Below are 216,795 nucleotides of genomic sequence, written 5' to 3' on the forward strand. Positions count from 1 at the left end.
GTTGATCGCGCATCGGGCTTCGCCCTCGTGAGCGTTTTGCGTACCCAGAGGTACGCAAAACGCGCACGACGAGACCCAGATCAGGCCTCGTAGGTACCCGTGATCACAGCACGTCCGATGGCGTGCGAGAACAGGTTGAACCCGAGGTACGCCGGAGTCGCCGTCTCGTCGACTTCGAGCCGATCGACGTCCACGGCGTGCACCGCGATGAAGTAGCGGTGGGGACCGTGGCCTGCGGGCGGGGCCGCACCGATGTACCGGAACAGGCCTGCGTCGTTCTTCAGCGTCACGGCCGTGCTGGGCACCCCGGTTCCACCGTCGTCGCCTGCTCCGGAGACGAGCGACGTCGTTTCCACCGGAATGTTCGCCACGGCCCAATGCCAGAACCCCGAGGCGGTCGGCGCGTCTGGGTCGTAGACCGTCACCGCGAAGCTCTTGGTGCCCTCGGGAAATCCGGACCAGGACAGCTGCGGGGAGTTGTCGTGTCCACCGCCTCCCATGATTCCGCTGACCTGCTGGGCCTTCAGGGGCTTGCCGTCCTCCACATCCTCGGACGTCAGCTCGAAGGACGGTAGGTCCGGAAGCGAGTCGTATGGGTTGTACGCCACGATGGTTCCTTTCGTATCAGCTGTGCATCAAGAAGTGCTCGAGCACCTGTGTGCCGAACTCCAACGATTCCACGGGTACTCGTTCGTCGATGCCGTGAAACAACGCCGCGAAATCGAGTTCGGGCGGAAGCTTGAGCGGAGCGAACCCGAAGCAGCGAATTCCGATGCGCGCGAACGCCTTTGCGTCGGTGCCGCCGGACAACATGTACGGCACGGTGCGGCCGTTGGGGTCGTGTGCGAGGACGGCGTCGTTCATCGCGTCGACGAGATCCCCGTCGAACGTGGTCTCGTACGGTTCGAGCTTCGTGATCCATTCCCGTTCGACATTCGGGCCGATCAGTTCGTCGACTTCCTTCTCGAAGGCGGCCTGGCGGCCGGGCAGCACGCGGCAATCCACCACGGCCGTCGCCGTCTGCGGAATCACGTTGGCCTTGTAGCCGGCCGAGAGCATCGTGGGGTTCGCCGTGTCGCGCAGGGTCGCGCCGACGATGCGGGCGATGCTGCCGAGCTTGAGCAGGGTGCCGTCGATGTCCGGTGACGTCGGATCGAAGTCGAGCCCCGATTCCTCCGAAACCGCCTGCAGAAATTGTGAAACCGATTCGGTGAGCACCAACGGAAACGTGTGATTGCCCAGTTTGGCCACAGCCTCGGCAAGATACGTCACGGCGTTGTCGTCGTGCAGGAACGATCCGTGCCCGGCCCGCGCCTTCGCCGTCAGCCGCATCCACGCCAGGCTTTTCTCCGCCGTCTCGACCATGTAGAGCCGCTTCTCGGTGCCGTCCGGGCGGGCAACCGTCAGTGAGAACCCACCGACCTCGCCGACCGCCTCGGTGACGCCCTCGAAAAGATCGGGTCGATTGTCGACCAACCAGTGCGATCCGTACTTGCCGCCTGCCTCCTCGTCGGCCAGGAACGCGAACAGGATGTCGCGGGGTGGGACGGTTCCGTTGGACTTGAACTGGCGGGCCAGCGCGAGGGCCATCCCGACCATGTCCTTCATGTCCACGGCACCTCGACCCCAGACGTAGCCGTCTTCGACGGCTCCGGAGAACGGGTGCACACTCCAGTCGGCCGGCTCGGCGGGCACGACGTCGAGGTGTCCGTGTACGAGCAGAGCTCCCCGTGACGAGTCGGCACCGCGCAGCCAGGCGAAGACGTTGCCGCGTCCGGGGGCACCGGATTCGACGTACTCGGTCTCGTATCCCACCTCTTCGAGCTTGCTCGCCACCCATTCGGCGCATTCCTTCTCGCCGACCGTGGTGTCGAGTTCGCCGGTGTTCGAGGTGTCGAACCTGATCAGAGAGCTGACCAACTCCACGACCTCCTCGAGAGCGACGGTGGGGGCGCGTTCTCCTCGGCTTCGGGCATTGCTCACTTCGGGGTCGTTCGAATCGTTTGCCACATCGTCGTTCCTACCATCACCGAGGGGTCGGGGCACCACCGAAAACCGCTCGACGCATGAACTGACGTGGGGATTTGGGTTATCGGGAACCCGTCGGATAATCTTACGCAGCGCACAGCGACCAGCTGTGAGAGCAACAAAAGAATATGCGGCAACGGTCGCACATGTCCGAGTGGCGGAATGGCAGACGCGCTAGCTTGAGGTGCTAGTGTCCTATTAACGGACGTGGGGGTTCAAGTCCCCCCTCGGACACCGTCTGAATGTTGTTCACAGACAAAGATTTTCAAAGATCTGAGTTGAGACAGACGAAACTGGCCCTGATTCTTCGGAATCGGGGTCTTTTTCGTTGTTCTCACGTCGACGGCTCGACCGGGCCGATGCTAGGAGACTGAAGATGGACTCGATCGACCCCACCGATCTCGACACGTGTCTGCGGGTGCTCGCACAAGCCGCCGAGCTGGACAAGAATCATCCTGATTCCATCGCCGTCCAGCGGGCGTCCGGTGCCATGTTCAAAGATCTCAAGCGTGCTCGACGCGTTGCCGCACGGAACGCCGTCAGCGCAGCCGACCGGGCCGTCGTGGCGGCCACGGCGACCGGATCCCCGGATCGTATCGACGACGAGACCGCAGGTCTGTCCCTCACCTCGCGCGCCGAGGGTGAGATCGCGGGCACCTTGATCAGGGCGCGCCCGTGCTACATCTGCAAGCAGCGCTACACCGATGTCGATTCGTTCTACCACCAGCTGTGTCCCGAGTGCGCGGCGCTCAACCGAGGCAAGCGCAACGCACGAACCGACCTGTCCGGCCGGCGAGCACTGCTGACCGGAGGACGGGCGAAGATCGGCATGTACATCGCACTTCGGCTGCTCCGCGACGGCGCACACACGACGATCACCACGCGTTTTCCCAACGATGCCGTGCGCCGGTTCGCTGCGATGGACGACAGTGATCAGTGGTTGCACCGCCTGCGCGTCGTCGGTATCGATCTACGAGACCCCGCTCAGGTCGTGGCACTTGCCGATTCGGTCGCCGCCGAGGGACCGCTCGACATCCTGATCAACAACGCTGCGCAGACGGTCAAGCGCTCCCCCGGCTCGTACAGCGCGCTGGCCGACGCCGAAGCGGAACCGTTGCCCGCGGCACTGACCGACGGTGCAGGGCCGGAACGGATCACGTTCGGCAAGACCAGCGACGCCCACCCTGCGTCGTTGGCCAGTTCGTTGCCGGCCACGGCCATCGGCGGTCAGCAGGTCTCGGCGACTCTGAGCGCAGACGACGTAGCATCCCTGGCGATGGTGGCGGGTTCGGTGACAGCAGAGCGCATCGAGAACGGACTGGCGATCGACGCGGGTGGTCTGGTACCCGACCTCGCCGAGACGAACAGCTGGATTCACACCGTCGAGCAGGTCGATCCGGTCGAGTTGCTCGAAGTGCAGCTGTGCAACTCCGTGGCACCGTTCATTCTGGTTTCACGTCTGCGCGCGTCGATGGAGGCGTCGCAGGCCCGACGCAAGTACGTGGTCAATGTTTCGGCCATGGAGGGTCAGTTCGGTCGGGCGTACAAGGGCCCGGGGCATCCGCACACCAACATGGCGAAGGCGGCACTGAACATGCTGACCCGCACCAGTGCCAAGGAGATGGTGGAGAGCGGCATCCTGATGACCGCCGTCGACACCGGATGGATCACCGACGAGCGCCCGCACCCCACCAAGATGCGGCTGGCCGACGAGGGCTTCCACGCGCCGCTGGATCTGGTCGACGGTGCTGCGCGGGTGTACGACCCCATCGTGCAGGGCGAACTCGGAGTCGATCTGTACGGCTCGTTCCTCAAGGACTACCAGCCCTCGCCCTGGTGACGATCGGCCCCGGGATCGTTTCTTCGGGTGATTCTGCACGTGGACGTCCCCGGAGCAGGCCGGGCTGCGATACTCGGAAACGACGACCGTCTCGCGTGAGCGAACGGCACCGAGACACACTGTTAGGCGGTCACCATGGGCGAGGATGTCGAACGCCGAAAGTTCACCAGACAGGACCGACACCAGTTTCGGCAGAAGGTCCAGGACTGTCTCGACGCGTTGGCGACCATGTTGGCCGACGAGACGTTCCACGTCGGCGAACCGCAGATCGGCATGGAGATCGAGCTCAACCTCGTCGACGAGGACATGGCACCGTCGATGGCCAACGCCGAGGTACTCGACGCCATCGCCGATCCTGATTATCAGACCGAGCTGGGCCAGTTCAACATCGAGATCAACGTCGATCCTCGACCGCTGCGGGGTTCGTCGATCGCCGAGTTGGAGACGGACCTACGGCGGTCGTTGAATGCTGCCGACGAGCGGGCCCGTGGCTCGGGTAGTCGACTTGCCATGATCGGCATGCTCCCGACTCTGACGAAGGAGCATTTCGAACACCGGTGGCTGTCGGCGAATCCGCGATACGACCTTCTGAACCAGCAGATCTTCGCCGCTCGCGGTGAGGACATCGAACTGAAGATCGCAGGCGTTCGTCTGCCCGGGTCTGCGGCTGCAGAGAATCTCGACATCGTGACCGACACGATTCTGCCGGAGGCGGCCTGCACGTCCGTCCAACTGCATCTGCAAGTCGCCCCCGACGAGTTCGCGTCGTACTGGAATGCCGCACAGGCGTTGTCGGGTGTTCAGGTTGCGCTCGCCGCGAACTCGCCGTTCCTCGCCGGGCGTGCACTGTGGCACGAGACCCGCATACCGCTGTTCGAGCAGGCCACCGATACGAGGCCGCAGGAGCTCAAGAACCAGGGGGTTCGCCCGCGAGTGTGGTTCGGGGAGCGTTGGATCACCTCGATCTTCGACCTGTTCGAGGAGAACTCGCGCTACTTCCCCGCCCTGCTCCCGGTGTGCAGTGAGGAGGACCCCAAAGCCGCTCTGGCGCGAGGTGATACGCCGTCACTGTCGGAATTGCGGATGCACAACGGAACCGTGTACCGGTGGAACCGGCCGATCTACGATCGGTCCGGCGACGGGCACCACATTCGGCTCGAGAACCGCGTTCTGCCTGCCGGACCGACAGTCGTCGACACCCTCGCCGATGCCGCGTTCTACTACGGCACCGTACGGGCTCTGGCCGATGCCGATCGACCGTTGTGGTCGCAGATGTCGTTCGATGCCGCCGAGGAGAACGTGCACTCCGCAGCCCGCGGCGGGTTCGATTCGATGCTCTACTGGCCCGAGGTCGGCTGGGTGAGTCCGCAGGAGCTGGTACTGCGCCGATTGCTTCCGATGGCCGAGGCCGGTCTCGCCGCGTACGGCGTCGACTCTGCCGTACGCGACCGCTATCTCGGCATCATCGAAGCGCGGTGCCTGGCCAAGCAGTCGGGATCGGGGTGGCAGAGAGACGCTGTCGTCGCTCGCGAGCGGGCCGGCGATACTCGGGAGCAGGCTCTCGCGGGGATGTTGGGAGATTACGTCGACAGGATGGATGCGGGAGACCCCGTGCACACCTGGACCCACTAGCCGACGCTGCCGGCAGCGTCCGCGTTAGTGTCGTAACCATGACTACGTCCGACTCGGATTCCACCTCAGGCCCCGACCGCACCCATGACATCGTCGTCTACGGCGTCACCGGATTCGTGGGAAAGCTGACGGCGAAGTACCTCGCCGAACACGCGCCTGCCGGCACGCGTATCGCGCTGGCAGGCAGGTCCACCGCACGCATCGAGGCGGCGCGAAAGGAACTGGGATCCACCGCCCAGAACTGGCCCGTCATCGAAGCCGACGCCGCCGACACCGCTGCGCTGCGATCCATGGCCGAATCGACCCGAGTCGTCATCACGACGGTCGGCCCGTATGCCAAGTACGGCTTGCCACTGGCAACTGCATGCGCCGAGTCCGGAACCGACTACGTCGACCTCACCGGTGAGGTGCTTTTCGCTCGCGAAAGCATCGACACCAACCACGAGATCGCACAACGTACCGGTGCCAGGATCGTCCACTCGTGCGGGTTCGACTCGGTCCCGTCCGACATCGGTGTCCACGCTCTGTACGAGGCCGTCACGGCCGACGATGCGGGCGAACTGACCGACACGACGCTCGTGGTCACCTCGATGTCGGGCGGGGTCAGCGGCGGCACCGTCGACTCGCTTCGTGGCCAGATCGAGGCCATGAAGAAGGACAAGCGGGCCAGGCGCATCGCAGCCCGTCCGTATTCGCTGAGCCCCGATCGAAGCCTCGAGCCCCAGCTCGGCCGCCAACTCGATACCGTGCTCATCGACGGCAAGAAGATCGATCCGAGCCTGCGCGGGTGGAAGGCCCCGTTCGTGATGGCCTCGTACAACACGCGAGTCGTGAGGCGTACCAACGCACTTCGAGACTGGGCCTACGGAAAGCAGTTCCGCTACAGCGAGGTGATGAGCGTCGGCTCGTCCGTCGTCAGCCCGGTGCTCGCCGGTGCACTGTCGGCAGGACTGTTCGTCGGAGTGTCCGCCATGACGGTACTTCCGGGCAAAGTGCTCGATCGCATCCTGCCCAAGCCCGGCAGCGGCCCCAGCGAAAAGGCCCGAGAGAAGGGGCATTTCACGGTCGATCTGTACACCCTGACCACGTCCGGGGCGCGGTACCGGGCCCGGGTCAAGGCGTCCGGTGACCCGGGCTACAAGGCCACGGCTGTCATGCTCGCCGAGTCCGCACTCGCGCTGGTTCTCGGCGGTGACGCACTTCCGAAGGCCAGCGGAGTTCTCACTCCCGCGACCGCGATGGGCGACGTTCTGGTGGACCGCCTGAATGCGGCCGGCATGGAGATCTGGGCCAAGCGGAACTGATTGCGGTGCAGGGAACGCCGGGCACAACTGGATATCTCGCATCGACGCTTCCGGTCGCGACGCTCGCCGCCGAGTCGGTCGGTGCCCTCGGCACCGCCGTCGCCCAGTTGCAAAGCGCGCTGGGACCGGTGTCGACGGATGGCGAGACGGTGACGCCGACAGCGTCCATGGCGCGTATCGCCGCGTCGTTCATGGGCGACACCCTGTTGCGGATCGACGGCGAGTCGGTGCAGGCTTTCGCCGATCTGTCCGGCTTCTTCCCGGTGTCCGACGGTTGGGTGAGAACCCACGCCAATTACCCACACCACCGCATGGCATTGCTCGATGTGGTGGGCCTCGGGGGTGCCGGCTCCGCGGAGTCGATCGACATCGACGTGTTCGGCGATCGACTCCGCGGAATGTCCGGGTTCGAGCTCGAAGAGCTGTGCGCGGCGTCGGGCGCTCTGGCCGTGCGGGTGCGCACGGAAGAACAATGGTCCGCTCACCCCGCTGGTATTGCCGCGAGCTCCGGTCCGGTCGTTACTCGAGGTGCGGCCGATCCGGTTGCCCGAGTGCACATTCCGTCGTTCCGGCCGCTTCGGTCGTGTGGGCCGCGGGGTGCCGATCACCCGTTGGCGGGTATCCGGGTGCTCGATCTGACGCGGGTGATTGCCGGTCCTGTCGCTACCCGCGCTCTCGCACTTCTCGGTGCCGATGTACTTCGTGTCGATTCGCCCCGGCATCCGGAACTGCCGTGGCAGCATCTGGAGAACGGTCAGGGCAAGCGGTCGGCCCTGCTGGACCTGGACACGGCGGAGGGACTCGATCGGGTGCTCGGGCTCCTCGACTCGGCCGACGTGCTCGTCACCGGGTATCGGCCGGGGGCCCTCGACCGTTTCGGCCTCGAACACCGGACGGACCTCGTCCACGGATGCATCAGCGCATGGGGCACAGAAGGTCCGTGGTCGCGACGGCGCGGCTTCGACAGCCTCGTTCAGGCTGCGAGCGGTATCTCGGTTCTGGAAGGCCGGGACGGTCGGCCCGGTCGGCTCCCGGCTCAGGCCCTCGATCATGCGAGCGGTTATCTACTGGCTGCCGGAATCATCTCGGAACTGGCGGCGCGCGCAGAAGGGTCGGGCACTGCGGCACCGGTCGACGTCGCGCTGGCCAGAACAGCAGCGTGGCTGACCGACCTTTCCGGGCGGGACCCCGAACACGGCCCTGCCGCGCCACCGCCACTCGAGTGCGTGGTCACGCACGGCTCGGTGACGGCAGCGAGACCGGTGTTCGACTGCTACTCCGACTACGCGTACCCGGCTCACGTCTGGGGTAGCGACGACGCCGGTTAATTACCGCGCTGACCGGTCTGCGGAGCTACTCCCGGTCAGCGCAGACGCCTCGGTGTACAGATCCTTGGCTTCCTCGGTCGAATCCACCTGGGGCGGAGAACCGTCGAGCGGCTGAGTAGCCGACTCGCGTAGGAAACCGACGGCGATCAGACCGATGACGCCGCTGATGATGAGGTAGTAGGCCGGGATCATGGTGCTGCCGGTGGAACTGACCAGGGCCGAAGTGACCAGCGGTGTGGTGCCGCCGAAGATCGACACCGACAGGTTGAATCCGATCGACAGCGCCGCGTAGCGCACGCGGGTCGGGAACAGTGCAGGCAAGGTCGATGCGCTGGGTGCGGCGAAGCATGCCAACACGACTCCCAGTAGCAGGCACGCAATCAGAGGCCCGATCCATCCGCTGCGTTGGATCAGCAGGAAACACGGGATGGCCAGAACGATCTGTCCGATGGCACCGAACACGAACACCGGCTTGCGGCCGATTCGGTCGGTCAATCGACCCACGGCCACGATGATGGATACGACCACGACCATCGCGGACAGGACCAACAGGTCGGCACTGAGCTGACTGCGCCCGACGACCTCGGTGAAGTACGTGGGCAGGTACGAGGTCACCATGTAATTGGTGACGTTGTACAGCAGCACGATTCCCATGCAGATGAGCAGTGCTTTCCAATGGACTGTGAAGATCTTTCCGATCGAGCTGCGTCCGGTCTCCTGCGCCTTGACCTTGGAGTCGTGCTCGTCGAGTTGCTTGCGGAACGCGGGGGTGTCCTCCAGCTTGAGGCGCAGGTACAAACCGATGATGCCCATCGGCCCGGCAATGAAGAACGGAATGCGCCAACCCCATTCGACCATGGTGGCGTCGCCCAGTACCGCGTTCAGAATCGTCACCAATCCGGACCCCATCGCGTATCCGACGAAGGTGCCGAAGTCGAGCCAACTGCCGAGAAAACCACGTCTTTTGTCGGGTGAATATTCGGCGATGAAGGTCGTGGCACCGCCGTATTCACCACCGGTGGAGAATCCCTGAACCAGGCGGGCGACGAGCAGCAGGATGGGAGCCCAGATTCCGATGGAGTCGTAGCTGGGAATCAGGCCGACGGCCAACGTGCCGATCGACATCATGATCATGGTGGCGGCCAGAACCTTCTGGCGTCCGATGCGGTCACCGAGAGGACCGAAGAAGAGTCCACCGAGTGGGCGAACGACGAACGCTGCCGCGAACGTCGCGAAGGTCGACAGCAACTGGACCGCGGGCGACGCGTCGGGGTAGAACACCTTGCCGAGCGTCGCGGCCAGATAGCCGTACACACCGAAGTCGAACCATTCCATCGTGTTGCCCAGTGCCGCTGCAGACACGGCGCGCTTGAGCATCGGTTGGTCGACGACCGTGATGCTCTCTTCCGACATCGCCGGCTTGCGACGCATACGTTTGAAGAATGCGTCACGCCGCAGACGCTGTACGTGGCGCTGGCCCCATTTCGGGATCTGGGGTGACGACTCGGGCGATTCTGGATCTTGCGCAACCGTCATTGCAGCAACGTTAGCGAGCACAATGACCAGCGAACAAACTTCGAAACGGACATGGACGCGCACAAGTGCGCATTCCCCCAGGTGAGGGTCGGTCGATCGAATCTTGGTCACTACCTTGACAATTGGTGCAATAATCGCAATACGGACAGGCACCTCGGCGTGCATGACGTCCGGTGCAACCAGGCCTGGCACGATGGACCCATGCCCACCCATGACTACGCCCTGGCCGTGAGCTGGACCGGCAATCGCGGACACGGGACGGCGAATGCAGCCGCATACGACCGCGATCATGTCGTCACGGCACCCGGAAAGCCCGATCTCTCGGCCAGTTCCGATCCGAGCTTTCGCGGCGATCCCGAGCGGTGGAATCCCGAGGAGCTACTCGTGGCGTCGCTGTCGAGCTGCCACATGCTGTGGTACCTCGGGTTGGCCGCCGCGTCGCACGTGACCGTCACCGGCTACGTCGACTCCCCCACCGGGGTCATGACCGAGCAATCCGACGGCTCGGGACAGTTCGTCGAGGTGACCCTGGCGCCGGTCGTGACGGTGGCCGAGTCCTCGATGGTGACCCGCGCGGAGGAACTGCACGCCGAGGCCGCAGCCAAGTGCTTCATCGCCCGCTCGGTCAACTTCCCGGTCCGCCACAATCCGACGACCCAGGTGAACGCATGACCGTACCGATGATCGTCGACGTCGACACCGGGATCGACGACTCGCTCGCACTGCTCTACCTGTTGGCCACCGACGAGGCCGAGATCCTCGGCATAGCGTCCACCGCCGGTAACGTGCCGGTGAACCAGGTCGCCGCGAACAACCTGGCCTGGCTCGACCTGTGCCGCTCGGCCGATATCGAAGTCGCGCTCGGTGCGCAGGTGCCGTTGGTGGCACCACTGATGACCACAGAGGACACTCACGGACCGCAGGGCATCGGATATGCGGAGCTGCCGGTGTCGAGTCGGGACCTGTCCGCACGCGATGCCACCACGATGTGGATCGAGTTGGTTCGCTCGCGACCGGGTGAGATCACCGGTCTCGTCACCGGTCCGCTGACCAATCTCGCGCTGGCGGTTCGCCGAGACCCCGAGTTGCCTCGGCTGTTGAAGCGATTGGTGTTGATGGGTGGTGCTTTTCAGCATCAGGGCAACACGACGCCGACGAGCGAGTGGAACGTCGCGGTGGACCCCGAGGCTGCAGCGGAGGTCTTCGCCGCTTTCTCCGGACTACCCGAGGACCGCCGTCCGATCGTGTGCGCACTCGACATCACCGAGACCATCGAGATGACACCCGAGCACATTCGCCTTCTGGGTGAGCGTGCTGGAAGCGTTCCGGCCGAGCTGATCTCGTCGACCGATGCGCCGGGTGCGCGATCGACGGCCTCGAACCCGATCGTGCGTCACTTCTCGGACGCGGTCCGCTTCTACTTCGAATTCCATCGCGATCACGATCAGGGCTTTCTGGCCCACATGCACGATCCGTTCGCCGCAGCAGTGGCGGTGCAACCGGATATCGCCACTTATCGGCACGCGACCGTGGACGTGGAACTGGTCGGAACCCTCACTCGCGGAACGACGGTGGCGGATTGGCGCGGAATGTGGGGCAAGCCGCCGAACGCAGCCATTGCCACCCACACCGATCCTCGGGCGTTCTTCGATCAGCTCGTCGAACGCGTCGGCGACCTGGCGGCGACTTTGTACCCCGCCCTGCAGTGACCGGCGGGCGTCAGGAATCGAACGCGTCGAGTAGTTCTCGAGCGGCCAACGCCGCCGTGAGCGACCCGTCGCGTACGCGAGATTCCACGTCGTCTCGAATTGCCTTCACCGACGGGCTCTGAGCCAACCGACGCAGTAGCTGATCGTTGACCATCGTCCACGTCCAGTCCACCTGCTGCTTGCGACGCTTCTCGGCGAACTCGCCCGCGTCACGGAGCACCTGCTGGTGGCGGAGCACCGTGTTCCAGAACTCGTCGAGGCCGGTGCCTTCGATGGCGCTCATCGTCAACACGGGCGGCTTCCAGATCGCGTCGTGCGGATAGATCAGTCGCAGCGCTCCGGCCAACTCCCGCGCCGCGTTCTTCGCATCGGTCGCATGCTTGCCGTCGGCCTTGTTGACGGCCACCAGATCTGCGAGTTCGAGAACGCCCTTCTTGATGCCCTGCAACTGATCCCCGGTACGCGCAAGCGTGAGGAACGTGAAGCAGTCGACCATGTTCGCGACGGTCACCTCGGACTGGCCCACGCCCACGGTCTCGACCAGGATCACGTCGAACCCCGCGGCTTCGAGCAACACGATGGTCTCCCGAGTCGCCCGGGCCACTCCGCCCAGCGTTCCCGAGGTCGGAGACGGCCTGATGTACGCGTTCTCCTGTACGGCCAAGCGGGACATGCGGGTCTTGTCACCCAGGATGGATCCGCCGGTCCGCGTCGACGAGGGATCTACGGCCAGAACCGCGACCCGGTGGCCCTGTTCGATCAGCCGCATTCCGAGCGCATCGATGAACGTCGACTTCCCGACCCCCGGCACCCCGGTGATGCCCACCCGGTGCGATCCGCCGGCGTCGGGCAGTACCCGAAGCAGCAACTGCTGCGCCAAGTCGCGATGATCCGCGCGGGTCGATTCGACCAACGTGATCGCCCGCGCCAGGCCGGATCGTTCGTTCGCTCGGACCGACTCGGCCACTGCATCGATGTCGATGACGCGGCCCTTGTTCGGAGTGTTCATGCTCAGGCGTTGGCCTCGCGTGGTGCGTGTCCGAGCGCGACAGACAGCTTCTCGACCAGTCCGATCGCGGCGTCGGCGATGACGGTGCCGGGAGGGAAGATCGCGGCAGCCCCCGCTGCATAGAGCTCGTCGAAATCGCCCGGGGGGATCACGCCACCGACGACGATCATGATGTCCTCGCGTCCGACGTCGGCCAAGGCCTGGCGCAAGGCGGGCACCAGCGTCAGGTGACCGGCAGCCAGCGAAGACACCCCGACGACGTGAACGTCGTTGTCGGCGGCCTGGCGTGCCACCTCTTCGGGAGTCTGGAACAGCGGGCCGACGTCGACGTCGAAGCCGATGTCGGCGAACGCCGTGGCGATGACCTTCTGCCCTCGGTCGTGCCCGTCCTGACCCATCTTGCACACCAGGACGCGAGGCCGACGGCCCTCGTCCTCGGCGAACTGTTCGACCAGCGCGGTGGCGCGGGTGATGTTCTCGGATTTGCCTGCCTCGTCGCGGTACACCCCACTGATTGTCCGGATTTCGGCCTGGTGGCGCCCGTAAACCTTCTCGAGCGCGTCGGAGATCTCGCCGACGGTGGCCATCTTGCGGGCGGCATCGATGGCGAGGGCGAGCAGATTGTTCTCCATGCCGGGCTGGTCCGACGCTGCGGCCCGAGTCAGGTTCGCCAATGCCGCTTCGACTTCGGCGCTGTCCCGCTCGGCACGAAGGCGCTCGAGCTTCTCGATCTGTTCTTTTCGCACCTTCGAGTTCTCGACTTTGAGTACTTCGATGGTGTCGGGCTCGTCGGGCACGTACTTGTTGACGCCCACCAGCGGTTGGCGCCCGGAGTCGATGCGCGCCTGGGTACGAGCCGCCGCCTCCTCGATGCGCAACTTCGGAATACCTTCGCCGATGGCCTGCGCCATGCCGCCCGCTTCCTCGACCTCAGCGATGTGTGCGCGAGCCCGATTCGCCAGCTGATGGGTGAGCCACTCGACGTAGTGCGACCCGCCCCACGGATCGATCGGCCGAACGGTGTTGGATTCCTGCGCGATCAGTAGCTGAGTGTTGCGCGCAATACGGGCCGAGAAGTCGGTCGGCAACGCCAGTGCCTCGTCGAGCGCGTTGGTGTGCAGGGACTGCGTGTGGCCCTGGGTCGCGGCCATGGCTTCGACACAGGTGCGCGCGACGTTGTTGAACACGTCCTGTGCCGTCAAAGACCAACCCGACGTCTGCGAATGAGTGCGCAAGGAACGCGATTTGGCGCTCTTGGGCTCGAATTGTTGGACGAGCTCGGCCCACAGCAGGCGCCCGGCGCGGAGCTTGGCGACCTCCATGAAGAAATTCATTCCGATGGCCCAGAAGAACGACAGTCGCGGTGCGAACGTGTCGATGTCCATGCCCGCATCCAGACCTGCCCGGATGTACTCGACACCGTCCGCAAGGGTGTAGGCGAGTTCGAGATCGGCTGTGGCACCGGCTTCTTGGATGTGGTAGCCGGAGATGGAGATCGAGTTGTACTTCGGCATCTTTTCGCTGGTGTACGCGAAGATGTCCGAGATGATGCGCATCGACGGCTTCGGCGGATAGATGTAGGTGTTGCGCACCATGAACTCTTTGAGGATGTCGTTCTGGATGGTGCCTGCGAGTTTCTCCGGCCCGACGCCCTGCTCTTCCGCGGCGGCGACGTACAGCGCCAGGATGGGCAGCACCGCTCCGTTCATCGTCATCGAGACCGAGACGCTGCCCAGGTCGATACCGTCGAACAACTGCCGCATGTCGTAGATGGAATCGATTGCCACACCGGCCATTCCGACGTCGCCCTGCACACGTGGGTGATCGGAGTCGTAGCCCCGGTGAGTGGCCAGATCGAACGCCACGGACAGCCCCTTCTGACCCGCCGCGAGGTTGCGGCGGTAGAAGGCATTCGACTCGGCGGCAGTCGAGAACCCGGCGTACTGACGAATGGTCCACGGCTGGTTGACGTACATCGTCGGATACGGTCCCCGCAGAAACGGTGGGGCACCCGGGTAGCTGTGCAACGGGTAGCCCTCGGCCTCGGCGGCGTCGCGGTCTGCCTCGGTGTACACCGGCTTGACGTCGATGCCCTCGGGAGTGGACCACACCACCTGCTCGGGGGTGTAGAAGTTCGCCTTGGCACCGTTCTTCACGTGCGTGGCCACGTCTTCCGCGGACGGCGGCGATGGCGTCGGCTCGTCCGGATCGACCAGCGGTACGTCGGCGAAACTGCCGATGATGTGCGAGATTCGGTTCTCGTCGGTACTCACTTCGAGGCTCCCAGCGTGTCGAGAAGTTCGGTCAGCACGGCGACGGCGTCGACCTTGGCGGTCAGGAATCCGTCGGGACGGGACGGGCCCTCGACGCCGGCGAAAATCTTCTCCGGGCCGGCGAGCAAGACCCGTGAGACCCCTGCTGCACGCAGAGCATCCACGGCAGTAACGGCCTCGTCGCCGTATCGCTTGTCGGTTCCGCACACCACGGCGATCGAGGCTCCCGACGCTTCGACCGCCCCGGCGACAGCGTCGACTCCGAGGGGACCGGGGTTGACCGCTTCGATTCCCCCCGACGCCAACAGATTGGACGCGAAGGTCGTACGGACGTTGTGTTCGGCAACGGTCCCCAACGGGACAAGTAGTACCTGAGGCCGCGAATCATGTTGGGCCAGATAAGAATCGGATCGGTCTCGAAGCGACTCGAATGCCCGGCCGTACCGATACACGGTTGCGGAGCCGGCAGGCTGCGTCTGCTCGGGAGTCAGGGGGGCCTCGGCCAGATTGGGAAACTCGTTGACACCGGTCAGCGGAGTGATCCGATGCGCGATATCGGAATCGCGCTCTGCACGGGTCTTCTCGATCTCGGCAACCAGCGAACCGTCCGCGGTTGCTGCAGCAAGTCCGCCCGAAGCCTCGACGCCCCTGAAGCACTCCCACGCCGTCGCGGCAACCGCAGCCGTGAGCTCCTCGATGTACCACGAGCCCGCACCCGGATCGAGAACTCGACCCAGGTGAGCTTCCTCCAGCAGGAGCAGCTGAGTGTTTCTCGCGATACGGGCAGCGAACGTCTTGGACACTCCGGCTGCGCCACCGTTCAGTGCCGCGTCGAACGGCAGCACCGTCACCGAATCCGCACCACCCACTCCGGCACCGAACGACGCAAGAGTGGTACGGAGCATGTTCACCCACGGATCGCGCTGCGACATCATCGCTTCCGACGTCACCGCATGCTGAGGAGCATCACCGGCGTCGGGCGCACCGCACACCTGCGCAATCCGTGCCCACAGAATGCGAGCGGCGCGAAACTTGGCTATGGTCTGGAACTGGTCGTCGGTTGCTGCGAATCGAAACTCGATCTGGCGCAGCGCATCCGAGACGGCCACACCGTTCTCGGTCATCGATCGGACGTACTCGAGCCCGGCCGCGATCGACGCACCCAGTTCCTGCGCATCCGACGCACCGAGATTGTGGAACACGGTGCCGTCGACGGTGATGGCACGCATCGACTCGGCGCGGTCGATGCACGCGCGGGCCAGTTCGAGCGCCTCGGCAATCTGTATGGATTCCGTGCCTGCCACTGCAGCAGTGAGAGTGTCCACTCCGAGCCTGACGTCGACGGCGGCGCGATCGTCGATATCTGCCGAATCGAGAACGTCGAACAGTGCCGTCGCTGCCGCGCGAACGTCCCCGCGAGCATCGATCGTCAATGGGGCGAGCTCGAGCAGCACACCACGCAGGGCATCCGACAGATCCGACGGATCCAACCCACGCGATCCGACCGTCAACCAGAGGGCACTGGTGCCGTTGGTGAGCGAATCGAGGATCTGACCGTTCAGCGCAGGCACACCGTCACGAACGTCGGAACCGTGACGCGTGCACACCTTCCAGCCTGCGTTGACGTCCCGATGCGGATCACGCCCACGCAGATACGGAAAGTGACCCGGCAGTGGACCCTCGGGACGCTCGTCGAACGCGGTGTACAGCGGAGACACCGTGATCCCGTCGTACGTCGTGGAATCGAGAAGATGTTCGGGGTCGGCAGGCAGTTCGGCCACATCGACCCGGCGCGACTTGGCCAGGACCCCGGCTACCGCCTGCTGCCAGGCCGCGTGGGCACTGCGTGCGGCATCTTCGTGCGACGCGATGGACACGTGTGCTGCTCCCTAGGTTCGGCGGGCAGTCCTACACCCGACTTGAAGTGATGCTAACCCCACCTACGAGCAGGTTATCGTGAGGATCACCTCACGTTCGGTGACCCACGCCGCAGGCTCCGCTCCCGAACCGTTCTGTCACTCCGCAGGCTCCGCTCCCGAACCCCTGGGTCACGCCGCAGGCACCGCTCCCGAACCCCTGGGTCACTCCGCAGGCTCCGCTCCCGAACCGTTCTGTCATCTCACGCCGGTACTCTTGCCTCTCGTGACCCGGCACCTGCGCGACCTTCGTCTGATCGCGCTACTGGCGGTGATCGTCGTCCTGGCTGTCGTTGCGGTGTTCGCTCCGCATCCGAGCGTCGAGCAGATGCGCCAGTGGGGCACCTCGGTCGGTCCTGCGTTTCCGCTCGTGTTCTTCGCCGTCCACGCATTGGTGACCATTGCACCCATTCCCAGAACCCTGTTCACGTTGAGTGCTGGAGTACTGTTCGGGCCTTTCACCGGTCTGGCGGTGACGATCGGTGCCTCTACGGTCAGCGCGGTCCTCGCCCTGTTGCTGGTTCGGGCGATCGGACGAGAGGCCGTGGCGGCGCGGATGTCGCATTCGGCTCTCGACTCGGTCGACGAGAGCCTGCGTCGACGAGGGTGGCTCGCGGTCGGCTCTCTGCGATTGATCGCCCCGGTGCCTTTCTCTCTGGTGAACTACGCCTGCGGTGTATCGGCGGTTCGGCTCGTCCCCTTCGCCCTGGCCACTGCCGCCGGCATGCTGCCCGGCACCCTTGGGATCGTGGTGATCGGTGGAGCAATCGGCGGGCAGACCCATCCGGCACTGCTGGTGCTGTCCGGGATATGCATCGCGATCGGCGTGAGCGGGTTGTTCATCGACTGGCGGTTGTCGCGAACTCGTGAGGCCGCGGCGGCACTCGAGAACGGGCGTCAGGGTGAGACCCTTGATTCGGAACAATCAAGCCTGGAGGCTTGACTTAATCAAATCAACGCTCTAGCCTTGTCCTATGTTCGTGATGACCGTCGATCAGCGTCGCAGCAGACGCGACATCGATCGTGTGCCCGATCTACTGGACCGCTATCGCGATTTCGATCTGATTCGCCCGTTCGATCGCACCGCGGGCGACGAAGTCCAGGCTGTCTGTGAGGACGCAGCAACCGTCGTTGCGATCGCCCTCGACCTGGTGGCGACGCCACATTGGAGCGTGGGAATCGGCGTCGGTTCGGTCGAGCTTCCGTTACCCGACACGACGCGTGCCGGCCGCGGTCAGGCATTCGAGGCTGCCCGAGACGCCGTCACCAGAGCAAAGAATGCCCCTGCTGCGCTCGCCGTCACCGGACCCGAGCCGGCAACGGCCGAGGACGCCGAAACCGCGTCGACTCTGGTGGCCTTGCTCGTCGCTCGGCGCTCGGACCAGGGCCGAGAAGCGGTTGCGCTCATGGCAGAGGGTATGTCGCAGACCGACGCGGCCGAAAGGCTCGACATCAGCAAACAGGCTATGTCGCAACGACTTTCCGTTGCCGGCTGGCACGTCGAAAATGCCGGCCGCACCCTTGCCGCGAGGTTGTTGACAGCGGCGAACACGACAGGAAGTCACACGTCATGATCGTCGTCGCCCTCGTTCTGCTGGCTCTGACGGCAGGTGTCGCCCTCGTTCCGTCCGGCGACCGCATCAGGCCGTGGGTCTCCCCCGCGGCCGCCTCGACTCTGCTCACCGCTGCTGCTGTGCTTGCATCCCTCGCCGGGCCGGCTCACGGCGTCGGTCACGCAGCCGGAGTCGTCCTGAGCGTTGCCGGGGCCGCCGTCGGCGGCACCGCCGTGGTGCCGACCGTCTTTCGCGTCGCCAGACGACAGAACGACTCGACCGACGACGAGCCGGTCGAGCCGCTGCGTGGAGGATTGACGATAGGCATTCTCGAACGTGTTGCCGTTGCGGTATCCATTCTCACCGGCTGGCCCGAGGGAATCGCCATCGTACTTGCGGTCAAAGGACTTGCGCGCTATCCCGAACTGCGCGAATCCCACGCCTCCGAACAGTTCATCATCGGCACCTTCGCCAGCGTTCTATGGGCACTGGCGGCAGCGGGCGTGGGATTCGCGATCAATTCGTGATCAGCGTGCTTCCGGTTCCGCCTCGGGAGATGCCGACAGGGCGCCGAGGTCGAGACCTTTGGACAGCTCCGGAGAAGCGGCCAACGATGTGTCCACCGGCTTACGGGCCACCGCCTCGGCGGCTTTGACCGCTTCGGCAACTGCCGGATCGGTTTTCGTCTCGAACCACTCCGCAACCTCGTCCGAGTCGTCCTCGGGCTTCGGCTCGTTGCCCGCGGACTCGTTGGGCTCGTATCGGAACACGCCGTCCTCGCCGGGGGCTCCGAGGGTCTTGGCGAACCCCTTGAGAGCGTCGCCGAAATCGCTCGGGATCATCCACACCTTGTTCGCGTCGCCCTGCGCCATCTGAGGCAACGTCTGCATGTACTGGTACGCCAACAGTTCAGGAGTGGGCTTTCCGGCCTTGATGGCACCGAAGACCTTCTCGATGGCCTTCGCCTGACCCTGCGCCTCGAGGTACTTCGCGGCGCGATCACCCTGAGCCCGCAGAATTCTGGACTGACGCTCACCCTCGGCAGTGAGGATGGCCGCTTGCTTACCGCCCTCGGCAGCGAGGATTCGACTCTGCTTGTCGCCCTCGGCCGTCTTGATCGCCGATTCGCGGTGGCCCTCGGCCGTCAGAATGGTCGCGCGCTTCTCGCGGTCGGCCTTCATCTGCTTCTCCATCGATTCCTGAATCGACGGAGGCGGGTCGATGCTCTTGAGCTCGACGCGGGCGACTCGAAGACCCCACCGACCGGTGGCCTCGTCCAGCACCACTCGGAGCTGACCGTTGATCGAATCACGGGACGTCAGAGTTTCCTCCAACGTCATTCCGCCGACGACGTTACGCAGCGTGGTGGTGGTCAACTGCTCGACACCGACGATGTAATTGTTGATCTCGTACACGGCCGACTGCGGGTTGGTCACCTGAAAATAGACGACGGTGTCGATCGACACCGTCAGGTTGTCCTTGGTGATGACCGGCTGCGGCGGGAACGAGACAACCCGTTCTCGCAGGTCGACTTTCGCACGGATGCGATCGACGAACGGGACGAGGAACGTGAGCTGACCGGACACGGTACGCGTGTACCGACCGAGTCTTTCGATCACTGCTGCCTCGGCTTGCGGGACGATCGAGATGGACTTGGCCATCAACACGGCGACGAACGCAACGATGACGGCCAGTGCTATGAGTGCTTCCACTGGCTTTACGGTCCCTTCCATACGACGGCGGTGGCACCGTCGATTTCCATCACGGTCACGGTGGTACCGGGGGCGTAGACCTCTGTCTCGTCCAGCGGACGCGCGGTCCACACCTCGCCACCGAGTTTGATCTGGCCTTCGTGCGCAGTGACCTGTTCGAGCACGACTGCACTCTTACCGGTGAGAGCCGCGACTCCCATCGGGGTGTCCGGCGGATGTGCGAAGCGCCGCAACAAGATCGGACGCAGACCCAGAACCAATGCCAACGACAACACGCCGAAAACGATTGCGTCGGCCCATACCGGGAAGTCGGTCAACGCCGACACCCCGGCGGTACCGAGCGCACCGCCGGCGATCATCAGTAGGAAGAAGTCCCCGGTCAGTGCTTCGGCACCGGCAAGCACAACCGCCGCTATGAGCCACAAGATCGCTGCCACAGGCTCCATCCTGGCACGAATCGGACATTCACCGGCGGATCAGCTGGTGGGAGCAGCTACTCGGTGACGAAATCGACCAATTGTTCGACGGCACCGATCAGCGGAGCCTCCAGATCTCGAAAGCTCGACACCGACGAGTACACCCGCCGCCATCCTTCCTGCGGAGTTCCCCACCCCAGCTCTCGACAGATTCCGGTCTTCCAGTCCTGACCGCGCGGGATCTTCGGCCACCCATCGATTCCGACGGCGGCGGGTTTGACCGCCTCCCAGACATCGATGAACGGATGGCCGGTGACGAGAACGTGTTCGCCCAACGATCTGGTCATCTTCGATTCCTTGGACCCGGTCACCAGGTGGTCGACCAGGACCCCGACGCGACGGCCCGGGCCGGGGCCGAAATCGGCCAACCGCTCCCCCAGGTTGTCCAGGCCCTCGAGATGTTCGACGACCACGCCCTCCACTCGAAGGTCGTGTCCCCACACGCTTTCCACCAGGGCCGCGTCGTGCACACCCTCGACCCAGATGCGGCTGGCCCGAGCCGTCCGGGCTCGTAGGCCTTCGACCTTGGTGGATCCGGAGGCCGATCTGGTCGGCTTCGCGGCGGCAGCGGGCTTCGGTCGGACCAGCGTCACCCGTCGGCCGTCGATCAGAAATGCGGCCTCGCGCAGGGCGAACAGCCGCGTCGTTCGGGCACCGTCCTCGAGTCGGACGAAATCTCCGTCGTACGTGCGCTCGAAGCCGACCACAGCACCGCAATAACCCGAACCCGCGTCCTCGACCACCATGCCGCGCTCGGCCGGCACCTCCGGTGCCGGAACCTTCCGCATGCGACTGTGCCCTTTGAGAATGTCTCCGCCGTACATGTCGTTCACGGCGACCAACGCTAGCGATACCGGCGTCCCGAGCACGGTTCGCCACGCCGACCTATGCTCGTGAGTCGTGTGTTCTCCGAGTGCAAGTCTTGCCCTGTGGGCCGGTTCCTGGCTGGCCGGTGTCGGTTCGCCGGACGACGTCATCGACGCGATGTCCGAGTGGGCACCGATGCATCTGGTCGGTGCCGGTGACGACGAAGCAGCAACGACGTACGGGCTGCGATTTCCGGGCTACGCAGAGGGCATCGCCGGGGCGCTCGCCGCGGTCCGAACCGCCGCGAACGCAGGACCCTCACCCGAAGCCGGGGAGGAACGGATACGTCTGGTGCTGCCCGCGGCGGGCGCAGTGGCCGAACTGCCGGCCCGGACCGATTTCTCTCGTGCAGCGATCGGTGCCGAGCAGGCGGTGATGATCGGTACCCCGGGCTCGAGCGGAATCGGGCTGGTTCCTGTTGTCGAAGGCCCCGACGTACTGCGCTGGACTGTGTATTCGATCGACGTTCCCGCTCACGCCCACCGAGATCGAGGTCTCGGTGAGGCCGAGTACGAGATGCGCGAGGCCGTGCGCGGTGCCGCGGATGCACTCGCGCAGATGCAATCGCTCCCCACCCGCACTCTCGAGGCCGACCCTCGCACCCGCATCGCCGAGCTGATCGCCGACGCTGCACGTCACCGCTATCCCCCAGAGATGTCCGAACGCGCCTTCCGAGTACTCGAATCTGCCGATCGGGTCGCGGCCATTCTCACCGTCGCGGCCGGATCGGCTCCCTCGGAGGCTCCGACTGCCGCCGCGGCGGCAGCCCGAGAAGAACTCGTCCGGCCGCTGTGGGCCGCGGTGCGCACGGCCCGGACCATCGCTGTGGCGACGAGCATCGGTGCCTCGATGCAGTCGGCCCGATGACCGACCGGACCGACACTTAGCGGTCCTGCCGGGGCTGGGCCGCCAGTCAGGCAGGAGCCACCCGTCAGGCAGGTGCCGCCGCAGGCCGCGACGGACGCGTCGGCTGCTCGCAACATCCGACGGCACATCGATTGCCGTCGAGAGTGGATCCGTAGCCGGGAACGCGACCGAGTCCTCGGCACGTCCCGCCCATGCGATACTCGTCCACCAGCTCCCTGATCATCTTCGGGAATCGAGCATCCGATCCAGGCGTGCCCGCGCGGGCGAACGCCATCCCGAGTTCACGGGCCTTCTCCTCGGCCTCGGTGTCGAGATCCCACACCACTTCGAGGTGGTCGGACACGAATCCGATCGGGCACACGATCACCGCGTCGACGGACTTCTCGGACAGCGCTTCGAGATGATCGCAGATGTCGGGGTCGAGCCACGGAACCTGCGGTGGTCCGGAACGAGACTGCCACACCAGGTCGTATTCGGTGCTGCCGGATGCGGCCGCGACCAGACGCGACGCCTCCGCAACCTGTCGGCTGTACAGGTGGCCACCATCCGCGGGTGGACCTGCATTGGCGTCGGCCGCCGACGGAATGGAATGCGCGGTGAACACCAATCGCGCTTCTGCCCGATGCTCCTCGGGCAGGGACCTGCGCGCGGCGTCGACGGCCTCGGCGAACGCCTCGACCATCAAGGGGTGGTCGTAGTACTGACGGATCTTGAGCAAGTGCGGGGCGTCGTCCCCCACCGATTCGCGGGCCCTGGCGATGTCCTCGTGGTACTGCCTGCAGCCGGAATACCCGCCCCATGCGGAAGTCGGGAAGACGAGTGCGGATCGGACGCCGTCCGCCTTCATCGTCGCAACGGTGTCCTCGACCATCGGATGCCAATTGCGATTGCCGAAGTAGATCGGCAATTCGATTCCGGCCGAATCGAACTCGGCCTGCAGTGCGGCGATGATGTCACGATTGAGTTCGTTGATCGGTGAGACGCCACCGAAGTGCATGTAGTGCTCGACAACGGCGTCGAGACGCTCGGGCGGCACACCGCGTCCGCGAGTGACGTTTTCGAGAAACGGGCGAACGTCGGCAGGCTTTTCCGGTCCGCCGAACGAGAGCACCAACAGTGCGTCGAAATCTCCAGGGGTGGTCATGAAACCATTGTGCCCCTGCCGCAGCAGGGCTGTGGCAGGGGCACAATCGGTCGACGAAACCTTCGGTGAGCGAGCCCACGTCGGACTCCGCTCACCGACGTGTCACATGTTTTCGGGCAGGTACGTGTTGTGGCTCGCTCCACCGTCGACGTACACGATCGATCCGGTGGTTCCGGGCAGCCAATCCGACAGCAATGCGACGATCGACTTGGCGACGACGGTCGGATCGTTGACGTCCCATCCGATGGGAGCGGCACCGTCCCAGTACACGTTCAGCTGGTCCATCTTGGCCGCATCGCCGGTCGCGGTACCCGCAATTGCCTTGGCGGCAAGAGTCCTGATCGGACCTGCTGCAACGAGATTGGAGCGGATGCGCTTGGCTGCGCCCACTTCCCGTGCCACGTAACGGTTCACCGACTCGAGGGCGGCCTTGGCTACGCCCATCCAGTTGTAGTACGGCATCGAGGTCCGCGGATCGAAGTCCATTCCGACGATCGAGCCACCCTCGTTCATGACCGGGAGCACGGCGCGCGCGAGCGATGCGTAACTCCACGCGGAGATCTCGAATGCCCTCGCGGCATCGGGGCCGGGGCCGTCGAGGAACGGCTTGGCATCCGGGCCCATCAGGGTGCGCGGCGCGAATGCGATGGAGTGCAGAACTCCGTCGATACCCTCCGGCGCTACCTCACGAACTTTGTCCGCCAGCGCGGCGAGGTGTTCCTCGTTGGTGGCGTCGAGCTCGATCGCCGGGGGCACCTCCTTGGGCAGCCGCTGCGCGATGCGGTCGATGAGCCGCAGCCGATCGAACCCGGTGATGATCACCTTGGCACCCTGCTCCTGCGCCATGGCCGCGGCGTGGAACGCGATCGACGCGTCGGTGATGATGCCGGTGATGAGAATGGTCTTGCCTTCGAGCAATCCGCCCATAGTGCTGCGTCCTTAATTCGGAGGTGAGTATCTATCGAAATCGTTGTGCGAGAGGGTTTCTCAGTGCCCCATGCCCATGCCGCCGTCGACGGGAATGACAGCACCCGAGACGTACGACGAGTCCGGTCCCGCAAGGAAACTCACGACTGCTGCGACGTCCTCGGGCTGACCGAGACGCTGAAGCGGGATGTATTCCTTCGCTTTGCCGCGCAAGTCGTCCGACAACTCCGCGGTCATGTCGGTTTCGATGAATCCCGGGGAGACGACGTTCGCAGTGATGGACCGCGAACCCAGCTCCCTCGTGATCGACCGGGCCATGCCGATGACTCCGGCCTTGGATGCCGCGTAATTGATCTGCCCCGGCCCGCCGGCCATCGCGACGACGGAACTGAGGAAGATCATCCGGCCCCAGCGCGCACGCAGCATGGCGCGGTTGGCACGCTTGGCGACTCGGAAGGCTCCGGTCAGGTTCGCATCGATGACCCGCTGGAACTGATCCTCGGTCATCCGCATCAGCAAAGTGTCATCGGTGATGCCCGCGTTGGCGACGAGTACCTCGACGGGTCCGTGCTTCTCCTCGACCTCCTTGAAGGCCGCGTCGACCGAATCGGAGTCGGTGACGTCGCAGACGACCCCGAGCAATCCGTCGGGAGCCCCGGATCCACGGTGGGTGACGGCCACCTTGTGTCCGTCGGCACTGAGCCGTTGGGCGATGGCCAGACCGATACCCCGGTTACCTCCGGTGACGAGTACCGATCGCGCGATGAAGTCAGGTGTGGACATGCCTAGCAACCTATCTGTTCGTCCTGAAATGACAAAGCGAAACTTACTGGTGAGTAATAACAGCGATCACGGCAATCGTTGCCGCATCACCAACGCCGAACCGAGCCCGGCGGAGATGCACAGGACGCCGAGGATCAACCAGGGTCGCGATGCGTCCCCGCGGGTGATCTCGAAGCCGATCTGCTCCTCCAAGGTGTCGTAGACGTCTCGGAGGCCCTCGAGCGAGGAGGCCGTGAAGAAACTCCCTCCGGACAGAGTCGCGATCTCACGCAACGACGGGTCGTCGACCGGGACGGGGACGCGCTCGACACCGCCCCCACCTTCGTCCTCGATCTCGACCGACCCGTAGCTGGTACCGAACGAGATCGTCGAGATCGGCACTCCCTTGTCCTTGGCTGCGCGCGCTGCGGTGTAGCCGCCCCGTGGATCGTCGAGGTTCTGGGGAACGGTTTGCTTACCGTCCGAGAGCAGCACGATGCGGGCCGGCGGTGCCGCGTCGCCACCCCCGAGGATCGCGCCGAGAGTATCGATCGACTGCAGCGAGGTGAAAATTGCTTCACCGGTGGCCGTACGCTCGCTGAGCTGCAGTTTGTCGATTGCCGACTTGGTGGCTTCGCGGTTGGCCGTGGGCGAGACCAGTACCGACGCAGTGCCGGCGAACGCAACGAGACCGAGGTTGATGCCGGGCGTGAGGCCATCGGCGAACGACTTCGCTGCTTCTTGAGCCGCAGCCAGCCGAGTGGGTTCGACGTCCGTCGCTTCCATGGACAGCGACACATCGATGACGAGCATGACCGTCGCGCGGTTACGTGGAACACGTTGATCGGCAGTGGGGCCGGCCAACGCGACGGTCAGGAACATCAGCCCGACCAGTACCAGTGCGGTCGGGAGATGACGCAGACGATTGGGCCGGTTCGGCGCGACCGACTCGAGCAACTCCATGTTGGAAAAACGCAGCACCTGCTTCTGCTTGCGGCGTTGAATCCAGACGTACCCCGCCGTCAGGGAGATGACGACGACCAGAAACGCGAGCCACCACGGCGCAGAGAAATCGGTGAGGCTCATCGCGAACCTGCCCTCGCGGTATTGGTGAAACCGGAGCCGATGGTGTGCCTGCGAGCAGTGACGAAGCGGACGACATCGGCGATCCAGTCACCGTCGGTGCGCAGAGTCAAACGCGGTGCCCCGCATCGGCGCAACGCTTTCTCCACGTCGTCGCGGTGTGCTGCGGCTGCTCGCGCGAAGTCGGCGCGGAGGCGGGGCGTCGCGGCGAACTCGCGAGTGCGGCCGGACTCCGGATCGTGCAGAACCACGTCTCCCACATCCGGAAGTTCGAGGTCTCGCGGATCGAGTACCTCGACGGCCAGTACGTCGTGTCTGGCAGAGATCGCCCGCAGCGATCGCTCCCAGTCGATCGGTCCGAGGAAGTCGCTGATCACCACGGCCAGACCGCGACGGCGTTCGGGACGCCGCAGCGCCTCGACGGCATCGCGAAGATCTCCTCGGACGCCGTCCGCGGCGGACGGTGTCGTAGCGATCGTCCGCAGCATCGACTGGCTGTGCACCCGCCCCCCGCGCGCCGGGATTCGCGTCGTCGTCGCGCCGGTGGCCACGACAGCTCCGATGCGATTACCACCGCCGCCGGTCAGATGGGTGATGGCGGCCGAGGCCGCGACCGCGAGATCGCGCTTCTCGCACCCCGCGGTTCCGAAGTCCAGGCTGGCCGACAGATCGACGACAAGCCACGTTTCCAGTTCGCGATCGGCCACCGACTGCCGCACGTGGGGGTGTGTCGTACGGGCAGTGACCGACCAGTCCATCTGCCGAACGTCGTCACCGGGCTGATATTCGCGCGCGTCCCCCGGTTCGGATCCCGGGCCGGGTATCAGGCCGAGGTGATCGCCGTGCAGAACGCCGTCGAGACGCCTCCGTACCGTTATCTCAAGCGTGCGCAGCGCAGCGGCCAACTTCGGATCACGCAGTTCGCCGGACCGAAACGACGGCGGCCGTGGGACCGCACCTCGGCCGGCACTGTCGGCTGCGCTCACTGACCCGGCGAACCGGTCGACGATGCATCACCCGACGGCTTGTGCAGCGACGGAGCGGGTTCGCCGGCCGGACCGCCCGGTGGGCGCTGCTCGGGTCCGGGCTGGGGTGCCGAGCCGGGCCCTTGCCCGGGGAACTGCGGCTGCCCCGGGTACTGCCCCTGGGCCGGGCTCTGTCCCTGCCCCGGATTCTGTCCCTGCCCCGGATTCTGTCCCTGCCCCGGGTACTGCCCCTGGGCCGGATGCGGTCCCTGAGCCGGATACTGCGGCCCCGCTCCCGGGAACTGCGGTGTGCCCTGTTGGCCACCGAAGGGCTGACCGGGTGCGGTGCCGTTGTCCTGCGACATCGGAACCGCCTGCGGCGACACCTGCGGTAGTCCAACGGTCTGCAGAATGCGGGAAATCACGGTTTCGGGCGTCACCTCGTCGGCGAGCGCGTCGTAAGAGAGCACCAGCCGATGCCGGAGCACGTCGGGGATGACCTCGAGCACGTCCTGAGGGACGACGTAGTCGCGGCCTCGCAGCAGGGCGAGGGCGCGGGACGCAGCGATGATGCCGAGGGTGGCACGCGGGGAGGCCCCGTACGCGATCCAGTTGCCGACATCGTCCAACCCGAACTGTTCGGGCGTGCGGGTGGCGGCGATGACCCGAACCACGTAGTCGACGAGCGCGTGGTGCACGAACACCGAACTGGCCAGGTTCTGCAGACGGACCAACTCGACAGGATCGAGTATCTGCTTGGGCTCGGGGGCCTTGATCCCCATGCGATAGACGATCTCGCGTTCTTCTTCCACCGTCGGATAGTCGACGACGATCTTGAACAGGAAGCGGTCGCGCTGGGCTTCCGGGAGCGGGTACACGCCTTCGTTCTCGATGGGGTTCTGCGTCGCCATCACCAGGAACGGATCGGGCATGGGGAACGTCTTGCCACCGATGGTCACGTGCCGCTCGGCCATGACTTCGAGCAGCGCCGACTGGACCTTCGCCGGTGCTCGGTTGATCTCGTCGGCAAGGACGAAGTTCGCGACGACCGGGCCGAGTTCGGTGTCGAACTCTTCGCGGCCCTGACGGTAGATGCGGGTTCCGACCAGGTCGGTGGGTACCAGGTCCGGGGTGAACTGGACGCGGGAGAACGAGCCACCGACAACGCGCGCGAACGTCTCCACTGCGAGGGTCTTCGCCACGCCGGGAACGCCTTCCAGCAGCACGTGCCCGCGGGCCAACAAGCCGACCAGAATGCGCTCGACCAGACGATCCTGACCGACGATCACCCTTTTGACCTCGTACACGGCCTTTTCGAGAAGCCGAACGTCCTCGGCGAGATCGGGACTGTCCACCCGCTCCGGCTCCCCACCCTGCGGATTCGGACTCGAAGACCCGATCTGTGTCGGCTCCTCGTCATTCGAAATCCGGCCGTCACGTGATGTCACCAAGAATTCACCGCTTTCAGTCGATCATCGTCGGGCACGTTCCATACCGCCGAGATCAACTATTCCAGGTGATGCTCGCGCGCGCCGAAACCCACCCCTGACCCGCGCGCCGGAGTGGAGCCTGCGGAACGACGCAGAAGTACCGAACAGCAACCTCGGGAGCGACAGCGAGCTCAGGACACCATGCGCACGGCGTACGGCGTCATACCGCTGTACCTGACGTCTGAGACCTTGACCACCGATCCGGATTGCGGGGCCTCGAGCATCTTCCCGTCGCCGAGGTAGAGCGCGACGTGCTGACTGGCGTTCGGTCCGTAGAAGATCATGTCGCCACGCTTCATCTGCGACGACGGAACCTGCTTGCCTGCCGTGTACTGGTAGCCGGTGTAGTGGGGCAGAGAGATACCCAGACCTGCGAATGCGTAGATCATGAGGCCGGAGCAGTCGAAGCCCACCTTGTTGTAGTCGCCGTAACTGTCTGCGACTCCGCCGTCTCGGATTCCCTTGGTCGGCCCGTTCTCGTCGCCGCCGCCCCAGGAATACGGAACACCGAGCTGGCTCATCCCGCGGTCGATCGCCAATTCCACGGCAGCACTGCCCGTCACCGACGGTGTGGTCGAGGGCTTGGGCTTGCTGGGAGTGGGCTTGCTGGGTGCGGGCTGGGTCGGAGTCGTGGTTCCGCTCGAACTGTCGGAGTCGGTGGACGAACTCGAGTCGTCGACGTCCACGTGCGAGCGCTGGCCCTCCGCGATCGCAGCGGCTCGTTGCTGCGCAGCCAGGTTGGCCGACACCCGGGCCGCCGCCTGAACCGCGGCCTCACGAGCGGCAGCCGCAGCCGCGGCTATTGCTGCATCCTCGGCCGCCTTCTGCGCTTCCCAGTCGCTGTACGCGGCTCGTTGACCCTGGAGGCCGGCCACGTTGCTCCGGGCTGCGTCGAGCTCGGTCTGAGCGGCGTCTCGCTGGGACTCGATAGCGGCTTTCTGATCGGCCTCGGCTTGCAACGCTGCCTGCGCTGCAGCGATGGCCTGCTCGGCCTCGGCTTTCTTCGATTCGGCTTCGGACGCTGCCGCATCCGCCTGCTGCTTGGATTCACGGGCGGCCGAGTCCCGGTTCGCCTGCTCGGTTCGGGCCCGCTGGAGGCCGTCGAGCACGGCATTCTGACTGTTGGACAGCACCTTGAGAACTTGGGCGCGGTCGAGAACGTCGTCCGGTCCGCTCGAACCGAGGAACGACGCCATCGAGGCGACGCCCGAGCCCTGGGTGTAGCTCGATTTGGCGAACTCGTCGAACTTGCGCTGGGCTGCCTGAATCTGTGTGCCTGCATCGGCGAGCGCCTGCTGCGCTGCTCCTACGACTGCTGCGGCCACGTCGGCGGCGTCCCGTGCGTTCTGCAGGTCGACCAGGGCTTTGTTGACGCCTTCTCGCTTCACGGCGACCTCGTCGTCGAGCTGTGCGAGTTGTTGATTGGCGGATGCGATCGCGTCGATCAGCTGTCCGACCTGGCCCAGGCGGGAGTCGACGGCGCTGCCGGCCGCGGCGATGTCGGTATCGGACGGGTTGGGCGGGGGCGGCGGTACCGCGGCGGCGACTCCGGGCATGGTCGCGGTCAGCGCGAGAACCAGACCGGCACCTGCCAGTACGAATCGGGTACGGACGAGCGCTCTGCGGCGCGTGCCGCGAACTGGACGTCGGCTCACAAATGTCTCCCTCGGGTCCGGCATTCACTCGGGTCCCGAGAGGACCGTCGTGCCGTCGAGGCGTTCCCCGTTCCCACCCCGATCGCAGGTGACGGTGAACATGTTCGCCGGGCGGGAAAGTGGCGCGCAGCGACACGACAGGTGCGAACCACGTCAGTCACACCCGAAGCAGTGGCCTCCCGAGTTCCCCACGGATGACACCTGCCTTCTGCGACACTCCTTCCCCAGCAGTGCCAATGGCACCGTACGACACTTCGCACACTAAAGAAACTCCAGTCACAAATGACACATTTGTAATTCCACCAGGCACAATGCCGTGAACTCGGTGTTTGCCCGAAACAATTTTTCGGACTTTTTCCGGACCGACGTCCGGTGGCGCGATCGCGCGTCGGTGTCGGTCGGTCGAATGACGAATGTGCGCGCGACGTCAGCGCTCGACGGGCTGCGCTTCGTGCGCATCGGCAGTGGCCGATCGTGCGCGATATCGACGCACCTTCACGGCGGCTGTCAGCGCGGCTACCGCGGCGACGATCACCACGAGTCCACCCGTCAGCAAGCCCCACGGAGTCTGGTCCTCGACGAGGGTGTCGACGAAGTTGTCGGCGGCGACGACGTGATTTCCGGTGTACGTGCGATCCTGCCCGGCTTCGAGTGTCACTCGGCTGATCGAGTCGCTGAACGTTCCGACCTGCCCCGGGCTCAGCACCAATACAGTTCCGCCCTCGCGGGCACCGACCGCAGTGGCGAGGTCGCGTAGCTGCGAATCGTGGCGCGGTTCGTCGGGGACGATCACGATGCTCAGATCGATTCCGTGGTCCTCGGCTCGGTTCACGGCGGCAGTCAGTCCGTCCTGCTCTGCCGCAGGAGCGCTGACTCCTGACTCGCGGACCGTGGCGACGATGCTGTCGACGTCCAGACCTGCCGGGATATCGGTGGCAAGTGGGGAAACAGCGTGGATCGGCTCAGGCATCTCTCGTCCAGTCGGTAGGAACTCCTCGCGTGGAACCCTACGTCACGGTGCCGTCGATTCTCGGGAGGCAGGCAGGCCCGACGCGGCAACTGAGGCCGCCCTTCATTGCGTCGCACGATGCACTACGTGAGGATTGTGACGTGGGTCGTTCTCTCGGTGTCCGCCGCGAAACGGACCCGCACGTTTTCACAGGACAAGCGTACTGTTAGACTTTCATCGAGACACTGCCCGAGGGTCCGCAAGCAGTCCGCACGCCGGATGCCATGCCGAGACACACGGTCAGCGCCTCGCTTCAACCGTCGACACAGCCCCGTCGGCGGTGTGCCTCATAGACGAGTGGAGCTGAAGTGACCGCAAGTAACAATTCATTCGGTGCAAAGGGCACCCTCGAAGTCGGAGAGAACTCGTACGAGATCTTTCGGCTGTCGGCCTTGCCCGGTGCCGAGAAACTGCCCTATGCACTGAAGGTCCTCGCGGAGAACCTCCTTCGCACCGAGGACGGTGCAAACATCACCGCCGACCATATTCGCTCGATCGCGTCGTGGGATCCCTCGGCCGACCCGAGTATCGAAATCCAGTTCACCCCTGCGCGAGTCATCATGCAGGACTTCACCGGCGTTCCGTGTGTCGTGGACCTTGCCACCATGCGTGAGGCCGTGACCACCCTCGGTGGCGACCCCAACAAGGTCAACCCCCTCTCCCCCGCCGACATGGTCATCGACCACTCGGTCATCCTCGACGTGTTCGGCCGCGCCGATGCACTCGAGCGCAACGTCGACCTCGAATACGAGCGCAACGGCGAGCGTTACCAGTTCCTGCGATGGGGCCAGGGCGCCTTCGACGACTTCAAGGTCGTCCCGCCCGGCATGGGCATCGTGCACCAGGTCAACATCGAGTACCTCGCACCGACCGTCATGACCCGCAAGGGCCAGGCGTACCCCGACACCTGCGTCGGAACCGACTCGCACACGACCATGGTCAACGGCCTCGGCGTGCTCGGCTGGGGCGTCGGCGGAATCGAAGCCGAGGCAGCCATGCTCGGCCAGCCCGTGTCGATGCTGATCCCGCGTGTCGTCGGCTTCAAGCTCTCGGGCGAGATTCAGCCGGGCGTCACGGCCACCGACGTCGTTCTGACCGCCACCGAGATGCTGCGCAAGCACGGCGTCGTCGGAAAGTTCGTGGAGTTCTACGGTGAAGGTGTGGCCGAGGTTCCCCTCGCCAACCGCGCCACCCTGGGCAACATGAGCCCCGAATTCGGCTCCACCGCAGCCATTTTCCCGATCGACGAAGAGACGATCAATTACCTGCGCCTCACCGGCCGCAGCGACGAGCAGCTCGCTCTCGTCGAGGCGTACGCCAAGGAACAGGGCATGTGGCACGACCCGAAGAACGAAGCCGTGTACTCCGAGTACATCGAGCTCGACCTCAACACGGTTGTCCCGTCCATCGCAGGCCCGAAGCGCCCGCAGGACCGAATCCTGTTGTCCGAGTCCAAGGTTGCGTTCCGCAAGGACATCCACAACTACGTCGAGGAGAACCACCCGGCGCACGAGGGTGACAGCAAGCTCGACGAGGCCCTCAACGAGTCGTTCCCGGCCAGCGATCCCGCTTCGCTGAGCTTCGCAGAAGACGATGCAGTCGACGTGCGGTCCGCCGCGTACGGCTCCGAAGGCCGCCCGAGCAAGCCGGTTCGCGTCATCACCGACGAAGCAGGTGAGTTCGTCCTCGACCATGGTGCCGTCGTGGTGGCAGGTATCACCTCCTGCACCAACACCTCCAACCCGTCGGTCATGCTCGGCGCAGCACTGCTCGCCCGCAACGCCGTCGAAAAGGGCCTGTCTACCAAGCCGTGGGTCAAGACCAACATGGCACCCGGTTCGCAGGTCGTGACCGACTACTACGAGAAGGCCGGCCTGTGGCCGTACCTCGAGAAGCTCGGCTACTTCCTGGGCGGCTACGGCTGCACCACGTGCATCGGTAACACCGGCCCGTTGCTCGAGCCGATCTCGAAGGCGATCAACGACAACGATCTTTCGGTGACCGCCGTGCTGTCGGGCAACCGCAACTTCGAGGGTCGCATCTCCCCCGACGTCAAGATGAACTACCTGGCGTCGCCGCCGCTGGTCATCGCTTACGGCCTCGCGGGCACGATGGACTTCGACTTCGAGACCGACCCGCTCGGTAACGACCACGAGGGCAACCCGGTCTACCTCAAGGACATCTGGCCGTCGTCGCAGGAGATCGAGGACACGATCAAGTCCTCGATCAGCCGGGACATGTTCAGCAAGTCCTACGAGACGATCTTCGCCGGTGACAGCCGCTGGCAGAACCTGTCGACCCCCGAGGGCGACACGTTCGAGTGGGATCCCAACTCGACGTACGTGCGGAAGCCTCCGTACTTCGACGGCATGACGATGGACCCGGCTCCGGTCGAGGACATCAAGGGTGCTCGCGTACTGGCACTGCTCGGCGATTCGGTCACCACCGACCACATCAGCCCGGCAGGTCCCATCAAGGCCGGTACGCCTGCCGCTCAGTACCTCGATTCGCACGGTGTCGAGCGCAAGGACTACAACTCGCTCGGATCGCGCCGCGGTAACCACGAGGTCATGATTCGCGGAACGTTCGCGAACATCCGTCTGAAGAACCAGCTGCTCGACGACGTCTCGGGTGGCTACACCCGCGACTTCACCCAGGACGGTGGCCCGCAGTCGTTCATCTACGATGCGTCGCAGAACTACCAGAAGGCCGGCATCCCGCTGGTCGTGCTGGGCGGCAAGGAGTACGGCTCCGGAAGCTCCCGTGACTGGGCAGCCAAGGGCACCTCGCTCCTGGGCGTCAAGGCGGTCATCACCGAGTCGTTCGAGCGCATCCACCGCTCCAACCTCATCGGCATGGGCGTCGTTCCGCTGCAGTTCCCGGCAGGCGAGAGCGCAGCGTCGCTCAAGCTCGACGGCACCGAGACGTTCGACATCATCGGCGTCGAGAAGCTGAACGAGGGCACCACCCCGAAGACGATGGCGGTGACCGCGACCAAGGAAGACGGAACCAAGGTCGAATTCGACGCCGTGGTCCGAATCGATACCCCCGGTGAAGCGGACTACTACCGCAACGGCGGAATCCTGCAGTACGTCCTGCGCAACATGATCAGAGGCTAGTCACACGGCACTGTAGACAGACGCCACGCACAGCGATGGGCCCGGAACTCGATACGTGTTTCGGGCCCATCGCCGTATCGGTACGGGCCCCTTCATCGGAAAGTAGGAGTTTCACACGTGCCCAAGGTCAGTGAAGACCACCTGGCGGCCCGCCGCAGCGAGATTCTCGACGGTGCGCGTAAATGCTTCGGAGAGTTCGGCTACGAGGGCGCAACGGTGCGACGCCTCGAGGAGGCGACAGGCCTCTCCCGCGGAGCCATCTTTCACCACTTCAAGGACAAGGACGGTCTCTTCCTCGCGTTGGCGCAGGAGGATGCCCGGCGCATGGCAGATGTCGCTGCGACGCAGGGTCTGGTTCAGGTGATGCGAGACATGCTGGCTCAGCCGGAGCAGTTCGAGTGGCTCGGAACGCGGCTCGAGATCACCCGACGACTACGAACCGACGCCGACTTCCGAACCAGCTGGGCGGAGCGTTCGGCCGAACTGACCGATGCGACGCTCGGCCGACTCGAGCGCCAGAAGACGGCAGGGAAACTTCGGGACGACGTGCCGAACGATGTTCTGGCCGACTACCTGGACCTCGTTCTCGACGGTCTGGTCGCCAGAATCGCGTCGGGCAACGGCGGGTCGAACCTGTCGGCCATTCTGGATCTGGTCGAAGAATCGGTGCGCAGGCGCGACCCGGGTCAGGCCAGCTGAATCAGTTCCAGGTAGTCCTGCGACCAGTGGTCCTCGGTGCCGTCGGGAAGGAGTATGACTCGTTCCGGTGAGAGCGCCTCGGCGGCACCCGGATCGTGAGTCACCAGAACGACAGCACCCTTGTAACTGCGCAGTGCGTCGAGAACCTGCTCGCGTGAGATCGGATCGAGGTTGTTGGTCGGTTCGTCGAGTAGCAGAACGTTCGCAGCCGAAGACACCAGCCCGGCCAGCGCCAGACGCGTCTTCTCGCCGCCGGACAGCGTTCCTGCCGGCTGTTCGAGCTGGGGTCCGGTGAACATGAAGGCGCCGAGTAGCGATCTGAGCTCCTGCTCGCCGGTGTCGGGTGCCGCATGCCGGATGTTCTCCCACACCGACGCCATGTCGTCGAGGGTGTCGTGCTCTTGGGCGAAGTAACCCACGCGCATGCCGTGGCCGGGTTCGATCTCTCCGGTGTCGGCCTTCTCGGTTCCGGCCAGAATGCGCAGCAGTGTCGTCTTACCGGCACCGTTGAGCCCGAGCACCACCACGCGGCTCCCCCGGTCGATCGCCAGATCGACGCCGGCAAAGATCTCCAGCGACCCGTACATCTTGGTCAGGTTCTTGGCCATCAACGGTGTCTTGCCGCAGGGGGCAGGCTCAGGAAAGCGAATGTGCGCAACCTTGTCGGATACGCGTTCCGCATCGAGGTTGGCCATCAACTTGTCTGCTCGCTTCGCCATGTTCTGTGCAGCAACGGCTTTGGTTGCCTTGGCACCCATCTTGGCGGCCTGGACGCGCAGCGCACCTGCCTTCTTCTCCGCGTTCGCTCGCTCGCGACGGCGCCGTTGCTCGTCCGTGGCGCGTGCGTCGAGGTACTTCTTCCAGTTCATGTTGTAGATGTCGGCCTCACCGCGCACTGCATCGAGGAACCACACCCTGTTCACGACATCACCGAGCAGTTCGACATCGTGACTGATCACGATGAGTCCACCCTCGTGGTTCTGCAGGAAACTGCGCAACCAGGTGATGGAATCGGCGTCGAGGTGGTTGGTGGGCTCGTCGAGCAGCAGTGTGGTGTTCGAGCGTCCGCCACTACCGTCGGACGCGGCGAACAGAATGCGAGCGAGTTCGACGCGTCGACGTTGACCACCGGACAGGGTCCGCAGAGGTTGACCGAGGATGCGATCGGCCAAGCCGAGGCTGTTGCAGATGCGGGCCGCTTCGCTCTCGGCTTCGTAGCCGCCGAGGGACGCGAACCGCTCTTCCAGCTCGCCGTATTTACGGACGGCTTTGTCGAGCAATGTGTCGTCGGCAACCTCGGCCATCAGCGCCTGCTGCTTCTCCATACTGTGCAGGAGGGTGTCCAGGCCGCGGGCCGAGAGCACTCGATCCTTGGCCAGCACATCGAGGTCGCCCTCTTTGGGATCCTGCGGGAGATAGCCGAGGTCTCCGGTGCGTACGACCTCACCGGCATAGGGCTCACCCTCACCTGCCAGGATGCGCAGCGTGGTGGTCTTTCCGGCACCGTTGCGGCCGACCAGCCCGATGCGGTCACCTGCCTGCACGCGGAGCGCGGGCCCCTCGGTGGACAGAAGGGTCCGCACACCGGCACGAACTTCGAGGTCGGTGGCGGTGATCACGCGTGAGCTCCTAGCGATTGCCGAACAAGATGAGTGCTCGTCGACCGACGAGCGAGCAATGAAAGCGCCGTAGGTCGGCACAGCAAACCCCCATTTTAGCTCAGCATTGACGTGCCTCCACCCAGGAACGCAGGTGACCCCGGTAACGTCTGAGCGATGACCGACGTCCCCGAAACGGCCACTGCCCGCCCAGCCCTGCCCCCCGACCTCACCGGACGGACCGCATTGGTCACCGGGGGCAGTCGAGGCATCGGCCGAGCGATCGCCGCAGAACTGCTCGCACGCGGCGCCAACGTGGCCATCACCGCGCGCAAGCGGGAACAGTTGCTGGCCGTCGCGGCGGAACTCGGCGACTCCGTACTCGCGCTGGACGGTAACGCGGGCGACCCGGAACACCGGCGCACTGCGGTGGACCGGACCGTCGAGACCTTCGGTTCGCTGGACATCCTGATCAACAACACCGGTATCAACCCCGTCTACGGCTCGCTGATGGATGCCGACCTCATCGGTGTGAGCAAGATCTTCGACACCAATGTCGTCGGCACGCTCGGCTTCGTGCAGAACGCGTTCCATGCGTGGATGGGCGAACACGGTGGTGCGGTCGTCAACATCGCCAGCGTCGCGGGCATCAGATCCACCGGAGTCATTGCCGCTTACGGCGCATCCAAAGCTGCGCTGATCCGGCTCACCGAGGAGCTGGCATGGCAGCTCGGGCCGAAGATCCGCGTCAACGCGGTGGCGCCGGGCGTGGTGAAGACCAAGTTCGCCGAGGCGTTGTTCGCCGGCGGCGAAGAGGCAGCAGCGGCCGGCTACCCGATGAAGCGACTCGGTACCCCCGAGGACGTGGCATCGCTCGTCGCCTTCCTGGTCTCGGACGCGTCCTCGTGGATCACCGGTGAGACGGTGCGCGTCGACGGTGGCCTGCTCGCCACCGGCGGAATGTGAGCGACCTGTCGGCCGACGTCGCCGTGGTCGGGCTGGGACCGGCGGGTCGCGCGATCGCCCACCGCTGCGCGGCCGCGGGAATGGACGTTCTCGCGCTCGATCCGCACCCGTCCCGAACCTGGACGCCGACCTACTCGGCATGGGCGGACGAATTGCCGTCGTGGCTGTCGGAGTCCGCGGTCGCCTCGACTGCATGCAGGCCCGCAGTGTGGACCGATCGGCACCGCGTCATCGACCGCACGTACTGCGTGCTCGACACGCGTGCCCTGCAAGCCTCGCTGACCCTCGACCTCGTGCGAGTGCATTCGGGCACCGCAGTCGACGTCACCGGCACCCGTGTCACCACCGTCGACGGGACGGTCGTCACGGCACGCCACGTCGTCGATGCGCGCGGGACGCTCGACTCGCGTGATCTGGCGCAGCAGACGGCATACGGAATTGTCGTCGAGCGGGAACGCGCCGAGCCCATTCTGGAAGGCTCCGACGCCTGGTTCATGGATTGGCGTGCCGACAACGGCGCACGACCCGGTGACGTTCCGAGTTTTCTCTATGCCGTCGCGCTCGACGACCGACGCGTTCTGCTCGAAGAAACGTGCCTGGTCGGCAGGCCTGCCCTCCACCTCGATGTGCTCCGGACTCGTCTGCATCATCGTCTCGCCCGACGCGATCTCGTGCCGACCGGGACCGAGGACGTCGAGCGGGTGCGTTTCTCGGTCGAACCTCCGCCGCGCTCGCGGCTGCGCACCCCACGAAGCGGGCCCGTCTTGTTCGGGTCGCGGTCGAATCTGATGCATCCAGCGACGGGATACAGCGTCGCGGCGTCGTTGGCGTCCGCGGATCACCTGGTCGACGGGCTTCGTACCGGCAAGCCGGGAAGCCGACGCGCACTCCACACCTGGACGGTGCAGAAGCTACGCAACCTGGGGCTGCGCACTGCGCTGAGCCTCGAGCCGGAGATGGTTCCGCAGTTCTTCGCCAGCTTCTTCTCGCTGCCGGTCGAACTGCAACGCTCGTACCTGTCCGGTCACGACGACGCCATCGGGACCATGACCGCAATGCTGAGAATGTTTCCCACACTTCCGGTCTCGGCCAGGGTGGCCATCGCACGCACCGTCGTCCACGCTCCGAGACGCGGCTGAGTTTCTCGTCAACGGTCGACACACAGGTGCCCGGTCGGCGATCATGAACACATGCGCAGCATTTGGAAAGGCTCGATCGCCTTCGGACTCGTCAACGTGCCGGTCAAGGTCTACTCGGCCACCGAGCAACACGACATCCGGTTCCATCAAGTGCACGCGAAGGACGGAGGACGAATCAAGTACGACCGCATCTGTCAGGAGTGCGGCAAGTCGGTTCAGTTCGCCGACATCGACAAGGCGTACGACTCCCCCGACGGCGAGCGCGTGATCCTCACCGACGACGACTTCGACAAACTCCCCGCTGCCGAGAAGCACGAGATCCCGGTGCTCGAATTCGTTCCGACCGAGCAGATCGATCCGATCCTTTACGACAAGAGTTACTTCCTGGAGCCCGACTCGTCGTCGCCCAAGGCATACGTACTGCTGCGTGAGACGCTGGAAGAAACCGAACGCACTGCGCTCGTGCATTTCACGCTGCGACAGAAGACGCGGCTGGCAGCACTCCGGGTCCGGGACAACGTGCTGGTCATCCAGACTCTGCTGTGGCCGGACGAGGTGCGGGCAGCAGAATTCCCGTCACTCGACGACGCACCGTCGGCGCGCCCGCAAGAAGTGAAGATGGCGACGTCGCTCGTCGAGAGCATGTCCTCGGAATTCGATCCGACTGAGTACACCGACGATTACCAGATCGAACTACGCAAACTGATCGACGAGACTCTGGCGAACGGTGGAGAGAAGGTCATCCACACCGAGGCCGAATCCCAGGACGACGGCGAAGACGCGGAGGTCGTGGATCTGGTCGCTGCCCTCCAGCGCAGCGTCGAGGCCGCGGGGAAGAACGCGAAGTCGGGGTCCGATTCGGCATCATCGTCGTCGAAGACACCGGCCAAGAAGACCGCTGCCAAGAAAACCACCGCGCGGAAGACCCCGGCGAAGAAGGCTCCGGCCAAGAAGGCCGCAGCGAAGAAGGCTGCCCCGTCCACCGACGAAGCGAAGGGTGCGTGACGGGGCAGCCGGACTCGACCGTCAGACGGTAAAGCCGAGAGCCCGCAGCTGCTCACGTCCGTCGTCGGTGATCTTGTCCGGTCCCCACGGTGGCATCCAGACCCAGTTGATCTTGAGGTCGGCGGCGAGCCCACTGCGCACCAACGCACCACGGGCCTGATCCTCGATGACGTCCGTCAACGGGCAGGCCGCCGACGTCAGAGTCATGTCGACGGTGACGATGTCCTCGGCGTCGATCTTGATGTCGTAGACCAAGCCGAGATCGACGACGTTGATTCCCAGCTCGGGGTCGACGACGTCGCGCATCGCTTCTTCGAGGTCCTCGAGCACCTTGATCTCGTCGGCGGTGAGTTCCACCGGCGTCGTCGTCACAGCCGGTGTGGTCTCTGTTGCGTCGGTCATGATTGCTGTCCTCCGGAAAGTGCCGACTGGGCGGTCCCGCCCGTCGTAGCTGTCGTATCTGCGTTTACTACTCGAACAACCGCATCCTTGAAAGCCATCCAACCCAGCAAGGCGCATTTCACGCGAGCCGGATACTTGGCCACCCCGGCGAACGCAACGCCGTCGCCGATGACGTCTTCGTCTCCTTCGACGGTACCTCTGCTGCCGACCATCTCGCTGAACGAATCCACGGTCTTCAAGGCGTCGTGGACCGACAATCCGACCACCTGATCGGTCAACACCGACGTGGCGGCTTGGCTGATCGAGCAACCCTGACCGTCGTACGAGACGTCCGCAACGGTGCCGTTGTCCACGTGAACCCGCAGAGTCACCTCGTCGCCGCAGGTGGGATTGACGTGGTGCACCTCTGCGCCGAACGGCTCACGCAGTCCGCGACCGTGCGGATGCTTGTAGTGATCGAGGATCACTTCCTGGTACATCTGTTCCATTCGCATCAGGCGTGTCCCTCCTCACCACTGCGGTCGGTGCCGAAGAACGATTGCGCGCGACGAATCGCGTTCGCGAGCACGTGCACTTCCTCGACGGTGTTGTACAACGCGAAGGACGCCCGCGCGGTGGCGGCCACTCCGAAGCGCCGATGCAATGGCCACGCGCAATGATGTCCGACGCGAATGGCGACACCCTCGTCGTCCAGGATCTGTCCGAGATCGTGTGCGTGAATACCGTCGACGACGAACGACACTGCCGAACCTCGGTCGACGTTCTCCGTCGGGCCGATGACGCGGACCCCGTCGATATTTGCGAACTCGGCGAGAGTCGCTGCGACCAACCTCTTTTCATGAGCTGCCACGGCGTCGATACCGATGTTGTCGAGGTACCGCACGGCGGCACCGAGCCCGATGACCTGCGATGTCATGGGCACACCGGCCTCGAAGCGTTGCGGCGGAGGCGCGAACGTCGTCTTCTCCATCGTGACCGTCTCGATCATCGAACCACCGGTGATGAACGGCGGCATCGCATCGAGCAGTGCGGCCTTGCCGTACAACACTCCTACACCCGAGGGTCCCAGCATCTTGTGGCCGGAGAACGCTGCGTAGTCGACATCGAGGTCGTGGAAATCGACCTTCATGTGCGGCACGGACTGGCACGCGTCGAGAACGACGAGCGCGCCGACAGCTCGGGCGCGACGCACCAACTCCTCGACGGGAGCGACGGCACCAGTCACGTTCGACTGGTGGGTGAACGCGACGACCTTCACCGCGGACGACAATTCCAGCGAGTCGAGGTCGATTCGACCGTCGTCGGTCACGCCGTACCACCGCAGAGTTGCGCCGGTGCGGGCCGCAAGCTCTTGCCACGGAACGAGATTGGCGTGGTGTTCGAGTTCGGTGACGACGATTTCGTCACCGGGTCCGAGATGACGATCGAAGCGTTGATCGGCCAAGACGTACGTCACGAGGTTGAGCGACTCGGTTGCGTTCTTGGTGAAGACGATCTCGTCGACGTCCGCACCGACGAACGCGGCGATATCCGCCCTGGCTCCCTCGTACGCGTCGGTGGCTTCCTCGGCCAGCTGATGCGCCCCGCGGTGCACCGCGGCGTTATAGGTGGTGAGGAACTCGCGTTCGGCGTCGAGTACCTGCACCGGCCGCTGCGACGTTGCGCCGGAATCCAGGTACACCAACGGCTTTCCGTCGCGGACGGTGCGCGAGAGGATAGGAAAATCGCGGCGAACGGTAGCGACATCGAACGATGTCGCCACCGCCACACCTGCCGGTGCAGCCATACTCATGCTCCGGTGGTCGCGGCCTGCGTGTAGCCGGCGTAGCCGTTGGCCTCGAGCTCGTCGGCCAGCTCGGCACCGCCGGACTTGACGATCTCACCGTTGACGAAGACGTGCACGAAGTCGGGCTTGATGTAGCGAAGAATGCGGGTGTAGTGCGTGATCAGCAGCACTCCCCCGTCTTCGCGCTCCTTGTACTTGTTGACGCCCTCGGACACCACGCGCAGAGCGTCGACGTCGAGGCCGGAATCGGTCTCGTCGAGAATGGCGATCTTGGGCTTGAGCAGTCCCAGCTGCAGGATCTCGTGACGCTTCTTCTCGCCGCCGGAGAAGCCCTCGTTGACGTTGCGCTCGAGGAAGTTGGCCTCGATCTCCAGTTCGCTCATGGCGGTCTTGGCTTCCTTGACCCAGTGCCGCAGCTTGGGGGCTTCGCCGCGCACGGCCGTCGCGGCGGTGCGCAGGAAGTTCGACATCGATACTCCGGGCACCTCGACCGGGTACTGCATCGCCAGGAACAGACCTGCGCGGGCGCGCTCGTCGACGCTCATTTCGAGAACGTCTTCACCGTCGAGGGTGATGGTGCCGGAGGTGACGGTGTACTTCGGGTGGCCCGCAATGGCGTACGACAAGGTGGACTTGCCGGAGCCGTTGGGTCCCATGATCGCGTGCGTCTCGCCGGACTTCACGGTCAGATCGACACCTTTGAGGATGTCGATCGGCTCGGCGGACGAGTCGGTGTTGGCGACGCTGACGTGCAGATCGCGGATTTCGAGTGTGGACATCACAGTTCCTTTGTGCAGTCGAGAAAGGTTCGGGTTGGCCTACGCGCCGACGACGGCGAGTTCGGTCTCGATGGCAGCATCGAGACGCTCGCGTACGGCGGGGACCGGAATCTTGTCGATGATTTCGTGGAAGAAGCCGCGGACGACCAGTCGGCGGGCCACCTCCTCCGAGATGCCGCGAGCACGGAGGTAGAACAGCTGCTCGTCGTCGAATCGGCCGGTAGCACTGGCGTGCCCCGCTCCGACGATCTCGCCGGTTTCGATTTCCAGGTTCGGTACCGAATCGGCGCGAGCGCCATCGGTGAGCACCAGATTTCGGTTCAGTTCGTACGTCTCGGTGCCCTCGGCCTCGGCGCGAATGAGAACGTCGCCGATCCATACGGTGTGTGCGTCGACGGTGCCGGGTCCGGTTTCGCCTTGGAGCGCACCCTTGTACATCACGTTCGACTTGCAATGCGGAGCCGAATGGTCGACGAGCAGTCGCTGCTCGAGGTGCTGACCTGCGTCGGCGAAATACACACCGAGCATGTTCGCGTCACCGCCGGGCGCGCTGTAGCGCACGGTCGGGCTGATGCGCACCAGATCGCCGCCGAGGCTGACGTTGTAGTGGCGCAACACAGAGTCACGTCCGAGCAGCGCGTGATGGGCGGCCACGTGCACCGCGTCCGACTGCCAGTCCTGAATCAGCACGACGTGCAACTGTGAGCTGTCACCCAGCACGAATTCGACGTTCTCGGCGTACGTGCCGCTGCCGCGCTGATCGATCACGACGGTGGCGCGAGCAAATGTGCCGAGGCGAATCTGCACGTGTCCGTAGGCGACGTGGTCGACGCCCGGTCCGTCGATCGTGATCTCGATCGGCTCCGCTACCTCGACCTCGTTCGGAACACTGACGATCGTGGCCTCGGCAAAGGCCGAATATGCCTGTGCGGCAATCCGATCGGCAGGCACGCCGGCCTTCCCGAGTCGATCGTCATCGCGTCCCACGGTCTCCACGACCACCTGGTCCGCAGCCTCGACGGTGACCTGCGCGGTCCCGTCGGCGACTGCCGATCCGTCGTGCAGGCCGCGAAGGCGACGCAGCGGCGTGAAGCGCCACAGCTCGTCGCGGCCCGAGGGCACCTCGAACGCGTTCACGTCGTACGACGTGAACTGCGCGCCCTTGTTGGCGACGAGCTTCGACTTGTCTTCCTTGGCGGAATCGGGGTTCTCGGATGCCACGGCACCCATGACTCCGGTGAGGGGGTTGTTCACTTATCCGACCGACCCTTCCATCTGCAACTCGATGAGCCGGTTGAGCTCGAGCGCGTACTCCATCGGCAGTTCGCGAGCGATGGGCTCGACGAATCCGCGGACGACCATTGCCATGGCCTCGTCCTCGGTCATGCCGCGGCTCATCAGGTAGAACAACTGATCGTCACTGACCTTCGAGACCGTGGCCTCGTGACCCATCGACACGTCGTCCTCGCGGATGTCCACGTACGGGTAGGTGTCGGAACGACTGATCGTGTCGACGAGCAGGGCGTCGCACTTGACCGTCGAACGCGAGCCGTGCGCGCCCTTGTTGATCTGGATCAGACCGCGGTAGGACGTCCGTCCACCGCCACGGGCGACGGACTTGCTGACGATGTTCGACGACGTGTGCGGTGCCAGGTGCAGCATCTTGGAACCGGTGTCCTGGTGCTGATCGGGCCCTGCGAACGCGACCGAGAGAACCTCGCCCTTGGCGTACTCGCCGGTCATCCACACAGCCGGGTACTTCATGGTGACCTTGGAGCCGATGTTGCCGTCGACCCACTCCATGGTTGCGCCTGCTTCTGCCTTGGCGCGCTTGGTGACCAGGTTGTAGACGTTGTTCGACCAGTTCTGAATGGTCGTGTACCGGCAGCGACCACCCTTCTTGACGATGATCTCGACCACAGCGGAGTGCAGCGAATCGGACTTGTAGATCGGCGCGGTGCAGCCCTCGACGTAGTGCACGTAGGCACCCTCGTCGACGATGATCAGCGTGCGCTCGAACTGGCCCATGTTCTCGGTGTTGATCCGGAAGTAGGCCTGCAGCGGGATGTCGACGTGCACGCCCGGCGGGATGTAGATGAACGATCCACCGGACCACACTGCGGTGTTCAACGCAGAGAACTTGTTGTCGCCTGCGGGAATGACGGTGCCGAAGTACTCGCGGAACAGCTCCGGCTGCTCCTTGAGTGCGGTGTCGGTGTCGAGGAACAACACGCCCTGCGCCTCGAGATCCTCACGGATCGAGTGGTAGACGACCTCGGACTCGTACTGCGCGGCGACACCGGACACGAGGCGCTGCTTCTCGGCCTCGGGGATGCCGAGCTTGTCGTACGTGTTCTTGATGTCCTCGGGCAGGTCGTCCCACGTGGCAGCCTGCTTCTCGCTGGACCGCACGAAGTACTTGATGTTGTCGAAGTCGATGCCGTCCAGGTCGGAACCCCAGTTGGGCATGGGCTTGCGGTCGAAGGTCTTGAGCGCCTTCAGGCGGGCTTCGAGCATCCACTCGGGCTCGCTCTTCTTGGCCGAGATGTCACGAACGACGGCCTCGGACAAGCCGCGCTTGGCGCTCGCGCCGGCCACGTCGGAATCGGCCCAGCCGTATCCGTAGGTGCCGAGCGATGCGATGGTCTCGTCCTGAGTCAGCGGCGCGGCGGGTGTCACCTGGTCTGGTGTGACGGTCATGCGGGCTCCTTCCGGAGGCGTGTGCGTTCTCCGACACGGGGCTGCGTGTCAGAGGTCATCTTGTGTGAACTATCTGTCGATACGTCGGTATCGGATCGACCGCTCCTCGATCGCGTCGAGGTGAGCGGTACGTGTGTGGTGCAGGCGCAGTTGCCGTTCGCGATGGTGGCAAGACGCTGCACGTGCGTGCCGAGGATCTCGGCGAACGCCGCTTGTTCCGCCTCGCACAGTTCGGGAAACTCAGCCGCGACGTGCGAAACCGGGCAATGGTGCTGGCAGATCTGCACCCCGTTGCCGACCTGCCGCGTGGTGGCCGAGAATCCCGCTGCACTGAACGCATCGGCAATTCTTCCCGCCGCCGTTTCCACGGCATGGGCGTCGGAACCGGTCGCAGGTTCGACGTCGGCAACGATGGTGTTGACGCGTTGCCGCGCGAACGTCTCGATGGCGTCGTTGCCACCGATCTTGCGCAGCTGCCGCATGGCGGCTCCGGCCAGATCGTCGTAGGTGTGGCCCAGCCGATTGCGGCCGGCTGCGGTGAGCTGGAAGTGCTTGGCCGGTCGACCGCGTCCACGCTGACGTGCTCCGGCCGGCGTGGTGATCCTGGCCTCGCCTGCATCGATGAGCGCATCGAGGTGGCGCCGGACACCGGCCGCGCTCAATCCCAGGCGAGTGCCGATATCGGACGCGGTGATGGGGCCTTCTTCGAGCAGTAGGGTGACCACCGCGCCCCGCGTCTGCCCCTCGGGGGCCGATGCCGGTCGCACCGACGACGCGCCTGCTCCGGCGGTCGATGGATCGACGCTTCCCGGACGCACGAGCGAGCTCTCGGTTGTTTTCACAACACCAGTGTGACGGAATTGTTTCACCTGGTCCAGCAAGGGTGCCCTATCCCTCAGGTGAATCCGAGCCGGGCGACGCAGGCCGCGGAGTCCGGAGGACCGGGTGAATCGCGCCATGGCACACAGCTACGCTCCCACTGTGCCATCGACCGAGAGTGAGCAGAGTTCCGAGAACTCGCCTTCCGCGACCGGTGCCAGCTCGTCCCCCGATCCCGAGAACCCCGAATCCACGCGCGGCACGCTGCTGCACAGGATGATTCTCACCCCTGCTCGGCGCGTGTTCGGCCTGGAACCGACCCCACCGGGTGCCGGTGTCGCCACGTTGCACGGCGACGAACCGGAGGCGCCCGGTCTCGATCCCGCCGAGACCGTTCAGCTACGCAACATTCGCCGTTTCGGAGCCGCGGGCGCGCTGCTGATGGCGATCGGCGCGCTCGGCGCGGGTGCGCAGCCGGTACTGCAGAACCCGATCGCGGGCGTCCGGTTACTGAGCCTGCCGTCGCGCATGGCCACGTCGGCTCTGACGGTGACCATGACGGGAACCGTCGTCGTGGTCCTCGCGTGGCTACTGCTCGGCAGGTTCGCGTTGGGGCGGACGCGATCGGGCGCGACTCCTCGCCGCCTGTCCCGATCGCAGATGGACCGAACTCTGCTGCTGTGGATCCTGCCGCTGAGCGTCGCACCGCCTATGTTCTCGCGCGACGTCTACTCCTACCTGGCCCAGAGCGAGATCACGGCCCGCGGTCTCGACCCCTACGAGATCGGCCCCGTGGATGCACTGGGGGCCGACAACGTGCTGACCCGGACGGTGCCCAACATCTGGCGAGAGACTCCGGCACCCTACGGTCCGCTGTTCCTGTGGATGGGGCGCGGGATCACGTACTTGACCGGCGAGAACATCGTCGCCGGCATCTTTCTGCACCGCCTCCTCGCGTTGGCGGGAGTGGCGCTGATCGTCTGGGCGCTGCCACGGCTCGCGCGCCGCTGCGGGGTCGCGTCGGTCACGGCGCTCTGGCTCGGAGCCGCCAACCCGCTGTTGCTGTTCCACCTGGTAGCCGGAATCCACAACGAGGCCCTGATGATCGGGCTCATGCTCGCGGGCACCGAACTGGCGCTGCGTGCGATCGAGCGCCCGGGTGCCTTGCGCAGCACCGATATTGCATTCCTCATCGGCGGAGCCGGCGTGATCGCTCTGTCGTCGACGGTGAAGATTCCCTCGCTGATAGCACTGGGGTTCGTCGGTATGGCGCTGTCGAGGCGGTGGGGCGGCACTCTCAGATCGGTTGCCTACGCTGCGCTGCTGCTCGGCACGATCGCCGTTGTGGTCCAGATAGCCGTGAGCCTCGGCAGCGGGCTCGGTTTCGGTTGGATCCACACGCTGGGAACCGCGGGGGTGGTGCGCAGCTGGATGTCGATTCCCACGATTCTCGGCCTGGCTACCGGATTCGTCGGCGTGCTACTCGGCCTCGGCGATCACACCACTGCTGTGTTGAGTCTCACTCGGCCGATCGCAGCCGTCGTCGCCGGCGTCATCGTCATCCGAATGCTGGTCGCTGTCCTGAGGGGCCGATTGCACTCGGTGGGAGCACTGGGGGTAGCGCTGGGAGCAGTGGTTCTCCTGTTCCCCGTAGTCCAGCCCTGGTACCTGCTGTGGGCGGTGATTCCGCTGGCCGCATGGGCCACCACTCCGTCATTCCGGCGTCCTGCCATCGCCTTCTCGTCCTTGGTGAGCGTGATCCTCATGCCGAACGGCAGCGAGTACCAGCCGTTCCAGATCGTGCAGGCCGCAGTGATGACCATCCTGACCATCGTCGTGTTGTATCTGCTGACACGGAACCGACTGCCGTGGCCCACGCGCAGCGGACCACCGGCACCCGAGCGGCGCACCGACGAATACGCTGGGTCCTCGTGATCTCCGGGACGTCGAATGCGGCGCAACCTGTCGTGCAGTTGACCGACGTGCGCAAGTCCTACGACGGCACCACCGCCGTCGACGGACTGAGTCTGAGCATCGGTGCGGGTGAAGTTCTCGCACTGCTCGGCCCGAACGGTGCCGGTAAGACCACGACCGTCGAGATGTGCGAGGGCTTCGTCGTACCCGACAGCGGCACGGTCAGAATCCTGGGCCTCGACCCCATCGCCGAGTCCGCCCAGCTCAGACCCCGCATCGGCGTCATGCTCCAGGGCGGCGGTGCCTACCCGGGGTCCAAGGCAGGCGAAATGCTCGAGCTCGTCGCCTCGTACTCGGCCGACCCTCTCGACACGACATGGCTGCTCGACTGCCTCGGCCTGACCTCGGCGGTCCGCACACCCTATCGGCGGTTGTCCGGTGGCCAGCAGCAGCGACTGGCGTTGGCCTGTGCCATTGTCGGCCGCCCCGAGTTGGTGTTTCTGGACGAACCGACAGCCGGACTCGACGCCCAGGCTCGACTGCTGGTGTGGGAATTGATCGACGCACTTCGACGCGACGGCGTCGGCGTTCTGCTGACCACACATCTGATGGACGAGGCCGAGCAGCTGGCGGATCGTCTGACGATCATCGACAACGGTCGCGTCGTCGCCTCCGGATCCCCGTCCGAGCTCACCAAGCAGGGTGCCGAGGGACAGTTGCGCTTCTCCGCTCCCCCCGGTCTCGAACTCTCTCTGCTCGACGCGGCGCTGCCCTCCGGTTACGTACCGTCGGAGACATCGCCGGGGTCGTACGTGGTCACCGGAGTGATCGAGCCGCAGATCCTGGTTGTCGTCACCTCGTGGTGCGCGCAACAGAACGTGCTGGCGACGGAATTGCAGGTCGATCAGCGGCGGCTCGAGGACGTGTTCCTCGAACTGACCGGTAGAGAATTGAGGATGTGACGGTGCGCAGAAAAGCCCGGCTCGCCGACAACCGTTTCGAGACAGGACTGTTCGCGCCGCGCCCACAGCCGGCGTCGGCGGCTCGGATGCTGTTCGCGCAGTCACGTCTCGAGTTGAAGTTGTTGCTGCGCAACGGTGAACAGCTGCTGCTGACGATGTTCATTCCGATCACGCTGTTGATCGGACTGACCCTGCTGCCGTTCGGCGAGCTCGGCGACGACCGCGTCGCGCGAGTCGTGCCGGCAGTGATGATGGTGGCCATCATGTCGACGGCATTCACCGGACAGGCGATCGCCGTCGGATTCGATCGTCGCTACGGCGCCCTCAAGAGACTCGGTGCCACGCCGCTCCCACGGTGGGGAATCATCGGCGGAAAGTCGGTAGCCGTCGTCATCGTGGTGATCATGCAGTCGGTTCTGCTCGGCTCGATCGGCGTCGCCCTGGGCTGGCGACCGAGTGTGTCGGGCCTGCTGCTCGGGGCGGTCGTCATCGCTTTGGGGACGGTCACGTTCGCGTCGATGGGTTTGTTGCTCGGCGGCACCCTGCGGGCGGAGATCGTGTTGGCCTTGGCCAACGTCGCCTGGTTCGTGATGCTCGGGATCGGCAGCGCTGTGTTCGTCGACGATCAGATCCCCCAGGGCCTGCAGAACGTCGCACGGATCGTCCCGTCCGGCGCACTCGGCGAAGCGCTCAACCGCGGTGTGGCCTCGTCCTTCGACCTCTTCGGGGTCGCTGTGCTGCTGGTCTGGGCTGCGGTCTGCGGCACTCTCGCGGTGCGAACGTTCAAATTCACATGAGCGAGGCTTTCCGCCGGCCGCTCTACCCAACGACGCTGTGTAGTTGATCGGCGTTTACCATCGTGGAGTGCCCTACCTCCTACGGAAGCTCTACGGCGTATTCCTGCGCCTCGTGGCCTATTTGCCCCTGCCCTCGCTGCGGGTACAGCGGGTGCTGGCATTCATCGCCATCCTCACCCAGGGCGGCATAGCCGTCACCGGTGCGGTCGTTCGAGTGACCGGCTCCGGGCTCGGGTGCCCCACCTGGCCGCAATGCTTCCCCGGAAGCTTCACCCCGGTCGGGGTATCCGAGGTCCCTGTGCTGCATCAGGCCGTCGAGTTCGGCAATCGACTGCTCACCTTCGTGGTGGTCATCGCCGCTGCGGCTGTCGTTCTCGCTGTCACTCGGGCGGCCCGGCGGCGAGAGGTGTTGCTGTTCGCGTGGTTCATGCCACTGGGAACCGTCGTCCAGGCCGTCATCGGCGGCATAACCGTGCTGACCGGCCTGCTGTGGTGGACGGTGGCCATTCACCTCGTGGTGTCGATGGCGATGGTGTGGCTGGCTACGCTGCTGTTCGTCAAGGTGGGTGAGAGTGATGCCGCGCCGAAGTCTGTGCCCACCGTCCCCACCGCGCTACGTGGGCTCACCGCCCTGTCCGGCGTCGCGCTGACCGGCGTACTGATCGCGGGAACGATGGTGACCGGTGCCGGCCCGCACGCCGGCGACAAGAGCATCGAAGAACCGGTACCGCGCCTGGGCATCGAGATCGTCACGCTGGTGCACGCACACTCACAATTCTTGGTCGGGTATCTCGCACTGCTCGTCGGGCTCGGCTTCGCCCTGTACGCAGTCGGAGCACCGACTGCGGTCAAGCAGCGGCTGCACGTTCTGGTGGCAATCGTGCTGGCCCAGTCCCTGATCGGTCTGGTGCAGTACTTCACGGGCGTTCCCGCAGTACTCGTCGCGTTTCACGTCGCCGGTGCCGGAGCCTGCACGGCTGCCACGGCAGCACTGTGGGCATCGTGCAGAACACGCGGTCCTGCGGTTGTCGGCCGGGAAGACGACGTCGACAGGGTCGCCGCAGCGTCCTGAGGCCCAGCACTCTCGGTGCCGACTCCGAACACCGGCTCGAGGCGTAGGTTTCGAACGACAGCGGAGGGGCAGCCGACCTCCCCCTCAGATGGCCGACTGCCCCTCCACTCACTTCGACGCATCGGAACGCGAAACGGTTCCCGTCGAGTCGAAACCAATGTGCGACTCTCGTCCTACCCGACGATGGCCTGGTTGCGAGCCTTGGGGAACTTCTTCTGCCGAGCGACCCAGCCGGCCATCTTCTCGTAATGGCCTGGTGCCGGATTGACCGAGCTGACCAGCTCACGGTCCCACTCCGCCTCGGTCAGTTCGTCGAACCTGGCCACGATCGCGTGTGCCACCGCTGTCGTCGGAACCACCTGATCTCCGAGCACTCCGTCGGCACCGACCAGAGTCAGCCTGGTTCCCGCCCGGCCGAGGGGTTGGATCACCACACTTGCCGAGTTTCCGTGATCGGCGAGGAAAGCCTTCACGGCCGCGAGAGTTCCTTTCGGAACCTCGTTGGACGTGTCCTTCTCGTTGCCCGCACTGTCGATTTCGGTAGCCATGCAGACACGATACCGAGGTTGTCCACCGTGGCGGCATCGGCCCGCCGAATCGCTACTGATCGGTAACTTGTTGCACCCGTTCGTTGGAGCGTGCGTCGGACCTCGAACGCACATCGCTCCCGTGTAGAACAGGAACATGCGTGCCATTCGAGTAGACAACACCGGCGGACCCGAGGTCATGGTCGTCGTGGACGTGCCCATTCCCGAGCCCGGACCGGGGCAGGTTCTCGTGCGAGTCGACGCCATCGGCATCAACTACATCGACACCTACTTCCGCCGCGGCCTGTATCCACGGTCCTTGCCCTACATCCCCGGCGACGAGGGTTCCGGAGTGGTCCACGAGGCCGGCCCGGACGTCACCGCGTTCGCTCCCGGGGACCGTATCGCCTGGGCGGCCGCGCCGGGTAGCTACGCCGAGTTCGTGGTCGTGGACGCCTCGTCCGCCATCTCCGTTCCCGACGGCGTTCCGGCCGACCAGGCGGCGTCGGCGCTGCTGCAGGGTATTACTGCTCACTATCTGATCGAGTCCACCTACCCGGCACGCAGCGGCGAGACGGTCCTCGTGCACGCGGGCGCGGGAGGAGTCGGACTGCTGCTGACCCAGATGGCGGTCGCAAAAGGCGTGCGGGTCATCACCACGGTGTCCACCGATGCCAAAGCAGAGCGATCGACCCAGGCCGGTGCAGCCCATGTACTGCGCTACGACGACGACATCGCGGCCCAGGTTCGCGAACTCACCGGCGGCGAGGGCGTCCATGCCGTCTACGACGGTGTCGGAGCCGACACGTTCGAGGCCAGTCTGGCGTCACTGCGTATCAGAGGCACGCTGGCCCTGTTCGGTGCTGCGAGCGGCCCGGTACCGCCGTTCGATCCACAACGGCTCAACGGAGCCGGATCGGTGTTCCTGACCAGGCCCACTCTGGCGCATCACATGCAGGACCGAGCCGAACTCGAATGGCGTGCGGGTGATGTGTTCGACGCATTGTCGAGCGGCGCTCTGACGGTCGAGGTCGGCGCTCGTTACGCGCTCGAAGATGCCGCGCAGGCGCACACCGACCTGGAGGGGCGTAAGACGACCGGTTCGATCGTTCTCGTCCCCTGAGCAGCTACGGAGTCAGGAGGCGCTCGTTCAGGAGACCAGCTGGGCGAGCGTCTGCCAGCCGAGGACAGAGTCGATGGCAAGGCCGCAGAACACCAGCGCCAGATATTCGTTGGACAGAATGAAGAGCTTGAGAGGCTTGACCGGTGTTCCGGCCCGCACGCCTGCGTACAGGCGATGCGCCACGACGAGGAACCAAATTCCCGATGCCACCGCGATCACCGCGTAGACGACGCCGGAGCCCGGGGCCAGTGCCAACGTCGCAGCAACCGTGGCCCACGCGTAGAGCACGATGTGCTTGGTCACCTTGGTCTCCGACGCGACGGCAGGGAGCATCGGGACGTTGGCCGCCTGGTAGTCCTCCTTGTAGCGAAGCATCAAGGCCCAGGTGTGCGGCGGTGTCCACAGGAAGATGACGAGGAACATCACCAGCGCCTGCCAGCCGATCGTGCCGGTGACGGCGGACCAGCCGATCATGACCGGCATACAGCCGGCGGCACCGCCCCACACCACGTTCTGCGAAGTTCGGCGCTTGAGCACCAGGGTGTAGACGAAGATGTAGAAGCAGATCGTGACGACGGCCAGCACGCCGCTGAGGAGGTTGGTCGTCGCCCAGAGCCAGAAGAACGAGAACACCCCGAGGACGAGACCGAACACCAGTGCGTGCGACACAGGCATCGCGCCGCGGGCCAACGGCCGCTTCTCGGTGCGCTTCATCACCTTGTCGATGTCTGCGTCGACCACCATGTTCAAGGTGTTCGCGCTCGCCGCGGCCAGCATTCCACCGAACAGTGTGGTGAGAATCAGCCACGGGTCCACGTGACCGCGATCTGCCAGCAGCATCGCGGGAATGGTCGTGACGAGAAGTAGCTCGATGACCCGAGGCTTCGTCAGCGCGACATAGGCCAGGAAGAGAGCCCACGCTCTGCGCGGCGCCGACGCCGGCGCGGCGTGTTCGGTGTCGCCCTGGTCGTCTGCTCCGAATCCGGGGCCGCCGGCGAAACCGTGTCCGCCCGGCTGCTGCCCAATTCGCACTGCGTCTCCTCGCACGACTGTCGTTCTCTGGCGCTCGGCCACTTGCCACGCGCCGTCGGGCACGCGGGTTCGTTCCTGGCGGCCGACCGATCCTGGGAGAACCGCCTCACGAGGACCTCGGCCACCGACGCGCACGCGGATGGTCCCGGTTCGGAAATTGCCCCCGGGAGCCGTCGAGCATGCGCCTACTACAGACGATGGTAGACGGCGGGGTTTGCACGTCCAATTCGCAGGGCACCCAAACCGAACAACGATGCGGCGACGCCACACACGTTCGTGCTCCGACGGGGGAAGGCACGACAGTAGCGACGGTCGGAACTAGGCTGGTGGGGGACGTCCTTCGGCATCGACTACGTTCGCGCCTCACGCAGGCGCTGTGCAGTTACCGCCGAGCGACGAATCCTCGGAGCCACAACTCGAACGAATGTCAGGAGATTTCTGCTCGTGTCGATCACAGACGATATTGACGTCCTCACCACGGCGCACCACCCCAGCGACTGGACGGACCTGGACACCCGAGCGGTCGACACCGTTCGTGTCCTGGCAGCGGACGCAGTGCAGAAGGTCGGCAACGGCCACCCCGGAACCGCGATGAGCTTGGCTCCCCTCGCGTACACCCTGTTCCAGCGCACCATGCGCCACGACCCGACCGACACGCACTGGATCGGCCGCGACCGTTTCGTGCTGTCGTGCGGTCACTCCAGCCTGACCCTGTACCTGCAGCTCTACTTGGGCGGATTCGGCCTCGAGCTCGCAGACATCGAAGCACTGCGGACCTACAAGTCCAAGACCCCGGGGCACCCCGAGTTCCGCCACACCGACGGCGTCGAGATCACCACCGGCCCTCTCGGCCAGGGACTGGCTTCCGCTGTGGGAATGGCAATGGCATCGCGCCGTGAACGCGGACTGTTCGATCCAGAACCTGCGCTCGGTGAGAGCCCGTTCGATCACTTCATCTACGTGATCGCCTCCGACGGCGACATCGAAGAAGGCGTCACGTCCGAGGCGTCGTCGCTCGCAGGCACCCAGCAGCTCGGCAACCTGATCCTGTTCTACGACGACAACAAGATCTCGATCGAGCACTCGACCGATATCGCCCTGTCCGAGAACACCGCGGCTCGGTACGAGGCCTACGGGTGGCACGTACAGGTCGTCGAGGGCGGCGAGAACGTCACCGCGATCGAGGACGCCATCGAGGCCGCCAAGGCCGTCACCGACAAGCCGTCGATCATCGTGCTGCGGACCATCATCGGGTTCCCGGCTCCGACGATGATGAACACCGGAGCCGTCCACGGTGCCGCGCTGGGCGACGACGAGGTCGCGAAGGTCAAGCAGGCCCTGGACTTCGACCCGGCCAAGACGTTCGAGGTCAGCGACGAGGTCATCGGCCACACTCGCAAGCTCCAGGAACGCGGCCGCGCCGCACACACCGAGTGGATGACGCAGTTCGAGGCCTGGGCAGCCCGTGAGCCCGAGCGCAAGCAGTTGCTCGACCGTCTTCAGCAGGGCACGCTGCCCGAGAACTGGACCGACGTGCTGCCCACGTGGGAGCCCGGTAGCAAGGCCGTCGCGACCCGTGCGGCCTCCGGCGAGGTCCTCAACGCGGTCGGGCCAGTACTGCCCGAACTGTGGGGCGGCTCGGCCGACCTCGCAGGCAGCAACAACACCACGATCAAGGGTGCGAAGTCCTTCGGCCCCACGTCGATCTCCACCGACGACTGGGATGCCGAGCCGTACGGCCGCACGCTGCACTTCGGTATTCGTGAGCACGCCATGGGTGCGATCCTGTCGGGCATCGTCATGCACGGTCCGACCCGTGCGTACGGCGGAACGTTCATGCAGTTCAGCGACTACATGCGCCCGTCGGTTCGCCTGGCGTCGCTGATGGACATCGATCCCATCTACGTGTGGACCCACGATTCCATCGGCCTCGGCGAAGACGGCCCGACCCACCAGCCGGTCGAGCACCTTGCGGCCCTGCGTGCGATTCCCAACCTGTCGGTCGTGCGCCCCGGTGACGCCAACGAGACGGCCTACGCCTGGCAGTCGGTGCTCGCCAGGTCGAGCAGCAGTGGCCCCGTCGGCCTGGCGCTGACGCGTCAGGGCATCCCGATCCTGGAAGGCACCAGCTTCGAGGGCGTCTCGAAGGGTGGCTACATCCTTTCCGAGTCGTCCAAGGCCGCTCCCGACGTCGTCCTGATCGGCACCGGTTCGGAGCTGCAGTACGCAGTGGAGGCCCAGAAGCTGCTCGAGGCGCAGGGCATCGCGGCACGTGTGGTGTCGATGCCGTGTGTCGAGTGGTTCGAGAGCCAGGACCAGAGCTACCGAGACCAGGTCATTCCGCCCACCGTCAAGGCGCGGGTGTCCATCGAGGCCGGCATCGCGATGCCGTGGTGGAAGATCGTCGGCGGTTTCGGCGAGATCATCTCGCTCGAGCACTACGGCGAATCTGCCGATGCGGCAACACTTTTCCGCGAGTTCGGCTTCACGGCCGACGCCGTCGTCGCGGCCGCGCAGCGCTCCATCACCAATGTGAAGGGATAACTCATGACCCAGAACAAGAACCTTGCCGAATTGTCCGCCGCCGGAATTTCGGTGTGGCTGGACGACCTGTCCCGCGACCGCATTCGGTCGGGCAACCTGAAGGACCTGATCGACACCAAGAGCGTCGTCGGCGTGACGACCAACCCGTCGATCTTCCAGGCCGCGTTGAGCAAGGGCGACGCCTACGACGAGCAGGTCACCAAGCTCGCCGGCGAGGGTGCCGATGTCGAAACCACGATTCGTACGGTCACCACCGACGACGTCCGTGAGGCGTGCGACATCCTCGTACCGCAGTACGAGGCCAGCGCGGGCGTCGACGGCCGCGTGTCGATCGAGGTCGACCCCCGCATGGCGCACGACGCGGACAAGACGTACGAGCAGGCCGTCGAACTCTGGAAGATCGTCGACCGTCCGAATCTCCTGATCAAGATTCCCGCCACCGAAGAAGGCATCCCCGCCATCGCCAAGGTGGTCGGTGAGGGAATCAGCGTCAACGTCACACTGATCTTCTCCGTCGAGCGCTACGAGCTGGTCATGAACGCGTACCTCGAAGGCCTCGAGGCCGCCCGCGCCGCCGGTCACGACCTCGACAAGATCCATTCCGTGGCGTCGTTCTTCGTGTCCCGAGTGGACAGCGAGATCGACTCGCGGCTGGACGCCATCGGCACCCCCGATGCCGAGGCCCTCAAGGGCAAGGCCGCCCTGGCCAATGCACGCCTCGCGTACGTGGCCTACCAGCAGGTCTTCGAGGTGGCTCCCCGGTTCCGCGAACTCGCGGGCAACGGTGCGCGTCCGCAGCGGCCGCTGTGGGCCTCGACGGGCGTCAAGTCCGACGCCTACCCGGACACCATGTACGTCACCGAGCTCGTCTCTCCGAACACCGTGAACACGATGCCGGAGAAGACCATGGACGCGGTCGCAGACCACGGTGAGATCGTCGGCGACACGGTCTCGGGTAAAGGACCGGAGTCGCAGGAGATCTTCGACCGCATCTCCGCCCTGGGCATCGACCTCACCGACGTTTTCCTGACCTTGGAGAACGAGGGCGTCCAGAAGTTCGAGGCTGCGTGGAACGAGTTGCTCGAAGCGACCGAGGAGCAGCTCCGCCAAGCAGGTCAGAAGAGCTGACCTGTGCCCACCGCAGACACAGAAAACCTGAATTCCGCGGACTGGCGCAATCCACTTCGCGACGCGCGAGACAAGCGGCTGCCCCGCATCGCCGGGCCGTGCAGCATGGTCATCTTCGGGGTAACCGGTGACCTCGCGCGTAAGAAGCTCATGCCTGCGGTTTACGACCTGGCGAACCGGGGGCTCCTGCCCCCCGGTTTCGCCTTGGTCGGCTTCGCCCGCCGTGAGTGGCAGAACCAGGATTTCGAGAAGATCGTGCACGACTCGGTGCGCGATCATGCTCGAACTCCGTTCAGCGAAGAGGTGTGGAACACCCTTGCCGAGGGCTTCCGGTTCGTTCAGGGTTCGTTCGACGACGATGCCGCGTTCGACGAGTTGTCGCGGACGCTCACCGAACTCGACACCACTCGCGGCACCGGCGGGAACCATGCCTTCTACCTCTCCATCCCACCCGGCGCTTTCCCCGTTGTGCTGCAACAACTTTCACGTTCCGGACTGGCCCAGGCCCAGGACGGCAACTGGCGACGTGTCGTCATCGAGAAGCCGTTCGGTCACGATCTGCAGAGCGCCAAGGAACTCAACGCGATCGTGAACCGAGTGTTCCCCGAGGACACCGTCTTTCGGATCGATCACTATTTGGGTAAGGAGACAGTGCAGAACATTCTTGCGCTGCGCTTCGCGAACCAGTTGTTCGATCCGATCTGGAACGCGCACTATGTGGACCACGTGCAGATCACGATGGCCGAGGACATCGGATTGGGCGGTCGCGCAGGCTATTACGACGGAATCGGGGCAGCCCGCGACGTTATTCAGAACCACCTCCTTCAGTTGCTCGCCATCACTGCGATGGAGGAGCCGGTGAGCTTCAATCCCACCGAGTTGCAGTCCGAGAAGATCAAGGTGCTCTCGGCAACCAAGCTCGCCGAGCCGCTCGATCGCACCTCCGCCCGCGGGCAGTACTCCGCCGGGTGGCAGGGCAGCCAGAAAGTGAAGGGGCTCAAAGAGGAAGAGGGGTTCGACTCCGAGTCGAACACCGAAACCTACGCCGCCATCACTCTCGAGGTCGACACTCGGCGCTGGGGTGGAGTTCCGTTCTATCTGCGTACCGGAAAAGCGTTGGGCCGCAGAGTCACCGAGATCGCAATGGTGTTCAAGCGCGCCCCACATCTGCCGTTCGACGCCACGATGACCGAGGAACTCGGTCAGAACGCACTGGTCATTCGAGTCCAGCCGGACGAGGGCGTCACGATGCGCTTCGGTTCCAAGGTTCCCGGGTCCAGCATGCAGGTGCGCGACGTCAGCATGGACTTCAGCTACGGACAGGCGTTCACCGAGTCCTCGCCCGAGGCGTACGAGCGACTGATACTCGACGTTCTCCTGGGCGAGCCCTCGCTGTTCCCGGTCAACGCCGAAGTGGAACTGTCGTGGAAAATTCTGGACCCGATTCTCGAGTACTGGGCCTCGGGCGGTACTGCCGAACCGTACGAGGCCGGCACCTGGGGTCCGTCCTCGGGTGACGAGATGATGCACCGCACCGGACGCGAATGGAGAAGGCCGTGATTGTCGACATTCCCGCCACCACGACGGCCGAGGTCGGCAAGAAGCTCGTCGAGGTTCGCGAAGCAGGTGGCGCGGTCACCATCGGCCGCGTGCTGACCTTGATCGTTGCGAGCCGTGATGCAAGCAAGGCCGAGCGGGCGATCGATGCCGCGAACGAGGCGAGCAGGGAACATCCGTGTCGCGTCATAGTCCTCATCCACGGTGATCGGTCCGCCGATTCGAGTCTCGATGCGCAGATCCGCGTCGGTGGGGATGCCGGCGCTTCCGAGGTCGTCGTCCTGCGGCTGAACGGCGAGCTCGCCGATCACGAACACAGCGTCGTCATTCCCTTCCTGCTGCCGGATACGCCGATCGTGGCCTGGTGGCCGGACGAGGCACCGACGGTTCCGGCGAAGGATCCACTGGGCCGGTTGGCGATCAGGCGGATCACCGATGCCACCAACTCGTCGGATACCACCGCAGCGATCAAGGGACGGCTGAGCAGCTACACCGAGGGTGATACGGATCTTTCCTGGAGCCGAATCACCTATTGGCGCGGTCTGCTGGCGACTGCCCTCGATCAGGCACCGTTCGAGGCAGTCACCTCGGCCACCGTGTCGGGGCTGGCCGAGGAGCCCGCACTCGACATTCTGGCCGGCTGGTTGGCAGCGAAGCTCGACGTACCGGTCTACCGTCGAGCAGGCGAGCTCAAAGTGGAGCTGACCAGGGAGAACAGCAGTATTTCGCTGACCCGTCCGCAGACCGGCAAGACCGCCACCCTGCGGCGCACGGGCCAGCCCGACGCACAAGTGGCTCTTGCGCGTCGCAACACGCGCGAGTGCCTGGCCGAGGAACTGCGGCGGCTCGACACGGACGAAATCTACGAACTCGCCCTCCACGGTCTGTCGAAAGTGAGCTATGAGTAATCAGTCGGTCCTTCGATACCTCGATGCACAGGGGCTGGTCGACGCCGCCCGCACTCGCTTCGTCGACGTCGTCGTTGCGGCACAGGCCGAGCGCGGTGTCGCGTCGGTGGTGCTGACCGGAGGCGGAACGGGGATCGCCCTCCTCGAGGCATTACGCGCGGATTCCGGGGCCATCGACTGGTCGCAAGTGGATATCTACTTCGGTGACGAGCGCTTTCTGCCCTCGGGCGATCCCGAGCGCAACGAAGTCCAGGCGTCGGACGCGTTGCTGAAGCACGTCGACGTGCACCCGGATCGGCTGTTCACGATGGCGACGTCGGACGGCGCGTACGGCTCCGACCCGGAAACGGCTGCAGCGGCCTACGCACAGACGCTGCACTCACGAGCCGCTGACGGTGAATGCCCCGACTTCGACATCCACCTGTTGGGTATGGGCGGCGAGGGCCACATCAACTCGCTCTTCCCGCACACCGACGCGGTTCGCGAGGAGCGTCGCTTCGTCGTGGCCGTCGAGGACTCCCCCAAGCCGCCACCGGTACGCATCACACTCACTCTGCCCGCCGTCCGGAGGGCCAAGCACGTGTGGTTGCTGGTGTCCGGTGCAGGCAAGGCCGAGGCCGTTGCCGCCGCCGTCGGCGGCGCAGCGTCCGACGACTGGCCGTCGGCCGGGGCTGTCGGCGCGGAATCGACGGTTTGGTTCGTCGACGAGGCCGCGGCCGCACAGCTGGACCGGTGATCGGCTCGATCCACAGCTGACAGCACACGTACTGCGGCGTCGATTCAGGAGATTCACTCCCCTGAATCGGCGCCGCTGTCGTTCGAACCAGTGCCGTTCGAACCGCTGGCGTCCCCGCCACCCGTGGACTCGCCGACGGCACCGAGCCCGTCTCGGATGTCTGCATACCGCGACCGAGCGACCACCCGATACGCCGTTCCGTCCCGCCACGCACCGAGAGTGTTTCTGCACGTCCTCATACCCGATTGGACGCGGACCGTCGGCCACCGGTTCCGTGGCGCGCCTCAGCGGTACGTACGGCTAGCCGCTGTTGCGTAGTGCCGTGGCCAGGCCGTTCATCGTCAGCAGGATTCCCCGTTTGACCCGTTCGTCGTCGTCACCGTTGCGGTATCGACGCAACATCTCGACCTGCATCTGGTTGAGAGGTTCCAGGTACGGGAACCGGTTGTGTACCGATCGCTCCAGTGCCGGGTTGTCCTCCAGCAGGCGGCTGTGGCCGGTGATCCTCAGATACATCCGAACGGTGGTGGCGTGTTCGGCCTCGATCATGCCGAAGATACGTGCGCGAAGGTCGGCGTCGGGCACGAGTTCTGCATAGCGAGCGGCGATGCCCAGATCGGACTTGGCCATGACCTGCGCCAGGTTGGACAGCACAGTGCGGAAGAACGGCCACTTCCGATACAGATCCGCGAGTACCTCCAGCTTGGATTCGTCGTCACCGACCCACTCCTCGAAGGCCGATCCGGTGCCGTACCAACCGGGCAGCATGACGCGGCACTGACTCCACGACATCACCCACGGGATGGCCCGGAGGTCGTACACGGAATTCGTCGGCTTGCGTGACGCCGGACGCGACCCGATGTTGAGCTCGCCGACCTCGGCGACCGGTGTGGACGTGCGGAAGTACTCGACGAAGCCGGGCTCCTCGTGCACCAGCCGGCCGTACGCTGCCCGAGCCTTGGCCGCGAGATCGTCCAGAACGTCGTAGGCGGCCTCCGCGCCGTCACCCAACCCTTCGAGGTCGAGCAGCGTCGATTCGAGTGTGCCCGCGACCAACGATTCGAGGTTGCGTCGCGCCATCGACGGTTCGGCGTACTTCGCTGCGATGATCTCGCCCTGCTCGGTGAGCCGTAGCGATCCCTGCACCACACCGGGCGGTTGCGCCAGGATTGCGTCGTAACTGGGGCCGCCGCCGCGCCCGACGGTTCCACCGCGACCATGAAAGAGCCGCAACCGAATTCCTGTCTTACGGGACGCTTCGAGAAGGTCGAGTTCGGCTCGGTAGAGCGCCCAGTTGGCCGCGAGATAGCCACCGTCCTTGTTCGAGTCCGAATACCCGAGCATGACCTCCTGGTTCATGCCTCGACCGGCCACGAGAGCGCGGTAGATCGGAACGTCGAGAGTGGCGAGCAGTGTCGCGGCACCCTGTTGCAGGTCCTCGATGGTCTCGAAGAGCGGCACGACACCCACCGTTGAGGTAGGCGCCGAACCATCGACGCCGGGATCGAAGATCCCCGCCTCCTTGAGCAGCAGGGCCGCCTCGAGCATGTCACTGACGGACTGACACATGCTGATGATGTAGTTCTGAACGGTGTCCGGGCCCAGGTGGTCGATGGCCTCCTTGGCCGCCTTGACGATGCCCAGTTCCTTCGCAGCCAGGTCGCTGAGTTGCGCAGTGGGCCCGATCAAGGGACGCCGAGTGGCGAGTTCGTGCGAGAGCACCGAGACGCGCTCGTCCTCACCGAGCGACCGATAGTCCTGATGAACCCCGGCCCAGGCCAACAGCTCCGCGACTACTTCCTCGTGGGTCTCGGAGTTCTGACGCATGTCCAACGCCTGGAGATGAAATCCGAACGTCTCGACCGATTGCCGGAGTCGAAGAAGTCGATCGTCGGCGATCAGACCGTCTCCGTCGGCCCGGAGCGCGCGGTCGAGAGTGTCGAGATCGTCGAGGACTTCCTGCGGGCTCGCATACTGGTTGGCACCGAGATCGATTCCGGACACCGGAACCGCATCGAGCACCGCCCGTGCCGTTGCTGTCAGACGGGCCCGAATACCGACAACGGCAACACGGTACGGTTCGTCGGCCCGGCGATCGTCCGGTTCCGCCGACGCCTCGGCCAGAGCTTCCAGTTCCTCGGTGACCGCGACCAGCCGCGCGGACATCGACAACTCTTTCTCCAGCGCAACCAGTTCGTCGAGGTAATGCTCGAACGCCACGTAACCGGCCTGATGGGTGGCCGTGTGAACCACCTCGCCGGTCACGTTGGGGTTACCGTCGCGGTCTCCACCGATCCAGGACCCCGGCCGAAGTATCGGCCGAGGCAGCAGGTCGTCCTCTGGCCATCGCGCTCGCAGCGCCGCTCGGACATCGGCATTGAGGGCAGGCATGACATCGAACAGCGAGGACTCGAAGTACCGCAGACCCACTTCGATCTCGTCTTGAATGCGCAACCGCGACAACCGAATCAGGGCGGTTTCCCACAGCGTCAGCACCTGCCTGCGAATCTGCACGTCGATCGCGGCCAGTTCCTTGGCGGCTCCGGCGGCCTTGCCCTCCGGGGCAGCCGACGCGACCTCGCGACGACGCATCAGTGCGGTGATCTTCGACTGGACGTCGAACACCGTTCGACGACGTGTTTCGGTGGGGTGCGCGGTGATGACCGGTGCCACCAACGCGTCGGTCAGCGCTGCAGCAACCTGCTCGCGCGACGGAGCGGCGGCGTCGATCTTCGACCACGTTGCGTCCAGGCTGCTGTCCTGCGGCGGGTCTCCGTTGTCCAGATGGATGGCTCTCCGACGCTCACGGTGGAGATCCTCGGCCAGGTTCGCCAGCAACGAGAAGTGGCTGAACGCGCGGATCAACGGAACAGCTCGAGCCACTTCGACATCGGTGTACCGGCCGACAGAGTCGTCGCGTTCGATCTCCGAACGGCGCACCGCGAAGGATTCCACTCGCGCGGACTCGATGAGCTCGAAGACCTCGTCGCCCTCGTGTTCGCGAATGATCTCACCGAGGATGCCGCCGAGATAGCGGATGTCCTCCCGCAGCGGCTCGGTCAACTCTCGCCCGCGAGCTGTCGGTGTGACGAATGCCGGGGAACCGACTGACTCGTAAGAGGATTCGCTCATCCCCCCAGTATCGTCGCTCGGCCGTCAACTCGCACTCGGAGCCGGGACGGATCAGGTGTACTTGATCTCGAGACCGATCCCGAGGATCGCGATGAGCCAGATGAGGCCGGTGAAAACGGTGAGGCGGTCGAGGTTCTTCTCGACGACCGTGGAGCCGGACAGACTGGACTGCACGCCGCCACCGAACAAGCTGGACAGACCGCCACCTTTGCCGCGATGCAGCAGGATCAGCAAGATCAGCGCCAGGCTGGTGATGACCAGCAGAATATCCAGAAACAGATCCATGTCCACCTCAAACTCGATTCGATGCCCTCAGCAGCCTACCTGGCCCCACGAACGACTTCGGACACCCCGCCGAAGCGAGGTGTCCGAACCCGTTCTGTGCAGCGGTGACAAATGACCGATCAGGGCAAGGGTCCGCCTGCGGCGATCGCCGACAGAGTCGCGAACTCGTCCGCCTTGAGCGACGCTCCACCGACCAGGGCACCGTCGACGTCCGGCTGGCCGACGATCTCGCCGACGTTCTTGGCGTTGACCGAACCGCCGTACAGCACGCGGACGCCCGCGGCGACCTCGGCCGACGCCAATTCCTTCAATTCCTCCCGGATGGCACCGCACACTTCCTGAGCGTCCGACGCCGAGGCCACGCGTCCCGTGCCGATGGCCCACACCGGCTCGTAGGCGATGACCACCTTGGCGATGTCGTCGGCCGAGAGGCCCTCGAGCGAACCGCGGAGCTGAGCCACGTTGTAGGCCACGTGCTCACCGGCCTCACGAATGTTCAGACCCTCGCCGATGCACACGATCGGAGTCAGCCCGTTCTTCAGGGCAGCCTTCGTCTTCGCCAGCACGAGGGCGTCGTCCTCGCTGTGCAACGTGCGTCGCTCGGAGTGCCCGACCACGACGAAGGTGCATCCCAGCTTGGCCAGCATCGATCCGCTGATCTCGCCCGTGAACGCACCGCTGTCCTCGGCGGAGACGTCTTGAGCGCCGTAGGTGAGCAGGAGTTTGTCGCCTTCGATCAGCGTCTGGACGCTGCGGATGTCGGTGAACGGCGGAATGACCGTCACGTCCACCTTGTCGAAGTACTTCTCGGGCAACGAGAAGGCGATCTTCTGTACCAGGGAGATGGCCTCGAGGTGGTTGAGGTTCATCTTCCAGTTGCCCGCGATGAGCGGCTTACGTGCCATGCGTTACGCCTCCAGGACGGATAGACCGGGCAGCTGCTTGCCCTCGAGGTATTCGAGGGATGCACCACCACCGGTGGAGATGTGCGAGAAGCCGTCGTCGGGCAGCCCGAGGGTGCGTACCGCAGCCGCGGAATCACCGCCGCCGACCACGCTGAACGCGCCCTTCTCGGTGGCTCCGACGATCGCTTCGGCGATGCCCTTGGTGCCGGCCGAGAACTTGTCGAACTCGAAGACGCCTGCAGGTCCGTTCCAGAAGATCGTCTTCGCATTGGACAGCACGACGGCGAAACGACTGACCGAGTCCGGTCCGATGTCCAGACCCATCCAGCCGTCCGGAATTTCGGAGGCCTTGACGGTCTTGGACTCGGCGTCGGCCGCGAACTTGTCTCCCACGACGATGTCGACAGGAAGGTGGATCACGTCGCCGAAGCGCTCGAGCAGGTCCTTGCAGACCCCGATCTGGTCCTCCTGAAGCAGCGAGTTACCGACCGAATAGCCCTGTGCGGCAAGGAAAGTGAATGCCATGCCGCCGCCGATGACGAGCGTGTCGACCTTGGGAGCCAACGCCTCGATGACGCCGAGCTTGTCCGAGACCTTGGAGCCGCCGAGCACCACCGCGTACGGACGCGCGGCATCCTCGGTCAGCTTGGCCAACACCTCGACCTCGGCCGCGACAAGAGTGCCCGCGTAGTGCGGCAGCAGCTGCGCCACGTCGTAGACCGACGCCTGCTTACGGTGCACGACGCCGAATCCGTCGGAGACGAACGCGGCATCGTCGCCGGCGAGAGCAACGAGCTCGCGAGCCAGAGCGGCTCGCTCGGACTCGTCCTTGCTGGTCTCCCGCGGATCGAAGCGGATGTTCTCGAGCAGCAGTACGTCGCCGTCGGTCAGGCCCTCGGCGCGTGCCTCGGCGTCCTGACCCACCACGTCTCCTGCGAGCTGGACGTGCCGACCGAGCAGGTCACCGAGCTTGGCAGCGACCGGAGCCAGACTGTACTTCGCATCGGGCTTGCCGTCGGGGCGACCGAGGTGAGCGGTGACGATGACCTTGGCACCGGCCTCGACCAGTGCACGAAGGGTCGGAATCGACGCCTGGATGCGGCCGGGGTCGGTGATCGTGCCGTCCTCGAGCGGGACGTTGAAGTCCGATCGCACGAGGACGCCACGTCCTTCGACACCGGCATCGAGCAGATCCTGCAGTGTCTTGACAGCCATCGGTGTCAGAGGGACTTGCCGACGAGACCGATGAGGTCGGCGAGGCGGTTGGAGTAGCCCCACTCGTTGTCGTACCAGGACACGATCTTCACCTGATCGTCGATGACCTTCGTCAGCGGTGCGTCGAAGATCGACGAGTGCGGATCGGTGACGATGTCCGAGGACACGATCGGATCGGTGTTGTACTTCAGGATGCCCTTCAGCGGGCCCTCGGCAGCAGCCTTCATCGCGGCGTTGATGTCCTCGGCGCTGGCCTTCTTCTTCAACAGTGCAGTGAGGTCGGTGACCGAGCCGGTGGGGATCGGGACCCGGAGCGCGTATCCGTCGAGCTTGCCGAGCAGCTGCGGGAGAACCAGGCCGATGGCCTTGGCTGCACCGGTACCGGTGGGCACGACGTTGAGAGCTGCAGCGCGGGCGCGACGCAGATCGCTGTGCGGGCCGTCCTGCAGGTTCTGATCCTGCGTGTACGCGTGAATCGTGGTCATCAGACCCGAGACGATGCCGAACTCGTCGTCGAGAACCTTGGCGATGGGGCCGAGGCAGTTGGTGGTGCACGACGCGTTGGAGATGATGTTCTGGCTGCCGTCGTACTTGTCGTCGTTGACGCCCATCACGATGGTGATGTCCTCGCCCTTGGCGGGCGCGGAGATGATGACCTTCTTGGCACCGGCGTCGATGTGACCCTGAGCCTTGGCAGCGTCGGTGAAGATGCCGGTGGACTCGACGACGACGTCGACACCCAGGTCACCCCACGGAAGTGCGGACGGGCCCTCGCGCAGCGACAGCGCCTTGATCTTCTGTCCGCCGACGACGATGGTGTCCTCGCCCTCGAGCGAGACATCGTGCGGCAAGCGGCCCAGGATCGAGTCGTACTTGAGCAGGTGTGCGAGCGATGCGTTGTCGGTCAGGTCGTTGACAGCAACGATTTCGATGTCGGTGGTACCGAGCGCCTTCTGCGCGTCGACAGCCCTGAAGAAGTTACGCCCGATGCGGCCGAAGCCGTTGACGCCTACCCGGATCGTCACTGTTCGCTCCTAAAAGTTGTGAAAACAAATGTCTGGTCGTGCCTGCATGCGGGGTGCCACACGCGGTTCCTACCCTAGTGTGCGCTCCGGCGGAGCGCGCGCATCACTCCATCGAGGCGCTCTACGCCTCGTCGAGCAGCTCCGCGGTCACTGCCGACTCGGTGTCGGGTATCCCGGTCTCCTTCGCTTTCCGATCGGCCATGGACAGCAGGCGCCGAATCCGCCCGGCCACCGCATCCTTGGTCATCGGCGGATCGGCCAACTGGCCGAGCTCCTCCAGTGAGGCCTGCCGGTGCTGGACCCGAAGCGAACCGGCAGCAGCAAGATGATCGGGTACGTCGTCGCCGAGAATGTGCAGGGCCCGCTCGACGCGTGCGGCGGCCGCAACCGCGGCCCGAGCGGACCGGCGCAGATTGGCGTCGTCGAAGTTGGCCAGTCGGTTGGCGGTGGCCCGCACCTCGCGACGCATCCGGCGTTCCTCCCACACCAGCCGGGTGTCCTGAGCGCCCATGCGCGTGAGCAACGCTCCGATTGCCTCGCCGTCTCGTACGACGACGCGATCGGTGCCGCGCACTTCACGTGCCTTGGCTGCCACTCCGAGGCGCCGAGCGGCACCGACGAGGGCGAGCGCCGCTTCGGGCCCGGGGCAGCTGATCTCGAGCGCGGACGACCGGCCCGGCTCGGTGAGTGAGCCATGAGCGAGAAAAGCGCCGCGCCACGCGGCCTCGGAGTCGCCGACCGTACCGCCCACGACCTGAGCGGGCAGGCCGCGGACAGGACGTCCGCGGAGGTCGAGCAACCCGGTCTGGCGGGCCAGAGCCTCACCGTCCTTGGCCACGCGAACCACGTAACGCGACGTCTTGCGCAGGCCGCCGGCACTGAGCATGTGGACGTCGGAGGAGTAGCCGTACAGCTCGAAGATCTCGCGTCGCAGCCGCCGTGCGATGGAGCCGAGATCCACCTCGGCCTCCACCACCACTCGACCCGCGACGATGTGCAACCCGCCGGCGAAACGCAGCAGCGCGGACACCTCGGCCTTGCGGCAGCTGACCTGACTGACGGTGAGCCTGCTCAGCTCGTCCTTGACCTCCGCTGTCATGGCCACGAAGTGATCCCCTCTCTGCGCGCCGCTGTCGGTACCGAGCCGTCGGTGGACGACACGATGGCTCCGAGAGCAGCAGCCAGCTTTCCGTAATGATGTGCGTGAGTGCCGGTTTCGGCAACGTCGACGTAGACGACCCCAGCGCCGAGCCGGGCAGCGGCGCGCGCAACGTGCTCGCGGTTGCTGCCCTCCGGGACCGAGGCGGAATCGACCAACACGTGGTCGATTCCCAAATCAGGTGCGTGTTGGGAGAGTACGTGGACATGTCGCTCGGCGGAGAATCCGGTGGTCTCCCCCAGCTCCGGTGCCAGGTTGAGGACCAGTACCTTGGGCGCGCTCGTGCGCGCCAGTGCAGCGAGCTGATCCGGCACCAGAACGTGAGGAATGACGCTCGAGAACCACGATCCTGGACCGAGCACGACCAGGTCCGCCGCGGCGATGGCGGCCAGCGCCGCCGGCGTCGCCGGCGGATCCGGTGGCAACAGCCGCACGCGTCGAACCTTGCCGGGCGTCGTGGCGACAGCGACCTGACCGCGAATGACGCGACTCACGCGTGGGTCGTCTTCGAGGCCGGACACATCGGCTTCGATATCGAGCGCAATCGGTGACATCGGGAGCACTCGTCCGTCGATACCGAGCATGTGCACCATCTCGTCGAGGGCAGCTATCGGGTCGCCGAGTACTTCGGTCAGCCCGGCGAGAACCAGATTTCCCACCGAGTGGCCGGCCAATGCACCGGTGCCCCCGAATCGGTGCTGAATGACGTCGGTCCACAGCTGGGTCCTGGCGTCCGAGCGTGCCAGGGCAGCCAGCGCCATCCGCAGATCGCCGGGCGGGATGACGCCGAGTTCCGCCCGCAGACGACCCGAGGACCCGCCGTCGTCGGCGACCGTCACCACGGCAGTGACATCGCTGCTGAGCAGTCGAGCAGCCGACAACGTCGCGTACAAGCCGTGGCCGCCGCCCAGCGCGACGATCTTGGGACCCGAACCCGATAGCGGAAGGTGCGGAGTATCGCTCATTCGCGGCCCAGATCACGGTGCAAGACGCGGACCGATACGTCCCCCTGCTCGGCGAGAATGCCGGCCAGGGCCTCCGTCATCGCGACGCTTCGGTGTTTTCCTCCGGTGCAGCCCACGGCCACCGTCATGTATCGCTTGCCTTCCCGCACGTATCCCTCGATGGTCAGATTCAACAGGTGCGTGTACGTCTGCAAGTAGTCGTGCGCCCCGTTCTGTTCGAGGACGTAGTCGCGTACGTCTGCGTCCTGACCGGTGTGCTCGCGCAGCACGGGCACCCAGTGCGGATTGGGCAGAAAACGCACGTCGCAGACCAGGTCGGCATCCATCGGTAGCCCGTACTTGAAGCCGAACGATTGGACCGTCACGCCGACGCCGACCGTGTCGGCGGATCCGAAGACTGTTTCGATCTTGCGGCGAAGTTGGTGCACCGACAGCGAGGTCGTGTCGACGGTCAGGTCGGCGGCGGCCTTGACCTGCGCGAGCCGGAGACGCTCGGCGGTGATCCCCTCGGTGAGAGTTCCGTCCTGGCCGTCGTTCTGCAACGGGTGACTGCGCCGATTCGATTCGAATCGCTGGACCAGCACGGCGTCGGACGCATCCAGGAACAGCACGCGATTGCGCACACCCTTGGAGTCGAGTTCCTTGACCACCCAGCCCAGGTCGCCGGTGAACAGACGGCTGCGCACGTCCATCACCAGTGCGAGACGCTCGATACGGGGCTGCGACTCCAGCCCGAGATCGACCATCTTGGAGATGAGCTCGGGCGGCAGGTTGTCGGCCACGTACCAACCCAGATCTTCGAGAATTTTGGCGGCCGTGCGCAACCCGGCACCGGATACGCCCGTGACCAACGCCACTTCAATGCCGTCGTGCGGCGAGTCGGCCCGCTCGTCGGGGTTTCCGGGGTGCGGCTCGGACGGAGGGTGTGCCTGTGTCTGGTGTTCGCTCACTACGAAGCCTGTCCCGCCGATTCCACACGCGGTTCGATCGCATGGTCGGCCGTGTTCTCGCCCGGTGTCGTTGCCGTTGCGCTGTCATCATCGCCTACATCGGCCCCGCTCGGGTCGGAACCCAATGCGGCCAGCACCGACTTGGCGGTGGTCGCGCCGATTCCGGGGACCTCGACGATCTCTTCGACGGTTGCCTTCTTGAGATTGGCCACCGATCCGAAATGCGCCACCAGCGCGGTTCTCCTCGACTCGCCGAGCCCGCGTACCGAGTCGAGGGCCGACGCAGTCATACGGCGTGATCGCTTGCTTCGATGGAAGGTGATGGCAAATCGGTGCGCCTCGTCGCGCACTCGCTGCAGGAGGTACAGGGATTCGCTCGTGCGCGGCAGGATCACCGGATCCTCCTCCCCCGGTACCCACACTTCTTCCAGTCGCTTCGCAAGCCCGACGACGGCGACGTCGGTGACACCGAGTTCGTCCAGCACTGCTGCCGCCGCTGCGACCTGAGGGGCACCGCCGTCGACGACGAAGAGGTTGGGCGGATAGGCGAACCTGCGTGGCCTACCGGTCTGGGGATCGAGCGCGGCTTCGGGAGCCAGATCGCCGCCGCCGCCAACAGCGTTGGCTCCGTCCGCAGAATGACGGAGGAAACGACGTCGGGTCACCTCGGCGATGCTGGCGACGTCGTCGGAATGCCCGTCGCCTGCCGCTTCCTTGATCGCGTAGTGGCGGTAGTCGCTCTTGCGAGGCAATCCGTCCTCGAACACGACCAGTGACGCGACCACATCGGTGCCCTGCACGTGCGAGATGTCGATGCATTCGATTCTCAGCGGTGCAGAATCCAGATCGAGTGCCTCCTGAATGCCTTGCAGCGCAGCAGATCTCGAAGTGAAATCACCCGCGCGCTTCAGCTTGTGCTGCTGCAGGGCCTCTTTGGCGTTACGTTCGACGGTCTCGGCCAGTGCCTTCTTGTCGCCGCGCTGCGGAACCCGCAACGTGACATTGGATCCACGCAACTCGCTGAGCCACACCTGTACTTCGTCGGCGTTGTCCGGCAACACCGGCACCAGAACCTCGCGAGGAACGGCGTTGGACCCGCCGTCGTCGGCGCCCGGGGTCTGCGCGGACAACGCTGCCTGTTCGCCGTAGAACTGAGTGAGGAACTGTTCGACGAGGGCGGGGAGGTCGGCCTCGTCCTGTCGTTCGATCACCTCACCCGCCTTCTCGACCACCCACCCGCGTTGTCCCCGGACGCGGCCGCCTCGGACGTGGAAGACCTGAACGGCGGCTTCGAGGGCGTCGGTGGCGAACGCGACCAGATCTGCGTCGGTACCGTCACCGAGCACCACGGCCTGCTTCTCCAACGCCCGACGCAGAGCGCCCACGTCGTCACGTAGCCGTGCGGCGGTCTCGAAATCGAGATCTTCCGAGGCCGCCTGCATCTTCTTCTCCAGCTGCCGCACGAGCTTGTCGGTCTTGCCGGCAAGGAAGTCGCAGAAGTCCTCGACGGTACTGCGGTGCTCTTCGGCACTGACGCGTCCCACACACGGTGCCGAGCACTTGTCGATGTACCCGAGCAGACAGGGTCTACCGATCTGGTTGTGCCGCTTGAACACTCCGGTCGAGCATGTTCGGGCCGGGAACACGCGCAGCAGAAGATCCAGGGTCTCGCGGATGGCCCAGGCATGAGCGTAGGGACCGAAGTACCGCACACCCTTACGGCGGGGTCCGCGGTACACGAACAGACGTGGGAATTCCTCGTTCATCGTCACCGCGAGCATCGGATAGCTCTTGTCGTCGCGGTAGCGGACGTTGAATCGTGGATCGAATTCCTTGATCCAGTTGTACTCGAGCTGCAGTGCCTCGACCTCGGTGGTGACCACCGTCCACTCCACGGACGCCGCGGTGGTGACCATCTGCCGGGTCCTCGGATGCAGCGAGGCCACGTCGGCGAAGTAGGAATTGAGCCGACTGCGCAGGCTCTTGGCCTTGCCTACGTAGACGACCCGACCATGCGGATCGCGAAATTTGTACACGCCCGGTTCCACCGGGATGGTTCCGGTTGCCGGACGATAGGTAGCGGGATCGGACACGCCTTCCACGTTAGCGGTCGGGTCCGACGTTCTCCGCATCTCCAGCTCAGCAGCGGTGCACGAGAGCGTGCAGCAACAAGTCAGTCCTGATCGACGTGAGCGGGCGCGTATTCGCGCTCTAGCGCACGGAACTTCCGAACGGCCGCGACGGCGTGCTCACGATCGTTGGACTGGATGGCCATCACATTGATGAACTCGTCGTCGGGGATGTCGACCCTGGCCCACATCGCCCCGTCGGGAAAAGACATGCCACGAACGAGATCCCACTCGATCATTCGCTCCGAGAACACGTTTCGGACCGCCACACCTGCCGGGCCGACGCGAATGCGCGGGCGGGTGAGCAGCAGGGCCAGGCCCGCCAGCAGCACGCCTATCCCAGCCATCGCCAGCTGATCGGCGGTCCTGAAGTAGACCCCGGTCGGCGATACCCGAAGCAGCACCGCGACTGTCGAGTGAGCGACGACGAGCAACACCGCGGCGGCGATCGCGTATCGGGCCGACTTACGGGACTTCACTTCCATGTCCCATTCGGACGGGGATTCGTCGCGCGTCATTGGAAGTCCTGATTCGTCCACGGTTGCCGGAGATGCTTGAGGGTCAAGGCCGTGTCGATGGCGGCCGCGGTGGCCTGCCCGCCCTTGTCCTCGAACGAGTCGGGCAGGCCGGCGCGATCGAGCGCCTGCTGCTCGTCGTTGGTGGTGAGCACCCCGTTGGTGACCGGAGTGCCCTCGTCGAGCGACACCCGTGTCAAGCCTGCCGTGACGGCATCGCAGACGTACTCGAAGTGCGGCGTGCCGCCGCGGATGACCACGCCGAGGGCGACGACGGCATCGTGGGTGCGAGCCAGGGCCTGGGCGACGACGGGTAGTTCGATGGCACCGGCAACGCGAATGACCGTGACGTCGCGTACCCCGGCGGATTCGGCCTTGCGGAGCGCACCGGCGAGCAGCGCCTCGGAGATCGTCCGATGCCACTGACCGGCCACGACAGCCAACTTCAGTTCACTTGCGCCTGCGAGCTGGAGGGTGGGTTCGCCGTCGCCGCTCATGGATTGACCCCGTTCTCGTGGACAGGAGTGGAGCTTGCGGAACGACCGTTGTCACCAGGAGTGGAGCCTGTGGGGCCTGTGGGGCCTGTGGGGCCATTTTGCTCGAAATCGTCGAGGCCGACCAGGTCGTGGCCCATACGGTCGCGTTTGGTGCGCAGGTAGGTGAGGTTTTCGGCGTTGGCGCGCAACGGCATCGGCACCCGTTCCGTGACGTGCAGGCCGTAGCCGTCGAGCCCGACTCGTTTGGCCGGATTGTTGGTGAGCAGGCGCATCGACGAGACCCCGAGGTCGACGAGGATCTGCGCACCGATTCCGTAGTCGCGCGAGTCCGCGGGCAGACCGAGTTGCAGGTTGGCGTCGACGGTGTCCGAGCCTGCGTCCTGGAGCTGGTAAGCCTGCAGTTTGTGCAGCAGGCCGATTCCGCGTCCTTCGTGTCCTCGCATGTACAGCACGATTCCCCGGTCCTCGGCGGCCACCATTTCGAGAGCGGCGTCCAGCTGTGGGCCGCAGTCGCAGCGCAACGATCCGAAGACGTCGCCGGTGAGGCATTCGGAGTGCACCCGGACCAGAACGTCGCTGCCGTCGGCGTCGGGGCCGGAGATGTCGCCGCGCACCAGCGCGACGTGCTCGACCTCGTCGTAGATGCTCTGGTAACCGACGGCTCGGAAGGTGCCGTGGCTGGTGGGGATTCGCGCGTCGGCGACACGGACGACGTGCTTCTCGTGCTTACGACGCCACGCGATCAGGTCGGCGATGGAGATCAGTGCGAGGTCGTGTTCGTCGGCGAACACCCGAAGCTCGTCGGTCTGCGCCATCGCGCCCTCGTCCTTCTGGCTGACGATCTCGCAGATGACTCCGGCGGGCCGGAGGTCGGCCATGCGGGCGAGGTCCACTGCCGCCTCGGTGTGCCCGGGGCGCCGCAGAACGCCGCCTTCCTTGGCGCGCAACGGGACGACATGACCGGGACGAGTGAAATCGTTCGCACCGGTGTCGGGGTCCGCGAGCAGGCGCATCGTGGCTGCTCGGTCGGAGGCGGAGATACCGGTTCCGATACCTTCTCGTGCGTCGACGGTGACGGTGTACGCCGTTCCGTGTTTGTCCTGGTTGGTGGCGAACATCGGTGGCAGCCCGAGTCGGTCGCAATCCTCACCGGACAACGGGACACAGAGGTAGCCCGAGGTGTAGCGGACCATGAAGGCAACCAGTTCCGGGGTGGCCTTCTCGGCGGCGAAGATGAGGTCGCCTTCGTTCTCGCGGTCCTCGTCGTCGACGACCACCACTGCTTTGCCCGCAGCGATGTCCGCAACTGCGCGCTCGATACTGTCGAACCTGGTCACGAAAGTGCGCTCCATAGGTCTCGGGCCTGGCTCAGCACCCTGGAAATGTCTCCGATGCACCGTTACCTGCGTGCACTTCAACAGTACTTACTGTGCGTCGATCGCCTGCAGCCGCTCCACGTACTTGGCGATGACGTCGACTTCGAGGTTGACCGGTGATCCCACCTCGGCTGTGCCGAGTGTGGTCAGGTCGAGGGTGGTGGGGATCAGCGAGATCTCGAACCAGTGCCCGCCGTCGTCGACTCCGAGCCCGGACACGGTGAGCGAGACACCGTCGACCGTGATGGATCCCTTCTCGACGACGTACCGCGCTACCGACGTGGGCATGGTGATGCGCACGACGGTCCAGTTCTCGGACGGGCTGCGTCCGGCTACCGTGCCGGTTCCGTCGACGTGTCCTTGGACGAGGTGCCCGCCGAGTCGGCTACCGAGTGCCGCTGCGCGTTCGAGGTTGACGCGACTGCCGACATCCAGAGCGCCGAGGCTCGATCGATTCAACGTCTCCTGCATGACGTCGGCGGTGAATCCGCCGTCGGGAAGTACTTCGACGACGGTCAGACACACTCCGTTGACCGCGATGGAATCCCCGTGGCCGGCATCGGAGGTCACCACCGGACCCCGGACGGTGAAGCGAGCGGCATCGGGCAGTTCGTCCTTGGCCACGATCTCGCCCAGCTCTTCGACGATTCCGGTGAACATCTACTTCGCTCCTTCGGGCACGACACTCAGAAGAACGTCGTTGCCGATCATGGTGACTGTCTCCGTGCGGAACCGAATTGCGTCGGCAATTGTTCCGATTCCCGCATTCTCCACCGCGGCGGGGCCGGTGCCCAACACCGCAGGTGCGAGGTAGGCGACGACGCGGTCCACGAGACCGGCGGCGAGGAACGCGCCGGCCAGAGTCGGGCCACCTTCTATCTGGATGTCGGTGTGGTCGCCGAGTGCCTCGATCACCGCAGCCGGGTCGTGTGTGTCGAGAAACACCGTCGTGGCCTCCGGACCGCGGATCGCGGCGGTGGCCGGTATCGGCCTCGAACCGACGACGACTCGAACCGGCTGATGCGGTGCCAGGGTGCCGTCGGCGCGACGGGCGGTCAGCCGTGGATCGTCGGCCAGCACGGTGCCGGTTCCGACGACGATGGCATCGAGCTTGGCCCGCTCGACGTGGACGTGCGCCCGTGCCTGCGGACCCGTGATCCACTGGCTCGTTCCGTCGGCAGCCGCGCTACGTCCGTCGAGTGTCGCGGCGTACTTCCAGGTGACGTGTGGCCGTCCGGTGCGTTGTTTGTGCAACCAGGCCCGCAGTGGCCCCTGCTGTACCTCGCGCGCACCGACGCCCTGTTCGACGCGAATCCCGGCGTTCCGCAGTGCGTCCGCCCCGCCGGACGCGAATGGGTTCGGATCCGCCACCGCGAAGACGACCGACGCGACTCCGGCTGCGACAAGGGCCTGCGAGCACGGTCCGGTGCGGCCCGTGTGGTTGCACGGCTCGAGTGTCACTACGGCGGTGCCGCCGCGTGCACGGTCGCCGGCTTCGGTGAGTGCGACGATCTCGGCGTGCGGGCCGCCGGGTGGACGGGTGGAGCCGGTGCCCACCACGACGCCGCGGGCGTCGAGGATCACGGCACCGACAGCGGGGTTGGGGCTGCTGATGCCCCGAGCGGCCTCGGACGCGTCGACGGCCAGAGCCATCGCCTCGACGACCGACACGGCCGGGCCCGGGGCGTCGGTCACGACAGGTGGTGCGATGCGCGGGCGGCCCGGCCGCGGAGATCACGCACTGCGGCGGCGGGATCGGCGGTGTTGTACACGGCCGAACCGGCCACGAAGCAATCGATGCCGGCTTCGGCGGCCTGTTCGATGGTGTCGGAGTTGATGCCGCCGTCGATCTCGACCACCAATCGTAGGTCCCCGGAATCGACAAGTGCCCGAACAGCTTTGGCCTTGGACAGCACTTCGGGCATGAACGACTGCCCGCCGAAACCGGGTTCCACACTCATCACCAGCAGAGTGTCGAAGTCGCGCAGAATCTCCAGGTAGGGCTCGATCGGGGTACCCGGCTTCACGGACAGGCCGGCTTTCGCACCGGCGGCCCGGATGTCGCGCGCCACGGCGGTGGGGTCATCCGTCGCCTCGGCGTGGAACGTGACGTTGTACGCCCCGGCCTCGGCATACGGCGGAGCCCAGCGCGCCGGATCCTCGATCATCAAGTGGCAATCGAGGGGAATGCTCGTTGCTTTCAGCAGACTCTCCACCACCGGAAGCCCGAGGGTGAGGTTGGGAACGAAATGTGCATCCATGACGTCGACGTGGAGCCAATCGGCCCCCGCGACGGCATCTGCTTCGGCGGCGAGGCGCGCGAAATCGGCGGACAGAATCGAGGGAGCGATCATCGGGGAAACCACGACTGGTGAGCCTAGTCGAGCCGGTATCGTGCCGACATGGCCACCATGGACTCCGCGAGCGCCATCCTCGCCGAACTGCCCGACATCACCGAAAGCGTTCGGTACGGGCATTCCGCCTGGGGCGTCGGTAAGAACGTGTTCGCGTGGGTACGGCCGTTCAGCAAGGCGGACCTGAAGCGATTCGGTGACGAGACCCCGCCCGGAGGACCCGTCCTCGCCGTCCGCACCGCCGACCTGCACGAGAAGGAAGCCATCCTCGCCGCACATCCGCGTTCGTGCTTCACGATCCCGCACTTCGACGGGTTCTCCGCCGTCCTGATCGACGTCGACAACGCCGAGAACGACGAACTGCGCGAACTCCTAGTCGACGGGTGGCTGGTGTACGCACCCGCTGACGTGGCCGAGGCGTTTCTGGCCGGAGGGTGATCAGACCGGCTTGCGCAGCGCCGCCATGAACATCGCGTCCGTGCCGTGCCGATGTGGCCACAGTTGCACCGACGTGCCGTCGCCCAGTTGCGGTACGCCCGGCACGAGCGCGCGGGTATCGAGTTGTTCGACGCCGTAACGGCGAACCGCGTCGGCGACGACGGCCGTCGTTTCGGACAGATGCGGCGAGCATGTCGAGTACAGCACCACTCCGCCCGGCCGGACCAGGTCGATCGCGGCCGCCAGCAGTTCCTTCTGCAGGGTGACCAATGCCGCCACGTCGGACGGTTGGCGACGCCACCGCGCTTCGGGGCGACGACGCAACGCTCCGAGACCGGTGCACGGCGCGTCGACGAGTACGCGGTCGTAACCCGCGTCGAGTCCGGAGTCGCGGCCGTCGACGGTGTGGACCGTCACCGGTAGGTCTTTGGTGGTCTTGGACACGAGTTCGGCGCGGTGCGGGGTCGGCTCGACGGCGTCGACCCGTGCGCCGTCGATCTCCGCCAGGGCACCGAGTAGGGCGGCCTTGCCGCCCGGACCGGCGCACAGGTCCAACCATCGGCCGCCGTCGTCGCCGAGCAACGGTGCCAACGTCAGCGCGCGCCCGACGAGCTGGCTGCCCTCGTCCTGAACTCCGGCCAGACCGTCGCGGACGGCATCGAGCTTGCCGGGGTCGCCGCCGTCGAGGTGCACCGCATACGGCGAGTACGGGCCTTCCTCTCCCCCGGTGATCAGCGCCAATTCTTCGGCGGAAATCTCTCCCGGTCGCGCGACGAGGTGGACCGAGGGACGCGCGTCGTCTGCCTCGAGCACCGCGGCGAGTTCGCCGGCATCTGCTCCGAGCGCATCGGCGAAGGCCTGCGCGATCCACTTGGGATGGGCGTATTCGAATGCCAGGTGACCGACCGGATCCGCCGTCGTCGCCGGTGCCAGCTCGTCTACCCACTGCGCTGCGGTTCGCTCGGACACCCGTCGCAGCACGGCGTTGACGAAACCTGCCTTGCCGGAACCGAATTCGGAGCGCGCGAGATCTACCGAGGTGGCGACGGCAGCGTGCGGGGCAACCCGGGTGCGCAGCAGCTGATAGGACCCGAGCCGAAGGATGTCGAGCAGTGGCCCGTCGATCTCTGCGGCAGGCCGTCCTGCGGCGTGCGCGATCACTGCGTCGAGCACACCCCGGGCGCGAGATGCGCCGTAGGCGAGTTCGGTGGCCAGAGCGGCGTCGCGCGAGTCCAACTTGCGCTCGCGCAGCAACCCGGGCAGTACCAGGTTCGCGTATGCATCGCGCTCGCGAACTGCTTTGAGCACGTCTCTGGCCGCGAGCCGCGCCGGATCGATCGCGTCGACCGCACGGGGTCCGGTGCCCTGCGGGGGCCGGTTCCCTTTGGGTCCACGCGCCCCCGGCGACTTCTTGACGTACTTGCGGGGCTGGCTCGACTCGCGCTTACGAGGCCTGTCGGGCTCTGTCATCGTGCCACCGCCGTATCGTCCAGCCGAGCGCCGCGCGCCCAGTCGAGTGCCCTCATGACCTTCTTGCCCTGAGGTTGAATGTCACCGAGAACGACTGCGCTGGTTCCGGTTCCGATGTGTACACCGGTCTTGCGTACGTCGATCCTTCCCGGCTCCAACGTGTCCGGCGACAGCTGTACCGGAGCGATCTTGACGCGGAGATCACCGATGGTCGTCCACGCTCCCGGGGCCGGGGTGACGGATCTGATGTGGCGGTCGACGAATGCCGCGGATCGCGTCCAGTCGATGCGGGCGGCATCTACCGTCACTTTGCTCGCGTAGGAAACACCGTCCTCGGATTGCGGTAGCGCTGCCGCCGTTCCGTCCTCGATCGCGTCCAACGTCGCGGAGAGCAAATCTGCTCCGCTCGATGCCAACCGCCCGAGCAGATCACCGGTGGTATCGGAATCCCGAATCCGTTCGGTGGTGACGCCGAGTACCGGACCGGTGTCCATCCCGACGTCGAGAAGGAACGTCGATGCTCCTGTGACGTCGTCACCTGCGGCGATAGCGGCCTGAACCGGTGCCGCGCCACGCCACGCGGGCAGCAGTGAGAAATGCAGATTGATCCAGCCGTATCGAGGTATGTCGAGTACCTGTTGCGGCAACAACGCGCCGTACGCAACGACCGGGCATACGTCGGGCGCGAGGTCGATCAGCTCTGCCACGAACTCCGGGTCCGACGGTCTCGCGGGAGTGAGTACCGGAATGCCGTGCTCGTCTGCCAACTGTCCGACGGGCGAGCGTACGGTCTTGCGTCCACGGCCGGCAGCGGCGTCGGGCCGGGTGACCACGGCGACCACCTCGTGCCGTTCGGACTCCACCAGTCGCGCGAGTGACGGGACCGCGGGTTCCGGTGTTCCGGCGAAGACGACGCGCACTGAAGGCAACTCCCTGGGATGGACGAAACGATGTCGGTTGTCCATCCTAGGGACTCACGGTGGCGTGCGACGATTCCGCACCGACGATCACGTCGCGTCGGTACTGTCGGGGCTCTCGGAAGCGTCCTCGGCAAGGATGCGGTACAGCGATCGGCGCGCCTCGACGAGGATTTCCGCCGCCTGATCGACCTGACGCGCGGTGCCGACTCCGGCCACCTGTCCGGCCGCTCCCATCAATTGTCCGATCAGCGCCCGAAGATCACGAGCATCGATGCCGACGGAATCGGCGACGTCGTCCCATGGACTGCCGAGATCTGCTCGGTGGTCGTCGACATGACGCCTACCTTCGGCGGTCAGTGCTGCAGTCTTGCGGCCGGCGACCTTGTCGATCAGCACTAGACCCTCGTCCTCCAGCTGCGACAGGGCCGGGTAGATCGATCCCGGACTCGGCTTCCAGGTGCCGCTGCTCTTCTCGGCGATCTGCTGGATGAGTTCGTAACCGTGCATCGGCCGGTCCTCGAGCAGCAGGAGGATCGCAGCGCGCACATCGCCACGTCGGCCCCGACCACCTCGGCCCCGACCTCGACCGAAGTCGGCGTTCGGCCCGAAACCGCCGGCCCCGATACCACCGGGCCACATACCGTCACGTCCCCGCCCGACAGGACCTCCCCCACGTCTGCCGCGTTCTCCGTGACCTCTCCTTCCTCGTCCCCTCTCGTGTCGTTCTCCGTCTTCTGCCGGGCCGTGCTCGTCGTCCTGAGCAACCCACATCTGGAACGGCGCGCCACGTCGGCGCGGGTCTCCGTGCCGATTGCTTGCGAAAGGTCCCATCCGGGGACCTCCGCGGCGTCCGAATTCGTGTGCAAAGCCTTCGAATGCGTAGTTCATCTCGTCCTCCTTCGTATCGATTGAACAAGTCGACGATATATCGACAATAGGACTTTGACAAGACCCCGAGGTTGCCTCTCTATCTGGACGACGGGAACGCGACAGGACAGTGAAAGCCCATCACCCGATCCGAATGGGATCGATCTGAATCCGTACGCCCGCGCCGAGCTTCTTGGCGCTTCGGGACGCCTGCGCAGTCGACAGGGCTCGAGCAAGCGCTGCTCCGGTGCTTCGAGGAACACGGATCAAGAGCCGCTGCACGTCTCCGGACAACCCGTCCTCGCTGCTCCCTGCCGGTGCTCGTTGACCGTCCGGGAGATCGACGGGACCCAGTACCTCCACCGTCTCGGGTAGATCTGCACTGTCGACCAACGCTGTGATCGCGTCGGTGGTCCCGTCGATCGCCGCCACGTGAACGGCAGGTGGAAACCGCACCTCGACTCGTTCGTCCAGCTGACTGCGCGCGTGCCACAGCGGATCCCAGCGCACCAGGGCCTGGACGGTGGGAATCTCGGACTCGGCCACCACGACCACACGTCCCCCGGCCGCCCCGGGCCGAACCATCGCCGCAGCCGTCATCCAGCGACGCAGTGTCTCTTCTGCCGCACGCAGATCCGCACGGCCCAGCAGCGCCCAACCGTCGAGCAGCAACGCAGCGCCGTATCCGCCGTCCACGGTCGGCTCGGCACCGACGGTCGACACCACGAGCGAGCCACCGGGGCGCACGGTATCGAGGACGGTCGCCCCGCCGGAATTGTGTATCGGCACGCCAGGGAAGGCGCGGCCGAGCTCCTCGGCCGTGCGTCCCGCTCCGATCACCACCGCGCGCAAGTTGCGAGACCCGCAGACCGTGCAACGGTGTGCGGCATCGGCGATTCCGCACCAGGAACACGTCGGGCTGCCCGCGCCGTCGCTGCCCGGAGCCGAGGGCAGGGCGAGCGGACCGTTGCAGCGTCGACACCGAGCCGGATGGCGGCACTTCGCACACGCCAGCGACGGAACGTAGCCGGCGCGTGGAACCTGAACCAGCACCGGGGTATCCGCTTTCAACGCCGCACGCGCGGCCTCGAACGCGATCGCCGGTAGACGCGCGACCCGGGCTGCCGGATCCCGAGCGAGGGCGTGGTCCGAGTCGGCCAGCGCGACCACATGAGGTTGCCGTTCACGCACCAGCTCACGTGGGGCAACCAGATCGTGGGCCCAGCCGGAATCGACGAGGGCCTCGGCCTCGGCCGTCCGGGAGTGTCCGCCGACGACGACCGCGGCTCCCGACACGTGCGCGCGGAGCAACGCCACCTCACGTGCATGCGGATACGGTGAGCGCGGTTCGGCGAAACTGTCGTCGCCGTCGTCCCAGATCGCGATCAAGCCGAGGTTCGACACGGGCGCAAAGACCGCACTGCGGGTCCCCACCACGACCACGGGGCCCGACCTCAGACCTCGCAACCACTGCCGGTACCGCTTGGCCGGTCCCAACCCGGCCGACAGCGCCACCACGCGGTCGGTCCCGACTGCCGCGGCGCATGCACCCTCCAGACGATCGAGATCCCGCTGATCGGGCACCACGACCACTGCGGACCGTCCGCTTCCCACGGTGACGGCAGCCAATTCGGCCAGTCGAGCGGGCCACACCTCGCCGGGTAGGGCCTGCCACACGGCACGCGGAACACGGTGCTCGGCAAGGGCATCGAGGAAGTTGGAGCCATGGGTATAGGCGGCCCAACCCGTCCGGTCGATGACGGGCTCTCCTGCCTCGTCGACCACTGGAGGCGGCTCCGCCTCGACCCGTGCATGGCGAGCCGGAACGGCCAGGCGCAGCACATCCGCTCGCGTTCCTGCGTAGCGATCGGCCACCGCCGACACCAACTCGGCGATCTCGGGAGTCAGAACGCGCTCGGCGGACACGACCCGGTCGAGCCAGCCGAGACGACCGGGATGGTCGGTCTCGGCCAACCTGGCCAGTACGAACCCGTCGACGAGCCGACCGGCAAAACGCACCCGCACCCGCACGCCGGGCTGGGCATCGTCGCTGGCTTCCTCGGGAACGAGGTAGTCGAACTCGCGGTCGAGGTGCGGCAGCGGGAGCATCGGAAGAATGCGCGCGATCGGCAGATCGGTTGCCGCTACCGGCGTCACACCAGCCACCGCACCTCCTTCTCGATCGTCACCCCACACTCGTCGTGGGAGCACCGAGCCGGTGCGAACAGGCTACGTGCGGCAGCACCGCTGCCGGAGTCGAGGGACCTACAGGCCGGCCGCATCCCGGAGCTTGTCGGCGCGATCGGTGGATTCCCACGGAAGGTCGATGTCGGTACGTCCGAAGTGACCGTACGCGGCCGTCTGCGCGTAGATCGGGCGCAACAGGTCGAGGTCGCGGATGATGGCACCGGGGCGGAGGTCGAAGACCTCGCTGATCGCCGCCTGAATACGCGCGGGATCGGTCTTCTCGGTGCCGAACGTCTCGACGAACAGACCGACCGGTGCCGCCTTGCCGATCGCGTAGGCCACCTGCACCTCGATGCGATCGGCCAAACCGGCTGCGACCGCATTCTTGGCGACCCACCTCATCGCGTATGCGGCGCTGCGGTCGACCTTCGACGGGTCCTTGCCCGAGAATGCTCCACCGCCGTGCCGAGCCATGCCGCCATACGTGTCGACGATGATCTTTCGACCGGTCAGACCGGCGTCTCCCATCGGACCACCGAGCACGAACTTCCCGGTGGGATTGACCAGCAACCGGACGTTCGAGGTGTCGAGAGTCGGTACGTCCAGCTCTGCGAGTACCGAGCCCAGAACCTTCTCGCGGATGTCGGGAGCGAGCAGGTTGTCGAGGTCGATGTCAGCTGCGTGCTGCGTCGAGATCACGACGGTATCGAGACGAACGGCGTCGTCGCCGTCGTACTCGATGGTGACCTGGGTCTTGCCGTCCGGGCGCAGATACGGCAGCACACCGCTCTTGCGGACCTCGGTCAGTCTCCGAGAAAGCCTGTGCGCCAACGCAATCGGCAGTGGCATGAACTCGGGTGTATCGGTGTTGGCGTAACCGAACATCAATCCTTGATCGCCGGCACCCTGACGGTCGATCTCGTCGTCGGACAATCCCTCGACGCGAGCCTCGTGCGAATGGTCGACGCCCTGCGCGATTTCGGGCGACTGCGCGCCGATGGCGACGTTCACACCACAGGAGTTTCCGTCGAATCCCTTGGCGGACGAGTCGTACCCGATCTCGAGCACCTTCTCGCGCACGATCTTCGGGATGTCCGCATAGGCGGTGGTGTTCACCTCACCTGCGACATGGACCTGGCCCGTGGTGACGAGCGTCTCCACCGCCACTCGGGCTCGCGGATCCTCGGTCAGCAGAGCGTCGAGGATGGAATCGCTGATGGCGTCACAGATCTTGTCTGGATGACCTTCTGTAACGGACTCGCTGGTGAAAAGCCGACTACCGGACTTGCTCACGGACTTCCTCTCGACGCATGTTCTTGCCCGACCCGACGGCTGATGCCGGCCGAGCACTCCACGAAAATTGATGTTCCCTCGGTGTTATCGCCCCTGTGGGAGCCCCGCAAACCTTGACGGCGCTGTCGCCCTGGTATCCAGAACGCTAGCTGCTACGACATCGATCGTGCACCCTTTGCATCATCGGGTATCCGAAGTCGGCCGCGTATCGCGGGAACGAAGCAATTGAGCGACCGAATCCAACACCCTGCTGGCCAGAAGAGCTTTCGAGCCCTCCCCCAGTGCGGACTCGGAGCCGTCGGACCCCAACAACCATCCGTCGTTGTGGTCGACCTCGAAGGCCTTGCCGTCACCCACCGCATTGACCACGAGCAGGTCGCAGCCTTTGCGTTCGAGCTTGGCTCGCGCGTACGTGAGTACGTCACCGTCGGCGTCGCCCGTCTCGGCGGCGAATCCGACGATCACGGTCGACGACCGAATATCTCCGCTGTGCCGGGCCGAAACCAGGCCGGCCAGGATGTCGTCGTTGCGGACGAGAGGAATCGACGACGGTTCGTTCGAGCCCTTCTTGATCTTGCTGCTCGCGATGGACTCGGGTCTGAAGTCGGCGACCGCAGCTGCCATCACCACCGCGTCGACGTCGGACGCATGCGAGTGCACTGCGTCCTGCATGTCCGACGCGGTCTTCACGTGGACCACATCGACCGCCGCGGGGGCCTCGAGGTCGCTGGTGTACCCGGCGATCAAGGTCACGTGCGCGCCGCGCTGAGCGGCGACTCGAGCCAACGCGTACCCCTGCTTCCCCGAGCTTCGATTCCCCAGAAAACGAACGGGGTCGAGGGGTTCACGCGTACCACCGGCCGAGATCAGTACCCGGCGCCCCTCGAGATCGCGCGGCATGGCGTCCACACGTTCGGTCAGCAGCATGGCCAGAGCGAAGATCTCCTCGGGCTCGGGCAGTCGGCCCGAACCGGTGTCGCGGCCGGTCAATCGGCCGGACGCAGGCTCGATCACCTGGGTACCGCGCGATCGGAGCGTGGTGACGTTCGCGACGGTGGCCGGGTGTTCCCACATTTCGGTGTGCATGGCCGGTGCCAATACGACAGGGCACCGAGCGGTCAGCAGCGTCGCCGTGAGCAGATCGTCCGCTCGCCCGCCCGCGATTCGAGCCATCAGGTCCGCAGTGGCCGGCGCGACGACGACCAGATCCGCCTCCTGCCCCAACCGGACGTGCGGAACCTCGGGCACATCGGCGAACACACCGGTGTGCACCGGTTGGCCGGACAATGCCTCGAATGTTGCGCGGCCGACGAATTCGAGTGCCGACGCAGTCGGAATCACTCGAACCTGATGGCCGTTCTCGGTGAATTTTCGGATCAGTGCGCAACTCTTGTAGGCGGCGATACCGCCGCCTACTCCGACGACCACATGCACGTCAGGTGTCCCCTGTCGGGTTCTTATTCGCCTTCGGTGTGCTCGAGGAGGTCTGCGTGGATCTCGCGAAGCGCGATGGACAGCGGCTTCTCCTGCAGACCGGGCTCGACCAGCGGGCCCACGTATTCGAGGATGCCGTCACCGAGCTGGTTGTAGTAGTCGTTGATCTGGCGTGCGCGCTTGGCTGCGTAGATGACGAGGGCGTACTTGGACGAGGTGCGCGCAAGCAATTCGTCGATGGGTGGATTGGTGATGCCGAGCGGCGTGTCGTAGGCCGGCAGAGCGCTGCGTCCGTCGAAGTCGGAAACGGCCGCTGAAGTGCTGCTCACTGATGATCTCCTGAAATTGCATCGTTGGTGCTACGAACTAGCTGGTCGGGGCCTCGTGCGCCGTGAAAATGGTCAGCTGTTACCGACCGACGACCTACCGACCAACAAGGATACCAACTGTTCGCACGAATGGTCGACATCGGTATTGACAACGACCGTGTCGAACTCGTCCTGTGCCGCCAATTCCACCCTCGCCGTTTCCAACCGACGCTGGGTCGCGGCGCTCTCCTCCGTCGCGCGACCGACCAGTCGAGACACCAGTTCTTCCCACGTCGGCGGTGCCATGAACACCAACAGAGCTTCCGGTTTGGACACCCGGACAGCACGAGCGCCGGCCAGATCGAGCTCGAGCAACACCGGGCTGCCGGCCTCCAGAGCCGCCTCCACTGCGGCCGCAGGAGTTCCGGACCGCTGCAGGCCGCCGTGGATACTCGCCCACTCCAACAGCTCACCGTCGGCAATCATCCGATCGAACTCCTCGGACGACACGAAGTGGTAGTCCTGACCGTCGACCTCGCCCGGCCGCGGCGATCGCGTCGTGACCGACACACTGAACACCAGCTCCGGTAGCGCCGCGCGCACGAGCCGAACGACACTGGACTTGCCGACGCCGGAGGGGCCGGACAGCACCACCAACCGGCCCCGCTTCTTCTCCGGCACGGACGTCGCCGCAGTGTCACTCACCGTCGTCAGGCCTCGAAATCGAACTTCGTCAACAGCGCTTTGCGCTGCCGATCCCCGAGTCCGCGCAGTCGACGGGTGGGCGCGATCTCCAACTCCGTCATCAGCTCCGCGGCCTTGACCTTGCCCACCTTCGGCAACGCCTCCAGCAATGCGGATACCTTCATCTTGCCGAGAATCTCGTCCGTCTCGGCGTCCTTGAGAACCTGCTTGAGGTCGGTGCCGCCGCGCTTGAGGCGCTCCTTGAGCTCTGCGCGGGCCTTGCGGGCGATAGCTGCCTTCTCGAGCGCAGCAGCGCGCTGCTCGGGGGTCAACTGGGGAAGGGCCACTGTCGGTTCCTCCGTCTTCTCGTTCGGGGCGAGCGACCGGTCCGATCAGGATCGGTACGCCGCTCATCGGTAGGTGCCTGCCGAGGACCATCCGTGCAGGGGTTCCCGGTCGACTCGCATTGTCGTCGGCAGCGTTAGCGACCGTACCGACGACGGGCGCTCACCGCTAACCCACCCCCACACGCTCGCCGACGCGACCATGGACTATGCGAGACCCGCTTCGATCTCGTCACGCAACTGCGTCGCCGCCGCACGCAACGCCGTCACCGACGGACCCGCCGCCAGCACACTCCGAGAGGAGTTCGGCAACAGCAGCTCTCGGCAATCACGGAAGATCTCTGCCAGATCGTTCACCGTGGCACCCTGGGCCCCCAAGCCGGGCGCGAGCACCGGCCCGCGGTAACCCGACAGATCGAGGCCGTGATCGCGGGTGGCCCCGACCACCAGGCCCACCGTGTCCGCATCGACACGGTTGCGCACAGCCGCCGCGTCGACGATCGACTGGGCAACGGACCCACCCGTCGACATCGACGCGCGCTGCAGCGCGGAGCCTTCCGGGTTCGACGTCCGGGCAAGGACGAACACACCGCGGTCGTGAGCGGCAGCTCGGTCGATCGCCGCTCCCAACGAATCGAACCCCAGATACGGCGACACCGTGACGGCATCGGACGACAACGGAGAACCCGGCTCGAGCCACGCCTGCGCGTACGCATCCATCGTCGTCCCGATGTCGCCGCGCTTGGCATCGGCGATCACCAACGTGCCTGCGTCCCGCAACACCCCGACGGTGCGCTCGAGAACCGCATAGCCGGCCGAACCGTACGACTCGAAGAACGCCACCTGAGGCTTGACGACAGCCACCTCACCGACGAACGCCTCCACACACAGCTCGGCGAACACCTCGAGACCGTCCGCCGAGCGCGGCAGGTCCCACGCCTCGAGCAGAGCCGGATGCGGATCGATGCCGACGCAGAGCCGACCGCGCGCGGCGACCGCTACCCGGAGCCGGTCCGACCAACTGTGGTGATGACTCACGGCAGAACCAGGCCTTCCTTCAGACCCGCATGCAGATCCTGCAGTGAACGAACACCGATTCCGCCGGCGATGGCAGCCTCGATGCCCTGCACTGCGGCCGACGCGCCCTGCACCGTGGTGATACACGGAATGTTCTGCGCCACAGCGGCACTACGAATCTCGTACCCGTCGACACGCGGTCCCGAGTTGCCGTACGGGGTATTGATGACCATGGCGATGTCGCCGGCCAGGATGCGGTCGACGATCGTCTGCTCGCCCTCCGGGACATCCTCGCCCGACTGCTTGTACACCTGCTCGCACTTGATTCCGTTGCGCCGCAATACATCTGCGGTTCCTTCGGTAGCCAGGATGTCGAACCCGAGATCGGCGAGTCGTTTCACCGGGAAGATCAACGACCGCTTGTCCTTGTTCGCCACCGACACGAATACTGCACCGCCGGCGGGCAGCGAACCGTATGCGGCGGTCTGACTCTTGGCGAAGGCAGTGCCGAAATCGAAGTCGATTCCCATCACCTCACCGGTGGACTTCATCTCCGGGCTGAGCAGTGTGTCGACGCCGGTTCCGTCTGCGCGGCGGAACCTGTTGAACGGCAACACCGCTTCCTTGACGGCGATAGGCGCACCCGCCGGGACGGTGCCACCGTCTCCGGTCTCGGGCAGGATTCCCGCAGTCCGAAGTTCGGCGATGCTCTCCCCCAACATCACTCGGGCGCAGGCCTTCGCCAGCTGCACGGCCGTCGCCTTGGACACGAACGGCACCGTCCGGCTGGCCCGAGGGTTGGCCTCGAGGACGTACAGGATGTCGTCCTTGAGGGCATACTGCACGTTCAGCAGGCCCTGAACACCGATTCCCTTCGCGAGGGCTTCGGTGGATCGCCGCACGTTCTCCAGGTCGGTCTTGCCGAGCGTGATCGGCGGCAGCGCACATGCGGAGTCGCCGGAGTGGATGCCGGCCTCTTCGATGTGTTCCATGATGCCGCCGATGTAGACCTCGGTGCCGTCGCACAGCGCGTCGACGTCGATCTCCACCGCATCTTCGAGGAAGCGGTCGACCAGCACCGGCCGGTCGTCGGAAATTTCCGTCGCATTGGAGATGTAGGTCGCCAAGGATGCCTCGTCGTACACGATCTCCATACCGCGTCCGCCCAGCACGTACGACGGGCGCACCAGCACCGGGTAACCGATTCCCGCCGCGATCTCGCGGGCCCCGTCGAACGTCGTTGCGGTGCCGTACTTGGCTGCCGGCAGTCCGGCTGCGTCCAGTACCTTGCCGAACTCACCGCGGTCCTCGGCGAGGTCGATGGCCTCGGGCGAGGTTCCGACGATGGGTACGCCTGCGGCTTTCAGTCGCTTCGCCAGACCGAGCGGGGTCTGTCCGCCCAGCTGCACGATGACTCCACGCACCGTGCCCGACGCCGCCTCTGCTCGATAGACCTCGAGCACGTCCTCGAACGTCAGCGGCTCGAAGTACAGGCGGTCGGCGGTGTCGTAGTCGGTGGAGACAGTCTCGGGGTTGCAGTTGACCATGACCGTCTCGTAGCCGGCCTCGGACAGCGTCAGCGCCGCGTGCACACAGCTGTAGTCGAATTCGATGCCCTGACCGATACGGTTGGGACCGGATCCGAGGATCAGGACCTTGGGCCGGTCCGGCTGCGGGGCCACCTCGGTCTCGGCTTCGGGGTCGAGCTCGTAGGTGCCGTAGTGGTACGGGGTCTTGGCCTCGAACTCCGCCGCACAGGTGTCGACGGTCTTGTAGACCGGGTGCACCCCGAGCTCGTCGCGCAGCGCCCGCACTCCGTCCTCACCGTCGAGTTCGGGGCGCAGAGCGGCGATCTGACGATCGGACAGACCGTGGTACTTGGCCTGTCGCAGCAGCGCCTCGTCGAATTCTGCGGCCTCGCGAACCTGGACGCCGAGTTCGTGGATCTGCTGGAACTGATCGAGGAACCACGGGTCGATCTTGGTCGCCTCGAAGAGCTGCTCGAGGGTGGCACCGAGAGCGAATGCCTTCTCGATCCCGTACATCCGACCGTCCTGCGGAACGGACAAGTCCTTCAGCAACGCGTCCAGACTTTCTGCCTCGACCTCGGGGCCGGTCCAGTAGCCCGCGCGCTTGGTTTCGAGCGAGCGCATCACCTTGCCGAAGGCCTCGGTGAAGTTGCGGCCGATGGACATCGCCTCGCCGACGGACTTCATCGTCGTGGTCAGCGTGCCGTCGGCACCGGGGAACTTCTCGAACGCGAATCGCGGTGCTTTGACAACAACGTAGTCCAGCGTCGGCTCGAAGCAGGCCGGCGTCTCCTTGGTGATGTCGTTGACGATCTCGTCGAGGGTGTACCCGATGGCCAGCTTGGCGGCCATCTTGGCGATCGGGTAGCCCGTGGCCTTGGACGCCAGAGCCGACGAGCGCGACACGCGGGGGTTCATCTCGATGACGACGAGGCGACCGTCCGCCGGATCCATCGCGAACTGGATGTTGCAGCCGCCGGTGTCGACGCCCACCTCACGCAGGATGTCGATGGAGAGGTCGCGCATCTTCTGGTACTCGCGGTCGGTCAGCGTCATGGCAGGCGCGACGGTCACCGAGTCACCGGTGTGCACGCCGACGGGGTCCACGTTCTCGATGGAACAGACGATGACCACGTTGTCGCGGCCGTCGCGCATGAGCTCGAGCTCGTATTCCTTCCATCCGAGGATCGACTCCTCGATGAGCACGTTCGCGGTCGGCGAGGCCGCCAGCCCGCCACCGGCGATCCGGGTGAGGTCCTCGTCGTTGTACGCCAGTCCCGATCCGAGACCACCCATCGTGAACGACGGCCGGACGACGACCGGGAAACCGAGCTCGGCGACGGTCTCGCGTACCTCGTCCATCGTGTAGCAGACGGCCGACTTGGCGGATTCTCCACCGACCTTGGCGACGATGTCCTTGAACTTCTGGCGATCCTCGCCGCGCTGGATCGCGTCGAAGTCGGCACCGATCAGTTCGACGCCGTACTTGGTGAGAATGCCCTGATCGTGCAGAGCGACAGCAGCATTGAGAGCCGTCTGTCCGCCCAGGGTCGCGAGCACGGCCTGGATGGGGTGGCCCTGCTCGGCCTCGCGAGCGAAGATCTTCTCGATGAACTCCGCGGTGATCGGCTCGACGTACGTCGCGTCGGCGAACTCCGGGTCGGTCATGATCGTGGCCGGGTTCGAGTTGACGAGGCTGACCCGCAGGCCTTCTTCGCGAAGCACTCGACACGCCTGGGTGCCGGAGTAGTCGAACTCGCAGGCCTGGCCGATGACGATCGGGCCGGATCCGATGACCAGGACGTGGTTCAGGTCTGTGCGGCGTGGCATTACTTCTTCTCCTGAAGGACGCTGGTGAAACGGTCGAAGAGGTAGGCGGCGTCGTGGGGACCGGCCGCGGCCTCGGGGTGGTACTGCACCGAGAAGGCGCTGCCGCCGATCAGCTCGACCCCTTCGACGGTGCCGTCGTTGGCGCAGGTGTGGCTGATGCGCGCCCGGCCGAAGTCGGTGTCGAACTCCTCGCCTGCTTCGCCTTCGAGTGCGAATCCGTGATTCTGCGCGGTGATCGCGATGCGACCGGTGGTGTGCTCGATCACCGGGATGTTCATGCCGCGGTGGCCGAACTTCATCTTGTAGGTGCCGCGGCCGAGTGCCCGCCCGAAGATCTGGTTGCCGAAGCAGATGCCGAACAGCGGCAGCTCACGTTCGAGCACCTGCCTGGTCAACGCGACACTGGTGTCTGCCGTGGCCGGGTCGCCCGGGCCGTTGGACAGGAAGACACCGTCCGGGTTCAGTTCGAGAACCTGCTCGATGCTGGTGTTCGACGGCACCACGTGCACGCGGATACCGCGCTCGGCGAACATCCGTGGAGTATTGGTCTTGATACCGAGATCGACTGCGACGACGGTGAATCGAGCATCGCCGGTCGGTTCGATGGTGTACCCAGCACCGGTGGTCACCTCGCCGGCGAGATCGGCACCGAGCATGGACTGCTGACCGACCACCTGCTCGAGCATCTCGTCCGAGGTGCCGAGTGCGTCGCCCGAGAACACTCCCGCTCGCATCGAGCCGCGGGTGCGCAGGTGGCGGACGAGAGCGCGCGTGTCGATTCCGGCGATGCCCACGACGTTCTGCGCCTCGAGCTGATCCTGCAGAGTTCCGGTCGAACGCCAACTCGAGGTGCGACGCGCTGGATCTCGGACGACGTAACCGGCGACCCAGATCTTGTTGGGATCCTGGGCACTGGCCGCCTCGCCGTCCTCCTGGTTCCAGCCGGTGTTGCCGATCTGCGGAGCCGTGGCCACCACGATCTGACGGTGGTAGCTCGGATCGGTGAGCGTCTCCTGGTATCCGGTCATACCGGTGCAGAAGACGGCTTCGCCGAGCGTGCGCCCCTGGGCCCCGAACGTGGTGCCGCGGAACGTCCGGCCGTCCTCCAGAACAAGAACTGCGCTGCTCACGCGGTTTCCTCCTTGGTTTCTCCGGTGAAACCCGCTGTCCACACCGGGTAGATCTGCTTGTCGTCGGCCCTGAAGCCGGTGTCTATCTCGGTCCCCGTCGGCAACTCCCACCGGATCACCAGGAGACCGTCCTTGGTCATGACCTTGCCTGCGAGTCCGCGCTCGGTACGGATCGCCCGGATCGATTCGTTCGGAATCCAGATGGGTGACTCGCCGTCCCGATCGAGGAGGATTCCCTTCTCGTGTCGTGACAGCTCGCCGGTGGCGCGGTGGCCGATGTCGCCCACGGCGATCCGGTCCTGCCAACTCGGCGCAATGGTGCTGCCGACGTAGAGCCCGGTGGCCGGCTGGATTCGGTTGCCACCCAGGTCGTCCGGCACGGCCGGGAACTCGCCGATGCGTCCTTCCTGACGCTTCTGACGCCCGCGCCAACCCCAGAAGATCAGCGCGATCATCAGCGCCCAGAACAGGATGAAGCCGATGACGATGAGAACTCTGTCCACGGCTCTACTCCCCTGCCCTGTTCGCCACGACTCCGTCGCGGACGGTGATACGTCCACGGAACACGGTCGTGGTCACCTTGGACGAGAAGCTCATGTCCTCGAACGGTGTGTTGTGTGCGACGCTGGCGAGCTTCTTGCCCGACACCGTCCAGTCGGCCTTCGGATCGACCAGCGTCAGGTTGGCGATCTCGCCCACCTCGATCGGACGGCCCTGATCGGCCAGGCCGACGATCTCGGCCGGACGTTCGCTCATGACCCTCGCCACACCGCGCCAGTCCAGCAGACCCGGGTTCACCATCGTGTCGACGACGATCGACAGCGCGGTCTCCAGTCCGAGCATCCCGGGCCGCGCGATGGAGAACTCACAGCATTTGTCCTGCTCGGCATGCGGTGCGTGATCGGTTGCCACACAATCGATCACGCCGTCGGCCAGACCCCTTCGCAACGCGTCCACGTCGGACTTCTCGCGCAACGGCGGGTTCACCTTGTTGACGGCGTCGTATGTCTCCAGACGCGAGTCGTCGAGGAGCAGGTGATGGGGCGTCACCTCGGCGGTGATCGAAATTCCCTGCCCCCGAGCCCATTTCAGCAGCTCGACGGTGCCGGCAGTGGAGGCATGGCAGATGTGCACCCGCGCATTCGCGTCCCGAGCGAGCAGGGCATCGCGCGCGACGATCGATTCCTCGGCGGCGCGGGGCCATCCGGTCAGACCGAGCCGAGCGGCGTTGGGACCCTCGTGAGCGACCGAACCGACGGTCAATCGCGGCTCTTCCGCATGCTGGGCGATCAACACTCCGAGCGAACTCGAGTACTCCAGTGCGCGACGCATGATGAGTGGGTCGTCGACGCAGTGGCCATCGTCGGAGAACATCTTGACCCGACCGACCCCGGCAGCCATCGTGGCCATCTCGGCGAGCTGCTTGCCGTCGAGCCCCACGGTGACGGCGCCGACGGGGTGCACGTCGACGAGCCCGACTTCCTGTCCGCGGCGCCACACATGGTCGGTCACGACGACCGAATCCGCGACCGGCGAGGTGTTGGCCATGGCGAACACGGCGGTGTACCCGCCCAGAGCGGCTGCGGCGGAGCCGGATTCGATGGTTTCGGTGTCTTCCCGCCCGGGCTCCCGCAGATGGGTGTGCATGTCGACGAAGCCGGGCAGCAGAACCTGGCCGCGCGCCTCGACCACGTCGGCGCCGTCGTCGTCGACGTCGGGCCCGATCTCGACGATCTCATCGCCAGTGATCAGGACGTTCGTTTCGGGGCCCTCGCCGTACAGCAGGACTCCACGCAGCAGTACCGACGGTGCCGGAGCGGTCATGATGCTCCCCCGTCCGAACCGACCAGCAATCGGAACAGGACCGCCATCCGCACGTGAACTCCATTCGTAACCTGTTGCAAGACTGCAGTTTTGGGTGAGTCGGCCACCGAGGACGCGATCTCCATACCGCGCAGCATCGGCCCCGGATGCAGCACCACGGCGTGCTCGGGCAGCAAGTCGAGTCGGCGCTGCGAAAGCCCGTACGTGATCGAGTACTCCCGCGCCGACGGAAAGAACCCGCCGTTCATTCGCTCGGCCTGCACCCGAAGCATCAACACCGCGTCCAACCCGGGTAGCTCGGCATCGATGTCGTGCGAGACCCGAACCGGCCAGCCCTCGACACCGACCGGCAGCAGAGTCGGCGGCGCTACCAGCACGACGTCGGCTCCGAGGGTGGACAGGAGAATCGCATTCGATCGCGCTACCCGGCTGTGCAGAACATCGCCGACGATCGCGATCCGGCGACCGGAGATATCGCCCAGGCGTTGCCGAACCGTCAGGGCATCGAGTAACGCCTGTGTGGGGTGCTCGTGGGTACCGTCGCCCGCATTGATGACCGCAGGACCGCCACCAGCCCCTTGGTCGGCGGTCCACCGGGCGATTTGGTGCGCGGCACCGGACGCAGGGTGCCGGACGATGAGTGCGTCGGCACCCGCCGCGCGCAGAGTCATCGCAGTGTCGCGGAGCGACTCCCCCTTGGATACCGACGAACTACTGGCGCTGACGTTGATCACATCAGCGCTCATCCATTTGCCCGCGACCTCGAACGACACCCGTGTTCGGGTGGAGTTCTCGAAGAAGACGGTCATGATCGTCCGGCCGCGCAACGTCGGCAGCTTCTTGACCTCGCGGCCGAGCAGCGCCTGCTCGAATCGCTCGGCTTCGTCGAGAAGTTCGGTGGCCGAGTCGACGGTGAGATCGGCGACCGAGAGAAGGTGTTTCATCGCGCCGATCCTCCCTCGGACAGGCTGACACCGTCGCGGCCGTCGTGTTCGGACAGCAGCACCGAGACGTCCTCGGTGCGCGCCGTGGGGACGTTCTTGCCCACGTAGTCGGCCCGGAGGGGAAGTTCGCGGTGGCCGCGATCGATCAGGACCGCGAGTTGGACGGCGCGAGGGCGTCCGAGATCGCGCAGCGCGTCGAGCGCCGAGCGGACGGTACGACCGGAGAACAGCACGTCGTCGACCAGAACGACCAGGGCATCGTCGACTCCGCCGGTCGGCACCGAGGTGCGTTCGAGTGGACGGTGCGGTTTGTTGCGCAGATCGTCGCGGTACAGGGTGATGTCGAGCGAGCCGAGCGGGGGCCGCACGCCAGAGAATGCCTCGATGCGTTCGGCGAGGCGCTCGGCCAGAGTGGTGCCGCGAGTGGGAATACCCAGCAGCACGACACGCGGCGAGTCGGAGGCGTCGAGCGCGGTCTTCTCGATGATCTGGTGAGCCATGCGAGAGATGGTCCGACCTACATCGGCCGCGGACAGCAGCTCACGGACGGCAGGATCGGCGGACGAACTTTCGGGCGCAGGCAAACTACGACCTCCTTCTCCGCCTCTCTGGACGGATCGTTAAAGGATGTCTGGAACTGGAACTCCGTAGAGCCTAGCAACGCTCTGCGAACGGGACTCACCAGGCTCGCAGAGCGTTCGGTCACACTGATGCAGACGAGCGTGTCACTGCTCTGAGTCGACCGTCGTATCCTCCGGGCCTGCGGCCTGGGGACGTGACGACACAGCAGCCGCCGCCGCGCGAACCTGCGGTGCCACGAGCACGATCTGGCCGAGTACACCGTTGACGAAGCCCGGCGAATCGTCGGTGGACAGCTGCTTGGCGAGCTCGACCGCCTCATCGACAGCAACGACCGGTGGGACGTCGGTGGCGTGGAAGAGCTCCCATACCGCGACCCGCAGGATTGCCCGATCGACTGCGGGCAGGCGGCCGATCGTCCAATCCTTGAGATGATCGGCGATCACGCCGTCGAGTCGGTCCAGGTTCTCCGCCACCCCCTCGACCAGCGTGGAGGTGTAGTCACTGACCGGTGCGATCGTGTCGTCGCCGCGGGCGAGCTCGATCCGTTCGCTGGTCAGATTCACCGGGTCGACGTTGCGCGCTTCTGCCTCGAACAGGAAATCCACGGCGCGCTTGCGGGCCTTGTGCCGCGCACCCAGCTTCTTCGCGCCGGGGACACCGTTCTGCGAACCGGAGGATGTCGACTTCTTCGATGACACGTTAGGAGTTCACACGCCCGAGGTAGTTGCCGTCCCGGGAGTCGACCTTGAGCTTGTCGCCGGTGTTGATGAACAACGGCACCGAGATCTCGGCTCCGGTCTCGAGCGTGGCCGGCTTGGTGCCACCGGTGGAGCGGTCTCCCTGCAGGCCGGGGTCGGTGTGCTTGACCTCGAGCTCGACGGTGACGGGAAGCTCGACGTACAGCGGGACGCCCTCGTGCATCGCGACCTGGACGCGAAGGTTCTCGAGCAGGAATCGCGCGCCGTCTCCGACGGTCGCCTCACCGATGGAGAGCTGGTCGTAGGTGTCTGCATCCATGAACACGTAGTCGCTACCGTCGTGGTAGAGGTACGTCATGTCGCGTCGGTCGACCGTTGCGGTCTCGACCTTCACACCGGCGTTGAACGTCTTGTCGACGACCTTGCCCGACAGCACGTTCTTGAGCTTGGTTCGCACGAACGCAGGCCCCTTACCGGGCTTGACGTGCTGGAATTCGATGATCGACCACAGCTGGTTCTCCAGGTTGAGAACCAGTCCGTTCTTGAAATCGCTGGTGGAAGCCACTTGCTTCGCGTCTCCTCAATCGTTTGTGCGCGTGACGCGCCGTCGGTCACGTGCGGGATTCGCTCCCGCCCGCGCGCTAGACGGACGTGAGTTCCTTGCTTGTCAGGGTGAGCAGTTCCGGACCCCCGTCGCGAACGACGAGTGTGTCCTCGATCCGAACGCCGCCGCGGCCGGAGAAGTAGACACCCGGTTCGACGGTGACCGCTGCACCGCTCAGCAGTGTACCGGTGCTCGACTTCGCGATTCCCGGCGCTTCGTGAATTTCGAGGCCGACTCCATGACCGAGCCCGTGCAGGAAGTACTCGCCGTACCCTGCCTCCTCGATCACCGACCGCGATGCTGCGTCGACCGAGGCGGTCTCGACACCGGGGGCCAACGCCTCTCGGCCTGCGGCCTGCGACCGCTGCACCAGTTCGTACAGCTCGCGCTGCCACTGTGCCGGCTCGCCGATGACGAACGTGCGCGTCATGTCCGAGTGGTACCCGGCCACCAGCGCGCCGAAGTCCAGCTTCACGAAATCCCCGTCGGCCAGGACGGCGTCGGTCGGCCGATGATGCGGCACCGCGGAGTTCGCCCCGGCGGCAACGATGGTCTCGAACGAGACGGCGTCGGCACCGTGATCGAGCATCAGCGATTCGAGCTGACGAGCCACCTCACGCTCGGTCCGGCCCGCGCGAATTCCACCGCCGCTCAGAAGCTCGGCGAGCGCATCGTCGGCGGCGCGGCACGCGTCTCGAAGCACCCCCACCTCGTACTCGTCCTTGACCATGCGCAGCGATTCCACGACTCCCGGCGCACGCACCAGCTCCAGGCCGCCGTCGAGCTCGGCCCACGCGCGATGGGCGTCGACCGTGACCACATGACTCTCGAAACCGACACGGGTGCCGCGGCCGGCCGTACCGGCACCGAGCAGATGCAGCGCCGACGCTCGGTCGATCTCTGCGCGCAAGTCGGGAACCTGCTCGGCGACCTGGGTGACGTAGCGGCCGTCGGTGCAGATCACTGTTCGCTCGTCACCGCCGGTCGAGACGAGCAGCGCGGCATTCGAGCCGGTGAACCCGGTCAGGTAGCGCACATTGAGCAGGTCGGTGATCAGAATCGAGTCGAGGCCGTCCTGGGTCAACAGCTCTCGCAGGGCACCGCGGCGGGCACCGAAATCAGCAGACATATTCCCGACATTACTGGTCGGCCGTCACCGGACCGGGAGCCTCGGCTGCGCCGCCCCCACAGCGAACCTGTGGGCCCCGACACACAATCGGCCACGTGCGGATATGCTGTGCCGCATGACTGGGTGGGCAGTGCGTGGCATAGGTATGGCTTTGATCAACGTCGTCGCTCGACTGCTGCTGGGGGCAGCGGTGTCGATGTGGCCCCTGAGCGGTTCGGCGCTGCGATGGGTGGCGTATGCCCTCGTCGTGCTCGTCATCGCCGTCTGGGCCGGCATCGACGGGATCCGCGACCGACGCAGGAACCCCGACCCGGACAAGGGCGAAGACCTGATGATGGTCTGGCTGAAGGCTGCTGTGGTCGGCGGACTGCTCGCCGGATTGCTCAGTTGGATCATCGATTTCTTCGTCGACTTCAGCCTGGGCCAGAACGGACTGATCTTCGAGCTGACCTCCGGCGCAGCGTTCACGATCCTGACGGTGTTCGTCGTCGCGAGCATCGCGATGTTCGTCGGCAGGCAGATCGTCAACCGCGAGGCGAAGAAGAAGTTGGCCACCTCCGACGCCGAGCGAGCACACGATCGCCAGCTGGTGAACGCGGGCTCGGCCGAGCGGGCGGACCAGGCGGGCATACGGTCGCAGGCCGAACCGCAATGGGCACCCGAGCACGGCGAGGCCGACACCGAGGTCTTCGCGGCTGTCGACGCCGAGGGCAAGCCCCGGATGGACAAGCGCGCCAATCGTCACGGGAGCGCCGACGGCTCCTGATCCACGCGGCACACGTCCAACGGGCGGTGGTCGATGCATCGGTGCATCGACCACCGCCCGTTGTGTGTTCAGAGTGTGTCGCAGGCGTACAACACCTGGTCTACAACATGATGGCGGAACCACCGGCCGCCGGAGCCTCGCGCCCCACAGCCGAGAAAGCCGCGACGAGCAGAGCCGGGTCCGGGCCCTCGAGTCGACCGGGCTTGGCCAATCCGTCCAGGACGACGAATCGAAGCAGGCCTGCGCGGTTCTTCTTGTCCGTCTGCATTCCCTTGAGCAGGTCCGCGAACGCGTGCTCGTCGTAGGTCACCGGCAGACCGACCGATTCGAGAATCGCCCGATGGCGGTCCGCGGTCGCGTCGTCGAGCCGGCCCGCCAGACGACCGAGCTCGGCGGCGAACACGAGCCCGACCGACACCGCAGCTCCGTGCCGCCAGCGATACTGCTCGCGTCGCTCGATGGCGTGGGCGAGGGTGTGCCCGTAGTTCAGGATCTCCCGTAGATTCGATTCCCGCAGATCGGCGGCCACGACCCTGGCCTTGACTTCCACGGACCGTCTGATGAGCTCCGGCAGTACGTCGCCGGTCGGATCGAGCGCCGCCGCGGGGTCTGCTTCGATGATGTCCAGAATCACCGGGTCGGCGATGAAGCCGGTCTTGATGACCTCTGCCAGGCCCGACACGATCTCGTTCTTCGGCACTGTCTCGAGTGTCGCGAGGTCGACCAGCACCGCGGCCGGTTCGTGGAACGAGCCGACCAGGTTCTTGCCGGCGTCGGTGTTGATTCCGGTCTTTCCACCGACCGCGGCGTCGACCATGGCCAGCAGGGTCGTCGGAACGTGGACGATTCGAACGCCGCGCATCCACGTCGCCGCAACGAAACCTGCGAGATCGGTGGCCGCGCCGCCGCCGAGCGAGACGATGGCGTCACTTCTGGTCAGGCCGATGCGTCCCAGCACCTCCCAGCAGAATCCGGCGACCGCGAGGTCCTTGCCGTCCTCGGCGTCCGGAATTTCGATGCGGTGTGCATCGATCCCCTTGTCCGCCAATGCTGCTCGCACTGCTTCGGCTGTCTCGGCCAGGGGTGGCTGATGGAAGATCGCGACCGTCGCGGTACCGGCGAGCTGGTCGACGAGGTCCGTCAACAGGCCTCGGCCGATGATCACCGGGTACGGGTTGGCACTCTCGACCTGGACGCGTACGGGCTCTGTCATCGAATCACCTTCATCTACTGGGGGTTTCGTCGTTCACTTCGCGAACGGGCACCGGTGCGAGAGCAGTGAGCTTGGCCACCAACTGATTCACGACTCGGGCCGGACTACGACTGTCCGTCCGCACTCGCACGGTGGCAACCGAGCGATAGAGGGGGCGGCGGTGACGCATCAATTCCTGGTACTTGGCGCGCGGGTCCGGGCCCGCGAGCAGCGGCCGAGACGTGTTGGCTCCCGTTCGCCGAAGCCCCTCCGACACACTGATTTCCAGATAGACCACAGTGTGCGCGGCGAGCAACTTTCGGGTTGCAGCCGACAACACGGCTCCGCCACCGAGGGAAAGAATGCCCTTGTGCGAGGCCAGAGCATCGGCGACGATCCGCTCTTCGATCTCGCGAAATGCAGGCTCACCGTCATGCGAGAAGATATCCGCAATGGTTCGCCCGGTTTTTCGTTCGATGGCCACGTCGGTATCGAACAGATCCAGATTCAACGCCTGGGCCAGTCGCCGTCCGATGGTCGATTTTCCTGCACCCGGCGGTCCGACGAGGACCGCGTACGGGCTCATCGCGGAGGTCGGGCGGCGGTGCCCTTCACGTAGTGGTCGACGTTGCTCGTCGTCTCCGCCAGCGAATCCCCACCGAACTTCTCCAACGCTGCCTGCGCGAGCACGAGGGCAACCATCGTCTCTGCCACGACTCCGGCGGCCGGAACAGCGCACACGTCCGAGCGCTGGTGGATGGCAACCGCCTCGTCACCGGTCGACATGTCCACCGTCGACAGGGCGCGGGGAACCGTGGAGATGGGCTTCATCGCGGCACGCACGCGCAGAGCCTCACCGTTGGTCATTCCACCTTCGATACCGCCCGCACGGTTCGTCGAGCGGAGAACTCCGTCGGGCCCCGGCTTGATCTCGTCGTGTGCGACACTGCCGCGTCGACGTGCGGTCTCGAAACCGTCGCCCACCTCGACACCCTTGATCGCCTGGATGCCCATCAGCGCGGCCGCCAGTCTGGCGTCGAGCTTGCGTTCACCCGAGACGAACGAGCCGAGGCCGACCGGCAGTCCGTGCACGACGACCTCCACGATGCCGCCGAGGGTGTCGCCGTCTTTTTTGGCGGCTTCGATCTCGGCGATCATGGACTCCTCGGCGGCCTTGTCGAAGGCCCGCACCGGAGACTCGTCGATGGCATCGATGTCCGCGCCGGCGGGCGGCGGGCCGACGTAGGGATCGGAGGCACCGATGGAGATGACGTGCGAGACGACGTCGATACCGAACGCCTGCTTCAAGAACAGCCGCGCGACCGTTCCGATCGCCACTCGCGCCGCGGTCTCACGCGCACTGGCACGCTCGAGCACCGGACGTGCGTCGTCGAAGCCGTACTTGAGCATCCCGGAGAAGTCGGCATGCCCGGGTCGTGGTCGAGTCAGTGGAGAGTTGCGGGCCAGATCGGCGAGGACGGCCTCGTCGACGGGGTCGGCCGACATCACCTGTTCCCACTTCGGCCATTCGGTATTACCGACCTCGATCGCCACCGGCCCGCCCATGGTCCGGCCGTGTCGAACGCCGCCCGTGAGGGTCACCTTGTCCGCCTCGAACTTCATGCGAGCACCGCGGCCGTAACCGAGACGGCGGCGAGCGAGTTGGCGAGCAATGTCGTCCGAGGTCACCTCGACTCCCGCGACCATTCCTTCGAGGATGGCGACGAGAGCAGGTCCGTGGGATTCTCCGGCAGTTATCCAGCGCAGCACTCGAACATCTTTTCACGCCGTGGCCGCCGCAACTGCCAGCAGGGTGGCCGCGCACATCGACGGCCCGTGCGCGATGCGCGCACGGGGGTATCCGCAGGCCGCCGCGATCGACCCCACCACGGCTGTGGCCACCGGCGCCGTCAACCCCGCGACGGTCCACCCGGCTGTACCGCCCAGGCACGCGATGGAACCCACAGACCAGGCGAGCTTGACGTCACCCGCGCCGAACGCCCTCGGCGCACCGAGATGAACCACGAGGTAGATGCCGAACAGCAGCGCGCCGCCCAGCAGAGCCCGAGCCGAACCCGTCGCCACCAGCACTGCCGGAACCACGATGGCGCCGGGGACGGTCAACACGTTCGGTAGCCGGCGACACCCCAGGTCGGCGGCGATCAACGCTGCGAACCACCACGTCAGCAAGCACCAGGTGATCAGCCCCCACGAAGCGACATGCGGGCTGTCCCCGGACCTCCACCACGCCCACGCGGATCCGAGGACACACAGAGCCGGTAGAAAACGCGGCTCCCACCGACGCAACGCGACGCGCAGCACCACTCCGGTGAGAGCACCGACCACGACGGCGACACACAGACTCCACATGGTCGAAGCGTCGCACCGAGACGAATCGAGTTGCGCGCACAATCGAGGTCACGAACAGACCTGTGGACAACCGTCGCCCTGTGCACAACCTGAACTCTGTGCACAGCCGATACCCGACGGGCGCAGATCGAGGCCCGCTCGCCGGTCGACCACAGACGCGACTACCGAACGACGCCGAGCGCCTCTCGCATGGCCGATCGGGGTGCCGGCATACCGGTGAATTGCTCCACCTGCCCGTAGGCCTGGTTGAGCAGCATCGACAGCCCACTGATGACGGTTCCGCCGGCGTCGTCGACCGAAGCGGCGAGTGCGGTCGGCCAGGGGTCGTAGATCGCATCGAGTACGACGGTTGCTCGGCCGAGTGACGCGGCGAAGGGGGCAATCCCGGCTGCGGGGACGGTGCTGACCAACACGGCCGACGCCGCTGCGACGTCGGCGAGTCCGGGATCTGTCAACTGTACGAAGCCGGCGCGCAACCCCGCGGCCACCGCGCAGTCGAGAGTCCCTGTTGCGCGATCGGCGGATCGTGCGACCACCGTGACCGACGCCGCACCCAACGAGGCAAGGGCCACGATCGCCGGTCTGGACGTACCGCCCGCACCCACCACCGTCACGGCGGCACCGGTCAGATCGTCGATTCCAGCATCTCGCAGTGCGCCGACGACGCCGTCCACGTCCGTGCAGTCCGCTCGCCATCCCGAGGCTGTCCGCACGAGAGTGTTGGCCGACCCGGCCAGGACGGCGCGTTCGGTACGTTCCGATGCGTACGACAGCGCGGCGACTTTGCCGGGCATCGTCACCGATACGCCGACCCAATCGGGCCCGAAACCGTCGACCAGTCCGGGAAGTTGCTCGGCAGTGCACTCGATGCGGTCGTAGGTCCACTCGTCGAGGCCGAGGACGCGGTAGGCCGCCCGATGGAGCACCGGTGACTTCGAGTGCTCGATCGGGCTGCCCAGTACGGCGGCACGCACGTCAGCGGCCGCTGTCGAGGAAGCCGGCTTCCACCTTGCCGATGTTGGCCAGGTGCTCGTCGTAGCTGCGGGTGAACAACGTCTCCCCGGCCTGGTTGATGGTCACGAAGTACAGCCAGTCTCCGTCGGCCGGCATCTCGACGGCCTGTACCGCACCGATGCTCGGGGACGAGATCGGAGTGGCGGGCAGCCCTTCGCTGGCATAGGTGTTCCAGGGCGTCACCGTGGCGCGATCGGCGTCGGTGGTGGCCACCTCGGTGGTGTCGAGCGAGTAGTTGACCGTCGAGTCGAATTCGAGCTTCTGCGGCACCGCGAGACGGTTGAGGATCACCCGCGCCACTTTGCTGAAGTCCTGCGGCAGGGATTCACGCTCCACCAGCGAGGCCGCGACGAGTGTGTCGTACGGGGTCAGTCCGGAGTTGCTGCCCGCGGTGAGGATTCCGGTGTCCTCGTACCGGGTTGCGCTCTCGGACACCAATTGCTTCAGGATGTCCGCGGGTGCGGCGCTGGGATCGAAGTCCCACGTTCCGGCGGCGATCAGACCTTCGAGCTGCCGGTCTCGGTCCGGCACTCCCTCGACGCGGTCGGTTGCCCACTGCGGCACTCCCAGGCCTGCCGGATCGTCGACCGCTCCTGCTGCATTGAGATCGTCGTAACTGATGCACGTCGGACTGCCGCTGCCGGTCCGATCCACACAGCTGGCCTCGGAGATCAGGGTGTAGATCCCCTTCTTGACCGAACCGGTGTTCACGTCTCTCGCATCGTGGAGTTGACGCCCCTCCGAGATGACCATGTTTCCCACCCGCGAGGCAGGATCCACCAGCTCCTCGACCGCACGGGAGGCCGGAACACCGCTGGTGAGCAGGTAGAAGCCCGGCTGGACCGACGTGATCGCATTGTTCTGCAGCGCAGCTTCGAGGAACGCTCCGGAACTCGCCACCACGCCCTTGTCCGCAGCCTCGGTACCGATCTGCTGAGCGGTGTCGTTGGGATGGACCTGAATCACGACTCCGTCACCGGACGACCCGGCCGTGAAATCCTCGTTCGGTGTCGTTCGATTCCCGAACTTGTTCATCGCGAAGTACCCCCCTCCTGCCACGGCGACGACCAACAGCAGCCCGAGAACCAGGGCGACGACTCGGCCACGACGCTTCCGGCTGGAGGCAGCGCGTTCCCTGCGACCGGCGGCGCGGCTGCGGCCCACGGCCTGCGGCATCGCACCTGCATCCGGATCGACTGCCGGGCCGCCGGCAGCCTCGCGGTCCGCGCGACGGGTGCCCTGTGTATGCGGTTCACTGCGTTGCGGCGGCCGGGACCGATTCATACTCCGGTGGAACTCGCTGCCCTCGTCCACGCGATACCCGATCGGATCGGTGTGGGCCTCGTCCGGGGCCACCCGCCGTCGACCCCGATCATCGGACCCATGGTTGCTCACTCGTCGACCTCCGTCGATCCTGAATTCGTCGTTGCCCGGTGCGCCACGGCCCGTCGTTCGTCGAGCCAACCCTGCAGTATTGCTACCGCGGCGGCCTGGTCGATCACCGATCGCTGATCCTTCGCGCGTACACCACTCTCCCGTAGCGCACGCGACGCGCTTACCGTAGTCAGTCGCTCGTCGGCCATACGAATCGGCACATCGCCCAACCGCCTGTGCAGGGAACGGCCGAATCTCTCCGCCGCGTCGACCGCACTTCCACGTTCACCGCGCAATGTCCGAGGCAGTCCGATGACGACCTCGACAGCCTCGTACTCGGCAATGATCTCCGCGACTCGGACGACGTCCGGCGCATCGGGTCCCTTGATCTTGGACCGCGGCACCGTTTCGACGGGCGTCGCGAGGACGCCGTCGGGGTCGGACGACGCGATGCCGATACGAACGCTTCCGACATCGATGCCGATGCGTCGGCCGCGGCCCGGATCGTCGACACCGGGTCGATCGGGGCCTCGCCCCTGAGTCGGCACGATCGTCAGTGGGTGGTGAGTTCGGTCAATCGCGCCCGAGCGGCGTCGATACCTGCGGCGATGCCCGCGACATCCGAACCCGATCCCTGGGCGAATTCGGGCTTGCCACCACCTCGGCCACCGATGCTCGGACCGAACGATGCGACCAGCTCGCCGGCCGCGATTCCGGTCTCCTGGGCGGCCTTGTTCACCGAGACCACGAACGGGACCTTGCCACCGACCGTGCCGAACAGCACGACCACGGCCGGATCCGTCCCGAGTCGGCCGCGGATGTCGGTGGCCAGCGTGCGCAGGTCGTTGCCGCCGACGCCGTCGGGTGCCTGCGCGACGACTGCTCGCACGTCACCGAACCGTTCGGCCTTACCGACGTACTCTCCCGCCGAGGCCAGTACGGCCGCGGCCTTGACCGACTCCAGTTCCTTCTCGGCAACCCGAAGCCGCTCGACCAGATTCTCGATGCGCGCCGGCACCTCCTCGGACGGGACCTTCAACGACGACGCGACGCCGGCCAGCAGCGCGCGTTCCTTCGCCAGGTAGCGGTACGAGTCGAGGCCGACGAATGCTTCGACGCGGCGTACTCCCGAGCCGACCGAGGATTCGCCGAGGATGGTGACCGGACCGATCTGCGACGAGTGTTGGACGTGAGTACCACCGCACAGTTCCATCGAGAACGGCCCGCCGATCTCGACCACGCGGACCTCGTCGCCGTAGTTCTCGCCGAACAGCGCCATGGCCCCCATCTTCTTGGCGCTGTCGAGGTCGGTGACCAGGGTGTTGACTTCGTAGTCCGAGCCGACCGCATCGTTGGCGACATTCTCGATGTCGTCGCGCTGAGCCTCGGACAACGCGCCCTGCCAGGAGAAGTCGAAGCGCAGGTACCCCGGCTTGTTCAGCGAGCCTGCCTGCGTCGCATTGGGTCCGAGCACCTGGCGCAGTGCGGCGTGCACCATGTGCGTGCCCGAGTGTCCTTGGGTGGCGCCCTTGCGCCAGGCGTGGTCGACGTCGACATGCACGGTGTCGCCCTCGGTGATCTGGCCGGCATCGACCACGGACTTGTGGGTCCACACCTTCTTGGCGATCTTCTGCACATCGTTGACCTTGACGGTCAGGCCGGGTGCGGTGATGGTGCCGATGTCGGCGATCTGACCACCGGATTCCGCGTACAGCGGGCTGCGGTCGAGAATGATCTCCACGCTCTCGCCGGCGACCGCGGTCGGAACCCGAACGCCGTTGGAGATCAACGCGAGAACCGTTGCCTCAGAACCGAGTTCGTCGAACCCGGTGAACTCGGTCGGCGAACCGTCGACGAAATCCTTGTAGACGGTGAGGTCGGCGTGCGCGTGCTTGCGCGCGCGGGCGTCCTCCTTGGCGCGAGTGCGTTGCTCGGCCATCAACGAGCGGAATCCGTCTTCGTCCACGGACAGTCCGGCCTCGGCGGCCATCTCGAGCGTCAGGTCGATCGGGAACCCGTACGTGTCGTGCAGAGCGAAGGCTTCGGCACCGCCGATCTTCTTCGCGCCCGACGCCTTGACGGCCTCCGCGGCACCCTCGAACAGCCGCGAGCCCGAGGTCAGGGTCTTGAGGAACGCGGTCTCCTCCCCCACTGCGACGGTGAGGATGCGATCGAAGTCGGTGACCAGGTTCGGGTACGACTCGGCCATGGTGTCGCGGACGACGGTGATGAACTGCGCCATCGTCTCGTCGGGTGCACCGAGGAGTCGCGCGGACCGAACGATGCGGCGCAGCAGACGCCGCAGCACGTAGCCGCGGCCGTCGTTGCCGGGATTGACTCCATCGGAGATCAGCATTGCAGCGGTGCGCGCGTGGTCGGCGATGACGCGGAAACGGACGTCGTCGTCGTGGTTACTGCCGTAGGTCCGACCCGACAGCTCCTCTGCCTTGGCGATGACCGGCCGCACGAGATCGGTCTCGTACACGTTGTCGACGCCTTGGAGCAGGAATGCCACGCGCTCGACGCCCATGCCGGTGTCGATGTTCTTCTTCGGCAGTGGGCCGAGGATCTCGAAATCGTCCTTGCTGATGCCTTGGCCGCGTTCGTTCTGCATGAAGACGAGGTTCCAGATTTCGATGTACCGGTCCTCGTCGGCTTCGGGGCCGCCTTCGGCACCGAACTCGGGGCCTCGGTCGTAGTAGATCTCCGAGCAGGGCCCACAGGGTCCGGGGATTCCCATGGACCAGTAGTTGTCGGCCATTCCACGACGCTGGATTCGTTCGTCGGGCAGACCGGCGATCTCCTTCCACAGCTCGATCGCCTCGTCGTCGTCGAGGTAGGCCGTGGCCCAGATCCGCTCGGGATCGAACCCGTACCCGCCGTCTTCGACGCTGTCGGTCAGCAGGGTCCAGGCATGCTTGATCGCGTCGCGCTTGAAGTAATCGCCGAACGAGAAGTTTCCGGCCATCTGGAAGAACGTGTTGTGCCGAGTGGTGATACCGACGTTCTCGATGTCGAGGGTGCGCACGCACTTCTGGACGCTCGTCGCCGTCTTGTACGGCGGTGTCTGCTGCCCGAGGAAGAACGGCACGAAGGGAACCATGCCGGCGTTGACGAACAGCAGGTTCGGATCGTCGAGGATCAACGACGCACTGGGTACTTCGGTGTGTCCCGCCTTCACGAAATGGTCGAGGAAACGCCTGCGGATCTCATGGGTCTGCACTGATACAGGTTAGCGTCCGAGACCCTGTGTCGATCCGAGGGCCTATCGGCCTCGGATGATGCGCCGCAGTTTCCCCACCCTGGTCGCGATTTCGCGCTCGGCACCGTGTTCGGTGGGCTCGTAGTAGTTCACGCCCACCAGTTCGTCGGGCGGATACTGCTGCCCCAGCACGCCACCCGGACTGCTGTGCGGGTATTTGTATCCGACGGCGTTACCCAACCCCTGGGCACCCTTGTAGTGGCCGTCGCGTAGATGCGGCGGCACCGATCCGGACTTGCCTGCGGCGACGTCGGCCATGGCCGCTCCGAGTGCGCCGATCACGGCACCGGACTTGGGCGCTGTCGCCAGGTGAATGGTTGCCTGCGCCAGCGCCAGTCGCGCCTCCGGCATCCCGATCATCTGCACGGCACTCGCCGCAGCGGTGGCCGTCTGCAGTGCGGTGGGATCGGCCATCCCGATGTCCTCGCTCGCATGGACGACGAGCCGCCGCGCGATGAAGCGGGCGTCCTCCCCCGCGGTGATCATGCGCGCGAGGTAATGAAGTGCGGCATCGACGTCGGATCCTCTGATGGACTTGATGAACGCACTGATGACGTCGTAGTGCTGGTCGCCGTCACGGTCGTAGCGCACCGCGGCCTTGTCGACACTGGCCTCGACCGTCGCGAGGTCCAGCGTTCCGTCGGTTGCGGCACCCGCTGCCGCCTCGAGGGCCGTCAACGCTCGGCGGGCGTCACCGGCCGCGAGCCGCACCAGGTGATCCATTGCGTCCTCGGCGATGATCACCGCACCGTCCAGGCCTCGGGGATCGTTGGCCGCACGGGTCAGCAACAGTTCGATGTCCTCGGAGCCGAGCGGCTGCAATTGCAGCACCAGCGATCTCGACAGCAGTGGTGACACCACCGAAAAGGACGGATTCTCCGTCGTGGCGGCCACGAGCAACACGATCCGGTTCTCGACGGCGGCGAGCAGCGCGTCCTGCTGCGTCTTGGAGAAACGGTGCACCTCGTCGATGAACAACACGGTCTGCTCACCGGACAACAGCCGGCGGCGCGCGAGTTCGATGACGTTGCGCACTTCCTTGACCCCGGCCGACAGGGCGGACAACGCCTCGAACTTGCGACCGGTCGCCCCCGAGATCAACGACGCCAGCGTGGTTTTTCCGGTTCCGGGCGGGCCGTACAGCATCACCGAGGACGCTCCGGATCCCTCGACGAGACGACGCAACGGTGCACCGGGTGCCAGCAGATGAGACTGTCCGACGACCTCGTCGAGCGTCGTCGGTCGCATGCGCACCGCGAGCGGTGCGTCGGGTCGCGTGTACGTGGAAGTCGGACGCGGCTCGTCGATCATCGGATCCGGTGCCGCAGGTGGATCGAACAATCCGTCGCCGTCCGACTCGTCGTCCGAGATGTCACTTCCGAAACCGCCGCTCACCGGTCGAACGCTACCGATTCGACGGCACGAAAGGCGAACGCGTTCGCGCTCAGCGGTCCCGCTTCGCGCGCAGAGCTGCCACGACCGACGCGGCGTAGTCGGCGATATCGGGTTCTCCCGAACGCATTGCGCTGTCCTGAAGCACCGACCAACGCGAAATCAACGCCTGCGACCGCGGTACCGACAGCTGGTGTGCGCGCGCCGCGGCAATTCGAGTGTGATCGTCGGGTAGGAACCAGTACGTGGTCAGCCACACCCAGATCAACCGCGCGTCGAGCAGCTTGGTCGCCAGCACGTGGTCGTCCGCCAATGCAGGCCAGATGCCGACGACCTCCGAACGCCACGCGTCGATCATGGCCTGCTCCCGATCGTGCGAGAGCTCGAAACTGCACAGACACCCCGGGAACGACGCCAATGCGTAGGTGATGTCGAGAGTGGCGTCTCGAAAACCGCCCCACTCGTAATCGAGGAATCGAACACCTTCGTCGTTGACGATGATGTTGTCGGGACACAGATCCGACGGGCTGAAGGCACGGAACGCTCCGTGTGCGAACAATCGTCCGCTGCGCGCGACCCGTTCGAGAATGACGCCGGGAGGTGCCCCCACTCCGAGCAGTCCGGTCAACATGCCGGGTACCGCGGCGAGGGCGTCGGGTATCTGCGCGGAAATTCCGTCTGCCGAATCGGGCTGCCCGACCCGCCGGAGCAATGCTGCGAAATCGTCCTCGCGGCCCACAGTTGCCGCATGCATGCGCCCGAGCGCCTGAGCCATGGCCATCAACGAGTTGGTGACCATCGATGCATCGGAACTGCGCAGCAGCGTGGGGATCGCACTGGCGTCACCGAGGTCGCTCAATATCAACAGTCGAGCGTCGAGATCGTAGGCGTGCAGCTCCGGCCCCGGCCTGCTGTCGGTGGCCAGGGCGTTCGCGAACTGGTACGAGGCGGCCTCGCGCAGAAATGCACTCGACCCGGCCATATCGGTGAGCTCGGAATGCAGCTCCGATTCTCCGGGAAGATCGCGCACCTGCTTGACGACAAGGGTTCGCGGAAGTTGAAAAGGATTCTCGGACACCTTCACTCGCAACACGATGGCTTGGCCACTGCCCCCGAGGTCGACGGGATCGATCAGCGTCACCGGCGCTCCGGTGCGCTTGGTCAGTAGTCGCTGGGCTGCTGCCACTACCTCGGATACAGGGTCTGCAAGTGTTGCGGTCATCGTTGTCCAAGCTACCTGTTCGCTACGTCGTACTGTGCCGTGTCGCCGGCTACGAAAGAGACACGATTGTCCGTTTTGCGGCTTTCGATACCCTGTTCGTAGACCCGACCAGCTGGCCGGTTACCCCGAAGCCACCAAAGTATGCAGCGCGAACTACATCGGTGCAACGTCGACCGAGACCGCGATCGTGCTCTTCTCGGCCTCGGTGTAGATGACCCCGCGCAGCGGCGGAACGTCGGCGTAGTCGCGGCCCCAGGCGACCGTCGCATACCGCTCGTCGACCAGCTGATCATTGGTCGGATCGAAGGCCAGCCAGCGGTCGTCGGGCATCCACACCGCGGCCCACGCGTGGGTCGCATCGACACCGATCATGCGTTCCTTGCCCGGTGGCGGTTCCGTGGCGAGATAGCCCGAGACGTACCGCGCCGCCAGTCCTTGCGACCGCAGACAGGCGATGGCCAACCGCGCGAAGTCCTGACAGACACCCGAGCGTGCGGCGAGAACGTCGACCACGGTGGTCGATACCGTCGTCGACCCGGACAGGTAGCGAAAGTCCGTGAAGATCCGGTGCGTCAGGTCGACGATGACGTCCGCGAGCGGACGACCCGGCGTGAAACTGGGCGCTGCGTACGCACGCACCTCGTCCGTGATTTCCGGCGTCGGCAGATCGAGGGCGAACTCCACCGCCGACGATCGTGCCGAATCCGCTGCCACGGTCGAGGCGGTACCGAACATGGCCATCCGGGCGGACTCCCACGGGGCCGTTGCAGGCCACGACGTGGTCTCGTCCACCGGTCTCGGATACACCTCGACGAGCGAATCCGCCGTGACGACCAGCTTCTCGTGATCGTTCGTCACGTGGAAGTAGACGTCTTCGTTGCCGTAGACATCCACTCCGAACGACTGGTCGGTGGGTGGCGGCTCCACCGTGACCGATTTCTCGACGCAGTGCTGCCCGTCCATGTCCCGCGGCGCAAGAAATCCGCGACCGTAGGACGACGTGACGCGATCGGAGTAGGTGTACGTGGTGATGTGTTTGATTCGGTATCGACGACTCGTCACCGTGCCCCGCCTCCGATCCGAGCACCGACGGTGCCCCACAGCGGCTGGGTACCGCCCGGCAGCGACATGTGCGTCGCGAGCACGACCCGCGACAATTCTTCGAGCGACTCGTGAATGCCGTCCACCAGCTCGATCAGTTCCACCCGCCGCCCGTTGGCGTCGACCGATTCCAGATCACCCGGGTCGATGCGCCGCAACCGAACCCGCATCTGCTCGACGAGCTGTTCGGGCCGCGAGCTGCCGGACGCATCCGGCAGCGCACCGAGGTCGTCACGAAGGCGGTCGAGTTGGTACACGAGCGCGCGAGGGTTGCCTGCGTCGAACAGCAACAGCTGCGCAACTGCAGCCGGCCGTGCACGACCACTGTTGCGTCGGCGGTAGATCACCGAGGACTCTGCGGCAGAGAGCACCGAATCGATGACCGCCTGTTCGGTGGACGGAGTGAGGGCGTGACTCAGAGTCGCAGACAGTAACGCCGTCAGTTGCAATCCCCGCTCGATTCGCTTGCCCGCGTCCATCAGGTACCAGCCGGCATCCCGAACCATCGACTCCGAGGCCAGCCCGGACAGCGCGAGCAGCCCACGCAACACACTCGATTGCGACGCAGCCAATTGGGCACCGTTGTTGGCGGCCGATTCACCCAATTCGTCGAGCGCGGTGTCGATGCGAGCGAGTACCGCCCAGGTGTCGTTCGACAGTTGATCGCGCACGGCACGCGCGGCCTGCTGCATCCGATCCACCGACTGCGCCAACGAACCCAGACGGTCCACCGAGAGCATCAGCGAGCGCATTTCGCGCATGGCATCGGCGCGGATCGACTCGTCGAGAAACCCTGGGCCCGTGCGCGATACCTTTGTGACCGCTTCCAGAAGAAGTGGCAGGCTCTCGCTGCCGTCGAGCCACGGCATCGAGCGATAGTCCTGATCCCGCTCCCGTGCGGCGATGAGCAGACGCGTCATGTCCTCCGCACGTTCGGCGTACCGACCGAACCAGAAAAGATCGCCCAGCACACGCGGGGAACTGACCACCTCGACGTTGGACGCGGCGTACTGCGGCAACTCCTCCACCGTGGCAGGCGGGGTGTGCGGAGCAGAATCGGCCGGAGTGACCCGCTCCACCGACTTGACCCACACGTCCTTGGACGCGACGGTGATCAGCGGTTCGGTGACCGGTGCCGTGATCATCACCTGACCGAGACCGCCTCGCATCGGGGTGTAACCGACCCGCTGCGCGACCGTGAACAAGCGCATTCCGACCTGGGCGGGAGCAACGGCCAACTGCTCCCCCGACCCGCTGCCCCACGACGAACCCACCGGAGCCAGCGAGAAGTCCGGCACCTCCTGAGCGGTCCATTTCCATGGAGCCGACTCGACCTCGTCCCACAAAGCCCGGGCCGCGTGATCGCTGAGATCGTGACCCACCACCGTGCGTCGCGACACAGTGGACCTCAATACCAGCGATCGGAAGCGAGTCCGCATGTGCGAGAGCGCAATCGGATCCCCGCCCCAATAGGTCGGAACCGAATCGAGAGCCAGATCCTCGTCCAGCAGCGCGCGGCTGAGCGCCGGGAGCAGCGGCACCAGTGCCGGATTCTCGAGCACCCCGCTTCCGAGAGTGTTGACCACGCTCACCGCACCGCGCCGAAGGACCTCGACCAGACCGACCACACCCAGATGCGAATCCGGACGCAGATCGAGCGGGTCGACGAACTCGGCGTCGACGCGTCGTAACACCACGTCCACCCGTCGCAGTGTGCCGAGCGAACGCATCCACAAACAGCCGTCCCGCACCACCAGATCGGCGTTCTCGACGAGCGGGAAGCCCAGAACCGTTGCCAGATAAGCCTGATCGAACGCCGTCTCGGAATGCGACCCTGGGGTCAACACCACCACGACAGGATCCTCGGCGGACGCGGGTGCAGCGTCACGCAGCGCCAAGCGCATCGCCCGAGCGAACGTCGACAGCGGCCTCGGATTGCTCGCCTGGAACAGCTCCGGCATCGCCCGCGACATCACTCGCCGATCGGCCAGCGCATACCCCACCCCGGACGGTGCCTGAGTGCGATCCGCAACGACCGAGAACCGGCCGTCGGACCCGCGCGCGATGTCGGCTGCGTGCATGAACAACTGATGCGGACCCGGGACGGTGATGGCGTGCGCCGGTCGAAGATAGCCGGGGTTGCCGAAGATCAGCTCGGGCGGAATCAGACCGCGCCGGACTGTCTCCTGCGCACCGTAGATGTCGGTCAGGATGGCGTCGAGCAGTTGCGAACGTTGAACCAGCCCCGCTTCGAGCCGATCCCATTCGTCCGCTGCAACGACGTACGGGACGCTGTCCAATCCCCACCGCATGGAACTGGGCCCGGGCTCGTTGCCGCCCGTCGGAATCGGGTTGTACGTGATTCCGTGATCGTCGACCAGACGGCTGACCCGGGACTGCAACGTCTGCATGGCACCCGGGCCGGCGTCGCGCATACCGTCGACCAACTCCGCCCAGTGCGGACGCACCGTGTCGTCGGCAGCGAGCATCTCGTCGAACAGGTCTCTGCGACCCGTCACGGCCTCACGTCGACCGTGATATTCGAGCCACGGTGACACGAGGTCGGGCGCACCGGCCGCCGTCTCGTTGCGGCCCGCCTCACTGTGAGCGGTATCCACGGGCACCATCGAGCCGTTGTTCCTTCCGTCGGTCGATCACACTCCGTCGCCGGATGAGGCGTGGTCGTTGCCGAATCCACCCGTTCCGCGTCGGACCGAAATCGCTACCGGTCGACTCGTTCTTTTCTTGCCCGCCTCAGGACGTGTGAACCCCGGTCCGGCGCAGGTCCAGCATGCCGGGCGCAGTCACGTCGATCGCTTGGCGAGCGTGCATCTCGAGCAATCTTGCTATGTCCACCTTGCCGGACGTGAACCCGCCCTCCTCGAAACGACCGTTGCGTCGCGCTTCCGCCTCCACCGAGTTGACCGGTGGACCGTCGTACGACCGTCCGCCGGGGTGCACCACGTGATACGAGCACCCGCCGACTGCGCGCCCGGTCTGCATCTCCACCAGATCGAATCGCAAGGGACTCTGTACCTCGATCGTGGGATGCAGCGCGCTCGGCGGTTGCCAGGCGCGATAGCGCACTCCGGCGACCTGAACATCCTGTCGCTCGGTACGCAACATCGGTACCGGCACCCCGTTGCACGTCAACAGGTAGCGGCCCACATCGGCACCGGCAACGCGAACCTGGATGCGCTCGACCGAGGAATCCACGTAACGCGCCGTGCCGGAGGACGTCGACTCCTCCCCGAGCGTGTTCCACGGCTCGATCGCACCGCGCAGTTCGATCTCGGCATCGCCGACGACGGTGGTACCGATGCGCGGAAAACGAAACTCGGTGAACGGGTCCAGCCAGCTGGTATCGAATTCGATGCCGTGCTCGCGGAGGTCCTCGGCGACCCGGCCGATATCACCGATCACGAAGTGCGGCAACATGTATCGACCGTGCAGGTTGGCACCGTGCCGAATCAGTGGTGCTTCGAGCGGGGTATCCCAGAATCGCGAGACCATCGAGCGCACGAGCAAGGACTGCACCATCGCCATCTGATGATGCGGCGGCATCTCGAATCCGCGAAGTTCGAGCAGACCGAGCCTGCCGCGGGTGGAGTCGGGGCTGTACAGCTTGTCGATGCAGAACTCGGCACGGTGCGTGTTCCCGGTGATGTCGGTGAGCAGGTGCCGCAGCGCCCGATCGACGACCCACGGCGATGCCGAACGGTCGGCACCGGTCAGACGCTTGATCTCGCTGAACGCAACCTCGAGCTCGTAGAGCGACTCCTCACGACCTTCGTCGGCTCGGGGGGCCTGCGAGGTGGTACCGATGAATCGACCCGAGAACAGGTACGACAGCGACGGGTGACGTTGCCAGTGTGTCAACAGAGACACCAGCAGGTCCGGTCGGCGCAGCACCGGCGAATCGGACGGTGTGACGCCACCCAGAGTGATGTGGTTGCCACCGCCGGTGCCGCGGGTGGTGCCGTCGTTGTCGAAACCCTCGGTACTCAACCGTGATTTACGCGCCTCGAGATACAAGCGCTCCATCAGCTCGTTCTGCTCCGCCCACGACGACGTCGGCTGAACGTTCACCTCGATGACCCCGGGATCCGGAGTGACCGTGAGGGTTTGGATACGGGGATCCGAAGGCGGGCCGTAACCCTCGAGGACGACCGGTGTCTCGATCGCGGATGCGGCGCGCTCCACCCGAGAGACCAGATCGACGAAGTCGTCCAATCGATCCATCGGCGGCATGAACACGTGCAGTACGCCGTCGCGTACCTCGGCGACCAGTGCGGTCACCGCAGTTCCACCCACTCCGGACGTCTCCCGCACCGCCTGCGCGTAGCGCGACTCGGCCGGGTCGACGGCCCGGGGTGGTTGCTGCGTCAGCTGCGGGGTCGGCAGATCGGGTTTCGGTGCGGTGGGATCGGCCGGGTTCTCGACCGGACCCCCGTCCCACGAGATCGCTCGTAGCGGCAGACGGAGCCCGGCGGGAGAATCCCCCTCCAACAACACGATTCGCCCACGTCGCAGCTTCCAGTCGGCGCTCTGCCAGCCAGTGCCGTCCTCGGTCCGCGAGATCGGCAGCACGAATGCCGCCGGTTCGTCGGTACTGGCGTCGAGCCGTTCGAGGAGAAGCCTTCTCGCAGCTGCGGAATCTGTCCCCGGTTCGAGATCGTCGGCGTCGGCCGGCGGATCCCCGTACGGCTGACGCACCAGATCCAACAGCTTCACGAGCGGGTCCTCGTAGGCCGGACGCGCTTGCGAGGCGGGCAGACCCAATCCGTCGACCAGCCGGTCGATCAGCTTCTGCGATACGGAATTGTCGACTGGATCAGGACGCAGATCGTCCGCCGACCACGGATCGGCTATGAGGTCCGAGTCGTGCCACAGTGCCTGGCCGTCGGTTCGCCAGAACAAACCCACCTGCCATCGCGGGAGAGGCTCACCGGGATACCATTTGCCCTGGCTGCGCTGGACCATGCCGTCGGGCGCGTAGATGGTTCGAAGTCGTTCTGCGAGAACGCTGGCCAGCTTGCGCTTGTGCGGACCGTCTGCGGTGGTGTTCCACTCGGGCGCTTCCTGGTTCTCGATGGCGACGAATGTCGGCTCGCCACCGACGGTCAATCGAATGTCCTGGTCGAGCATGCGCCGGTCGATCTTCTCGGCCGTGGCCTCGATCGCGTCCCACTGCTCGGCCGTGTACGGCAACGTTGTGCGCGGATCCTCGTGAACACGCACCACCGTGTTCGAGAAGTCCAGTTCGGCTGTGCATTTGCTCGTCGCGCCGGAAATCGCGGCCGCGGTCGACGGATGCGGCGTGGCCGACAGTGGAATGTGACCCTCGCCCGCGAACAGGCCCGAGGTGGGGTCCATTCCGACCCAACCGGCACCGGGGAGGTACACCTCGGTCCAGGCGTGCAGGTCGGTGAAGTCCTCGACCGGCCCGGACGGACCGTCCAGCGATTTCACGTCCGAGGACAATTGGACGAGGTAACCCGAGACGAAACGCGCGGCCAGGCCCATCTGACGAAGGACCGACACCAGCAACCACGCGGAGTCACGGCACGATCCCACGGCGGACGTCAACGTCAGGTCCGGGGTCTGCACTCCGGGCTCCATCCGCACTGAGTAGCCGACGTCCGCCATCACGGCCTGATTGGCCATGACGAGAAAGTCGATGGTGCGCAACGATTCTCCGCGCTCGACGACGGCGGCCTGCAGCTTCTCCACCCACGCGGACACGACCGGCCCGGGCCCGGAACCGGCCTTGTCCTCGTCCACCGGGCGAAGATAGGGCTCGAGATCGGGCAGATCGTGTTCCTCGTATGCGAAGCCGAAGTGCTCCGCCCATTCCTCGACGAAAAAATCCAACGGATTGATCGACGCCATGTCCGCAACGAGTCCGACCGTGATGGACAGATGGTCGGTTCGTTCGGGGAACACCACGCGGGCGAGAAAGTTGCCGAAGACGTCCTGCTGCCAGTTGACGAAATGCTCGGCCGGCTCGATCTTCAGCGAATACGCCTCGATCGGAGTGCGCGAATGCGGTGCCGGTCGCAGCCTGATCTCGTGCGGAAAGATCTTGACCGTGCGGTCGAATCGGTAACTGGTGCGATGTTCGAGTGCAACCTTGATGCCCACGGCGAGCCCCTCGTGATAGTCCCGGTATGGGTAGAAACAACAACCCTAGTGGGCCCCGGCCCGGTGCGCTCGGCAAGAATTCGAACCATCGACGATGCCCGACGGTATTCGGGCCCGCACGACCGTCCACGTGTCGAACGCCTTGACACAACTCAGCGGTCTACGGTTCGCTCAGCTTCGAAAATGCGGACGAATCGTCGACGTACCACGCCAGACATGAAGGGTGAATCGTGAGTGAAAACCCGCCCGACGGACCGCAATACGGTCGCGGACCCAACCCGGACCAGCCGGACCCGAACACGCCGCAGACACCGGGAAACGGGTACCCACCACCCGGCAACCACCCGCCTCAGGGCAGTTACCCTCCCCCGCCCGGCAACTACCCGCCTCAGGGTGGCTATCCTCCCCCTCCCGGCAATTACCCACCGCCGCCCGGAAACTACACACCTCAGGGCGGCTATCCGCCTCAGGGCGGCTACCCACCCCCTCCCGGCAATTACCCACCGCCGCCGGGAAACTACGGAAACTACGGGAACTACGGACAGACACCTCTCGGACCCAACCCCGGTCGACTCGACGTCGGTGCTGCACTGAGCTACGGCTTCGACAAGTTCAAGGCCAACGTCGGACCGTGGCTCGGTATCACGGCCATCGTGTGGGCGGTCAGCGTCGCCGTGTTCATCGTCACGTTCACGTCGACCCTGACGGCCGCGGTCGCTGCCGCCGACCGAGGTGAAAGTACGGCCGTCACGGCGACGTCGGGCGTATTCCTGGTGGTGACCACGATCGCGACATTCGTGTCCTACTTCGTGAATGCGGCATACGTACGGGGAGCGTTGGACGAAACGGGTGGGCCACAGAAGCCGACGTTCGGCAGGTTCTTCCAACTCACGAACGTTCCGCAGATTGCGGTACTGGCTTTGATCTGGACGGTGGCCAGCGTCGTGCTGAGCTTCGTTCCTTTCCTGGGCACTGTCCTGCTGATCGTGATCGGTTTCCTCGCGAACTTCGCACTGACCTTCCTGATCGATCGCAACCAGTCGGCGATCGAGTCGATCAAGTCGAGTATCGACCTGACGGTGAAGAACTTCGGCCCGGTCCTGCTGCTGTTGCTGGCCCTCGCCGCCATCAACTTCGTCGGCATTCTGCTGTGCGGCCTCGGTCTGCTCGTCACCCTCCCGGTCTCGGTGATCGCCACCAACTACGCCTACCGCGTGCTCACCGGCGGGCCCCTGACTCCCGCGCGCTGATCTCGCACCACAACAGACGCGAATGTCCCCGTAACGCACTGCGTTACGGGGACATTCCTTCTTGCGGACCTCGAGTGGGGCTAGGCCTCTGTCGGCGCTTCTTCCTTCTTCTCCGGCTTGAAGTCGACGCCCGATTCCTTGCGCTGCTGCGCGGTGATCGGTGCGGGCGCGTCGGTCAACGGGTCGATGCCGCCACCGGACTTGGGGAATGCGATGACCTCACGGATGGAATCGACTCCGGCGAGCAGCGCGGTGATGCGATCCCAACCGAATGCGATTCCGCCGTGCGGCGGCGCGCCGTAGCTGAACGCATCGAGAAGGAAGCCGAACTTCTCCTGGGCTTCTTCCTTGCCGATCCCCATGATCGCGAACACTCGTTCCTGAATGTCCTTGCGGTGGATACGAATACTGCCGCCGCCGATCTCGTTGCCGTTGCAGACGATGTCGTAGGCGTAGGCGAGAGCAGATCCGGGATCGGTGTCGAACGTGTCCATCGACTCCGGCTTCGGCGAGGTGAACGCGTGGTGCACGGCAGTCCACGCACCGGATCCGACCGCGACGTCACCACTGGCGGTGGCGTCGGAGGTGGGCTCGAACAGCGGCGCGTCGACGACCCATACGAACGCCCACGCCTTGGGGTCGATCAGGTCGAGCTTGCGGGCGATCTCGCCGCGCACGGCGCCGAGCAGTCCGCGGGAGGCCTTGACCGGACCGGCGGAGAAGAAGATCGCGTCGCCGTTGTTCGCACCGACGTGCGCAGCGAGGCCGTCACGTTCGGCGTCGGTCAGATTCTTCGCGACCGGACCGCCGAGGGTGCCGTCCTCACCGACCAGCACGTAGGCCAGGCCCTTGTGGCCACGCTGCTTGGCGAATTCCTGCCAACGGTCGAGCTGCTTACGGGGCTGCGACGCACCGCCGGGCATGACGACCGCACCGACGTACGGAGCCTGAAAGACTCGGAACGTGGTGTCGGAGAAGAAGTCCGTGCACTCGACCAGTTCGATGTCGAATCGAAGATCGGGCTTGTCGGAGCCGTACCGGCGCATGGCCTCGGCGTACGTGATCCGCGGGATGGGGGCCGTGAAGTGGTGCCCGACGAGCTTCCACAGCGACGCAAGAATCTCTTCGGCCAACAGGATGACGTCGTCCTGGGTGACGAAGCTCATCTCGACATCGAGCTGGGTGAACTCGGGCTGACGATCGGCACGGAAGTCTTCGTCTCGATAGCAGCGAGCGATCTGGTAGTACCGCTCGATACCGCCGACCATCAGCAGCTGCTTGAACAGCTGCGGGCTCTGCGGCAGTGCGTAGAAGCTACCCGGCTGCAGACGAGCGGGAACGAGGAAGTCCCGTGCGCCTTCGGGGGTGGAACGCGTCAGCGTCGGGGTCTCGACCTCGACGAACTCGTGGTGCGCCAGAACCGATCGGGCGGCAGCGTTGACGTGCGAACGCAGCCGAATCGCATGGCCGGGGCCCTCACGCCGAAGGTCGAGATAGCGGTACTTGAGCCGCGCCTCCTCACCGGGCTGATCGTCGAGCTGAAACGGCAACGGTGCGGCCTCGGACAGGACCTCGATCTCCGATGCCTCGACCTCGATAGCACCGGTGGGGATCTCGTAGTTCGCGTTGCCTTCGGGACGACCCTCGACCTTGCCGGTCACCTTCACCACGTACTCGGCACGCAGTCGGTGGGCCTGCTCGAGTGCTGCTCCCTCGCGGAAGACGACCTGAGACACACCGGAGGCGTCACGCAGATCAATGAAGATGACGCCACCGTGGTCGCGTCGACGGGCCACCCATCCCGTCAACGTCACAGTTCGGTCGACGTGCTCGGGGCGTAATGAGCCGGCGAGATGGGTGCGCAGCACGGGTGTCCTTTCGAGAAAAATCCGCTGATCGTGTTCTTCGCTCACCGATCCTACGGAGCACATCACCATAGAAGGAAACGAGATGCCGTCCCGGCATGCGAAGCTAAGGCCGACAGTGGCGGCATCGGTTCGCACCGCAGATGCGGGCTCGGCGGAGGGGAACTCCAACATGACGTTCAGAGAAGGCTCGCAAACGACACCGGGCCGAGTCTCCGTCGGCGGTGGCGGCGGAGGCGGCGGACGCGGCAAGTTGGCGATCGGCGGTGGTGCCGGTGGACTGGTCATCATCGTCCTCGCGCTGCTTTTCGGCGGCGACCCGGGAGCAATCCTGAACCAGATCAGCGGTGGCGACAGCTCTGCGGGTCAGAACGGCTCCGGGACGTCGGGAACTCTCGACTGTGACGTCGCAGACGCGAACAGCAATGTCGATTGCCGTATCGACTTCACCGTAGGAAGTCTGGACACCGTCTGGGAATCTCAGCTCCAAGCCCAGACCGGCGTCGCCTACGTTCAGCCCGGCGTGAATCTGTTCTCGGGAGCAACGAACACCGGCTGCGGTAACGCCACCAGTGCCGTCGGGCCGTTCTACTGCCCGGCCGATTCCACGGCGTATTTCGATACGAGCTTCTTTCAGGTCCTCGTCGATCAATTCGGCTCCAGCGGTGGGCCACTGGCACAGGAGTACGTCGTCGCGCACGAGATCGGCCACCACATCCAGAACCAGCTGGGCGACATCGGGCGCGCACAGCAAGACCCTCAGGGTCCCGAGTCCGGTGGCGTGCGGGTGGAATTGCAAGCCGATTGCTACGCCGGAATCTGGGCGCACTACGCGGCCGAGACCGTCGACCCGAAGAGCGGCGTCCCATTTCTGGAACCGCTGACCTCCGCCCAGATCGACGACGCACTGTCGGCAGCGTCGTCGGTGGGCGACGACCGGATTCAGCAGGCGTCCACCGGCCGGGTCAACCCCGAAGGCTGGACGCACGGCTCCTCCGCACAACGCCAGGCGTGGTTCTCCACCGGTTACGAGACCGGACAAGTGGCGGCCTGCGACACGTTCTCGGCTCGCGACCTCGACAATCCCTGAACCAGTACTACTCAGAACAGCGTGAGTGCCGGCCCCGAGGCCACCAACCCGCGGGGTTCGGCAGGCTCGTTCGCGGGCAACGCGCGGGTCTGGTCGGCGGCGAAACCGTAGGTGTCGAGCAGCGGATCGATTCTCGCCTTCAGCCACTGCTTGTACTCCGGAGTCACGTACGCCCCGTGTCCGTAGAGCTGGCGGTATCTGCGTACCAACGCCGGGTGCTCCTTCACCAGCCAGCTCATGTACCAGTCCTTGGTGCTCGATCGAAGATGCATCGGCAGCGCCGTGACGGTCGTCGCCCCGGCCTCGGCCAGTGCAGCGATCAGCCCGTCGAGTTGTCTGGCTCCGTCGGTGAGAAACGGAATGACCGGCGCCACCAGCACACCGCAGTCGAGTCCCGCATCCCGCACGGCGCGAATGAGGTCCAATCGTGCTCGCGGACTGGGTGTTCCGGGTTCGAGCTGCTTCTGCAGATCTGCATCGTGGATCGCCAGACTGATGCTCACGTGTACGTCGACCTTCTGGGCGGCCAGAGTCAGCAGCGGCAGATCCCGTCGCAACAGCGTTCCCTTGGTCAGGATCGAGAACGGCGTACCCGACTCGGTCAGCGCCCGAATGATGCCGGGCATCAACCGATATCGCCCCTCGGCGCGCTGGTAGGGATCGGTGTTGGTCCCGAGCGCCACCGGCTCCCGCTTCCAGGATCGACGTGCGAGCTCTTTGCGGAGGACTGCCGCAACGTTCGTCTTGACGACGATCTGCGAGTCGAAATCGTTGCCGGAATCGAGGTCCAGGTATTCGTGTGTCGGCCTCGCGAAGCAGTACCGGCACGCATGCGAGCATCCACGCATCGGATTGACGGTCCACGAGAACGGCACCTGCGATTCGCCCGGAACCTCGTTCAGGGCACTCTTGCACAGCACCTCGTGGAAGGTGATGCCCTCGAACTCCGGGGTTTGTACGCTGCGGACGAGCCCGGACCGTTCGAGCCCCGGTAGCGCGCCCTCGTCCGCGGCATCGAGAGTCTGACCGGCCCATCGCATGCACACAGTCGAACATTTGTTCTATGTCGTGTCAAGGTCGGCATCGCTCCCCCACATCCCCCGGTCGGGTCCGGCCGCCGACAAGCGATAGCGTAGGGCCCGAAGTCGATCCTAGGAGTGCACCGCACGTGACCGCCCCGAACACACCGACCCTGGAACCCATTCTGCGCCTGGGCCTCACCCTGGGACCGGCCATCGAGATCGGTTCGGTGCCCGAAGGCGACCGAATAGTCACCACCGTCCTCGGCGGGGCCGCACCCGGCCCCGACATCGAGGGCACTCTTGCTGCTCGATCGACCGTCGTCAGCGTCACCCGGCCCGACGGGTGCACCGAGTTCAGCAGCGATCTCGTCCTCGAATTGGCAACCGGCGGTTACCTTTCGCTCGACTATCGTGGAGTCCAGTTCGGACCGGCCGAGGTCATCGACGCTCTGAACGATCCCGACCGAGAGGTCGACCCGGCGACCTACTACTTCCGTGGCACGTTGCGAGTGTCGACCGCTGTTCCGAAGTTCACGTACCTCAACCGGGCCCTCGTCGTCACCTCCGGCTCACGATCGGCCGAGGCCGTGGTGCTCGACGCCTTCCTGGTGACCTGAGAGCCTTACGCTCTCATCCGAGCAGCTGCGCGACCTCGCGGTCGGTCAACGTTGCATGCGGAGTACGCCCCTTGCTGCGAACCAGTTCGATCGCTCGGTAGAGGGGCCGTTCGTCGAGCCCGGCGTCGCGAGCCTCGGCCCGCAGCTGATCCACCAGCACCGACGCGATGGCCGCCGCGGGAACGAGTTCGGTGGTCCACAGCGAATCGGCGAGCGTGCGCAACGCAAGAATCGGCAGTTCGCGGCCGCCGCCTCTGGTGTAGAGCGCCAGTGGCAGGACGATGCGAGTACGACCGTCGTAGAGCCGCAGCGAGATCTGGTCGATTCCGGCCGTGCGGATGGTCATCTCCGCCGTCACCACCTCCGGCATGTTCAGCCGTCGGGTGCGCAGTCCCCGCGCGCACAGCCGGGGCCCGTCGAGCCACACCCGGCGGCGCAACCCCAGCCAACCCGACAGCGCTGCCGGACCACCGACGATCACTCCGACGAGGACTGCCACCCACACCGGGACCAAGAGCGCCAGAACGACGCCCAGCACGACCCCGAGCAGCAGCGAACCGACCACGATCTTGCGTAACCGCGGCGCGAGGAACTCCGCCGAGACCAGATCGAGGGCTACCGGACCCGCCGGGGGCCGAGGGTCATCGGCCAAGGCGCACTCCGAGGACGTCGACCACGTCGGCCAACGTGACCGTCTCCTGCTCGCCGTTCGAAAGGTCTTTCACCACGATGGTTTCGGCCGACAGCTCTTGATCGCCCAGCACGAGTGCGTAGCGTGCTCCCGAACGATCGGCCGCTTTCATCGCTCCCTTCATGCCGCGATTTCCGTACGCCATGTCCACCGCGATTCCACGTTCACGCAACTGCGCTGCGATGTCGACGATCGCGAGTTTGGCCGCGGCACCCATCGGGATGCCGAACACCTGACACCGCGACGTCGTGCCTGCGGTCTTTCCTTCGGCGGCCAACGCGAGGACGGTGCGGTCGACACCGAGCCCGAATCCGATACCCGACAGTGCCTGCCCGCCCAACTGCTCCATGAGGCCGTCGTAGCGTCCGCCGCCGCCGATGCCCGATTGGGCCCCGAGGCCATCGTGCACGAACTCGAACGTCGTCTTCGTGTAGTAGTCGAGCCCACGAACCATGCGCGGGTTGACCAAGTACGGAACGTTCATCACATCGAGGTAGGCCAACACCTCGTCGAAATGCTGCTTCGCCGAATCGGAGAGATGGTCGAGCATCAACGGCGCGTCGGCGGTCATCTCGCGCACCTCCGGCCGCTTGTCGTCGAGAACCCGCAGCGGATTGATCTCGGCGCGTCGACGCGTGTCCTCGTCCAACGGAAGCGCAAAAAGGAACTGCTGCAGCAACTCTCGATACTGCGGGCGGCAGGTGTCGTCGCCGAGCGAGGTGATCTCGAGCCTGAAACCGGTGAGACCGAGGGCGCGGAACCCGGCATCGGCCACGGCGATGACCTCGGCGTCCAACGCCGGGTCGTCGACCCCGATCGCCTCGACTCCGACCTGCTGCAGTTGGCGGTAGCGGCCGGCCTGCGGGCGCTCGTACCGGAAGAACGGCCCGGCGTAGGCCAACTTGACCGGCAGCGCCCCGCGGTCCAAGCCGTGCTCGATCACCGCACGCATGACGCCTGCGGTCCCCTCGGGACGCAGAGTCACCGACCGATCGCCGCGGTCGGAGAAGGTGTACATCTCCTTGCTGACCACGTCGGTCGATTCGCCGACTCCCCGGGCGAACAACCCGGTGTCCTCGAAGATCGGGAGTTCGATGTGGCCGTACCCGGCTGCGCGCGCGGCACCGAGAAGGCCCTCACGGACAGCGACGAATTCGGCCGAATTCGGGGGGAAGTAATCGGGAATGCCCTTGGGCGCGGAAAAGGTGGTCGGCTTGCTCACGGTCACAGCTTTCCTTGCTCGGGGTCGCCGAGTCCAACGAGGAACGGATTGGACCCGCGCTCCTGGCCGATGGAACTCTGGCCGCCGTGTCCGGGGAGCACGACGGTGTCGTCGCTCAGCGGCAGCAACCGCGACGCGATGGACCGTAGAAGTTGGTCGTGGTCGCCGCCGGGCAGATCTGTCCGGCCGATCGACCCGGCGAACAGGGTGTCGCCGGTCAGCGCCAACGGAACATTCCCGTCGGGGCCGTCCGCCTCGGCGAGGAACACCACCGAGCCCTGCGTGTGCCCCGGAGTGTGCACGACAGTGAAGTCGATTCCCGCCAGGCTCAGACGTTGCTCGTGCTCCAACTCGATCACCTCGTCCGGCTCGTGGAACTCGAGGTCGCCGAGCACGGCAGCGAGCGTCGGACCGGTCCCTTTGATCGGGTCCGCCAACATGTATCGGTCCTCGGGCGCAATGTATGCGGGTATTCCGTACTTCGAGCAGACCGGCTCCACGGACCACGTATGGTCCAGATGACCGTGGGTCAGCAGCACCGCCGTCGGGGTCAGCGAGGATCGCGTCAGGAAGTCGACCAACGGATCGGCGGCATCCTGGCCTGGATCGACCACGACGCACTCGGAGGCGTCGTCCTGAGCGAGGATGTAGCAGTTCGTCTGAAACATTCCTGCGGGGAATCCGGTGACGAGCAAGACAATCGCTCCTAAGAGGCTGAGGCCGAAGTACCGAGCCAGCTTAGTGGGGAGGTTCTCTTCGGGTCCCCCCAGCATGCTCTCAGGCAATGATGGCAAACTCGCGTTGGCCGATTGTCGGCCGGCTACCACACGACCTGCCCGCTCAGCGAGCGGACGTGGTCGAACCAGGACAAGCGGGAGGACACGAATTGCCCAGCAACGAGCAACGGCGCGAGGCTGCCAAGCGAAAGCTCGAACGCCAACTCGTACGGCGCGCAGAGCGAGCACGACGTCGGAAGCAGTTGACGATCGCCGGCTCCATCCTCGGTGTGGTTGCGGTCGTGGCCGTTGTCTCCGTCGTCTTCGTGGTGACCCGCGGTGACGACGACGCGAGCACGGCGCAGGACTCGACCACGTCTGCACCGGCCGATTCGATCATCGCCGCCGGCCGTACGGAACCGCTTCCCGAAACGGTGAACTGTTCCTACCCAGCCGCCGCGCAGCCGGCCGCCAAGCCCAACACCCCTCCCCGCACCGAGAACATCCCCACCAGCGACGAGCCCTTGAGCTACAGCATGGCCACCACCGCCGGCAACATCGGCCTGACACTGAACAACCCCGAATCACCGTGCACGGTCAACAGCTTCGTCTCGCTCGCCAACCAGGGCTACTTCGACGGCACCACCTGCCACCGCCTGACGACGGGTGCCGGCCTGCAGGTGCTGCAGTGCGGTGATCCCACCGGATCCGGAAGTGGCGGACCGGGCTACCAGTTCGCCGACGAGTTCCCCACCGACACGTACGCCGAGGGTGATCCTGCCGCGCAGACTCCCGTCCTGTATCCCCGCGGAACCCTGGCGATGGCCAACGCCGGCCCGGGAACCAACGGCAGCCAGTTCTTCCTCGTCTACGGCGATTCTCAACTCCCGCCCGCATACACGGCCTTCGGCACGATCGACGAAACCGGTCTCGCCACACTGGATGCCATCGCGGCCAAGGGGGCGCAGGGCGGTGCCTCCGACGGCGCACCGGCCGAGCCGGTGGACATCACCTCGATGCAGAGCGACCTGTGAAAAGCGCACCAGCTCTGGTGATCGCCGCCTCCGCTGCAGCCCTCCTTCTCGCCGGCTGCTCCGGATCGACCGAGACCGCCGCCACGCCCGCCCCGGCCGGTTCGACGACAGCTGCCTCGACGTCGGCCACGACGACCACCCCGCGGCCGGCTCTGGATCTGTCGCGGTTCGGTGCGCTGCCGCCCGTTCCGCAGCCGAACACCGACACGGTCTCGTGCGCGTACCCCGCAGAGTCTCCCGCGGCCAAGGAGGTTGCTCCGCCTCCGACCGAGAACATCGACGTCTTCGGGACAGTCGACGTGACGCTGTCGACGACTCAGGGCGAGATCGGGATGACGCTCGACCGTACCGAGGCCCCGTGCACCGTCAACAGTGTGGTCAGCCTGGCTCAACAGGGCTACTTCGACGGCGCACCGTGTCATCGGTTGACCACGTCCCCCGGCCTCGAAGTGTTGCAGTGCGGCGACCCGTCGGGATCGGGTCGTGGCGGGCCCGGATACAGCTTCGCCAACGAATACCCCACAACGGCGTTCGCCGACGATCCCGCGCAGGCCCAGAACCCGGTCGTCTACCCCCGTGGCACCCTGGCGATGGCCAATGCGGGGCCCGACACGAACGGCAGCCAGTTCTTCCTGGTGTACGCCGACTCGGTGCTGCCGCCGCAGTACACGGTGTTCGGCACCATCTCCGATGCCGGCCTGCAGACCCTGGACGCCATTGCGGCCGGTGGAGTCAGCGGCGGTGCAGAGGACGGAGCGCCTGCGAATCCGGTGGTCATCACCTCGGCAACCTGACCTACCGCACGACGACGACGACAGGGTGAGCAGAAATTTCTGCTCACCCTGTTGTCGTATCGGGTCGGAATTCGGTCAGGCCGCCGAGGTGAGCCGGTACACGTCGTACACGCCCTCCACGTTGCGCACGACGTTCAGCACGTGCCCCAGATGCTTGGGGTCACCCATCTCGAACGTGAACTTGCTGATCGCCACCCGATCGCCCGACGTCGCGACGGATGCCGAGAGGATGTTGACCTTCTCGTCGGCCAGAGCCTTTGTGACGTCCGAGAGCAACCGATGCCGGTCCAGGGCCTCGATCTGAATGGCCACGAGGAACACCGAGGAGGCCGATGGTGCCCATTGGACCTCGATGAAGCGCTCGGACTGCTCCTCGAGTGACCGCGCATTGGTGCAGTCGGTGCGGTGGACACTGACGGACCCGCCGCGGGTGACGAACCCGAGTATCTCGTCCCCGGGTACGGGGGTGCAGCACTTGGCGAGTTTTGCCACAACACCCTCGGCACCGGTGACCAGCACCCCGGCGTCTCCGACCTGACGCGGTCTGGTCGGAATGGTCGACGGCGTAGAGCGCTCCGCGAGCTCTTCCTCGACGTCACCGACACCACCGAGGTGAGCGACCAGCCTCTGCACGACGTGGCGAGCAGAAACGTGGTTCTCACCGACCGCGGTGTACAACGCCGACACGTCCACGTACCGCAGTTCGTGGGAGATGGCCGACATGGACTCGGCATTCATCAAGCGCTGCAACGGAAGTCCGCCGCGACGGACCTCTTTCGCGATGGCGTCCTTACCTGCTTCGAGGGCCTCTTCGCGACGTTCCTTGGCGAACCACTGACGGATCTTGGTCTTCGCACGCGGTGACGCGACGAAGCCCTGCCAATCTCGACTCGGCCCGGCCGTGACGGCCTTCGACGTGAAGACCTCGACCACCTCGCCGTTGTCGAGGGTTCGTTCGAGTGCCACGAGGCGACCGTTGACCCGGGCTCCGATACAGCGGTGACCCACTTCGGTGTGCACCGCATAGGCGAAGTCGACCGGACACGATCCGGCGGGAAGCGTGACTACATCGCCCTTCGGGGTGAAGACGAAGATTTCCTTGACCGCCAGGTCGTAGCGCAGCGATTCGAGGAACTCGCCCGGGTCGGCCGCTTCACGCTGCCAGTCGAGCAACTGGCGCATCCACGCCATGTCGTCGACCTCGGCGTTGTCCTGCGAGTGCTTGCCCTTGGTCTCCTTGTACCGCCAGTGAGCAGCGATACCGAACTCCGCGGTGCGGTGCATGTCCCTGGTGCGAATCTGCACTTCGAGTGGCTTGCCCTCGGGCCCGATCACCGTCGTGTGCAGCGACTGGTAAACGCCGTACCGTGGCTGCGCGATGTAGTCCTTGAAGCGGCCCGCCATCGGCTGCCACAGCGAGTGCACGACGCCCACCGCGGCGTAGCAGTCGCGAATCTCGTCGCACAGAATGCGCACTCCCACGAGGTCGTGGATGTCGTCGAAGTCGCGGCCCTTGACGATCATCTTCTGGTAGATCGACCAGTAGTGCTTGGGACGTCCCTCGACGACGGCGCTGATTCTCGACGCCGCCAGTGTGGCGTTGATCTCGGCCCGTACCTTCTCGAGGTACGTGTCGCGGGACGGTGCACGGTCGGCGACCAACCGCACGATCTCGTCGTACTTCTTCGGATGGAGAATGGCGAACGACAGGTCTTCGAGCTCCCATTTGACGGTGGCCATACCCAGCCGATGAGCAAGCGGCGCAATGACTTCCAGTGTTTCCTTGGCCTTGCGCGCCTGCTTCTCCGGGGGCAGGAATCGCATCGTGCGCATGTTGTGCAGTCGATCGGCGACCTTGATGACCAACACTCGCGGGTCCCGCGCCATCGCGATGATCATCTTGCGGATGGTCTCGCCTTCGGCAGCCGTCCCGAGTACGACCTTGTCCAGCTTGGTGACCCCGTCGACCAGATGGGACACCTCGTCACCGAACTCCTCGGTCAACTTGGCCAGGGAGTACCCGGTGTCCTCCACCGTGTCGTGCAGCAACGCCGCGACCAGCGTTGTGGTGTCCATGCCCAGTTCGGCGAGGATGTTCGCCACGGCAAGGGGATGGGTGATGTACGGATCGCCGGACTTGCGCATCTGTGTGGAATGCAGCTCGTCCGCGACGTCGTAGGCCCGCTGCAGCAGGGTCAGATCGGCCTTGGGATACAGCTCGCGATGGAGACTGACCAGGGGTTCGAGGACGGGCTTGACCGCCGCGCTACGACCGGCCGTGATGCGACGTGCGAGCCGCGCCCGAACTCGACGGGAGGCCGAGGTGGGCACGGGTGCCGAATTGCGTGCACCCGACGGTGCCTGGTCATCGGCCTGCGCCGAATCACTCGACACCGGCTCACGGACGCCCGGTCCGTCCATCACCGGATCGTTGACCACTGCAGTATCGACGACCGCGCTCGGGTCGCCGGCCGCATTGGAATCGGCACCGGTTCCCGGCCGATCGGCGACTGCGGGCCGCTCTGGCAAGGGCTGATCGATGTAACGGGTCACTCTCATCACCTCCTGCCACACATTCGCGCCGACGCCAGGACAGATCCGGTCGACGCTGTATCAGTCGACTTTAGTCCTCAGACTCGAACCAGGCAGGCGAGCGGGTAGTCACTGCACTTGCCGCGGCCGTCGAGCGCCTCGATTTCCAGCACCACGGTCGCCCCGACCACCACCGCGCCCTGCTCGGCCAACAACCGAGCTGTCGCATCGACGGTACCGCCGGTGGCAAGGACATCGTCGACCACGAGCACCCGTCGACCGGCCAGCTCGATGGAGGTCGGAATCTGCAGTTCTGCGGTTCCGTACTCGAGATCGTAGGTTCGCGAGTGCACGGGCGGCGGCAGTTTGCCCGCCTTGCGTACAGCGAGCACCCCGCAACCGAGCTCGAGTCCCACGCCCGCTCCCAGCAGAAACCCTCGGGCATCGATGCCGGCCACCAGATCGACGTTCTCGAAACCCTCCGCCAGTGCCGTGACGACACTGCGCAACGCGGGCCCCTCCGCGAACACCGGGGTCAGGTCGCCGAACCGCACCCCGTCCACGGGAAAATCGTCCACCCACCGCGTCAGCCGATGCACGGCCGACACGGCATCACCGCGCACCCCGCCGTCCTGAGTCACTGTCGCATCGCTCATTTCAGAAGTACCCACCGATCCATGTTCCAGCCGGCACCGGCCGCCGTGGGGTTGGCCACGACGTCCTGCATACCGTCGCTGACGACGGTGGTGCGCGGCTCGCTGTACAGCGGAAGCGACGGCATGTCGTTCCACAGAATGTTCTCGCCCTCGGTCGCCAACGCCAGCACGCGCTCGGGATCGTCGGTCACCGCCAGCTGGTCGACGATCGAGTCGATCCGCCCGTTGCTGTACCCGCCCACGTTGAGGCCGATACCGGTTCGCAACGAGTACCGTGCGACGACGGACGACGCCGAGCCGGTCGGCCCTGGCAGCGACCCCGCGCCGCCGAGAACGGCGTCCACTGTTCCGGCACGAAGCGCGGACGGCGTGAACTCCGGTGAGCTCGCGTCCTCGACGGTTATCCCCGCCGCCGCACAATCGGTCGCCATTCGGCTGACCAGCTGAGAGCGGCGCGCGTCCGGTGCCAGGTAGCCGACGCGCACGATCAGCGCACTGTTACCCGACGCGGCCAGTTCCTTGCCGGCGCGGTCCAGGTCCGACCGCTGGTACCGGTCGCCGACCGTCGCGGCCACCGAGGGGTACACCAGAGTGTCCGGTTGCATCAGCCGAGAATCGACGACGCTGGAGCCGGGCCCGGCCGGCGGTGCCTCGAAGCCAGGGTGCCCGAGTGTGTCGAACAGGTCCGTTCGCGGGATGCATGCGGCCACGGCCCGGCGAGCACTCGCCTCCGCCAGCGCGCCCTGGGTCGCGAACGTCAGCTGCTCGACGCCTCGCGACGGTTCCGTGACGGTCTCGAACCCCTCGGTCGAACCCAGATCGATCGCGCCCGCACCCTGGTCGATCACGTCCAGAGATCCGTCGGCAATCTTGGCCGGGACGTCGGTGCCCTTGGGCCAGATGACGACTCTTTGCGTCTCGGGCGGAATGCCCCACCAGGCGTCGTTCGCGACCAGAACCAACCCGTCCTCGGGGGTGTACGAGTCGACGCGGTACGGACCGGCCGACGGCAAAAGAGACGTGTCGACAGAACCGGGCGTCAACGTCCACCCGGTGTTCCAGAAATCGGCGATCCGAGAGACGACACCGTCATCGCCGGCCACTATGGGATCGACGACGTTCGGTACCCCGGCCGCGCGCGCAGCCACGTGTGCGGGCAACAGATCGGTGGCACCGAAGAGAGCTCGCCAGTTCTGGTAGCTGCGGCCCGGGGCGAAGACGACGGTGGCGTCCTTGGACCCGGGGACGCAGTCGATGCTCGCGATGTCGGAGTATCCCGCCGTCGACGCCGCGTCGAACAGGGGACGGTCGGTGGCGAACCGGCCGCTGTTGGCGGCCCACGCCAGCACCAGGTCATCGCACGCCATCGGTGCGCCGTCGGAGTATTTCGCCGCAGGCGCGATCGTGTACTGCAGCGTCAGAACGTCCCCAGGCACCACGGCGACGGTACCGATGTCGTTGTCCGACAGCGCATCACCGTCCGGTCCCAGATAGCTGAACCCGACCTGGACTCGTGTGAACGCCTGACGCGCTCCCGACGCGGCCCCGTCGACGGTCCTGGCGTTGTAGTTGTTCACCACGTTGTCGAACGAATACCCGATGGAAGGCACCTTGTCCTCCGAGGCCGAACATGCGGTGAGCGACGCTGCGGCCAGACCCGCTGCCAGCAGTGCCGCGCTCCACCTACGTTCCACGTGCACTCTCCATCTCTACGATCTCGCTATCGGCGCTTCTTGTTCCGCTTCCCAGTGGGGCGATTGCCGGGCTGCGGTGCCGACGCCTTGCTGACATCCACGCCGACGGCCACCGGTTCGGGTGCGAGACCGGCGGCGCGCGCCGCCGCGTCGGCACGCTTGGAGTGGACCTTGCGAGTGTGGACCGCGACCGGGCCCCACTTCTCCTTCAGGGTCACCAACAGCGGCGTGGCGAAGAAGATGGACGAGTAGGCACCGACGATCATGCCGACGAGCTGCACGAGAGCGAGATCCTTGAGCGTTCCCACGCCCAGCAGCCAGACCGCGACGATCATCAATGCGATGACCGGCAGAACACCGATCACGGTCGTGTTGATCGATCGCATCAGAGTCTGATTCACGGCGAGGTTGGCCTGCTCCGCGTACGTCTTGCGGTGCAGGTTCAAGATGCCTCGGGTGTTCTCCTCCACCTTGTCGAACACCACGACGGAGTCGTACAGCGAGAAGCCCAGAATGGTCAGCAGACCGATCACCGTGGCCGGGGTCACCTCGAAGCCGACGAGTGAATAGACGCCCGCGGTGACGACGAGGTCGAAGCCCAATGCGGCCAGGGCCGCCAGCGCCATGTCTCGTTCGTATCGGATGGCGATGTAGATGCTGACGATCACCAGGAACACCGCGAGGGCTATCAGAGCCTTCTGGGTGATCTGACTCCCCCATGTCTCACTCACGTCGGAGACGCTGATGGCATTGGGCGTTGCGGTGCCCGAGTTGTCCTGCGGCTGGAAGGACTGGAACAGCGCCTGTCGAAGAGTGTCGACTTCGGCTGGATCGAGCGCCTCGGAACGGATCTGCACCGTGGCCGCGGCACCCGAGCCGACCGTCTGGACCGACACCGGGGGCATGCCCAGCGAGTCGTTGTAGACGGTTTCGACCTGCTCGGTGGAGATGTTGTCCGCGGCGGGCAATGCGATGCGGGTGCCGCCCTCGAAGTCGATACCGAGCGTGAACCCACGCACGAGGAAGCTGAGCAGGCAGATCAGCACGATGACGCCGGTCAGCACGTAGTAGAACCTGCGGCGTCCGACGATCTCGAATGCACCGGTGCCGGTGTAGAGACGAGAGAACCAACTGTGCCTGGGCTGCGTGGACTGGTCGACGCTCGAATCGTCGAGAGGCGATGGGGTCGAGGTGGCCGTATCGGACATGTCATGCCTCCTTCGACGGCGACGCGGCGCCGGTCTTGACGGCGACTGCCTTGTTGGCGGCGCGCTTTCGTTCGAGCGCTATCTGCTGAACCGCGCCGAGACCGTTGACGGACGGCTTGGACCAGAATTTCGACTTCGACGCCAGATTCACCAGCGGCCACGTCACCAGCACCACGACGATGACGTCGAGGATGGTCGTCAGTCCCAGGGTGAACGCGAAGCCGCGCACCTGACCGACTGCCAGTACGTACAGAACGGCAGCGGCGATGAAGCTGACCGCGTTGCCGGACAGGATGGTCTTGCGTGCGCGGGCCCAACCGCGGGGCACTGCTGATCGGAAGCTGCGGCCCTCGCGAATCTCGTCCTTGATGCGTTCGAAGAACACCACGAAAGAGTCCGCGGTCATGCCGATACCGATGATCAGGCCGGCGATGCCGGCGAGGTCGAGGGTGAAGCTGATCCACCTGCCGAGCAGGATCAGGATGCCGTAGACGACGAGCCCGGCCAGCGCCAACGACAGAGCCGTGAGCAGGCCGAGGGCTCGGTAGTACAGCAGGCAGTAGACCAGCACGAGGGCCAAGCCGATGGCACCGGCGATCAGGCCTGCTTCGAGTGACGCCAATCCCAGTGTGGCCGAGACTGTTTCGGCCTCGGAGGACACGAACGACAGCGGCAGCGAACCGTACTTGAGCGTGTTGGCCAGTTCGGAAGCGCTCTGCGCGTTGAAGTTGCCGGTGATCGACGTGGCACTACCGGCGGGAGTGGCACCCTGAATGACCGGCGCGCTGATCACTTTCGAGTCCAGTACGAATGCGGCCTGCTTCTGCAGGTTCGCAGCCGTGAACTGCGCCCAGGTGTTCGACCCCTCGGAATCGAACGTCAGGCTCACCTGGAACTGAGCCTGCTGGTTGTCGAATCCGGACGTCGCGTCGGCGATCTGCTGACCGTCGATGATCGTGGGACCGAGAAGGTAGACAGCTGTTCCGTCGGTGGAGCAGGCCACGAGCGGGAGTGCAGGATCGTCGTTGCCGGCGAGCGGGTCCGCGGCGTTGCAATCGAGCGACTGCATGGCGAGCTGCTGTATCTGCTGATCCTCGCTCTGACGAAGCGCCTTCGCGTCGGCGATCTCCTGGGCTGCGCGATCGGCGTCGGACAGCGACGCGTTTTCGGCGGGATCACTCGAGGTCGGGGCGTCCGTCGCGGGTGCGTCCGAGGCCGGAGCACCGGTTGTCGGAGCGGGGGTCGGGTCTACCGTCGTCGGATCCTGCGCCGGAAACACCCGACTCTGCGGAGCAGCTGGAGCAGCAGGATCGACGGCTGTCGCCGGATCTGCCGGCGCAGCCGGGTCCGTCGGAGTCTGCGGAGAACCCGGCGTCGCCTGGCCCGCGGATGGTGCAACCGACCCCACCACCGGACGAATGAACAGTCGAGCGGTCTGCCCCAGAGTTCTCGCCTGAGAGCTGTCGTCACCGGGCACCGTGATGACCAGATTGTCGCCGTCGATGACCACCTCGGAACCGGACACGCCGAGACCGTTGACACGGGTCTCGATGATCTGCTGCGCCTGCTTGAGGCTGTCCTGCGACGGCGCATTCCCGTCGGGCGTGCGTGCAGTCAGCGTCACTCGCGTGCCGCCCTGCAGGTCGATTCCCAACTTCGGCGAGGGGTCTCTGTCTCCGGTGAAGAAGACCAGGGCATACACCGCCGCCATCAGCACCGCGAAGACGGCGAGATAGCGGGCGGGATGCACCGATCCGCTGGAAGGTGCCACGGTGTGTGATTCTCCTCTGGGCGGTGGAAAAGTGTCTGTTCCTGTTGGCTCGTGCCTCGTTGTGTCAGCGGCGGGCGGTGCGATTGTGCACCACGACGCTCACCGCAGACGAAACCGCTGCCGGATTCTGTCTCCGACAGCGGTTCGGATGTTCGCTACGTCACTCTTTTTCGAGGCGCTTCGTCGTCTGCTCGACGGTTTCGTCGGCGGGGTTCCCGACGTCCTTGTGCAGCGACGGAGCTGCCGGCTCGGTGGGGCCGACCGCGGCGGTGCCGGTGCCGGGCACCGAATCGAACGTGTTCTCGTCCGACTCGCCGTCGTCGAACTCGGTGTCGTCGGGCAGAACCTCACGCACGACGGCGCGTGACCACGTCGTGATGACGCCGTCGGCGATCTCGAGGTCGATCGTGTCGTCCTCGACCAGGACCACTCGTGCATACAGGCCTGCGGTGGTGACGACCTCGTCGCCGACCTTCAGCGAGTCCTGCATTTCCGTGGTCTTGGCCAGCACCTTCTTCTGTCGGCGCGCGTTGAGAAACAGCGGTACCAGAAGGGCCACGATCAGCAGCGGAAACAGCAAATCCATCGGAAGGTCAGTCCTCGAAGTTCGGTTCGATAATCGTCATTGTCTCGTGCGAGAACGTCGCTGGTGCGGGCCTCGCAGCTACCCAGTGTGCCATCACCTGTGGCCCGCTCGGTCCGTTCGTCTCGTGTTGCGGCCGTTTCACTCGAATAATCCCTGCTGGACCTCGGCCGATCGCACCGAAATTCCCCCGACTGCGAGATCCGGTGGCGGGGTGAGACCGAGGTGGTGCCAGGCGGCCGCAGTGGCGACGCGACCGCGCGGCGTACGGGCGATCATCCCGGCTCGCACCAGGAACGGCTCGCACACTTCCTCGACCGTCGAGGGCTCCTCGCCGACGGCGACAGCGAGAGTGGACACTCCCACCGGTCCCCCGCCGAAACTTCGGATCAGCGCGCTGAGGACGGCACGGTCGAGGCGATCCAGTCCGAGCTTGTCCACGTCGTAGACCACGAGCGCGGCCTTGGCGGTGTCCTGGGTGACGGTGCCGTCCCCGCGCACGTCCGCGTAGTCGCGAACTCGGCGCAGCAGTCGGTTCGCGATTCGGGGTGTGCCACGCGAGCGTCCTGCGATCTCGGCGCAGCCGTCACGGTCGATGGGGACACCCAGAATCCCGGCGGATCGCATCAGAATTCGTTCGAGTTCACTCGGCTCGTAGAAATCCATGTGCGCCACGAACCCGAAGCGGTCGCGCAGCGGTCCGGTGAGCGCGCCGGACCGGGTGGTCGCACCGACGAGAGTGAACGGGGCGACCTCCAAGGGAATGGATGTCGCTCCCGGCCCCTTGCCGACGATCACGTCGACACGGAAGTCCTCCATGGCCAGATACAACATTTCCTCGGCCGGCCGGGCGATCCGATGAATCTCGTCGATGAACAGCACGTCCCCTTCGACGAGGTTGCTGAGCATCGCGGCCAGATCGCCCGCACGCTCGAGGGCGGGCCCGGAGGTCAACCGCAGTGAAGTGCCGAGTTCCGCGGCGATGATCATCGCCATGCTGGTCTTTCCCAGGCCGGGCGGACCCGACATCAGGATGTGATCGGGGGTGCCGCCGCGCATCTTCGCCCCCGAGAGCACCAGCTGCAGTTGCTCACGCACCCGAGGCTGACCGATGAAATCGGTGAGGTTCTTCGGACGCAGACTGGTCTCGATGTCGAGGTCGTCGGACATGGCCTCCGCACCGACCTGGGATTCCCCGAATTCGTCGTCCTCGGTCACGCCGACCTACCTGGACTTACCGAGGTACGCCAACGCGGCCCGCAGTGCGGTGGACGTCGTGGCCTCGGGCTGCTGTGCGAGTACCGCGTCGGTGGCCTCCTCGGCCTGCTTCGCCGGAAATCCGAGACCGATCAGGGCTTCGACGATCTGATCGCGCATCGAGTTGCCGACCCCGGAACCGGGCACCACGGAACTGCCGGCGCGGCCGACAACGGCGTCGACCTTGTCGCGCAGCTCGACCACCATCCTCTCGGCCCCGCGCTTGCCGATACCGGGAACTCTGGTGAGGGCCCCGATGTCGCTGTCCGCCAATGCTGTTCGCAGGGAGTCGGGTTCGTGTACCGCAAGCGTGGCCATCGCAATTCGTGGCCCGACTCCGGAAACCGTGAGCAGCAGCTCGAACAGCTCACGTGATTCCTTGTCGGGAAACCCGTACAGCGTTTGCGAGTCCTCGCGCACGATCATGGTGGTGAGCAGAGTGGACTCGCTCCCCCGATGCAGCGTCGCCAACGTCGCCGGTGTGGCATTGACGCGATATCCGACACCGGCCGCCTCGAGTACTGCGTGATCGAGAGCGATGTCGATCACCGACCCGCGAATGGATGCGATCACCGTGCGCCCGCCTCCTTCTTGGCCAGTTTCTCGATTTTGCGCGCCACGGCGGCGCGAGCTTTGCGTTCCTCGGCCAGACGCGCGTCGTACTTGCGCTTCTGTTCGGCGGCCATCGCCTCGGCTTTGGCCATCCGGGCGATCATCGGGGCGCGCCAGCAGTGACAGATACCCAGAGCCAACGCATCTGCGGCATCAGCGGGAGTCGGCGCGGTCTGCAGCCCGAGAATGCGCATGACCATGGCGGTGACCTGTGCCTTGTCGGCCGAACCGTTGCCGGTGACGGCTGCCTTCACCTCACTGGGAGTGTGGAAGCAGACGTCGATACCACGCCGGGCCGCAGCCAGTGCGATGACGCCGCCTGCCTGCGCGGTGCCCATGGCCGTCCGTACGTTGTGCTGAGCGAAGACTCGCTCAATCGCCACCACCGACGGCTTGTGGGTATCGAGCCAGTATTCCGCTGCTTCGGATATCCGCAGCAGACGCTGCGCGAGATCCATGTCGGCGGGAGTCCGGACCACATCCACGTCGAGAGCGACGACTGTGCGACCGACGCCTCCCTCGATCAAACTGAGCCCACACCTGGTGAGACCGGGGTCGACACCCATCACCCGCACGTCACCACACCTTCCGCTTACGAACTGTTGTTCGATAGCGTAGCGGAGCGCACCGACGGATCAGGGCTACGACACCCGGTCGATCACCGTGAGCAAACGGACCGGGTCAGTCCTCGTCGTCCAGTTCGGCCATGACCTCGTCCGACAGGTCGACGTTGGACCAGACGTTCTGCACGTCGTCGCTGTCTTCGAGGGCGTCGATCAGCTTGAAGACCTTGCGCGCTCCGTCCGCGTCCACCGGGACGTTGACCGAAGCCTGGAAGCTCGCCTCCGCGGAGTCGTAGTCGATGCCCGCGTCCTGCAGTGCGGTACGCACTGCGATCAGATCGGTCGGCTCGCTGACGATCTCGAACGTGTCGCCGTTGTCGTTCACTTCCTCGGCACCGGCCTCGAGAACCGCCATCAACACGTCGTCCTCGCTCTGTCCGTTCTTCTCGAGCGTCACGACGCCTTTGCGTGAGAACAGGTAGGACACCGAACCCGGATCGGCCATGTTTCCGCCGTTACGAGTCATTGCTACTCGAACTTCGCCTGCTGCACGATTGCGGTTGTCGGTGAGGCACTCGATGAGGATGGCGACACCGTTGGGGCCGTAACCCTCGTACATGATGGTCTGCCAGTCGGCTCCGCCCGCTTCTTCGCCGGCTCCGCGCTTGCGCGCACGTTCGATGTTGTCGTTGGGAACCGACGTCTTCTTCGCCTTCTGGATGGCGTCGTAGAGCGTCGGGTTGCCCGTGGGGTCACCACCACCCGTGCGGGCCGCCACCTCGATGTTCTTGATGAGCTTGGCAAACGACTTGCCGCGTCGGGCGTCGATCACCGCCTTCTTGTGCTTGGTGGTGGCCCATTTTGAGTGGCCGCTCATGCGATAGAGCCCCTTCCTGCTCGAATTCGGTGTTGTCGACTTTACTCGCCCGTGTCATCGCTCCGCCCCAACCGGCGATTACGGGTTTCTACGCGCTGCGCACCATGTCCACGAAGAGTCGGTGCACTCGATCGTCTCCGGTGACCTCGGGATGGAAGCTGGTGGCCAGCACTCGGTTCTGGCGCACGGCCACCACACGGCCCGCAGCAGGCCCGTTCGGGACGGTGGCGAGTACTTCGACGTCCGCACCGACACGCTCGACCCAGGGCGCGCGAATGAACACTGCGCGCATCGGTCCGCCCTCGATGTCGGCGAATTCGAGATCGGTCTCGAACGAGTCGACCTGTCGGCCGAAAGCGTTGCGGCGCACGGTGATATCGAGACCGTCGAGGTGTTCCGCGTCGGGCCTGGTGTCGAGAATGTCCGACGCCAGCAGAATCATCCCCGCGCACGATCCGTACGCGGGCATGCCGTCGGCCAGACGAGCCCGCAGCGGCCCGAGCAGATCGAAGACACCGAGCAGAGTGCTCATCGTCGTGGATTCGCCGCCGGGAATGATCAACCCGTCGATTCGGGCGAGTTCGTCCGGCCGCCGCACGGTGATTCCATGCCCACCGCTCGACTCCAGTGCGGCCAAGTGCTCGCGGACATCGCCCTGCAGTGCGAGTACGCCGATCGTCGGCGGCGTCACTTCAATCCGAAAGGATCGACGTGCGGTTTCGAGGTGTCGCGCTCGAAGCGCATCAGTCCCTCTTGGACGACGGCGGCGACCATACGCCCGGAGATGTCGAAGATTCGCCCCTGGGCCAGTGCTCGTCCGAAATCAGCGGACGGCGACGTCTGGTCGTAGAGCAGCCATTCGTCCGCTCGGAACGGCCTGAGGAACCACAGCGCGTGATCGAGGGAGGCCGTCTGCGTGACGGCGTCCGGATGCGGCACCTTGGCCGATCCGATGAGCGTCATGTCGCTCATGTAGGCGAGCGCGCAGACGTGGAACACCTGATCGTCGGGCAGCGTGTCACGGTACCTGAACCAGACCCGTTGCTGCGCAGCGAAACTGGGATGCTTGACGGTCTGATCGTCGGGAATGAGACGGATGTCCCATTCGGACCACTCCTTGTAGTAGGAGGTGTCGTACTCCGCCAGGGTGGTGGGGTCGGGCAACGATTCCGGTCCGACTACCTCGGGCATGAGGTCCTGATGGGAGATCCCGTCGTCGTCGCCGTGGAACGAGGCGGACATCGTGAAGATGGCCTTGCCGTGCTGAATTCCGGTTACTCGACGGGTGCAGAACGACCGGCCGTCCCGAATGCGATCGACCATGAACACGGCCGGCTCGTTCGGGTTACCCGGCCGAAGAAAGTAGCCGTGCAGCGAATGCACGCGGAACTCGGGTGCCACGGTGCGCACGGCCGCGACGAGCGCCTGGCCGGCAACCTGGCCGCCGAAAGTACGCGGCAGCCGGCTCGGGAACGTGCGTCCCCGATAGATGTCGTTCTCGATTCGTTCCAATTCGAGAATGTCCTCGATGCTGGCCATGGCTGTGTCCACCTTTCTGTGACAACGGCTCAGGCTAACAATGAGTGGACCAGGCAAGATGGTCGGTGTGGGTCAACCGATACCGATATTTCCCGATCTTCTGACCAGGTCGATCGTCGATGCGTGCCCCGTCGGGTCGCGAACGATCGTTGTCGTCGACGGTGCCGACGCCGCGAAGCCGGTCGACTTCGCCTCTCGCACAGCCGAACACGCCCGCGCGCAGGGCCGCCCTGCCGACGTCGTCGACCTGCACGATTACGTCCGGCCCGCGTCCATTCGATTCGAGTATTCGCGAACGGACGAATTGAGCTACCGCACTGTGTGGTTCGACTACGATGCCGTGATCCGCGAGGTCATCGTGCCGCTGCGTGCCGGTGGCCGAGGTCACTATCTGCCGCGTCTGTGGGATGAGGCAACCGATCGATCCGCCCGCGCTCGTACCGTCGAGGCCGCGCCGAATCACATAGTCCTGATTGCCGGTCCGATGCTGCTGGGCCGAGGACTGGACGTCGATCTTCGAGTGCAGTTGCGGTTGTCCGAGGGTGCGCTGCGTCGGAGGACCGACACGGCCGACCAATGGACCTGCACGGCACTGCTCGAGTACAACGACTCGATCGACGACTGCGCCGAGCGGCCGGACTTCGCGGTCCGGTGGGACCATCCGGACCGCCCGGCACTGGAACGCAGTCAGTAGCTACGCGACCGGAAGAGGACGGTCACCAACCGCGCTCGGCGAGCCGGTGTGCGACGGGCAGATCGTCGACGTTGATGCCGACCATTGCCTCGCCGAGTCCACGGGAAACCTTGGCGAGTACGTCCGGGTCGTCGAAGAACGTAGTGGCCTTGACGATTGCCTCGGCACGTTCTTTCGGGTTGCCGGACTTGAAGATTCCCGATCCGACGAACACTCCCTCGGCACCGAGTTGCATCATCATCGCGGCGTCGGCCGGGGTGGCGATGCCGCCCGCGGTGAACAGCGTGACGGGCAGCTTTCCGGCACGGGCGATCTCGACAACGAGATCGTACGGAGCCTGCAGTTCTTTCGCCGCGACGTACAGCTCGTCTTCGGGAAGTGATGTGAGACGGCGAATCTCGTCGCGAATCTTGCGCATGTGGGTCGTCGCGTTCGAGACGTCGCCGGTGCCGGCCTCGCCCTTGGAGCGAATCATGGCTGCGCCCTCGGTGATTCGACGAAGCGCTTCACCCAGGTTGGTGGCACCACAGACGAACGGAACGGTGAAATTCCACTTGTCGATGTGATTGGCGTAGTCGGCCGGGGTGAGGACCTCGGACTCGTCGATGTAGTCGACGCCCAGACTCTGCAGGATCTGCGCCTCGACGAAGTGCCCGATGCGGGCCTTGGCCATCACCGGAATACTGACCGAGGAGATGATGCTGTCGATCATGTCCGGGTCGCTCATCCGCGACACCCCGCCCTGCGCGCGGATGTCGGCAGGAACGCGCTCGAGCGCCATGACGGCAACGGCACCGGCATCCTCGGCGATCTTCGCCTGGTCTGCGGTCACCACGTCCATGATGACGCCGCCCTTGAGCATCTCGGCCATACCGCGCTTGACGCGAGCGGTGCCGATTCCGTTCTCGTTGGACCCGCCGGCAGCGGATCCAGTGGAAGCAGCGGGCGAATTGGGGGCGTGTGGGGTACTCAAGCCAACTCCTGTGTTCTCGGCAATCCTTGTTTGTGCGCGGAGCCCGCGGCCCTGCCCACGAAAGGGCAGGCCGGCGCGGCGACGCGCCCAGAACTGTAGGCCGCTACCGCCACGTTTCCCATAACCACTTGAAGATTGCTGGACTGGTCGGAAAGGTCCAGATTGTCAGCGAATGGCCCTGACGTCGGGGTCGCCGCGTCGCGCGAGCGCTACGTTGACCTCGTCGAGAAGTTCGGCCAGGTCCTGTGGGTACACGTTCTCGCCGACCGCACTCAGTGCCCGGATGTCTGCCTCGGTACACCAGCGATGCCCGGTGACGGTTCGTCGCTCGAAATCCGTGAACCCGGCACTTTCGGGCTCGAACTCCTGCGTCCGATGCGCGAAGAACAGTTCCTCGGACCGGATCAACGTTCCGTTGAACGGGAAGGTCGCGACTCGACGCCACAGCGGTCCGCGCAGGTCGGACGCGTCGACGGTCAGGCCGGTCTCCTCGTGCACTTCGCGTACCGCTGCCTCGCGAAGGGACTCCCCCTTCTCCACCGCACCTCCGATGGTGAACCAGAAGAACGTCTCGGGCACCGTGGGGTCGTGGCCACGCAGGAGCAGGACACGGCCGCGCTCATCGAGCAACACCACCCGCGCAGAGGTACGCGGCGTCGCCCGAGTCTCACTACCGAACGTTGCCGCGGCCGAGCGCTCCGCGATCTCGAAGTACGACGGCAGGGCCGCGGTGCCGCCGAGATGCAGCCACCGGACCGGGCGGCGTACCCGCAGAGCGAGGGTGTCTCGGACGGCATCGTTGTGGAAGCGTCGTGCGATCAACACGCGTGCTTCGGCGTCGGCGAGTTCGGCGACCAGCTGCGGTGGCAGTGCGGCCGGTTCGACGACGGCGAGCGCCATGGACACCGCGTTCTCGGCTTCCTCCCGTTGCGATCGGTCGGCGCGTTCGGCTCGATCTGCCAGTGCGGCAAGCTCTTTGCTCGACGACACCGAACCCCGGGTGGCGGCCGACACGGCTCGCGCGACGACGGCTCGGCGCGCGAGTGCAGCGTCGAGGGCCTGCCAGGCGAGGTCGGTGCGAACGTGGAGTCGATCGAGCCTGTTCGCGGTTCCGTACGCCCACAACCCGACGACGAGGATCAGAACTGCGATCAGTCCGAGAACCAGGATGGTGACGGCAGACAGTGTCATCAGCTCGCGGCTCGAACTTTCTGTCCGCCGAGGGTGACCGTCTCGTAGACGCGCAGGATCTGTTCGGCGACGACGGGCCAGTCGTACGTGGACACGGCCGCCGAGGCGGCGTCGACGAGCCGCTCGCGGACGGCGTCATCGGACAGAATCGATGTCACGGCTGCCGCGAGTGCGGCGGAATCGTCGATAGGTACCAGCAGGCCACACGCGCCGTCGCGCAGGACCCGACGGAAGGCGTCGAGTTCGCTTGCCACCACGGGGGTTCCGGCTGCCATGGCCTCGACCAGAACGATGCCGAAGCTTTCGCCGCCGAGGTTGGGGGCGCAATACACGTCGGCGCTACGCATCGCGGAGGCCTTCGTCGCGTCGTCCACCTGGCCGAGGAAGGTCAGATGCGAGGCCAGCGCACCTGCTTCCTTGAGGAGCTTGTCCTCGTCGCCCCTCCCGACGATGAGAATTTCGATGTCGGGGTGAGATTCGACGAGGGCCGGTAGCGCGCCCAGCAGCACGACCATTCCCTTCCGCGGCTCGTCGAAGCGGCCGAGGAACAGCACCGTCCGGCCCGGACGCGGATAGCCGTCGAGCACGTCTGCGTCGGCGAATGCCGGTACGTCGACACCGTTGGGAATTTCGACCGCATCGGATCCGAGCGCCTCGACCTGCCATCGCCGCGCCAACTCGGACACGGCGATCCGGCCGCTGATCTTCTCGTGATACGGCCGTAGCACGCCCTGGAACGTGCTGAGCACGAGAGACTTGGTGGTCGACGTGTGGAACGTGGCCACGATCGGACCGTCCGCGGCCTTGAGTGCGAGCATCGACAGACTCGGCGCATTGGGCTCGTGAATGTGCAGCACGTCGAAGTCGTTCTCCGAGATCCACTTTCGGATCCGTGAGTACGTCACCGGGCCGAATCGCAACCGGGCGACCGATCCGTTGTACGGAATGGCCAGCGCCTCACCGGCAGACACCACGAATTCGGGGAGCTCGACACCCTCCGAGGCAGGGGCCAGCACACTGACCCGGTGACCGCGCTCGATGAAGACCTCGGCCAACTGCTGGACGTGGGCCTGCACTCCCCCCGGCACGTCGAACGAGTACGGACACACCATGCCAATTCTCATGTGCCCTCGATTCGGGCCCGGCGCTCTGCCGACCAGTCGGCCATCCACAGCGGCTGCATCATGTGCCAATCGGCGGGATGAGCGCGGATTCCGGCGGCGAAATGATCCGCAACCGTCTGTGTCGCAGCGGCTACTCCCTGCGAGACGTCCACAGCGGGCGAGATGTCGAATCCCCAACCGTCGCCGTCGAAGTACCCGTGCACGGGGAGCAGCGTGGCACCGGTGTCGATGGCGAGCTTGGCCGCACCTGCCGGCATTCGTGTCGGTTCCCCGAAGAAGGTCACCGGTACACCGTGCTTGGCCAGATCTCGTTCGCCGAGAAGGCAGACCACCTTGTTCTGGCGCAGTCTCTCGGACAACGCCGACAGAGGCGGTTGCTCACCGCCGCTGAGCGGAAAGATCTCGAAACCCAGGCTCTCGCGATACGCCACGAAGCGTTGGTACAGCGACTCGGGCTTCAGCCTCTCTGCCACGGTCGACAGGCCACCGTGCGTGCGCACCAACCACATTCCGGCCATGTCCCAGTTGCCACTGTGCGGTAGTGCGAGCACCACTCCCTTGCCGGCGTCGAGACCCGCTTCGAGATGCTCCCTGCCGTACACGCACCGATCGATGACGGCGGCCTGAGCAGCCAGGTCCATCGACGGCAGCCGAAATGCCTCACGCCAGTACCGGGCGTAGGAGCGAACACTGTCTCGGATGAGTTCGTCCGGCACCTGCTCCGCTGTGGTCCCCAGCACGCGAGCAAGGTTGCGGCGGAGCTGATCCGGGCCGCCGTTACGGGACGATGCGAAGTCGGCACCACGATCGAACAACCTACGGGCCACACCGTCGGGTAACGACCGGACCAGACGCCACCCCGCGGCGTACCCGGCGTCGGACGCGCGTTCCGACAGATTCATGTCGGCTCCACACCGCCGTCGTCGGAGACCGATGGAGCCGGCGGCACGATGATGTCGCGGGCACCCTCGGATCCGCGGACGGCGAGCACTCGTTGGAACACGGTCACGATGCTCAGCGCGGCGAGAATCCACATTGCCGGATAGATGAGACTGTCCAGCCACGGAATGTCGAAATGCCTTCCGACACCGGTGAGTCCGGCTCCGACCAGAACGATGACGAGGCGGTCGGGTCGTTCGATCCAACCACCGTCGGCGGACAGGCCACTGGCCTCCGCGCGGGCTTTGGCGTACGAAATCACCTGCGAGGTGACCAGGCAGACAAGGGTGGCGACGAGCAGCAGCTTGTCGTCCTCGGAGTACACGGCCCACCAGGCCAGTCCGCCGAAGATCGCTCCGTCCGCCACGCGGTCGCACGTCGCGTCGAGAACCGCACCGTACTTGGTGCCGCCTCCCCGTGCGCGAGCCATCGCGCCGTCGAGCATGTCGAACAGAACGAACAGGGTGATGACGATCGAGCCCCACCACAGGTAGCCGGCAGGGAACATCGTCACCGCAGCGGTCACGGTGACGACCGTGCCGATGACGGTAACCGAGTCCGGAGTCAGGCCGGTGCTGTTGAGCGCGCGGCCCAGCGGGGCCGTCAACTTCGAAACCGGCGCACGGCCGAAGATGCTCAGCACGCCGCACGCTCCCCGTGCCGGTGGCTCATTCGTTCCAGGCCGAGGCAAGCAGGGCCCGAGTATCGCGGAGCAATTGCGGCATCACCTTGGCGCCGCCGATCACCGTGATGAAGTTGGCGTCACCACCCCACCGCGGCACGATGTGCTGGTGCAGGTGCTCGGCCAGAGAACCACCCGCAGCCGCCCCGAGATTGAGGCCGACGTTGAAACCGTGCGGGCTCGACACTCGCTTGATCACGCGAATCATCTTCTGCGTGAACGCCATCAGCTCCGAGCTCTCGGCGGGGGTGAGATCCTCGAGCGCCGCGACACGTCGGTACGGCACGATCATCGTGTGGCCCGGGTTGTACGGGTACAGGTTGAGTACGGCATACACCGATTCGCCGCGCGCGACGACCAGTCCGTCCTCGTCCGTCATCTTCGGGATGTCGGAGAACGGCTCGGTCGACTTCGCCGAACCCTCCGCCGAACCCTGTGGGGCCTCGGCGATGTACGACATCCGATGGGGAGTCCACAATCGCTGCAGCCGATCCGGTTCACCGGCACCGGTGGCGACGATCGACTCGTCGTGTTCTTCCATGTCAGCTCACTCCGGCGGTACTGGTCTGCACGAGTTCGGCGGTCGGTGATGCGTTGTTGCGCGCGGCGATCCACTCGGTGATCACGGTCACGGCCTCCGCCACCGGAACCCCGTTGACCTGAGTGCCGTCCCGGAATCGGAAGCTGACGGCACCTGCTTCGACGTCGCGCTCGCCGGCCAGCAGCATGAACGGGACCTTCTGCGCTGTCTGATTGAAGATCTTCTTCTGCATCCGGTCGTCGCTCGCATCGACCTCGGCCCTGACTCCGCGCTTCTTCAGTTCCTTCACCACCGCGAAGAGGTGGTCCTGATGCACCTCGGCCACCGGAATTCCGACGACCTGCACGGGCGCCAGCCAGGCCGGGAAGGCACCGGCGTAGTGCTCGGTCAGCACACCGAAGAACCGCTCGATGGATCCGAACAGGGCACGGTGAATCATCACCGGGCGCTCCTTGGTACCACCGGAACCGGTGTACTCGAGCTCGAAACGCTCGGGCAGGTTGAAGTCGAGCTGAATGGTCGACATCTGCCAGGTGCGGCCGAGCGCATCCTTCGCCTGCACCGAGATCTTCGGACCGTAGAACGCGGCACCGCCCGGGTCGGGCACCAAGCCGAGACCCGACGCCTCGGCCACCTCGGCGAGGGTGGTGGTCGCCTCCTCCCAAACTTCGTCGCTGCCGACGGACTTCGCCGGATTGCGAGTCGACAGTTCGAGGTAGAAGTCGTCGAGTCCGTAGTCCTTGAGCAGTCCGAGAACGAATTCCAGAGCACGAGTCAGCTCGTCGCGCATCTGGTCGCGAGTGCAGAAGATGTGCGCGTCGTCCTGAGTCATGCCGCGTACTCGGGTCAGACCGTGGATGACGCCGGACTTCTCGTAGCGGTACACCGTTCCGAACTCGAACAGACGCAGCGGCAGTTCGCGGTACGAGCGCCCTCGGGAGCGGAAGATCAGATTGTGCATCGGGCAGTTCATCGGCTTGAGGTAGTAGTCCTGGCCGGGCTTGCGCACGTCGCCGTTCTCGTCGAGTTCGGCGTCCAGGTGCATCGCCGGGAACATGCCGTCCCGGTACCAATCGAGGTGACCGGACACCTCGTACAGATGGCCCTTGGTGATGTGCGGGGTGTTGACGAACTCGTAGCCCTCTTCGATGTGGCGCTGACGTGAGTAGTTCTCGAGTTCGTTGCGGATCACGCCGCCCTTGGGGTGGAACACCGGAAGACCGGAACCCAGTTCGTCGGGAAAGCTGAACAGGTCCAACTCGGAACCGAGCTTGCGGTGATCACGACGTTCGGCTTCGGCGAGCAACTCGAGATGAGCGTCGAGCGCCTCGGTGGACTCCCACGCGGTGCCGTAGATGCGTTGCAGATCGGCGTTGTCCTGGTTGCCCCGCCAGTACGCAGCCGAGCTGCGGGTGAGCTTGAACGCTGGCACATACTTGGTGGTGGGGATGTGCGGGCCGCGGCACAGATCGCCCCAGATGCGTTCACCGGTACGGGGATTGAGGTTGTCGTACGCGGTGAGCTCTCCCCCTCCGACTTCCATGACCTCGGGATCGTCGATCCCGGACTTGTCGTCGATCAGTTCGAGTTTGTACGGCTCGTTCGCCAACTCTTCACGGGCCTGATCCACCGATTCGTATACCCGACGCGAGAACCGCTGCCCGGCCTTGACGATCTGCTTCATCTTCTTCTCGAGCGCAGTCAGATCCTCGGGGGTGAACGGCTGCTTCACGTCGAAGTCGTAGTAGAAGCCGTCCTTGATGAACGGTCCGATGCCCAGCTTGGCATCGGGGAAGAGTTCCTGAACGGCCTGAGCAAGAACGTGCGCAGCCGAATGCCTGATGACGCTTCGCCCGTCCTCGGTGTTGGCCGGCACGGGCTCGACCTCGGTATCGGAGTCGGGAGCCCACGACAGGTCACGGAGCTTGCCCTCCGGATCTCGCACGACGACGATCGCGTCGGGACCCTTGTTCGGCAGACCGGTGTCGCGTAGCGCCGTACCTGCGGTCGTTCCTGCCTGCACCGAGATGCGGGCGGGCGAGACGGCGGCGACAACGGGCATGCTCACAGCGATGTACTCCTCGATCGGTCGATCTGGCCAGGAAGGCCTCCGACAGCCTATCGGCAACGGGCCACCGCGCGGCCCTCAGCGCGGCGCGTGCGTCACAAGGGACTCTCGAGCCAGGTCCAGTCGAGGCCGAACCAACCTCCGACCAGCGCGAAAGTGCCCAGAAGCCACAGTGTTGCGAGCACGACGACCGTCGTGAACAACACGCCGAGTCCCTTGACGACGATCGACTGCTTCGAGAACCAGGCCATGAACGCGTCGTACCTCTTGCGGACGAAGCGCAGCGCGCCCTTGGCCCACTCGAACTCCGAGGCCAGGATGCCCAGTCCTGCGAACACGATCAGCCAGCCGGGGCCGGGGTACGGAATTGCCAGCACACCCAACGCCAACACCAGAGCTCCGACGACACCGACAGTGATCCGGTAGGCGAGATCGAGCGACTTGTTCTCGGCGATGCGAGACCGAAACCGTCGATGCTTCTTCGCCAGCTGTTCTGCCGGACCACTCGAGTCCGCTGTACTGGTCTTGCCGTCCGCCTCGCGGGACGTGGATCCGTCGGTGCTCACCGAGCCAGATTACCGGGACAGAACACGAAAAAGCCCGCACCGACAAGCGGTGCGGGCAGTCTTCGTCTGTGGTCCCGGCTGGGATCGAACCAGCGACCTTCCGCGTGTGAAGCGGACGCTCTTCCACTGAGCCACGGGACCGAACGAGGCAAAACATTAACACGAGGTGTCGCAGTGGATCGAATCGCCTGCTCCGGCTCGTCCATGTCGCATTCGACGCCTGTATCGAGCGCAGACCTCGCTCCCCCGGACCCGGTTCGACCCCATCTTTCACACGGTTCACAGCAGCCAGAGACCCGAATTCTGGGGCTGACCACGAGATTTGTGAGTTTCACTCCCGTTGGGTTAATGTTTTCCCCGCACCACGGAGACAGCAACTGCCCAGCAGCGATCGCCTCCGGGGTATGCGGATGTGGCGCAGTGGTAGCGCATCACCTTGCCAAGGTGAGGGTCGCGGGTTCGAATCCCGTCATCCGCTCGAGGGTCTCGACCCATGGTGGAGTGGCCGAGTGGTGAGGCAACGGCCTGCAAAGCCGTGCACACGGGTTCGATTCCCGTCTCCACCTCGTTAGTGCATCGGTTGTGAAGGCCGATGCGAGGACATGCGCGATTAGCTCAGCGGGAGAGCGCTTCCCTGACACGGAAGAGGTCACTGGTTCAATCCCAGTATCGCGCACCACAGTCAGAAAAAAAGGACCCCCTTTCGAGGGGGTACTTTTTTGTGTCTTGTTCAGTATCGGTGGTGATTCACGCCATAGAAGTGCACAGTGGAGACGACGCACACACTTCGATGGAAGGACACTCACGTGTCGGACGATGCTCGCAGCGCACCCACGGACGAAACCCCCACCGACGCGGCCTCCACAGGCGACGCCAGCGACACCGCCGGCCCCGGTAACGCGACCGACGGCAACGAACCTCAGGTCGACGACGCCACACTCGAAGAAGCGAAGAAATCGGTCGAGGGACTCGACGACCGATACCGACCCGGCGCTCGGCCCACTGTGGCTCTCCCCGGAACCAACGGCACCGTCGCGGGTACAGCCTTTGCCGACATGGTCGACGACAACGGTGAGATGGTGGATGCCGACGATCAGGATGCATCCGACAGCTCCGAAACAGACAGCACGGACACCCATCACGCCGGCAGCGACGAAAAGGTAACGTCCTCGACCGATGGCTGAACACGACGTTCCCGACGCCCCCGCCGACATCGAACTCGGCGGGGGCGTCGCGTTTCTTCACACGCCGCCGATCCCGTCGCGCGGAGGGCTCGCTCTCACTCACGGTGCGGGCGGCAACTGTGGGTCGGTGCTCCTACAGAACATTGCGTCGGTGTGGGCGGCGGCCGGCTTCACGGTGTTGCGGTTCGACCTCCCGTTCCGAGTCCGCAAGGCCAAGGGTCCTCCGCATCCCTCCCGTTCCGAGGAGGACCGGATGGGGATCGCCGCGGCCGTCGATCGACTACGTGCGGAAACCGACGGGTTCGTCGTGTTCGGCGGGCATTCGTACGGCGGCAGGCAGGGATCGATGATCGCGTCGGAGCAGCCGGGTCTCGTGGACGGTCTGGTGCTGACGTCCTATCCCCTGCACCCACCGGGAAAGCCCGACAAGCTTCGTACCCAACATCTGCCCGACTTACGGACCCCCACTGTCGTGCTGCACGGCACCAAGGATCCGTTCGCTACCACCACAGAGCTCGATGCGGCGTTCGCTCTGGTTCCCGCGCCCACACTGCTGATCGACATCGACGGCGCAGGCCACGATCTCGCACCGGCGAAGTACGACGCAGCGCAGCGGACTCTCGATGCTGCCGTCTCACTGTTCGAGTCGCTGCCCGCCGATCCGTCGGGCGTCGTCCCGCTCTTCGACCCGTCACGCTGAAATGGTGTACTGACGTTATGCCGACCTGGGGATGGTTCATCGTTGCGCTGGTCCTCGTCGATGCTGCGGTGCTCGCGGCCTGGTTCCTCGCGCGCCGAAAGCCCGACAGATCGCGTGCCACTTCTCAGACACCGAAGTTGGTAGGCCTGGACGACAACGCTCGCGCAGAAATTCATCAGTTGTTGGCCGCCAACAAGAAGATTCAAGCCATCAAGGTCTTCCGTGATCGAACCGGTGCCGGTTTGCTCGATGCCAAGAACGCAATCGAGACAATGCAACGCGGAGCACCTTTTCCTCCCTCGTCGACCATTCTCGATGCGGCGAGTTCGGGTCCCGTGCGATGGGACGATCTCCTTCCCCGGCTGACGGCTCTCAAGTCGGAAGGCAAAGCGATTGCGGCGATCAAACTCTTGCGCGATCGAACCGGCCTGTCGTTGCGGGACGCAAAGAATGCCGTCGATCAGCTGTGAGCGTTCGTGAGGCGGACCCGGTGGATGCGCATCGAGTCGCCGACCTGGCCGCACTGACCTTCCCCCTGGCCTGCCCACCGGGAACGCAACCCGGCGATATCGAGGACTTCATCTCGAACGTGTTGTCGACCAAGCACTTCGAGAGTTACATCGTCGACCGAAACAGAACCGTTCTGATCGACGAGTCGGTCGAGTCACAGGTACTCGGATACGCGATGCTGGTGTTCGGCACTCCTGCCGACTCCGGCATCCGCTCGGCGCTGTCCCACGAGCCGACTGTCGAGATCAGCAAACTCTACGTACGACCCACCGAACACGGCGGCGGAGTCGCAGCGCGCCTGATGACGTCGGCACTCGACAGCGCCCGTCGGCACGGCTGCCGAGGAGCGTGGTTGGGCGTCAACCAGCAGAACGTCCGCGCCCAGAAGTTCTACGCCAAGCACGGATTCGAGATAGCCGGCACCAAGACGTTCGTCGTCGGCGACCGGACGCACGACGACTACGTCATGCAGGTTCAGCTCTGAAGCAGGTCAGCCGACAGCGGCGAAGCGGGACAACGCCAGCAGACGCGAGGTAGCGCGTAGGTACTTCTTGCGGTACCCGCCGGCCAACATCTCCTCCGTGAAGATCTCGTCGAGCTTGCCGCCCGAGGCCGTCACCGGAATGCCCGCGTCGTACAGACGGTCGGCCAGAACGACCAGTCGCAAAGCAATTGCCTGATCGGAAGCCGGGTGCACGTTCTTCAGGAACACCGCAGGAACTCCGTCGAGCAACTTGCCGTAGCGCGAGGGGTGCAGCGTGCTCAGGTGTGCCAGCAGGTCGTCGAAATCGTCCAGGGTCGCGCCCTCGATACCGTTGGCACGCTCGGTGAGCTCGGCCTCCGACGTCGGCTCCGGGGCCGGCGGCAGATCGCGGTGCCGGTAATCGGGACCGTCGACGCGGACCGACTCGAAGATGGAGCCGAGCTTCTTGATCTCCCGCAGGAAGTCCTCGGCCGCGAAGCGGCCCTCGCCGAGCTGGCCGGGCAGGGTGTTCGACGTCGCCACGATGGACACGCCGCGCTGCGACAGCTCCGACAACAGTCGTGAGACCAACATCGTGTCGCCCGGATCGTCGAGCTCGAACTCGTCGATGCACAGAACGCTGTGGTTCGAGAGCTCTTCGAGAGCCTTGTTGAAGCCCAGAGCACCGACGACGTGCGTCAACTCCACGAACGTGCCGAACGCCTTCGGTTCGGGGACGCTGTGATAGATCGAGGCCAGCAAGTGGGTCTTGCCGACGCCGAAACCGCCGTCGAGGTAGAGCCCCGCACCGGTGGCCGGGGTCTTCTTACCGAACAGTCCGCGCTTGCCCTTGCCGCGAATCTTCTGCACCTTGTTCGCGAATTCCTCGGCCTTCGCGACCGCAGCGGCCTGCGTCGGCTCCTTGGGATCGGGAATGTACGAGGAAAAGCTGACGTCGTCGAACATCGCCGGGGGAACCATCTGTGCGATCAGCTGATCGGAGGGGACCACGGGATTTCGGTCGACAAGGCGTGCGGGCATTGGCCGAGCGTAACGACGTGGTCTCATGTGACTCATGCAGCTTCTCGATATTGGGACCTACTTCACATCGGAGCAGGCCGCCGCAGCGTTCCCCGCCGTTGGAACCGAAGTGGACGACGACGGTCTGCGATCCCTGTATGCCTACCCGACCGACGTGGGCCGACCGTGGATCCGTACCAACTTCGTCTCCAGTATCGACGGGTCGGTCACCTCCGACGGCGCATCGGCCGGATTGGGCACCCCGGCAGACACCCGGTTGTTCGGCATCCTGCGAGAGCTGTGCGATGCGGTGCTCGTCGGAGCCGGCACCGCGCGGGGAGAGAACTACGGCGGGGTCGCCCTGTCTCCCGATGTCATCGCTCGCCGGCAGGCCAACGGACAGGAACCGGTGCCGACCATCGTGGTCGTCACCGCCTCGGGCTCCATCGATGCGGGTTCTCGCCTACTGACGGACACAGCGGTGATGCCGGTGGTGCTCACGTCCGCCGCGGCGGACCGCTCTGCGATAGGCGAACTCCGGGCGGCCGGCGCGACGGTGCTCGAAATGTCCGGCGAATCGGTGTCGACCCCCGACATTGTCGAGTCTCTGTCTCAGCTCGGATTCGGTCGCGTTCTGTGCGAGGGCGGACCAGGACTGTTCGGGCAGCTGGTGTCCGACGGGGCAGCGGACGACGTCTGCCTGACGATCTCACCGAAGCTGATCAGTGGGCCCGCCGGCCGCATTGCCCACGCCGAACAGGCCGCCGATACATCCATGCAGCGCGCACTCGTGCTCGGCGACACCGACGGCACACTGTTGACCCGCTGGGTGCGGCCGTGACGAGAGATGCGGGCGCGGCGGCGAAGCAAAAGTAGATAGCCTCGCACCGTGACGCAGAAACGTTCGTTGCTCGCCGCAGTAATCCTCGTCGCCACGGTCTGCGCAGCCTGTGGCGGCGGCCCGTCGATCCGTCCCGACGTGGCGGTGGAGCAGCGCTCTCCTGGTCAGCCCGCCGAGTCGTCTCCCGAAGCCCCGCCCGAACCGGCTGCACTCGCTGTTCCGACCACCGACCTCGACTGGTCCGAATGCACCTCGGCCACCCTCGGACTGTTCGGACTCACCGCCACCACGCCGGGCCTGACACTCGAATGCGGTGAGTACGAAGCCGATGTCGACGCCAGCGGTCAGATGTTCGGCACCTTCGCCGTCGGGGCGCTTCGGGCCAAGCTCGACCGGACACCCGTCGATGCCGGGCCCCTGGTGTTCACGTCCGGTTCGGATCGTTCGTCCATCGCAACCTTGGCCACGATGGCCGCCGGCCCACTCGCCACGCTGCTCGAGGCGCATCCGATCGTTGCCGTGGATCGCCGCGGCATCGGACGCTCGACGGCCGTGGACTGCATCGACGACACCCCCCAGACGCCTACCAAGGCTGCCGTCGATGCCCTGGGACAGTTCACCAGATCCGACTCGGACTCCGTCGACCGCGCGGTCGACGCCGGACGAGACGCCACCATCGAATGCACCGACACCCTGCAGCCGCAGGAACTCGCCTTCGGCACCGGGTACGCCGCGGACGATCTCGATCGGCTTCGACAGCTGTGGGGCGTGGACCGGATCGGCTTGATCGGCGCGGGGAACGGTTCTCTCACCGCTATGGCCTACGCCGCAAAGTTCCCCGACAACGTCTCGCGTCTGATCCTGGATTCGCCGACAGGCGTCAACGCCGACCAGATAACGCTCGCCGAGCAGCGGACTCAGGGCAAGGAAGCGGCGTTCTCTGCCTTCGCGCAGCGTTGCGTTGCGCTGAACTGCTCGCTCGGAAGTGACCCGACGGCCGCAGTGGCGCAGTTGATGAAGCGCGCTGCCGGCGGCGAATTCGCACCCCTGTCGACTCACGAAATTCTCGACGCGATCACCTTCGCTCTGGCCTCGACCGCGGGAGACGCGTCCACGCGGGCGAGAGATCTCTCCTCGACGCTCTCCGCTGCCGCCGCCTCCGATACGACTGCGCTCACAGCGCTCGCCGAACGAGGCCGGGCGGCGTACGGCACCGACGGCCAGTTCGTCGCCCGCTGCACGGACGGGCAGCAGTGGCCTTCTCCGCAGGGCGTCCGCGACCTGGCACCGGGGTGGACCGACCGCTACCCGATCTACGGAACCGACGCTGCCTTGACGGCATTGTTGTGCTCGTCCTGGCCGACGGCTCCCTCCGTCCCACTGCTTACCTCGCTGGACGTTCCGGTCCTGGTTCTGTCCAACGCCGGCGACCCGATCGTCGGCAACGGCGGCCTGTCCTCGGTCACCGGCCTGATCGGTGCGACCGGTGCCGGCGTCGCGTCGGCCGCCTGGCAGGGCAGCGGTCATCCGAGCATCGGCGGGTCGCAGTGCCTGCAGAGTGCTGCTGTCACCTACGCCCGAGACACGACGCTTCCGACCGACGGCACCGTCTGTCCGGCCTGACTCGACTCCTCGGAGGGTCGCGAAAGACACGGGCCCCGCGGGGTGTCCTGGACGGGCGCACCGACCGTCTCGGGTACCGTTCGCGGGTGTCACTTAGCTTTCTGGAGCCGCGTACCGGGCGGACCACCGCCGAAGTAATCAAGTACGCGCTCTGGCCGATCGCCATCATGACCGTCGTGCATCGGGTGGTGATCAGGGCTGTCAACGGCGATGTCACCAACGACTTCAACCCGGTGTACAACGCAGCTCTCGCGTTCCTCAACCGGCAGCCGGTATACACCGCGAACTTCGATTCGGTCGATCCTCACTACCTTTACCAGCCGAGCGCGACGATGTTGCTCTCCCCCATTGCCATCATCGACCCGGAGCGCTCGCGCTGGTTGTTCATACTCGCCAGCACCGTGGCCATCCTCGTCGCGCTGTACATCTTGTTGCGCATCTTCGGGTTTCGGCTGGACTCGGTGGCTGCACCCGCCCTGCTCCTCGCTGCTTTCGTCAGCGAGACGGTGACGAACACACTGGTGTTCACCAACTTCAACGGTTTCGTACTCCTCGGCGAAGTGGCGTTTCTCGGTTTCCTGTTGCAGCGCAAGGATTTGTCCGCCGGCGTCGCGATGGGTTTGACGCTGGCGATCAAGCCGATGCTCGCACCACTGCTGCTGCTCCCCCTTATGACGAGACAGTGGAAGGTGTTCATCACCTCGATCGCCATACCGGTGGTGATGATGGCCATTGCCTGGCCGTTGTCGGTGGATCCCATGAATTTCATCGATCGGACGCTGCCGTACCTGCTGCAGACGCGTGACTACTTCAACAGCGCTGTCGTCGGCAACGGCCGTTACTACGGGGTGCCCGAGTTCCTGACCCTCGGCATTCGCGCCGTCCTGGGCATCATGGTGTTGGTCTCGCTGTGGCTGCTCTACCGGTACTGCCGAGAAGATCGACTGTTCTTCTTCGCCACCACCTCCGGCCTGATCCTCACCGCGCACTGGCTGCTGGGCTCACTGGGCCAGATGTACTACTCGATGATGCTGTTCCCATTGCTCATGACGGTCGTTCTGAGGAACTCGCTACTCCGGAACTGGCCGGCCTGGCTCGCAATCTACGGGTTCATGAACGCCGATCGTTGGTTGTCCGGACGGTGGATCGAAACCGGCCGGGCCCTCGACTATCTCCGCACCACCTTCGGTTGGGCGCTGCTGATCGTCGTGATCTTCGGAGTGCTCGTCGGACGCTGGTTCGCCGCGAGAGCAGAGGGACGACTCGACGAGGGAATCGAGCCCAGCTACCTGTTACCGACTGCGTCACCAGCGAAAACGGCATAACCCGGCAAATCGTATTAGCGTGTGAGCATGAGTTCAGCAACAGACAACAATGCCGCTCCGGCAGTCCAGCTCACCGACGCGCAGTGGCGGGAGAAGCTGACACCCGAGGAGTACGCGGTTCTGCGTCAGGCCGGTACCGAGCGCCCGGGCGTCGGCGAATACACCGACACCACCACCGAAGGCATCTACGAGTGCCGCGCCTGCGGAGCCGAACTGTTCCGCAGCACCGAGAAGTTCGAATCCCATTGCGGCTGGCCGTCGTTCTTCGACCCGGCCGACAGCGACGCCGTCATCCTGAAAGAGGACACCACTCTCGGCATGCGCCGCGTCGAGGTCGTCTGCCGCAACTGCCACAGCCACCTCGGCCACGTCTTCGAGGGCGAGGGCTACCCCACACCGACCGACCAGCGGTACTGCATCAACTCGATCTCGTTGGTGCTCAAGCCTGCATCGTGATCGGTCTGGACATCCCGGGGATCGCCGCGCACTCGGCGAACTGCAGTTGAGGATGCGTCGAGACGGAGCCGCACAATCCGAAGATTACCTCTGGTTGACCCGATCGTTAGGGTAGCTTTGGGTTGTGGCCACGTCGATCAAGACCTTCTGGTGGCGCCAGGTGAAAATCACCGGCGTCACACCCAATTTCGGTGACGAATTGACGCCGGGACTGGTCGGATCATTGTTCGGGCAGAAGTGTTCCTGGCGTCGCGCGAAGCGCTGCGACATGATCGGGGCAGGTTCCACCCTGGAAATGGTCCAGCTCATGCAGGCCCGGAAGGGTCTCAAGGTCTAGGGCTCGGGTTTCATGCTCAGTGACGCCGCCCACGAACGAGACTTCAGCTACCCCGATTTCGACTTCTACGCGGTTCGCGGACATCTGTCGCTGGGACGCATCAGGTCCGAGCGCGAGGTCGCGGTCGGGGACCCCGGGCTGCTGGCGAACCAAGTCTATGCACGCTCCCCACGTGTACCCGGCCGGATCGGCCTCGTCTACCACTGGGTGCACAAGAAGGATCCCGTAGTGCGCTCGCTTGCGCGAGACAAGAGCGTCACGTTGATCGACCCGTCCAGAAAGCCGGCCAAGGTCATCGCCGACATCACTGCATGTGACTTCGTGATGTCCACGAGTTTGCACGGGTTGATCGTCGCAGACTCGTACGGCATCCCCAACGCGTGGATAAAGCTGCCGCAAGACATAGGCGGCAACGGATACAAATTCGCCGATTATTACTCTGCTTTCGACCGAGACGCTGTCCAGCATCCCTCGGACCTTGCGCGAGATCACGATCGAATGGCGCAGCTACAACACGAATATCGGCCGGTCCCCAATCTGAAAGAGATTCAAGACAAATTGATCGGAGCCTTTCCGTTCGCTCCGCCCTACACAGCTTGAATTCGACAGGCCGACACTCGAGCCGGTCATCGTTCGCTCCCACACGATCGCTTTCGAGTGCCCTGTTACGACGGTGCATACTGTGAGCATGCGCACTTTCACCTCACCAGAGCAGATCAAGGCGGCCGTCGGCGAAGAACTGGGAACCAGCGACTGGCTCCAGATCACCCAGGAACGGGTGAACACCTTCGCCGACGCCACCGGCGACCACCAGTGGATCCACGTCGACGCCGAGCGAGCGAAGAAAGAAAGCCCGTTCGGCGCTCCGATCGCCCACGGATTCCTGAGTCTGTCCCTGGTGTCGATGCTCAACTGGCAGATCTACACGATCGAGAACACCAAACTCGGAATCAACTACGGCTCCAACAAAGTTCGTTTCATCAATCCGGTCAAGGTCGGATCCCATGTCCGGTTGCGGACCACCCTCACCTCTGTCGAGGACGCGTCGGGCGGAGCGCTGCAGATCGTGACGACCGCAACGCTCGAGATCGAAGGCGAGGACAAGCCGGCCTTGGTTGCCGAAATCATCTCGCGGGTGGTGTTCTGACCGAACGTGTCATCGGTGGATCGAACGCAGTGATCGGCGGCAGCGGCGCGTCGTAGCGTTCGATCTCCACCAGCACGTGCTGCCCGGTGCACCCGCGCGAGAGGGAGGACGACCCGACATCGGCGGTGAGGACGTTCACGCTGCCGTGTACGCACATCGAGCCTGGGTCGGCCCGGTCCAGGGGGTCGTACCAGGCACCGGTCGACAACTGCACCACCGATTCCAGCATCCCGTCGTCGATGACCACCCCGGCCAGGCACGAACCGCGGTCGTTGAAGACTCGCACCACATCGCCGTCCGACACTCCCCTGGCCTCCGCCGTAGACGGGTGCATTCGTATCGGCTCTCGGCCCTGAACCTTCGAATTCCGGCTCACCGCACCGTGATCGAGCTGACTGTGCAGCCTGGTGCGCGGCTGGTTGGCGATCAAGTGCAGAGGAAACTGCTCGGCCCGCGGCCCGCCGAGCCATTCCTGCGGCTCGAACCACATCGGGTGCCCGCGGCAATCCTCGTAATCGAACCCCGCGACCGTCGCCGAGAAGATTTCGATCTTGCCGCTCGGTGTCCGCAGCGCGTTGCCGATCGGGTCCTGGCGAAAATCCTCCAGGAACGTCAACTCGTCCTCGGTCTTCATCCGGAACGAACCCTCACGCGTGAAGTCTTCGAATTCCGGGGTCTGCACGCCGTCGGCCCGCAAGTACTCGCGCCACTGCCCGTACATGTGCTCGAGCCATTGCTGTGACGTGCGCCCCTCGGTGAACTGCTGCCCCACACCGAGTTTCATGGCGAGTTCCGCGAAAGTGTCGTAATCGTCGCGCGAATCGGCGAATCGCTCGGCAGCCGGCGCCATGGCCACGAGCAGCGGATCGTTGCGTGTGCAGCTCAGATCCGACCGTTCCAGCGATGTGGTCGACGGGACGACGACATCTGCGTGCTTGGCCATCGGCGTCCAGTAGGGATCGTGGACGACGACGGTATCGGGCCTGCCGAGTGCCCGGCGCAATCGTCCCAGATCCTGGTGGTGATGAAACGGGTTGCCGCCCGCCCAATAGACCACTTTGATGTCGGGATAGACCAAACGTCGGCCGTCGTAGTCGAATTCGCGCCCGGGGTTGAGCAGCATGTCCGAGACAGCTGCAACCGGAATCAGATCGGCCACCGGATTGATTCCCTGCGGCAGTGTCGGCAACGGATAGGGCACAGGAGCGAGGCCGGGCTCGTTCATCGAGCCGTATCCGTGTCCGAATCCCCCACCGGGAACGCCGATTTCGCCCAACATCGCTGCCAACGTGATGCCCATCCACGGAGCCTGTTCACCGTGCTGCGTACGTTGCAACGACCAGGTGACGGTGACCATCGTGCGTTTCGACGCCATCTCCCGGGCGAGGTCCGCGATGATCGTGGGCTCGATGCCGCAGATGTCCGACGCCCACTGCGGGGTCTTGGGAGTGCCGTCCGAGACACCGAGAAGGTAGCGCTCGAAGTCGGGGTAACCCTCGCAGTATTTCTCCAGAAACGCTGTGTCGTGCAGTTTTTCGTCGGCCAGGACGTATGCCAGAGCCAGCATCATCGCCACGTCGGTTCCGGGGCGTGGGGCGATCCACCGCGCCTCGCCCGACATGTCGTTGCGCAATGGACCGACGGTGACGATCTGCCCGCCGCGGGCGCGCATCGCGTCGAGCGAACCGACGGTCGGATGATCCGACGTACCACCGTGATTGATTCCGGTGTTCTTCACCGGAACTCCGCCGAACGCCACCAGCAGTTCGGTGTGTTCGGCGATCACGGACCAGGATGTGGAGCGCGAGAACATCTTCCAGTGCGCGCCGAGCACGTGCGGCATGATGACGCCGGTCGCACCGAGGGAGTAGCTGTGCACGGATCGCGTGTAACCGCCGATGCAGTTCAGAAAGCGGTGCACCTGACTCTGCGCATGATGAAAGCGGCCGGCGCTGGCCCAACCGTACGACCCGCCGTAGATGGCGCTGTTGCCGAATGTGTCCACCACGCGGCGCAACTCGCGCGACAACAGATCGGTGAGCTCGTCCCACGAGACGTCGACGAACTCGTCGCTACCCCGCCTGTCGGTGGGGCCGGGACCGTTCTCGAGCCAGCCCCTGCGCACCGCAGGTGACGTGACGCGGGATCGATGGGTCACCGAACCAACGAGGTTGCCCAGTACCGGGGAAGGATTGCTGTCCGTCACCTGCGGATGAATCGCGGTGACGTCACGTCCGTCCGAGTCGGCGCGGAACATCCCCCAGTGGCCCATGTGCTGGACGCCGGTCACTCCGGTCATCGAATCCCGAACGCGCTCAACGCTGCCAGCAGTGCGTCGGGACGCTCGGCCGTCGGCACCGGATCGACGAGTGCGAAACTGCACCCGATCTCCTGGGCCGCGCCGTCGGCCTCGGCGCTGTCGCCCACCATCAGCGTCCGCGCGGGCTCGACGCCGAGAGCGGCCACCGCATGTCGGAAGATCTCCGGTTGCGGTTTGACGTGCCCGACCTCGAACGAGAGCACGAATTCGTCGACGTAGCGGTCCAGGCCCCGGGCAGTGAACGCCGGACGGATGTCGAAGGCGATGTTGCTCAGCACCCCGACCCGAACCGACTCGCCCGCAAGCCTTTTCAGCACCGCCTCGGTGTCCGGATACGGCGTCCACGAGTCTGCGTCGATCACGCGTCCGTACACCGACTCGGCCTGCTGTGGATCGGTGACACCGGACTGCGCCAGAACGTGCAGATACGCCTGCCGATGCAGGGCCGGATCCAGATCGCGATGACGCCATGCGTGCCGAGTGGCGTCGTCGAACTCGACGGTCTCGCCAACCGGAGCGGTCATGCGTCGCATGAGCTCAGCGGCTCCGGCTCCGTCGACCGGAACGCCGTCGGCATCGTGCACACCGTCGAACCACGACGGCTCCTCTTCCAGCCGGAAAAGAGTGCCGGAGAAGTCGAAGAGAACGGCGTCGACGATGGGTGTGTCCGTCCCCGTCACGGCAGCGATTCGACGAGCGCGTCCACCTCGACCCGAGGGCCGGTGAAGAACGGCGTCTCCTCGCGCACGTGTCGGCGTGCCTCGGTGGCCCGCAGATCGCGCATCAGGTCCACGATGCGGTCGAGCTCGGGGGCCTCGAAAGCCAGGATCCACTCGTAATCACCGAGTGCGAACGACGGGACGGTGTTGGCGCGCACGTCCTTGTAGTCGCGCGCTGCCTTTCCGTGATCGGCGAGCATCGTCCGACGCTCCTCGTCGGGCAGCAGGTACCAATCGATCGAGCGGACGAACGGGTACACGCAGATGTACGCACCCGGATCCTCGCCCGCGATGAACGCAGGCACGTGGCTCTTGTTGAACTCGGCGGGGCGATGTAGAGCAGTGTTGCTCCATACCGGTGTGCTCGCCTTGCCGAGCGCGGTGGTGCGCCGGAAGTCGGAGTACGTCGCCTGCAGGTCCTCGATCCGCTCGGCGTGCGTCCACACCATGAAGTCGGCATCGGCTCGCATGCCGGCGATGTCGTACACCCCGCGCACGACGACACCCGTGTCCTCACGGCCCTCGAAGAATGCCCGCGCTTCCTTCGCGGCGGCCGCGCGGTCGTCGCCCAGAACCCCGGGAGTGACCTTGTAGACCGAGAACATCAAGTACCGAAGAGTCGAATTGAGCGCTGAGTAATCGAGGCGTGCCATGGCCCCTATCGTGCCACCTCGACCAGACGGGCGGCAGCGGTGGTGGCGGACGCAATACAGGCCGGCACCCCGACGCCGCGCTGCCACGCTCCGGTCACGGCGAGCCCGGCGAGTTCGGACACTCCGGATTCGAGGGCGGCGACGCGGTCGAGGTGTCCGGGAGCGTACTGCGGCAAACCGCCCGGCCACCGCTGGACGGTCACTGCGAGCGGCCGAGTGTCGATACCCGCGACCGTCGACAGATCTGCGAGCGCGACGCCGATCGTGTCCTCGTCGGATCGCTGCGCGGCAGTGTCGTCTCCGAAACGCCCGAGCGAGGCTCGCAGCAGTACGGCATCGCGCTCGGCCAGGTGCGGCCACTTTCGACTGGACAGCGTAAATGCCTTCACGTCCAGCCCCGCGTCCGTCGCCACCAGAATTCCCGAATTCTGCGGCAGCTCGGTCGACGTCGGAAACGCCATGGCCACGACCGTCGACGACGCCAGTTCGATCTCACGGGCCGCGCGCGACGCGTCCGTTGCGAGGCCTGCGATGAGATCGGCCAGTATCGGTGCCGGTACCGCCAACACGACCCCGTCGACCACACCCACCCGATCGACGAACCAGCCGCCGGACTCACGCCGGATCTCGCCGACGCTCGTCTCGCGCAGGATGCGCGCGTCGGTGGCTGCCACCAAGGCGTCGAGCAGCACCGCGTAGCCGTCTCGGAGTCCACCGAACACCGGCCCCGGCGACGGAGTCGGGAGTGCTTCGAGCACAGCCTCGGTCAGGTTCCCCGCGCCGTTGTCCAAAGCGGCGGCGAGCGTGGGCAGCGCAGCACGGACACCGATAGAGCTCGCCGAACCGGAGTAGACCCCGCCGAGCAGTGGATCGACCGAACGGCTCACCACCTGGTTCCCGAAACGCTCACCCACGAGATCGGCCACGCTGGCATCGGAGCCCCGGACCCATCGAAACGGCCGCTCGGTCTCGGTAGCGATGATGCGCAGCTCGGACGGATCGACCAGCTCGTGGACGGACTCCGCCGACGACGGGATACCCATCAGGGTGCCCACCGGAAGTGGATGAGTGCGACCACCGGAGAAGACGAGCGGTCGCACCGTCGACGGGTGCACGAGCTGATCGGTGAGCCCCAGTTCCGCAAGCAGGGCGGGCACCTCCGGGCGGCGACCGATGAATGCCTCGGCACCGACATCGAGCGACTGATCGCCGACCGAGGTGGTGCGCAGGGTGCCGCCCAACCGGGACGATGCCTCGACCAGAGTGATCTCTGCGTCGGGCCCGCACGCCTGCCGCAGGCGATACGCCGCGACGAGGCCGGAGATTCCGCCGCCCACGACGGCGTAACGCCGGACGGTCACAGCGAATGCACCAGCGAGACGACGCGAGTCAGGATGTCGGGATCGGTATCGGGAAGCACGCCGTGACCGAGGTTGAACACGTGTCCGCGGGCACCGGCCGCGACCGCACGATCCGCCTCGGCGGCTATGCGTCGGACCTCGGCCTCCACTGCGTCCCAGCCCGCGAACAGCACTGCGGGGTCGAGATTGCCTTGCAGAGCCTTGCCGTGGCCCACCCGGTGCACCGCGTCGTCGAGCGGAATACGCCAGTCGACCCCGACCACGTCGGCACCGGCCTCCCCCATGGCACCGAGCAGTTCTCCGGTGCCGACCCCGAAGTGGATCTTCGGGACGCCGGCCGAGGACACGGCGTCGAATACTCGTGTCGAGTGCGGCAACACGTACTCGCGGTAATCGGCGAGCGAGAGTGCACCCGCCCAGGAGTCGAACACCTGAACGGCGTCGACGCCCGCAGCCAGCTGGGCTTGCAGAAAGGTGATCGTGGTGGAGGCCAATGCGTCGAGCAAGGCATGCCACGTGGCCGGATCGGACCGCATCAGCGCTTTGGTCTTCTCGTGATTGCGGCTCGGACCGCCCTCCACCAGGTACGACGCAAGAGTGAAGGGTGCTCCGGCAAATCCGATCAGCGGAGTGGTTCCCAACTCACGAGTGAGAATGCGGACGGCGTCGGCCACCGGCTGCACCTGGTCGGAGGTCAGGACGGGCAGTGCTGCGACGTCCGCAGCCGAGCGCACCGGGTGCGCAACCACCGGTCCGGTACCGGCGACGATGTCGAGATCGATGCCCGCGGCTTTGAGCGGAACCACGATGTCGGAGAACAGGATCGCTGCGTCGACGTCGTGACGACGTACGGGCTGCAGGGTGATCTCGGCGACCAGATCGGGCCGGAAGCAGGAGTCCAACATCCCGATTCCTGCACGGATCTTGCGGTATTCCGGGAGAGACCTGCCGGCTTGACGCATGAACCACACCGGCCGCCTCGACGTCGGTCGACCGTCGATCGCGGCCAGAAACGGCGCCTCCGGAAGTTCTCGTCGGGCGGGGGCTGCGGTGTGCGATTCGGCGTTCATCACTGTCCATGCTGCCACGTGCGACAACCGCCGCTACCCTCGAGGGCGAGACACTAGGCGCAGTTCGATCACGGCTCGGCGCGCCTCCGTCGCAGGGCAACGTGACGCGTCTAACGTCCGGTGACGTGACCGAGCACCGATCTGACGCCGAACCTGCGCCTTTCCGCGCCGCCATCGACGCGATGCATCGGGCGCAGGTACACCCGGCGATCGAAATCGGCCCGATTCGGCCGCCGCAGAGACTCGCTCCGTTCAGCTATGCGATCGGTGCCGAGGTCAAGCACGCCGACTCCGAGCAGATCGACGAACAGAGCGACGGCGACGCGTTCGGCCGTCTGATCCTGCTGTACGACCCCGACGGTGCCGAGGCTTGGAACGGCACTCACCGCCTGGTCGCGTACATCCAGGCCGACGTGGACGAGTCCCTCGCCGACGATCCACTGCTCCCCGAGGTCGGCTGGAGTTGGCTGGTCGACGCCCTCGAATCGCGATCGGAACCGTTGAACGCGCTCGGCGGCACGGTCACCTCGACCAGCTCGGTACGGTACGGCGACATCGCCGGCCCGCCGAAGGCTCACCAACTCGAACTTCGCGCGTCCTGGACGGCGACGTCGGAGGATCTCTCGACTCACGTCGAGGCGTTCTGCGAGGTGCTCGCCTACGCCGCGGGCCTGCCGCCCGCGGGCATCACCACCCTCGGTCAGCGCAGTTCCAGTCGGACATAGCAGTTCCAGTCGTACATAGTTGCCGGTCCGTTCGGCCCCAGGGCCTAGAGTCACATCTCATGTCAGCCGAGAGTTCCCCGGACACCGCGTCGGATGCAGAAGCGAACGAGCCTGTCGCCGTTCCGTTGTTGGCCCCCGCTGACGGGGTTCCCGACGTCGTCGACACCGTCGATGCCGTTCGCGCAGCCGCAGAGGCACTTGCCGCAGGCCACGGGCCCCTCGCCGTCGACGCCGAGCGCGCGTCCGGCTTCCGCTACTCCCAACGTGCGTACCTCGTGCAGTTCCGCCGCCGCGGCGCAGGCACCGTGTTGCTCGACCCCATACCCGTCACCGGCGACCTCGCACCCCTGGCGGAGGTCATCAACCCGCTCGAATGGGTGTTGCACTCCGCGGACCAGGACCTGCCCGGTCTCGCCGAACTGGGGCTCGTCCCCGCCACGCTGTACGACACCGAACTCGCCGGCCGCCTGGCAGGATTCGACCGCGTCGGCCTCGGTGCGATAGTCGAGCGAACCCTCGGCCTGGCCCTGCAGAAGGGGCACGGCGCGGCCGACTGGTCCACCCGACCCCTCCCCGACACCTGGCTCAACTACGCCGCCCTCGACGTCGAAGTTCTGCTCGAGCTGCGAGACGCGATGGCCACCGAACTCGAGGCACAGGGCAAAACCGAGTGGGCAGCACAGGAGTTCGCACACATCCTCGCCCTCGGCCCGCCCAAACCGAAAACCGACAGATGGCGTCGGACATCGGGAATCCATGCGATCAAGTCACCACGAACGTTGGCTGCCGTCCGCGAATTGTGGACCACCCGAGACGAATTGGCGGCCAAACGTGACGTAGCACCGAGCCGGGTCCTGCCCGACTCGGCGATCGTCGCCGCGGCGACGGCCGATCCGAAGTCCTCACGCGAACTCGAACAGCTACCGGTCTTCGGCGGCCCCCGTCAGCGTCGGTCCTCTCGGTTGTGGGCCTCGGCCCTGACCCGAGCACGGGCGCTGCCCACCGCGGAATTGCCGTCGATGGCGGCATCGTTCGACGGGCCGCCACCGGTCAACCGATGGGCCCGCCGCGATCCGGACGCAGCGTCCCGACTGGCCGATGTGCGTGCGGCGATGACCGAGCTGAGCGAATCGGTGTCGGTACCGGTCGAGAACCTGCTGATGCCGGATCTACTTCGGCGACTCGTATGGGATTGGCAGACTCCCGACGACGACGGCGTCGACCCAGGAGAGATGATCGACGCTCGGTTGACCGAGGGTGGGGCTCGGCCGTGGCAACGCTCGCTGGTAGTGCCGGTTCTGACGAAGGCACTGCACCCTTCCCAAGTTACCGACGGGTAATACCCGCTACAGTGGGTGGCGCGTCCGGGCACCCGGACGAGTCGTCCGCATCTGTCGGGAGGATCGAAAAGCGTGTCTGTACCCCCGTCCACCAGCTCACAGAGGAATGTTGTCTTCGTCGACGGCATCCGTACCCCGTTCGGCAAGGCAGGCCCCAAGGGCATGTACGCCGACACTCGCGCAGACGACCTCGTCGTCAAAGCAATACGCGAGCTTCTCCGCAAGAACCCCAATCTTCCTCCCGAGCGCATCGACGAGGTCGCGATCGCTGCGACCACACAGACCGGCGATCAGGGCCTGACCATCGGCCGGACGTCCGCTCTCCTGGCCGGGCTCCCCCGCAGCGTCCCGGGATTTGCGATCGACCGCATGTGCGCGGGTGCGATGACCTCGGTGACCACCACCGGATCGGGAATCGGATTCGGCCAGTACGACGTCGTCATCGCAGGCGGAGTCGAGCACATGGGCCGCCACCCGATGGGTGAGGGTGTCGACCCCAACCCGCGCTTCCTCGCCGACAAGCTCGTCGATCCCAGTGCACTGGTGATGGGCAACACCGCCGAGAACCTGCACGACCGGTTCCCGAGCATCACCAAGGACCGCACCGACGCCTACGCCGTCGCGAGCCAGAACAAGTACGACGCCGCCAAGAAGGCCGGCTACATCGCCGACACTCTCGTTCCGGTCGCCACGAAATCCGCCGCAGGATGGGGTCTGGCCACCGAAGACGAGCCACCTCGTCCCGGCACCACCGTCGACGATCTCGCCAAGCTCAAGACGCCGTTCCGGCCTGCAGGTCGAGTCACCGCAGGCAATGCTGCCGGTCTCAACGACGGCGCCACCGCGGCGATCCTCGCCGGTGAGGACACCGCGCACGAACTTGGCCTGAACATCGGTATGCGGATGGTCGGCTTCAGCTTCGCCGGTGTCGATCCCGCCGTCATGGGCATCGGCCCGGTCCCCGCAACCGAAAAGCTGCTCGGCCGAACAGGATTGAGCATCGACGACATCGGCCTGTTCGAGATCAACGAGGCCTTCGCCATCCAGGTTCTCGCCTTCCTCGAGCACTACGGCATCGCCGACGACGACCCCCGCGTCAACCAGTGGGGCGGCGCCATCGCGTGTGGCCACCCGCTCGCTTCCTCGGGCGTTCGCCTGATGACGCAGCTCAGCCGTCAGTTCGCCCAGCAACCCGACGTCCGCTACGGCCTGACCACCATGTGCATCGGTCTCGGCATGGGCGGCACCGTCATCTGGGAGAACCCCAACCACGCCGATTACTCAGGAGTCAAGGCATGAGTGACATCACGACGGCGTTCGAGGACGAGGTAGTCACGAACGCGTTCACCAAGATCGTGTCCGTACCGGGGCTCGACGGCTCCATCGCCCTCGTGACCCTCGACAACGGCTTCGATCACACCAAGCCGTCGACCTTCGGTCCCGGCGGACTCGCCAAGTTCGACGCCGCACTCGACGAGGCATTCGCAGCGAACCCGATGGCCATCGCCGTCACCGGCAAGCCGTTCATCTTCGCCGTCGGTGCCGACCTCAACGGTGTGCCGAACATCAAGAGCAAAGATGAGGCGCTGCAGATCGGACAGCTGGGCCACAAGGTCTTCCGCCGCCTGCGGGAGTCGACGGTTCCCACGTTTGCCTTCATCAACGGTGCCGCACTCGGCGGTGGACTCGAAGTGGGACTGCACTCGCACTACCGCACCGTCGCGGAGAACGCCGCCGCGCTCGGCCTACCCGAGGCCTTCCTCGGCCTGGTACCGGGATGGGGCGGAACTCAGTTGCTGCCCAACATCATCGGAGCCTCGAACGCGGTCACCGTCGTCGTCGAGAACGCACTGAACCAGAACCGCGTCCTCAAGCCGCAGCAGGCACTCGACCTCGGCATCGCCGACGCCCTCTTCGGCGGAGCCGACTTCCTCGAGCAGTCTCTCGCGTGGGCCGCTCAGGTCATCAAGGGCGAGGTCGTCCCCCACCGTCCCGAGATCGACCGCGGGCAGGCCTGGGACGACGCCATCGCCCGTGCCAGGGGCATCGTGGCCGGCAAGACCGGGAATTTCGCACCGGGCCCGGTCGCTGCCGTGGACCTGCTCGAGCTCGCCAAGAACACCGACATCACCGATTCCGCGTCTCTCGACAAGGCCTTCGCGGCCGAGGACGACGCGCTGTCGACGCTGTTGGTCAAGGATGAGTTGCGCGCCGGACTGTACGCCTTCGACTTGGTTCAGAAGCGCGCGAAGCGTCCCGCCGGTGCGCCCGACAAGTCGCTCGCCCGCAAGATCTCCGGTGTCGGCATCGTCGGCGCCGGTCTGATGGCCAGCCAGCTGGCGTTGCTGTTCGTGCGCCAACTGAAGGTGCCGGTGATTCTCACCGATATCGATCAGGAACGCATCGACAAGGGCGTCGGCTACGTCCACGGCGAGATCGACAAGCTGCTCGGCAAGAAGCGCCTGTCCCCCGACGCCGCAAATCGCTTGAAGGCGTTGGTGTCCGGATCGATCGACAAGTCCGCATTCGCGAACACCGACTTCGTCATCGAGGCCGTGTTCGAGAACCTGGACGTCAAGAAGAAGGTATTCGCCGAGGTCGAGGAATTCGTCTCTGCCGAAACGATTCTCGCGACCAACACCTCGTCGTTGTCGATCACGAAGATGGCGGCCGACCTGAAGCACCCCGAGCGCGTGGTGGGCTTCCACTTCTTCAATCCGGTAGCAGTGCTTCCGCTGCTCGAGGTCGTCAAGGGCGAGAAGACCGACGACGCCACTCTCGCAACGGCATTCGCGACGGCCAAGACCCTCAAGAAGTCGGCCGTGTTGTCGGCGGATCTCCCCGGATTCGTCTTCAACCGTCTCGTTACTCGCGCGTCCAACGAGATCATCAGCGCGATCGACGAGGGCACCCCGTTCGATGTGGCAGACGGCGCTGTGGGCGAACTCGGCATGCCGATGAGCCCGCTGACGTTGCTGGCACTCGTCGGACCGGCCGTCGCTCTGCACACGGCCGAAACCCTCGCCGAGGCCTATCCGGATCGGTTCAAGGACTCCGCCGGCTTCCGCGCTCTCGTCGAGGCGAAGAAGCCGGGTGTGTGGACCTACGGACCCGAGGGCCAGGTCGTCGACCCTGAGGTGGCCGCACTGTGGCCGCAGGGTGATTCACCGTCGACGGCCGAGCAGGTTCTCGAACGAACCCGCAACGCCTTCGCCGACGAAATCAAGATCATGCTCGACGAAGGCGTCGTCGCGGCGGCCCAGGACATCGATCTCTGCCTGCTGCTGGGCGGCGGCTTCGGATTCTGGAACGGCGGTATCACTCCGTACCTGGATCGCAGCGGCGCGTCCGAGGCCGCGACCGGTCAGCGCTTCCTCGCGCCCGGTGTAGCCAGCGTCTAGCTCTACCCGCCGAGTTCGAGGTTATGGACGGATTTCTCCGGATTTTCGTCCATAACCTCGAACTCGGCTTTTTCGTGTCGGGATAAGGTCTGATCCGATGAACAGCGAACGCAGTCGGTTGATCGGCATCGCCTATCGAATGCTGGGTTCCTACAGCGACGCCGAGGACGCAGCATCGGAAGCGCTGCTCCGCTGGTACCGACTCACAGACGCCGAACGTGACGCCATCGACGTCCCCCGTGCGTGGCTCACCCGCGTCGTCGGCCGCATCTGTCTGGACCTGCTCGGATCCGCCCGCGTACGCCGGGAACACTATGTGGGGCAATGGCTTCCCGAACCCGTCCGAGCCCTTGCGACCGGCGACGACGGCACATCGGACCCGGCCGAGCGCGTCGCCCTCCACGCGTCCGTCGGCCTGGCGTTGCTCGTCGTTCTGGATTCGCTGAGCCCCGCAGAACGTGTCGCGTTCGTGCTGCACGATGCATTCGCAGTTCCATTCGACGACATCGCGAACGTTCTCGGTCGGACCCCCGCCGCCTGCCGCCAACTGGCCTCGGCCGCCCGGCGACGGGTTCACGACGATCGCCGCGGCCCCAGCGCTCCCGACACCCACGACCGCGTCGTCCGCGCTTTCGTGGCTGCCGCCGCCGGCGGAGATCTCGATGCGCTCGTTGCACTGCTCGCCCCCGACATCACCCTCGTCAGTGACGGCGGCGGACGAGTGTCGGCGGCCCGCAACCCGGTTCGCGGGGCCGATCGGGTCGCCCGCTTCGTCCGGGGTATCACCGTCAAGTCCACCGACCTCGACCGGTCGATCGAATCGGTCAACGGCCTGACCGGGATAGTCCTTCGCCGACACGGTGTGGTCACCGGTGTGATCGGTTTCCGCACCGATTCCGCCGTGGTCACCGACGTGTGGATCGTGCTCAACCCGGAGAAACTTCGACACTGGTCGTGACGGCCATACATTCTCGTGGGCTACGTCGTCAGTGCAGGTGAGGCCCGAACTCCTCGAGCCGATCGACTCCGAACAGGACAGGTGGACACACGATGAAGATCGCCGTAGCCGGTGGAACAGGAACCGTCGGAACGCATGTCGTCGACGTGGCGCGTGAGCGTGGGCACGACGTCGTCGTGCTGTCGCGGTCGGCCGGTGTCGACCTCGTCGACGGGACCGGCCTGTCCGACGCTCTGGCCGGCGTCGACGCTGTCGTCGATGTCGCGTCGACACAAACGGTCTCGGCGAAGGAATCGACGGCGTTCTTCTCCGCCGTCACCCGCAACCTGCTGTCGGCCGAGATCGACGCAGGAGTCGGCCACCATGTGGCGCTGTCCATCGTGGGGATAGACAAAGCTCCGCACTCGTACTACGCCGGAAAAGTCGCGCAGGAGAACATGATTCGGTCCGGGTCGGTGCCGTGGACGATCCTGCGAGCCACTCAATTCCACGAATTCGCCGCTCAGATCCGTGCACGCGCGTCGTTCGGTCCGGTGAGCATCGTGCCGAAGATGGTCTCGCAACCGATCGCCGCCCGCGAGGTTGCCGAACGATTGATCGATCTGGCCGAGCACTCTCCCGCGGGCCGCGTTGCCGACCTCGGCGGGCCGAGACAAGAACGGATGGCCGAGATGGTGCGGCGCTATGCACGTGCCATCGGTGCCCGTGGCCTGGTGCTCGAGGTCTCGATTCCCGGCGCATACGGTCGCGCGATGCGCGACGGAACGTTGGTCACCACGACCGGTTCGGATCACGGTTTCCAGACCTTCGATCAGTGGTCGGCCACCCAGGCGCGATAGCCACCTGCCGCCGAACTCGAAGCTATGGACGACTTACGACAGTTTTCCGTCCGCAACTTCGAGTTCGACAGCGCAATATCGGACAATTCACCTTTTCCTGTGAACCGATTACTGAACGCCGCGAATATCGAGTCGATTTCACTGACGCGCCGGCACTCCGAGGACGAAGATGGCGAAGACCACCATGGACGCTGTTCACCCGAAAGCTGGTTCATGCCATGACGCAATCGACCGATCGGCACACCGCAAAGGTCATCGGAGTCACCATCGCCGCCGCTGTCGGCGGGTTTCTGTTCGGATTCGATTCGTCCGTCGTGAACGGCGCAGTCGACTCGATCCAGGAGAATTTCGCTCTGTCCTCGTTCGTCACGGGGTTCGCGGTCGCAATCGCACTACTCGGGTGCGCGGTCGGAGCCTGGTTCGCCGGCCGCCTGGCCGACAGTTGGGGCCGCAAGAAGGTGATGCTGCTCGGCTCCGCGCTGTTCACCATTTCCTCGGTGGGGTCCGGGTTCGCCTTCAGTGTCCCCGATCTGATGTTGTGGAGGGTCCTCGGCGGGTTGGGTATCGGAATTGCGTCGGTGATCGCGCCCGCGTACATCTCGGAGATAGCACCGGCTCGCTATCGCGGTGGATTGGCATCGCTGCAACAATTGGCAATCACCGTCGGAATCTTTGCCGCGCTGCTCTCGGATGCGGTTCTTCAGAATGCGGCAGGCGGACCGTCCAACGATCTGTGGTTCGGCCTCGAAGCGTGGCGGTGGATGTTCCTGGTCGGCGTCGCGCCCGCATTGGTCTACGGATTTCTCGCGACACTCATTCCAGAATCACCTCGGTACCTGGTGGGTAAACACCTCGACGAGGAAGCTGCACGCATTCTGGGCGACATCACCGGCGAAGTGAACCCCGACGAACGCATCCGGGAAATTCGCCTGACTCTCCGGCGAGAATCCAAGTCCTCGTTCGCAGATATCCGAGGACCCAAATTCGGTCTGCAGCCGATCGTGTGGGTCGGTATCACGATGGCGATTCTGCAGCAGTTCGTCGGGATCAACGCGATTTTCTACTATTCGACGACGCTGTGGAAGTCGGTGGGCTTCAGCGAGAATCAATCGTTCGTCACGTCGGTGATCACGTCCGTCATCAATGTGTCGATGACATTCGTCGCAATCTTGTTCGTCGATCGATTCGGTCGCCGAAATCTGTCGATGATCGGCTCGATCGGCATGTTCGTCGGTTTGGTCCTGGCCGCAGTCTCGTTCACGCAAGCCGTAGGAAGCGGCGACCAACTCGAATTGCCGTCGCCGTGGGGCCCGGTCGCGCTCGTCGGCGCGAATCTGTTCGTGGTCTTCTTCGCCGCAACCTGGGGTCCGATCATGTGGGTGATGCTCGGAGAGATGTTCCCCAATCGAATGCGTGCAGTGGCATTGGGCATCAGTACCGCCGCAAACTGGATAGCGAATTTCGCCATCACATTGGCATTCCCGCCGTTGTCCGACACCATCGGACTCGGCGTCATCTACTCGTTCTTCGCCCTGTTCGCTCTCCTTTCCTTCTTCTTCGTCAAGTACAAGATCACCGAGACGAAAGGGATGGAGCTCGAAGACATGGGCGTCTGAGTCGAGGTTGTCCGAACGACGGCGGGTCTGGGGTTCTCTCGACCGATAAGGCAGGGTGGGGGTTCACTCTGTCGGTCGATCTGCCGTCGAAAGCAGGACATGAAGCTACGTATCGCATTCGCCGTGGGCACAGTCGTGGTGTTCGGACTGAGCCTGCGCCTGCTGTTCGGCAGTACCTCGGCGCTCACCTCCGACATCGCCGAGTTCTACTCCGCGAACTCGACATCCATGGCGTTGCTGACCACGGGTCCGGTGATCTGCCTCGGCGTATGCGCCGCCACCGCAAGCTATTTCGTGCGCCGTGCCCAGGTTGCGCACGTGCTGGTGCTGTGCCTGTCCCTGGTGGCCGTCGGTACCGCTGTACGCGCGGTGCCGTCATGGCCGATTCTCGTGGTGGGCACTCTCGTCGCGGCGGCGGGTATCGCGGTGGCGAATGTGTTGGGTCCGGTTTTCGTCCGTCTGGTGGTGCGGGAGTGGAGCCTGTCGGAACGACCCAGGGGCAGGGAGTGGAGCCTGTCGGAACGACCCAGGGGCAGGGAGTGGAGTTCGACAGGTGAATCCGATGCAGCGGCTGGGCGACGGCTGGGGTTGTTGACGGGGGTGTTGACCGCGATGATCAGCGCCAGTGCAGGAGTGGCATCGGGAGTATCCGTTCCATTGGCCGAAGCGATCGACGGTGGTTGGCGGATTGCGCTGGGGCTCTGGTCGATTCCGGTCGCGTTAGCCTCCGTTTGGATGGCGATCTTCGGCAGGGCGTTCGCGCGCGGGCGGTCGGTTGCCGGGCCGGCGACAATCCCCGACGCCGCTCCCCCTCGGCGACGCCCGGGCGTTCTGACATCGCCCGTGGCGTGGTCGTTGACGGCATTCATGGGTTTGCAGTCGCTGATGACGTATTCGATGATCGCGTGGTTACCGACGATCTTTCGTGATCGCGGGGTGGACGCGCGTGATGCCGGCCTGCTGCTGACTGCGTTGTCGGTCAGCAGTGTGCTGACCGCGTTGACGGTTCCGAGCCTGGCCACCAGGTCGAGGAACCAGAGCGCGTTGGCCGTCGCCGTGACGCTACCGACGTGCGTGGGCCTGCTGGGGATAGTGTCGGCGGCCGATTCCTGGGCCCTGGTGTGGGCGATACTGCTCGGTTTGGGCCAGGGCGGGCAGTTGTCGCTCGCGATGACTCTGATGAATTTACGGGCCTCGAACGCCCGTGATGCTGCGTCGCTCAGTTCGATGGCACAGACGGTTGGATACGTGTTGGCTGCTGCCGGTCCGCTGGTGTGCGGGGCCGTTCATTCGGCGACGCAGCGGTGGGAACCGCCGATAATGTTCCTTCTGGTGGTGACGATCCCCATGGCTGCAGCAGGTGCGGTGGCCGGCCGCCGCGTCGTGTTCGGAAGCGAGGCGGAGCCGGCCGACGCCGTCAGAGGCTCTTGACCCAATGCGAGACTTGCTGCACCACGGTTTCGCAGGTGAGTCCGAACTCGTGGTGCAGTTGCTCCCGAGATGCGTGGTCCAGGAACCGTTGCGGCACACCGAGATCGCGACAGGGCACGTCGACACCGGCACCGCGCAGCGCGGCCGAGAGCGTCGAACCTATCCCGCCGTGCAGGCCGCTGTCCTCGACGGTGACCACCAACCGGTAGTCCTCGGCCATCTTGAGCAGCGACTGTGGGATCGGAAGCACCCAGCGTGGATCCACGACGGCAACCGAAATACCCTCTGCTTCCAGCTTTTTCGCGGCGTCGAGGGCGAGCGACCCGAACACTCCGACAGCAACGATCAGCACGTCGCCGGTGGCCTCGGACGGCTCGGTCAGCACGTCGAGTATTCCGTCCAACCTGCGCACCGCAGGCACCGTTTCGGTGACCGCGCCCTTCGGGAAGCGAAGTGCCGTAGGGCCGTCCGAGGTCGCAATCGCCTCGGCCAGCTCCTCTCGAAGGGTGGCGGCGTCTCGTGGCGCTGCCACCTTCATGCCCGGAACGATGCCGAGTAGAGACATGTCCCACATGCCGTTGTGGGACGCGCCGTCGGCACCGGTGACTCCCGCGCGATCCAACACGATGGTGACGGGAAGACCCAACAGGGCGACGTCCATCAGCAGTTGATCGAACGCGCGGTTGAGGAACGTGGAGTAGATGGCGACCACGGGATGCATACCGCCGAGCGCGAGCCCGGCGGCCGAGGTCATGGCGTGCTGCTCGGCGATACCGACGTCGAACATTCGGTCCGGAAACCGGACCCCGAACGCCGCGAGCCCGGTGGGCGCGGCCATCGCGGCGGTGATGGCCACGACGTCCTCGTTCTGCTCGCCCTGCTCGATCAGTGCCGCCGAGAACACCGACGTCCAATCCGGAGCCGATTTGGATCGGGCGAGGCCGGTCGCAGGATCGATGACGCCGGTGGCGTGCATCTGGTCGGCCACGTCGTTCTCGGCATGGATGTAGCCCATGCCCTTGCGCGTCACCGCGTGCACGATGACCGGGCCGCCGTACGCCTTGGCTCTGCGCAGTGCCGATTCCATGGCGTGCTGGTCGTGACCGTCCACCGGGCCCAGGTACTTGATGCCGAGATCGGTGAACATGACCTGCGGGCTGATGGCGTCCTTCACTCCGGCTTTCATGCCGTGCAGCATCGTGTAGGCGGCGCGGCCGACCACGGGAATCCGTCGCACGATCCGGCGGCCGTTGTCGAGAATCTTCTCGTATCCCGGCTGCAGTCGCAGAGCTGCCAGGTGATCGGCCAGCCCGCCGATCGTCGGGGCGTACGAACGGCCGTTGTCGTTGACGACGATCACCAGCGAGCGGTCTCGGCCGGCGGCGATGTTGTTGAGCGCCTCCCAGCACATACCGCCGGTCAGCGCGCCGTCACCGACCACAGCGACGACGTGCCGGTCGGTCTCTCCCTTGAGGGCGAACGCTTTTGCCAACCCGTCGGCATACGACAAGGACGCCGATGCGTGCGAGGACTCGACCCAGTCGTGCTCGCTCTCGACTCGAGACGGATAGCCGGACAACCCACCCTGCTTGCGGAGCGTGTCGAACATTCCGGCGCGTCCGGTGAGCATTTTGTGCACGTAGGCCTGGTGGCCGGTGTCGAAGATGACGGGATCACGCGGTGAGTCGAAGGTGCGGTGGATCGCCAGAGTCAGCTCCACCACGCCCAGATTGGGACCCAGGTGGCCCCCTGTTGCCGATACCTTCTCGACCAGGAATGCGCGGATCTCGCGGGCCAGTTCGGCCAGCTCCGCACTATCGAGGTCGCGCAAGTCCTCGGGCGTCTGAATTCGCGCTAGGACACCCAACGAGATCGCTCCCTCCGGCCGGAAAACATATTCGAAAGACCAGTCTACGGAGTGGCTGCACCCAGCCGCTCCGTCCAGCATTGTCTCGCCGACACTACCGTCGGGTAGGCAGGTGCCCGGGATCAGTCCCCCCTCACCTCGAATCCGCTCGAAACGGACACCCGAATACAGTGTCGCCCATGAGCAACGTCGTCGATGCCATCCTGACCCGGGTGCACGAGCTGTGCCGGGACGACACGTCGGGACAGGTTGCCGACTACATTCCCGAACTCGCAGCCGTGACGCCGGACGGCTTCGGTATCGCCCTGACGACCACCGACGGTTACCTGTACGAAGTCGGCGACACGAGGATGCCGTTCACCATCCAGTCCATCTCCAAGCCCTTCACCTATGCACTCGCGCTGGCCGACTGCGGTCTCGACGTCGTCGCGAGCAAGATCGACGTCGAACCCTCGGGTGAGCCGTTCAACGAGATCAGCCTGGACGCCGTCACCGAGCGGCCCCGAAACCCGATGATCAACGCGGGTGCGATCACGTCCGCGTCGCTCATCGGCGGCCGCACCGCGGAGGAACGATTCGAGCGCATCCGAGCGTCATATTCGCGGTACGCAGGAAGGTCCCTGAGCTTCAACGACGCGGTGTATCGATCCGAAGCGCGCACCGGACACCGCAATCGCGCCATCGGCTACATGCTGCGATCCTTCGGCATCATCGACCACGACCCGGAGGCCGCCGTCGACCTGTACTTCCGCCAGTGCTCGATCGACGTCACGGCGGCGGATCTGGCCATGATGGCCGCCACGATGGCCAACAACGGAGTCAATCCCCACACCAAAGAGCGCGCGCTGGCACCCGCACTGGTCGAACGCGTGCTGTCGGTGATGACGACCTGTGGCATGTACGACGGCGCAGGCGACTGGGTGGCGCGGGTGGGTATGCCGGCCAAGAGTGGGGTCGGCGGCGGCATCCTGGCGGTGCTTCCTGGACAGATGGGCATCGCCGTCTACTCCCCACGCCTCGATTCGCACGGCAACAGCGTGCGCGGGGTCGCTGCCTGCCGAGAACTCTCCACCAGACTCGAATTGCACTTTCTGCACGTCACTCGGGCCGCTAAGTCGTCGATTCGGCGTCGGTACGTTCTCACCGAGGCGCCGTCGCGAAAACGACGATCCGAGATCGAACAGGCCACACTCGCTGCTGTCGGCGACCGCGCGCGGGTCTACGAGTTGCACGGGGACCTGCTGTTCTCGGGTGCCGAGACAGCGGTCCGCGAGATCGGCAACCTCGACCGGAACCTCGATGCACTCGTCATCGACGTTCGTGGCGTCGACGAGGTGAGCGACATCGCCCGTTCGATGTTCGAGGACCTACGCCGCGATCTCGCCGACCACGGCTGTGTGGTGTGCCTGGTGGATCCCAGAGCCATCATGGGCCACACGACGTCGAGCCTGGACCCGAACGATCCGGCGGGCCGGGTGTACTCGAGTCTGAGCTCGGCCATCCAGTGGGCAGAGAACCTGCTGCTCGATCGACACTGCTCCGGCGCGCGGCAACCGGCAGAGATCACTCCGGCCGAGCACCCGTTGCTCGCCGGTCTGTCCACCGAGCAATTCGACTCGGTGACTCCTTATCTGGAGAAACGTCACTACGCACGGGGCGACGTCATCGTTCACCGTGGTGCGCCGGCAGCGGGTCTGTTTCTGATCCTGCGCGGAGAAGTGACATCGACGGCCGTGTCCGCAGACGGGGGCACACACCGCATCACGACGCTGTCCCCCGGGATGAGCTTCGGCGAGATGCCACTGCTGATGTCGGTGCCGTTTCTGCTGGACATGGTGGCCGACACCCCGGTCGATCTGGTGGTCGTGTCGGTATCGCACTTCGAGGCACTGACTCGGGACGCACCGGAAGTGAAGCTGGCGCTACTGGAAAATCTGGCCAGCGGCGCGTACGGCCAGATGGCCGCCGTCGTCAAGACACTCGGGCGGTTCGACATCGGCATCTGATCCGACTGTCGAACCGCCCGTGTGGACGTGCACGGCCCCCGATCAGGCGTCGAGCGTGATCATCGTGAGGACCTCGGTGGGCTGCGCCGAGCCGCCTGCAGGCTCGAGCGAGAACGCAAAGTTGGTCGACGCTCCCATACCGTCCACAACGGTGCCGTCGCTCGACGTGAGCTGATCCTCGGTGACAACGCCGGCGGAGCGCGGCGCACCGTCGACGAACCACATTTGGTAGACCCGGCCCGAGGGCGGCTCCGGGACACCGTCCAGGGTCACCACGACTGCATCTCGACTCAACGAGTACGAGACCTTTGCAGTGCCGCCGCCCGGGAACTCCGCGGACGCCTCACGAGCGTCGGGAGCTGCGACGATCTGCTCGGCCTGGGAAGGCTGCGGATCCGAGCCCATGGTCTGCGTGACGACGACAACGCCACCGACCGCGACGACGATCGCGGCAGCCGCGGACACCATCGAATATCGCCACGTGTTGGAGCGCTCACGTCGATGCCGGTGCAGCGGAGTGACGTTCGGCGGTAGCTCTCGGACCGTCGGATCCTGATCGCTCGTGGCGACACGCGCGAGCACGGCCTCCCGGACGCGTTCGGGTGCGGGTGCCGCGTCTGCCGCTGCAGCCAACGCCAGCGTTTCGTGGATCTCACCCACGAGGATGTCGAATTGCGCCCGGGTCGTCTCGTCGACGCGGATTCGCTCGGCTTCGGTGGCGCGCCGCTCGGACTCGCTCATCGCGTGAAGGGCATAGACCTCCGCGTCGTCCAGCAGTCGTTGCCGTGACGGTTCACTCATTGCGGGATCACCCCCAGGCATGTCTTCAACTTGATCAATCCATCTCGTATGCGCGATTTGATCGTCGGCACGGCTACTCCGAGCCGTTCGGCGACCTCGCGATAGGTGTACCCGCTGTAATAAGCCATTCGTACCGACTCGCTCTGCGTATCGGTCAGAGTGTCGAGACAGGCCACGACAGCCTCCGATTCGAGCCGCTGGGTCACCGTCTCGAGTACCTCGTCGTGCTCGGGCGTGTGACTCACGGCACCGTACGCCGCCTCGCGGTCGGTACCCGACTGCTCGCTACGTACCCGATCGACCGCCCGCCGATGTGCCAGCGTCATGATCCACGCCAGCGGACTCCCCTGGCTCGGATCGTAATTCGGTGCCGCGCGCCAGATCTGGAGGAACACCTCCTGTGCGGTCTCCTCGCTGTACCCCGGGTCGCGAAGCACACGCACCACCATCCCGTACACACGGGAGGACGTGGCATCGTACAGTTCGGCGAAGGCCGACCGGTCGCCCTGAGCAACGGCCGCCATCAAGCGACGGAGACGGTCCGTCTCCTCGGCACGCAGATTCTTGAGTTGCGGGCTCGGTACTGCGCACACCGCATCCTCGACCGAAGTGCTGTCCTCGGACTCGGGCGGCGTTCGGTCACGGCCGGTGCCCGCAGATCCGGAAGCGTCGGAGAACGGCACGCTCATCGGACTGTCGTCCCAGCAGACGGGTTCATGATCGAGTTCATCGATCATGACACTAGTGGTCATGTAGCCCTCATATCGAAACCTCCGCGTTTTCCCGCCGCAGTACATATTCGGAACAAACACCCCGAGGGATGGTCCGCGACCGAAATTCGTTTGCGCAGAATTGGACCGGGCTTCATCCTGGGTGCGAGAATCGGACAAACGCGGGTAATCGGGCGGACAGCTCGATGGAGGGACGGACACGCATGACGGCCATCGAAACCCACGGGCTCGTCAAACATTTCGGCACCACAGCCGCAGTCGACGGCGTGGATCTGTCGATCCCGTCCGGCGGGGTGTACGGCGTGCTCGGACCCAACGGGGCCGGGAAAACCACGACCATCCGGATGCTGGCGACACTGCTTCCGATAGACGGCGGCAGCGCACGAGTCCTGGGACACGACGTGGCAACCGAGCCGGAGGCCGTTCGCCGAAAAGTTTCTCTCACGGGTCAATTCGCCTCGCTCGACGAGGATCTGACCGGCACCGAGAATCTGATTCTGCTGGCGCGGCTGCTCGGCTACTCACGTCCGGCCGCCCGAGCGCGCGCTGATCAACTGTTGACAGCATTCGACATCGCCGACGCCGGACCGCGACAGGTCAAGACCTACTCCGGTGGCATGCGCAGGCGCATCGACATCGCGGCGAGCATCATCGTCACCCCCGAGCTGATCTTTCTCGACGAACCCACCACCGGCCTGGACCCGCGCAGTCGCAATCACGTCTGGGAGATCGTCCGAGCACTGGTGGCAGGCGGCACGACGGTACTGCTGACGACGCAGTATCTCGACGAGGCCGACCACCTGGCCGGGCGCGTGGCGGTGATCGATCACGGCAAAGTCATCGCCGAGGGCACGACGGGCGAGCTGAAGGCATCGGTGGGATCGAACTCACTGCACCTGCGCGTGCTCGATGCCGGGCACCGGAATGCCGCGGCGAGAATCGTCCGAGATCTGGTCGGCAGCACCGTGACCGAGGACGCCGACCCGTTCACCGTGTCCGCACGACTGGACAATTCGGCGCAGGCGGCACCGATCCTTCCTGCTCTCGAATCCGCCGGAATCGCCATCGCATCCTTCACCCTCGGTCAGCCGAGTCTGGACGAGGTGTTCCTGGCGCTGACCGCGCACGACGCGGGAGCCGAAGCGGGCGTGGGAGTGGAGCAGGTGGGTGCGAAAAAAGCTCAAATCGACAACGGGGAGATCGCGTCATGACCACCGAGGCCCAACGATCCGCCCCACAGGCGTCGACGATCATCGATGTTCTCTCAGCCGCAGGTCCGAGGCCGGAGCGTCCGTCGTCGCTGTCGACGTCGCTGAGTTTCGGCTGGCGGGCGTTGCTGAAGATCAAGCACGTACCGGAGCAGTTGTTCGACGTGACGGCGTTTCCGATCATGTTCACGCTGTTGTTCACGTACCTGTTCGGTGGCGCTCTGGCCGGTTCGACCGACGCGTACATCCAGTTTCTGCTGCCGGGCATCCTGGTGCAGACCGTGGTGATGATCACGATGTACACCGGCGTGACGATGAACAAGGACATCGAGAAGGGTGTGTTCGACCGGTTCCGATCGTTGCCGATCTGGCGCCCGTCGCCGCTGGTCGGTGCGTTGCTGGGTGACGTCGTGCGCTACACGTTGGCGTCGGTGATCGTACTGATCTTGGGGCTGATTCTCGGTTTCCGGCCGCAAGGCGGGCTACTCGGTGTGATCGCATCGATCGTGCTGTTGCTCGTGTTCTCGTTCTGCCTGTCCTGGATCTGGACGATGATCGCCATGATCGTGCGCACCGAGGCAGCCGTGATGGGGATGTCGATGTTCATCCTGTTTCCGCTGACGTTCGCGAGCAACATCTTCGTCGACCCCAACACGATGCCGGGGTGGCTTCGTGCGTTCGTCGACGTCAACCCGGTCAGCTTTCTGGTGGCGTCACTGCGAGGCCTGATGCAGGGCGATGTCGACACCGGCCAGCTCGGAGTGACTCTGGTGCTGTCGGCGGCGATGCTGGCGATCTTCGGACCGATCACGATGCGGCTGTACAACCGCAAGTCCTGATCCGCGCCTCCCGGTGCAAGCGTCAGGATGCGGCGCGGGCTCGGTGTCGGCGGACTGCGTCCCGGTTCGAGCACACGGTTCCGCAGTACCGCTGCCGTCCGGTGCGTGAGGTGTCGGCGAACGCGGTCGTGCAGTCGGCTGCGGCGCACCGATGGAGTCTGTCCATTCCGCGACCGGTCAAATGCAGCGCGGTACCGACACCGACCAGTGCCCTGATGACGCCGCCCAACGCGATGTTGGGATCGCGGTAGTGCATGTGCCAGCCGTCGTCGGCGTGGTTGGTCAGCCTCGGATACGCGGATGCCTGTGCAAGGAGGGCGTTCAGAGCTTCGGCCCGCTCCTCGGCTGTCTCGGCATCCACCACGCGAGCCCAGTCGCGGAGGAACTCGAGTGTGTCCGCGAGATCGGCGTCGGTGGCAGTCCAGTCGGGAACGAGGCCGGCGTCGATGCACCGGGAACCCAATTCGCTCGGCGATGTGGGTGGCCGGTTGAGGAGGTCGATGCCCAGTTTCACGGCATATTCGCCGTAAGGGTTGATGTGCACAAGACCATTACATCACAGTGGGTGCATGGACATCGAACACAGCACACACGCCTGGACCATCCGCTCACTCCACGACACCAGCGAAGGCCTCGTCGGCTACCAGGGCTGCCACTGCGGAGCTCAACGCATCGTCTCGGTACCCGCGCAGACGTTCGCCCCGGTTGCCGAAGTGGATCACCCCAGCACGTTCGCCACCGCAGGCACCACCGTGTCGAGTGCATAGCCGATGGACAGCGCCGAGTTGGTGGCGTAGGACTTCGCGACTTCCGGGTTGTCGAACACGACGTAGCGGCCGTCCGCGACAGCCGGAATCCGTTGGAACAGCGGATTGTCGGTCACCTCGGACGGCGCCTTCTGGATGGGGAAGACGATCAGTACGTCGGCGTCGAGCAGGTCGAGCTCCTCCCCGGAAATCGGAACCGAGAAGCCGCGCGGCGGAAGAGAATCGATGGTCGGGCTGGTGACGAAGCCGAGCTTCTTCATGAACTCGAGTCGACTGTTCGACGAGATGTATGCGCCGTATCCGGTGCCGCTGTAGGCCCCGACCACCGCTGTCTTGCCGGCGAATTCCGGATGGGCAGCGGCCGCTGCATCGAAACGGTCGGCGATTCCTGCGAGCAGCGCGTCCCCTTCGGACTGCTTGCCGAGTGCCGTGGCCACCATCGTGACCTGCTGCTCGAGCGTTGTCAGGTAGTTGTCCGCCCCCGCCGGTATACCCACCGTCGGAGCAATGGCGGAAAGCGTGGCGTACCGATCGGCGTCACCGGAGCTCTTGGTGTCGAGGATCAGATCCGGCTCGAGCGCCGCTACCTGCTCGAACGACGGCTCCTGCGTCCCGATGATCTGCGGTGGTTCGTCGTAGAGCCCGGCCGCCCAAGGACCGACGCCGTCGCCGCCGAAGGCAAGCCAGTCGCTCGCACCGACCGGTGAGACACCGAGCGCCAGTGCGGTTTCCGCGTCACCCCAGCCGAGCGCGACGACGCGCTGCGGGGCACTGTCGACGGTCACGCCGCCGAACTCGGTATCGATCGTGACAGGGAACGCAGCCGCCGATCCGTCGGACGGCGCCTCCGATCCGGGTCCGTCGTCCCCGCCCGACCCACACGAGAGGACGGCGGTCAGGAACAGCAGGGCGACCGACACAGCACCGACGGTGCGACGAATTCTCACCCGAGAAACGGTACGTCAGACTCGCCAAGATTGGTGAGGCAACCCTATTTACGGACGAAGCGGCCGATACATTCGACGTGGCTGGTCAGAGGAAACGCGTCGAACGCGCGCACGTCCGTCAGCTCGTAACCGGCTGCCCGGTAGAGGCTCGCGTCCCGCGCGAACGATGCCGGATCGCAGCCGATGTGGACGATCGTGCGGGGAGACCGCGTCGCGAGACCTTCGATGACGTCGCGTCCGGCACCGGCTCGCGGCGGATCGAGTACCGCCACCGCCACCGATTCCGGCAACGAATCCATCGATCGCTCGACCCGGCCCGGCGCGAACGAGACCTGAGCAAGGTCGTGCAGCGCCGAACGCCCGTCCTCGGCGGCCCGGCGCGAGAACTCGACGCTGGTGACTCGTCCGCTCGATCCCACCCGCTCGGCGAGAGCCGCCGCGAACACGCCGACACCGCCGTAGAGATCCCATGCGCCGTCACCCGGCTCGGCGTCCGCCCAGTCGCGCACGACGTCGGTGTACACCTGGGCCGCTCCCTTGTGCGCCTGCCAGAAGCCGGTGGCATCGAGTGTCCACGGCCGCGCCGAGACGAATTCGGTGACGCGACCCGAGCCGATGACAGCCTTTTCCGGCCTGGCCCGGGACGACGCTGCACGACGCGCCGACGCACCGCGGCGGCCCGGAGACCGGCGTCCGGTTCGCGTCAACTGGGCCGGTGCCACCTCCACCACATGGCGTTCACCCCTACCGTCGAGGACAACCTGCAATTCGGCACCTGCGCGCCACTCACGATCGGACAATCCATCGAACGCAACCGGATCCATTTGCGGGCACGACAACTCCGTGACGATCGAACTGCTTCGATAGCGGTGGTAGCCGGGCCGTCCACCCGAATCCACTGCCAGCCGAACACGGGTCCGCCAACCGGCGCCGTCGCCGGTGCCCGGCAACTCCTCGACCGGAACGTCCCTCTCGATGCCCGCGACGCGGCGCAGCTGTTCGGCGACGACGGAGGACTTGAGTCGACGACCGGCTTCGGGGGTCGCGTGAGAATAGTCGCAGCATCCCGAACCACCGGGCCCGGAGATGGGGCAGCGAGCGTCGATGCGGTCCGGCGACGCGGTGAGGATCTCGATCGCGTCGGCGCGGCAGAACGACCCACCGCGATCCTCGGTCACCTTGGCCATGACGCGTTCCCCCGGTAGCCCGTGGCGGACGAACACCACTCGACCTTCGTGACGGGCCACGCAGAACCCACCGTGTCCGGGAGCCCCCAGTTCGACGTCGAGCACCAGCCCGAACCAGTTCTCGGTCATTTGCCCGCCGGCGGTTCGTAGCCGCGACGCGATGCACCCGGCGCATTTCCGAGCACCTCGCGCCTGGCCTTCTCCGACGAGCGCAGCTGCCACGGAACGCTGGTGACCATCACGCCGGGTTGAAACAGCAGTCGGGACTTCAATCTCAGCGCACTCTGGTTGTGCAGGACCTGCTCCCACCAGTGACCGACGACGTACTCGGGGATGAAGACGGTCACCACATCACGTGGTGAGTCGCGTCGAACTCGTTTGACGTAGTCCAGAACCGGCTTGGTGACTTCGCGGTAGGGCGATTCGACGACCTTGAGGGGTACCGAGACGTCACTGGCCTCCCATTCACGTACCAATGCTCGGGTGTCCACCTCGTCGACGTTGACGGTGACGGCTTCGAGAGTGTCGGGCCTGGTCGCGCGTGCGTAGGCGAGAGCCCGCAGGGTCGGCATGTGCAGCTTGGACACCAGCACGATCGAGTGCGTGCGGCTGGGTAGTACGCCGTCCCACACCTCGTTCTCGAGCTCGCGCGCCACGGTGTCGTAGTGCTTTCTGATCATCCGCATCAGGATGAAGATGGCAACCATCGCCACGATCGCGATCCAGGCTCCGGCAGCGAACTTGGTGATCAACACGATCACGAGAACGGTCGCCGTCATGGCCAAACCGACACTGTTGACCACCCGCGAGCGCTGCATCCTGCCGCGCTGCTCGCCATCGGTCTCGGTCCGGAGAAGGCGGGTCCAGTGGCGGATCATGCCGGTCTGGCTCAGGGTGAACGAGACGAACACACCCACGATGTAGAGCTGGATGAGCTTGGTGACCTCTGCTCCGAACACCACGACGAACACGATAGCTGCGCCGGACAGGAACAGAATGCCGTTACTGAAGGCAAGGCGATCGCCGCGTGTGTGCAACTGTCGGGGTAGATACCGGTCCTGAGCGAGCACCGAGCCCAGCACGGGGAAGCCGTTGAATGCCGTGTTCGCGGCGAGCACCAGGATCAATGCCGTCACGGCGGTGATGAAGAAGAACCCAACGGGGAACCCGCTGAACACCGCCTCCGCCAACTGCGCGATCAACGTCTTCTGGTGGTAGCCCTCCGGCGCCCCGATCAGCTGCGTCTCCGGGTCCATCGCGTACTTGATGCCGATCTTCTGCGCCAGCACGATGATGCCCATCAACAACGTGATGCCGATACCGCCGAGCAGCAACAGCGTGGTGGCCGCGTTGCGGGACTTGGGTTTCTCGAATGCAGGCACCCCGTTACTGATGGCCTCGACTCCGGTCAGCGCCGCGCAACCCGACGAGAACGCCCGCGCGACGAGGAACGCGAACGCGATCCCGTACAGATGCGAGTCCTCCGCTTTCAGATCGAACGTCGCCGACTCGGCGTGAATGTCGTCTCCGAGCACGTAGACCCGGAACAACCCGTAGCCCAACATCAGGAACATGCCGCCCATGAAGGCGTATGTGGGAATGGCGAACGCGGCACCCGACTCGCGGATACCGCGCAGGTTGATCGACGTGATGAACACGATGGCCACCACTGCGAACAGCACCTTGTGCTGCGCGACGAAGGGCACGGCCGAACCGATGTTCGACGCGGCCGCCGAAATGGAGACCGCCACGGTGAGCACGTAGTCCACCAGCAATGCACTGCCCACGGTGAGACCCGCCGCAGGACCGAGGTTGGTGGTCGCGACCTCGTAGTCACCACCGCCGGATGGGTAGGCATGCACGTTCTGTCGGTAACTGGCGACCACCACCGCCATCACGACACAGACCGCGAGACCGATCCATGGAGTGAACGTGAGCGCCGATATCCCGGCCACGGACAACACCAGGAAGATCTCTTCGGGTGCGTACGCCACCGAGGACATGGCGTCCGAGGCGAACACCGGCAGCGCGATTCGCTTGGGTAGCAAGGTATGACCGAGCTTGTCGCTGCGGAACGGCTTACCGAGAACCAGCCGCTTTGCGGCAGTCGAGACCTTGGACACGATCAGAAGCGTAGGCCGTCGGCTCGCCGGCGGCGCAACCACGCGCCCTTTGACTTCCATCCGATGCCCACCCACGGTCGAACCGGTGACGAATCCCCGATACGTTGGTGCTCGCATGCACACGGTGGCAATGTCGTCGGCAGTGTTGGTCGGCAATCGAGATCGGGACGGAGCTGGGCGTTGTACGTAGTTGTGATGGGGTGCGGCCGGGTCGGCGCATCGCTGGCCGGAGCGCTCGAGCGCATCGGGCACGAGGTGGCGATCATCGACCGCGACGAAACCGCGTTTCTGCGCCTCGACCCCGGCTTCGGCGGGCATCGAGTAGTCGGTATGGGATTCGACCGAGATGTGTTGGTGCGCGCCGGAATCGAGAAGGCGGAGGCATTCGCAGCCGTATCCTCCGGCGACAATTCCAACATCATCTCCGCGCGCGTCGCGCGCGAGACGTTCGGCGTCGAAAAGGTTGTCGCCCGGATCTACGACGCCAAACGCGCCGCCGTGTACGAGCGCCTCGGCATCCCGACCGTAGCTACCGTGCCGTGGGCGACCGACCGGTTTCTGCACAACCTTCTGCGGGACGACCCCACCACGAAATGGCGCGATCCGTCCGGCAGCGTCGCGGTGGTGCTGCTCGACTTCCACGACGCGTGGATCGGCAAGAAGCTCTCGGTACTCGAGGATGCGACCCGGTCGCGGGCCGCGTTCGTCATCCGATTCGGCACCGGACTGCTGCCCGACAAGCGCACCGTGATCCAGGCAGGCGACGAGGTGTACGTCGCTGCCGTCTCGGGGACCGTCGCCGAGGCCATCGCATTGGCCGGCAATCCGCCGCCGTCGGACGACTGATGCTCGCCCGTACGTTGTTCCCCTCCCCCATCGACCCGAACGGGAAGCCATGAAAGTCGCCATCGCCGGTGCCGGCGCAGTCGGCAGATCCATTGCACGCGAATTGATCCGAAGCGAGCACGAGGTGATGCTCCTCGAACGCAAACTCGACCACGTCGATCAGGCCGCGGTACCCGAGGCCGAATGGGTGCTCGCGGACGCCTGCGAGTTGAGTCTGCTCGAGGCCGCCCATCTCGAGAACTACGACGTGGTGATCGCCGCTACCGGCGACGACAAGGCGAACCTGGTGCTCAGCTTGTTGGCCAAAACCGAGTTCGGAGTGAACCGCGTGGTGGCCCGGGTCAACGACCCCAGAAACGAATGGCTCTTCGACGCGGCCTGGGGTGTCGATGTCGCCGTCTCGACACCGCGCATGCTGGCGTCACTGGTGGAGGAGGCCGTGTCGGTAGGCGATCTGGTTCACCTGATGACTTTCCGCAAAGGACAGGCAAATCTCGTGGAGATCACTCTGCCCGAGAACACGCCCCTGGCGGGCAAGCCGGTACGCAAGCTCCAGCTACCGCGGGACGCAGCACTGGTGACGATTCTTCGCGGTGGCCGTGTCATCGTTCCGCAGCACGACGATCCGCTCGAAGGCGGTGACGAGTTGCTCTTCGTCGCGGCGAAAGAGGTGGAGGACGAACTACGTGCTGCGGTCGGTCTGACCTGACGGCAGCTCGTCGGCCTGTTCGTCGGTCGATGCCAGGTCCAGTGCTCGATCCGCCTGACGCACCGCCCACAGAGTCACCAGTAGCGCTACGCCGGTCAGGGGCCACCCCATCGCGATCCGTGCCACCGCGAGCCAGCCGGTCTGGTCCGAGTCGTAGAGCTGGGACTGAACGATGTAGCGCGCAGCGAACACCGACGCCCAGGCGATGGTGGCCACGTCGTAATAGCGAACCGCAGACCGCTCGCGACGCCACGACGTTCCCTTGCCGTTGAGGTAGCCCCAGATGACGCCGACGAGCGGCCACCGTGCGAGTACCGACAGCACGAACGCCCCGCCGTAGACGAGCGAGGTGTAGATCCCGAACAGGAAATAGCCCTTGGCGTCACCGGTGCGGTAGGCGATGAACGCGCAGATGCCGACGCCGAAGAATCCGGAGATGGCCGGTTGTATCGGGCTGCGACGTACCAGCCGCCACACCAGAACGGCCGCAGCGACACCCAATGCCGCCCAGAGAGCGACCGACAGGCCGAAGTAGCTGTTGAACGGGACGAAGACGACCACGGGCAGTGTGGAATACACCAATCCGCTCACGCCACCAAGCTGCTCGAGCACGGTGGGGGCGGCGGTCTGCACGTCGTCCGGCGTCGACGTGTCGGGTACCGGTTCCGGCGTGTTCGACGTTCTCGGGTGCGGCACGGCATCGTCGCTGTTCGTCACGAGAACGAGAGTGCCATACCGGTGACGATCAGTTGTCGTCGCGCAGTTCGTAGTACGGGTTGTAGACGATCTTGCGCCCATCGCGTTCGCCGACCCGGCCACGCACCAGAACCGTCTTGCCCGGCTCGATTCCGGCAATCTTGCGCCGGCCGATCCACAGGAGAGTCACCGTGTCGGTGCCGTCGAAGAACTCCGCTTCGATGTTGGCGTTCGCCGCCTTGGAACACGCTTCGACGCTGCGTAGTCGGCCCAACATCGTGACCTCTTCGCCACGCGAGCAATCGCAGGCGCGTCGAGCTCCGGACGCTTCCGAGGATTCGGCCATCTCCTCGGCGTCGAGCTGATCGATGTCCTCGGTCAACTTTCGCGTCAAGCGGCGAAAGTATCCTGCGGCAGCGGGTGCCATTGTGCGCTCCTGCGGGTGGGGGTCGTCTCGCAGCTCCACTCCTGGGAGCAGTTGCGGCGACCTGGGAGTTTCCCTCGTCATAGCTGGTACTTCGCCACTGTAGACCCGATCCGGCGCGCTGACCAACCACCGCCGCGCCGTCGAACGGAGGCGTGCACAATCGTCTCGTGCACACTCGATTCGAGACCTCCACCGCGATCGTTCTACCGGGGACGGGATCGGACGCTCAGTTCGCGGAGGAGGCATTCGGCCAGGCGTTCGGCATTGTGGGATTGACCACTGTCGCCGTGGAACCCGACCCGACCGGCGTGGTGAAGAGCTATCTCGGTGCCCTCGACGATGCGGTACGCACGCACGGTCCCGTCGTGGTCGCGGGAATCTCGCTGGGTGCAGCCGTCGCGGCGCACTGGGCCGAACGCAACCGCTCGAGAGTCGTCGCGTTGGCGCTGGCGCTGCCGGCATGGACGGGCGATCCCACCGGCTCACCGGCTGCACTGAGTGCACGGTTCACGGCTGGGTCGCTTCGCGAACACGGGCTCGAGAGCGTCACGACGACGATGGCGAATTCGAGCCCGGAGTGGCTCGCGCGCACCCTAGCGCGATCCTGGGCGTCGCAGTGGCCGGCACTCCCCCGAGCGCTGGACGAGGCGGCCTCGTACCGAGGCCCGGAATTGGACCGTCTCGCGCGGATCGACGCGCCGACCGTCGTGGTCGGCGCGGTCGACGACCCGGTGCATCCGATCGCGGTGGCGGAGCAGTGGGCTCGCGCCCTGCCGAGAGGCGTACTGCGGACCGTGACATTGACGGATATCGGACTCGACCCGGGGGTCCTGGGCCGAGAAGCCCTCGACGCTCTGACAGCGGCGCTCGACGGCTGACGCCACTCAGCCCCCCAGTTGCTGAATCGCCGATCCGGACGCCCCGCGGCGCGGAGCGCGCTCGGCACCGGGTTGTTCGGGGTTCGGTTGCGGAGTGGACTGCTGCTGCGCCGCTTCGGTGTTCGCGTCAGGGGCGGTGGGCTGCGCCGGCGCGGCCTGCTGCGCTGCTTGCTGTTGCGCGGCAGCTGCCAGTTGCTCGGCCAACACCTGCGGCAGAACCACCGGCAACGGAGTGCGCACCGGGTGTGGATCGGTACCGCGGTCGACCACGGTCTGTCGGAGAATCGAGTGCGCCAGTTGGACCAGGGGCTGTCCCTCTGCCACCGCGCCCGACGGGCCGGCGAGAACGCATCGAACCATCCAGCGGTACCCGTCGACACCGATGAAGCGCAGATCGGCGTTGGCGGTGACTCCGACCAACTCGCGGCCCCACGGCCCGGTCTCCACAGTCGTCTCGGCCTTGTCGTTGCGCAGTGATGTCGCCAGATCGGCCGCCACCTCGCGCCACTGTCCCGGAGACTTCGGGGCGGCGTAGGCGGCGATGGTGATGCGCCCGAACTGGGTGACGATATGTACTGCCTGCGGGCTGCCCGCCTGAGACATCTCGACCTGCAGTTGCCCACCTTCGGGGAGAGGGATCAACACCGAGCCGAGATCCAACCGGTTCGCCGCGACGCTCTCCCGATCCTCGTCCAGATCGCCGAGATCGTGTGGGCCCTCGACGGTGGTGTCCGCAGTCGCGTCGTCGCTGTCGTCGTCGCGGCCATCGACGAGTGGCTCCGCACTGGACGCGGAGGCACTGCCGGCGTCGTTCTTCTTACGCCGTCCGAACATGTTCAGCTCTCTTCTTCTCGGTTGCATTCAGTTCGCTGTACACCGACGACCGTCGCGACAGACGCACTACGTAGGACGTCACTGCACCAGACTCGCATGTCCGCCGGTCGAACCGTGACCGCCGTCCCCTCGAACTGTGTCGTCGAGTTCGTCCACCTCGACGAACTCGACCAATTCGACGCGCTGCACCACCAGTTGGGCGATTCGATCACCGCGCTCGAGCACGATGGGCGTCCGGGGATCGTGGTTGATCAAGCAGACTTTGATTTCCCCGCGGTATCCAGCGTCGATGGTGCCAGGGGTGTTGACGACCGACAGTCCCGATTTCGCCGCCAGTCCCGAGCGCGGGTGCACCAGCCCCACCGTCCCGAGGGGCAGAGCCACCGCAATACCCGTGCCGACGAGAACCCGTTCGCCGGGAGCGATCGTCACTGGGGCGGTGATCCGCAGATCCACACCCGCGTCACCCTCGTGTGCACGCGTGGGCACCGGTAGTTCTGGGTCCAACCGGCGAAGTCGAACCTCACCGGACCGGTCCGGGGGCACCTCGCGTGGATCGCCGGAACGCGTGTTGCGGGACTCGATGACTTCGTCACTCACGTCGAACGAGACTACGCTGATCTGCTTTTCCGTCGGCGCGGCGACTACCCTGGGTGGGGTGACTGCAGATCGACAGGCCGATCGGGTGAACCCCGAGTCCGACGACCCCACCTCGCATGCTGGTTCCCCCGGCTCGGAGTCGGTGCTCTACGCCGAACGACTGTGGGTACCTCTCTGGTGGTGGGTGGCCGGCGCAGCGCTGGCGGTACTGCTCGCAGCGGAAGTGCACATGGGTGCCCCCGGTGTTCGCGCCTGGCTGCCCTACGTAGTGCTCCTCCCCCTGGTCGCCTGGGCTCTGGTGGCGTTCAGCAGGCTGCGCGTGCAGGTGGTGGCCACCGAACCGGGCTCGGACTCGGGCTCGGACTCGACCGAGTCGTCGTCCGCAGGCATCGAGCTACGGGTCGGCAAAGCGCATCTGCCTCTCGACGTCGCGTCGAAAGCAGCCGTGGTGCCCGCGACAGCAAAAAGTGCGGCGCTGGGGAGGCAGCTGGACCCGCTTGCCTTCGTTCAGCACCGCACCTGGGTGAAACAGATGGTGATCGTCGTCCTGGACGACCCTGACGACCCGACGCCCTACTGGTTGATCAGTACCAAGCGGCCGGAGGATCTACTCGCCGTGCTCAGTGCCCACGGCGTGGAAGCTCGCTGACCCAGCGTTCGGCTCTCTCTGTGGAACCTCACTGCCCGGCCGCTCGGCCGGGCATCGCCTGCCGCGGATCAGGCGGCGCAATCCCGGCACATGAGCACGCCGTTGGCATCGCTCGCCAGTCGACTGCGGTGGTGGACCAGGAAGCAGCTCGAACAGGTGAACTCGTCCGCCTGCTTGGGAACCACCCGGACCGAAAGCTCTTCGCCGGACAGGTCGGCACCCGGGAGCTCGAAGGACTCGGCGGTGTCTGACTCGTCCACGTCGACGACTGCAGACTGCGCCTCGTTGCGACGAGCCTTCAGTTCTTCGAGAGAGTCCTCCGAGACGTCGTCGGATTCTGTTCTTCTCGGAGCGTCGTAATCGGTTGCCATTGTTCTCGTAACCCCTCATCTTCGTGCGTGTGTGTGGTGGAAGCTGCCGGTGTGGTCGGCTTGTGGCCGTCGGCTGTGAAGAGGGCGCTTGCTCGCTCCCACCGATTTGATTCTCGATCGAACAGGTTCATCACGCGGTGCCGGAAACTACACGGGGTAGTTCCCAAATTTCGCCGGTTGAAACTCGATCGAGATTTCGCTCACCTGATCGAGGACTCACCGGCGACTTTCCGTTTCTTAAGCACTGCGGCCGCCAGACAATAGCCGACGCCGACCCCAAAGCCGAAACCGAATCGCCGATCACTCCATTGCCTCCGTGCACGCCTCATCAACACCGACATCACCGGCTTCATTCCGCAGTGGACAGAAGCAGTTCCGCTGCTGGTTTTCACCGCACAAAAGGGTCGCGTGCACTGATTTCGGTGACCTCGGGGCCGAGTGCGCCGTCGCCGAGGACCGCGGGCATCTACAGTAGGCACGCGTCGGTGTGAACCGACTCCGTGTACCGGTCTCGGCGACTGCCGACGGAAAGGCGAAGAATCACTGTGGTTTCTCTGATCACCGAAGGCCAGTCGGTAGACGGCCGCGGCCGTCCGTTCCGTCGCCGCCGCGCACTTCCGATCATCGCCGTATTCGCAGTACTCGCTCTGCTCGGCGTGGTCGTGTGGGTCAAGGTGTTCACCACCACCGAGACGACATCGGCCACTGCCGAATGCAACACCCCGACCACGACCGCCGCCACCGACGGAACGCAGCCTGTCGCCCTCGGCGAGGAGGTCGACCCGACGACACTTCTCGACGTCGAGCCTGCCGCCCTGTCTGCATCGAAGGTGCGAGTGTTCAACGCCAACGGCGAACGCGGCCAAGCTGCACACGTGGCGGCTCAGCTCAGTGACTACGGCTTCGCGAGTGCTCCGGACGTGCAGGTGGGCAACGACCCCGTCTACGTCGACCAGAACATGCAGTGCCAGGGCCAGATCCGGTTCGGATCCGCCGGCATCGCCGCCGCGAGCGCAGTGTGGCTCCTCGCACCGTGTGCAGAGCTCATCGAGGATTCCAGGACCGACGACTCGGTGGATCTGGCACTCGGCACCTACTTCAGCGAGATTCAGCCGAACGACGACGCGGAGGAAGTGCTACGCACGCTGGCGGGCGCAGCCCCCGGTGCCGCGCCGCAGCCCCTCGACCCGGATCTGCTCGCCGCCGCGCGTCAGTCTCGTTGCTGAGTCGATCGCGCTGCTGAGACAGGCTCGTCCGTCAGGTCGGAATCGGATCGAGTGCGCCGACGAGTCGTAGGGCGGCGGTCAAGGTTTCGGCGATTCCCGGGGCCATCGCCACTGTCACGACACCGTGTGCGCTCGTCGACGTCGCTGCGGGCACATCGACGAGGGCTCCGGCCTCAGCAGCGATCAGCGAACCCGCCGCCCAGTCCCACGGGCTGAGGCCGTGCTCGAAGTGGGCGTCGACGGCACCGGACGCAACCATGCACAGATCCAGTGCTGCAGAACCGATTCGGCGAATATCGCGCACCTTCGGAAGCAGTTCGGCGATGATCGCGCCCTGCGTCGCGCGACGTCGGGATCCGTATCCGAATCCGGTAGCCAGCAACGTCATCGACAATTCGGTCACACCCGAACACCGCAGATGTTCGATACGACCGTCTGCGTACCGAGCCGTCGCCCCGTGCCCCTGCGCTGCGGAATAGACCACGTCGCGGGCCACGTCGACGACGGCCCCTGCCACGCTCACTCCGTCGATCTGCGCGGCGACAGAGACCGCATACGCAGGAATCCCGTACATGAAGTTGACGGTCCCGTCGATCGGGTCCAGCACCCATCGAACTCCGTCGACGGAGTCGTCTCCGCCACCTTCCTCCTCGCCGAGGACGGCATCGTCGGGACGCAGCTGCGCCAGCAATTCACGAAGAACACGTTCGGTTTCGGTGTCCACGACGGTGACCGGATCGGTCGGTGTGCTCTTCGACTGCACGGCCGCTGCCTCCGCGTCGGGACTGCCACCGAACACCTGTGGACGACGCGTTCGGACGTGCTCGGCTGCGCGCGTCGCGACCCGAACGGCGACCCCGCGCAGTTCCTCCACATCACGTGTCGTCGATTGGGTGTTCGACAATCCTACGGTCGCCGGCGTCCCCGGCAATTGCTCAGTGGCGGTGTGGGTCTGCGTTCCGTCATGTTTCGACACGCGTACATCGCAACACACTTCGGCAGCGCGGCACCACCGCGGCGCTCGGCGGGCCGTCCGCTGCAGCGTCGGCGTCACGTCGACGAACACTCGGCACTATTGTTCCGAAGCGACGGCACACACGAATTCGATCAGGCCAGGAGCGGCATCGACATGACACAGCCAGGTTCGGACAACAACACCGCGGCGACGGCAGAGCGTCACGGATTCGGCGTCGACGTCGGTGGCAGCGGCATCAAGGGCGGCATCGTCGACTTGAACACCGGTGAGCTCGTGGGCGATCGCTACAAGATCGAGACCCCTCAGCCCTCGACCCCCGACGCCGTCGCGCGGACCGTGGCCGAGATCGTCGCGCATTTCGAGTGGACCGGGCCGATCGGCGTCACCCTGCCCGCGGTGGTCACCAACGGTGTGGCACGTTCGGCCGCGAACATCGACAAGAGCTGGATCGACACCGATGCGCGCGCACTGTTCGCGAAGGCCATCGGAAACGAGAGCATCACTGTCCTCAACGACGCGGATGCCGCCGGGGTCGCCGAGGACAAGTACGGCGGCGGCAAGGGCAAGGACGGGGTCGTCGTCCTGCTCACGTTCGGTACCGGGATAGGTTCCGCCGTTCTGCACAACGGAGTTCTGCTGCCGAACACCGAGTTCGGACACATGGAGATCGGCGGCAAGGAGGCCGAGCACCGCGCGGCGTCTTCGGTGAAGGAGAACAAAGGGCTGTCCTACAAGGAGTGGGCCAAGGAGGTCTCCACTGTGCTCGCGACATTCGAAGCGCTGCTGTGGCCCGATCTGTTCATCGCCGGTGGCGGAATCAGCCGCAAGAGCGAGAAGTGGATTCCGCACCTGACCAACAGAACCCCGGTGGTCCCCGCAACCCTGCTGAACACGGCGGGAATCGTCGGCGCGGCCCTCGCGGCAGACAGTGCCGTCGCGTCTGCCGAGACCGGTACTTCGGCCGGATCGCCGCACTGACACGCGGTGTCGCCACCCGCGTAGGACGAGGGTAGGTAACAAACTCCTGAGAGGTCGTTACAATGGTGTGTGCCGGTACGCAGCCGGCCGAATCCGAAGACCTCTCCGCCGGAAACAACTCTGGCGTGACGCCGCACGACTTCGTCACGAAAGGGCGTACGTGGCAGCCACCGATATCCGTCAGACCGTAGATTCCGAACCTGGAACTGCGACACCTGAACCTGCTGTCAAGGCACCCGCCGCGAAGGCACCGGCTAAGAAGGCACCGGCCAAACGTGCCGCCGCCAAGAAGGCACCGGCCAAGAAGGCCGCAGCGAAGAAGACAGCAGCTCCCGCCACCGGCGATGACGCCGACGAGAGCACGCCGGGAATCGAAGACATCGACATTTCCGAAGGTGACCTCGCCGCCGCAGCGAACGACGTCGTCGAGGTCGTCGCCGCCGGTGACGACACCGAAGAGGACGCAACGAGCGAGCCGACCGCCGAGGACAAGGCGTCGGGCGACTTCGTCTGGGACGAAGAGGAATCCGAAGCGCTGCGGCAGGCCCGCAAGGACGCCGAGCTCACCGCATCGGCGGACTCGGTTCGCGCGTACCTCAAGCAGATCGGCAAGGTCGCCCTCCTCAACGCCGAGGAAGAGGTCGAGCTGGCCAAGCGGATCGAGGCAGGTCTGTTCGCCGTCGAGAAGATGCGCGAGTCCGCAGAGAAGGGCGAGAAACTCCCCGTCGCTCAGCGGCGTGACATGACCTGGATCTGCCGTGACGGCAACCGCGCCAAGAACCACCTGCTCGAGGCAAACCTCCGCCTCGTCGTCTCGCTGGCCAAGCGCTACACCGGCCGCGGCATGGCGTTTCTCGACCTCATCCAGGAAGGCAACCTGGGTCTGATCCGCGCAGTCGAGAAGTTCGACTACACCAAGGGTTACAAGTTCTCGACGTACGCCACGTGGTGGATCCGCCAGGCCATCACTCGCGCGATGGCAGACCAGGCCCGCACCATTCGTATCCCGGTGCACATGGTCGAGGTCATCAACAAGCTCGGACGCATCCAGCGTGAGCTCCTGCAGGATCTGGGCCGCGAGCCCACTCCGGAGGAACTCGCCAAGGAGATGGATATCACGCCCGAAAAGGTGCTGGAAATCCAGCAGTATGCTCGTGAGCCGATTTCCCTCGACCAGACCATCGGTGACGAGGGCGACAGCCAGCTCGGCGACTTCATCGAGGACTCCGAGGCTGTCGTCGCGGTCGACGCGGTGTCGTTCACGCTTCTGCAGGATCAGCTTCAGTCGGTGCTCGAGACGCTCTCCGAGCGTGAAGCAGGCGTGGTCCGGCTTCGATTCGGCCTCACCGATGGACAGCCCCGCACCCTCGACGAGATCGGGCAGGTGTACGGAGTCACCCGCGAGCGAATTCGTCAGATCGAGTCCAAGACGATGTCGAAGCTGCGGCACCCGTCGCGGTCCCAGGTTCTGCGCGACTACCTGGACTGACATTCATCGAACGACAAAGCGACCGCCGATCTTCGGATCGGCGGTCGCTTTGTCGTTACCGGCGACTCTCAGGGGTGTCGATCAGAGCACGGGCGTCTCGAATTCCCCGGCGGGCCCCGGGCGGTACTCGACGGCGGCAGTGACGGCCTCGAGCGGTAGCGGTCCGTACAGGTGTGGAAACAGCATCGACTGCGGGTCGGACGGCACACCCGGCTCCCATCGCACCGGTGCACTCAACCGCGCTGAGTCCACCGTCAGCAGCACCAGATCGGCGCGTCCGGGGAAGAGCCGATTCGCAGGCAGATGCACCTGCTCGGGCGTGGAGAGGTGAACGAAACCCAGTTCGGCGAACGACTCCGGCGTGTACTCGGTACCGCCCCGGATTCTCGACCACTCCTCCGTGGTGCACAGATGTACGAGGACGTCGGTTCGATCGGTCACACCGCCATTGTGCCGGGTTCTCGGGGCCTCGTGTCCCCTACCCCGCGCGTCCCCGAGCCGTGTCCTGGAAGTCAGGGCGGGGGCAGCGTGGGTGCCCCACCGCGCGTTCGGCCCGGCAGGCCACCGAGCACCACTGCGGCGATGACGGCAAGGATTCCCAGGGACTCGAGCAGCGTCGGCACCTGGGTCAGCACCACGGCACCGACGACCGTCGCCGTCGCAGGCAGCAACGCCAACAGCAGCGCGAAGCGAGCCCGCCCCACCCGGACCAGGACGTATTGGTCGAGTACGTACGGAACGACGCTCGACAACAACCCAACGCCCAGGCCCAGAACCCAGATGCGCCAATCGCTCAGAACGTCGGTGTGCGCGAACGCGAACGGTCCGAACAACGGCACGGCGAGAAGTACCGATGCGATACCGAAACCGGCAGCCATGTCGTCGAGCCCCTGCCCGGCGTCGGCCACGGACTTGCCCAGCACGATGTACGCCGCCCACAGAGCCGCCGAACCGAGCGCGAACGCGACTCCGATCGATCCCACCTCGCCGCCCTCGAACTGCGCCGACGCGATAGCACCAACGCCGGCGACCACCAGAACGACCGCGAGTGCATCGGTGAGCTTCCGAGATCCTGCTGCGGCGACGACGATCGGGCCCAGAAACTCGATGGCGACCGCCGCACCCAGGGGCAGCCGAGCGATGGCCTCGTAGAACATCACGTTCATGCCGATCGTGGCCGCTCCGAAGGCGGCGGCGGTCACCGCGCGTCGTACCGTCCAGCCGGATCCGGCACCTCCGCGTCGACTCCACGGCCTGCGCCAGGCGATCAGGACGACAGCCGCACCGAAGCCGCGCAACCAGGCCACCGCAGCCGGGTTCACCGTGTCGAACAGGAACACTCCGATGGCCGCGCCGACGTACATGCACACGGCACCGATCACGAACAGCGACGGGATACCCAGCCTCGAAGCGCCGGACAGCGAGGAAGAAGTCGAAGCCACACCGGGACCCTACTGCCGCCACCCGTCCCATTCCGTATCAGCTGTCAGCGAACAGGATCCACGGCGTTCCTGCTCGTAGGACATGTTTCGTGTTAGTGACAACACAAAGAAACGCGCTCGGGAACAACGCGTGACCGCCATACGTCTGACAGAGTGAACGAACCGCGCCATACCGACGCGGCGGACCGGCCCCAGGCGAACGGGACATACCCGCAAGCCAGTACGGAGGAGTCATGCCCGGAACATTGACCAGCCCACAATTGACAGCAGCGGACCGGTGCGACCGGTGCGGTGCAGGGGCTCGCGCGCGTGTCGTGCTCTCGACCGGTGGAGAACTTCTCTTCTGCGGTCACCACGCCACCGAGCACGAAGCCCGCTTGCGTGAAGTGAACGCAACGGTGATGACCGAATCGGACTCCACGGTGTAACCCACCGACTCGTCGGGGGACGCCAGTTCGCCACAGCTGTACCGAGTCAACTTCATCAACGCACGATCACAACGACGGACGGTCTCTGGACCGTCCGTCGTTGTCGTGTCACCGGCACAGTCCGCCGGCAGCACTCGTCCGTCGGGTGCTACATCTTGCGCAACTGCGCGATTCGCTCACCCAGCTGCTCCGCCGATGCCATCGCCGTCGGCGGGCCACCGCAGATTCGACGCAGATCGCCGTGAATGACGCCGTGCGGCTTTCCCGTCCGGTGGTGGTACACAGCAACCAAACTGTTCAATTCCCGCCTCAGGCCGGCCAGCTGGCCGGCACTGGTGGCCCTGTCGTTGACGACGGCAGGTGCGGGAACCGCCGGGCCCGGAGCGGGTTTGTCGATCTGCTCCTGCTGACGCTGGCGAAGCAGGTCGCGCATCTGCGTCGCGTCGAGCAGGCCGGGGAGTCCGAGATAGTCGGCTTCTTCGTCGCTGCCCGAGAACGTCGCGGTCCCGAACGAGGAACCGTCGTAGATCACCTGATCGAGCTCGGCATCCGCGCCGAGCGAGGTGTACGCCTTCTCTTCCTCGCCCAGCTCGTCTTTCTGCTTGTTCGCGTCTGCCAGCAGCTCGTCGTCGAAGCCGTCCTTCTCGCGGTGGGGCTTACCGAGAATATGGTCCCGCTGCGCCTCCAGCTGTGAGGCGAGGTCCAGCAGAACCGGTACCGACGGCAGGAAGACGCTCGCGGTCTCGCCCTTTCGGCGTGATCGCACGAAACGGCCGATCGCCTGCGCGAAATACAGCGGAGTGGATGCACTGGTGGCGTAGACGCCGACGGCGAGACGCGGAACGTCGACACCCTCGGACACCATGCGGACGGCAACCATCCACCGCTGATCGCTCTTGCCGAACTCGGCGATACGAGCCGAGGACGTGGGGTCGTCGGAGAGTACGAGGGTCGGCGTCTCCCCCGTGATCACCTCGATCAGCTTCGCGTAGGCCCGCGCCACCGTCTGATCGGTTGCGATCACGAGACCACCTGCGTCGGGCATACCGCCCGACCGCAACTGTGCCAATCGCGTGTTCGCAGCCAACAGCACCGCGGGCATCCAGTCGCCCTGTGGGTCGAGGGCGGTACGCCAGGCCCGTGCGGTCTGCTCCGCATTCAGCGGCTCGCCCAACCGAGCGGTGTACTCCTCGCCTGCGCTGTCCCGCCACCGTGCCTCCCCGGAATACGCGAGGAAGACGACCGGGCGAACGACGCCGTCGGCGAGGGCGTCGGAGTAGCCGTACGCGTGGTCGGCCTTCGACCGCATCAGGCCGTCCTGATCCGGTTCGTAATTGACGAACGGAATGGGACTGTCGTCGCTGCGGAACGGAGTACCCGTCAACGCAAGGCGTCTGGTTGCGTCGCCGAACGCTTCGCGGATGCCCTCGCCCCAGCTCTTCGCGTCACCACCGTGGTGGATCTCGTCGAGGATCACCAGAGTTTTGCGGGCCTCGGTGCGCACTCGGTGCTTGAACGGATGAGAGGCGATCTGCGCGTAGGTCACCACCACACCGTGGTAGTCACTCGAGGTCTGACCGGTCGAGTTGGAGAAGCGTGAGTCCAACGCGATGCCCACCCGCGCGGCCGACTCGGCCCACTGATGCTTGAGGTGCTCGGTGGGTGCCACCACCGTCACCTGATCCACGGTGCGGTGCGCGAGCAGTTCCGCGGCGACGCGCAGAGCGAAGGTGGTCTTACCTGCACCCGGGGTCGCCACTGCCAGGAAGTCCTTGGGCGAGGCGACGAGATACTTCGTCAGCGCGCGTCGCTGCCAGGCACGCAGCGGTGCCCCGCCGACGGGCGCTGCCGTCTGATCGGTGGATGGTGGTGTGGGATCGAACATGTCAGCGCTCACTGGCCGCCGGTTCCTGGCATCGATGTAAATTCCTCGCGCTCTCGGTAGCCCTGCAGTGTCCGCCGAGGAGCCTATCGCTCCGTACCGACGGATCCCGCATCGCTGGGGTGATCTCGGACGCGACACGGCGCGTCGGTCGTTAGGCGAAGTCGGCATCGGTCAGGAATGCTGGAGGCACCATGAGCGAGTCTGCAGGCCGAACTCCCACACCGCCGCGAATGTCGGCGAGAAACCCGCTACGTGCGGTGTGGAAAGTGACTCTGCGCACGCTCGGCAAGGCATGGGACGATTCGATCTTCAGCAAAGCAGCGACCGCGGCCTTCTGGCAGACGCTGTCGCTACCTCCCCTTCTGCTCGGGGTGCTGGGCAGTCTCGGTTTCGTCGGAGGTTGGTTCGGCCCCAACACCGTCGACATCATCGAGTCGAAGATCATCACCTTCAGCAACACGCTCTTCAGCAGCAGTGTCGTCGATCAGATCATCGCGCCGACCGTCCGAGACGTACTCGCACAGGGCAGTGGCGAAATCGTCTCGGTCGGCTTCCTGCTCTCACTGTGGGCGGGCTCGTCGGCGATCTCGACGTTCGTGGACTCCATCGTCGAAGCACACGGACAGGCCGACGCGCGAAATCCCGTCTGGCAGCGGTTCTTCGCGCTGCTCCTGTACGTCGGCTTCCTGATCATCGCGGTGTTCGTGCTGCCGCTCGTCGCACTCGGACCGGTGTACGTCCAGCAGATACTGCCCGATTCGTGGCTGACCGTCGGCAGCGAACTCGTCGACTTCTTGTACTACCCGGCCGTCGGCTTGCTGCTGATCGTCGGCCTGACCACTTTGTACAAGCTGGCGTTGCACACCTCGTTGCCCTGGCATCGTCTGCTCGGCGGAGCACTGCTGGCCGGGGTGTTCTTCATGATCGCCAGCGCCGTACTTCGCCGGTACCTCACCTGGGTCACCAGCACCGGCTATACCTACGGTGCGCTGGCAACTCCGATCGCGTTTCTGCTCTTCACGTTCTTCCTCGGCTTCGCCGTGGTCCTCGGAGCCGAGTTCAACGCGACGATTCAGGAGTTCTGGCCGGCCAGAGCAACCCGAATGGATCAGATGCGTGAGTGGATCGCTGCCCAGGCAGCTGCGGACGACAAGCCGTCGGGACCGGTGACCGCGGTCGCACGGCGTCTGGCCACAGGGCCGATCAAAGTCACAGGCCCGATCAAAGCCACAGGCCCGGTCGGAGTCGTCGGTGATCGGCAGCGATCCGACCGGCCCGAACCGTCTCCGTGACGGTCGGGTCCGGCGGAGTCACCTTCGGACGCGAATTGTCACTCGCCCTTCTTGAGGCCCTCGTAGACCTTCTTGCAGTCCGGACACACCGGTGAGCCCGGTTTTGCCGACTTGGTGACAGGAAACACCTCGCCGCACAGCGCGACCACATGGGTACCCATGACGGCGCTCTCGGCGATCTTGTTCTTCTTGACGTAATGGAAGAATTTCGGCCGGTCGTCGTCGGTGGTCTCGTCCGGAGCGATGTCGGGACGGTCCTTCGTCTGAGTGCTCATGAACACAGATTAATCCGTCGCCACACCGTGATCGAACCGGTCGTACATCTCGTCGTATGCAATCTGTGAGCGGTAGTGCCACAGTGGAGGTATGACGAGAACCCCAGGGTTCGACGGAAGCGCGTACAGCGACTCGCCGGATGGGCCCGTCCTGATCACCGAGGCGCAACAGTCGGTGGAAGAGCAGCACAAAGCGCGTGTCCGCAAGTACATGTTCATCATGTCCTTCCGCATACCGGCCTTGGTGCTCGCTGCACTGGCATACGGAATGTGGATGAACCCATGGATATCCATGGCGATCGTCGGTCTGTCCATTCCGCTCCCGTGGATGGCGGTGTTGATCGCGAACGATCGGCCGCCGCGCACCAAGGACGAAATGAGCCGGTACGACTACCGGACCATCGACAGTCCGGCCATCGAATCGAGCAACCACCGCGTGATCGAAGCCGGCGAGGACTGAGAAAGAGCCGACAGTCGGTGCGACACTTGCTCGGTGAACGCACAGACTTCTCCGTCCCCGCTCGTCGCTGCCGCCGCTAGCCTCCGTGAAGCCTTCGATCGCGCGGGCTACGACGCCGATGGCGTACTGACATTGTTGGGCGCCGACGCCCACGCCGCACTGGGACGCACCGAACCGGTTCCGGTCCGCAACGCGAGCCTCGGCGGCGGAGATCTGGGTGTGTTGGTGCGATTGTTCCTCCTGGTCGACGACTGCCCGGAGGACGAGGTCGCGGCCGCTCTCGCGCCTCTGACCGTCGCCGCAGCCGTCGCAGCCGGCATTCTCCTTCGCACCGGATCCACGGTGCGCGCCCTGCTGGACATCCGGCCCCTCGACGCCGGTCATGGAACCCGGTGGATCGTCTCCGACCCCGACGGCAGCATGCGCGTCGCCGACACGGCCAGCGATCATGTGCTCGGCGTCGGCCAGGCGTCGCTGTCGTTGCTACGCGGGACACCGACCTCGCCGGTGGACACCGTTCTCGACGTCGGAACCGGATGCGGCATCCAAGCCGTCCACGCGTGCGACTACTCAACGACGGTGACCGCGACCGACATCAGCCCGCGTTCGATGGATCTGGCAGCGGCGACGATGGCCCTGAACGGTCTCGACGTCGAACTGCTGCACGGGTCGTGGTTCGAGCCGGTGGCCGGACGCACGTTCGATCGCATCGTCGCCAATCCCCCGTTCGTCGTCGGGCGCGCCGAAGTACTCCACTCGTATCGCGATTCCGGCCTCGATCTCGACGGGGCGAGCGCCTTGATGATCGCGCAGGCACCCGAGCACCTCACCCTCGGTGGGACCGCCGCCATCCTCGCGTCGTGGGTGCACATCGAAGGCGAGGACTGGCGTACCAGGGTGGCCTCCTGGCTTCCCGCCCACGGGGTCGACGCCTGGGTGGTCGAGCGTGACGTGGCAGACCCCGCTTTGTATGTGGGCACCTGGATGCGCGACGGCGGTCTGGACCCGCGCGATCCCGATGCGGCCGCGGTGGCCCAGTCCTGGCTCGATCATTTCGCCGCTGCGAGTGTCGAGGGCGTCGGTTTCGGGTTCGTCTATCTACGCAAAACGGAATCTCCGACGGATCTGCTCGCCGAGGAGTTGACGCACGGGTTCTCCGACCCGCTCGGTAACGAGTCACTCGAGTATTTCTCTCGGCTCGAATGGCTCCGTGACAACGACATTCTCGACTCGGTACTGACTCTCGACCCCAACACCGCGCTGGAACGGGTGTTTCTTCCCGGCGACGAGGGCTGGGCTCCGGTGGCGATCCGTGTCCACCGGGGAAACGGACCACAGTGGCAGCACGACGTCGACGAGCTCGGTGCCGCGCTTCTTGCGGGCCTGCGCCCGGACGGGCTCGCGGTGGGCGAACTGGTCGAGTTGCTCGCCGCCGCGCACGGTGAAGATGCCGACGAACTGGCCGGACATGCGGTGACGCTGATGCAAGGTCTGATGCGGCACGGACTGGTGTTGCCTGCTCGCTGAACAGACCTGGGGCTGCACTGCCGTTCCCGCTGCGGACGTTCTCAGCAACTTCTCAGGACGGACCCGCCGTATTCCCTGGTCAGGCGGGTATCACAAGGATCGGCGTGGGAACTTATCGGAGCGTCCCGAGCGTTGAACCTGTGAGACACCACCGACCAGGAGGCAAGTCATGACCAGCCCCAGCACCACGATTCGTCCGCGGCCCACCGATGCCGATCTGGACGCCCAGAGCCCAGCAGCCGATCTCGTTCGCGTCTACCTCAACGGCATCGGCCGCACCGCGTTGCTGACGGCTGAAGAAGAGGTCGACCTGGCCAAGAGGATCGAGGCAGGTCTGTACGCCAAGCAGGTTCTCGAGAACACGAAGCGGTTGAGCGCAGTCAAGAAGCGCAACCTGGCCATCATCGTGCGGGACGGAAGCGCGGCGCGCAGCCACCTGCTCGAAGCGAACCTCCGGTTGGTCGTCTCGCTCGCCAAGCGCTACACCGGTCGCGGAATGCCGTTGCTCGACCTGATCCAGGAGGGCAACCTGGGTCTGATTCGCGCCATGGAGAAATTCGACTACGCGAAGGGCTTCAAGTTCTCGACCTACGCAACGTGGTGGATCCGCCAGGCCATCACTCGCGGCATGGCAGATCAGAGCCGAACGATCCGGCTGCCCGTCCACCTCGTGGAGCAGGTCAACAAACTCGCCCGGATCAAGCGTGAACTGCACCAGCAGCTCGGACGCGAGGCAACCGACGAAGAGCTGTCGAGCGAATCGGGCATCGCAGTCGAGAAGATCGCCGATCTGCTCGACCACAGCCGCGATCCGGTCAGCCTGGACATGCCGGTGGGTAGCGACGAGGAAGCACCGCTGGGTGACTTCATCGAGGATTCGGAAGCAACGTCTGCCGAGAACGCCGTCATCGCCGGGCTGTTGCACAGTGACGTTCGCGTCGTGCTCGGCACCCTCGACGAACGAGAGCAGCAGGTCATTCGTCTGCGCTACGGCTTGGACGACGGCCAGCCGCGCACTCTCGATCAGATCGGCAAGCTTTTCGGACTGTCCCGCGAGCGCGTGCGTCAGATCGAGCGCGAGGTGATGGTCAAGCTCCGCCAGGGTGACCGCGCCGAGAAGTTGCGTTCGTACGCCAGCTGATCCTGGTTCTCCGACCGGTGGAGCGACGGTGACCATTCCCGTTCGCGCCATCCGACGCGGTGGCCGAACCGACGTTCCCTCCCCCTCGGGACGTCGGCTCGGCCGCCGCTTCTCTCTTTTTCGGCCACAGTGCTCCTCAACGCAACCGTCGGGGACCCAGGTCCGCCTTTGTCGGCTCGGGTCCGATGCGCACTCGCGCGTCGGTGATGTATGCGCCGTCGGCGGATGACAGCACCGGTTCGCAAGAAATCTCACGGATGTCGGGAATGTCCTCGGCCAGCGCAGATATGCGCTGGACGAGATCGATCAACGCACTCTTGTTGACCGGCACGGCGTTTCGGTAGCCCGACAGCAGCGGAGCAGCCTTCGGCGCGTCGATCAACTGTGCCGCTTCGTCCTCGGTCAACGGCAGCACACGGTAGGCACGGTCGCCCAGTAGATCCGAAATCACTCCGGCCAGACCGAACGAGATGAGCGATCCGAACGACGGGTCGTCCTGAACCCGCACCACGCAGCCGATTCCCTTGACTGCCATGCGCTGAACATGCAACAACGGCTCTCCGGATTCGGCCGCCAAGTTGCGGTATGCCACACGGACTGCCGAGGCGTCGGCCACATCCAAGCGAACACCGCCCAGATCGGCCCGGTGCCGCCACCGCTTCCCTGTCGCTTTCACTGCAACCGGGTACCCCAGTTCGTCGGCCGCCGCGACGGCCTCGTTCTCGTCGGTGACGGCACGGAATGCCACGACATCGAGGCCGTAATAGGCCAACAGCTCGGCAGTCTCGAAATCCGACAGCCAGCGCCCTTGTCCACCTGCCGAACGCCAATCCCGGACCAGCTGCTTGGCGCGATCGCCGTCGATGCTCTTGGGCCGAACCAGATTCGACACCGGCCGCGAGCGCCACGACGAATACCGCCACGCGGCAGCGAGTGCCGCCACGGCTCGTTCGGGGCTCGAGTACGACGGAACCGAGCCCCGAACCGGGTGCCCACCGGGCCCGCGTACAGCCAGCACATCCGGAATACCCTCGGTGGCAAGGAATGTCGACAGCACCGGCTTGTCGGACCCACGGACCGCATTGCCCAAAGCAGTCGCGAACGGCTCGACCTCGACCGCGACCGGGGGCACGAACACGACGATCACTGCATCGATGTCGGAGGCTGCCAGAGCCGACGAGACGGCCGCGGCAAAATCCTCCGGACCGGCCTGCGGTCCGACGTCGGTCGGGATATCGGCATGCAAGCCTTTGGCGCGAGCGGCGTCGACGGCCAGGACTCCCAGGGCCGTGGAGTTGCCCACGACGGCCACGCGCGGGCCGGCCGGGAGGGGTTGGTTGCCGAACAGCACTGCGCAGTCGAACAGTTCGGAGATGGTGTCGACCTGGATCACTCCGGCTTGAGCGAACAATGCTCGGACGATGGAATCGTCGATGTCGGCACCGATGGCGTGCGCGGGTGGCACGGCTCCGCGGCCGCTCTTGACCGCGATGATCGGCTTGCTGCGCGCCACCCGTCGAGCGATCCGGGTGAATTTGCGGGGATTTCCGAAGCTCTCGAGGTACAGCAGAATGACCTCGGTGGCCGGGTCCGAATCCCAGTACTGCAGTAGGTCGTTTCCGGACACGTCGGCTCGGTTACCGGCCGAGACGAACGTCGACAGCCCGAGCCTACGGTTGGCGGCCTCGTCCAGAATGGCGATGCCGAGGGCACCGGACTGACAGAAGAACCCGACGTTGCCCGGAGTGGGCAGATGCGGAGCCAGAGTGGCGTTCAGGCCGAACTCGGGATCGGTGTTCGCGACGCCGAGCGCGTTGGGCCCGATCAACCGCATACCGTGTGCCCTCGCGGCGAGCACCAGCCTGCGCTCGCTCTCCTGCCCCGCGGGTCCGGTCTCGCCGAACCCACCCGACACCACCAGCAGCGCTTTGACGCCCTTGTCGAGGCAGTCGTCGAGTACCGCGTCGATCGCATCGGCGGGAACTGCCGCGATCGCGAGGTCCACCGGGTCCGGGATGTCGTGCACGGTGGCGTATGCGCGCACCCCGCGCACCGAGCGGTGGTCGGCGTTGACGGGATAGACCGGGCCGGTGAAGTTGCCGGCCAGCAAATTCGCGAGAACCGCGTTGCCCACCTTCGAGCTGTCCGTCGATGCACCGATCACGGCCACCGATCGTGGGCTGAGCACGTTGCGCACACTGCGGGCCTCGGCGGCACGCTCACGCGAATTGCGTACCGACAGCAGAGCTTCGCTCGGGTCGATGGCGAACTCCAGTCGCAGCACACCCCCCTCGAAGGACCTGCTGACCTGATACCCCGCTTCACGGAAGACGGTGACCATGTTCCGGTTCTCGGCGAGCACCTCCGCGACGAACATGTTCACCCCGTTCTCGGCGGCCGCTCCCGCAAGGTGTTCGAGCAGGATCGGACCCAGACCGCGGCCCTGGTGCGCGTCGGCGACGACGAAGGCCACCTCGGCGGAGTTGCCGTCCCCTTCGGGTAGCCGCTCGTACCGGCCGACCGCGATGATGTCGTCGCCCAGTACTGCAACGAAGGCCACGCGGTCGTGATGGTCGACAGTGGTGAAGTTGAGGACGTCCCGCTGCGGCATCGTCGGGTAGGGGCCGAAGTACCGAAGGTATCTGGTGCGCTCCGACAGTCGTCCGTGGAAGGCCACGATGGCCTCGGAGTCCGAGGGCACGATGGGACGCAGGTGCACGACGCCGCCGTCCGACGTGAGAACGTCGGCGACCCAGTGCTGCGGGAACTCCGTTTCCGCTCGCTCCCGGGCCAGGTCCTTGGCGCTCTTCTCGTCTGTTGCAGCGGCAGGTTCGGCGGCCGAATCGGTACCGGTCGAATCAGTCACGCGGGTCCTCCGGATCGAGTCCGAGCAGCGGAAACACTGCTCGACGAGTGGCGATGATGGCCGAGTCGACACGTTCGAGTGCCCGGTCGGTGCCATCCGTTCCGGCCAGCGATCCACCGGGACCGTCCCAGGCGGGATAGTCGACGTCGCCGCCGTCGCCCATGGTCTGGGGCAGATCCACGCTCGGTGCCATGGTTCTCACTCGCTCGCGCCAGGTGTCGGGCAGGGATGCCATCGGATCGATGTCACGGCCGAGAGCAGCTGCGATCAGGTGAGTCCAGGCCCGTGGAACCACCCGGACCAAGCCGTACCCGCCTCCCCCGACGGCCAACCACCGACCCTCCGAGTAACGGTCCGCAAGGTCGCGCATCGCCAGGAAGGCCGCATTCTGCCCGTCGACGGTGAGCGCGAGGTCTGCGAGCGGATCCTCGCGGTGACTGTCGACGCCGCACTGACTGACGATGATCTGCGGCCGGAACGCTCCGATCGCGCCCGGAACGATCGCGTGGAAAGCGCGCAGCCAGAGCCGATCTGCGGTTCCGGGCAGCAGTGGGACGTTGATCGAGGAACCCTCTCCGCGTTCGGTCCCTACCTCCGTCGACCATCCGGTGTTCGGCCACAGTGTTGCCGGGTGCTGATGCAACGAGACGGTCAGCACCCGAGGATCACCGAGAAACGCTGCTTGGACGCCATCACCGTGGTGTGCGTCGACGTCGATGTAGGCGATGCGGTCGAACCCGTTGTCCAGCAACCACGAAATGGCGATGGCGGCGTCGTTGTAGACGCAGAAGCCCGAGGCCCAATCGGCCATCGCGTGGTGCATTCCACCGCCGATGCTCACGGCTCTCCTGGCCCGCCCCGATGCGATCTCCCGCGCTGCCGCCAAGGAGCCGCCGGTCAGCATCGCGCTGGCTTCGTGCATGTGCTCGAACACCGGGTTGTCGTCGGAACCGAGACCGTGGACGACGTCGTCGGGGTCTCGCAGAGCCGGACCCTGCGACGGCGCGCGCTTGACGGCCTCGATGTACGCGCTCGTGTGAAAACGCAGCAGCTCCGAATCCGGTGCCGCCGTCGGTTCGACGAGCTCCACGCCGGACAACACACCGAGATCGGTGGCGAGGGCCATCGTCAGATCGAGCCGCGTCGGGTTCATCGGATGGTCGTCGCTCCACCGGTAACCGAGGTAGTCCGCGCTCCACACGACGATGTCTTCGGGACGGTTGGGGATGGATACGGCGGCGCGTGTCGCCTGATCAGACATAAGGACAAAACTACGTTGCCGCGCGGGATGGTGTTGCCGGGTTCCGGTGTTGTGTTCTGTACCCGGTTGTGACGCGCCACGGCGAGCCGCTTCCCTCGTTGTGATGCGCCGCGCCCGCCGCCATCGGGTGCAGCGCCGATTCAGGGCCGCTGACGGTACGATCGAACCCGACGAAGGGGTTGAGTGTGAAGGATCTGGTCGACACCACGGAGATGTACCTCCGGACGATCTACGATTTGGAAGAAGAAGGCGTCATCCCGCTCCGCGCGCGGATCGCCGAGCGGCTGGAGCAGAGTGGTCCCACCGTCAGTCAGACCGTCGCCCGAATGGAGCGCGACGGTCTTCTGTCCGTCGCCGGTGACCGGCATCTTGAGCTGACCGAGAAGGGCCGCAGCTTGGCCGTCGCGGTCATGCGCAAACACCGTCTCGCGGAGCGTCTTCTCGTCGACATCATCGGACTGCGTTGGGAAGATGTGCACGCCGAGGCGTGCCGCTGGGAACACGTGATGAGCGAGGAGGTGGAGCGCCGGTTGGTCACCGTGCTGAACAACCCGACGACCTCGCCCTACGGTAATCCGATCCCTGGCCTGGCGGAACTGGGTCTGGGTCAGACGACACTGGCACCGGAGGCTCTCATTCGTCTGACCGACGTCCCGCTCGGCGAGCCCACTGCTGTCGTCGTACGCCGCTTGGCCGAGCACGTTCAGTCCGACCCGGAGGTCATCGCTCAGCTACGCGAGGCGGGCGTGGTTCCCGACGCGCGGGTTACAGTCGAGGCCAAGCCGGGGTCGGTGACGATCACGGTGCCAGGGCACAGTGGTGTCGACATATCCGACGAAATGGCGCATGCCGTTCAGGTGAAGAAAGTCTGATTTCTTCGCACGGACGGCATCTGCCACGTGTGAGGGAGATCGAACAGTGAAGCTTCTCGTTACCGGTGGTGCAGGGTACGTCGGCAGTGTGTGTGCGGCGGTACTCGACGAGCGCGGCCATGAGGTCGTCGTCGTGGACAACCTGTCCACCGGTAATCGGGACGCCGTTCCCGCCGGGGTCACTTTCGTCGAGGGTGACATCGGAGACGTCGCAGCGGACGTGTTGACGGGCGGCGATTTCGACGCGGTTCTGCACTTCGCAGCTCAGTCGTTGGTGGGCGAGTCCGTCGTGTCACCCGACAAGTACTGGAGCGGGAACGTAGTGACGTCCCTGGCTCTCCTGGACGCCATCCGCGCCTCCGGCACGCCCAAGTTGGTGTTCTCCTCTACCGCGGCCACCTACGGCGAGCCCGAGAAGACCCCCATCACCGAGGACGACCCCACTCGTCCCACCAACCCGTACGGGGCGACCAAACTCGCGATCGATCACGCCATCACCTCGTATGCAGCGGCCTACGGTCTCGCCGCTACCAGTCTGAGGTACTTCAACGTGGCCGGCGCTTACAAGGGTTTCGGTGAGAATCGCGTCGTCGAGACCCACCTCATCCCCCTCGTATTACAGGTCGCCCTCGGTCAGCGAGAGAAGATCTCGGTGTTCGGCACGGACTGGCCCACTCCCGACGGCACAGCCGTCCGCGATTACATCCATGTCGCCGATCTCGCCGAAGCCCACATCCTCGCCGTCGATGCCGCCCAGCCCGGTCGGCACTCCATCTACAACCTCGGCGGCGGCACCGGTTTTTCCGTCGACGAGGTCATTTCGTCGTGCAAGCGCGTCACCGGCCTGCCCATTGCCGTCGAACATGCGCCTCGCAGGCTCGGTGATCCGGCCGTGCTGATCGCATCGAGCGCCCGTGCCGTCGAGGACTTGCACTGGACGCCGGAATTGACCGATCTCGATCGCATCGTCTCCGATGCGTGGGACTTTCTGCAACAGCTCGGCGACCGTTCTCACGCGGCTCGCTGAGCAGGCTGCAGATCAGCGCCGGCCGAACGGGTCGCCCGGCAGCCGAATGCCGCAGGCTCGCGCACAGGCGAACCCACTCTCGGCGACTTCGCGAACCAGGGCAGGACTGGCACCGACACTGAGCGAGCGGTCCAACAGCGACGCCAAACTGTGGGAACTGTCTGCCTTCAGGGCCGCATCGATCGCGATCCGGGCCATCGGGCCGTCTCCTCTCACGTAGGCGCTGAACGCGAGAAGTGTTGCTGCTATCGCTCTTTCGCGGTTCGGAACCAGTCGGGTGAGGTGCGCCCAGAATTCCTCGACGACATCTGCATCCTCGCCGAGAGTCAGTGCCAGCACCGCGTCTCGAACCTGCACATGCCCGATCGCGACGGCGACCCGCGCGAAGTCGGTCGTCTCGAGCTCGGAATCGTAGGGAGACCGCGCGAGGTAGGACAACACCGCCGTCAGGTGGTCGGTCAGCGACAGTGCACCGCCACGCCGAAACCGTGCCATCTCGGCGGCGACTGCCTGCACCGTCTCGACCGGGCCGGGTGCGATGAATTCGGCGAGCTCGTCTCTCGAGCGTCGTACCGGATAGCCGTCCAACACTCTGGCCACCGTCAGCGGCGATGCCGTGGGATCGGCTATGCGACCGTGCTCGCGTGGGCCCTGCAGCGACCACCAGTGCGCGGCATCGGCAATGGCCGAGGTTGCGAAGGCGGCTTCGAGCCGCACGCTGAATGTCGAGAGGGTGACCTCGAGCTCGTTCACCAGTTCCTGAACGTCGAGTGTGTAATGCGTTCGCTCGTTGCGGCCGAGTCTGTCGTCGACGAACACAGCGATCACCGAGACGATGTTCTCGAATGCGCAGTAGCCCGCCAGGTAGTCGATGACGTCGAGCATGTCCGGAGTGGCGCGAGTGTCGCTACCCGCACGTCGATCGGTGTGCTCGCCGGCGAGCACGAGGTCGTGCCGCATCGTCGGTCCGATGCTGGAGCCGCCGTCCTCGAGCGCAATGAGCACCATCGAGCGATGAGGATCGAAGCCGAGCATGGCCGGGATCGCGGCCAACAGTTCGCTCGCGTCACCGATCCGTACGCGGTGTCGACCGGAGAACGGGTCGTGGGAGTTCGTCGGTGTGTACATGCCTCGAAGTCTCACGGGGCTCCGACTGGCCTCCCCGGCTCGACCAGGGGCCGAGCAGAACCCTGTGCATGCCGGGCCCTCTGTGGATGAACCAGCGTTCACCCGCCTCAGCCGAGCAGACCGTGTCGGTCGGCTCTGCTAGAGGGGCCGCCACCACGGCGGGAGAACGTCAGCTCTGGTTCACCTTCTGCACCGCGGCAGTGAACAGCTCGTCCAGCGTCATCGCATCGGGTGTGGCGGACCCGAACGACATGAACGTGGCCGAGATCCGCACGCCGTCGACCTGCGCCATCAGGGTCAGCATCGACTGGGTGACGGCATCCCCGCCGGTGCCCGACGAGACGGTCTGTCGCACGGCAAGTGTGTCGTCGGCGTCTATCGGCGGTGCGGGTGTCAGCGTGGACGTGACCGTGGAGGTGGCACCGGACTTGGTTGCGGTCACCTCGCCGCACTGTTCGAGCTGCTCTTTGCGCGCCGAGAGCGGCTGGTCGACAGCGGTCAGTTCGATGGAGATCGTGGATCGACTGTCGTTGTCGGTGCCCACGATCATCGCCGTACCGGTCGGGCCGAAGTCCTGGTCCGCGGGTTTGCACCCCGCCGGGCTGACCTCGGCGCCGGCCGGGATTCCACTGAGATCGGGAGCGGCCTGCGAGATGGCCTGCTGAGGCAACACCAACGCGTCGTACGGAGCCGGGAAGCTGGCCGGGTCGATGAGCAGTGTGTTCAGGTCCGTGCCGGGCTGCGATGCGGTGGTGCCACCGGCAGTGGGCTCGGCCGTTCCGGTGACGGTGGAGCTGCACCCCACCAGCACGAATGCTCCGATCGCCGCCGACGTGGCAGCGATGGTCAGGCGGGTCTGTGCGGCGCGGCTCACGTGATGTCCTCTTCGAGTTCGTGGGGACGCCGCAGCAAGCGCTTCGGCGTCCCCACCACTGTCTCATTCCGCCCACCTCGAACGCGGCAGGCGAGCTACGACAGTGTCGCAAATGTCAGTTCCCGCGGGCGATCCACTCTTCGAGGTGCGGCGACTCGTCCCCGATACTCGTCCCGTCACCGTGCCCGGTGTTGACCCGGGTCTCGGCAGGCAACGCGAACAACCGATCCCGAATCGACCCGATGATCGTCGGGAAATCCGAATACGACCGGCCCGTCGCCCCGGGCCCACCGGAGAACAACGTGTCCCCCGAGAACAATTGACCCGCCTCGGGCAGATACAGACACGTCGACCCCGGCGAATGACCGGGTGTATGCAATGCCACGATGTCCGTCCCCGCGACGGTGATCCGCTGACCGTCCTCGAGCACCGAATGCCCGATGCCCGGATGCGTCTGTTCCCACAACACATCATCGGCCGGATGCAACAGAATCGGCGCATCCAACTCCCCCGACAGCTGCGGAGCGACCGTCACATGATCGTTGTGCCCGTGCGTACACACGATCGCTCGCACAGCACGACCGGCGACCGCATCGACGATCGGACCGGCCGTATGCGCGGCATCGACGATCACCACCTCGTCGTCGTCACCGATCACCCAGATGTTGTTGTCGACCTCCCACTCGCCGCCATCGAGCGCGAACGTCCCCGACGTGACGACCTTCTGGACTCGGAACTGCCCGCTCACAGGACCACCACCGAACGCAGCACGGTGCCCT

The 216,795-nt window shown here is 65.4% G+C and carries 197 protein-coding genes and 5 tRNA genes; 74 read left to right on the forward strand and 128 right to left on the reverse strand.

The window, feature by feature from the left end; genetic code table 11:
- Positions 1 to 80: 80 nt before the first annotated feature.
- The gene (locus tag QM588_RS11095; protein ID WP_283313267.1) at positions 81 to 608 is read right to left on the reverse strand and encodes a YbhB/YbcL family Raf kinase inhibitor-like protein; all 528 of its coding nucleotides are present in this window, start codon (positions 606 to 608) and stop codon (positions 81 to 83) included.
- Positions 609 to 624: 16 nt separating this feature from the next.
- Positions 625 to 1,983: a M20/M25/M40 family metallo-hydrolase gene (locus QM588_RS11100; protein ID WP_283313544.1), complete on the reverse strand. Its 1,359-nt coding sequence runs from the start codon at positions 1,981 to 1,983 to the stop codon at positions 625 to 627.
- 193 nt (positions 1,984 to 2,176) lie between these two features.
- Here QM588_RS11100 and QM588_RS11105 point away from each other — a divergent pair.
- The 5 genes from QM588_RS11105 (at position 2,177) to QM588_RS11125 (ending at position 8,132) form a co-directional block, all read left to right on the forward strand.
- A tRNA-Leu gene (locus tag QM588_RS11105) sits at positions 2,177 to 2,262 on the forward strand.
- 142 nt (positions 2,263 to 2,404) lie between these two features.
- On the forward strand, positions 2,405 to 3,868 hold the full coding sequence (locus QM588_RS11110; RefSeq protein ID WP_201009365.1) for an SDR family NAD(P)-dependent oxidoreductase: 1,464 nt from the start codon (positions 2,405 to 2,407) through the stop codon (positions 3,866 to 3,868).
- Between the two features lie 135 nt (positions 3,869 to 4,003).
- A complete protein-coding gene (locus QM588_RS11115; protein ID WP_283313270.1) occupies positions 4,004 to 5,500 on the forward strand; it encodes a glutamate-cysteine ligase family protein in 1,497 nt (498 codons plus the stop codon).
- A gap of 38 nt (positions 5,501 to 5,538) precedes the next feature.
- Positions 5,539 to 6,804: a saccharopine dehydrogenase family protein gene (locus QM588_RS11120; protein ID WP_283313272.1), complete on the forward strand. Its 1,266-nt coding sequence runs from the start codon at positions 5,539 to 5,541 to the stop codon at positions 6,802 to 6,804.
- Between the two features lie 5 nt (positions 6,805 to 6,809).
- Positions 6,810 to 8,132, forward strand: coding sequence for a CoA transferase (locus QM588_RS11125; RefSeq protein WP_283313274.1), 1,323 nt, complete (start codon positions 6,810 to 6,812; stop codon positions 8,130 to 8,132).
- On the opposite strand, the gene proP is transcribed toward QM588_RS11125, so the two are convergent.
- Complete coding sequence (gene proP, locus QM588_RS11130; protein ID WP_283313275.1) at positions 8,133 to 9,668, reverse strand: glycine betaine/L-proline transporter ProP; 1,536 nt, start codon at positions 9,666 to 9,668, stop codon at positions 8,133 to 8,135.
- A gap of 201 nt (positions 9,669 to 9,869) precedes the next feature.
- On the opposite strand from proP, the gene QM588_RS11135 reads away from it, so the two are divergent.
- Together QM588_RS11135 and QM588_RS11140 are read left to right on the forward strand one after the other, a co-directional pair.
- Positions 9,870 to 10,340, forward strand: coding sequence for an OsmC family protein (locus QM588_RS11135; RefSeq protein ID WP_283313276.1), 471 nt, complete (start codon positions 9,870 to 9,872; stop codon positions 10,338 to 10,340).
- A complete protein-coding gene (locus QM588_RS11140) occupies positions 10,337 to 11,377 on the forward strand; it encodes a nucleoside hydrolase (RefSeq protein WP_283313279.1) in 1,041 nt (346 codons plus the stop codon). Before QM588_RS11135 ends, QM588_RS11140 begins: the two co-directional genes overlap by 4 nt.
- Positions 11,378 to 11,387: 10 nt before the next feature.
- On the opposite strand, the gene meaB is transcribed toward QM588_RS11140, so the two are convergent.
- From meaB to mutA, 3 genes are read right to left on the reverse strand one after another with little or no spacing between them, the layout of a single operon-like run.
- Entirely contained in the window at positions 11,388 to 12,386 is a 999-nt protein-coding gene (meaB, locus tag QM588_RS11145) for a methylmalonyl Co-A mutase-associated GTPase MeaB (protein WP_283313280.1), read from the reverse strand.
- A 2-nt stretch (positions 12,387 to 12,388) separates the two neighbouring features.
- Entirely contained in the window at positions 12,389 to 14,659 is a 2,271-nt protein-coding gene (gene scpA, locus QM588_RS11150) for a methylmalonyl-CoA mutase (protein ID WP_283313282.1), read from the reverse strand.
- A complete protein-coding gene (gene mutA, locus QM588_RS11155; protein WP_283313283.1) occupies positions 14,656 to 16,536 on the reverse strand; it encodes a methylmalonyl-CoA mutase small subunit in 1,881 nt (626 codons plus the stop codon). The genes scpA and mutA overlap by 4 nt, the downstream gene beginning before the upstream one ends.
- Before the next feature lie 265 nt (positions 16,537 to 16,801).
- Here mutA and QM588_RS11160 point away from each other — a divergent pair, with 265 nt between their 5' ends.
- From QM588_RS11160 to QM588_RS11170, 3 genes are read left to right on the forward strand one after another with little or no spacing between them, the layout of a single operon-like run.
- Entirely contained in the window at positions 16,802 to 17,518 is a 717-nt protein-coding gene (locus QM588_RS11160; RefSeq protein ID WP_283313546.1) for a TVP38/TMEM64 family protein, read from the forward strand.
- A 31-nt stretch (positions 17,519 to 17,549) separates the two neighbouring features.
- Positions 17,550 to 18,149 carry a hypothetical protein gene (locus QM588_RS11165; RefSeq protein ID WP_283313285.1) on the forward strand — a complete coding sequence of 200 codons (600 nt, stop codon included), beginning with the start codon at positions 17,550 to 17,552 and terminating at the stop codon, positions 18,147 to 18,149.
- Positions 18,146 to 18,655, forward strand: a complete 510-nt coding sequence (locus QM588_RS11170) for a hypothetical protein (protein WP_283313286.1) — start codon at positions 18,146 to 18,148, stop codon at positions 18,653 to 18,655. Before QM588_RS11165 ends, QM588_RS11170 begins: the two co-directional genes overlap by 4 nt.
- Here QM588_RS11170 and QM588_RS11175 read toward each other — a convergent pair whose 3' ends face one another.
- From QM588_RS11175 to QM588_RS11185, 3 genes are read right to left on the reverse strand one after another with little or no spacing between them, the layout of a single operon-like run.
- Positions 18,656 to 19,840, reverse strand: a complete 1,185-nt coding sequence (locus QM588_RS11175) for an SPFH domain-containing protein (protein ID WP_283313287.1) — start codon at positions 19,838 to 19,840, stop codon at positions 18,656 to 18,658.
- A 5-nt stretch (positions 19,841 to 19,845) separates the two neighbouring features.
- On the reverse strand, positions 19,846 to 20,277 hold the full coding sequence (locus QM588_RS11180; RefSeq protein WP_027497041.1) for an NfeD family protein: 432 nt from the start codon (positions 20,275 to 20,277) through the stop codon (positions 19,846 to 19,848).
- Between the two features lie 56 nt (positions 20,278 to 20,333).
- Positions 20,334 to 21,140: a DUF3097 domain-containing protein gene (locus QM588_RS11185; RefSeq protein ID WP_283313549.1), complete on the reverse strand. Its 807-nt coding sequence runs from the start codon at positions 21,138 to 21,140 to the stop codon at positions 20,334 to 20,336.
- A 76-nt stretch (positions 21,141 to 21,216) separates the two neighbouring features.
- Here QM588_RS11185 and QM588_RS11190 point away from each other — a divergent pair, with 76 nt between their 5' ends.
- On the forward strand, positions 21,217 to 22,050 hold the full coding sequence (locus tag QM588_RS11190; protein ID WP_283313288.1) for a hypothetical protein: 834 nt from the start codon (positions 21,217 to 21,219) through the stop codon (positions 22,048 to 22,050).
- Positions 22,051 to 22,114: 64 nt separating this feature from the next.
- Here QM588_RS11190 and QM588_RS11195 read toward each other — a convergent pair whose 3' ends face one another.
- The 8 genes from QM588_RS11195 to QM588_RS11230 form a co-directional block, all read right to left on the reverse strand.
- Positions 22,115 to 23,194 (reverse strand): ferrochelatase, encoded by a 1,080-nt coding sequence (locus QM588_RS11195; RefSeq protein WP_283313289.1) that lies wholly within the window; start codon positions 23,192 to 23,194, stop codon positions 22,115 to 22,117.
- Positions 23,195 to 23,296: 102 nt separating this feature from the next.
- Complete coding sequence (gene inhA, locus QM588_RS11200) at positions 23,297 to 24,121, reverse strand: NADH-dependent enoyl-ACP reductase InhA (RefSeq protein WP_283313290.1); 825 nt, start codon at positions 24,119 to 24,121, stop codon at positions 23,297 to 23,299.
- A 60-nt stretch (positions 24,122 to 24,181) separates the two neighbouring features.
- Positions 24,182 to 24,904 carry a 3-oxoacyl-ACP reductase FabG1 gene (gene fabG1, locus QM588_RS11205; RefSeq protein WP_283313291.1) on the reverse strand — a complete coding sequence of 241 codons (723 nt, stop codon included), beginning with the start codon at positions 24,902 to 24,904 and terminating at the stop codon, positions 24,182 to 24,184.
- Positions 24,905 to 24,970: 66 nt separating this feature from the next.
- A complete protein-coding gene (locus QM588_RS11210) occupies positions 24,971 to 25,969 on the reverse strand; it encodes a VWA domain-containing protein (protein WP_283313292.1) in 999 nt (332 codons plus the stop codon).
- Positions 25,966 to 26,952 (reverse strand): DUF58 domain-containing protein, encoded by a 987-nt coding sequence (locus QM588_RS11215; protein ID WP_283313293.1) that lies wholly within the window; start codon positions 26,950 to 26,952, stop codon positions 25,966 to 25,968. Before QM588_RS11215 ends, QM588_RS11210 begins: the two co-directional genes overlap by 4 nt.
- On the reverse strand, positions 26,949 to 28,286 hold the full coding sequence (locus QM588_RS11220) for an AAA family ATPase (RefSeq protein WP_283313294.1): 1,338 nt from the start codon (positions 28,284 to 28,286) through the stop codon (positions 26,949 to 26,951). The genes QM588_RS11215 and QM588_RS11220 overlap by 4 nt, the downstream gene beginning before the upstream one ends.
- Before the next feature lie 266 nt (positions 28,287 to 28,552).
- Positions 28,553 to 30,100 carry an NlpC/P60 family protein gene (locus QM588_RS11225; protein WP_442972897.1) on the reverse strand — a complete coding sequence of 516 codons (1,548 nt, stop codon included), beginning with the start codon at positions 30,098 to 30,100 and terminating at the stop codon, positions 28,553 to 28,555.
- Between the two features lie 403 nt (positions 30,101 to 30,503).
- The gene (locus QM588_RS11230) at positions 30,504 to 31,046 is read right to left on the reverse strand and encodes an Rv1476 family membrane protein (protein ID WP_283313295.1); all 543 of its coding nucleotides are present in this window, start codon (positions 31,044 to 31,046) and stop codon (positions 30,504 to 30,506) included.
- A gap of 347 nt (positions 31,047 to 31,393) precedes the next feature.
- On the opposite strand from QM588_RS11230, the gene QM588_RS11235 reads away from it, so the two are divergent.
- Positions 31,394 to 34,204: an aconitate hydratase gene (locus tag QM588_RS11235; protein WP_032387342.1), complete on the forward strand. Its 2,811-nt coding sequence runs from the start codon at positions 31,394 to 31,396 to the stop codon at positions 34,202 to 34,204.
- Positions 34,205 to 34,321: 117 nt separating this feature from the next.
- Positions 34,322 to 34,903: a TetR/AcrR family transcriptional regulator gene (locus tag QM588_RS11240; RefSeq protein WP_283313296.1), complete on the forward strand. Its 582-nt coding sequence runs from the start codon at positions 34,322 to 34,324 to the stop codon at positions 34,901 to 34,903.
- Here QM588_RS11240 and QM588_RS11245 read toward each other — a convergent pair.
- Positions 34,891 to 36,522: an ABC-F family ATP-binding cassette domain-containing protein gene (locus tag QM588_RS11245; RefSeq protein ID WP_283313298.1), complete on the reverse strand. Its 1,632-nt coding sequence runs from the start codon at positions 36,520 to 36,522 to the stop codon at positions 34,891 to 34,893. The genes QM588_RS11240 and QM588_RS11245 overlap by 13 nt on opposite strands.
- A 156-nt stretch (positions 36,523 to 36,678) precedes the next feature.
- Between QM588_RS11245 and QM588_RS11250 the strand changes: the two genes are divergently transcribed.
- From QM588_RS11250 to ku, 3 genes are read left to right on the forward strand one after another with little or no spacing between them, the layout of a single operon-like run.
- Positions 36,679 to 37,467: an SDR family oxidoreductase gene (locus QM588_RS11250; RefSeq protein WP_283313300.1), complete on the forward strand. Its 789-nt coding sequence runs from the start codon at positions 36,679 to 36,681 to the stop codon at positions 37,465 to 37,467.
- On the forward strand, positions 37,464 to 38,606 hold the full coding sequence (locus tag QM588_RS11255; protein WP_283313301.1) for a lycopene cyclase family protein: 1,143 nt from the start codon (positions 37,464 to 37,466) through the stop codon (positions 38,604 to 38,606). Before QM588_RS11250 ends, QM588_RS11255 begins: the two co-directional genes overlap by 4 nt.
- A 51-nt stretch (positions 38,607 to 38,657) precedes the next feature.
- Positions 38,658 to 39,611 (forward strand): non-homologous end joining protein Ku, encoded by a 954-nt coding sequence (ku, locus tag QM588_RS11260; RefSeq protein ID WP_283313302.1) that lies wholly within the window; start codon positions 38,658 to 38,660, stop codon positions 39,609 to 39,611.
- Positions 39,612 to 39,632: 21 nt separating this feature from the next.
- Here the strand turns inward: ku and QM588_RS11265 are convergent, their stop codons facing one another.
- From QM588_RS11265 to QM588_RS11295, 7 genes are read right to left on the reverse strand one after another with little or no spacing between them, the layout of a single operon-like run.
- The gene (locus tag QM588_RS11265; protein WP_027497026.1) at positions 39,633 to 40,013 is read right to left on the reverse strand and encodes a metal-sulfur cluster assembly factor; all 381 of its coding nucleotides are present in this window, start codon (positions 40,011 to 40,013) and stop codon (positions 39,633 to 39,635) included.
- The gene (sufU, locus tag QM588_RS11270) at positions 40,010 to 40,507 is read right to left on the reverse strand and encodes a Fe-S cluster assembly sulfur transfer protein SufU (RefSeq protein ID WP_283313303.1); all 498 of its coding nucleotides are present in this window, start codon (positions 40,505 to 40,507) and stop codon (positions 40,010 to 40,012) included. Before sufU ends, QM588_RS11265 begins: the two co-directional genes overlap by 4 nt.
- Complete coding sequence (locus QM588_RS11275; RefSeq protein ID WP_283313304.1) at positions 40,507 to 41,799, reverse strand: cysteine desulfurase; 1,293 nt, start codon at positions 41,797 to 41,799, stop codon at positions 40,507 to 40,509. The genes sufU and QM588_RS11275 overlap by 1 nt, the downstream gene beginning before the upstream one ends.
- 2 nt (positions 41,800 to 41,801) lie before the next feature.
- A complete protein-coding gene (gene sufC, locus QM588_RS11280) occupies positions 41,802 to 42,578 on the reverse strand; it encodes a Fe-S cluster assembly ATPase SufC (RefSeq protein WP_027497023.1) in 777 nt (258 codons plus the stop codon).
- A 39-nt stretch (positions 42,579 to 42,617) separates the two neighbouring features.
- Positions 42,618 to 43,808: a Fe-S cluster assembly protein SufD gene (gene sufD / locus QM588_RS11285; protein ID WP_283313555.1), complete on the reverse strand. Its 1,191-nt coding sequence runs from the start codon at positions 43,806 to 43,808 to the stop codon at positions 42,618 to 42,620.
- A gap of 24 nt (positions 43,809 to 43,832) precedes the next feature.
- Positions 43,833 to 45,278: a Fe-S cluster assembly protein SufB gene (gene sufB / locus QM588_RS11290; protein WP_027497021.1), complete on the reverse strand. Its 1,446-nt coding sequence runs from the start codon at positions 45,276 to 45,278 to the stop codon at positions 43,833 to 43,835.
- Positions 45,275 to 46,120: a helix-turn-helix transcriptional regulator gene (locus tag QM588_RS11295; protein ID WP_283313306.1), complete on the reverse strand. Its 846-nt coding sequence runs from the start codon at positions 46,118 to 46,120 to the stop codon at positions 45,275 to 45,277. The genes sufB and QM588_RS11295 overlap by 4 nt, the downstream gene beginning before the upstream one ends.
- Positions 46,121 to 46,373: 253 nt before the next feature.
- Here QM588_RS11295 and mptB point away from each other — a divergent pair, with 253 nt between their 5' ends.
- From mptB to QM588_RS11315, 4 genes are all read left to right on the forward strand, one after another.
- Positions 46,374 to 48,032, forward strand: coding sequence for a polyprenol phosphomannose-dependent alpha 1,6 mannosyltransferase MptB (mptB, locus tag QM588_RS11300; protein WP_283313557.1), 1,659 nt, complete (start codon positions 46,374 to 46,376; stop codon positions 48,030 to 48,032).
- Positions 48,029 to 48,973, forward strand: coding sequence for an ABC transporter ATP-binding protein (locus QM588_RS11305; RefSeq protein ID WP_283313309.1), 945 nt, complete (start codon positions 48,029 to 48,031; stop codon positions 48,971 to 48,973). Before mptB ends, QM588_RS11305 begins: the two co-directional genes overlap by 4 nt.
- Before the next feature lie 2 nt (positions 48,974 to 48,975).
- Positions 48,976 to 49,770: an ABC transporter permease gene (locus QM588_RS11310; protein ID WP_442972903.1), complete on the forward strand. Its 795-nt coding sequence runs from the start codon at positions 48,976 to 48,978 to the stop codon at positions 49,768 to 49,770.
- 67 nt (positions 49,771 to 49,837) lie between these two features.
- On the forward strand, positions 49,838 to 50,842 hold the full coding sequence (locus tag QM588_RS11315; RefSeq protein WP_283313313.1) for a COX15/CtaA family protein: 1,005 nt from the start codon (positions 49,838 to 49,840) through the stop codon (positions 50,840 to 50,842).
- 173 nt (positions 50,843 to 51,015) lie between these two features.
- Here the strand turns inward: QM588_RS11315 and QM588_RS11320 are convergent, their stop codons facing one another.
- Positions 51,016 to 51,390: a hypothetical protein gene (locus tag QM588_RS11320; RefSeq protein WP_283313315.1), complete on the reverse strand. Its 375-nt coding sequence runs from the start codon at positions 51,388 to 51,390 to the stop codon at positions 51,016 to 51,018.
- Positions 51,391 to 51,526: 136 nt separating this feature from the next.
- On the opposite strand from QM588_RS11320, the gene QM588_RS11325 reads away from it, so the two are divergent.
- Positions 51,527 to 52,492, forward strand: a complete 966-nt coding sequence (locus QM588_RS11325) for a quinone oxidoreductase family protein (protein ID WP_283313317.1) — start codon at positions 51,527 to 51,529, stop codon at positions 52,490 to 52,492.
- Between the two features lie 27 nt (positions 52,493 to 52,519).
- Here the strand turns inward: QM588_RS11325 and QM588_RS11330 are convergent, their stop codons facing one another.
- Entirely contained in the window at positions 52,520 to 53,524 is a 1,005-nt protein-coding gene (locus QM588_RS11330; RefSeq protein WP_283313319.1) for a heme o synthase, read from the reverse strand.
- Positions 53,525 to 53,968: 444 nt separating this feature from the next.
- Between QM588_RS11330 and tkt the strand changes: the two genes are divergently transcribed.
- Genes tkt through pgl form a run of 5 tightly spaced genes read left to right on the forward strand, consistent with a single transcriptional unit; the run spans position 53,969 to position 60,397 of the window.
- On the forward strand, positions 53,969 to 56,068 hold the full coding sequence (gene tkt, locus QM588_RS11335) for a transketolase (RefSeq protein ID WP_283313322.1): 2,100 nt from the start codon (positions 53,969 to 53,971) through the stop codon (positions 56,066 to 56,068).
- 3 nt (positions 56,069 to 56,071) lie between these two features.
- Positions 56,072 to 57,196, forward strand: a complete 1,125-nt coding sequence (gene tal / locus QM588_RS11340; RefSeq protein ID WP_222059143.1) for a transaldolase — start codon at positions 56,072 to 56,074, stop codon at positions 57,194 to 57,196.
- Between the two features lie 3 nt (positions 57,197 to 57,199).
- A complete protein-coding gene (gene zwf, locus QM588_RS11345) occupies positions 57,200 to 58,756 on the forward strand; it encodes a glucose-6-phosphate dehydrogenase (RefSeq protein ID WP_027497012.1) in 1,557 nt (518 codons plus the stop codon).
- Positions 58,753 to 59,661, forward strand: coding sequence for a glucose-6-phosphate dehydrogenase assembly protein OpcA (gene opcA / locus QM588_RS11350; RefSeq protein ID WP_283313324.1), 909 nt, complete (start codon positions 58,753 to 58,755; stop codon positions 59,659 to 59,661). Before zwf ends, opcA begins: the two co-directional genes overlap by 4 nt.
- Positions 59,654 to 60,397: a 6-phosphogluconolactonase gene (gene pgl, locus QM588_RS11355; protein ID WP_283313326.1), complete on the forward strand. Its 744-nt coding sequence runs from the start codon at positions 59,654 to 59,656 to the stop codon at positions 60,395 to 60,397. Before opcA ends, pgl begins: the two co-directional genes overlap by 8 nt.
- Positions 60,398 to 60,697: 300 nt before the next feature.
- Here pgl and ppc read toward each other — a convergent pair whose 3' ends face one another.
- The 15 genes from ppc to rpe form a co-directional block, all read right to left on the reverse strand.
- The gene (gene ppc / locus QM588_RS11360) at positions 60,698 to 63,529 is read right to left on the reverse strand and encodes a phosphoenolpyruvate carboxylase (RefSeq protein ID WP_283313327.1); all 2,832 of its coding nucleotides are present in this window, start codon (positions 63,527 to 63,529) and stop codon (positions 60,698 to 60,700) included.
- Positions 63,530 to 63,580: 51 nt separating this feature from the next.
- A complete protein-coding gene (gene secG, locus QM588_RS11365; protein WP_027497008.1) occupies positions 63,581 to 63,814 on the reverse strand; it encodes a preprotein translocase subunit SecG in 234 nt (77 codons plus the stop codon).
- A gap of 119 nt (positions 63,815 to 63,933) precedes the next feature.
- Entirely contained in the window at positions 63,934 to 64,719 is a 786-nt protein-coding gene (tpiA, locus tag QM588_RS11370; RefSeq protein ID WP_283313329.1) for a triose-phosphate isomerase, read from the reverse strand.
- Positions 64,720 to 64,722: 3 nt separating this feature from the next.
- Positions 64,723 to 65,934: a phosphoglycerate kinase gene (locus QM588_RS11375; RefSeq protein WP_283313331.1), complete on the reverse strand. Its 1,212-nt coding sequence runs from the start codon at positions 65,932 to 65,934 to the stop codon at positions 64,723 to 64,725.
- Between the two features lie 5 nt (positions 65,935 to 65,939).
- Positions 65,940 to 66,959 (reverse strand): type I glyceraldehyde-3-phosphate dehydrogenase, encoded by a 1,020-nt coding sequence (gene gap, locus QM588_RS11380; RefSeq protein ID WP_008716538.1) that lies wholly within the window; start codon positions 66,957 to 66,959, stop codon positions 65,940 to 65,942.
- Between the two features lie 121 nt (positions 66,960 to 67,080).
- Positions 67,081 to 68,064 carry a DNA-binding protein WhiA gene (whiA, locus tag QM588_RS11385; protein ID WP_027497005.1) on the reverse strand — a complete coding sequence of 328 codons (984 nt, stop codon included), beginning with the start codon at positions 68,062 to 68,064 and terminating at the stop codon, positions 67,081 to 67,083.
- Positions 68,055 to 69,083: a gluconeogenesis factor YvcK family protein gene (locus tag QM588_RS11390; protein ID WP_283313334.1), complete on the reverse strand. Its 1,029-nt coding sequence runs from the start codon at positions 69,081 to 69,083 to the stop codon at positions 68,055 to 68,057. Before QM588_RS11390 ends, whiA begins: the two co-directional genes overlap by 10 nt.
- Positions 69,080 to 69,946: an RNase adapter RapZ gene (gene rapZ, locus QM588_RS11395; protein WP_283313560.1), complete on the reverse strand. Its 867-nt coding sequence runs from the start codon at positions 69,944 to 69,946 to the stop codon at positions 69,080 to 69,082. Before rapZ ends, QM588_RS11390 begins: the two co-directional genes overlap by 4 nt.
- An 86-nt stretch (positions 69,947 to 70,032) precedes the next feature.
- Positions 70,033 to 72,126, reverse strand: coding sequence for an excinuclease ABC subunit UvrC (gene uvrC, locus QM588_RS11400; protein ID WP_283313335.1), 2,094 nt, complete (start codon positions 72,124 to 72,126; stop codon positions 70,033 to 70,035).
- An 80-nt stretch (positions 72,127 to 72,206) separates the two neighbouring features.
- Complete coding sequence (locus tag QM588_RS11405) at positions 72,207 to 72,680, reverse strand: PH domain-containing protein (RefSeq protein WP_283313336.1); 474 nt, start codon at positions 72,678 to 72,680, stop codon at positions 72,207 to 72,209.
- A complete protein-coding gene (ribH, locus tag QM588_RS11410) occupies positions 72,677 to 73,174 on the reverse strand; it encodes a 6,7-dimethyl-8-ribityllumazine synthase (protein ID WP_283313339.1) in 498 nt (165 codons plus the stop codon). The genes QM588_RS11405 and ribH overlap by 4 nt, the downstream gene beginning before the upstream one ends.
- On the reverse strand, positions 73,171 to 74,511 hold the full coding sequence (locus QM588_RS11415) for a bifunctional 3,4-dihydroxy-2-butanone-4-phosphate synthase/GTP cyclohydrolase II (RefSeq protein WP_283313341.1): 1,341 nt from the start codon (positions 74,509 to 74,511) through the stop codon (positions 73,171 to 73,173). Before QM588_RS11415 ends, ribH begins: the two co-directional genes overlap by 4 nt.
- Positions 74,512 to 74,598: 87 nt before the next feature.
- On the reverse strand, positions 74,599 to 75,210 hold the full coding sequence (locus QM588_RS11420; RefSeq protein WP_027496999.1) for a riboflavin synthase: 612 nt from the start codon (positions 75,208 to 75,210) through the stop codon (positions 74,599 to 74,601).
- A complete protein-coding gene (gene ribD, locus QM588_RS11425; protein WP_283313561.1) occupies positions 75,211 to 76,203 on the reverse strand; it encodes a bifunctional diaminohydroxyphosphoribosylaminopyrimidine deaminase/5-amino-6-(5-phosphoribosylamino)uracil reductase RibD in 993 nt (330 codons plus the stop codon).
- A 38-nt stretch (positions 76,204 to 76,241) separates the two neighbouring features.
- A complete protein-coding gene (gene rpe / locus QM588_RS11430) occupies positions 76,242 to 76,916 on the reverse strand; it encodes a ribulose-phosphate 3-epimerase (protein ID WP_032387330.1) in 675 nt (224 codons plus the stop codon).
- 36 nt (positions 76,917 to 76,952) lie between these two features.
- On the opposite strand from rpe, the gene QM588_RS11435 reads away from it, so the two are divergent.
- On the forward strand, positions 76,953 to 77,342 hold the full coding sequence (locus QM588_RS11435) for an MmcQ/YjbR family DNA-binding protein (RefSeq protein ID WP_283313344.1): 390 nt from the start codon (positions 76,953 to 76,955) through the stop codon (positions 77,340 to 77,342).
- Here QM588_RS11435 and QM588_RS11440 read toward each other — a convergent pair whose 3' ends face one another.
- From QM588_RS11440 to QM588_RS11530, 19 genes are all read right to left on the reverse strand, one after another.
- The gene (locus tag QM588_RS11440; protein ID WP_283313345.1) at positions 77,343 to 78,812 is read right to left on the reverse strand and encodes an RsmB/NOP family class I SAM-dependent RNA methyltransferase; all 1,470 of its coding nucleotides are present in this window, start codon (positions 78,810 to 78,812) and stop codon (positions 77,343 to 77,345) included. It lies immediately after the preceding gene.
- Entirely contained in the window at positions 78,809 to 79,732 is a 924-nt protein-coding gene (gene fmt / locus QM588_RS11445; protein WP_283313346.1) for a methionyl-tRNA formyltransferase, read from the reverse strand. Before fmt ends, QM588_RS11440 begins: the two co-directional genes overlap by 4 nt.
- Before the next feature lie 87 nt (positions 79,733 to 79,819).
- Positions 79,820 to 80,503 carry a PadR family transcriptional regulator gene (locus tag QM588_RS11450; protein ID WP_283313563.1) on the reverse strand — a complete coding sequence of 228 codons (684 nt, stop codon included), beginning with the start codon at positions 80,501 to 80,503 and terminating at the stop codon, positions 79,820 to 79,822.
- A gap of 237 nt (positions 80,504 to 80,740) precedes the next feature.
- Positions 80,741 to 82,708, reverse strand: a complete 1,968-nt coding sequence (locus QM588_RS11455) for a primosomal protein N' (RefSeq protein ID WP_283313566.1) — start codon at positions 82,706 to 82,708, stop codon at positions 80,741 to 80,743.
- Between the two features lie 156 nt (positions 82,709 to 82,864).
- The gene (gene metK, locus QM588_RS11460; RefSeq protein ID WP_283313348.1) at positions 82,865 to 84,079 is read right to left on the reverse strand and encodes a methionine adenosyltransferase; all 1,215 of its coding nucleotides are present in this window, start codon (positions 84,077 to 84,079) and stop codon (positions 82,865 to 82,867) included.
- Between the two features lie 180 nt (positions 84,080 to 84,259).
- Positions 84,260 to 85,513, reverse strand: coding sequence for a bifunctional phosphopantothenoylcysteine decarboxylase/phosphopantothenate--cysteine ligase CoaBC (gene coaBC, locus QM588_RS11465; RefSeq protein WP_283313351.1), 1,254 nt, complete (start codon positions 85,511 to 85,513; stop codon positions 84,260 to 84,262).
- A gap of 23 nt (positions 85,514 to 85,536) precedes the next feature.
- Positions 85,537 to 85,842 (reverse strand): DNA-directed RNA polymerase subunit omega, encoded by a 306-nt coding sequence (rpoZ, locus tag QM588_RS11470; RefSeq protein ID WP_008716576.1) that lies wholly within the window; start codon positions 85,840 to 85,842, stop codon positions 85,537 to 85,539.
- A gap of 72 nt (positions 85,843 to 85,914) precedes the next feature.
- Entirely contained in the window at positions 85,915 to 86,526 is a 612-nt protein-coding gene (gene gmk, locus QM588_RS11475; RefSeq protein WP_283313353.1) for a guanylate kinase, read from the reverse strand.
- A gap of 5 nt (positions 86,527 to 86,531) precedes the next feature.
- A complete protein-coding gene (gene mihF, locus QM588_RS11480; RefSeq protein ID WP_027496987.1) occupies positions 86,532 to 86,852 on the reverse strand; it encodes an integration host factor, actinobacterial type in 321 nt (106 codons plus the stop codon).
- A gap of 204 nt (positions 86,853 to 87,056) precedes the next feature.
- Positions 87,057 to 87,887, reverse strand: a complete 831-nt coding sequence (pyrF, locus tag QM588_RS11485) for an orotidine-5'-phosphate decarboxylase (RefSeq protein WP_283313355.1) — start codon at positions 87,885 to 87,887, stop codon at positions 87,057 to 87,059.
- Complete coding sequence (carB, locus tag QM588_RS11490) at positions 87,884 to 91,225, reverse strand: carbamoyl-phosphate synthase large subunit (protein WP_032365742.1); 3,342 nt, start codon at positions 91,223 to 91,225, stop codon at positions 87,884 to 87,886. The genes pyrF and carB overlap by 4 nt, the downstream gene beginning before the upstream one ends.
- Positions 91,225 to 92,355: a glutamine-hydrolyzing carbamoyl-phosphate synthase small subunit gene (carA, locus tag QM588_RS11495; RefSeq protein WP_167329110.1), complete on the reverse strand. Its 1,131-nt coding sequence runs from the start codon at positions 92,353 to 92,355 to the stop codon at positions 91,225 to 91,227. The genes carB and carA overlap by 1 nt, the downstream gene beginning before the upstream one ends.
- Complete coding sequence (locus QM588_RS11500; RefSeq protein WP_283313358.1) at positions 92,352 to 92,858, reverse strand: PH-like domain-containing protein; 507 nt, start codon at positions 92,856 to 92,858, stop codon at positions 92,352 to 92,354. Before QM588_RS11500 ends, carA begins: the two co-directional genes overlap by 4 nt.
- Before the next feature lie 4 nt (positions 92,859 to 92,862).
- The gene (locus QM588_RS11505; RefSeq protein ID WP_283313359.1) at positions 92,863 to 94,179 is read right to left on the reverse strand and encodes a dihydroorotase; all 1,317 of its coding nucleotides are present in this window, start codon (positions 94,177 to 94,179) and stop codon (positions 92,863 to 92,865) included.
- Positions 94,176 to 95,123, reverse strand: coding sequence for an aspartate carbamoyltransferase catalytic subunit (locus QM588_RS11510; RefSeq protein WP_283313361.1), 948 nt, complete (start codon positions 95,121 to 95,123; stop codon positions 94,176 to 94,178). Before QM588_RS11510 ends, QM588_RS11505 begins: the two co-directional genes overlap by 4 nt.
- On the reverse strand, positions 95,120 to 95,707 hold the full coding sequence (gene pyrR / locus QM588_RS11515; protein ID WP_283313363.1) for a bifunctional pyr operon transcriptional regulator/uracil phosphoribosyltransferase PyrR: 588 nt from the start codon (positions 95,705 to 95,707) through the stop codon (positions 95,120 to 95,122). The genes QM588_RS11510 and pyrR overlap by 4 nt, the downstream gene beginning before the upstream one ends.
- 141 nt (positions 95,708 to 95,848) lie before the next feature.
- Entirely contained in the window at positions 95,849 to 96,403 is a 555-nt protein-coding gene (gene nusB / locus QM588_RS11520) for a transcription antitermination factor NusB (protein ID WP_283313365.1), read from the reverse strand.
- A gap of 1 nt (position 96,404) precedes the next feature.
- The gene (gene efp / locus QM588_RS11525; protein ID WP_027496978.1) at positions 96,405 to 96,968 is read right to left on the reverse strand and encodes an elongation factor P; all 564 of its coding nucleotides are present in this window, start codon (positions 96,966 to 96,968) and stop codon (positions 96,405 to 96,407) included.
- 76 nt (positions 96,969 to 97,044) lie between these two features.
- A complete protein-coding gene (locus QM588_RS11530) occupies positions 97,045 to 98,136 on the reverse strand; it encodes a M24 family metallopeptidase (protein ID WP_283313368.1) in 1,092 nt (363 codons plus the stop codon).
- A 115-nt stretch (positions 98,137 to 98,251) separates the two neighbouring features.
- Between QM588_RS11530 and QM588_RS11535 the strand changes: the two genes are divergently transcribed.
- Positions 98,252 to 98,902: a B-4DMT family transporter gene (locus tag QM588_RS11535; protein ID WP_283313369.1), complete on the forward strand. Its 651-nt coding sequence runs from the start codon at positions 98,252 to 98,254 to the stop codon at positions 98,900 to 98,902.
- Between the two features lie 100 nt (positions 98,903 to 99,002).
- Here QM588_RS11535 and aroB read toward each other — a convergent pair whose 3' ends face one another.
- From aroB to QM588_RS11600, 13 genes are all read right to left on the reverse strand, one after another.
- The gene (aroB, locus tag QM588_RS11540; protein WP_283313370.1) at positions 99,003 to 100,115 is read right to left on the reverse strand and encodes a 3-dehydroquinate synthase; all 1,113 of its coding nucleotides are present in this window, start codon (positions 100,113 to 100,115) and stop codon (positions 99,003 to 99,005) included.
- A gap of 10 nt (positions 100,116 to 100,125) precedes the next feature.
- Positions 100,126 to 100,680, reverse strand: a complete 555-nt coding sequence (locus tag QM588_RS11545) for a shikimate kinase (protein WP_283313371.1) — start codon at positions 100,678 to 100,680, stop codon at positions 100,126 to 100,128.
- Positions 100,677 to 101,864, reverse strand: a complete 1,188-nt coding sequence (gene aroC / locus QM588_RS11550; RefSeq protein ID WP_027496973.1) for a chorismate synthase — start codon at positions 101,862 to 101,864, stop codon at positions 100,677 to 100,679. The genes QM588_RS11545 and aroC overlap by 4 nt, the downstream gene beginning before the upstream one ends.
- A 12-nt stretch (positions 101,865 to 101,876) precedes the next feature.
- Positions 101,877 to 102,464: a prepilin peptidase gene (locus QM588_RS11555; protein WP_283313375.1), complete on the reverse strand. Its 588-nt coding sequence runs from the start codon at positions 102,462 to 102,464 to the stop codon at positions 101,877 to 101,879.
- 161 nt (positions 102,465 to 102,625) lie between these two features.
- Positions 102,626 to 103,438, reverse strand: coding sequence for a shikimate dehydrogenase (locus tag QM588_RS11560; RefSeq protein WP_283313376.1), 813 nt, complete (start codon positions 103,436 to 103,438; stop codon positions 102,626 to 102,628).
- 1 nt (position 103,439) lies between these two features.
- The gene (locus QM588_RS11565; protein WP_283313377.1) at positions 103,440 to 104,873 is read right to left on the reverse strand and encodes an endolytic transglycosylase MltG; all 1,434 of its coding nucleotides are present in this window, start codon (positions 104,871 to 104,873) and stop codon (positions 103,440 to 103,442) included.
- Entirely contained in the window at positions 104,870 to 105,403 is a 534-nt protein-coding gene (ruvX, locus tag QM588_RS11570; protein WP_283313568.1) for a Holliday junction resolvase RuvX, read from the reverse strand. Before ruvX ends, QM588_RS11565 begins: the two co-directional genes overlap by 4 nt.
- Positions 105,404 to 105,405: 2 nt before the next feature.
- Complete coding sequence (gene alaS / locus QM588_RS11575) at positions 105,406 to 108,075, reverse strand: alanine--tRNA ligase (protein ID WP_283313378.1); 2,670 nt, start codon at positions 108,073 to 108,075, stop codon at positions 105,406 to 105,408.
- 42 nt (positions 108,076 to 108,117) lie between these two features.
- Complete coding sequence (locus QM588_RS11580; protein ID WP_442972904.1) at positions 108,118 to 109,425, reverse strand: replication-associated recombination protein A; 1,308 nt, start codon at positions 109,423 to 109,425, stop codon at positions 108,118 to 108,120.
- A 133-nt stretch (positions 109,426 to 109,558) separates the two neighbouring features.
- Positions 109,559 to 110,728: a kinase gene (locus QM588_RS11585; protein WP_283313380.1), complete on the reverse strand. Its 1,170-nt coding sequence runs from the start codon at positions 110,726 to 110,728 to the stop codon at positions 109,559 to 109,561.
- Positions 110,729 to 110,881: 153 nt separating this feature from the next.
- Positions 110,882 to 111,790, reverse strand: a complete 909-nt coding sequence (locus tag QM588_RS11590) for a transglutaminase family protein (RefSeq protein WP_283313381.1) — start codon at positions 111,788 to 111,790, stop codon at positions 110,882 to 110,884.
- Positions 111,787 to 114,456 carry a circularly permuted type 2 ATP-grasp protein gene (locus QM588_RS11595; RefSeq protein WP_283313383.1) on the reverse strand — a complete coding sequence of 890 codons (2,670 nt, stop codon included), beginning with the start codon at positions 114,454 to 114,456 and terminating at the stop codon, positions 111,787 to 111,789. The genes QM588_RS11590 and QM588_RS11595 overlap by 4 nt, the downstream gene beginning before the upstream one ends.
- Before the next feature lie 127 nt (positions 114,457 to 114,583).
- Entirely contained in the window at positions 114,584 to 117,973 is a 3,390-nt protein-coding gene (locus QM588_RS11600; protein ID WP_032400787.1) for a transglutaminase family protein, read from the reverse strand.
- Positions 117,974 to 118,203: 230 nt separating this feature from the next.
- Here QM588_RS11600 and QM588_RS11605 point away from each other — a divergent pair, with 230 nt between their 5' ends.
- Positions 118,204 to 119,223, forward strand: coding sequence for a hypothetical protein (locus tag QM588_RS11605; protein WP_283313386.1), 1,020 nt, complete (start codon positions 118,204 to 118,206; stop codon positions 119,221 to 119,223).
- A gap of 80 nt (positions 119,224 to 119,303) precedes the next feature.
- Here the strand turns inward: QM588_RS11605 and aspS are convergent, their stop codons facing one another.
- Positions 119,304 to 121,091, reverse strand: a complete 1,788-nt coding sequence (aspS, locus tag QM588_RS11610; RefSeq protein ID WP_283313570.1) for an aspartate--tRNA ligase — start codon at positions 121,089 to 121,091, stop codon at positions 119,304 to 119,306.
- 169 nt (positions 121,092 to 121,260) lie between these two features.
- Between aspS and ypfJ the strand changes: the two genes are divergently transcribed.
- On the forward strand, positions 121,261 to 122,178 hold the full coding sequence (gene ypfJ / locus QM588_RS11615; RefSeq protein WP_032365115.1) for a KPN_02809 family neutral zinc metallopeptidase: 918 nt from the start codon (positions 121,261 to 121,263) through the stop codon (positions 122,176 to 122,178).
- A gap of 11 nt (positions 122,179 to 122,189) precedes the next feature.
- Here the strand turns inward: ypfJ and QM588_RS11620 are convergent, their stop codons facing one another.
- A complete protein-coding gene (locus tag QM588_RS11620; RefSeq protein ID WP_027496959.1) occupies positions 122,190 to 123,218 on the reverse strand; it encodes an Rv2578c family radical SAM protein in 1,029 nt (342 codons plus the stop codon).
- A gap of 128 nt (positions 123,219 to 123,346) precedes the next feature.
- Here QM588_RS11620 and QM588_RS11625 point away from each other — a divergent pair, with 128 nt between their 5' ends.
- Entirely contained in the window at positions 123,347 to 123,817 is a 471-nt protein-coding gene (locus tag QM588_RS11625; RefSeq protein ID WP_283313388.1) for a DUF3237 domain-containing protein, read from the forward strand.
- 13 nt (positions 123,818 to 123,830) lie between these two features.
- Here the strand turns inward: QM588_RS11625 and QM588_RS11630 are convergent, their stop codons facing one another.
- From QM588_RS11630 to QM588_RS11640, 3 genes are read right to left on the reverse strand one after another with little or no spacing between them, the layout of a single operon-like run.
- Entirely contained in the window at positions 123,831 to 124,469 is a 639-nt protein-coding gene (locus tag QM588_RS11630) for a hypothetical protein (RefSeq protein ID WP_283313389.1), read from the reverse strand.
- Entirely contained in the window at positions 124,459 to 125,730 is a 1,272-nt protein-coding gene (gene hisS / locus QM588_RS11635) for a histidine--tRNA ligase (protein WP_283313391.1), read from the reverse strand. Before hisS ends, QM588_RS11630 begins: the two co-directional genes overlap by 11 nt.
- Before the next feature lie 2 nt (positions 125,731 to 125,732).
- The gene (locus QM588_RS11640) at positions 125,733 to 126,425 is read right to left on the reverse strand and encodes an MBL fold metallo-hydrolase (RefSeq protein WP_283313394.1); all 693 of its coding nucleotides are present in this window, start codon (positions 126,423 to 126,425) and stop codon (positions 125,733 to 125,735) included.
- A 191-nt stretch (positions 126,426 to 126,616) separates the two neighbouring features.
- Here QM588_RS11640 and QM588_RS11645 point away from each other — a divergent pair, with 191 nt between their 5' ends.
- Complete coding sequence (locus QM588_RS11645) at positions 126,617 to 127,480, forward strand: peptidylprolyl isomerase (RefSeq protein WP_027496954.1); 864 nt, start codon at positions 126,617 to 126,619, stop codon at positions 127,478 to 127,480.
- Positions 127,477 to 128,274, forward strand: coding sequence for a peptidylprolyl isomerase (locus QM588_RS11650; RefSeq protein WP_283313396.1), 798 nt, complete (start codon positions 127,477 to 127,479; stop codon positions 128,272 to 128,274). Before QM588_RS11645 ends, QM588_RS11650 begins: the two co-directional genes overlap by 4 nt.
- Before the next feature lie 75 nt (positions 128,275 to 128,349).
- Here the strand turns inward: QM588_RS11650 and QM588_RS11655 are convergent, their stop codons facing one another.
- The 12 genes from QM588_RS11655 to QM588_RS11710 all read right to left on the reverse strand — a co-directional run bounded on the left by QM588_RS11655 (position 128,350) and on the right by QM588_RS11710 (position 141,566).
- Positions 128,350 to 130,695, reverse strand: a complete 2,346-nt coding sequence (locus QM588_RS11655; protein ID WP_283313573.1) for a RelA/SpoT family protein — start codon at positions 130,693 to 130,695, stop codon at positions 128,350 to 128,352.
- Positions 130,696 to 130,904: 209 nt separating this feature from the next.
- Positions 130,905 to 131,462, reverse strand: a complete 558-nt coding sequence (locus tag QM588_RS11660; RefSeq protein WP_094621915.1) for an adenine phosphoribosyltransferase — start codon at positions 131,460 to 131,462, stop codon at positions 130,905 to 130,907.
- A complete protein-coding gene (locus QM588_RS11665; RefSeq protein ID WP_283313399.1) occupies positions 131,459 to 133,162 on the reverse strand; it encodes an ABC transporter substrate-binding protein in 1,704 nt (567 codons plus the stop codon). The genes QM588_RS11660 and QM588_RS11665 overlap by 4 nt, the downstream gene beginning before the upstream one ends.
- A 20-nt stretch (positions 133,163 to 133,182) precedes the next feature.
- Positions 133,183 to 134,364, reverse strand: a complete 1,182-nt coding sequence (gene secF / locus QM588_RS11670; protein WP_032372500.1) for a protein translocase subunit SecF — start codon at positions 134,362 to 134,364, stop codon at positions 133,183 to 133,185.
- A gap of 1 nt (position 134,365) precedes the next feature.
- Positions 134,366 to 136,135, reverse strand: coding sequence for a protein translocase subunit SecD (secD, locus tag QM588_RS11675; protein ID WP_283313403.1), 1,770 nt, complete (start codon positions 136,133 to 136,135; stop codon positions 134,366 to 134,368).
- Positions 136,136 to 136,295: 160 nt separating this feature from the next.
- Positions 136,296 to 136,721 carry a preprotein translocase subunit YajC gene (gene yajC, locus QM588_RS11680; RefSeq protein ID WP_032382098.1) on the reverse strand — a complete coding sequence of 142 codons (426 nt, stop codon included), beginning with the start codon at positions 136,719 to 136,721 and terminating at the stop codon, positions 136,296 to 136,298.
- Between the two features lie 138 nt (positions 136,722 to 136,859).
- Positions 136,860 to 137,888: a Holliday junction branch migration DNA helicase RuvB gene (ruvB, locus tag QM588_RS11685; protein ID WP_045841916.1), complete on the reverse strand. Its 1,029-nt coding sequence runs from the start codon at positions 137,886 to 137,888 to the stop codon at positions 136,860 to 136,862.
- 54 nt (positions 137,889 to 137,942) lie between these two features.
- Positions 137,943 to 138,548: a Holliday junction branch migration protein RuvA gene (gene ruvA / locus QM588_RS11690; RefSeq protein WP_032372502.1), complete on the reverse strand. Its 606-nt coding sequence runs from the start codon at positions 138,546 to 138,548 to the stop codon at positions 137,943 to 137,945.
- Complete coding sequence (ruvC, locus tag QM588_RS11695; protein WP_032370470.1) at positions 138,545 to 139,162, reverse strand: crossover junction endodeoxyribonuclease RuvC; 618 nt, start codon at positions 139,160 to 139,162, stop codon at positions 138,545 to 138,547. The genes ruvA and ruvC overlap by 4 nt, the downstream gene beginning before the upstream one ends.
- A 106-nt stretch (positions 139,163 to 139,268) precedes the next feature.
- Positions 139,269 to 140,027: a YebC/PmpR family DNA-binding transcriptional regulator gene (locus tag QM588_RS11700; protein WP_027496944.1), complete on the reverse strand. Its 759-nt coding sequence runs from the start codon at positions 140,025 to 140,027 to the stop codon at positions 139,269 to 139,271.
- Positions 140,028 to 140,115: 88 nt separating this feature from the next.
- On the reverse strand, positions 140,116 to 140,718 hold the full coding sequence (gene pdxT, locus QM588_RS11705) for a pyridoxal 5'-phosphate synthase glutaminase subunit PdxT (protein WP_283313408.1): 603 nt from the start codon (positions 140,716 to 140,718) through the stop codon (positions 140,116 to 140,118).
- Positions 140,715 to 141,566 carry an acyl-CoA thioesterase gene (locus QM588_RS11710; RefSeq protein WP_027496942.1) on the reverse strand — a complete coding sequence of 284 codons (852 nt, stop codon included), beginning with the start codon at positions 141,564 to 141,566 and terminating at the stop codon, positions 140,715 to 140,717. The genes pdxT and QM588_RS11710 overlap by 4 nt, the downstream gene beginning before the upstream one ends.
- Before the next feature lie 40 nt (positions 141,567 to 141,606).
- Between QM588_RS11710 and QM588_RS11715 the strand changes: the two genes are divergently transcribed.
- The gene (locus QM588_RS11715) at positions 141,607 to 142,260 is read left to right on the forward strand and encodes a hypothetical protein (protein WP_283313410.1); all 654 of its coding nucleotides are present in this window, start codon (positions 141,607 to 141,609) and stop codon (positions 142,258 to 142,260) included.
- Between the two features lie 22 nt (positions 142,261 to 142,282).
- Here the strand turns inward: QM588_RS11715 and pdxS are convergent, their stop codons facing one another.
- From pdxS to QM588_RS11760, 9 genes are all read right to left on the reverse strand, one after another.
- Complete coding sequence (pdxS, locus tag QM588_RS11720) at positions 142,283 to 143,158, reverse strand: pyridoxal 5'-phosphate synthase lyase subunit PdxS (protein WP_094652899.1); 876 nt, start codon at positions 143,156 to 143,158, stop codon at positions 142,283 to 142,285.
- A 240-nt stretch (positions 143,159 to 143,398) separates the two neighbouring features.
- Complete coding sequence (locus tag QM588_RS11725) at positions 143,399 to 144,424, reverse strand: NUDIX hydrolase (protein ID WP_032365079.1); 1,026 nt, start codon at positions 144,422 to 144,424, stop codon at positions 143,399 to 143,401.
- Positions 144,424 to 145,548, reverse strand: a complete 1,125-nt coding sequence (locus QM588_RS11730) for a glycosyltransferase family 4 protein (protein WP_283313412.1) — start codon at positions 145,546 to 145,548, stop codon at positions 144,424 to 144,426. Before QM588_RS11730 ends, QM588_RS11725 begins: the two co-directional genes overlap by 1 nt.
- Positions 145,545 to 146,450, reverse strand: a complete 906-nt coding sequence (locus QM588_RS11735) for a phosphatidylinositol mannoside acyltransferase (RefSeq protein ID WP_283313414.1) — start codon at positions 146,448 to 146,450, stop codon at positions 145,545 to 145,547. The genes QM588_RS11730 and QM588_RS11735 overlap by 4 nt, the downstream gene beginning before the upstream one ends.
- Complete coding sequence (gene pgsA, locus QM588_RS11740; RefSeq protein WP_283313415.1) at positions 146,447 to 147,130, reverse strand: phosphatidylinositol phosphate synthase; 684 nt, start codon at positions 147,128 to 147,130, stop codon at positions 146,447 to 146,449. Before pgsA ends, QM588_RS11735 begins: the two co-directional genes overlap by 4 nt.
- 25 nt (positions 147,131 to 147,155) lie before the next feature.
- Complete coding sequence (locus tag QM588_RS11745; RefSeq protein ID WP_027496935.1) at positions 147,156 to 147,710, reverse strand: HIT family protein; 555 nt, start codon at positions 147,708 to 147,710, stop codon at positions 147,156 to 147,158.
- Position 147,711: 1 nt separating this feature from the next.
- The gene (gene thrS / locus QM588_RS11750; RefSeq protein ID WP_283313578.1) at positions 147,712 to 149,772 is read right to left on the reverse strand and encodes a threonine--tRNA ligase; all 2,061 of its coding nucleotides are present in this window, start codon (positions 149,770 to 149,772) and stop codon (positions 147,712 to 147,714) included.
- A gap of 101 nt (positions 149,773 to 149,873) precedes the next feature.
- A complete protein-coding gene (locus QM588_RS11755; protein WP_094621941.1) occupies positions 149,874 to 150,266 on the reverse strand; it encodes a TIGR02611 family protein in 393 nt (130 codons plus the stop codon).
- A 147-nt stretch (positions 150,267 to 150,413) separates the two neighbouring features.
- Positions 150,414 to 150,485 (reverse strand) — tRNA-Val (locus QM588_RS11760).
- A 265-nt stretch (positions 150,486 to 150,750) separates the two neighbouring features.
- Here QM588_RS11760 and QM588_RS11765 point away from each other — a divergent pair.
- The 7 genes from QM588_RS11765 to QM588_RS11795 all read left to right on the forward strand — a co-directional run bounded on the left by QM588_RS11765 (position 150,751) and on the right by QM588_RS11795 (position 153,222).
- Positions 150,751 to 150,822 (forward strand) — tRNA-Gly (locus QM588_RS11765).
- A gap of 17 nt (positions 150,823 to 150,839) precedes the next feature.
- Positions 150,840 to 150,910: transfer RNA gene (locus tag QM588_RS11770), tRNA-Cys, on the forward strand.
- A 38-nt stretch (positions 150,911 to 150,948) separates the two neighbouring features.
- A tRNA-Val gene (locus QM588_RS11775) sits at positions 150,949 to 151,023 on the forward strand.
- 127 nt (positions 151,024 to 151,150) lie between these two features.
- Positions 151,151 to 151,528: a hypothetical protein gene (locus tag QM588_RS11780; RefSeq protein WP_283313417.1), complete on the forward strand. Its 378-nt coding sequence runs from the start codon at positions 151,151 to 151,153 to the stop codon at positions 151,526 to 151,528.
- Complete coding sequence (locus QM588_RS11785) at positions 151,521 to 152,228, forward strand: alpha/beta hydrolase family protein (protein ID WP_283313418.1); 708 nt, start codon at positions 151,521 to 151,523, stop codon at positions 152,226 to 152,228. The genes QM588_RS11780 and QM588_RS11785 overlap by 8 nt, the downstream gene beginning before the upstream one ends.
- A gap of 17 nt (positions 152,229 to 152,245) precedes the next feature.
- Positions 152,246 to 152,698, forward strand: coding sequence for a hypothetical protein (locus QM588_RS11790; RefSeq protein ID WP_283313421.1), 453 nt, complete (start codon positions 152,246 to 152,248; stop codon positions 152,696 to 152,698).
- On the forward strand, positions 152,695 to 153,222 hold the full coding sequence (locus tag QM588_RS11795; protein ID WP_283313423.1) for a GNAT family N-acetyltransferase: 528 nt from the start codon (positions 152,695 to 152,697) through the stop codon (positions 153,220 to 153,222). Before QM588_RS11790 ends, QM588_RS11795 begins: the two co-directional genes overlap by 4 nt.
- A 6-nt stretch (positions 153,223 to 153,228) precedes the next feature.
- Here the strand turns inward: QM588_RS11795 and zapE are convergent, their stop codons facing one another.
- A complete protein-coding gene (zapE, locus tag QM588_RS11800) occupies positions 153,229 to 154,242 on the reverse strand; it encodes a cell division protein ZapE (RefSeq protein ID WP_283313425.1) in 1,014 nt (337 codons plus the stop codon).
- A 34-nt stretch (positions 154,243 to 154,276) separates the two neighbouring features.
- On the opposite strand from zapE, the gene QM588_RS11805 reads away from it, so the two are divergent.
- From QM588_RS11805 to QM588_RS11835, 7 genes are all read left to right on the forward strand, one after another.
- Positions 154,277 to 155,062: a pyrimidine reductase family protein gene (locus QM588_RS11805; RefSeq protein WP_283313426.1), complete on the forward strand. Its 786-nt coding sequence runs from the start codon at positions 154,277 to 154,279 to the stop codon at positions 155,060 to 155,062.
- A gap of 48 nt (positions 155,063 to 155,110) precedes the next feature.
- Positions 155,111 to 156,685: an alpha/beta fold hydrolase gene (locus tag QM588_RS11810; protein WP_283313428.1), complete on the forward strand. Its 1,575-nt coding sequence runs from the start codon at positions 155,111 to 155,113 to the stop codon at positions 156,683 to 156,685.
- Between the two features lie 86 nt (positions 156,686 to 156,771).
- Positions 156,772 to 158,010, forward strand: coding sequence for a glycosyltransferase family 87 protein (locus QM588_RS11815; protein WP_283313430.1), 1,239 nt, complete (start codon positions 156,772 to 156,774; stop codon positions 158,008 to 158,010).
- A 27-nt stretch (positions 158,011 to 158,037) separates the two neighbouring features.
- On the forward strand, positions 158,038 to 158,466 hold the full coding sequence (gene msrB / locus QM588_RS11820; RefSeq protein ID WP_027496925.1) for a peptide-methionine (R)-S-oxide reductase MsrB: 429 nt from the start codon (positions 158,038 to 158,040) through the stop codon (positions 158,464 to 158,466).
- Between the two features lie 124 nt (positions 158,467 to 158,590).
- Positions 158,591 to 158,803 (forward strand): hypothetical protein, encoded by a 213-nt coding sequence (locus QM588_RS11825; protein ID WP_283313431.1) that lies wholly within the window; start codon positions 158,591 to 158,593, stop codon positions 158,801 to 158,803.
- A gap of 12 nt (positions 158,804 to 158,815) precedes the next feature.
- Positions 158,816 to 159,403 (forward strand): polysaccharide pyruvyl transferase family protein, encoded by a 588-nt coding sequence (locus QM588_RS11830; RefSeq protein WP_283313432.1) that lies wholly within the window; start codon positions 158,816 to 158,818, stop codon positions 159,401 to 159,403.
- 88 nt (positions 159,404 to 159,491) lie between these two features.
- Positions 159,492 to 159,950: a MaoC family dehydratase gene (locus QM588_RS11835; RefSeq protein ID WP_283313434.1), complete on the forward strand. Its 459-nt coding sequence runs from the start codon at positions 159,492 to 159,494 to the stop codon at positions 159,948 to 159,950.
- Here the strand turns inward: QM588_RS11835 and QM588_RS11840 are convergent.
- The 5 genes from QM588_RS11840 to hemE are packed head-to-tail and all read right to left on the reverse strand — an operon-like array spanning position 159,928 to position 166,073.
- Positions 159,928 to 162,249, reverse strand: a complete 2,322-nt coding sequence (locus tag QM588_RS11840) for a molybdopterin-dependent oxidoreductase (RefSeq protein ID WP_283313437.1) — start codon at positions 162,247 to 162,249, stop codon at positions 159,928 to 159,930. The genes QM588_RS11835 and QM588_RS11840 overlap by 23 nt on opposite strands.
- Positions 162,246 to 162,950 carry an HAD family hydrolase gene (locus tag QM588_RS11845; protein WP_283313438.1) on the reverse strand — a complete coding sequence of 235 codons (705 nt, stop codon included), beginning with the start codon at positions 162,948 to 162,950 and terminating at the stop codon, positions 162,246 to 162,248. The genes QM588_RS11840 and QM588_RS11845 overlap by 4 nt, the downstream gene beginning before the upstream one ends.
- Complete coding sequence (gene hemQ, locus QM588_RS11850; RefSeq protein ID WP_283313440.1) at positions 162,947 to 163,642, reverse strand: hydrogen peroxide-dependent heme synthase; 696 nt, start codon at positions 163,640 to 163,642, stop codon at positions 162,947 to 162,949. The genes QM588_RS11845 and hemQ overlap by 4 nt, the downstream gene beginning before the upstream one ends.
- A 5-nt stretch (positions 163,643 to 163,647) precedes the next feature.
- Positions 163,648 to 165,003, reverse strand: coding sequence for a protoporphyrinogen oxidase (locus QM588_RS11855; RefSeq protein WP_283313443.1), 1,356 nt, complete (start codon positions 165,001 to 165,003; stop codon positions 163,648 to 163,650).
- The gene (hemE, locus tag QM588_RS11860) at positions 165,000 to 166,073 is read right to left on the reverse strand and encodes a uroporphyrinogen decarboxylase (RefSeq protein ID WP_283313445.1); all 1,074 of its coding nucleotides are present in this window, start codon (positions 166,071 to 166,073) and stop codon (positions 165,000 to 165,002) included. The genes QM588_RS11855 and hemE overlap by 4 nt, the downstream gene beginning before the upstream one ends.
- A 125-nt stretch (positions 166,074 to 166,198) precedes the next feature.
- Here hemE and QM588_RS11865 point away from each other — a divergent pair, with 125 nt between their 5' ends.
- The 8 genes from QM588_RS11865 (at position 166,199) to QM588_RS11900 (ending at position 176,383) form a co-directional block, all read left to right on the forward strand.
- On the forward strand, positions 166,199 to 166,798 hold the full coding sequence (locus QM588_RS11865) for a DUF3000 domain-containing protein (protein WP_283313446.1): 600 nt from the start codon (positions 166,199 to 166,201) through the stop codon (positions 166,796 to 166,798).
- A gap of 59 nt (positions 166,799 to 166,857) precedes the next feature.
- Positions 166,858 to 168,138 (forward strand): HRDC domain-containing protein, encoded by a 1,281-nt coding sequence (locus QM588_RS11870; protein ID WP_230073511.1) that lies wholly within the window; start codon positions 166,858 to 166,860, stop codon positions 168,136 to 168,138.
- Between the two features lie 72 nt (positions 168,139 to 168,210).
- On the forward strand, positions 168,211 to 169,437 hold the full coding sequence (locus QM588_RS11875) for a thiolase family protein (RefSeq protein ID WP_027496915.1): 1,227 nt from the start codon (positions 168,211 to 168,213) through the stop codon (positions 169,435 to 169,437).
- Complete coding sequence (locus QM588_RS11880; RefSeq protein ID WP_283313451.1) at positions 169,434 to 171,539, forward strand: 3-hydroxyacyl-CoA dehydrogenase NAD-binding domain-containing protein; 2,106 nt, start codon at positions 169,434 to 169,436, stop codon at positions 171,537 to 171,539. Before QM588_RS11875 ends, QM588_RS11880 begins: the two co-directional genes overlap by 4 nt.
- Before the next feature lie 97 nt (positions 171,540 to 171,636).
- A complete protein-coding gene (gene sigJ, locus QM588_RS11885) occupies positions 171,637 to 172,497 on the forward strand; it encodes an RNA polymerase sigma factor SigJ (RefSeq protein ID WP_283313453.1) in 861 nt (286 codons plus the stop codon).
- Between the two features lie 92 nt (positions 172,498 to 172,589).
- The gene (locus QM588_RS11890) at positions 172,590 to 173,336 is read left to right on the forward strand and encodes an SDR family oxidoreductase (RefSeq protein ID WP_283313454.1); all 747 of its coding nucleotides are present in this window, start codon (positions 172,590 to 172,592) and stop codon (positions 173,334 to 173,336) included.
- 218 nt (positions 173,337 to 173,554) lie between these two features.
- The gene (locus QM588_RS11895; RefSeq protein ID WP_283313455.1) at positions 173,555 to 174,952 is read left to right on the forward strand and encodes a sugar porter family MFS transporter; all 1,398 of its coding nucleotides are present in this window, start codon (positions 173,555 to 173,557) and stop codon (positions 174,950 to 174,952) included.
- Between the two features lie 99 nt (positions 174,953 to 175,051).
- Entirely contained in the window at positions 175,052 to 176,383 is a 1,332-nt protein-coding gene (locus QM588_RS11900) for an MFS transporter (RefSeq protein WP_283313457.1), read from the forward strand.
- Here the strand turns inward: QM588_RS11900 and dxs are convergent.
- Positions 176,370 to 178,250, reverse strand: a complete 1,881-nt coding sequence (gene dxs / locus QM588_RS11905) for a 1-deoxy-D-xylulose-5-phosphate synthase (protein WP_283313458.1) — start codon at positions 178,248 to 178,250, stop codon at positions 176,370 to 176,372. The genes QM588_RS11900 and dxs overlap by 14 nt on opposite strands.
- A 179-nt stretch (positions 178,251 to 178,429) precedes the next feature.
- Between dxs and glsA the strand changes: the two genes are divergently transcribed.
- Positions 178,430 to 180,256 (forward strand): glutaminase A, encoded by a 1,827-nt coding sequence (gene glsA / locus QM588_RS11910; RefSeq protein ID WP_283313461.1) that lies wholly within the window; start codon positions 178,430 to 178,432, stop codon positions 180,254 to 180,256.
- A gap of 42 nt (positions 180,257 to 180,298) precedes the next feature.
- Here the strand turns inward: glsA and QM588_RS11915 are convergent, their stop codons facing one another.
- Positions 180,299 to 181,057: an anti-sigma factor gene (locus QM588_RS11915; RefSeq protein WP_283313464.1), complete on the reverse strand. Its 759-nt coding sequence runs from the start codon at positions 181,055 to 181,057 to the stop codon at positions 180,299 to 180,301.
- Positions 181,054 to 181,809 (reverse strand): sigma-70 family RNA polymerase sigma factor, encoded by a 756-nt coding sequence (locus tag QM588_RS11920; protein ID WP_027496905.1) that lies wholly within the window; start codon positions 181,807 to 181,809, stop codon positions 181,054 to 181,056. The genes QM588_RS11915 and QM588_RS11920 overlap by 4 nt, the downstream gene beginning before the upstream one ends.
- Before the next feature lie 164 nt (positions 181,810 to 181,973).
- Between QM588_RS11920 and QM588_RS11925 the strand changes: the two genes are divergently transcribed.
- Both QM588_RS11925 and QM588_RS11930 read left to right on the forward strand, forming a co-directional pair.
- Entirely contained in the window at positions 181,974 to 182,999 is a 1,026-nt protein-coding gene (locus tag QM588_RS11925; protein WP_283313465.1) for an ATP-binding cassette domain-containing protein, read from the forward strand.
- Positions 182,996 to 183,835 carry an ABC transporter permease gene (locus QM588_RS11930; protein WP_283313466.1) on the forward strand — a complete coding sequence of 280 codons (840 nt, stop codon included), beginning with the start codon at positions 182,996 to 182,998 and terminating at the stop codon, positions 183,833 to 183,835. Before QM588_RS11925 ends, QM588_RS11930 begins: the two co-directional genes overlap by 4 nt.
- A 22-nt stretch (positions 183,836 to 183,857) precedes the next feature.
- Here QM588_RS11930 and QM588_RS11935 read toward each other — a convergent pair whose 3' ends face one another.
- Entirely contained in the window at positions 183,858 to 184,379 is a 522-nt protein-coding gene (locus QM588_RS11935; RefSeq protein WP_283313468.1) for a CGNR zinc finger domain-containing protein, read from the reverse strand.
- 25 nt (positions 184,380 to 184,404) lie between these two features.
- Here QM588_RS11935 and QM588_RS11940 point away from each other — a divergent pair, with 25 nt between their 5' ends.
- Positions 184,405 to 184,602 carry a hypothetical protein gene (locus QM588_RS11940; protein ID WP_283313470.1) on the forward strand — a complete coding sequence of 66 codons (198 nt, stop codon included), beginning with the start codon at positions 184,405 to 184,407 and terminating at the stop codon, positions 184,600 to 184,602.
- Here the strand turns inward: QM588_RS11940 and QM588_RS11945 are convergent.
- The 3 genes from QM588_RS11945 to QM588_RS11955 are packed head-to-tail and all read right to left on the reverse strand — an operon-like array spanning position 184,554 to position 188,859.
- Positions 184,554 to 185,549, reverse strand: coding sequence for an iron-siderophore ABC transporter substrate-binding protein (locus tag QM588_RS11945; protein WP_283313473.1), 996 nt, complete (start codon positions 185,547 to 185,549; stop codon positions 184,554 to 184,556). The two genes, QM588_RS11940 and QM588_RS11945, sit on opposite strands and share 49 nt — an antisense overlap.
- A gap of 44 nt (positions 185,550 to 185,593) precedes the next feature.
- On the reverse strand, positions 185,594 to 186,865 hold the full coding sequence (locus QM588_RS11950; RefSeq protein ID WP_283313475.1) for a class I SAM-dependent RNA methyltransferase: 1,272 nt from the start codon (positions 186,863 to 186,865) through the stop codon (positions 185,594 to 185,596).
- The gene (locus QM588_RS11955) at positions 186,862 to 188,859 is read right to left on the reverse strand and encodes an APC family permease (RefSeq protein ID WP_283313476.1); all 1,998 of its coding nucleotides are present in this window, start codon (positions 188,857 to 188,859) and stop codon (positions 186,862 to 186,864) included. Before QM588_RS11955 ends, QM588_RS11950 begins: the two co-directional genes overlap by 4 nt.
- Before the next feature lie 180 nt (positions 188,860 to 189,039).
- Here QM588_RS11955 and QM588_RS11960 point away from each other — a divergent pair, with 180 nt between their 5' ends.
- Together QM588_RS11960 and QM588_RS11965 are read left to right on the forward strand one after the other, a co-directional pair.
- On the forward strand, positions 189,040 to 189,705 hold the full coding sequence (locus QM588_RS11960; RefSeq protein ID WP_283313477.1) for a potassium channel family protein: 666 nt from the start codon (positions 189,040 to 189,042) through the stop codon (positions 189,703 to 189,705).
- 49 nt (positions 189,706 to 189,754) lie between these two features.
- Entirely contained in the window at positions 189,755 to 190,414 is a 660-nt protein-coding gene (locus QM588_RS11965; protein ID WP_032365054.1) for a potassium channel family protein, read from the forward strand.
- On the opposite strand, the gene QM588_RS11970 is transcribed toward QM588_RS11965, so the two are convergent.
- Both QM588_RS11970 and QM588_RS11975 read right to left on the reverse strand, forming a co-directional pair.
- Positions 190,388 to 191,047, reverse strand: coding sequence for a DUF3159 domain-containing protein (locus QM588_RS11970; RefSeq protein ID WP_283313582.1), 660 nt, complete (start codon positions 191,045 to 191,047; stop codon positions 190,388 to 190,390). The genes QM588_RS11965 and QM588_RS11970 overlap by 27 nt on opposite strands.
- Before the next feature lie 112 nt (positions 191,048 to 191,159).
- A complete protein-coding gene (locus tag QM588_RS11975) occupies positions 191,160 to 191,537 on the reverse strand; it encodes an OB-fold nucleic acid binding domain-containing protein (RefSeq protein WP_027496896.1) in 378 nt (125 codons plus the stop codon).
- 167 nt (positions 191,538 to 191,704) lie between these two features.
- Here QM588_RS11975 and QM588_RS11980 point away from each other — a divergent pair, with 167 nt between their 5' ends.
- Complete coding sequence (locus QM588_RS11980) at positions 191,705 to 192,415, forward strand: alpha/beta fold hydrolase (protein ID WP_283313479.1); 711 nt, start codon at positions 191,705 to 191,707, stop codon at positions 192,413 to 192,415.
- 6 nt (positions 192,416 to 192,421) lie between these two features.
- Here the strand turns inward: QM588_RS11980 and QM588_RS11985 are convergent, their stop codons facing one another.
- Both QM588_RS11985 and dut read right to left on the reverse strand, forming a co-directional pair.
- Positions 192,422 to 193,249, reverse strand: coding sequence for a DUF3710 domain-containing protein (locus tag QM588_RS11985; protein WP_283313480.1), 828 nt, complete (start codon positions 193,247 to 193,249; stop codon positions 192,422 to 192,424).
- A 78-nt stretch (positions 193,250 to 193,327) separates the two neighbouring features.
- Complete coding sequence (dut, locus tag QM588_RS11990) at positions 193,328 to 193,795, reverse strand: dUTP diphosphatase (RefSeq protein WP_283313584.1); 468 nt, start codon at positions 193,793 to 193,795, stop codon at positions 193,328 to 193,330.
- Between the two features lie 196 nt (positions 193,796 to 193,991).
- Here dut and QM588_RS11995 point away from each other — a divergent pair, with 196 nt between their 5' ends.
- The gene (locus QM588_RS11995) at positions 193,992 to 194,498 is read left to right on the forward strand and encodes a DUF3093 domain-containing protein (RefSeq protein ID WP_283313586.1); all 507 of its coding nucleotides are present in this window, start codon (positions 193,992 to 193,994) and stop codon (positions 194,496 to 194,498) included.
- Positions 194,499 to 194,566: 68 nt separating this feature from the next.
- Here the strand turns inward: QM588_RS11995 and QM588_RS12000 are convergent, their stop codons facing one another.
- Positions 194,567 to 194,869 (reverse strand): DUF4193 domain-containing protein, encoded by a 303-nt coding sequence (locus QM588_RS12000; protein ID WP_027496891.1) that lies wholly within the window; start codon positions 194,867 to 194,869, stop codon positions 194,567 to 194,569.
- 545 nt (positions 194,870 to 195,414) lie between these two features.
- Here QM588_RS12000 and cei point away from each other — a divergent pair.
- Positions 195,415 to 196,095: an envelope integrity protein Cei gene (cei, locus tag QM588_RS12005; RefSeq protein ID WP_283313483.1), complete on the forward strand. Its 681-nt coding sequence runs from the start codon at positions 195,415 to 195,417 to the stop codon at positions 196,093 to 196,095.
- A gap of 31 nt (positions 196,096 to 196,126) precedes the next feature.
- Here the strand turns inward: cei and QM588_RS12010 are convergent, their stop codons facing one another.
- Complete coding sequence (locus QM588_RS12010; protein ID WP_283313589.1) at positions 196,127 to 196,999, reverse strand: inositol monophosphatase family protein; 873 nt, start codon at positions 196,997 to 196,999, stop codon at positions 196,127 to 196,129.
- Between the two features lie 225 nt (positions 197,000 to 197,224).
- Between QM588_RS12010 and ppgK the strand changes: the two genes are divergently transcribed.
- Positions 197,225 to 198,049 carry a polyphosphate--glucose phosphotransferase gene (gene ppgK, locus QM588_RS12015; protein ID WP_283313485.1) on the forward strand — a complete coding sequence of 275 codons (825 nt, stop codon included), beginning with the start codon at positions 197,225 to 197,227 and terminating at the stop codon, positions 198,047 to 198,049.
- A 160-nt stretch (positions 198,050 to 198,209) separates the two neighbouring features.
- Positions 198,210 to 199,538, forward strand: coding sequence for an RNA polymerase sigma factor (locus QM588_RS12020; protein ID WP_283313488.1), 1,329 nt, complete (start codon positions 198,210 to 198,212; stop codon positions 199,536 to 199,538).
- Between the two features lie 81 nt (positions 199,539 to 199,619).
- Here the strand turns inward: QM588_RS12020 and QM588_RS12025 are convergent, their stop codons facing one another.
- A complete protein-coding gene (locus QM588_RS12025) occupies positions 199,620 to 199,979 on the reverse strand; it encodes a DUF952 domain-containing protein (protein WP_283313490.1) in 360 nt (119 codons plus the stop codon).
- 71 nt (positions 199,980 to 200,050) lie between these two features.
- A complete protein-coding gene (locus QM588_RS12030) occupies positions 200,051 to 200,980 on the reverse strand; it encodes an EamA family transporter (protein ID WP_283313491.1) in 930 nt (309 codons plus the stop codon).
- A gap of 233 nt (positions 200,981 to 201,213) precedes the next feature.
- Between QM588_RS12030 and QM588_RS12035 the strand changes: the two genes are divergently transcribed.
- Positions 201,214 to 201,408, forward strand: a complete 195-nt coding sequence (locus QM588_RS12035) for a DUF7455 domain-containing protein (RefSeq protein WP_027496884.1) — start codon at positions 201,214 to 201,216, stop codon at positions 201,406 to 201,408.
- Between the two features lie 148 nt (positions 201,409 to 201,556).
- Here the strand turns inward: QM588_RS12035 and QM588_RS12040 are convergent, their stop codons facing one another.
- Positions 201,557 to 203,293, reverse strand: a complete 1,737-nt coding sequence (locus QM588_RS12040; protein WP_283313494.1) for a DEAD/DEAH box helicase — start codon at positions 203,291 to 203,293, stop codon at positions 201,557 to 201,559.
- A gap of 230 nt (positions 203,294 to 203,523) precedes the next feature.
- Here QM588_RS12040 and QM588_RS12045 point away from each other — a divergent pair, with 230 nt between their 5' ends.
- On the forward strand, positions 203,524 to 204,585 hold the full coding sequence (locus QM588_RS12045; RefSeq protein ID WP_442972905.1) for a YihY/virulence factor BrkB family protein: 1,062 nt from the start codon (positions 203,524 to 203,526) through the stop codon (positions 204,583 to 204,585).
- Positions 204,586 to 204,623: 38 nt separating this feature from the next.
- On the opposite strand, the gene QM588_RS12050 is transcribed toward QM588_RS12045, so the two are convergent.
- Positions 204,624 to 204,860, reverse strand: a complete 237-nt coding sequence (locus QM588_RS12050) for a DUF3039 domain-containing protein (protein ID WP_027496881.1) — start codon at positions 204,858 to 204,860, stop codon at positions 204,624 to 204,626.
- A gap of 91 nt (positions 204,861 to 204,951) precedes the next feature.
- Between QM588_RS12050 and QM588_RS12055 the strand changes: the two genes are divergently transcribed.
- The 3 genes from QM588_RS12055 (at position 204,952) to QM588_RS12065 (ending at position 207,988) form a co-directional block, all read left to right on the forward strand.
- Entirely contained in the window at positions 204,952 to 205,320 is a 369-nt protein-coding gene (locus tag QM588_RS12055) for a DUF3099 domain-containing protein (RefSeq protein WP_027496880.1), read from the forward strand.
- Between the two features lie 33 nt (positions 205,321 to 205,353).
- Positions 205,354 to 206,847, forward strand: a complete 1,494-nt coding sequence (locus tag QM588_RS12060; RefSeq protein WP_283313498.1) for a N5-glutamine methyltransferase family protein — start codon at positions 205,354 to 205,356, stop codon at positions 206,845 to 206,847.
- A gap of 169 nt (positions 206,848 to 207,016) precedes the next feature.
- Entirely contained in the window at positions 207,017 to 207,988 is a 972-nt protein-coding gene (locus QM588_RS12065; protein WP_027496878.1) for a sigma-70 family RNA polymerase sigma factor, read from the forward strand.
- A gap of 136 nt (positions 207,989 to 208,124) precedes the next feature.
- Here the strand turns inward: QM588_RS12065 and QM588_RS12070 are convergent, their stop codons facing one another.
- Positions 208,125 to 210,782 carry a bifunctional acetate--CoA ligase family protein/GNAT family N-acetyltransferase gene (locus QM588_RS12070; protein WP_283313590.1) on the reverse strand — a complete coding sequence of 886 codons (2,658 nt, stop codon included), beginning with the start codon at positions 210,780 to 210,782 and terminating at the stop codon, positions 208,125 to 208,127.
- 64 nt (positions 210,783 to 210,846) lie between these two features.
- Positions 210,847 to 212,115 carry an acetoin utilization protein AcuC gene (locus QM588_RS12075; protein ID WP_283313503.1) on the reverse strand — a complete coding sequence of 423 codons (1,269 nt, stop codon included), beginning with the start codon at positions 212,113 to 212,115 and terminating at the stop codon, positions 210,847 to 210,849.
- Between the two features lie 185 nt (positions 212,116 to 212,300).
- On the opposite strand from QM588_RS12075, the gene QM588_RS12080 reads away from it, so the two are divergent.
- Both QM588_RS12080 and galE read left to right on the forward strand, forming a co-directional pair.
- Entirely contained in the window at positions 212,301 to 212,987 is a 687-nt protein-coding gene (locus tag QM588_RS12080) for a metal-dependent transcriptional regulator (RefSeq protein WP_027496875.1), read from the forward strand.
- A 46-nt stretch (positions 212,988 to 213,033) separates the two neighbouring features.
- Complete coding sequence (galE, locus tag QM588_RS12085; RefSeq protein WP_283313505.1) at positions 213,034 to 214,014, forward strand: UDP-glucose 4-epimerase GalE; 981 nt, start codon at positions 213,034 to 213,036, stop codon at positions 214,012 to 214,014.
- A gap of 12 nt (positions 214,015 to 214,026) precedes the next feature.
- Here galE and QM588_RS12090 read toward each other — a convergent pair whose 3' ends face one another.
- The 3 genes from QM588_RS12090 to QM588_RS12100 all read right to left on the reverse strand — a co-directional run bounded on the left by QM588_RS12090 (position 214,027) and on the right by QM588_RS12100 (position 216,764).
- A complete protein-coding gene (locus QM588_RS12090) occupies positions 214,027 to 215,142 on the reverse strand; it encodes a DUF4192 domain-containing protein (RefSeq protein WP_283313506.1) in 1,116 nt (371 codons plus the stop codon).
- A gap of 169 nt (positions 215,143 to 215,311) precedes the next feature.
- Positions 215,312 to 215,986, reverse strand: coding sequence for a DUF5642 family protein (locus tag QM588_RS12095; RefSeq protein WP_371129016.1), 675 nt, complete (start codon positions 215,984 to 215,986; stop codon positions 215,312 to 215,314).
- Between the two features lie 145 nt (positions 215,987 to 216,131).
- Positions 216,132 to 216,764, reverse strand: coding sequence for an MBL fold metallo-hydrolase (locus tag QM588_RS12100; protein ID WP_283313591.1), 633 nt, complete (start codon positions 216,762 to 216,764; stop codon positions 216,132 to 216,134).
- Positions 216,765 to 216,795 lie beyond the last annotated feature (31 nt).

It is taken from the genome of Rhodococcus sp. IEGM 1354 (genome assembly GCF_030056855.1).
Lineage (GTDB): Bacteria > Actinomycetota > Actinomycetes > Mycobacteriales > Mycobacteriaceae > Rhodococcoides.

What these genes read in the sequence shown, in the direction of transcription:
- QM588_RS11110 (WP_201009365.1), top strand. Translation starts at nt 2,405, where the DNA reads ATGGACTCGATCGACCCCACCGATCTCGACACGTGTCTGCGGGTGCTC.
- QM588_RS11115 (WP_283313270.1), top strand. Translation starts at nt 4,004, where the DNA reads ATGGGCGAGGATGTCGAACGCCGAAAGTTCACCAGACAGGACCGACAC.
- QM588_RS11120 (WP_283313272.1), top strand. Translation starts at nt 5,539, where the DNA reads ATGACTACGTCCGACTCGGATTCCACCTCAGGCCCCGACCGCACCCAT.
- proP (WP_283313275.1), bottom strand. Translation starts at nt 9,668, where the DNA reads ATGACGGTTGCGCAAGATCCAGAATCGCCCGAGTCGTCACCCCAGATC.
- QM588_RS11135 (WP_283313276.1), top strand. Translation starts at nt 9,870, where the DNA reads ATGCCCACCCATGACTACGCCCTGGCCGTGAGCTGGACCGGCAATCGC.
- QM588_RS11140 (WP_283313279.1), top strand. Translation starts at nt 10,337, where the DNA reads ATGACCGTACCGATGATCGTCGACGTCGACACCGGGATCGACGACTCG.
- meaB (WP_283313280.1), bottom strand. Translation starts at nt 12,386, where the DNA reads ATGAACACTCCGAACAAGGGCCGCGTCATCGACATCGATGCAGTGGCC.
- QM588_RS11165 (WP_283313285.1), top strand. Translation starts at nt 17,550, where the DNA reads ATGTTCGTGATGACCGTCGATCAGCGTCGCAGCAGACGCGACATCGAT.
- QM588_RS11170 (WP_283313286.1), top strand. Translation starts at nt 18,146, where the DNA reads ATGATCGTCGTCGCCCTCGTTCTGCTGGCTCTGACGGCAGGTGTCGCC.
- QM588_RS11185 (WP_283313549.1), bottom strand. Translation starts at nt 21,140, where the DNA reads ATGTACGGCGGAGACATTCTCAAAGGGCACAGTCGCATGCGGAAGGTT.
- QM588_RS11195 (WP_283313289.1), bottom strand. Translation starts at nt 23,194, where the DNA reads ATGACCACCCCTGGAGATTTCGACGCACTGTTGGTGCTCTCGTTCGGC.
- inhA (WP_283313290.1), bottom strand. Translation starts at nt 24,121, where the DNA reads ATGGGCGGATTGCTCGAAGGCAAGACCATTCTCATCACCGGCATCATC.
- fabG1 (WP_283313291.1), bottom strand. Translation starts at nt 24,904, where the DNA reads ATGTCCACACCTGACTTCATCGCGCGATCGGTACTCGTCACCGGAGGT.
- QM588_RS11210 (WP_283313292.1), bottom strand. Translation starts at nt 25,969, where the DNA reads ATGAGCCTCACCGATTTCTCTGCGCCGTGGTGGCTCGCGTTTCTGGTC.
- QM588_RS11225 (WP_442972897.1), bottom strand. Translation starts at nt 30,100, where the DNA reads ATGCCGGACCCGAGGGAGACATTTGTGAGCCGACGTCCAGTTCGCGGC.
- QM588_RS11230 (WP_283313295.1), bottom strand. Translation starts at nt 31,046, where the DNA reads ATGCCTGAGCCGATCCACGCTGTTTCCCCACTTGCCACCGATATCCCG.
- QM588_RS11250 (WP_283313300.1), top strand. Translation starts at nt 36,679, where the DNA reads ATGACCGACGTCCCCGAAACGGCCACTGCCCGCCCAGCCCTGCCCCCC.
- ku (WP_283313302.1), top strand. Translation starts at nt 38,658, where the DNA reads ATGCGCAGCATTTGGAAAGGCTCGATCGCCTTCGGACTCGTCAACGTG.
- QM588_RS11265 (WP_027497026.1), bottom strand. Translation starts at nt 40,013, where the DNA reads ATGACCGACGCAACAGAGACCACACCGGCTGTGACGACGACGCCGGTG.
- sufU (WP_283313303.1), bottom strand. Translation starts at nt 40,507, where the DNA reads ATGCGAATGGAACAGATGTACCAGGAAGTGATCCTCGATCACTACAAG.
- QM588_RS11275 (WP_283313304.1), bottom strand. Translation starts at nt 41,799, where the DNA reads ATGGCTGCACCGGCAGGTGTGGCGGTGGCGACATCGTTCGATGTCGCT.
- sufC (WP_027497023.1), bottom strand. Translation starts at nt 42,578, where the DNA reads ATGTCCACACTCGAAATCCGCGATCTGCACGTCAGCGTCGCCAACACC.
- sufD (WP_283313555.1), bottom strand. Translation starts at nt 43,808, where the DNA reads ATGGGTGCCGTGGCATCCGAGAACCCCGATTCCGCCAAGGAAGACAAG.
- sufB (WP_027497021.1), bottom strand. Translation starts at nt 45,278, where the DNA reads ATGACCGTCACACCAGACCAGGTGACACCCGCCGCGCCGCTGACTCAG.
- mptB (WP_283313557.1), top strand. Translation starts at nt 46,374, where the DNA reads ATGATTCTCACCCCTGCTCGGCGCGTGTTCGGCCTGGAACCGACCCCA.
- QM588_RS11320 (WP_283313315.1), bottom strand. Translation starts at nt 51,390, where the DNA reads ATGGCTACCGAAATCGACAGTGCGGGCAACGAGAAGGACACGTCCAAC.
- QM588_RS11325 (WP_283313317.1), top strand. Translation starts at nt 51,527, where the DNA reads ATGCGTGCCATTCGAGTAGACAACACCGGCGGACCCGAGGTCATGGTC.
- tal (WP_222059143.1), top strand. Translation starts at nt 56,072, where the DNA reads ATGACCCAGAACAAGAACCTTGCCGAATTGTCCGCCGCCGGAATTTCG.
- pgl (WP_283313326.1), top strand. Translation starts at nt 59,654, where the DNA reads ATGAGTAATCAGTCGGTCCTTCGATACCTCGATGCACAGGGGCTGGTC.
- ppc (WP_283313327.1), bottom strand. Translation starts at nt 63,529, where the DNA reads ATGAGCGAATCCTCTTACGAGTCAGTCGGTTCCCCGGCATTCGTCACA.
- secG (WP_027497008.1), bottom strand. Translation starts at nt 63,814, where the DNA reads ATGGATCTGTTTCTGGATATTCTGCTGGTCATCACCAGCCTGGCGCTG.
- tpiA (WP_283313329.1), bottom strand. Translation starts at nt 64,719, where the DNA reads ATGGCACGTAAGCCGCTCATCGCGGGCAACTGGAAGATGAACCTCAAC.
- QM588_RS11375 (WP_283313331.1), bottom strand. Translation starts at nt 65,934, where the DNA reads ATGGCTGTCAAGACACTGCAGGATCTGCTCGATGCCGGTGTCGAAGGA.
- QM588_RS11390 (WP_283313334.1), bottom strand. Translation starts at nt 69,083, where the DNA reads ATGAGCGATACTCCGCACCTTCCGCTATCGGGTTCGGGTCCCAAGATC.
- QM588_RS11405 (WP_283313336.1), bottom strand. Translation starts at nt 72,680, where the DNA reads ATGACGCGCGACGAATCCCCGTCCGAATGGGACATGGAAGTGAAGTCC.
- ribH (WP_283313339.1), bottom strand. Translation starts at nt 73,174, where the DNA reads ATGAGCGGCGACGGCGAACCCACCCTCCAGCTCGCAGGCGCAAGTGAA.
- QM588_RS11420 (WP_027496999.1), bottom strand. Translation starts at nt 75,210, where the DNA reads ATGTTCACCGGAATCGTCGAAGAGCTGGGCGAGATCGTGGCCAAGGAC.
- ribD (WP_283313561.1), bottom strand. Translation starts at nt 76,203, where the DNA reads ATGGCTCTGGCCGTCGACGCGTCCGAGGCCGCTCGGGGCATCAGCAGC.
- QM588_RS11435 (WP_283313344.1), top strand. Translation starts at nt 76,953, where the DNA reads ATGGCCACCATGGACTCCGCGAGCGCCATCCTCGCCGAACTGCCCGAC.
- QM588_RS11440 (WP_283313345.1), bottom strand. Translation starts at nt 78,812, where the DNA reads ATGACAGAGCCCGACAGGCCTCGTAAGCGCGAGTCGAGCCAGCCCCGC.
- QM588_RS11450 (WP_283313563.1), bottom strand. Translation starts at nt 80,503, where the DNA reads ATGTGGGTTGCTCAGGACGACGAGCACGGCCCGGCAGAAGACGGAGAA.
- QM588_RS11455 (WP_283313566.1), bottom strand. Translation starts at nt 82,708, where the DNA reads ATGCTCCCGCTGCCGCACCTCGACCGCGAGTTCGACTACCTCGTTCCC.
- carB (WP_032365742.1), bottom strand. Translation starts at nt 91,225, where the DNA reads ATGCCACGCCGCACAGACCTGAACCACGTCCTGGTCATCGGATCCGGC.
- QM588_RS11505 (WP_283313359.1), bottom strand. Translation starts at nt 94,179, where the DNA reads ATGACCGCTCCGGCACCGTCGGTACTGCTGCGTGGAGTCCTGCTGTAC.
- QM588_RS11510 (WP_283313361.1), bottom strand. Translation starts at nt 95,123, where the DNA reads ATGAAACACCTTCTCTCGGTCGCCGATCTCACCGTCGACTCGGCCACC.
- QM588_RS11530 (WP_283313368.1), bottom strand. Translation starts at nt 98,136, where the DNA reads ATGTCTGCTGATTTCGGTGCCCGCCGCGGTGCCCTGCGAGAGCTGTTG.
- QM588_RS11535 (WP_283313369.1), top strand. Translation starts at nt 98,252, where the DNA reads ATGACTGGGTGGGCAGTGCGTGGCATAGGTATGGCTTTGATCAACGTC.
- aroB (WP_283313370.1), bottom strand. Translation starts at nt 100,115, where the DNA reads ATGACAGAGCCCGTACGCGTCCAGGTCGAGAGTGCCAACCCGTACCCG.
- QM588_RS11545 (WP_283313371.1), bottom strand. Translation starts at nt 100,680, where the DNA reads ATGAGCCCGTACGCGGTCCTCGTCGGACCGCCGGGTGCAGGAAAATCG.
- QM588_RS11555 (WP_283313375.1), bottom strand. Translation starts at nt 102,464, where the DNA reads ATGTGGAGTCTGTGTGTCGCCGTCGTGGTCGGTGCTCTCACCGGAGTG.
- QM588_RS11580 (WP_442972904.1), bottom strand. Translation starts at nt 109,425, where the DNA reads ATGATCGACGAGCCGCGTCCGACTTCCACGTACACGCGACCCGACGCA.
- QM588_RS11585 (WP_283313380.1), bottom strand. Translation starts at nt 110,728, where the DNA reads ATGACCGCAACACTTGCAGACCCTGTATCCGAGGTAGTGGCAGCAGCC.
- QM588_RS11595 (WP_283313383.1), bottom strand. Translation starts at nt 114,456, where the DNA reads ATGGTGCCCGTGGATACCGCTCACAGTGAGGCGGGCCGCAACGAGACG.
- ypfJ (WP_032365115.1), top strand. Translation starts at nt 121,261, where the DNA reads ATGACGTTCAGAGAAGGCTCGCAAACGACACCGGGCCGAGTCTCCGTC.
- QM588_RS11620 (WP_027496959.1), bottom strand. Translation starts at nt 123,218, where the DNA reads ATGCGATGGGCCGGTCAGACTCTCGATGCCGCGGACGAGGGCGCGCTA.
- QM588_RS11655 (WP_283313573.1), bottom strand. Translation starts at nt 130,695, where the DNA reads ATGGACGGACCGGGCGTCCGTGAGCCGGTGTCGAGTGATTCGGCGCAG.
- QM588_RS11660 (WP_094621915.1), bottom strand. Translation starts at nt 131,462, where the DNA reads ATGAGCGATGCGACAGTGACTCAGGACGGCGGGGTGCGCGGTGATGCC.
- secF (WP_032372500.1), bottom strand. Translation starts at nt 134,364, where the DNA reads ATGTCCGATACGGCCACCTCGACCCCATCGCCTCTCGACGATTCGAGC.
- yajC (WP_032382098.1), bottom strand. Translation starts at nt 136,721, where the DNA reads ATGGATTTGCTGTTTCCGCTGCTGATCGTGGCCCTTCTGGTACCGCTG.
- ruvB (WP_045841916.1), bottom strand. Translation starts at nt 137,888, where the DNA reads ATGTCCGACGACCTCGACATCGAGACCAGTCTGCGTCCGAAGAACCTC.
- QM588_RS11700 (WP_027496944.1), bottom strand. Translation starts at nt 140,027, where the DNA reads ATGAGCGGCCACTCAAAATGGGCCACCACCAAGCACAAGAAGGCGGTG.
- QM588_RS11710 (WP_027496942.1), bottom strand. Translation starts at nt 141,566, where the DNA reads ATGGCCAGCATCGAGGACATTCTCGAATTGGAACGAATCGAGAACGAC.
- QM588_RS11715 (WP_283313410.1), top strand. Translation starts at nt 141,607, where the DNA reads ATGAGTGGACCAGGCAAGATGGTCGGTGTGGGTCAACCGATACCGATA.
- QM588_RS11725 (WP_032365079.1), bottom strand. Translation starts at nt 144,424, where the DNA reads ATGACACTGTCTGCCGTCACCATCCTGGTTCTCGGACTGATCGCAGTT.
- QM588_RS11730 (WP_283313412.1), bottom strand. Translation starts at nt 145,548, where the DNA reads ATGAGAATTGGCATGGTGTGTCCGTACTCGTTCGACGTGCCGGGGGGA.
- QM588_RS11735 (WP_283313414.1), bottom strand. Translation starts at nt 146,450, where the DNA reads ATGAATCTGTCGGAACGCGCGTCCGACGCCGGGTACGCCGCGGGGTGG.
- QM588_RS11745 (WP_027496935.1), bottom strand. Translation starts at nt 147,710, where the DNA reads ATGGAAGAACACGACGAGTCGATCGTCGCCACCGGTGCCGGTGAACCG.
- thrS (WP_283313578.1), bottom strand. Translation starts at nt 149,772, where the DNA reads ATGCCCGTTGTCGCCGCCGTCTCGCCCGCCCGCATCTCGGTGCAGGCA.
- QM588_RS11785 (WP_283313418.1), top strand. Translation starts at nt 151,521, where the DNA reads ATGGCTGAACACGACGTTCCCGACGCCCCCGCCGACATCGAACTCGGC.
- QM588_RS11790 (WP_283313421.1), top strand. Translation starts at nt 152,246, where the DNA reads ATGCCGACCTGGGGATGGTTCATCGTTGCGCTGGTCCTCGTCGATGCT.
- zapE (WP_283313425.1), bottom strand. Translation starts at nt 154,242, where the DNA reads ATGCCCGCACGCCTTGTCGACCGAAATCCCGTGGTCCCCTCCGATCAG.
- QM588_RS11805 (WP_283313426.1), top strand. Translation starts at nt 154,277, where the DNA reads ATGCAGCTTCTCGATATTGGGACCTACTTCACATCGGAGCAGGCCGCC.
- msrB (WP_027496925.1), top strand. Translation starts at nt 158,038, where the DNA reads ATGAGTTCAGCAACAGACAACAATGCCGCTCCGGCAGTCCAGCTCACC.
- QM588_RS11830 (WP_283313432.1), top strand. Translation starts at nt 158,816, where the DNA reads ATGCTCAGTGACGCCGCCCACGAACGAGACTTCAGCTACCCCGATTTC.
- QM588_RS11835 (WP_283313434.1), top strand. Translation starts at nt 159,492, where the DNA reads ATGCGCACTTTCACCTCACCAGAGCAGATCAAGGCGGCCGTCGGCGAA.
- QM588_RS11840 (WP_283313437.1), bottom strand. Translation starts at nt 162,249, where the DNA reads ATGACCGGAGTGACCGGCGTCCAGCACATGGGCCACTGGGGGATGTTC.
- hemQ (WP_283313440.1), bottom strand. Translation starts at nt 163,642, where the DNA reads ATGGCACGCCTCGATTACTCAGCGCTCAATTCGACTCTTCGGTACTTG.
- hemE (WP_283313445.1), bottom strand. Translation starts at nt 166,073, where the DNA reads ATGAACGCCGAATCGCACACCGCAGCCCCCGCCCGACGAGAACTTCCG.
- QM588_RS11870 (WP_230073511.1), top strand. Translation starts at nt 166,858, where the DNA reads ATGTCAGCCGAGAGTTCCCCGGACACCGCGTCGGATGCAGAAGCGAAC.
- QM588_RS11880 (WP_283313451.1), top strand. Translation starts at nt 169,434, where the DNA reads ATGAGTGACATCACGACGGCGTTCGAGGACGAGGTAGTCACGAACGCG.
- sigJ (WP_283313453.1), top strand. Translation starts at nt 171,637, where the DNA reads ATGAACAGCGAACGCAGTCGGTTGATCGGCATCGCCTATCGAATGCTG.
- QM588_RS11890 (WP_283313454.1), top strand. Translation starts at nt 172,590, where the DNA reads ATGAAGATCGCCGTAGCCGGTGGAACAGGAACCGTCGGAACGCATGTC.
- QM588_RS11895 (WP_283313455.1), top strand. Translation starts at nt 173,555, where the DNA reads ATGACGCAATCGACCGATCGGCACACCGCAAAGGTCATCGGAGTCACC.
- QM588_RS11900 (WP_283313457.1), top strand. Translation starts at nt 175,052, where the DNA reads ATGAAGCTACGTATCGCATTCGCCGTGGGCACAGTCGTGGTGTTCGGA.
- glsA (WP_283313461.1), top strand. Translation starts at nt 178,430, where the DNA reads ATGAGCAACGTCGTCGATGCCATCCTGACCCGGGTGCACGAGCTGTGC.
- QM588_RS11915 (WP_283313464.1), bottom strand. Translation starts at nt 181,057, where the DNA reads ATGAGTGAACCGTCACGGCAACGACTGCTGGACGACGCGGAGGTCTAT.
- QM588_RS11920 (WP_027496905.1), bottom strand. Translation starts at nt 181,809, where the DNA reads ATGACCACTAGTGTCATGATCGATGAACTCGATCATGAACCCGTCTGC.
- QM588_RS11925 (WP_283313465.1), top strand. Translation starts at nt 181,974, where the DNA reads ATGGAGGGACGGACACGCATGACGGCCATCGAAACCCACGGGCTCGTC.
- QM588_RS11930 (WP_283313466.1), top strand. Translation starts at nt 182,996, where the DNA reads ATGACCACCGAGGCCCAACGATCCGCCCCACAGGCGTCGACGATCATC.
- QM588_RS11940 (WP_283313470.1), top strand. Translation starts at nt 184,405, where the DNA reads ATGGACATCGAACACAGCACACACGCCTGGACCATCCGCTCACTCCAC.
- QM588_RS11950 (WP_283313475.1), bottom strand. Translation starts at nt 186,865, where the DNA reads ATGACCGAGAACTGGTTCGGGCTGGTGCTCGACGTCGAACTGGGGGCT.
- QM588_RS11965 (WP_032365054.1), top strand. Translation starts at nt 189,755, where the DNA reads ATGAAAGTCGCCATCGCCGGTGCCGGCGCAGTCGGCAGATCCATTGCA.
- QM588_RS11975 (WP_027496896.1), bottom strand. Translation starts at nt 191,537, where the DNA reads ATGGCACCCGCTGCCGCAGGATACTTTCGCCGCTTGACGCGAAAGTTG.
- QM588_RS11985 (WP_283313480.1), bottom strand. Translation starts at nt 193,249, where the DNA reads ATGTTCGGACGGCGTAAGAAGAACGACGCCGGCAGTGCCTCCGCGTCC.
- QM588_RS12000 (WP_027496891.1), bottom strand. Translation starts at nt 194,869, where the DNA reads ATGGCAACCGATTACGACGCTCCGAGAAGAACAGAATCCGACGACGTC.
- ppgK (WP_283313485.1), top strand. Translation starts at nt 197,225, where the DNA reads ATGACACAGCCAGGTTCGGACAACAACACCGCGGCGACGGCAGAGCGT.
- QM588_RS12035 (WP_027496884.1), top strand. Translation starts at nt 201,214, where the DNA reads ATGCCCGGAACATTGACCAGCCCACAATTGACAGCAGCGGACCGGTGC.
- QM588_RS12040 (WP_283313494.1), bottom strand. Translation starts at nt 203,293, where the DNA reads ATGTTCGATCCCACACCACCATCCACCGATCAGACGGCAGCGCCCGTC.
- QM588_RS12045 (WP_442972905.1), top strand. Translation starts at nt 203,524, where the DNA reads ATGTCGGCGAGAAACCCGCTACGTGCGGTGTGGAAAGTGACTCTGCGC.
- QM588_RS12050 (WP_027496881.1), bottom strand. Translation starts at nt 204,860, where the DNA reads ATGAGCACTCAGACGAAGGACCGTCCCGACATCGCTCCGGACGAGACC.
- QM588_RS12055 (WP_027496880.1), top strand. Translation starts at nt 204,952, where the DNA reads ATGACGAGAACCCCAGGGTTCGACGGAAGCGCGTACAGCGACTCGCCG.
- QM588_RS12065 (WP_027496878.1), top strand. Translation starts at nt 207,017, where the DNA reads ATGACCAGCCCCAGCACCACGATTCGTCCGCGGCCCACCGATGCCGAT.
- QM588_RS12075 (WP_283313503.1), bottom strand. Translation starts at nt 212,115, where the DNA reads ATGTCTGATCAGGCGACACGCGCCGCCGTATCCATCCCCAACCGTCCC.
- QM588_RS12090 (WP_283313506.1), bottom strand. Translation starts at nt 215,142, where the DNA reads ATGTACACACCGACGAACTCCCACGACCCGTTCTCCGGTCGACACCGC.